This window comes from Ruegeria sp. (assembly GCF_965199275.1).
In the GTDB taxonomy this organism is placed as follows: domain Bacteria; phylum Pseudomonadota; class Alphaproteobacteria; order Rhodobacterales; family Rhodobacteraceae; genus Ruegeria.
In genome coordinates, this window is the sequence record NZ_CBDAQX010000015.1 from 1 (window position 1) to 227,405 (window position 227,405).

At 58.4% G+C, this 227,405-nt stretch carries 215 protein-coding genes and 18 pseudogenes (1 of these 233 running past the window's edge); 121 read left to right on the forward strand and 112 right to left on the reverse strand.

All coding sequences use genetic code 11. The features are described from left to right. The 8 genes and pseudogenes from ACOERD_RS11190 to istB (ACOERD_RS11225) form a co-directional block, all read left to right on the forward strand. Nucleotides 1-415: pseudogene (locus tag ACOERD_RS11190) on the forward strand (CCA tRNA nucleotidyltransferase); the annotation flags it as partial. Nucleotides 416-607: 192 nt separating this feature from the next. Then, nucleotides 608-2,446 (forward strand): ABC transporter ATP-binding protein, encoded by a 1,839-nt coding sequence (locus ACOERD_RS11195; protein WP_419739077.1) that lies wholly within the window; start codon nt 608-610, stop codon nt 2,444-2,446. Beyond that, nucleotides 2,443-4,275, forward strand: coding sequence for an ABC transporter ATP-binding protein (locus tag ACOERD_RS11200; protein WP_419739078.1), 1,833 nt, complete (start codon nt 2,443-2,445; stop codon nt 4,273-4,275). Before ACOERD_RS11195 ends, ACOERD_RS11200 begins: the two co-directional genes overlap by 4 nt. A 38-nt stretch (nt 4,276-4,313) precedes the next feature. Then, complete coding sequence (locus ACOERD_RS11205) at nt 4,314-5,543, forward strand: class I SAM-dependent RNA methyltransferase (protein ID WP_419739079.1); 1,230 nt, start codon at nt 4,314-4,316, stop codon at nt 5,541-5,543. A gap of 14 nt (nt 5,544-5,557) precedes the next feature. Further along, nucleotides 5,558-6,343 (forward strand): ion transporter, encoded by a 786-nt coding sequence (locus ACOERD_RS11210; RefSeq protein ID WP_170550765.1) that lies wholly within the window; start codon nt 5,558-5,560, stop codon nt 6,341-6,343. Nucleotides 6,344-6,400: 57 nt separating this feature from the next. Next, nucleotides 6,401-6,919: a L,D-transpeptidase family protein gene (locus tag ACOERD_RS11215; RefSeq protein WP_170380233.1), complete on the forward strand. Its 519-nt coding sequence runs from the start codon at nt 6,401-6,403 to the stop codon at nt 6,917-6,919. A 250-nt stretch (nt 6,920-7,169) separates the two neighbouring features. Further along, nucleotides 7,170-8,678: an IS21 family transposase gene (istA, locus tag ACOERD_RS11220; RefSeq protein WP_419737605.1), complete on the forward strand. Its 1,509-nt coding sequence runs from the start codon at nt 7,170-7,172 to the stop codon at nt 8,676-8,678. Beyond that, a complete protein-coding gene (istB, locus tag ACOERD_RS11225; protein WP_419737606.1) occupies nt 8,665-9,396 on the forward strand; it encodes an IS21-like element helper ATPase IstB in 732 nt (243 codons plus the stop codon). Before istA (ACOERD_RS11220) ends, istB (ACOERD_RS11225) begins: the two co-directional genes overlap by 14 nt. Nucleotides 9,397-9,530: 134 nt before the next feature. Here the strand turns inward: istB (ACOERD_RS11225) and ACOERD_RS11230 are convergent, their stop codons facing one another. Next, nucleotides 9,531-11,273: an IS1634 family transposase gene (locus tag ACOERD_RS11230; protein WP_419737624.1), complete on the reverse strand. Its 1,743-nt coding sequence runs from the start codon at nt 11,271-11,273 to the stop codon at nt 9,531-9,533. Between ACOERD_RS11230 and istB (ACOERD_RS11235) the strand changes: the two genes are divergently transcribed. Beyond that, nucleotides 11,266-12,060: an IS21-like element helper ATPase IstB gene (gene istB / locus ACOERD_RS11235; RefSeq protein WP_419739080.1), complete on the forward strand. Its 795-nt coding sequence runs from the start codon at nt 11,266-11,268 to the stop codon at nt 12,058-12,060. The two genes, ACOERD_RS11230 and istB (ACOERD_RS11235), sit on opposite strands and share 8 nt — an antisense overlap. A gap of 194 nt (nt 12,061-12,254) precedes the next feature. Here istB (ACOERD_RS11235) and ACOERD_RS11240 read toward each other — a convergent pair. The 4 genes and pseudogenes from ACOERD_RS11240 to ACOERD_RS11255 all read right to left on the reverse strand — a co-directional run. Beyond that, nucleotides 12,255-12,611 (reverse strand): annotated as a pseudogene (locus ACOERD_RS11240) (Hsp20 family protein); the annotation flags it as partial. Between the two features lie 126 nt (nt 12,612-12,737). Then, on the reverse strand, nt 12,738-13,553 hold the full coding sequence (locus ACOERD_RS11245) for a trypsin-like serine peptidase (RefSeq protein ID WP_419739081.1): 816 nt from the start codon (nt 13,551-13,553) through the stop codon (nt 12,738-12,740). Next, on the reverse strand, nt 13,550-14,038 hold the full coding sequence (locus tag ACOERD_RS11250) for a trypsin-like serine peptidase (protein ID WP_419739082.1): 489 nt from the start codon (nt 14,036-14,038) through the stop codon (nt 13,550-13,552). The genes ACOERD_RS11245 and ACOERD_RS11250 overlap by 4 nt, the downstream gene beginning before the upstream one ends. Nucleotides 14,039-14,247: 209 nt before the next feature. Further along, nucleotides 14,248-15,990: an IS1634 family transposase gene (locus tag ACOERD_RS11255; protein WP_419737624.1), complete on the reverse strand. Its 1,743-nt coding sequence runs from the start codon at nt 15,988-15,990 to the stop codon at nt 14,248-14,250. On the opposite strand from ACOERD_RS11255, the gene ACOERD_RS11260 reads away from it, so the two are divergent. Then, the gene (locus ACOERD_RS11260; protein WP_419739083.1) at nt 15,983-16,135 is read left to right on the forward strand and encodes a hypothetical protein; all 153 of its coding nucleotides are present in this window, start codon (nt 15,983-15,985) and stop codon (nt 16,133-16,135) included. The two genes, ACOERD_RS11255 and ACOERD_RS11260, sit on opposite strands and share 8 nt — an antisense overlap. Here ACOERD_RS11260 and ACOERD_RS11265 read toward each other — a convergent pair. The 4 genes from ACOERD_RS11265 to ACOERD_RS11280 form a co-directional block, all read right to left on the reverse strand. After that, nucleotides 16,104-16,541, reverse strand: a complete 438-nt coding sequence (locus tag ACOERD_RS11265; protein WP_419739084.1) for a trypsin-like serine peptidase — start codon at nt 16,539-16,541, stop codon at nt 16,104-16,106. The two genes, ACOERD_RS11260 and ACOERD_RS11265, sit on opposite strands and share 32 nt — an antisense overlap. Before the next feature lie 119 nt (nt 16,542-16,660). Continuing rightward, complete coding sequence (glcF, locus tag ACOERD_RS11270; RefSeq protein WP_419739085.1) at nt 16,661-17,980, reverse strand: glycolate oxidase subunit GlcF; 1,320 nt, start codon at nt 17,978-17,980, stop codon at nt 16,661-16,663. Between the two features lie 4 nt (nt 17,981-17,984). Continuing rightward, nucleotides 17,985-19,085 carry an FAD-binding protein gene (locus ACOERD_RS11275; protein ID WP_419739086.1) on the reverse strand — a complete coding sequence of 367 codons (1,101 nt, stop codon included), beginning with the start codon at nt 19,083-19,085 and terminating at the stop codon, nt 17,985-17,987. 49 nt (nt 19,086-19,134) lie between these two features. Next, a complete protein-coding gene (locus ACOERD_RS11280; RefSeq protein ID WP_419739087.1) occupies nt 19,135-20,574 on the reverse strand; it encodes an FAD-linked oxidase C-terminal domain-containing protein in 1,440 nt (479 codons plus the stop codon). An 81-nt stretch (nt 20,575-20,655) separates the two neighbouring features. Between ACOERD_RS11280 and ACOERD_RS11285 the strand changes: the two are divergent. Both ACOERD_RS11285 and ACOERD_RS11290 read left to right on the forward strand, forming a co-directional pair. Beyond that, nucleotides 20,656-21,366 (forward strand): annotated as a pseudogene (locus ACOERD_RS11285) (DUF599 domain-containing protein). A 35-nt stretch (nt 21,367-21,401) separates the two neighbouring features. Then, nucleotides 21,402-21,749 carry a hypothetical protein gene (locus tag ACOERD_RS11290; protein WP_419739088.1) on the forward strand — a complete coding sequence of 116 codons (348 nt, stop codon included), beginning with the start codon at nt 21,402-21,404 and terminating at the stop codon, nt 21,747-21,749. Between the two features lie 107 nt (nt 21,750-21,856). Here the strand turns inward: ACOERD_RS11290 and ACOERD_RS11295 are convergent, their stop codons facing one another. From ACOERD_RS11295 to rsfS, 3 genes are read right to left on the reverse strand one after another with little or no spacing between them, the layout of a single operon-like run. Beyond that, the gene (locus ACOERD_RS11295) at nt 21,857-22,342 is read right to left on the reverse strand and encodes a flavodoxin family protein (RefSeq protein ID WP_419739089.1); all 486 of its coding nucleotides are present in this window, start codon (nt 22,340-22,342) and stop codon (nt 21,857-21,859) included. A gap of 12 nt (nt 22,343-22,354) precedes the next feature. Then, nucleotides 22,355-22,825, reverse strand: a complete 471-nt coding sequence (gene rlmH / locus ACOERD_RS11300; RefSeq protein ID WP_419739090.1) for a 23S rRNA (pseudouridine(1915)-N(3))-methyltransferase RlmH — start codon at nt 22,823-22,825, stop codon at nt 22,355-22,357. A 44-nt stretch (nt 22,826-22,869) separates the two neighbouring features. Beyond that, nucleotides 22,870-23,229, reverse strand: coding sequence for a ribosome silencing factor (gene rsfS / locus ACOERD_RS11305; protein WP_170379770.1), 360 nt, complete (start codon nt 23,227-23,229; stop codon nt 22,870-22,872). 381 nt (nt 23,230-23,610) lie between these two features. On the opposite strand from rsfS, the gene leuC reads away from it, so the two are divergent. From leuC to leuD, 4 genes are read left to right on the forward strand one after another with little or no spacing between them, the layout of a single operon-like run. Beyond that, entirely contained in the window at nt 23,611-25,014 is a 1,404-nt protein-coding gene (gene leuC, locus ACOERD_RS11310; protein WP_170379774.1) for a 3-isopropylmalate dehydratase large subunit, read from the forward strand. 37 nt (nt 25,015-25,051) lie between these two features. After that, on the forward strand, nt 25,052-25,411 hold the full coding sequence (locus ACOERD_RS11315; protein WP_419739091.1) for an HdeD family acid-resistance protein: 360 nt from the start codon (nt 25,052-25,054) through the stop codon (nt 25,409-25,411). Nucleotides 25,412-25,422: 11 nt separating this feature from the next. Beyond that, complete coding sequence (locus ACOERD_RS11320; RefSeq protein ID WP_419739092.1) at nt 25,423-25,605, forward strand: hypothetical protein; 183 nt, start codon at nt 25,423-25,425, stop codon at nt 25,603-25,605. A gap of 42 nt (nt 25,606-25,647) precedes the next feature. Continuing rightward, nucleotides 25,648-26,253 carry a 3-isopropylmalate dehydratase small subunit gene (gene leuD, locus ACOERD_RS11325; RefSeq protein ID WP_419739093.1) on the forward strand — a complete coding sequence of 202 codons (606 nt, stop codon included), beginning with the start codon at nt 25,648-25,650 and terminating at the stop codon, nt 26,251-26,253. A gap of 421 nt (nt 26,254-26,674) precedes the next feature. Here leuD and ACOERD_RS11330 read toward each other — a convergent pair whose 3' ends face one another. The 6 genes and pseudogenes from ACOERD_RS11330 to dnaK form a co-directional block, all read right to left on the reverse strand. Further along, nucleotides 26,675-26,851, reverse strand: coding sequence for a hypothetical protein (locus tag ACOERD_RS11330; protein ID WP_419737675.1), 177 nt, complete (start codon nt 26,849-26,851; stop codon nt 26,675-26,677). Between the two features lie 28 nt (nt 26,852-26,879). Further along, the gene (locus tag ACOERD_RS11335; RefSeq protein WP_419737676.1) at nt 26,880-27,548 is read right to left on the reverse strand and encodes a hypothetical protein; all 669 of its coding nucleotides are present in this window, start codon (nt 27,546-27,548) and stop codon (nt 26,880-26,882) included. Nucleotides 27,549-27,551: 3 nt separating this feature from the next. Then, nucleotides 27,552-28,274 (reverse strand): DNA methyltransferase, encoded by a 723-nt coding sequence (locus ACOERD_RS11340; protein WP_419737677.1) that lies wholly within the window; start codon nt 28,272-28,274, stop codon nt 27,552-27,554. Beyond that, nucleotides 28,271-29,239, reverse strand: coding sequence for an IS1595 family transposase (locus tag ACOERD_RS11345; protein WP_419737678.1), 969 nt, complete (start codon nt 29,237-29,239; stop codon nt 28,271-28,273). Before ACOERD_RS11345 ends, ACOERD_RS11340 begins: the two co-directional genes overlap by 4 nt. Before the next feature lie 84 nt (nt 29,240-29,323). Continuing rightward, nucleotides 29,324-29,548, reverse strand: a pseudogene (locus tag ACOERD_RS11350) (DnaJ domain-containing protein); the annotation flags it as partial. A 74-nt stretch (nt 29,549-29,622) separates the two neighbouring features. After that, a complete protein-coding gene (gene dnaK / locus ACOERD_RS11355; protein WP_419739094.1) occupies nt 29,623-31,530 on the reverse strand; it encodes a molecular chaperone DnaK in 1,908 nt (635 codons plus the stop codon). Between the two features lie 214 nt (nt 31,531-31,744). Here dnaK and ACOERD_RS11360 point away from each other — a divergent pair, with 214 nt between their 5' ends. Then, nucleotides 31,745-32,347: an alpha-ketoglutarate-dependent dioxygenase AlkB family protein gene (locus tag ACOERD_RS11360; protein ID WP_419739095.1), complete on the forward strand. Its 603-nt coding sequence runs from the start codon at nt 31,745-31,747 to the stop codon at nt 32,345-32,347. On the opposite strand, the gene ACOERD_RS11365 is transcribed toward ACOERD_RS11360, so the two are convergent. Further along, the gene (locus ACOERD_RS11365; RefSeq protein WP_419739096.1) at nt 32,344-33,165 is read right to left on the reverse strand and encodes an ABC transporter permease; all 822 of its coding nucleotides are present in this window, start codon (nt 33,163-33,165) and stop codon (nt 32,344-32,346) included. The genes ACOERD_RS11360 and ACOERD_RS11365 overlap by 4 nt on opposite strands. Before the next feature lie 122 nt (nt 33,166-33,287). Here ACOERD_RS11365 and cysQ point away from each other — a divergent pair, with 122 nt between their 5' ends. From cysQ to ACOERD_RS11400, 7 genes are all read left to right on the forward strand, one after another. After that, nucleotides 33,288-34,085, forward strand: coding sequence for a 3'(2'),5'-bisphosphate nucleotidase CysQ (cysQ, locus tag ACOERD_RS11370; RefSeq protein ID WP_419739097.1), 798 nt, complete (start codon nt 33,288-33,290; stop codon nt 34,083-34,085). Next, nucleotides 34,085-34,885 carry a 3-deoxy-manno-octulosonate cytidylyltransferase family protein gene (locus ACOERD_RS11375; protein ID WP_419739098.1) on the forward strand — a complete coding sequence of 267 codons (801 nt, stop codon included), beginning with the start codon at nt 34,085-34,087 and terminating at the stop codon, nt 34,883-34,885. Before cysQ ends, ACOERD_RS11375 begins: the two co-directional genes overlap by 1 nt. Nucleotides 34,886-34,954: 69 nt before the next feature. Next, entirely contained in the window at nt 34,955-35,938 is a 984-nt protein-coding gene (gene galE / locus ACOERD_RS11380; protein ID WP_419739099.1) for a UDP-glucose 4-epimerase GalE, read from the forward strand. Between the two features lie 7 nt (nt 35,939-35,945). Continuing rightward, nucleotides 35,946-37,007, forward strand: a complete 1,062-nt coding sequence (locus tag ACOERD_RS11385; RefSeq protein ID WP_419739100.1) for a glycosyltransferase family 2 protein — start codon at nt 35,946-35,948, stop codon at nt 37,005-37,007. Between the two features lie 145 nt (nt 37,008-37,152). After that, nucleotides 37,153-38,139: a glycosyltransferase family 2 protein gene (locus ACOERD_RS11390; RefSeq protein ID WP_170680709.1), complete on the forward strand. Its 987-nt coding sequence runs from the start codon at nt 37,153-37,155 to the stop codon at nt 38,137-38,139. Then, on the forward strand, nt 38,136-39,836 hold the full coding sequence (locus ACOERD_RS11395) for a beta-1,6-N-acetylglucosaminyltransferase (RefSeq protein WP_170680706.1): 1,701 nt from the start codon (nt 38,136-38,138) through the stop codon (nt 39,834-39,836). Before ACOERD_RS11390 ends, ACOERD_RS11395 begins: the two co-directional genes overlap by 4 nt. 6 nt (nt 39,837-39,842) lie before the next feature. Continuing rightward, nucleotides 39,843-41,153, forward strand: a complete 1,311-nt coding sequence (locus ACOERD_RS11400; RefSeq protein WP_419739101.1) for a nodulation protein NodH — start codon at nt 39,843-39,845, stop codon at nt 41,151-41,153. A gap of 175 nt (nt 41,154-41,328) precedes the next feature. On the opposite strand, the gene istB (ACOERD_RS11405) is transcribed toward ACOERD_RS11400, so the two are convergent. From istB (ACOERD_RS11405) to istA (ACOERD_RS11420), 4 genes and pseudogenes are all read right to left on the reverse strand, one after another. Beyond that, entirely contained in the window at nt 41,329-42,060 is a 732-nt protein-coding gene (gene istB / locus ACOERD_RS11405) for an IS21-like element helper ATPase IstB (RefSeq protein ID WP_419737606.1), read from the reverse strand. Next, entirely contained in the window at nt 42,047-43,015 is a 969-nt protein-coding gene (locus tag ACOERD_RS11410) for a Mu transposase domain-containing protein (protein WP_419739102.1), read from the reverse strand. The genes istB (ACOERD_RS11405) and ACOERD_RS11410 overlap by 14 nt, the downstream gene beginning before the upstream one ends. Continuing rightward, nucleotides 43,003-44,034 carry an IS110 family transposase gene (locus tag ACOERD_RS11415; protein WP_419737763.1) on the reverse strand — a complete coding sequence of 344 codons (1,032 nt, stop codon included), beginning with the start codon at nt 44,032-44,034 and terminating at the stop codon, nt 43,003-43,005. Before ACOERD_RS11415 ends, ACOERD_RS11410 begins: the two co-directional genes overlap by 13 nt. Before the next feature lie 243 nt (nt 44,035-44,277). Then, a pseudogene (istA, locus tag ACOERD_RS11420) lies at nt 44,278-44,844 on the reverse strand (IS21 family transposase); the annotation flags it as partial. Between the two features lie 118 nt (nt 44,845-44,962). On the opposite strand from istA (ACOERD_RS11420), the pseudogene ACOERD_RS11425 reads away from it, so the two are divergent. From ACOERD_RS11425 to ACOERD_RS11440, 4 genes and pseudogenes are all read left to right on the forward strand, one after another. Next, nucleotides 44,963-45,079: pseudogene (locus ACOERD_RS11425) on the forward strand (heat-shock protein); the annotation flags it as partial. 189 nt (nt 45,080-45,268) lie between these two features. After that, nucleotides 45,269-46,309: a glycosyltransferase family 2 protein gene (locus ACOERD_RS11430; RefSeq protein ID WP_419739103.1), complete on the forward strand. Its 1,041-nt coding sequence runs from the start codon at nt 45,269-45,271 to the stop codon at nt 46,307-46,309. After that, complete coding sequence (locus ACOERD_RS11435) at nt 46,309-46,470, forward strand: hypothetical protein (RefSeq protein ID WP_419739104.1); 162 nt, start codon at nt 46,309-46,311, stop codon at nt 46,468-46,470. Before ACOERD_RS11430 ends, ACOERD_RS11435 begins: the two co-directional genes overlap by 1 nt. A gap of 89 nt (nt 46,471-46,559) precedes the next feature. Further along, a complete protein-coding gene (locus ACOERD_RS11440; RefSeq protein WP_419737600.1) occupies nt 46,560-47,741 on the forward strand; it encodes an ISNCY family transposase in 1,182 nt (393 codons plus the stop codon). Between the two features lie 108 nt (nt 47,742-47,849). Here ACOERD_RS11440 and ACOERD_RS11445 read toward each other — a convergent pair whose 3' ends face one another. After that, nucleotides 47,850-48,908 (reverse strand): IS110 family transposase, encoded by a 1,059-nt coding sequence (locus ACOERD_RS11445; RefSeq protein ID WP_419739105.1) that lies wholly within the window; start codon nt 48,906-48,908, stop codon nt 47,850-47,852. Between the two features lie 279 nt (nt 48,909-49,187). On the opposite strand from ACOERD_RS11445, the gene ACOERD_RS11450 reads away from it, so the two are divergent. After that, nucleotides 49,188-51,257: a glycosyltransferase family 2 protein gene (locus ACOERD_RS11450; RefSeq protein WP_419739106.1), complete on the forward strand. Its 2,070-nt coding sequence runs from the start codon at nt 49,188-49,190 to the stop codon at nt 51,255-51,257. Nucleotides 51,258-51,260: 3 nt separating this feature from the next. Here the strand turns inward: ACOERD_RS11450 and ACOERD_RS11455 are convergent, their stop codons facing one another. Continuing rightward, nucleotides 51,261-52,229 (reverse strand): glycosyltransferase family 2 protein, encoded by a 969-nt coding sequence (locus ACOERD_RS11455; protein ID WP_419739107.1) that lies wholly within the window; start codon nt 52,227-52,229, stop codon nt 51,261-51,263. A 193-nt stretch (nt 52,230-52,422) separates the two neighbouring features. On the opposite strand from ACOERD_RS11455, the gene ACOERD_RS11460 reads away from it, so the two are divergent. After that, nucleotides 52,423-54,633, forward strand: a complete 2,211-nt coding sequence (locus ACOERD_RS11460; RefSeq protein WP_419739108.1) for a hypothetical protein — start codon at nt 52,423-52,425, stop codon at nt 54,631-54,633. A gap of 9 nt (nt 54,634-54,642) precedes the next feature. On the opposite strand, the gene dxs is transcribed toward ACOERD_RS11460, so the two are convergent. The 4 genes and pseudogenes from dxs to ACOERD_RS11480 all read right to left on the reverse strand — a co-directional run bounded on the left by dxs (nt 54,643) and on the right by ACOERD_RS11480 (nt 58,619). Further along, nucleotides 54,643-56,571, reverse strand: a complete 1,929-nt coding sequence (gene dxs, locus ACOERD_RS11465) for a 1-deoxy-D-xylulose-5-phosphate synthase (protein ID WP_419739109.1) — start codon at nt 56,569-56,571, stop codon at nt 54,643-54,645. A 16-nt stretch (nt 56,572-56,587) separates the two neighbouring features. Then, nucleotides 56,588-57,454 carry a polyprenyl synthetase family protein gene (locus tag ACOERD_RS11470; RefSeq protein ID WP_419739110.1) on the reverse strand — a complete coding sequence of 289 codons (867 nt, stop codon included), beginning with the start codon at nt 57,452-57,454 and terminating at the stop codon, nt 56,588-56,590. After that, nucleotides 57,455-57,697, reverse strand: a complete 243-nt coding sequence (locus ACOERD_RS11475) for an exodeoxyribonuclease VII small subunit (RefSeq protein ID WP_120634800.1) — start codon at nt 57,695-57,697, stop codon at nt 57,455-57,457. Beyond that, nucleotides 57,694-58,619 (reverse strand): annotated as a pseudogene (locus tag ACOERD_RS11480) (histone deacetylase family protein). Before ACOERD_RS11480 ends, ACOERD_RS11475 begins: the two are co-directional and overlap by 4 nt. 169 nt (nt 58,620-58,788) lie before the next feature. Between ACOERD_RS11480 and ACOERD_RS11485 the strand changes: the two are divergent. Continuing rightward, nucleotides 58,789-59,970 (forward strand): ISNCY family transposase, encoded by a 1,182-nt coding sequence (locus tag ACOERD_RS11485; protein ID WP_419737631.1) that lies wholly within the window; start codon nt 58,789-58,791, stop codon nt 59,968-59,970. A gap of 108 nt (nt 59,971-60,078) precedes the next feature. Here the strand turns inward: ACOERD_RS11485 and ACOERD_RS11490 are convergent, their stop codons facing one another. Both ACOERD_RS11490 and ACOERD_RS11495 read right to left on the reverse strand, forming a co-directional pair. Beyond that, nucleotides 60,079-60,807, reverse strand: a complete 729-nt coding sequence (locus tag ACOERD_RS11490) for a response regulator (protein ID WP_419739111.1) — start codon at nt 60,805-60,807, stop codon at nt 60,079-60,081. Beyond that, the gene (locus ACOERD_RS11495; RefSeq protein ID WP_419739112.1) at nt 60,804-61,316 is read right to left on the reverse strand and encodes a MarR family winged helix-turn-helix transcriptional regulator; all 513 of its coding nucleotides are present in this window, start codon (nt 61,314-61,316) and stop codon (nt 60,804-60,806) included. Before ACOERD_RS11495 ends, ACOERD_RS11490 begins: the two co-directional genes overlap by 4 nt. A gap of 159 nt (nt 61,317-61,475) precedes the next feature. Between ACOERD_RS11495 and ACOERD_RS11500 the strand changes: the two genes are divergently transcribed. From ACOERD_RS11500 to ACOERD_RS11515, 4 genes are all read left to right on the forward strand, one after another. Further along, a complete protein-coding gene (locus ACOERD_RS11500; RefSeq protein ID WP_419739113.1) occupies nt 61,476-62,342 on the forward strand; it encodes a branched-chain amino acid aminotransferase in 867 nt (288 codons plus the stop codon). Between the two features lie 111 nt (nt 62,343-62,453). After that, a complete protein-coding gene (locus tag ACOERD_RS11505) occupies nt 62,454-63,404 on the forward strand; it encodes a cupin domain-containing protein (RefSeq protein WP_419739114.1) in 951 nt (316 codons plus the stop codon). A gap of 111 nt (nt 63,405-63,515) precedes the next feature. After that, nucleotides 63,516-63,881 carry an SPW repeat domain-containing protein gene (locus tag ACOERD_RS11510; RefSeq protein ID WP_170459394.1) on the forward strand — a complete coding sequence of 122 codons (366 nt, stop codon included), beginning with the start codon at nt 63,516-63,518 and terminating at the stop codon, nt 63,879-63,881. A gap of 251 nt (nt 63,882-64,132) precedes the next feature. Further along, entirely contained in the window at nt 64,133-64,318 is a 186-nt protein-coding gene (locus ACOERD_RS11515; RefSeq protein WP_170472797.1) for a hypothetical protein, read from the forward strand. On the opposite strand, the gene cobO is transcribed toward ACOERD_RS11515, so the two are convergent. The 4 genes and pseudogenes from cobO to ACOERD_RS11535 form a co-directional block, all read right to left on the reverse strand. After that, complete coding sequence (cobO, locus tag ACOERD_RS11520) at nt 64,315-64,914, reverse strand: cob(I)yrinic acid a,c-diamide adenosyltransferase (RefSeq protein ID WP_419739115.1); 600 nt, start codon at nt 64,912-64,914, stop codon at nt 64,315-64,317. The genes ACOERD_RS11515 and cobO overlap by 4 nt on opposite strands. Nucleotides 64,915-64,970: 56 nt before the next feature. Next, a pseudogene (locus ACOERD_RS11525) lies at nt 64,971-65,123 on the reverse strand (EamA/RhaT family transporter); the annotation flags it as partial. 355 nt (nt 65,124-65,478) lie between these two features. Then, on the reverse strand, nt 65,479-65,949 hold the full coding sequence (locus tag ACOERD_RS11530) for a hypothetical protein (RefSeq protein ID WP_419739116.1): 471 nt from the start codon (nt 65,947-65,949) through the stop codon (nt 65,479-65,481). Next, nucleotides 65,934-66,089 (reverse strand): hypothetical protein, encoded by a 156-nt coding sequence (locus tag ACOERD_RS11535; RefSeq protein WP_419737783.1) that lies wholly within the window; start codon nt 66,087-66,089, stop codon nt 65,934-65,936. The genes ACOERD_RS11530 and ACOERD_RS11535 overlap by 16 nt, the downstream gene beginning before the upstream one ends. A gap of 66 nt (nt 66,090-66,155) precedes the next feature. On the opposite strand from ACOERD_RS11535, the gene ACOERD_RS11540 reads away from it, so the two are divergent. Further along, nucleotides 66,156-67,337: an ISNCY family transposase gene (locus ACOERD_RS11540; protein WP_419737600.1), complete on the forward strand. Its 1,182-nt coding sequence runs from the start codon at nt 66,156-66,158 to the stop codon at nt 67,335-67,337. A gap of 122 nt (nt 67,338-67,459) precedes the next feature. Here the strand turns inward: ACOERD_RS11540 and ACOERD_RS11545 are convergent, their stop codons facing one another. The 20 genes from ACOERD_RS11545 to ACOERD_RS11640 form a co-directional block, all read right to left on the reverse strand. Beyond that, on the reverse strand, nt 67,460-68,743 hold the full coding sequence (locus ACOERD_RS11545) for a phage minor head protein (protein WP_419739117.1): 1,284 nt from the start codon (nt 68,741-68,743) through the stop codon (nt 67,460-67,462). A gap of 4 nt (nt 68,744-68,747) precedes the next feature. Further along, complete coding sequence (locus ACOERD_RS11550; RefSeq protein WP_419739118.1) at nt 68,748-70,319, reverse strand: phage portal protein family protein; 1,572 nt, start codon at nt 70,317-70,319, stop codon at nt 68,748-68,750. Between the two features lie 3 nt (nt 70,320-70,322). Next, the gene (locus tag ACOERD_RS11555) at nt 70,323-71,750 is read right to left on the reverse strand and encodes a hypothetical protein (RefSeq protein ID WP_419739119.1); all 1,428 of its coding nucleotides are present in this window, start codon (nt 71,748-71,750) and stop codon (nt 70,323-70,325) included. Continuing rightward, nucleotides 71,747-72,316, reverse strand: a complete 570-nt coding sequence (locus ACOERD_RS11560; RefSeq protein WP_419737724.1) for a phage protein Gp27 family protein — start codon at nt 72,314-72,316, stop codon at nt 71,747-71,749. Before ACOERD_RS11560 ends, ACOERD_RS11555 begins: the two co-directional genes overlap by 4 nt. Before the next feature lies 1 nt (nt 72,317). Further along, the gene (locus ACOERD_RS11565; protein WP_419737723.1) at nt 72,318-72,617 is read right to left on the reverse strand and encodes a hypothetical protein; all 300 of its coding nucleotides are present in this window, start codon (nt 72,615-72,617) and stop codon (nt 72,318-72,320) included. Further along, a complete protein-coding gene (locus ACOERD_RS11570) occupies nt 72,614-73,042 on the reverse strand; it encodes a hypothetical protein (RefSeq protein WP_419737789.1) in 429 nt (142 codons plus the stop codon). Before ACOERD_RS11570 ends, ACOERD_RS11565 begins: the two co-directional genes overlap by 4 nt. Then, nucleotides 73,042-73,308: a hypothetical protein gene (locus ACOERD_RS11575; protein ID WP_419739120.1), complete on the reverse strand. Its 267-nt coding sequence runs from the start codon at nt 73,306-73,308 to the stop codon at nt 73,042-73,044. Before ACOERD_RS11575 ends, ACOERD_RS11570 begins: the two co-directional genes overlap by 1 nt. Further along, on the reverse strand, nt 73,298-73,579 hold the full coding sequence (locus tag ACOERD_RS11580) for a hypothetical protein (protein ID WP_419737791.1): 282 nt from the start codon (nt 73,577-73,579) through the stop codon (nt 73,298-73,300). Before ACOERD_RS11580 ends, ACOERD_RS11575 begins: the two co-directional genes overlap by 11 nt. Nucleotides 73,580-73,673: 94 nt before the next feature. Beyond that, the gene (locus tag ACOERD_RS11585; protein WP_419737910.1) at nt 73,674-74,045 is read right to left on the reverse strand and encodes a hypothetical protein; all 372 of its coding nucleotides are present in this window, start codon (nt 74,043-74,045) and stop codon (nt 73,674-73,676) included. Continuing rightward, a complete protein-coding gene (locus ACOERD_RS11590) occupies nt 74,042-74,359 on the reverse strand; it encodes a hypothetical protein (protein WP_419737793.1) in 318 nt (105 codons plus the stop codon). Before ACOERD_RS11590 ends, ACOERD_RS11585 begins: the two co-directional genes overlap by 4 nt. Continuing rightward, nucleotides 74,359-74,697 carry a hypothetical protein gene (locus tag ACOERD_RS11595; protein ID WP_419737794.1) on the reverse strand — a complete coding sequence of 113 codons (339 nt, stop codon included), beginning with the start codon at nt 74,695-74,697 and terminating at the stop codon, nt 74,359-74,361. Before ACOERD_RS11595 ends, ACOERD_RS11590 begins: the two co-directional genes overlap by 1 nt. Then, nucleotides 74,694-75,377, reverse strand: a complete 684-nt coding sequence (locus ACOERD_RS11600) for a hypothetical protein (RefSeq protein WP_419737911.1) — start codon at nt 75,375-75,377, stop codon at nt 74,694-74,696. The genes ACOERD_RS11595 and ACOERD_RS11600 overlap by 4 nt, the downstream gene beginning before the upstream one ends. Further along, a complete protein-coding gene (locus tag ACOERD_RS11605; RefSeq protein ID WP_419737796.1) occupies nt 75,374-75,595 on the reverse strand; it encodes a hypothetical protein in 222 nt (73 codons plus the stop codon). Before ACOERD_RS11605 ends, ACOERD_RS11600 begins: the two co-directional genes overlap by 4 nt. Nucleotides 75,596-75,619: 24 nt before the next feature. After that, complete coding sequence (locus ACOERD_RS11610) at nt 75,620-76,366, reverse strand: DUF3164 family protein (RefSeq protein ID WP_419737797.1); 747 nt, start codon at nt 76,364-76,366, stop codon at nt 75,620-75,622. A gap of 73 nt (nt 76,367-76,439) precedes the next feature. After that, a complete protein-coding gene (locus ACOERD_RS11615) occupies nt 76,440-76,607 on the reverse strand; it encodes a hypothetical protein (RefSeq protein ID WP_419739066.1) in 168 nt (55 codons plus the stop codon). Further along, nucleotides 76,604-77,620, reverse strand: coding sequence for an AAA family ATPase (locus tag ACOERD_RS11620; RefSeq protein WP_419737913.1), 1,017 nt, complete (start codon nt 77,618-77,620; stop codon nt 76,604-76,606). Before ACOERD_RS11620 ends, ACOERD_RS11615 begins: the two co-directional genes overlap by 4 nt. A 16-nt stretch (nt 77,621-77,636) precedes the next feature. Further along, nucleotides 77,637-79,322: a Mu transposase C-terminal domain-containing protein gene (locus ACOERD_RS11625; protein ID WP_419739121.1), complete on the reverse strand. Its 1,686-nt coding sequence runs from the start codon at nt 79,320-79,322 to the stop codon at nt 77,637-77,639. Between the two features lie 224 nt (nt 79,323-79,546). Next, nucleotides 79,547-80,356, reverse strand: a complete 810-nt coding sequence (locus tag ACOERD_RS11630) for a hypothetical protein (RefSeq protein WP_419737802.1) — start codon at nt 80,354-80,356, stop codon at nt 79,547-79,549. Next, entirely contained in the window at nt 80,353-80,676 is a 324-nt protein-coding gene (locus ACOERD_RS11635) for a hypothetical protein (RefSeq protein ID WP_419739069.1), read from the reverse strand. Before ACOERD_RS11635 ends, ACOERD_RS11630 begins: the two co-directional genes overlap by 4 nt. Next, the gene (locus tag ACOERD_RS11640) at nt 80,673-81,410 is read right to left on the reverse strand and encodes a helix-turn-helix domain-containing protein (protein WP_419739122.1); all 738 of its coding nucleotides are present in this window, start codon (nt 81,408-81,410) and stop codon (nt 80,673-80,675) included. The genes ACOERD_RS11635 and ACOERD_RS11640 overlap by 4 nt, the downstream gene beginning before the upstream one ends. Before the next feature lie 509 nt (nt 81,411-81,919). Between ACOERD_RS11640 and ACOERD_RS11645 the strand changes: the two genes are divergently transcribed. After that, complete coding sequence (locus tag ACOERD_RS11645) at nt 81,920-82,951, forward strand: IS110 family transposase (protein ID WP_419737763.1); 1,032 nt, start codon at nt 81,920-81,922, stop codon at nt 82,949-82,951. A gap of 21 nt (nt 82,952-82,972) precedes the next feature. Beyond that, nucleotides 82,973-83,242, forward strand: a complete 270-nt coding sequence (locus tag ACOERD_RS11650; protein WP_419737805.1) for a hypothetical protein — start codon at nt 82,973-82,975, stop codon at nt 83,240-83,242. Between the two features lie 400 nt (nt 83,243-83,642). Here the strand turns inward: ACOERD_RS11650 and ACOERD_RS11655 are convergent, their stop codons facing one another. Continuing rightward, a complete protein-coding gene (locus tag ACOERD_RS11655; RefSeq protein WP_419739123.1) occupies nt 83,643-83,924 on the reverse strand; it encodes a hypothetical protein in 282 nt (93 codons plus the stop codon). Continuing rightward, a complete protein-coding gene (locus ACOERD_RS11660; protein ID WP_419739124.1) occupies nt 83,921-84,139 on the reverse strand; it encodes a hypothetical protein in 219 nt (72 codons plus the stop codon). Before ACOERD_RS11660 ends, ACOERD_RS11655 begins: the two co-directional genes overlap by 4 nt. A gap of 361 nt (nt 84,140-84,500) precedes the next feature. On the opposite strand from ACOERD_RS11660, the gene ACOERD_RS11665 reads away from it, so the two are divergent. Together ACOERD_RS11665 and ACOERD_RS11670 are read left to right on the forward strand one after the other, a co-directional pair. Then, the gene (locus tag ACOERD_RS11665; protein ID WP_419739125.1) at nt 84,501-85,913 is read left to right on the forward strand and encodes a S24 family peptidase; all 1,413 of its coding nucleotides are present in this window, start codon (nt 84,501-84,503) and stop codon (nt 85,911-85,913) included. Between the two features lie 36 nt (nt 85,914-85,949). Further along, complete coding sequence (locus ACOERD_RS11670) at nt 85,950-86,474, forward strand: phage baseplate protein (protein WP_419739126.1); 525 nt, start codon at nt 85,950-85,952, stop codon at nt 86,472-86,474. A gap of 63 nt (nt 86,475-86,537) precedes the next feature. On the opposite strand, the gene ACOERD_RS11675 is transcribed toward ACOERD_RS11670, so the two are convergent. From ACOERD_RS11675 to ACOERD_RS11695, 5 genes are all read right to left on the reverse strand, one after another. Beyond that, nucleotides 86,538-87,329 (reverse strand): DNA adenine methylase, encoded by a 792-nt coding sequence (locus ACOERD_RS11675; protein ID WP_419739409.1) that lies wholly within the window; start codon nt 87,327-87,329, stop codon nt 86,538-86,540. Between the two features lie 386 nt (nt 87,330-87,715). Beyond that, a complete protein-coding gene (locus tag ACOERD_RS11680; RefSeq protein ID WP_419739127.1) occupies nt 87,716-88,402 on the reverse strand; it encodes a hypothetical protein in 687 nt (228 codons plus the stop codon). A 224-nt stretch (nt 88,403-88,626) separates the two neighbouring features. Next, nucleotides 88,627-89,325 (reverse strand): 3TM-type holin, encoded by a 699-nt coding sequence (locus ACOERD_RS11685; protein ID WP_419739128.1) that lies wholly within the window; start codon nt 89,323-89,325, stop codon nt 88,627-88,629. 22 nt (nt 89,326-89,347) lie between these two features. Continuing rightward, nucleotides 89,348-90,379 (reverse strand): IS110 family transposase, encoded by a 1,032-nt coding sequence (locus tag ACOERD_RS11690; protein ID WP_419737613.1) that lies wholly within the window; start codon nt 90,377-90,379, stop codon nt 89,348-89,350. Between the two features lie 246 nt (nt 90,380-90,625). Continuing rightward, nucleotides 90,626-91,258: a holin-associated N-acetylmuramidase gene (locus ACOERD_RS11695; protein ID WP_419739129.1), complete on the reverse strand. Its 633-nt coding sequence runs from the start codon at nt 91,256-91,258 to the stop codon at nt 90,626-90,628. A 190-nt stretch (nt 91,259-91,448) separates the two neighbouring features. On the opposite strand from ACOERD_RS11695, the gene ACOERD_RS11700 reads away from it, so the two are divergent. From ACOERD_RS11700 to ACOERD_RS11750, 11 genes are all read left to right on the forward strand, one after another. Continuing rightward, on the forward strand, nt 91,449-92,867 hold the full coding sequence (locus ACOERD_RS11700) for a hypothetical protein (protein ID WP_419739130.1): 1,419 nt from the start codon (nt 91,449-91,451) through the stop codon (nt 92,865-92,867). Next, a complete protein-coding gene (locus ACOERD_RS11705) occupies nt 92,864-93,433 on the forward strand; it encodes a hypothetical protein (protein WP_419739131.1) in 570 nt (189 codons plus the stop codon). The genes ACOERD_RS11700 and ACOERD_RS11705 overlap by 4 nt, the downstream gene beginning before the upstream one ends. Before the next feature lie 246 nt (nt 93,434-93,679). Continuing rightward, entirely contained in the window at nt 93,680-94,711 is a 1,032-nt protein-coding gene (locus tag ACOERD_RS11710; protein ID WP_419737613.1) for an IS110 family transposase, read from the forward strand. A 57-nt stretch (nt 94,712-94,768) separates the two neighbouring features. Continuing rightward, nucleotides 94,769-95,824 (forward strand): hypothetical protein, encoded by a 1,056-nt coding sequence (locus tag ACOERD_RS11715; protein ID WP_419739132.1) that lies wholly within the window; start codon nt 94,769-94,771, stop codon nt 95,822-95,824. A gap of 12 nt (nt 95,825-95,836) precedes the next feature. Beyond that, nucleotides 95,837-96,355, forward strand: coding sequence for a hypothetical protein (locus ACOERD_RS11720; RefSeq protein WP_419739133.1), 519 nt, complete (start codon nt 95,837-95,839; stop codon nt 96,353-96,355). Then, nucleotides 96,352-96,792 (forward strand): phage protein Gp36 family protein, encoded by a 441-nt coding sequence (locus ACOERD_RS11725; RefSeq protein WP_419737935.1) that lies wholly within the window; start codon nt 96,352-96,354, stop codon nt 96,790-96,792. Before ACOERD_RS11720 ends, ACOERD_RS11725 begins: the two co-directional genes overlap by 4 nt. Beyond that, on the forward strand, nt 96,789-97,358 hold the full coding sequence (locus ACOERD_RS11730; protein WP_419737936.1) for a phage virion morphogenesis protein: 570 nt from the start codon (nt 96,789-96,791) through the stop codon (nt 97,356-97,358). The genes ACOERD_RS11725 and ACOERD_RS11730 overlap by 4 nt, the downstream gene beginning before the upstream one ends. Next, nucleotides 97,355-97,786: a phage tail terminator protein gene (locus ACOERD_RS11735; protein WP_419737937.1), complete on the forward strand. Its 432-nt coding sequence runs from the start codon at nt 97,355-97,357 to the stop codon at nt 97,784-97,786. The genes ACOERD_RS11730 and ACOERD_RS11735 overlap by 4 nt, the downstream gene beginning before the upstream one ends. A 24-nt stretch (nt 97,787-97,810) precedes the next feature. Beyond that, on the forward strand, nt 97,811-98,332 hold the full coding sequence (locus tag ACOERD_RS11740; protein WP_419739134.1) for a hypothetical protein: 522 nt from the start codon (nt 97,811-97,813) through the stop codon (nt 98,330-98,332). A 59-nt stretch (nt 98,333-98,391) separates the two neighbouring features. Then, nucleotides 98,392-99,900 carry an IS21 family transposase gene (gene istA, locus ACOERD_RS11745; RefSeq protein WP_419737605.1) on the forward strand — a complete coding sequence of 503 codons (1,509 nt, stop codon included), beginning with the start codon at nt 98,392-98,394 and terminating at the stop codon, nt 99,898-99,900. Beyond that, on the forward strand, nt 99,887-100,027 hold the full coding sequence (locus ACOERD_RS11750; protein WP_419739135.1) for a hypothetical protein: 141 nt from the start codon (nt 99,887-99,889) through the stop codon (nt 100,025-100,027). Before istA (ACOERD_RS11745) ends, ACOERD_RS11750 begins: the two co-directional genes overlap by 14 nt. Before the next feature lie 107 nt (nt 100,028-100,134). Here the strand turns inward: ACOERD_RS11750 and ACOERD_RS11755 are convergent, their stop codons facing one another. Continuing rightward, entirely contained in the window at nt 100,135-101,877 is a 1,743-nt protein-coding gene (locus ACOERD_RS11755; protein ID WP_419737624.1) for an IS1634 family transposase, read from the reverse strand. On the opposite strand from ACOERD_RS11755, the gene ACOERD_RS11760 reads away from it, so the two are divergent. From ACOERD_RS11760 to istB (ACOERD_RS11770), 3 genes are all read left to right on the forward strand, one after another. Further along, nucleotides 101,870-102,082 (forward strand): hypothetical protein, encoded by a 213-nt coding sequence (locus tag ACOERD_RS11760; RefSeq protein WP_419739136.1) that lies wholly within the window; start codon nt 101,870-101,872, stop codon nt 102,080-102,082. The genes ACOERD_RS11755 and ACOERD_RS11760 overlap by 8 nt on opposite strands. Before the next feature lie 85 nt (nt 102,083-102,167). After that, complete coding sequence (gene istA, locus ACOERD_RS11765) at nt 102,168-103,676, forward strand: IS21 family transposase (protein WP_419737605.1); 1,509 nt, start codon at nt 102,168-102,170, stop codon at nt 103,674-103,676. Continuing rightward, a complete protein-coding gene (gene istB, locus ACOERD_RS11770) occupies nt 103,663-104,394 on the forward strand; it encodes an IS21-like element helper ATPase IstB (protein WP_419737606.1) in 732 nt (243 codons plus the stop codon). The genes istA (ACOERD_RS11765) and istB (ACOERD_RS11770) overlap by 14 nt, the downstream gene beginning before the upstream one ends. Nucleotides 104,395-104,573: 179 nt before the next feature. Here istB (ACOERD_RS11770) and ACOERD_RS11775 read toward each other — a convergent pair whose 3' ends face one another. The 7 genes from ACOERD_RS11775 to ACOERD_RS11805 form a co-directional block, all read right to left on the reverse strand. Next, entirely contained in the window at nt 104,574-105,011 is a 438-nt protein-coding gene (locus tag ACOERD_RS11775; RefSeq protein WP_419739137.1) for a DUF3141 domain-containing protein, read from the reverse strand. 691 nt (nt 105,012-105,702) lie between these two features. Then, the gene (gene argE, locus ACOERD_RS11780) at nt 105,703-106,848 is read right to left on the reverse strand and encodes an acetylornithine deacetylase (protein ID WP_419739138.1); all 1,146 of its coding nucleotides are present in this window, start codon (nt 106,846-106,848) and stop codon (nt 105,703-105,705) included. Beyond that, nucleotides 106,845-107,780 (reverse strand): LysR family transcriptional regulator, encoded by a 936-nt coding sequence (locus ACOERD_RS11785; RefSeq protein ID WP_170661420.1) that lies wholly within the window; start codon nt 107,778-107,780, stop codon nt 106,845-106,847. Before ACOERD_RS11785 ends, argE begins: the two co-directional genes overlap by 4 nt. Before the next feature lie 54 nt (nt 107,781-107,834). Then, entirely contained in the window at nt 107,835-108,944 is a 1,110-nt protein-coding gene (locus ACOERD_RS11790) for a Rieske 2Fe-2S domain-containing protein (RefSeq protein ID WP_170641211.1), read from the reverse strand. Between the two features lie 24 nt (nt 108,945-108,968). Then, the gene (locus ACOERD_RS11795) at nt 108,969-109,643 is read right to left on the reverse strand and encodes a DUF1028 domain-containing protein (RefSeq protein ID WP_419739139.1); all 675 of its coding nucleotides are present in this window, start codon (nt 109,641-109,643) and stop codon (nt 108,969-108,971) included. Nucleotides 109,644-109,647: 4 nt separating this feature from the next. Next, nucleotides 109,648-110,064, reverse strand: a complete 417-nt coding sequence (locus tag ACOERD_RS11800; protein ID WP_170473868.1) for a RidA family protein — start codon at nt 110,062-110,064, stop codon at nt 109,648-109,650. A 2-nt stretch (nt 110,065-110,066) separates the two neighbouring features. Continuing rightward, the gene (locus ACOERD_RS11805; protein WP_419739140.1) at nt 110,067-111,209 is read right to left on the reverse strand and encodes an aromatic ring-hydroxylating oxygenase subunit alpha; all 1,143 of its coding nucleotides are present in this window, start codon (nt 111,207-111,209) and stop codon (nt 110,067-110,069) included. A 200-nt stretch (nt 111,210-111,409) separates the two neighbouring features. Between ACOERD_RS11805 and ACOERD_RS11810 the strand changes: the two genes are divergently transcribed. Then, complete coding sequence (locus ACOERD_RS11810; protein WP_419739141.1) at nt 111,410-112,657, forward strand: flavin-containing monooxygenase; 1,248 nt, start codon at nt 111,410-111,412, stop codon at nt 112,655-112,657. A gap of 209 nt (nt 112,658-112,866) precedes the next feature. Here ACOERD_RS11810 and ACOERD_RS11815 read toward each other — a convergent pair whose 3' ends face one another. Next, entirely contained in the window at nt 112,867-113,739 is an 873-nt protein-coding gene (locus ACOERD_RS11815) for an amidohydrolase family protein (RefSeq protein WP_419739142.1), read from the reverse strand. Then, nucleotides 113,736-114,737 carry an ester cyclase gene (locus ACOERD_RS11820; RefSeq protein WP_419739143.1) on the reverse strand — a complete coding sequence of 334 codons (1,002 nt, stop codon included), beginning with the start codon at nt 114,735-114,737 and terminating at the stop codon, nt 113,736-113,738. Before ACOERD_RS11820 ends, ACOERD_RS11815 begins: the two co-directional genes overlap by 4 nt. A gap of 164 nt (nt 114,738-114,901) precedes the next feature. Here ACOERD_RS11820 and ACOERD_RS11825 point away from each other — a divergent pair, with 164 nt between their 5' ends. The 15 genes from ACOERD_RS11825 (at nt 114,902) to ACOERD_RS11895 (ending at nt 129,427) form a co-directional block, all read left to right on the forward strand. Further along, nucleotides 114,902-115,948 (forward strand): ABC transporter ATP-binding protein, encoded by a 1,047-nt coding sequence (locus ACOERD_RS11825; protein WP_419739144.1) that lies wholly within the window; start codon nt 114,902-114,904, stop codon nt 115,946-115,948. Nucleotides 115,949-116,023: 75 nt separating this feature from the next. Further along, the gene (locus ACOERD_RS11830) at nt 116,024-117,235 is read left to right on the forward strand and encodes an extracellular solute-binding protein (protein ID WP_170640096.1); all 1,212 of its coding nucleotides are present in this window, start codon (nt 116,024-116,026) and stop codon (nt 117,233-117,235) included. Between the two features lie 112 nt (nt 117,236-117,347). After that, entirely contained in the window at nt 117,348-118,325 is a 978-nt protein-coding gene (locus ACOERD_RS11835; RefSeq protein ID WP_419739145.1) for a carbohydrate ABC transporter permease, read from the forward strand. 1 nt (nt 118,326) lies between these two features. Beyond that, the gene (locus ACOERD_RS11840) at nt 118,327-119,481 is read left to right on the forward strand and encodes a carbohydrate ABC transporter permease (RefSeq protein WP_419739146.1); all 1,155 of its coding nucleotides are present in this window, start codon (nt 118,327-118,329) and stop codon (nt 119,479-119,481) included. 4 nt (nt 119,482-119,485) lie between these two features. After that, nucleotides 119,486-120,016, forward strand: a complete 531-nt coding sequence (locus ACOERD_RS11845) for an ester cyclase (protein ID WP_170380320.1) — start codon at nt 119,486-119,488, stop codon at nt 120,014-120,016. A gap of 11 nt (nt 120,017-120,027) precedes the next feature. Further along, nucleotides 120,028-121,359: a histidinol dehydrogenase gene (gene hisD / locus ACOERD_RS11850; protein ID WP_419739147.1), complete on the forward strand. Its 1,332-nt coding sequence runs from the start codon at nt 120,028-120,030 to the stop codon at nt 121,357-121,359. Then, nucleotides 121,356-122,408: an ester cyclase gene (locus tag ACOERD_RS11855; protein ID WP_419739148.1), complete on the forward strand. Its 1,053-nt coding sequence runs from the start codon at nt 121,356-121,358 to the stop codon at nt 122,406-122,408. Before hisD ends, ACOERD_RS11855 begins: the two co-directional genes overlap by 4 nt. After that, nucleotides 122,408-123,172, forward strand: coding sequence for an SDR family NAD(P)-dependent oxidoreductase (locus tag ACOERD_RS11860; protein ID WP_419739149.1), 765 nt, complete (start codon nt 122,408-122,410; stop codon nt 123,170-123,172). Before ACOERD_RS11855 ends, ACOERD_RS11860 begins: the two co-directional genes overlap by 1 nt. Beyond that, a complete protein-coding gene (locus ACOERD_RS11865) occupies nt 123,172-124,215 on the forward strand; it encodes a LacI family DNA-binding transcriptional regulator (RefSeq protein WP_419739150.1) in 1,044 nt (347 codons plus the stop codon). Before ACOERD_RS11860 ends, ACOERD_RS11865 begins: the two co-directional genes overlap by 1 nt. Further along, the gene (locus tag ACOERD_RS11870; protein WP_419739151.1) at nt 124,212-125,201 is read left to right on the forward strand and encodes a nuclear transport factor 2 family protein; all 990 of its coding nucleotides are present in this window, start codon (nt 124,212-124,214) and stop codon (nt 125,199-125,201) included. The genes ACOERD_RS11865 and ACOERD_RS11870 overlap by 4 nt, the downstream gene beginning before the upstream one ends. 148 nt (nt 125,202-125,349) lie before the next feature. Then, complete coding sequence (locus ACOERD_RS11875; RefSeq protein ID WP_419739152.1) at nt 125,350-126,309, forward strand: cupin; 960 nt, start codon at nt 125,350-125,352, stop codon at nt 126,307-126,309. Then, nucleotides 126,306-126,908, forward strand: a complete 603-nt coding sequence (locus ACOERD_RS11880) for a class I SAM-dependent methyltransferase (protein WP_419739153.1) — start codon at nt 126,306-126,308, stop codon at nt 126,906-126,908. The genes ACOERD_RS11875 and ACOERD_RS11880 overlap by 4 nt, the downstream gene beginning before the upstream one ends. A 10-nt stretch (nt 126,909-126,918) precedes the next feature. After that, entirely contained in the window at nt 126,919-128,043 is a 1,125-nt protein-coding gene (locus ACOERD_RS11885; RefSeq protein WP_419739154.1) for a cobalamin-independent methionine synthase II family protein, read from the forward strand. Beyond that, a complete protein-coding gene (locus ACOERD_RS11890) occupies nt 128,040-128,735 on the forward strand; it encodes an alpha/beta fold hydrolase (protein WP_419739155.1) in 696 nt (231 codons plus the stop codon). The genes ACOERD_RS11885 and ACOERD_RS11890 overlap by 4 nt, the downstream gene beginning before the upstream one ends. Beyond that, entirely contained in the window at nt 128,732-129,427 is a 696-nt protein-coding gene (locus ACOERD_RS11895; RefSeq protein WP_419739156.1) for an RraA family protein, read from the forward strand. The genes ACOERD_RS11890 and ACOERD_RS11895 overlap by 4 nt, the downstream gene beginning before the upstream one ends. A gap of 449 nt (nt 129,428-129,876) precedes the next feature. On the opposite strand, the gene ACOERD_RS11900 is transcribed toward ACOERD_RS11895, so the two are convergent. Both ACOERD_RS11900 and ACOERD_RS11905 read right to left on the reverse strand, forming a co-directional pair. Beyond that, nucleotides 129,877-130,944 (reverse strand): ParB/RepB/Spo0J family partition protein, encoded by a 1,068-nt coding sequence (locus ACOERD_RS11900; protein WP_170641176.1) that lies wholly within the window; start codon nt 130,942-130,944, stop codon nt 129,877-129,879. After that, nucleotides 130,937-132,322: an AAA family ATPase gene (locus ACOERD_RS11905; protein WP_170641174.1), complete on the reverse strand. Its 1,386-nt coding sequence runs from the start codon at nt 132,320-132,322 to the stop codon at nt 130,937-130,939. Before ACOERD_RS11905 ends, ACOERD_RS11900 begins: the two co-directional genes overlap by 8 nt. Before the next feature lie 581 nt (nt 132,323-132,903). Between ACOERD_RS11905 and ACOERD_RS11910 the strand changes: the two genes are divergently transcribed. After that, a complete protein-coding gene (locus ACOERD_RS11910; RefSeq protein ID WP_419739157.1) occupies nt 132,904-134,166 on the forward strand; it encodes a replication initiation protein in 1,263 nt (420 codons plus the stop codon). A gap of 511 nt (nt 134,167-134,677) precedes the next feature. Here ACOERD_RS11910 and istB (ACOERD_RS11915) read toward each other — a convergent pair. The 7 genes from istB (ACOERD_RS11915) to ACOERD_RS11945 form a co-directional block, all read right to left on the reverse strand. Beyond that, nucleotides 134,678-135,409 carry an IS21-like element helper ATPase IstB gene (gene istB / locus ACOERD_RS11915; protein ID WP_419737606.1) on the reverse strand — a complete coding sequence of 244 codons (732 nt, stop codon included), beginning with the start codon at nt 135,407-135,409 and terminating at the stop codon, nt 134,678-134,680. Beyond that, a complete protein-coding gene (gene istA, locus ACOERD_RS11920; protein ID WP_419737605.1) occupies nt 135,396-136,904 on the reverse strand; it encodes an IS21 family transposase in 1,509 nt (502 codons plus the stop codon). The genes istB (ACOERD_RS11915) and istA (ACOERD_RS11920) overlap by 14 nt, the downstream gene beginning before the upstream one ends. Nucleotides 136,905-136,963: 59 nt before the next feature. Continuing rightward, complete coding sequence (locus ACOERD_RS11925; protein WP_419739158.1) at nt 136,964-137,281, reverse strand: DDE-type integrase/transposase/recombinase; 318 nt, start codon at nt 137,279-137,281, stop codon at nt 136,964-136,966. 946 nt (nt 137,282-138,227) lie between these two features. Next, nucleotides 138,228-138,899, reverse strand: coding sequence for a nucleoside triphosphate hydrolase (locus ACOERD_RS11930; protein WP_419739159.1), 672 nt, complete (start codon nt 138,897-138,899; stop codon nt 138,228-138,230). Next, on the reverse strand, nt 138,896-139,678 hold the full coding sequence (locus ACOERD_RS11935; protein ID WP_419739160.1) for an ATP-binding cassette domain-containing protein: 783 nt from the start codon (nt 139,676-139,678) through the stop codon (nt 138,896-138,898). Before ACOERD_RS11935 ends, ACOERD_RS11930 begins: the two co-directional genes overlap by 4 nt. Next, a complete protein-coding gene (locus ACOERD_RS11940; RefSeq protein WP_170474861.1) occupies nt 139,678-140,748 on the reverse strand; it encodes an ABC transporter permease in 1,071 nt (356 codons plus the stop codon). Before ACOERD_RS11940 ends, ACOERD_RS11935 begins: the two co-directional genes overlap by 1 nt. Nucleotides 140,749-140,864: 116 nt before the next feature. After that, nucleotides 140,865-141,884, reverse strand: a complete 1,020-nt coding sequence (locus ACOERD_RS11945) for a sugar ABC transporter substrate-binding protein (protein WP_170661339.1) — start codon at nt 141,882-141,884, stop codon at nt 140,865-140,867. A gap of 188 nt (nt 141,885-142,072) precedes the next feature. Between ACOERD_RS11945 and ACOERD_RS11950 the strand changes: the two genes are divergently transcribed. From ACOERD_RS11950 to ACOERD_RS11980, 7 genes are all read left to right on the forward strand, one after another. After that, entirely contained in the window at nt 142,073-143,272 is a 1,200-nt protein-coding gene (locus ACOERD_RS11950; RefSeq protein WP_419739161.1) for an ROK family transcriptional regulator, read from the forward strand. A 247-nt stretch (nt 143,273-143,519) separates the two neighbouring features. Continuing rightward, entirely contained in the window at nt 143,520-144,587 is a 1,068-nt protein-coding gene (locus tag ACOERD_RS11955) for a LacI family DNA-binding transcriptional regulator (protein WP_419739162.1), read from the forward strand. 21 nt (nt 144,588-144,608) lie between these two features. Continuing rightward, a complete protein-coding gene (locus tag ACOERD_RS11960; protein ID WP_170380657.1) occupies nt 144,609-145,964 on the forward strand; it encodes an extracellular solute-binding protein in 1,356 nt (451 codons plus the stop codon). A 58-nt stretch (nt 145,965-146,022) separates the two neighbouring features. Next, nucleotides 146,023-147,258 (forward strand): carbohydrate ABC transporter permease, encoded by a 1,236-nt coding sequence (locus ACOERD_RS11965; RefSeq protein ID WP_419739163.1) that lies wholly within the window; start codon nt 146,023-146,025, stop codon nt 147,256-147,258. Beyond that, the gene (locus ACOERD_RS11970) at nt 147,258-148,466 is read left to right on the forward strand and encodes a carbohydrate ABC transporter permease (RefSeq protein WP_419739164.1); all 1,209 of its coding nucleotides are present in this window, start codon (nt 147,258-147,260) and stop codon (nt 148,464-148,466) included. Before ACOERD_RS11965 ends, ACOERD_RS11970 begins: the two co-directional genes overlap by 1 nt. Nucleotides 148,467-148,471: 5 nt before the next feature. Further along, nucleotides 148,472-149,719: an MGH1-like glycoside hydrolase domain-containing protein gene (locus tag ACOERD_RS11975; protein WP_419739165.1), complete on the forward strand. Its 1,248-nt coding sequence runs from the start codon at nt 148,472-148,474 to the stop codon at nt 149,717-149,719. Beyond that, nucleotides 149,719-150,783 carry an ABC transporter ATP-binding protein gene (locus ACOERD_RS11980; RefSeq protein ID WP_419739166.1) on the forward strand — a complete coding sequence of 355 codons (1,065 nt, stop codon included), beginning with the start codon at nt 149,719-149,721 and terminating at the stop codon, nt 150,781-150,783. Before ACOERD_RS11975 ends, ACOERD_RS11980 begins: the two co-directional genes overlap by 1 nt. A gap of 250 nt (nt 150,784-151,033) precedes the next feature. Here the strand turns inward: ACOERD_RS11980 and ACOERD_RS11985 are convergent. The 6 genes and pseudogenes from ACOERD_RS11985 to ACOERD_RS12010 form a co-directional block, all read right to left on the reverse strand. Further along, nucleotides 151,034-151,240 (reverse strand): annotated as a pseudogene (locus ACOERD_RS11985) (IS6 family transposase); the annotation flags it as partial. 406 nt (nt 151,241-151,646) lie between these two features. Further along, complete coding sequence (gene istB / locus ACOERD_RS11990) at nt 151,647-152,378, reverse strand: IS21-like element helper ATPase IstB (protein ID WP_419737606.1); 732 nt, start codon at nt 152,376-152,378, stop codon at nt 151,647-151,649. Next, nucleotides 152,365-153,873 (reverse strand): IS21 family transposase, encoded by a 1,509-nt coding sequence (gene istA, locus ACOERD_RS11995; RefSeq protein WP_419737605.1) that lies wholly within the window; start codon nt 153,871-153,873, stop codon nt 152,365-152,367. Before istA (ACOERD_RS11995) ends, istB (ACOERD_RS11990) begins: the two co-directional genes overlap by 14 nt. A 358-nt stretch (nt 153,874-154,231) precedes the next feature. Then, a complete protein-coding gene (locus tag ACOERD_RS12000; RefSeq protein WP_419739167.1) occupies nt 154,232-155,875 on the reverse strand; it encodes a N,N-dimethylformamidase beta subunit family domain-containing protein in 1,644 nt (547 codons plus the stop codon). 4 nt (nt 155,876-155,879) lie between these two features. Beyond that, nucleotides 155,880-157,184 carry a CoA transferase gene (locus ACOERD_RS12005; RefSeq protein ID WP_419739410.1) on the reverse strand — a complete coding sequence of 435 codons (1,305 nt, stop codon included), beginning with the start codon at nt 157,182-157,184 and terminating at the stop codon, nt 155,880-155,882. Beyond that, a pseudogene (locus ACOERD_RS12010) lies at nt 157,173-158,360 on the reverse strand (CaiB/BaiF CoA transferase family protein); the annotation flags it as partial. The gene ACOERD_RS12005 and the pseudogene ACOERD_RS12010, both read right to left, overlap by 12 nt. 148 nt (nt 158,361-158,508) lie before the next feature. Between ACOERD_RS12010 and ACOERD_RS12015 the strand changes: the two are divergent. Beyond that, nucleotides 158,509-158,910, forward strand: a pseudogene (locus ACOERD_RS12015) (DJ-1/PfpI family protein); the annotation flags it as partial. A gap of 197 nt (nt 158,911-159,107) precedes the next feature. Then, nucleotides 159,108-159,395: a helix-turn-helix domain-containing protein gene (locus tag ACOERD_RS12020; RefSeq protein WP_419739168.1), complete on the forward strand. Its 288-nt coding sequence runs from the start codon at nt 159,108-159,110 to the stop codon at nt 159,393-159,395. A gap of 367 nt (nt 159,396-159,762) precedes the next feature. On the opposite strand, the pseudogene ACOERD_RS12025 reads toward ACOERD_RS12020, so the two are convergent. Continuing rightward, nucleotides 159,763-159,876: pseudogene (locus ACOERD_RS12025) on the reverse strand (glycine betaine/L-proline ABC transporter ATP-binding protein); the annotation flags it as partial. A gap of 100 nt (nt 159,877-159,976) precedes the next feature. Here ACOERD_RS12025 and ACOERD_RS12030 point away from each other — a divergent pair. Both ACOERD_RS12030 and ACOERD_RS12035 read left to right on the forward strand, forming a co-directional pair. Next, nucleotides 159,977-161,170 (forward strand): ISNCY family transposase, encoded by a 1,194-nt coding sequence (locus ACOERD_RS12030; protein WP_419739169.1) that lies wholly within the window; start codon nt 159,977-159,979, stop codon nt 161,168-161,170. A gap of 44 nt (nt 161,171-161,214) precedes the next feature. Continuing rightward, nucleotides 161,215-162,396: an ISNCY family transposase gene (locus ACOERD_RS12035; RefSeq protein ID WP_419739170.1), complete on the forward strand. Its 1,182-nt coding sequence runs from the start codon at nt 161,215-161,217 to the stop codon at nt 162,394-162,396. A gap of 122 nt (nt 162,397-162,518) precedes the next feature. Here ACOERD_RS12035 and ACOERD_RS12040 read toward each other — a convergent pair whose 3' ends face one another. Beyond that, on the reverse strand, nt 162,519-162,755 hold the full coding sequence (locus ACOERD_RS12040) for an oxidoreductase C-terminal domain-containing protein (RefSeq protein ID WP_419739171.1): 237 nt from the start codon (nt 162,753-162,755) through the stop codon (nt 162,519-162,521). Between the two features lie 200 nt (nt 162,756-162,955). Here ACOERD_RS12040 and ACOERD_RS12045 point away from each other — a divergent pair, with 200 nt between their 5' ends. Next, nucleotides 162,956-163,144, forward strand: coding sequence for a hypothetical protein (locus ACOERD_RS12045; protein ID WP_419739172.1), 189 nt, complete (start codon nt 162,956-162,958; stop codon nt 163,142-163,144). A 119-nt stretch (nt 163,145-163,263) separates the two neighbouring features. On the opposite strand, the gene ACOERD_RS12050 is transcribed toward ACOERD_RS12045, so the two are convergent. The 8 genes from ACOERD_RS12050 to ACOERD_RS12085 form a co-directional block, all read right to left on the reverse strand. Next, nucleotides 163,264-164,190, reverse strand: coding sequence for a 3-hydroxyacyl-CoA dehydrogenase NAD-binding domain-containing protein (locus ACOERD_RS12050; RefSeq protein ID WP_419739173.1), 927 nt, complete (start codon nt 164,188-164,190; stop codon nt 163,264-163,266). Next, the gene (locus tag ACOERD_RS12055; RefSeq protein ID WP_419739174.1) at nt 164,190-164,936 is read right to left on the reverse strand and encodes an SDR family NAD(P)-dependent oxidoreductase; all 747 of its coding nucleotides are present in this window, start codon (nt 164,934-164,936) and stop codon (nt 164,190-164,192) included. Before ACOERD_RS12055 ends, ACOERD_RS12050 begins: the two co-directional genes overlap by 1 nt. After that, nucleotides 164,929-166,350 (reverse strand): aminobutyraldehyde dehydrogenase, encoded by a 1,422-nt coding sequence (locus tag ACOERD_RS12060; RefSeq protein WP_419739175.1) that lies wholly within the window; start codon nt 166,348-166,350, stop codon nt 164,929-164,931. Before ACOERD_RS12060 ends, ACOERD_RS12055 begins: the two co-directional genes overlap by 8 nt. 12 nt (nt 166,351-166,362) lie before the next feature. Beyond that, the gene (locus ACOERD_RS12065) at nt 166,363-167,292 is read right to left on the reverse strand and encodes a 3-keto-5-aminohexanoate cleavage protein (RefSeq protein ID WP_419739176.1); all 930 of its coding nucleotides are present in this window, start codon (nt 167,290-167,292) and stop codon (nt 166,363-166,365) included. A gap of 154 nt (nt 167,293-167,446) precedes the next feature. Next, nucleotides 167,447-168,241, reverse strand: a complete 795-nt coding sequence (locus ACOERD_RS12070; RefSeq protein WP_419739177.1) for an SDR family NAD(P)-dependent oxidoreductase — start codon at nt 168,239-168,241, stop codon at nt 167,447-167,449. A 1-nt stretch (nt 168,242) separates the two neighbouring features. After that, nucleotides 168,243-169,775, reverse strand: coding sequence for a choline-sulfatase (betC, locus tag ACOERD_RS12075; RefSeq protein ID WP_419739178.1), 1,533 nt, complete (start codon nt 169,773-169,775; stop codon nt 168,243-168,245). 96 nt (nt 169,776-169,871) lie between these two features. After that, nucleotides 169,872-171,011 (reverse strand): ring-hydroxylating oxygenase subunit alpha, encoded by a 1,140-nt coding sequence (locus tag ACOERD_RS12080; RefSeq protein ID WP_170555959.1) that lies wholly within the window; start codon nt 171,009-171,011, stop codon nt 169,872-169,874. Nucleotides 171,012-171,107: 96 nt separating this feature from the next. After that, nucleotides 171,108-172,211, reverse strand: coding sequence for a GlxA family transcriptional regulator (locus ACOERD_RS12085; protein WP_419739179.1), 1,104 nt, complete (start codon nt 172,209-172,211; stop codon nt 171,108-171,110). 378 nt (nt 172,212-172,589) lie between these two features. On the opposite strand from ACOERD_RS12085, the gene ACOERD_RS12090 reads away from it, so the two are divergent. Beyond that, the gene (locus ACOERD_RS12090; RefSeq protein ID WP_419739180.1) at nt 172,590-172,730 is read left to right on the forward strand and encodes a hypothetical protein; all 141 of its coding nucleotides are present in this window, start codon (nt 172,590-172,592) and stop codon (nt 172,728-172,730) included. 165 nt (nt 172,731-172,895) lie between these two features. Here the strand turns inward: ACOERD_RS12090 and ACOERD_RS12095 are convergent, their stop codons facing one another. The 4 genes from ACOERD_RS12095 to ACOERD_RS12110 all read right to left on the reverse strand — a co-directional run bounded on the left by ACOERD_RS12095 (nt 172,896) and on the right by ACOERD_RS12110 (nt 181,157). After that, nucleotides 172,896-175,079, reverse strand: a complete 2,184-nt coding sequence (locus tag ACOERD_RS12095; RefSeq protein WP_419739181.1) for an esterase-like activity of phytase family protein — start codon at nt 175,077-175,079, stop codon at nt 172,896-172,898. 1,781 nt (nt 175,080-176,860) lie between these two features. Beyond that, on the reverse strand, nt 176,861-177,592 hold the full coding sequence (gene istB / locus ACOERD_RS12100) for an IS21-like element helper ATPase IstB (protein ID WP_419737606.1): 732 nt from the start codon (nt 177,590-177,592) through the stop codon (nt 176,861-176,863). Then, complete coding sequence (istA, locus tag ACOERD_RS12105) at nt 177,579-179,087, reverse strand: IS21 family transposase (protein ID WP_419737605.1); 1,509 nt, start codon at nt 179,085-179,087, stop codon at nt 177,579-177,581. The genes istB (ACOERD_RS12100) and istA (ACOERD_RS12105) overlap by 14 nt, the downstream gene beginning before the upstream one ends. A gap of 327 nt (nt 179,088-179,414) precedes the next feature. Next, a complete protein-coding gene (locus ACOERD_RS12110; RefSeq protein WP_419737624.1) occupies nt 179,415-181,157 on the reverse strand; it encodes an IS1634 family transposase in 1,743 nt (580 codons plus the stop codon). On the opposite strand from ACOERD_RS12110, the gene ACOERD_RS12115 reads away from it, so the two are divergent. Continuing rightward, nucleotides 181,150-181,314, forward strand: a complete 165-nt coding sequence (locus ACOERD_RS12115) for a hypothetical protein (RefSeq protein WP_419739182.1) — start codon at nt 181,150-181,152, stop codon at nt 181,312-181,314. The genes ACOERD_RS12110 and ACOERD_RS12115 overlap by 8 nt on opposite strands. A gap of 654 nt (nt 181,315-181,968) precedes the next feature. Here ACOERD_RS12115 and ACOERD_RS12120 read toward each other — a convergent pair. Continuing rightward, nucleotides 181,969-183,150, reverse strand: coding sequence for an ISNCY family transposase (locus ACOERD_RS12120; RefSeq protein ID WP_419737631.1), 1,182 nt, complete (start codon nt 183,148-183,150; stop codon nt 181,969-181,971). Nucleotides 183,151-183,335: 185 nt separating this feature from the next. Between ACOERD_RS12120 and ACOERD_RS12125 the strand changes: the two genes are divergently transcribed. The 4 genes and pseudogenes from ACOERD_RS12125 (at nt 183,336) to ACOERD_RS12140 (ending at nt 186,758) form a co-directional block, all read left to right on the forward strand. Then, nucleotides 183,336-184,991 carry a transposase gene (locus ACOERD_RS12125; protein ID WP_419739411.1) on the forward strand — a complete coding sequence of 552 codons (1,656 nt, stop codon included), beginning with the start codon at nt 183,336-183,338 and terminating at the stop codon, nt 184,989-184,991. Then, a complete protein-coding gene (locus ACOERD_RS12130) occupies nt 184,969-185,823 on the forward strand; it encodes a TniB family NTP-binding protein (RefSeq protein WP_419739183.1) in 855 nt (284 codons plus the stop codon). Before ACOERD_RS12125 ends, ACOERD_RS12130 begins: the two co-directional genes overlap by 23 nt. Next, nucleotides 185,823-186,173: pseudogene (locus tag ACOERD_RS12135) on the forward strand (TniQ family protein); the annotation flags it as partial. The gene ACOERD_RS12130 and the pseudogene ACOERD_RS12135, both read left to right, overlap by 1 nt. Nucleotides 186,174-186,512: 339 nt before the next feature. Continuing rightward, nucleotides 186,513-186,758 carry a hypothetical protein gene (locus ACOERD_RS12140; RefSeq protein WP_419739422.1) on the forward strand — a complete coding sequence of 82 codons (246 nt, stop codon included), beginning with the start codon at nt 186,513-186,515 and terminating at the stop codon, nt 186,756-186,758. 115 nt (nt 186,759-186,873) lie between these two features. Here ACOERD_RS12140 and ACOERD_RS12145 read toward each other — a convergent pair. Further along, a pseudogene (locus ACOERD_RS12145) lies at nt 186,874-187,556 on the reverse strand (IS6 family transposase). Between the two features lie 79 nt (nt 187,557-187,635). On the opposite strand from ACOERD_RS12145, the pseudogene ACOERD_RS12150 reads away from it, so the two are divergent. From ACOERD_RS12150 to istB (ACOERD_RS12175), 6 genes and pseudogenes are all read left to right on the forward strand, one after another. Continuing rightward, nucleotides 187,636-187,719 (forward strand): annotated as a pseudogene (locus ACOERD_RS12150) (IS6 family transposase); the annotation flags it as partial. A gap of 119 nt (nt 187,720-187,838) precedes the next feature. Beyond that, nucleotides 187,839-188,819, forward strand: coding sequence for a LuxR C-terminal-related transcriptional regulator (locus ACOERD_RS12155; protein ID WP_419739184.1), 981 nt, complete (start codon nt 187,839-187,841; stop codon nt 188,817-188,819). A gap of 114 nt (nt 188,820-188,933) precedes the next feature. After that, the gene (locus tag ACOERD_RS12160) at nt 188,934-189,929 is read left to right on the forward strand and encodes an MBL fold metallo-hydrolase (RefSeq protein WP_419739185.1); all 996 of its coding nucleotides are present in this window, start codon (nt 188,934-188,936) and stop codon (nt 189,927-189,929) included. Beyond that, nucleotides 189,913-191,532 carry a PLP-dependent aminotransferase family protein gene (locus ACOERD_RS12165; RefSeq protein WP_419739186.1) on the forward strand — a complete coding sequence of 540 codons (1,620 nt, stop codon included), beginning with the start codon at nt 189,913-189,915 and terminating at the stop codon, nt 191,530-191,532. The genes ACOERD_RS12160 and ACOERD_RS12165 overlap by 17 nt, the downstream gene beginning before the upstream one ends. 561 nt (nt 191,533-192,093) lie before the next feature. Beyond that, nucleotides 192,094-193,602 carry an IS21 family transposase gene (gene istA, locus ACOERD_RS12170; protein WP_419737605.1) on the forward strand — a complete coding sequence of 503 codons (1,509 nt, stop codon included), beginning with the start codon at nt 192,094-192,096 and terminating at the stop codon, nt 193,600-193,602. Further along, a complete protein-coding gene (istB, locus tag ACOERD_RS12175; RefSeq protein WP_419739187.1) occupies nt 193,589-194,350 on the forward strand; it encodes an IS21-like element helper ATPase IstB in 762 nt (253 codons plus the stop codon). Before istA (ACOERD_RS12170) ends, istB (ACOERD_RS12175) begins: the two co-directional genes overlap by 14 nt. Nucleotides 194,351-194,356: 6 nt before the next feature. Here the strand turns inward: istB (ACOERD_RS12175) and ACOERD_RS12180 are convergent, their stop codons facing one another. Further along, nucleotides 194,357-196,099, reverse strand: a complete 1,743-nt coding sequence (locus ACOERD_RS12180; RefSeq protein WP_419737624.1) for an IS1634 family transposase — start codon at nt 196,097-196,099, stop codon at nt 194,357-194,359. A 136-nt stretch (nt 196,100-196,235) separates the two neighbouring features. Here ACOERD_RS12180 and ACOERD_RS12185 point away from each other — a divergent pair. Beyond that, nucleotides 196,236-196,355: pseudogene (locus tag ACOERD_RS12185) on the forward strand (ATP-binding protein); the annotation flags it as partial. 175 nt (nt 196,356-196,530) lie between these two features. Here the strand turns inward: ACOERD_RS12185 and ACOERD_RS12190 are convergent. Together ACOERD_RS12190 and ACOERD_RS12195 are read right to left on the reverse strand one after the other, a co-directional pair. Next, entirely contained in the window at nt 196,531-197,793 is a 1,263-nt protein-coding gene (locus ACOERD_RS12190) for a sulfatase-like hydrolase/transferase (protein WP_419739188.1), read from the reverse strand. 130 nt (nt 197,794-197,923) lie between these two features. Continuing rightward, a complete protein-coding gene (locus tag ACOERD_RS12195; RefSeq protein WP_419737624.1) occupies nt 197,924-199,666 on the reverse strand; it encodes an IS1634 family transposase in 1,743 nt (580 codons plus the stop codon). Between ACOERD_RS12195 and ACOERD_RS12200 the strand changes: the two genes are divergently transcribed. Then, nucleotides 199,659-199,955, forward strand: coding sequence for a hypothetical protein (locus tag ACOERD_RS12200; RefSeq protein ID WP_419739423.1), 297 nt, complete (start codon nt 199,659-199,661; stop codon nt 199,953-199,955). The genes ACOERD_RS12195 and ACOERD_RS12200 overlap by 8 nt on opposite strands. On the opposite strand, the gene ACOERD_RS12205 is transcribed toward ACOERD_RS12200, so the two are convergent. The 5 genes from ACOERD_RS12205 to ACOERD_RS12225 all read right to left on the reverse strand — a co-directional run bounded on the left by ACOERD_RS12205 (nt 199,902) and on the right by ACOERD_RS12225 (nt 204,752). Continuing rightward, a complete protein-coding gene (locus ACOERD_RS12205) occupies nt 199,902-200,750 on the reverse strand; it encodes an IclR family transcriptional regulator (protein ID WP_419739189.1) in 849 nt (282 codons plus the stop codon). The two genes, ACOERD_RS12200 and ACOERD_RS12205, sit on opposite strands and share 54 nt — an antisense overlap. Nucleotides 200,751-200,822: 72 nt before the next feature. Then, nucleotides 200,823-201,599: an Asp/Glu racemase gene (locus ACOERD_RS12210; protein WP_419739190.1), complete on the reverse strand. Its 777-nt coding sequence runs from the start codon at nt 201,597-201,599 to the stop codon at nt 200,823-200,825. Between the two features lies 1 nt (nt 201,600). Further along, nucleotides 201,601-202,518, reverse strand: coding sequence for a fumarylacetoacetate hydrolase family protein (locus ACOERD_RS12215; protein WP_419739191.1), 918 nt, complete (start codon nt 202,516-202,518; stop codon nt 201,601-201,603). 56 nt (nt 202,519-202,574) lie between these two features. Then, on the reverse strand, nt 202,575-203,699 hold the full coding sequence (locus ACOERD_RS12220) for a cupin domain-containing protein (protein WP_419739192.1): 1,125 nt from the start codon (nt 203,697-203,699) through the stop codon (nt 202,575-202,577). Between the two features lie 18 nt (nt 203,700-203,717). Continuing rightward, the gene (locus ACOERD_RS12225) at nt 203,718-204,752 is read right to left on the reverse strand and encodes a carbon-nitrogen hydrolase family protein (RefSeq protein WP_419739193.1); all 1,035 of its coding nucleotides are present in this window, start codon (nt 204,750-204,752) and stop codon (nt 203,718-203,720) included. A gap of 132 nt (nt 204,753-204,884) precedes the next feature. Between ACOERD_RS12225 and ACOERD_RS12230 the strand changes: the two genes are divergently transcribed. The 24 genes and pseudogenes from ACOERD_RS12230 to ACOERD_RS12345 all read left to right on the forward strand — a co-directional run bounded on the left by ACOERD_RS12230 (nt 204,885) and on the right by ACOERD_RS12345 (nt 227,197). Beyond that, nucleotides 204,885-205,013 carry a hypothetical protein gene (locus ACOERD_RS12230; RefSeq protein WP_419739194.1) on the forward strand — a complete coding sequence of 43 codons (129 nt, stop codon included), beginning with the start codon at nt 204,885-204,887 and terminating at the stop codon, nt 205,011-205,013. Between the two features lie 98 nt (nt 205,014-205,111). Next, entirely contained in the window at nt 205,112-206,242 is a 1,131-nt protein-coding gene (locus ACOERD_RS12235) for a tyrosine-type recombinase/integrase (protein ID WP_419739195.1), read from the forward strand. Between the two features lie 62 nt (nt 206,243-206,304). Continuing rightward, nucleotides 206,305-207,351 carry a tyrosine-type recombinase/integrase gene (locus tag ACOERD_RS12240; protein WP_419739196.1) on the forward strand — a complete coding sequence of 349 codons (1,047 nt, stop codon included), beginning with the start codon at nt 206,305-206,307 and terminating at the stop codon, nt 207,349-207,351. A 450-nt stretch (nt 207,352-207,801) separates the two neighbouring features. Further along, nucleotides 207,802-208,437, forward strand: coding sequence for a hypothetical protein (locus tag ACOERD_RS12245; RefSeq protein ID WP_419739197.1), 636 nt, complete (start codon nt 207,802-207,804; stop codon nt 208,435-208,437). A gap of 112 nt (nt 208,438-208,549) precedes the next feature. Beyond that, nucleotides 208,550-208,801: a transposase gene (locus ACOERD_RS12250; RefSeq protein WP_419739198.1), complete on the forward strand. Its 252-nt coding sequence runs from the start codon at nt 208,550-208,552 to the stop codon at nt 208,799-208,801. A 243-nt stretch (nt 208,802-209,044) separates the two neighbouring features. Beyond that, a complete protein-coding gene (locus tag ACOERD_RS12255; protein WP_419739199.1) occupies nt 209,045-211,804 on the forward strand; it encodes a type I restriction-modification enzyme R subunit C-terminal domain-containing protein in 2,760 nt (919 codons plus the stop codon). Next, nucleotides 211,804-213,243, forward strand: coding sequence for a restriction endonuclease subunit S (locus ACOERD_RS12260; protein ID WP_419739200.1), 1,440 nt, complete (start codon nt 211,804-211,806; stop codon nt 213,241-213,243). Before ACOERD_RS12255 ends, ACOERD_RS12260 begins: the two co-directional genes overlap by 1 nt. Next, the gene (locus ACOERD_RS12265) at nt 213,240-214,154 is read left to right on the forward strand and encodes a DUF5655 domain-containing protein (protein WP_419739201.1); all 915 of its coding nucleotides are present in this window, start codon (nt 213,240-213,242) and stop codon (nt 214,152-214,154) included. The genes ACOERD_RS12260 and ACOERD_RS12265 overlap by 4 nt, the downstream gene beginning before the upstream one ends. Beyond that, nucleotides 214,154-215,119: a toll/interleukin-1 receptor domain-containing protein gene (locus tag ACOERD_RS12270; protein ID WP_419739202.1), complete on the forward strand. Its 966-nt coding sequence runs from the start codon at nt 214,154-214,156 to the stop codon at nt 215,117-215,119. The genes ACOERD_RS12265 and ACOERD_RS12270 overlap by 1 nt, the downstream gene beginning before the upstream one ends. A 1-nt stretch (nt 215,120) precedes the next feature. Then, nucleotides 215,121-216,554: a type I restriction-modification system subunit M gene (locus tag ACOERD_RS12275; RefSeq protein ID WP_419739203.1), complete on the forward strand. Its 1,434-nt coding sequence runs from the start codon at nt 215,121-215,123 to the stop codon at nt 216,552-216,554. A 498-nt stretch (nt 216,555-217,052) separates the two neighbouring features. After that, on the forward strand, nt 217,053-217,742 hold the full coding sequence (locus ACOERD_RS12280; protein ID WP_419739204.1) for a tryptophan 2,3-dioxygenase family protein: 690 nt from the start codon (nt 217,053-217,055) through the stop codon (nt 217,740-217,742). A 107-nt stretch (nt 217,743-217,849) separates the two neighbouring features. After that, nucleotides 217,850-218,629, forward strand: a complete 780-nt coding sequence (locus tag ACOERD_RS12285) for an alpha/beta hydrolase (RefSeq protein ID WP_419739205.1) — start codon at nt 217,850-217,852, stop codon at nt 218,627-218,629. After that, a complete protein-coding gene (kynU, locus tag ACOERD_RS12290) occupies nt 218,626-219,867 on the forward strand; it encodes a kynureninase (RefSeq protein WP_419739206.1) in 1,242 nt (413 codons plus the stop codon). The genes ACOERD_RS12285 and kynU overlap by 4 nt, the downstream gene beginning before the upstream one ends. Nucleotides 219,868-219,889: 22 nt before the next feature. Next, nucleotides 219,890-220,720: a universal stress protein gene (locus ACOERD_RS12295; protein WP_419739207.1), complete on the forward strand. Its 831-nt coding sequence runs from the start codon at nt 219,890-219,892 to the stop codon at nt 220,718-220,720. A gap of 47 nt (nt 220,721-220,767) precedes the next feature. Next, complete coding sequence (locus ACOERD_RS12300; RefSeq protein ID WP_419739208.1) at nt 220,768-221,715, forward strand: Bug family tripartite tricarboxylate transporter substrate binding protein; 948 nt, start codon at nt 220,768-220,770, stop codon at nt 221,713-221,715. Between the two features lie 58 nt (nt 221,716-221,773). After that, nucleotides 221,774-222,202 carry a tripartite tricarboxylate transporter TctB family protein gene (locus ACOERD_RS12305; RefSeq protein WP_419739209.1) on the forward strand — a complete coding sequence of 143 codons (429 nt, stop codon included), beginning with the start codon at nt 221,774-221,776 and terminating at the stop codon, nt 222,200-222,202. Between the two features lie 10 nt (nt 222,203-222,212). Next, entirely contained in the window at nt 222,213-223,712 is a 1,500-nt protein-coding gene (locus ACOERD_RS12310; protein ID WP_419739210.1) for a tripartite tricarboxylate transporter permease, read from the forward strand. Between the two features lie 141 nt (nt 223,713-223,853). Further along, nucleotides 223,854-223,937 (forward strand): annotated as a pseudogene (locus tag ACOERD_RS12315) (IS6 family transposase); the annotation flags it as partial. An 85-nt stretch (nt 223,938-224,022) separates the two neighbouring features. Then, on the forward strand, nt 224,023-224,427 hold the full coding sequence (gene tnpA, locus ACOERD_RS12320; protein WP_419739211.1) for an IS66-like element accessory protein TnpA: 405 nt from the start codon (nt 224,023-224,025) through the stop codon (nt 224,425-224,427). Then, nucleotides 224,424-224,771 (forward strand): IS66 family insertion sequence element accessory protein TnpB, encoded by a 348-nt coding sequence (gene tnpB, locus ACOERD_RS12325; RefSeq protein ID WP_419739212.1) that lies wholly within the window; start codon nt 224,424-224,426, stop codon nt 224,769-224,771. The genes tnpA and tnpB overlap by 4 nt, the downstream gene beginning before the upstream one ends. 69 nt (nt 224,772-224,840) lie before the next feature. After that, nucleotides 224,841-225,407: a transposase gene (locus ACOERD_RS12330; protein WP_419739213.1), complete on the forward strand. Its 567-nt coding sequence runs from the start codon at nt 224,841-224,843 to the stop codon at nt 225,405-225,407. Between the two features lie 775 nt (nt 225,408-226,182). Continuing rightward, a pseudogene (locus tag ACOERD_RS12335) lies at nt 226,183-226,251 on the forward strand (hypothetical protein); the annotation flags it as partial. 104 nt (nt 226,252-226,355) lie between these two features. Beyond that, nucleotides 226,356-226,835, forward strand: a complete 480-nt coding sequence (locus ACOERD_RS12340) for a group II intron maturase-specific domain-containing protein (RefSeq protein ID WP_419739214.1) — start codon at nt 226,356-226,358, stop codon at nt 226,833-226,835. A gap of 80 nt (nt 226,836-226,915) precedes the next feature. Beyond that, the gene (locus ACOERD_RS12345; RefSeq protein ID WP_419739215.1) at nt 226,916-227,197 is read left to right on the forward strand and encodes an IS66 family transposase; all 282 of its coding nucleotides are present in this window, start codon (nt 226,916-226,918) and stop codon (nt 227,195-227,197) included. A 135-nt stretch (nt 227,198-227,332) separates the two neighbouring features. On the opposite strand, the gene ACOERD_RS12350 is transcribed toward ACOERD_RS12345, so the two are convergent. After that, nucleotides 227,333-227,405: the 3' end of a LysR substrate-binding domain-containing protein gene (locus ACOERD_RS12350; RefSeq protein ID WP_419739216.1), read on the reverse strand. The gene runs 431 nt beyond the window's last position; 73 of the gene's 504 nt are visible here — the last part of the coding sequence; the start codon falls outside the window, past its right edge; it ends in the stop codon at nt 227,333-227,335.

Below are 227,405 nucleotides of genomic sequence, written 5' to 3' on the forward strand. Positions count from 1 at the left end.
GGTCGGGGCCGAGCAGGCCGCAGGTGCCGAACCGGACGCAGTGCGCCGGTTGGCCGCCATTGCTACGCCCGAGGACGCGGAGACGCTGCGCCTGAGCCGCAACCAACTGCAACGTCTGACCCGGATGCGGGAGGAGGCGCAGGCCTCGACCAGCGTTGCTGAACTGGGCTACCGTTATGGCGACGAGGGCGGCTTGCACGAAACATTACTGCGATGCGCGCTTCTGGAGCGCCCCTGGTCAGAGGATCTGCGGATAGCGCTGCATTCCGGGGCCGCCGCGCAGTTCCCGATCAAGGCGACGGATCTCATCCCCAGCTTTTCTGGCCCTGCGCTGGGCAAGAAACTGGCCGATCTTGAGGCCAGCTGGATCGCATCCGGCTTTACCCTAACGCGCGAGGATTTGCTGGCCGGGTAGCGTGAAGTCTCAAAAGGGGATGACAAATCAGAACGTTTGTGCTTACGTGCGCCTGTCAAATAGATGGAGGACTGCGAATGTATTATGGGATCTGGTTCGGCTAAAGCCGGGACGCTTACCCCGTATAGGGTGGTGTTCAGGCGCCATTCTTCTTCGCATGTCTAATTTTCTGCTCAATCGGAGCACTCCTCTATGTTTCGCTATTTCGAAAACCTCGTTGACCCTTTTGGCCCCTATAAAGAAGCCGACGCGCCACCAACTAAACTGTGGCCGTTCATGCTGGACTATTCGCGGCCCTTCTATCAGGTGTTTGCCTGGGCGGCGCTGATCTCGATCATCGTTGCCGGGGTTGAGATCGGGTTGATCGCCTATATGGGCCGCGTGGTTGACCTGCTGGGCGGCACTCCGGCCGAGGTCTGGCAGAACCACGGGACAGAGCTGTTGCTGATGGCTGCGTTTGTCCTGCTGCTGCGTCCGTTGCTGCATTTGATCGACGTTCTGCTGCTCAACAATACGATCCTGCCGAATTTTGGCACGCTGATCCGCTGGCGGGCGCATAAACATGTTTTGCGCCAGTCGGTTGGCTGGTTCGAGAATGACTTTGCCGGACGGATTGCCAACCGGATCATGCAGACCCCTCCTGCTGCCGGCGAGGTGGTGTTCCAGGTCTTTGACGCGATTTCGTTCTCGCTGGCTTATCTGATCGGCGCGGCGATTTTGCTTTATGCAGCGGACCCGCGATTGTTGATCCCGCTGCTGATCTGGTTCGCGTTGTATGCACTCTTGGTTCGCTGGACGATTCAACGTGTTGGCCCGGCGTCCAAGGCGGCATCCGATGCGCGCTCGACCGTGACGGGGCGTGTGGTGGAAAGCTACACCAATATCCACTCGGTCAAGATGTTCGCCCATGGTCGGCAAGAATTGGACTATGCCCGCGAAGCCATTGAAGAAACGCGCCGCACCTTCCAGATCGAAATGCGGATTTTCACCATCATGGACGCGGTTCTCGTCACTCTGAACGGCCTGCTGATCGTGGGCGTCGTGGGATGGGCGATTTCCCTGTGGATGCAAGGCACGGCTTCGGTTGGTGTTGTTGCTGCGGCGACGGCCTTGACCCTGCGCCTGAACGCGATGACCGGGTGGATCATGTGGGCGCTGACCAGCTTCTTCCGCCAGCTTGGGATCGTAGCTGAGGGGATGGAAACAATTGCCCAGCCCATCGACTTGCTGGATGCGCCGACGGCGAAGCCATTGCAGCTGAGCAAGGGCAAGATCGAAATCAACGATCTGTCGCACCATTATGGCCGCGAGGCCGGAGGTTTGGACCATATCAATCTGACCATTCAACCGGGTGAGAAGATTGGCCTGATCGGGCGCTCCGGGGCTGGAAAATCGACCCTAGTAAAGCTTCTTTTGCGGTTTTACGACGTTGAGCGCGGCGCAATCCTGATCGACGATCAGAACATCGCGCAGGTCACGCAGGACAGTTTGCGCAGCCGTATCGGCATGGTCCAGCAAGACAGCGCCTTGCTGCATCGGTCAGTCCGCGACAATATCCTCTATGGCCGTCCGGACGCGACCGAGGATCAGATGATTGCCGCCGCCAAACAAGCCGAGGCGCATGAGTTCATCCTCGACCTGCAGGACCCTCAGGGCAGAACCGGGTATGACGCGCATGTGGGCGAGCGTGGTGTGAAGCTATCAGGGGGTCAGCGGCAGCGGGTGACGCTGGCGCGGGTCATTCTGAAAGACGCGCCGATTTTGCTGTTGGATGAGGCGACATCCGCCCTAGATTCCGAGGTTGAGGCGTCCATTCAGGAAACTCTCTACGGTATGATGCAAGGAAAAACAGTGATCGCCATTGCCCACAGGCTCAGCACAATCGCTCAGATGGACCGTATTCTGGTGATGGATGCGGGCCGGATCGTGGAAGAGGGCGCGCATGCCGATCTTTTGGCGCAGGGTGGCCTTTACGCGCAGTTCTGGGCGCGGCAATCTGGCGGCTTCATGAATCCGGAGGCCGCTGAATGAGGGTTGCCGACCTCATCAACCCGTTCAAGAACATCGAGACGCCCCCACCGCAAACGCTGGGGGCGTTCATTCGCTGGAGTCTGTCAGGCGCCTGGCCCATGCTGTTTGTCGCGGCGGCGTTCTCGGCGATCGCTGGCGCGATGGAGGCGGCCACCGCCTGGATTCTGGGCCGAGTGATCGACGTCGCCACCTCGGGCGGGTCCGAGCGTTTTCTGGCCGCTGAGAATATCTGGATGATTGTCGGCGCGGCAGCGTTCTTCATGGTGATCCGCCCAATCCTGTTCGGCCTGTCCTCGGTGTCGAACAACTACATCGTCATGCCGAACATCCCGCCCTTGGTTCTGGCCAAGCTGAACCGTTGGACACTGGGTCAGTCAGTCACCTATTTCGACGACGATTTTGCCGGTCGGATTGCCCAGAAACAGATGCAAACCTCGAATGCGATGGCCTCGGTCGTATCTGAAACGATCAGTGCGATTGTCTTTGCGTTAGCTTCCCTTGTGGGATCTTTGCTTTTGTTAGGGTCGATTCATCCATTGGTGATGCTGCCCTTTGCCGGTTGGCTGGTGGTCTACTTCATGCTAGTCCGCTGGTATCTTCCTCGCATCCGCAAACGCTCGGCCGCTCGGGCCGGTGCGCGGGCCATGGTGTCGGGGCAGGTGGTGGATACCATCACCAATATCAAGACCGTCAAACTGTTTGCACACTCCGCGTTCGAAGATCAGACAGCGCGAAACGCGATGGTCGACCTGCGCGAAAGATCTCTGGATTTCGGCAAACTCTCTGCCACGTTCCGGTTCATCCTCATGGTTCTGGCAGGATTCCTGCCCGTGATGCTACTGGGTGCAACGCTTTGGCTTTGGCAACTGGGCATGGCAACGGCCGGAGACATCGTGGCGGCGGGTGCAGTTGCGATCCGCATTTCCCAGATGACGGGCTGGGTTAGCTTCACGCTCATGGGGCTATACGCCAATGTTGGCGAGATCGAAAACGGCATGAAAACGCTGGCCAAGCGGGACCGGGTTGAGGATGCCGCAGCAGCCAGGGACCTTGCTATTTCTCAGGGCAGCATCGCCTTTCAGACGGTCAGCTTTGCCTATGGCCGGGATATAGGCGGCGTTTCTGATCTGAACCTGACGATCGCGCCGGGCGAAAAACTGGGCATCGTTGGGGCGTCAGGGGCGGGCAAATCCACCCTCGTTTCGCTGTTGTTGCGGCTCTATGACGGGGAAAAAGGCGCGATTTTGATTGATGGGCAGGATGTGTCGCAAGTGACGCAAGACAGCCTGCGCCGTCAGATCGGGATGGTCACGCAGGAAACCGCCATGTTCAACCGCTCGGCGCGTGAGAACATTCTGTATGGCCGCCCTGATGCGTCCGAGGCCGAGATGATCGAGGCCGCCGAGAAGGCCGAAGCGCATGAGTTCATCCTGAGCCTCGAAGACGCGCAAGGCCGGAAGGGCTACGACGCGCACTTGGGTGAGCGAGGCGTGAAACTCAGCGGTGGACAACGGCAGCGGATCGCCCTGGCCCGTGCCATTCTGAAGGACGCGCCTATCCTTGTGCTGGACGAGGCGACCTCGGCGCTCGATTCCGAGGTCGAGGCCTCGATCCAAACTGCGCTGCACCGGGTGATGGAGGGTAAAACCGTGCTGGCCATCGCGCATCGCCTGTCGACCCTCAGCGAGATGGACCGGATCGTGGTGCTGGATCAGGGGCGGATTGTTGAGGCCGGCACGCATGAGGCGCTTTTGGATCAGGGCGGGCTGTATGCGCGGTTCTGGCATCGCCAGTCGGGTGGTTTCATTCAGGCCGAGGCCGCAGAATAAGGGTTTTGTTGCAGGCAAAGCCCGGCTATCAGGCCCCCATGACGCAGCAATTCACCATAAGTCGCCTTGGTCATCAGGGCGACGGCATCGCAGACGGCCCCGTCTATATCCCTCGGACTTTGCCGGGCGAAGTGGTCAGCGGAACTCTGGTCGGCCAGCTACTGGAAGACATGAGGGTGGAAACCCCGTCAGATCAACGGGTTAAAGCCCCGTGCCGCCACTACAAAGCGTGCGGAGGCTGCCAGCTGCAGCACGCCTCGGACGCCTTTGTAGCGGATTGGAAAGTGGAAATCGTGCGCGCAGCGCTGTCGGCACAAGGCCTCAAGGCCCCGATGCGGCCAATCCATACCTCGCCCGAGCGGTCTCGTCGGCGGGCAACGATTGCGGTGCGGCGGACGAAGAAAGGCACGCTGGCCGGATTTCATGGCCGCGCATCCGACACGATCACCGAAATCCCGGATTGCCATCTTCTGGACCCGGCCCTGATCGCCGCGATCCCGGTTGCCGAGGCGCTGGCGCTTCTGGGTGGCAGCCGCAAAGGTGTACTGGCGGTTACGCTGACGTTGTCCGAGGGTGGTTTGGATATCGCGGTGTCAGGGGGCAAGCCTCTGGACGGCCCGCTGGAGCTGGCCTTGGCACAAGCGACCGAGAAACAGGGGCTGGCGCGCCTCAGCTGGGATGGTGAGGTGATCGCGATGCGGCAACCGCCTGTCCAGCGCTTTGGAATCGCCGGGGTCATCCCGCCACCGGGGGCCTTTCTGCAGGCCACAAAGGACGGAGAACAGGCTCTAACACGGGCTGTTTTGGAAGCAACGCAAGGTGCAAAGCGGGTTGTGGACTTGTTTGCCGGGAGTGGAACCTTCTCTCTCCCGCTCGCGCAAGAGGCTGAAGTTCACGCGGTGGAAGGCGAATCTGCGATGACGCAGGCACTTGATCAGGGATGGCGCAAAGCCTCGGGGCTGAAACGCGTCACCTGTGAGGCCCGTGATCTGTTCCGGCGCCCGCTGATGTCGGATGAGTTCAAGGGCTTTGATGCCGTGGTCCTTGACCCGCCGCGTGCGGGGGCCGAAGCGCAGGTCGCAGAACTTGCGCAGGCGCAGCCCCCAGTGATCGCCTATGTCTCGTGCAACCCCATTACCTTTGCGCGGGATGCAAAAACGCTGGTTGATGCAGGCTACGCCCTTGAATGGGTGCAGGTCGTTGACCAATTTCGGTGGTCATCCCATACGGAACTGGCCGCGCGGTTTGTGCTGAACCCCGCACGTTAAGGAGACAGCAACCCATGGCGTTCAAACAGCGCTTGCAGAGCATCATCGAAGCCCCCCTCTTCGGGCAGTTCATCACGGCTGTGATCATTTTCAACGCGATTCTGCTGGGGATGGAGACCTCACCGACGCTGATGGACGCGGCGGGGCCGCTGATCGTCATTCTCGATAAACTGTGCCTTGCGGTTTTCGTGGTTGAGATCGCGATGAAGCTGATCGTCTCAGGCCGCAACTTCTTCAAGAGCGGCTGGAACCTGTTCGATTTCACGATCGTTGGCATCGCTCTGGTCCCAAGCGCGGGCGGTCTGTCGGTGCTGCGGGCCCTGCGAATCCTGCGGGTCTTGCGCGTGATCTCGGTTGCACCGCGCCTGCGCCGGGTGGTCGAAGGCTTTATCTCGGCCCTTCCGGGCATGGCCAGCGTGTTTCTACTGATGGCGATCCTGTTCTATATCGGCGCGGTGATCTCGACCAAGCTGTTCTCTTATTCCTTCCCGGCTTGGTTCGGTGATCTGGGCTTGTCGGCCTATACTTTGTTCCAGATCATGACGCTGGAAAGCTGGTCCATGGGCATCGTGCGCCCGGTGATGGAGGTTTACCCCTACGCCTGGCTTTTCTTTGTGCCCTTCATCATGGTCACCACCTTCGCGGTTGTAAACTTGCTGGTCGGTCTGATCGTGAATTCGATGCAGGATGCGCACCACGCCGAGGACGAAGTGAAGACCGATGCCTACCGAGATGAGGTGCTAGAGCGGCTGGAAGCCATAGAACGCCGACTAATTGAGCAATCAAACATCAAAAAGTGATTTCAGTTTTTTCAGTTTTTGGCATAATACCCAAAAAAAAGCAGCAGGCAGTGAATCATGGATCGTCGAGCATTTGGATTGGGTGCAATGGCAACGCTGAGCCTTTCGGCTTGTGCCTCAGCCGGACCCAGATTTCTGACATATGATGGACCCGAGGTGACCTCGCTGGTCGTCAACAAGAGCGCGCGCAAGATGTACCTTTTGCATCATGAGCATGTCTTGCGGGAATATGATGTTGATCTGGGCTTTGCGCCCAATGGTACCAAAACCAAGCGTGGTGATGGTCGGACGCCCGAGGGGAGCTATCTGATCGATCGGCGCAACCCGAGAAGCCGCTATCATCTGTCTTTGGGCATTTCCTATCCCAACTCACAGGATGTAGCTCAGGCCAAGGCGGCGGGCGTTGATCCGGGTGGTGATATCTTTATCCACGGTCAGCCCAGTCTGCGGTCCGAGCTGAAGCGCGCCAAGAAGACCCCGGACTGGACCGCCGGTTGCATCGCCGTCAAGAATAACGAGATCGAAGAGATCTATGCGATGGTCAATAAAGGTACGCTGATCACCCTGCGCCCCTAGCGCCAGGGCCCAAATCCGAATTTCGCATAGTCGCGCTGGTAGGCTTTCGCTGCCAGCGCCTCGAGTTGTGCGTCGTATATCTCTTCCAATCTATAGGGCGTATCCGCAGCGCGGATTTCAGGCGAGGGTGGGTTTGTAGAAAAGCGTGCAATTTTGACCCCCTAAGCGGGGAAATCGGCGTCCAAATTTGACCCCTCCCTATGGTTGTAGACATCCTTTTCATTGAGCAGTCGATGGAGAGGCAAGCGGGATGATTTGCGTGGAAACTATTAGAAAAGTGCGTCGCTTACACCTGATCGAAAAAAAGAGCATCAAGGAAATTTGCCGTTCGCTCAATTTGAGCCGTGCAACGGTTCGAAAGATAATCCGATCGGGAGTGACGGAGTTCAAATATGAGCGCAAATCGCAGCCATACCCGGTGCTCGGGCCTTGGCGCGCGCGTCTGGATGAAACGCTTGAGGAGAACGAGGCGCTTCCGAAGAAACACCGCAAGCGGATGACCAAAATCTGGAAGGAACTCTCCGATGATGGTTTTGGCGGCGGGTATGACAGTGTTCGACGCTACACAAAGAATTGGCGCATTGCGCACGGCCGACAACAGGCGCAGGCGTTCATCCCGCTGATCTTTGATCCTGGGGAGGCGTACCAGTTCGACTGGAGTGTGGAGACGGTTTTGATGGACGGTGCACTCACGACCGTGAAGGTTGCCCATTTCAAACTTTGCCATAGCCGCATGCCATTCTCCATTGCCTATCCGCGCGAGACGCAGGAGATGGTCTTTGATGCCCACGACGAGGCCTTCAAATTCTTTGGTGGAGGCTGCATCAACGGGATCTACGATAACATGACGACCGCCGTCGATGCGATCCTGTCGGGCAAGGAAAGAAAGTTCAACAAGGCATTCTCCCGGATGTGTTCTCATCATCTGGTGAACCCGATCGCCTGTACGCGCGCGGCCGGTTGGGAGAAGGGTCAGGTTGAGAATCTGGTCAAGGAGAGCCGCGCCTATAGTTTTACACCGCGTCTGGAGGTGGCCGACTTCGATGAATTGAATGCCCGGCTGCAAAAAGACGCGATCAAACGCGCAAAAGAACTGCGGCATCCGGAAAACCTGGAGGTGACGGTCTGGGAGGAGTTCCAGCAGGAAAAGCCGCTGCTGACGCATCTGCAGAAGCCCTTCGTCGGGTTCCGTGAAAAGACGGTCGCCGTGAGCCGAACCTGCCTGATCAACTTCGAAAGAAACAAATACAGCGTTGAGGCAAGAGCTGTTGGACGTCAGGTCCAGTTGCAGGTCTACGCCACGCGGATTGTCCTGCGCCAAGACGGTGAGATTGTCGGAGAGCACGAACGGTGCTTCGGCCGAGGAAAAACGATCTTCAACCCTTGGCACTATGTGCCCGTCCTCAAGCGCAAGCCTGGCGCTCTGCGCAATGGAGCACCGTTCCGTGACTGGGACCTACCACCGGCAATGACGCAGATCTGGACCCATCTGCGGGGCACATCCGACGGAGACCGGCAACTTGCCGATATTCTTTTCGCTGCTTACCAGCACGACATTGATGTGGTCGAGGCTGCCTGCGAAGAAGCTCTAAAATCTGGCCTGCGCAAGGCCGATGCGATCCTGAACATTGTCTCTCGGCGCACCAATCCCCCGCCGCCAAAGGCGATTGAGCCGCCTGCCCACCTGCAGCTGAAAATGGCACCGATCGCGGATTGCGCTCGCTATGACAGGCTTGGAGGCTCCCATGCAACTGCGTAAGGAAATTCTCGAACTTGCCCGTCAACTGAAGTTGCCAGGCATCGTCAACTGCTTTGACGAAGTGATGCAGGCCGCAGCCAAAAACAACTGGCGGCCCCAACAGGTCGTGGCCGAACTCCTCACGGCCGAACTGGCCGAAAAGACTGCGCGCTCGATCCGGTATCAGATGGGTGCCGCAAAGTTCCCGGTCTGCAAGTCCTTACCTGAGTTCGACTTCACGGTCAGCCCCGTCAACGAGGAAGTCGTGCGCAATCTTCATGACGGCGATTTTATGGACCAGGCCAGGAATGGCGTGCTGGTCGGTGGAACCGGATCGGGCAAAACGCATCTCGCAACAGCGATCGGGGGCCACGCGGTCAATAACCGCCGGCGGGTCAGGTTCTTCAGCGCTGTGGATCTCGCGAACAAGCTGGAGGCTGAACATCGCGAAGGCAACGCCGGGCGGCTCAGCGAGCAGCTGATCCGCGTCGACCTCGTGATTATAGACGAACTCGGTTATCTGCCGTTCGCAGAGTCTGGTGGACGATTACTCTTCCATCTCATCAGCAAACTGTACGAGCGAACGTCTATTCTGCTAACAACCAACCTCGCATTTGCTGAATGGCCGAGTGTGTTCACAGATGCCAAAATGACCACTGCTCTCCTGGATCGACTGACACACCATTGCGATATCATCGAAACCGGGAACGAAAGCTGGCGAATTAACCACCGCGACTAACCTCGAAATCGGGGAATAAATTCCTGACTTCCGACATTTTTTCGTATAAGTCATTGATATTATTATGCCTTGGTTGCCAAAAGGCACTACACGGACTTTTTTCGCCAGCGATTGTTTCGGAGTGTTGAGGGAGCTCAGGCTTTGGTCTGGCCAGTTTTTCGGGTGCGCCCGGGGGGTATCTTGAAAGGGGCTTCGTTCCAGGTCAGGCCGACGCAGGTGAGGATGCGTCTGGCATCGACCGTGGCATGGCTTGGCATGCCGTAGCGGTCAGGGGTGCCTTTGTGGCGCAGGATCGAGAGCTGCAATGCGTTCAACTCGTTGCGGATACGAGCCGGGCTCATCGGGTGTCCGAGCAGGTCCAGATGCTTGCGCAGGTGCTGCAGGCAGCAGAAGGCCATGTAGCAGATGGCGATATGGGCCCGGACCCGACGCGGCGACCAGTGATAGATGGGCCGGATTTTCAGATCGTGCTTGTTGGTGCGGAAGCAGGCTTCGATCTCCCACAACTGGTGATAGCGGGCAATGACGTCCTGTGCCTCCAGTTCGTCCGCACCATGAACAACAATGGCATGCAGCCCGTCCCATTGTGCCGCTGCCTTGATCTTTGCATCATCCAGCGTGACGTCCCCGCTGTCGGGGAAGGCCAGGAAGCGGCCATATCCCCGGCTGCTGAAGCTGCCGGGTTTGCGAGAGCGCTTGAGCTTCTTGTGCAGCTTTTCGATTGCCTTGTCGCGCTTGTGGGCATCATTGCGTGCCCGGGTGGGTGACCAGGTCACAATGACCCGCGCTCCCTCCTGGTCGATCACCTTGTACCAGCCCTTCTCGGTTGCCTCTTCAGAACCGTGTCCAGCCCAAGGCTGGCGTCCCTCCGGGCTCAAAATGTTCGCCTTCACGGCGGCCGGGGCGGACTTCATGCGATAGCCGAGGATGTAGGGCAGACCCTTGTTCTGCAACATCTGCTGGTTGTCCTTGCTGAGCATGGCGGCATCGGCCACGAACGTGACCCTGGCCACGTCGAAGCGTCCCTCCAACGCCTTCAGCGCAGCTTCCAGCGTATGACCTTCCCAGGTGTTTCCCGGGAAGAGTTCATAGCCCACAGGCAGCCCATCGGAGGTGACGATCAGCGCCAGCATGACCTGAGCGCGGTGATGCTTGCCATCCTTGCTGAAGCCCTTGGCCAGAAGATGATCCTGCTCGACCCCGTCCGCATCCTCGGCCGGGTCCTCGCGCTCGGTGTCAAAGGCCAGGGTCGTGCAATCGTAGAACAGCACGGTCACTGGCCCGCCCAGCAACTTCTCTGCCGCCGCGTGAGAGGTTTTGCAAATCCCGTCTATCACCGGCGTATTGATGTAATCCATGCTCCGATAGACCACGTCCAGATTGAGCGTGATGCCTGCCTGGTTCTCCAACGCCTCCACGGTCGCGCGCTTGCTCTCGGGCTGTGCGATCCGCGCCATAACCAGCTCTTTCACAATGCGATTGGCACTTTTACGCGCCGCCCCCAGAAGGGCCCCCCAACCCAGTTGGTCATACATCGTCCCCATGACATCCCGCAGACCCAGAGAGACCCGCGCCTCCTCACGGCACTCGGCAAGATCAACGCCAAGCTTGTCCGGCCGCGGAGCGCGGCGCACCAGCGCCTGCAGATCGGCATATTCCGTGGGCGTGAACAGTTCCATTTGCGGCGAGCGATCAATGCGTAATTGCTCCATCAAGCGGCCCGCCAGACGCTTGATATCCTCAATCTCGCTGTCGTTATGGGCCACACCCACATGGCGCAGGATCTTCTGGCGTACCTTGGAGCCGGTGCGGACGGATTCAACGATCTGGATCCGTGTGCGGTTGAGCTTTGCGTCATGTTTGGTGCGGATGAACATGGGCGAAGAGGTTAGCCATCTGAAGGCCCATGTCAATACTTTTTATAATAATGGGGCACTACAACGCGCCTCTGAGCAACCACACCTGAAAACAAACCAAAAACCCAGTCAGATCAACAAAAAGGTCGGAAGTCAGGAGGCCGCAGCCAAAAACAACTGGCGGCCCCAACAGGTCGTGGCCGAACTCCTCACGGCCGAACTGGCCGAAAAGACTGCGCGCTCGATCCGGTATCAGATGGGTGCCGCAAAGTTCCCGGTCTGCAAGTCCTTACCTGAGTTCGACTTCACGGTCAGCCCCGTCAACGAGGAAGTCGTGCGCAATCTTCATGACGGCGATTTTATGGACCAGGCCAGGAATGGCGTGCTGGTCGGTGGAACCGGATCGGGCAAAACGCATCTCGCAACAGCGATCGGGGGCCACGCGGTCAATAACCGCCGGCGGGTCAGGTTCTTCAGCGCTGTGGATCTCGCGAACAAGCTGGAGGCTGAACATCGCGAAGGCAACGCCGGGCGGCTCAGCGAGCAGCTGATCCGCGTCGACCTCGTGATTATAGACGAACTCGGTTATCTGCCGTTCGCAGAGTCTGGTGGACGATTACTCTTCCATCTCATCAGCAAACTGTACGAGCGAACGTCTATTCTGCTAACAACCAACCTCGCATTTGCTGAATGGCCGAGTGTGTTCACAGATGCCAAAATGACCACTGCTCTCCTGGATCGACTGACACACCATTGCGATATCATCGAAACCGGGAACGAAAGCTGGCGAATTAACCACCGCGACTAACCTCGAAATCGGGGAATAAATTCAAAACAGACAGCAGGTCAAACCTTCAGTCGAGCTACGCTCTCTTTTCGGTTTGACCTGCTGTCCACCCCCTCCTGAATCAACCTAAACACGACCCCCTCAACGCCCCTCTTAGCTCCAAGGGGGGTCAAATTTGGACGCCGATGGGGGGTCATTATTCAATGCCGATTGACAAGCATGCCGTTCTCATGGCTGGCACCTGTCACGCGGACATGGTCGGCCAGGGCAAAGCGGCGCTCAAACGCACGGGTGGCGATCCCGCGGTGCAGATAGCTGCGGTCCTTGTCCTCGGCGGCTTTCTTGCCTGCCACGATAAGTGCGTTTTCCTTCACTTCGACGGACAGGTCTTCTTCGGAAAAACCAGCGACAGCGACGGAAATCCGATAAGTGTCGGCGTCGGTTTTTTCGATGTTGTATGGGGGATAGCTGGGCTGTGCCACGTCGTTGGTCAGAACGCGGTCCATCATGTCGGCGATCTGGTCGAAACCAATGGTGGCGCGGTGCAGCGGTGCAAAATCAAAACTACGCATGTGTCGTTATCCTCATCCTAGAGCGATTTACGATGTTCAGCCCTCCGATCTGGACGGGCGTTGGGTTATACCGGACCCCGTTGTGGCGATCCGATACAAATCACATGGGTAACGATTTGCGTAAGTTCAACCCCCGCCCGAGCTGATGAATTTCGCGCCTGACTCGGACTTGCCCGAACCCACCTGCAATCTGCGGATCTTAGCTTCGGGCCGGGGTGCATCGCGCCGCATGATCGCCTTGAGTTCGGAGACGACCGGAGATAGCTCCATCCCAAAGCCGATCTTGCGCCCCCCACTCTCGCCAATGGCAGAGACAACCGACAAAATCTGCCAGCGCGACCCGTTTTTGGTGAGAACAGCCGACCCTGATGAGCCAAAGGTGACATCGCAATCAAAGGTGATCAGCCCGTCTCGCCTATCCAGGATTCGACAGGATTTTTCGCGTGTTATGGCCTCGGACCGGCCTCGACCGTAAGAGGCGATACTGAGTTCGGAGCCGATGACGGGCCCCTGATACAGGACAAAAGGGTCGGCAATCGAATAGGGGATCGGTTCATCCAGCCGCATCAGCGCCACGTCTTCGCGTACACCCTGAGACGACAGAGGATCGTTGGCCCCATAGCTTGGAAGCGTGGCAATCTGAACCACCTTGCGCTCGGCCAGAGCAACGCCATTGCTCAGCCCGGCACGGAATGTCACCTCGCCCGGCTCATAGGCCTGTCCGGTGCGTTTATCCAAGGCACAATGGGCGGCTGTCAGGACCATATCCTGCGCAATCAGCGTCCCCGTACAGAAAGACCGTTTGCCCACATCCAGACGGCCGATCGCCTCCCACCCGTAGAGGTCATCGCGATCCGTCAGCGTGCGTTTGTTGCTTTGGGCCTGCGCTGCCGTGGCCACAATAGAGGCGCACAAGATGAAAAGGCTAAAGACGCGCATCATGGCCGGATAAACCTTGCCCCGACATTCTTGCCAGACCCGGTGTTGCCAGAAGACAGGCCAAACCCATTTCCATTGGACAGTTCCGCCTGCAGCAGCTGTAGCGATCCATCCAGCGCGGTGCCCAGCGACACGTTTTCCCCGTTAAGCTCGGCTTTGGCCGACACCACAGATACGATACGCGGACGCTCACCGCTCAGCGAGAAAATCGGCGCGCCCGAGGCCCCGAAATCGACGTCGCAGGACATTACCAAAACGCCCCGATGCCCGGCCATAACCGAGCAAACCTGCTGCAGCGACGGGGCCTCGGCCCGGTCATGCGCGTAAGACACCACACCCACCTGCTCGCCTTGATCAGGGCGTGCGCCGGTCTCAAAAGGAATAACGGTGGTGTTTCGAACCGGCTGCCAGAGTTCGATCAACGCCAGATCATAGCGGACACGGTCGCTGGTCGCCCTGCCATTATAGACATATTTCGGATGAATCACCGCCTGCCGTGCCGGACGATAGGCCGAGGCGCTCCCGCGTCGCCATCCCGCGAGAAACTCGATCCGCGACGGGTCGATTCGCTTCTTGGTGTGTTTTTCCTGACTTCCGACATTTTTTCGTATAAGTCATGATATTATTATGCCTTGGTTGCCAAAAGGCACTACACGGACTTTTTTCGCCAGCGATTGTTTCGGAGTGTTGAGGGAGCTCAGGCTTTGGTCTGGCCAGTTTTTCGGGTGCGCCCGGGGGGTATCTTGAAAGGGGCTTCGTTCCAGGTCAGGCCGACGCAGGTGAGGATGCGTCTGGCATCGACCGTGGCATGGCTTGGCATGCCGTAGCGGTCAGGGGTGCCTTTGTGGCGCAGGATCGAGAGCTGCAATGCGTTCAACTCGTTGCGGATACGAGCCGGGCTCATCGGGTGTCCGAGCAGGTCCAGATGCTTGCGCAGGTGCTGCAGGCAGCAGAAGGCCATGTAGCAGATGGCGATATGGGCCCGGACCCGACGCGGCGACCAGTGATAGATGGGCCGGATTTTCAGATCGTGCTTGTTGGTGCGGAAGCAGGCTTCGATCTCCCACAACTGGTGATAGCGGGCAATGACGTCCTGTGCCTCCAGTTCGTCCGCACCATGAACAACAATGGCATGCAGCCCGTCCCATTGTGCCGCTGCCTTGATCTTTGCATCATCCAGCGTGACGTCCCCGCTGTCGGGGAAGGCCAGGAAGCGGCCATATCCCCGGCTGCTGAAGCTGCCGGGTTTGCGAGAGCGCTTGAGCTTCTTGTGCAGCTTTTCGATTGCCTTGTCGCGCTTGTGGGCATCATTGCGTGCCCGGGTGGGTGACCAGGTCACAATGACCCGCGCTCCCTCCTGGTCGATCACCTTGTACCAGCCCTTCTCGGTTGCCTCTTCAGAACCGTGTCCAGCCCAAGGCTGGCGTCCCTCCGGGCTCAAAATGTTCGCCTTCACGGCGGCCGGGGCGGACTTCATGCGATAGCCGAGGATGTAGGGCAGACCCTTGTTCTGCAACATCTGCTGGTTGTCCTTGCTGAGCATGGCGGCATCGGCCACGAACGTGACCCTGGCCACGTCGAAGCGTCCCTCCAACGCCTTCAGCGCAGCTTCCAGCGTATGACCTTCCCAGGTGTTTCCCGGGAAGAGTTCATAGCCCACAGGCAGCCCATCGGAGGTGACGATCAGCGCCAGCATGACCTGAGCGCGGTGATGCTTGCCATCCTTGCTGAAGCCCTTGGCCAGAAGATGATCCTGCTCGACCCCGTCCGCATCCTCGGCCGGGTCCTCGCGCTCGGTGTCAAAGGCCAGGGTCGTGCAATCGTAGAACAGCACGGTCACTGGCCCGCCCAGCAACTTCTCTGCCGCCGCGTGAGAGGTTTTGCAAATCCCGTCTATCACCGGCGTATTGATGTAATCCATGCTCCGATAGACCACGTCCAGATTGAGCGTGATGCCTGCCTGGTTCTCCAACGCCTCCACGGTCGCGCGCTTGCTCTCGGGCTGTGCGATCCGCGCCATAACCAGCTCTTTCACAATGCGATTGGCACTTTTACGCGCCGCCCCCAGAAGGGCCCCCCAACCCAGTTGGTCATACATCGTCCCCATGACATCCCGCAGACCCAGAGAGACCCGCGCCTCCTCACGGCACTCGGCAAGATCAACGCCAAGCTTGTCCGGCCGCGGAGCGCGGCGCACCAGCGCCTGCAGATCGGCATATTCCGTGGGCGTGAACAGTTCCATTTGCGGCGAGCGATCAATGCGTAATTGCTCCATCAAGCGGCCCGCCAGACGCTTGATATCCTCAATCTCGCTGTCGTTATGGGCCACACCCACATGGCGCAGGATCTTCTGGCGTACCTTGGAGCCGGTGCGGACGGATTCAACGATCTGGATCCGTGTGCGGTTGAGCTTTGCGTCATGTTTGGTGCGGATGAACATGGGCGAAGAGGTTAGCCATCTGAAGGCCCATGTCAATACTTTTTATAATAATGGGGCACTACAACGCGCCTCTGAGCAACCACACCTGAAAACAAACCAAAAACCCAGTCAGATCAACAAAAAGGTCGGAAGTCAGGAGGAATAACGGTGGTGTTTCGAACCGGCTGCCAGAGTTCGATCAACGCCAGATCATAGCGGACACGGTCGCTGGTCGCCCTGCCATTATAGACATATTTCGGATGAATCACCGCCTGCCGTGCCGGACGATAGGCCGAGGCGCTCCCGCGTCGCCATCCCGCGAGAAACTCGATCCGCGACGGGTCGATTCGCTTCTTGGTGTGTTTTTCGAACAGGCAATGCGCGGCGGTCAGCACCAGCGTGGGCGAGATCAGCGCACCGGTGCAAAACCCGGTGCCATCAATATCCAGCCGCCCCACGGCCATCCATTGCCGCCCGGAATCCGACGTCTCGAGGCTTTTCAGCCCGGTATCCTGCGCCGAGGCGGCCATTGGCAGCACACTCAGCACGATGGCCTTGATCCAGTTGCGCACGCGGTTCTCCGGCTATCCGTTCCGATCAACTGTTCTACGGGCCGCGTTAGGCGAAAATAGGGCAGGTCGGGTTGGCGGAAATTTCCTGTTCAACTGATGCCAAGGCGCATCATCGCTGCCTAGCGCAAAATAGGCACCTCGGAAGTCGCCCTGCCCGTCTGCAAACCACGAGGTTTCGGACCTCCGGTGGCCCAATCCAGCAACTCGACCGTATGGACGATCGGCAGCTCGGTCCCCGATCCGATCTGCATCATGCAGCCGATATTCCCCGCAGCGATCAGGTCGGGCTTTTTAGCCTCAAGCGTGCGCACCTTGCGCTGTTTCAGCTGGCCCGAGATCTCGGGCTGCATCAAGTTATACGTGCCCGCACTGCCGCAACACAGATGGCTGTCAGCGGGTTCAACAACCTTGAAGCCAGCGCTTTTCAGCAGCTCCTTCGGGTAGGTCTTGATCTGCTGCCCGTGTTGCAGCGAACACGCCGCGTGATAGGCCACGGTCAGCCCTTGATCCGACTGCTCGGGCAGATCCAATTGCATCAGGACCTCACTGACATCCATCGCAAGGGCCGACACCCGTGCCGCGTCCTGTGCCAGAGGGTCATTTCGGAACATGTGCCCATAGTCCTTGACCGTCGTCCCACAGCCCGAGGTGTTAATGACGATGGCGTCCAGCCCCTCCCCATCCATTTCACGCACCCAAGCGCGAATATTGGCCGCCGCTGCCGCGTGGCTCTGCTTGCTTTTGCCCATGTGGTGGGTCAGCGCACCGCAGCATCCGGTCCCTTCGGCCACCACCACCTCGCACCCCAACCGGGTCAGCAGACGGATCGTGGCGTCGTTGATATCGGTGTTCAGAGCCTTTTGCGCACAGCCGGTCATCAAGGCCACACGCTTTTTGCGCGGTATTTTGGGCGCAAAGCTCTGCGGGTCGTCATTGCGACTGACCGGAGGGATATGTTTCGGCGCCATATCCAGCATCGCCCGCAAGCGCGCATCCGGCATCAGAAACCGGAACGGACGGCCCAGCTTGGCCCCGATCAAGGCCCAGCGAAATCGCATCGGATAGGGCAAGATCTGCGCAAGAACCCAGCGCAGCACGCGATCGGTCAATGGGCGCTTGTAATTGTTCTCAATATACTCGCGGGCGTGATCGACCAGATGCATGTAGTGCACGCCCGATGGGCAGGTCGTCATGCAGGCCAGACAAGACAGGCACCGGTCGATGTGTTTGACCGTCTTCTCGTCCGGTACACGCTCATTCTCAAGCATATCCTTGATCAGGTAGATACGGCCGCGCGGGCTGTCCAACTCATCGCCCAGCACCTGATAGGTGGGGCATGTGGCGGTGCAAAACCCGCAATGGACGCAACTGCGCAGGATCTCGTTCGCGCGTTGAATGCCTGGGTCCTGCAGCTGTTCTTCGGTGAAAGTCGTCTGCATCGGCCTACCCCATCAATCCCGGATTAAACAGGGCCTTTGGATCGAACCGCTGCCGCAAACCTTGGCTCAAGGCTGCAACCGGTGCGGGTTCCGGTTGGAACCGGCCCAGCGCCTGAACGGTCTCGGCCTTCGCCCGCACAATAGAGGCGTGGCCCTGAAAACCGCCAAGACGCGCGCGAACATCGGTGCCCTCATCCACCAAAGCCCAGATCAAACCGCCACCCCAATCGAGCAGGAGTTTATTCGCCTCAAGCCGCGCAGTGATTTCCGGCGCATCGCTGGGCTTGACCGAGATACGCCAGACATCGCCCTCTTTCCCCGCGAACGGGATCACGTCCCGGATCGCGCGCCAGGTGGCATCTGAATCCTCAACAACGGCGACCTCGCCGAACCCGGACAGCACATCCTGCAATCGCCCAACACGATACGCAACCGAGTCCGCAAACCCCTCAACCCGCAACAAGGCCTGACCTGTTTCGGGGGCAAAGGCAGCCCCGCTCACCTCATAAGGTGACCTCAAAGCGGCAGACAGAACCTCAACCGCGCCCGAGGCATGGGCAACCGGCACGCCCAGGGTCACGACCGCTTCGGGTTTCGGCAACACTTTCAAAGACACTTCGGTCAGCACCCCCAGCGTCCCCCAGGAGCCCGCCATCAGCTTGACCAGATCATAGCCGGTGACATTCTTCATCACCCGCCCGCCATTCTTCACGACCTGCGCTTGCCCATCGACATAGCGCACGCCCAGCAGAAAATCCCGACACGCCCCGGCCTGAACCCGCCGTGGCCCCGAGATGTTGGCGGCAACAACCCCGCCAATCGTCGGCTCACCCGAGGCGCCGAGCAGCGCGCGATAGTCCGCAGGTTCGAACGCCAGTTGCTGACCTTCGGCCTCCAGCGCGGCGTCAATCTCAGCCACCGGGGTTCCCGCTTGCGCAACCAAAGTTAGCGCGCCGGGTTCATAGAGGGATATCCCACGCAACCCATCCACATTCAAAACCGACCCCGGACCATCCACCCCGCGCGTCCCGCCACCTGCAATTCGCACCGGCCCCTGCAACCCGGCCACGATCTCGGCCAGCTCCGTTTCTGTCTCAGGTCTCATGACACTTCTTCTGTTCCAAAATACCTCGGGGGGACGGGGGCAGCGCCCCCTATTCCTCAGCCATCCGGCGCGCCTGTGACACGTCCAGCGGAAACACCTTGGCCGGATTCAACAGCCACTGCGGATCGAACACATCCTTCACCGCCATCTGCGCTTCAAGATCGGCCGCGCTATATTGATGCGACATCAGATCCCGTTTCTCGATGCCCACCCCGTGCTCTCCGGTCAGGCAGCCGCCCACATCTACGCAAAGCTTCAGGATATCGGCACCAAACGCCTCGCATTTCTCCAGATCACCGGGCTTGTTGGCATCAAACAGGATCAGCGGGTGCATATTGCCGTCGCCTGCGTGGAAAACATTGCCGACGGGCAGGCCATAGTCCTCGCTCAACTCGCCGATGCGGCGCAGAACCTGTGGCAGCGCCGAGACCGGGATCGTGCCGTCCAGACACATGTAGTCGTTCATCTGCCCCATCGCGCCAAAGGCCGATTTCCGACCCAGCCAGATCTTGGCGCTTTCCTCAGCGGACTGGCTTTCGCGCAGTTCCACCGGGTTGTGACGTTTCGCGATCTCGACGATCTTCGACAGCTGATAGTCGATCTCGGCATCCGAGCCTTCAACCTCGACAATCAACAGTGCGTGGCAATCGGGGTAGCCGGCATGGGCGAAGTTCTCACACGCCTTGATGCAGAGCGTATCCATGAACTCAATCGCGACCGGCAAGATACCCGACTTGATGATGTCCGATACGCACTGACCGGCGACCTCATTGTCATCGAACCCCAACAGAACAGGCCGCGCGCCTTCTGGTTTGCGCAGGATGCGCAGCGTCGCCTCGGTCACGACGCCGAGCTGCCCTTCCGAGCCGCAGATCACGCCCAATAGATCCAGCCCGCCGGAGTCCAGATGTGCGCCGCCGATCTCGACCACGCTGCCATCCATCATCACCATGGTCACGCCCAACAGGTTGTTGGTTGTCACGCCGTATTTCAGACAATGCGCTCCGCCCGAATTCATCGCGATGTTCCCCGCAATTGCGCAAGCCAACTGGGAGGATGGGTCGGGCGCGTAGAAGAAATCCTCCTCTTCTACTACGCCGGTCACGCTGAGATTGGTACGGCCGGTCTGAACGCGGATGAAACGGTTGTCATAGTCGGTCTCCAGCACGTCATTCATGCGCGCGACGCCAAGGATCACACAATCCGCCGTTGGCAGCGCCCCGCCGGCCAACGAAGTCCCCGAGCCGCGCGGGACCACCGGCACGCCCTCGTCATGGCAAATTCGCAGCACGTCCGAGACCTCCTGCGTGGTCGATGGCAGCACCGCCAGCATGGGCGGGCAACGATACGCGGTCAGCGCATCACACTCATAGGCCCGAGTCTCTGACGGGTCGTGAATCACCGCATCCTCAGGCAAAACCTGCAGCAATCGCGCCAGAACGGCCTGCTTTCGCGCAAGCACTTCAGGATTTGGCTGGGGCATTTCCATGGCTGATCCTCCAATTTGGTAAAATAATATTACCAATTTCTCCGTCTGGCAAGTTTTATGATCTGACCCTACTGTCGCGCCATGACCTGGATTGATCGCGCGCTTATGTTTTCGACGCTGGACTATGCCGCCGTTCTGCTTTTGCTGGCGGCCTGGCAAGGGATCGGCTGGAAGATCGAACACCCATCGCCGAGCAAACTGTCCGTTGCGATGATGATGGATGATTTCCGCCGCGGTTGGATGCACGAGATGGTCACCCGCCAGCCCCGCATGTTCGACGCGTAAGTTGTTGCGGCCATGCGGCAGGGCAGCACCTTCTTCGCCTCAACCACAATGATCGCAATTGGCGGTGGGCTGGCCTTGTTGGGCAATACCGAGCAACTGGCAGGCGTTGCCAGCGATCTGGCCATTGGCAGCGCCCCTGCATTGGTGTGGGAGATCAAGATCCTCGTCGTGATCCTGTTTCTGGCAAACGCGTTTCTAAAATATGTTTGGGCGCATCGCTTGTTTGGCTACTGCGCCGTTCTGATGGCCGCCGTACCGAATGATCCCGAAGACCCGGAAGCCTACCCGCGCGCCGCGCAAGCCGCCGAGATTTGTGTGACCGCCGCCCGCAGCTTCAACCGCGCGCTCAGAGCCACCTACTTCGCGCTTGCCTCGCTCGCGTGGTTCCTTGGCCCCATCGCGCTGATCATAGGCACCGTGATCACCTTTGGTGTCCTTTACCGGCGTGAGTTCGCATCACATTCGCGAACGGTTCTTCTGACCTTGCCACCTGACACCAAGACGTGATCCCTATTTCGCAATCAATTCCTTAGGATCTGCCCATGCGCTACCTGATTCTGACCGCTTTCCTTGCCACACCCGTTCTTGCCGATCCGCCGACCATCGAGAGCGTCTCGGCCAGCCGCAGCGGAGATTCGTGGCGTTTTGATGTGACGATCCGGCATCCGGATACCGGATGGGATGACTACGCCGATGGTTGGCGCGTGCTGGACATGGACGGGGCCGAGCTTGGTATGCGCGTATTGCATCACCCGCATGTGGACGAACAGCCCTTCACCCGCTCACTGAGCGGCGTCTCGATTCCCGAAGGTACCACGCAGGTGCAGATTCAAGCCCGCGACAATGTCGGTGGTTGGAGCGAAGACACCACGATCATCGACCTGAACTAGGGATCATAGCGTTTCGGGTTAAACTTGAGACACGAATACCCTGCCACGCTTTCAGCGTTCTCGGGACATTCATGTCACTTGATGATTCAGGTAAAACCCGAAACGCTTTAGAACACCCCGAGGCTCAGCCCCGCCGCCATAGCCGCGCCGATCTCGCGGCACTGATCCAGCTGGTCTTCAGGGATTGTCTTCTCAGCCAGTATCGCCTCAGGCGATTGTGCATGAGTGCAAATGATCAAAGGCGGCTGTACTTCTTTCAACCGCCAGCCGGTGGCGATGCGGGCGGTTTGGCGGGCGGCATTCTCTCCGTCGGACCCGGCGCAGATCATCTGGGCGTAGGGGCGGCCTTCGATCCGGCCCAGAACGGGATAATAGCTGCGATCGAAGAACTCTTTCATCAGGCCCGAAATCGCGGCGAGGTTTTCGGGGGCGCAGAAAATGTAGCCGTCCGCGGCCAGCAGATCGTCGGGCCCGGCCTGATCTGCGGTTTTCAGGACGATAACTGCCTCATCCCTACCGGCCTCGGCCGCTGCTTCGGCCATTTGCCGAGCACCGCTGGTGCGCGAATGATAGACAATCAGAAGCTGCGCCATGTCAGACCCGTTTCAGACCCGGTGATAGGGGCCGCCCGACAAGATGGTTGCGGCCCGATAGAGTTGCTCGGCCAGCATCACACGGACCAGCATATGGGGCCAGACCATGGACCCGAATGAGATGGAAAAATCCGCCTCAGCGCGCAGTGACGGGTCGACTCCGTCAGCTCCGCCGATGATCAGCGCCAGATCCTGTCGGCCTGCATCGCGCCAATTCCCCAGCTTTTGGGCAAAATCCGGTGAGGACATCAGCCGTCCGCGCTCATCCAGCGTACAGATCAAAGCGCCTTTGGGCAGCGCCTTGCGCAGCAACCCGGCCTCGGCGCCCATGCCGGCGTTTTTCTTGTCTTCAACCTCGATCACCCGCGCAGGACCAAGGCCCAGGCCACGGCCGGTCCGGTCGAAACGGGTCAGGTAGTCGTCAAGCAGGGTCTTCTCGGGTCCGGCGCGCAATCGCCCGACCGCAACTATGCTGATACGCATATCTCTCTCGCCTCCGGCCCTTCAATATAGGCCGGGATGGCGCCTCAGTTGGCTGAGGCGCTGCCGCCCGCAGGCTGCCACATCTTTTCCAGCTGGTAGAATTCACGCACTTCGGGGCGGAAGATATGGACGATTACGTCGCCCGTATCGATCAACACCCAGTCGCCGGCATCCTTGCCTTCGACCTTCGAGGTGAAACCGAATTCCTGCTTGATGCGATCTGTCAGCTTTTCCGCCATGGCTGCGACCTGACGGGTCGACCGACCCGAGGCAATCACCATGTGATCCGCAACAGAAGACTTACCTTGCAGGTTGATCTGCACGACGTCTTCGGCCTTGTCGTCGGAAAGTGAGGAAAGGATACGCTCAAGCAGCTTGTCGCTGATTGACTGAGAGTGGGCCATTACACTGGCCCCGTCATCGGCGGGCAAACCCGCCTGGGTATGTAGAGACAGGACATAGTCCTCCTTTGCTGCGCGCCGTAAAACCCGGCGCAGGGTAAATTCAAGGTAGCAAGCGACCCATGACATTTCAATGAAGCACGCCTGATGCCTCGCATGAATGTGCCCTGATGGCATCTGGGGGCCTTACAAGACCTTGATAGACTCGGCCAGTGTCTATATCTGACCGGAATATGAGACTCAATGTAGCCCAACTTCAGAATCTGGAAGACCGCGCGCGGTTACGCGAACGGTTCTATGGGGCTGCCCGCACGGTTCTGGCCCGCCTATCGGCAGCCTAAGCCACCTCGCCAGCTATTTCTCATTACATACGGGAGAGGACCGATGTCCCCCAAAACACTCTATGACAAGATCTGGGATGCTCATGTCGCGCATGAAGCCGATGATGGTACCTGCCTGCTTTATATCGACCGCCACCTGGTTCACGAAGTAACCAGCCCGCAGGCGTTCGAAGGCCTGCGTATGGCGGGCCGCAAGGTACGCGCGCCGGAAAAAACCATCGCCGTGCCGGACCACAACGTTCCGACCACACCGGACCGCGTGAACGGGATCGAAAACCCCGAATCGCGTATTCAGGTCGAGGCACTGGATAAGAACGCCAAGGACTTTGGCATTCACTACTACCCGGTGCATGACGTCCGTCAGGGCATCGTCCACATTGTCGGCCCCGAGCAAGGCTGGACCCTTCCCGGCATGACCGTTGTTTGCGGCGACAGCCATACCGCCACCCATGGCGCGTTTGGCGCACTGGCCCACGGCATTGGTACGTCCGAGGTTGAGCACGTACTGGCCACCCAGACCCTGATCCAGAAGAAATCCAAGAACATGAAGGTCGAGATCACCGGCAAATTGCAGCCGGGCGTGACCGCGAAGGATATCACTCTGGCCGTGATCGGTGAGACCGGCACTGCTGGCGGAACCGGCTATGTCATCGAATATTGCGGTGAAGCAATCCGCGATCTGTCTATGGAAGGTCGCATGACCGTCTGCAACATGGCGATCGAAGGTGGCGCGCGTGCCGGTCTGATCGCGCCGGACGAAACCACGTTTGAATATGTCAAAGGTCGCCCGCATGCTCCGAAAGGAGCTCAGTGGGAAGCGGCGCTGGACTGGTGGAAAACGCTCTACACCGACGAAGGCGCGCATTTTGACAAGGTCATCACGCTACGTGGTGAAGATATTGCGCCGGTCGTCACATGGGGCACTAGCCCCGAAGACGTTCTGCCGATCACAGCAACCGTCCCGCACCCTGAGGACTTTGAAGGCGGCAAAGTCGACGCGGCCCGCCGTTCGATCGAATATATGGGTCTGGAAGCCGGTCAGAAGCTGAGCGATGTCGAAGTCGACACCGTCTTTATCGGGTCCTGCACTAACGGTCGTATCGAAGATCTGCGCGCCGCCGCGGAAATTCTGAAGGGCAAGAAGATCAAGGACGGCATGCGCGCCATGGTCGTGCCCGGTTCGGGTCTTGTCCGCGCTCAGGCCGAAGAAGAAGGCCTTGCCGAAATCTTCAAAGAGGCCGGTTTCGAATGGCGTCTGGCGGGATGCTCGATGTGTCTGGCGATGAATCCCGACCAGCTGCAACCGGGCGAGCGTTGTGCCGCGACTTCGAACCGCAATTTCGAAGGTCGTCAGGGGCGTGGTGGGAGGACTCACCTGCTGAGCCCGGCAATGGCTGCCGCCGCGGCAATCACAGGACGGCTGACAGACGTCCGTGAATTGATGTAAGGTCCCCTCATATCTAGATATTTGAGGGATTGAACAAATGAGTGACTGGATCAAATGGCTCCTGCTGGGGCTCCTATCCATAGCGTTCGGTATCTTTGTGCTGGGCGCACCTGTCGTGGCATCTGTCGCCGTGACGGTGGTAACCGGCGTGTTGCTACTGATCTCGGGCGTGCTGCAGGTTGTTGGCGGCTTCACAGTTGAAGGCGTTGGCAACAAAATCCTGTCACTCATCATGGGTGCGGTCATGCTGTTTCTGGGCTGGTCCTTTCTGGATCACCCGTTGCAGGGTACGCTTACGCTGGCGAACGTAATGCTGATCCTGTTCATGGCAGGCGGCATCGCGCGGATCATTCTGTCGTTCCAGATGAAGGGAACGCAGTTTTTTGGCCCACGATGATCTCAGGCATCTTGTCGATCGTCCTCGCAGGCATCATCTGGAGCTATGTCGGGCAGCAACCGCAGGCCCTGCTGAGCATTCTGGGGATCTTCCTGGGCATCGAGATGCTGTTTAACGGGTTCGGATTGGTCTTCATGGCGTTCTTCGTCAAGAACGCACCCAAAGACGAAACAACTGAAGCGAAAGAAGCTTAAACGCGAGGCACGGGCGCGGCCCTACCCCGCAGGAGTGTAGACATGGAAAAGTTTGACAAAGTCCACGGGGTGGCCGCCCCAATGCCGCTGATCAATATCGACACCGATATGATCATCCCCAAAGTTCACCTGAAGACCATTAAACGGTCCGGCCTTGGTGTCGTTCTGTTTGACGAGATGCGCTATCACGATGATGGGCAGGAGAATGAAGAATTCGTTCTGAACAAACCCGCCTATCGCGATGCCGAGATTCTGGTGGCCGGAGACAATTTCGGCTGCGGCTCGTCGCGGGAACACGCACCTTGGGCGATCAAGGATTTCGGCATCAAAGTCGTGATCTCGACCAGCTTCGCCGACATCTTCTTCAACAACTGCTTCAAGAACGGCATCCTGCCCATCGTGGTCGAAGAAGAGCATCACGCGGTTCTGATGGATGACGCGCACAAGGGCGAAAACGCCCGCATGACCGTGCATCTGGAAGATCAAAAGATCACCACCTCGGACGGTGTTGAGATCACCTTCGACATCGACCCACACCGCAAGCACTGCCTGCTGAACGGTCTGGACGATATCGGCCTGACGATGGAAAAAGACCACCACATCGACAAGTTCGAGGATCACGCCGGTCAGGCCCGCCCCTGGGTGTGATTCTGGGGACGAATCTGTTGATACTCAACCTAACGGAGTCGCTAAGGCGGCTCCGTTCGCATTCTTGGGGGTGAAAATCCGAAAAACACAACATGTAGGTCTCAAATTGAGATACACGTCGGATTTGCGTCGAAATTGATGCAATCCCGCACCAGTTGCGCCATCATTTTGCCCGAAATCACGTGTTATCTGCACCCTGGCTTGAGCGAATTACCGCTTATCGTCCATGTTTGGTCGAAAGAGGTATCCGTCATAAAACGCAGGCGACGGGCACAAGTTGGAATGAAGCCGACACAGAATTGGCTGGTTCCGGTTTGAAAAGGGAATTATATACTTAAGTAACATTTTTATAGTGGACTGTCGCATATTGACGCGATAAAAACGAAAACCGCGCAAGGTATTTTAGCACTCTGCGCTCTCTTTAATCAGGCTTCTTGATACTCATTGGCCGCATGAATGCAGCCCTGATTTCATCCAATGACATTTCAGGCATGTCGATTTCTTCTTCCAACTCAGCCTTGGTCGGTTGATATTTGTTCGATCTGATGTGCAGATCGGCGGGTTCAGGCAGGTCTGCATTGTAACGTTGGTTTGTCATGCGAATTCCTAAATTGAATACATTGGTTTTAGCCGAGAAGTTCTCGCAAGCGGGTTTGGATTGGTTCAATTTTAGCCAGTTCGGTCAACAAAAACTCTACGTTGTCGGGGCCGTCGGCCTGACGCGCCCGCACAATACTGTCGTAATCAATTTCCAACAAATCACAAAACTCCCGACCTGTCATTGCCTCATCGATTGAAATTCTCTTCTTGAATCCTTCCCAGATCGCTTGCTTGTCTTCTTGATTGAAAGCACAAAAGTGTGCCTGGAACCGATATTGAATATGCTGGGCGTTGCGTTGAATGAACCCGTGCATTGACTGCCTCTCTGCGCTAGCTTTTTTTGTGTCGAACACATGACCGTCCTTCAACTCAACTATATGGCAGTTTTGCTCGCCTTTTCGGCGCTTGAAAACCATAAAGTCAGGCTCTGATCCCGAAAAATCCAAGGTCCGACTTCGTTTAATTTCACGTTTTCGGGCAAGCAACACGCCCTCAGGCATGATTTCTTGTTCCAAAAAGGTGTCCAGATTAGGGATGTTGGGAACAGCTTCCACGATCATCGATTCCAGTTCTGACCCCGATGAGATTACAGCTGACTGTATCTTGCTGGCCAATTCACCTAACGCTTCATTCCCAAACAACCGGGCGTAAGAACCAGATGTGTTCTTTGGTTTGGCATCCCGTAATCGTGCCATAATCTAACCGTTCAAGTCGCAACCAAGGAAGGTGCGGCCATGGTTTCGTGCCGCTTGCAGAACCGAAAACGACCCGGCAGCCGGATCAATTACAAAATCGCCTTCGTGGCTCACGGCGGCCATGAGTTGACCTTGTATGTCTATTGGTTTGGAATGTGGGTGATCCCGCTGGGATACTTGTTCTTGAATTACATCTGGAATGTTATGTATTTTCCACACGCCTTTTGCCTTACGCGGCTGTTTCTGTAGTACTATGCAGTATTCTCCTCTGCGCCGAGTGCGATAGCCCATACCAAATGTACCCTTGTTCCACGTTAAAAGATCCACAATGTCCAGCCTCGTTCCGTCCAGCCACGGGTGAATACCTTGGCAAAGGTGAAACTTATCCACCCATAAAAAGAGATGGCCTGATGGGATAAGCGTACGATCTATTCCGCGAATAAAATTGGCGATGGCCTCCTCCGGCATTTGCTGTAGGGCGCTGCGGCGTTTTCCACGAACTTTGCCTTCGTTCCCATATGCCAGCTTTTCAAGCACGCCACGGTATTGGGGATCGAAGAATGCGACTGGAACTGCGTCCGCAGGTATAGCGGAAAGGAACTCAAGACCGTCCATCTTAAGGCGCGTGTTGGGCTTAAGGACATCGGGAAGCACCAGCTTTGGCACGGTCACCGTGCGCGTGTTGGAAAATACCCCGGCAGTACTTTGCGAAGTTCCGACGCTCATGACCGCGCTCCGCTATTCAATCCGTTATCCTCGATTAGCTTCTTGTAAGGCAGGTTCTTTCCAGCCATCCCATGCACAACGCCGCCCATTTGGTCGATTGTATCCTTTGGCCTGTTGTTGTGACGGTGCTGAAACTCGTCCACATAGCGTTGCAGATGCTTGGGCGACATCTTGTGATAGACGCCATTATAACCCCGCTTCATAGGAGCCCAAAAGCTTTCCAGCCCGTTGGTGTGCGCCTGATCGCGGACATATTCACCCACTGAGTGCTTTACCACCTCATGCGGCCTGTCAATGCCCTTGTAGGCACTAGCCTCATCGGTATAGAGTGTTGCTCCTTCGACGGCATGCTCGTTCACAAACCCCTGCAAGGTCTCTTTGTCTGTGCTCTCTACCACTTTGGCAACAACCTGACCCGTTTCGCGATCCCTGATACCAGCAACAGCAGCCTTGCCAACAGCGCCACGTCCAGCCTTGAGTTTCTTCTTCGCGTGTTTGTTGCCTTCCTTGCCGCCTATGTAGGTTTCATCTGCTTCGACTGGGCCATTAAACCAAGGCATGTTTGCCTCCATTGCAGCCCGAAGACGATGCAGCATGAACCACGCGGACTTCTGCGTAACACCAAGCTCACGGTGCAACTTCATCGAAGATACGCCCTTAAGGTTAGTTGTGAACAAGTAAATACCAATGGCCCATGTGCGATATGGTAGCCGGGTATTCTCAAGGATCGTGCCGACCCGAACCGTAAACATGGGTTTTTTGGAGCACTCACGACACCTGTGCGTCATGCTTGGATGCCTGATGCCTGACTGCACGTTGAAAGAACCGCAATGCGGGCAAAACGGACCATCTGGCCAATGTAGTTCCTCAATCCACTTACGCGACTTTTCTTCATTACCGAACATTGCAGCAACCTGTAGGAAGGTCAGGCCCTTGCGGTTTGATTTTCCCGGTGCTTTTGTCATTTTTACACTCCTGAATGTTATTAAAATGTAACAAATGCGTCGGAGTCCGTCAATCATAAATGTTACTTAAGTATATAATTCCCTTTCAAAAGCGGCGTGACCAAAGCGGTCGTAGGCTGCTTTTTTGTCAGCATCGCGCAGCACGTCATAGGCTTCGTTCGCTTCTTTGAACTGCGCCTCGGCATCCGGGTTGTCTTTGTTGCGGTCGGGATGCAATTCTTTGGCTTTCTTGCGAAAACCTTTCTTGATCTCATCCGCAGATGCGCCTTTGGTGACACCAAGCACATCATAGTAGTCGCGTTTTGACATCAGTTTTCCCTTCTGCCTCAACGTAATCGGGCCGGCCCGGCAAGCGGACCGGCCCAGATTGGCCCGGTTACCGGTTACTTACGCTTGTCGTCGTCCAGATCTTCGAACTCGGCGTCGACAATGTCATCATCCGCAGGACCTGCGTCTGCTGCTGCAGGCTCTTCCTCGCCCTCTTCGGCTTGCGCCTTGTAGATGGCTTCGCCCAGCTTCATAGCAGCTTCGGTGACGTTCTGGATGCCAGACTTGATCTTGTCGGCGTTCTCGGTTTCCAACTCGTCTTTCAGCGCGGCAATTGCCAGCTCGATCGCTTCGATCGTGGTCGGATCGACCTTGTCGGAGTGCTCTTCCATCGACTTCTCGGTCGAATGGATGAGGCTTTCCGCCTGGTTCTTGGCGTCGACCAGCTCGCGGCGTTCCTTGTCGGCTTCCGCGTTCTCTTCGGCGTCCTTGACCATCTTTTCGATGTCCTCATCGGACAGACCGCCCGAGGCCTGGATGGTGATCTTCTGCTCTTTGCCGGTGCCTTTGTCCTTGGCCGAAACCGAGACAATGCCGTTGGCGTCGATGTCAAAAGTCACCTCGATCTGAGGCATACCGCGCGGCGCCGGCGGGATGTCTTCGAGGTTGAACTGACCCAGGATCTTGTTGTCCGCAGCCATTTCACGCTCACCCTGGAACACGCGGATGGTTACGGCGTTCTGGTTGTCCTCGGCGGTCGAGAAGACCTGAGACTTCTTGGTCGGGATCGTGGTGTTACGGTCGATCAGGCGGGTGAACACGCCACCCAGCGTCTCAATACCCAGCGACAGCGGGGTCACGTCCAGCAGAACCACGTCTTTGACGTCGCCCTGCAGAACACCGGCTTGGATAGCCGCGCCCATGGCAACCACTTCGTCCGGGTTCACGCCTTTGTGGGGCTCTTTACCGAAGAATTTGGTGACCTCTTCGATCACTTTCGGCATCCGGGTCATAACACCGACCAGAACAACTTCGTCCACGTCAGCAGCCGACAGGCCGGCGTCTTTCAGAGCGGCGGCGCAAGGCTTCATCGACTTTTTGATCAGGTCGGAAACCAGCGATTCCAGCTTGGCACGGGTCAGCTTCATGACCATGTGCAACGGCTGACCGTTCGACCCCATTGAGATGAACGGCTGGTTGATTTCGGTCTGCGAGGTCGAGGACAGCTCGATCTTGGCTTTTTCAGCGGCTTCTTTCAGACGCTGCAGGGCCATTTTGTCTTGCGACAGGTCGACACCGTGTTCCTTTTTGAACTCGTCCGCCAGGTAGTTGACGATGCGCATGTCAAAGTCTTCACCACCCAGGAAGGTGTCACCGTTGGTCGATTTGACCTCGAACAGGCCGTCATCGATCTCCAGGATGGTCACGTCGAAGGTACCACCACCAAGGTCATAGACCGCGATGGTTTGGGTTTCTTCTTTGTCCAGACCATAGGCCAGAGCAGCCGCAGTCGGTTCGTTGATGATCCGCAGCACTTCCAGACCGGCGATTTTGCCGGCGTCTTTGGTGGCCTGACGCTGTGCGTCGTTGAAGTATGCTGGAACGGTGATAACCGCTTGCGTGACTTCCTCACCCAGATAGCTTTCTGCGGTTTCCTTCATCTTGCCCAGAGTGAAGGCCGAGATTTGGCTTGGGGAGTACTTTTCACCACGGGCTTCAACCCATGCGTCTCCGTTGCCGCCATTGACGATGGCATAGGGCACCATTTTCTTGTCTTTTTCGACTTCGGCATCATCCACACGACGACCGATCAGACGCTTGACGCCAAAAATCGTGTTGTCGGGGTTGGTGACCGCCTGACGTTTTGCAGGCTGACCGACCAGTCGCTCATCTTCGGTGAAGGCGACGATCGAGGGCGTGGTCCGCGCCCCTTCGGCGTTTTCGATGACCTTCGGCTGCGAACCATCCATGATCGCAACACACGAGTTGGTGGTGCCGAGGTCAATCCCGATTACTTTACCCATATTTTCAATCCCTTTCTCTTCAAGGCGATGTCCCGAGGGCCGGACCCGTTATGGCATCCCGTCCCCGATCTGATGTGCGCGACAGCACTACACCATCGCGCGTCTCGGCGTATATAAGGGCCGGACCAGAGGCCTGCAAGCATTCTGAATTGCAGGTTTTCGGGAATCTGCGGCCTTTTTTGGCAAGGATATGGTAAGGAATGGGGAATCCGGGATGACTCGGCTGCTTTTACGGGGATTTGAGATCAGGAAAGGCTATCTGGACAATGCCGTCCAGAGCCGGCTGATCGATGCGCTGCGCCCGCTTCTGAAATCCGCACCCCTGTTCCGCCCCGTGACACCATCGGGCAAAGTGATGTCGGTTCGCATGACCTCGGCCGGGGATTTGGGATGGGTGATGGATAAGGCGGGCTACCGCTATCAGGGCCAGCATCCCGGGGGCATGAACTGGCCCAAGATTCCCGAACTTGTGCTTGCGATCTGGCAGGATCTGGTGAGCCCAGAGCGCGCACCGGATTGCTGCCTGATCAACTACTATGGCAAAGACGCGAAGATGGGCCTGCATCAGGACAAGGATGAGGCCGATTTTTCGTGGCCTGTGCTGTCGGTCTCGCTCGGCGATGACGCGCTGTTCCGCATTGGCAACACAACACGCGGAGGCAAGACGGAATCCATCTGGTTAAACTCAGGCGATGTGGTGATCATGGGCGGCCCAGCGCGATTGACCTATCACGGCGTTGATCGTATCCGGCCCGGTTCATCGCGGCTGTTGCCCAAAGGGGGGCGGATCAATCTGACGATGCGGGTGGCAACCTAGCGCCGGGCACCCCAGCTTTGTGACACATGCTTCTTGGTGTAGAACACGGCAAGCAAACCAATCATCAGCACGGCGACGCCGACCCAAACCGCATATTCCCAGCTTGAATTGCGCGGGTAGTAGTTGCGAAAAACAAATCCACGGCATTGGTCGATGATGTGAAACAAGGGGTTCCAGGCAAACATTGTCAGCATGAAGCCGCCCAGCGCGTTTCCCAAGACCATCTTCCCCGAAAAGATCATGTTCAGCCGCCTGTAAAGGGTGGTGAGGATTGATGCCGTCGTCGGAAACCATGGGTTCAGTGCCATGAACACTAGCCCAACGGCACAGCCAGTGAACCACGACAGCAGCACCATGACAAACGCTGCACCCGGCTCCTCTATCACCAGTGGGGCTACAGCGACATGGTACAGGAACAGTATGACGAACAGCGTCACCAGCATGGTGTATAGGATGCCGAATGAGGTGGCGAGGATCATCACCATCATATTCATGGGCGAATGCAACATCATCGGGTTGTTGCCCACACCGACACCCGCCACCTGCTTTACGGACTTGATATGAACAAGGAACAAATAGACGCCCGACAGAAGATACAACACAAGGTCACCGCGGACCTTGGCTACCCGCGCGCCCATGAAGGACATGATCAAATAGAAAACCAAAACCAAGGCAAGGACCTGAACGATGCTGCGTACAATGGCGACAACTGCGTTGGAATGCTGTGACCGGACATTGCGCACCACGGCATGAAAGATCAGCTCAACCGTGGTGAATGCACCACCCAGCAGGGTCTTGTTATTCCTGAAATAGAACACGTGTCGGGTCTTTCCTGCTCTGTTGACCTCAGTCTTTCACGAATACCTTGCCGTTCGGTAACCAGCACATCATAAGTCCGTCACCACATTCGATCAACAAACCACCAAATCGGAGCTTTTTTGTGACCTACGACGCCCTTATCCCCGTCATCCGACGTCTGGCACTAGAAGCCGGTGACAAGATCATGGAAATCTACAATTCGGATACGTTCGATGTGAAGGTCAAATCCGACGAAAGCCCCGTGACCGAGGCTGATGAGGCCGCCGATGCGTTGCTCTCAGAAGGGCTGCGCGCCGCCTTCCCCGACATCCTGCTGGTGACCGAAGAACAGGCCGCCTCGCATTCCGAAAAGGGCGAAACATTCCTGATCGTTGATCCGTTGGATGGCACCAAGGAATTCATCAATCGGCGCGGAGATTTCACCGTCAATATCGCACTGGTCGAAAACGGTACCCCGACGCGCGGTGTCGTCTATGCCCCTGCGCGCGGTCGCATGTTCTATACCCAAGCCGATGGGCAATCGGTTGAGGAAACCGGCGCATTGGATAAAGTCCACGCGGGGGAGATCACGCCGATTTCGGTCTCTAATCCGGACAATTCTGCCCTTTTGATCGTCGCGTCCAAGTCGCACCGGGATCAGGCAACCGAGGATTACATCAACAAATACCGGGTGCAGGACAGCAAGAGCGCAGGCTCGTCCCTAAAGTTCTGTCTGGTCGCAACGGGTGAGGCAGATCTCTACCCGCGGGTCGGGCGCACGATGGAGTGGGACACCGCCGCCGGGCACGCTGTGCTGGCGGGGGCTGGTGGTCAGGTGGTCCGGTTCGACGACCACACACCGTTGACCTATGGCAAGGACGGCTATGCAAACCCGTTCTTCATCGCCTACGCTCCGGGTGTTGAGTTGAAGGAAGCCTGATGTCCGTTCTGATCGCCATTCCCGCCCGCTACGCCTCATCCCGCTATCCGGGCAAGCCTTTGGTGCCGCTGACTGGCGCAACGGGCAAAGCCATGACACTGATCGAGCGCTCATGGCGAGCGGCCAAGTCTGTGTCAGGCGTGGACAAGGTCGTTGTCGCCACAGATGACGACCGCATCCGGGACGCCGCCGAGGGGTTCGGGGCCGAGGTCGTGATGACCTCGGAAACCTGCCAGAACGGCACCGAACGCTGTGCCGAGGCACATGAGGTTTTGGGTGGTGGCTACGAGATCATCGTAAACTTGCAAGGCGACGCGCCGCTGACACCGCATTGGTTTGTCGAGGACCTGATCTCCGGCCTGCGCGACGCGCCCGAGGCCGGTGTCGCGACGCCCGTTCTGCGTTGCGACGGGGATGCGCTGAACAGCTTGCTCAATGATCGCAAACACGGGCGCGTCGGCGGCACGACTGCCGTTTTTGCAAGCGATAACAGCGCGATGTATTTCTCGAAAGAGGTGGTGCCCTTCACCTCCGACAACTATGCAGGCGCGGATCCAACCCCAGTGTTTCACCATGTCGGCGTCTACGCCTACCGCCCAGATGCACTGGCTGCCTATCCCAGTTGGCCCACCGGCCCGCTAGAGCGGTTGGAAGGTCTGGAACAGCTGCGCTTTATGGAAAACGGCCGCAAGGTTCTATGCGTCGAGGTCGAAGTCAAAGGCCGCCAGTTCTGGGAGCTGAACAACCCTCAGGACGTGCCCAAGATCGAAGCGATGATGGCGGATATGGGGCTGGAGTGATCCCTTTTCCCCCTGACCAAACCTGCGAATCTGGCGTAGAAGCGCCCAAATACGACCAATGGACCTGATATGAAAACGATCCTTGTCACGGGCGGCGCAGGCTATATCGGCTCTCACGCGTGTAAAGCGCTGGCGCGAGCGGGTTTTGTACCGGTGACCTACGACAACCTTGTCACCGGCTGGCAAGATGCGGTCAAGTTTGGCCCATTTGAACAGGGCGACTTGCTGGACCGCGCGCGGCTGGATGAGGTTTTTGCCAAGTATCAACCTGAGGCCGTGATGCATTTCGCAGCGCTCAGTCAAGTTGGGGAGGCCATGAAACAGCCCGCGCGCTATTGGTCGAACAATGTGACTGGCTCGCTGAATCTGATCGAGACCGCAGTGGCCGCAGGCTGTCTGGATTTCGTATTTTCCTCAACCTGCGCGACCTATGGCGATCAGGACAATGTTGTGCTGGATGAGGATACACCTCAGCACCCGATGAACGCTTATGGCGCCTCGAAACGCGCGATTGAGGATATCCTGCGGGATTTCGAGGCCGCTCATGGCCTGCGCCATGTGATCTTCCGCTATTTCAACGTGGCCGGTGCCGATCCCGAAGGCGAGGTTGGAGAGTTCCACCGGCCTGAGACCCATCTGATCCCGCTGATGCTGGATGCGATTGATGGCAAGCGGGATGGCCTGACTGTGTTTGGCACCGACTACGACACGCCGGACGGTACCTGCATCCGCGACTATGTGCATGTCTGCGATCTGGTCGACGCGCATATTCTGGGCCTGAACTGGCTGCAACAGGGAAAGGGTAACCGCGTGTTCAACCTGGGCACCGGCTCGGGGTTCTCGGTTCTTGAGGTTATCGAGCAGTCCAAAACCGTCACCAACCGCGCTGTTCCCTACAATATCGGACCGCGCCGCGCAGGGGATTGTACCAAGCTTGTGTCAGGCTCGGTCCGCGCCGAAGGTGAGCTGGGCTGGAGGCCAAAACGCTCAACACTAGAGACAATGATCACCGACGCGTGGCGCTGGCATCAAACCGGCGCTTACGAGAAATGAGCCGCCGTTGACCCCCGTCAACGCCGAGCTCCCTCGCATAAGCGCGGCCCAGAAATACCGGCTGCGTTGGAAACGACGCAGGCTGCTGTGGCAATCCTGGCGCAGTCGGCACCAGTTGGCCTGTTTGCAGAACAGAACCTTGGATATCCAGCGCGGAGATATTCTGGCCTTCGTCACCCTGCGCAACGAGTTGGAGCGCCTCCCGTGGTTCTTCCGGCACTACCGCGCCTTGGGCGTCGACCATTTTCTGGTCGTGGACAATGGCAGCGACGACGGATCGACCGAGTATCTCGCGCAGCAACCAGACGTATCGCTCTGGCACACTCAGGCCAGCTACCGCGCCGCGCGCTTTGGGCTGGATTGGCTGACCTCGCTGCAAATCCGGTACGGTCACGGCCATTGGTGCCTGACAGTCGACGCGGATGAGCTGTTGATCTACGCGCATCACGACACCCAGCCGTTGCAAGACCTCACCCGCTGGCTGGAGGGGCAAGGCCGGGCCGGGTTCGGTGCCTTGATGCTGGATCTCTACCCGAAAGGCCCGCTCGGGTCGCAAACCCATAACCCGGAAAGTGATCCGACCGAGGTCCTGAACTGGTTCGACTCCGGCCCCTACCGCGCGCAGCGGCAGACCCCGATGGGCAACCTATGGGTCCAGGGCGGCGCGCGTGAGCGGGTGTTTTTCGCCAATACACGCCAGCGCTCACCAACTTTGAACAAGATCCCTCTGATCAAGTGGTCCCGGCGCTATGCCTATGTAAACTCGACCCATTCCGCGTTACCACGTCACCTGAATGCGCTTTATGATGGGCCGAACGGAGCCGCGCCGTCGGGCGTGCTTTTGCACACGAAGTTTTTGCCCGAGATCGCCAAAAAGTCGCAAATCGAGAAACAGCGCCGCCAGCATTTTCATGATCCCGACCAATTCCAGACATACTATGATGGGATCATCGCGCAGCCGGATATGTGGACGGAGCGGTCCGAGGCTTACACCGGCTGGTTAAAACTACAGCAGTTGGGGCTGATGAATGCAGGGGGCTGGTCGGATCAGCAGGGCCAGGATTACTAACGTGTTGTAAATGCATTGCCCCTCAAGATGAAAAAATGGCATAGTCGGCGGAACCCGGATGTTGGACACTCAGCAATCAATCCGGGGACGCTCGCGTCAATAACAAGGGTTGGGCAGTCGCGTGGGCCTTTTGGAGTCTTATCGCATGAGGTTGCGGCGCAAGCGCCGTCTCGTGCGCTGCGTCAAAAGACGGCGTGAGCTAAAGCCCATCAGCACCAATACCGCCGCAATCCGCCCGGACGATGTGTTGCTGATGAGCGTTGTTCGTAACGAGAAGATCCGCCTGCCCTTCTTTCTGGAATACTACCGCAAGCTGGGCGTGAACCATTTTCTGTTTGTCGATAATGACAGCGACGACGGCAGTCTCGCGTTTCTGCGTACGCAGCCAGATGTCTCGGTCTGGCAGACGAAAACCAGCTATAAAAAGGCGGGGTTCGGGTTGGACTGGTCCAACTATCTGCTGCGCAAATACGCGCATGGGCATTGGGTTCTGACCGTCGATCCGGATGAGTTCTTTATCTATCCGTTTTGCGACACACGCCCGATCAGCGCGCTGACGGATTGGCTGGACAGCTGTGCGGTGCGCAGTTTCGGCACCATGCTGATCGACATGTATCCCGAAGGTCCCGTAGACGACGAACCCTACCATGAGGGTCAGGACCCGTTTGAAATCGCGCGTTGGTTCGATGCCGGGAACTACATGATTTCCAAGAATCCCGAATATAAGAACCTATGGATTCAGGGTGGCCCAAGGGCCCGTGTTTTCTTTCAGGACACCCCCTCGAAGGCTCCGGCGCTGAACAAGATACCCTTAGTGAAGTGGGATCGGCGCTATGTCTATATCAGCTCGACCCATTCGCTGCTGCCGAGGGGTTTGAACCAAGTTTATGACGAATGGGGTGGGGAAAAGACCAGTGGCGCGCTGCTGCATGCCAAGCTGATCAACACGCTTGGCGACAAGGCGCGCGAAGAGATGCAGCGCAATCAGCACTATCGTGGTTCCGGTGAGTACAAGGCCTACGCCAAACAGTTAGAGGAGCAGCCCGTTTTCCGCTGCGATTGGTCGGAACAATACATCAATTGGCGCCAGCTTGAGATTCTGGGCCTCATGTCGAAAGGCAACTGGGCATGAGTTCGCTGGGCATCGTCATGCTGGTCCACACGGCTCTGGACCGGGCCGAGCAGGTCGCCCGCCACTGGACCGCCGCGGGCTGCCCGGTTGTGATCCACGTGGACGGCAAGGTCGCCGAAAAGACGTATTCAAGCTTTGTCGCCTCCTGTGCGGACAACCCTCTGATCGGTTTCTCGGATCGTCGTACTTGCGATTGGGGCCGTTGGGGTATCGTGGCCGCCTCACAATCCGCATCCGAGCAGATGCTGGAGGCCTTCCCAGACGTGCGGCATGTCTTCCTGTCGTCCGGCGCCTGTCTGCCTCTGCGCCCGGTGCAAGAGCTGATCGACTACCTTTCCGACCGTCCCCGCGTCGATTTTATCGAAAGCGCTACAACCGCTGATGTCAGCTGGACGATCGGTGGGCTGGACCATGAACGCTTTACCCTGCGCTTCCCGTTTTCCTGGCGCAATCAGCGCAAACTGTTTGACGCCTATGTAAAACTGCAACGGGCGACCGGCATGCGCCGCCGCATTCCCGATGGCTTGACTCCGCATATGGGCAGCCAATGGTGGTGCCTGACCCGGCAGACCCTCTCGGCCATTTTGCAGGACCCCAGGCGTAAGGTCTATGACCGCTATTTCCGCCATGTCTGGATACCGGATGAAAGCTATTTTCAGACCCTCGCGCGCCTCTATTCCACGCATATCGAAAGCCGGTCACTGACCCTGTCGAAATTCGATTACCAGGGGCGGCCCCACATCTTTTACGATGATCATCTGCAATTGCTACGCCGGTCGGACTGCTTTGTTGCCCGTAAAATCTGGCCCCGGGCCGAGAGACTTTATCACTCTTTCCTGACCGACCAGTCCAGCGCGATACGACCGGCCGAGCCTAACCCGGGCAAGATCGACCGAGTCTTCTCAAAGGCGGTCGAACGGCGCACCCATGGGCGTGATGGCCTCTATATGCAAAGCCGCTTTCCCCGCCACGGGAGCGAGAACGGATTGACGGCGGCGGGGTATTCGGTTTTTCAGGGCTTCTCGGACCTGTTTGAGGAGTTCGAAACCTGGCTGGAGACTACGACCAACACTCGCGTCCACGGGCACCTTTTTGCTCCGAACCGCGCCGAATTCGCTGAGGGTGAGTCGATCACCAATGGCGCGCTTAGCGACAGTGCCACGTTGCGCGACTATAACCCCAAAGCTTTCCTGTCGAACCTGATCTGGAACACGCGCGGCCAACGCCAATGTTTTCAGTTCGGCCCGCGGGACACGCAGGACATCAACTGGTTTCTGGCGCGGGACAAGAACGCGCAGATCTCGGTGATTACCGGGGCGTGGGCGATCCCGCTGTTCCGGTCAAACATGAACTTCGCCGATATCCGGTGCGAAGCCGCCCGCTTGCAACAGATCGAGAGCAAACAGCTTGAAGTGCTGAGCTCGGTTTGGACAAAGGCGCGTGTACGGAGCTGGACACTGGCAGATTTCATTGAGGCCCCAATGGAGCCTCTTCAAACCATTCTGGACGAGATCGCGCCACAGACGGCTCGCCACCTGACCGAGGCCCCGCTGATGGTCGATCTGGCGGGCTTTGGGCAGTTTCTCCAGAACCTCAAGAACCAGGGCATGCATCCGCAACTGATGGGCGATTTCCCCGTCGATGATGTGTTTGGAACCCGCACCAAGCCTTTCCGCAAACCTTATCTGGTGCAGTGATCCCCGATGGCCGGTCTCTTTGAATCGTTCGTGATCCTGGGTGCGATGCGCACCGGATCAAACCTGTTAGAGGCCAACCTGAACCGGATCGACGGCCTCACCTGCCATGGCGAGGCCTTCAACCCGCATTTCATCGGGCGGGTGAAATCAGACCAGATTCTGGGTCTAACACTGGACGAAAGGGACGACGATCCGGACAGACTTCTAGCAGCCATCCGCACGGCCCCGGACGCGTTGCACGGCTTTCGGTATTTTCAGGACCACGACCCGCGTGTCCTGCCTGAGGTCGTGAACGACCCTCTCTGCGCCAAGATCATCCTCAGCCGCAATCCGCTGGACAGCTATCTGTCGCTGAAGATCGTTCGGAAAACCAAGCAATGGCAGTTGAAGAACATCAAGCGCCGGTTGGAGGAAACAGTCGAATTCGACGCGGCTGAGTTCTCGGACTACGTCGACGCCCTCGCCTCTTATCAGACGTCTCTGCTGAACCACCTGCAAAGATCCGGTCAGACGGCCTTTTACATCAACTATGATGACCTGGGTGATCTTGAGGTTTTGAACGGTCTCGCCAGGTGGCTAGGAGTCGATGGGCGGTTGGATGCGCTGGACGATACGCTCAAACCGCAAAACCCGTCAGCCGCTGTGACCAAAGTGACCAACCCGGACGAGATGGCGCGCGCAGTGTCAGGGATGGACCGTTTCGCCTTGTACCGCACACCGGATCTGGAACCACGACGCGCGCCAAAGCTGCCAAAATGTATCGCGGCTCCGACAACACCGCTTCTGTTTTTACCTATTCCCGGTGTATTAGAGCCTGTTATTGCCCAGTGGCTGACCCGGTTGGATGGGTGCGACGAGGGCGCATTGCACGACACCACAGACGCGGTCGAAAGCTGGATGCAAACCCATCCTGGGCACCGCAAATTCACCGTTCTGCAACATCCAATCGCCCGCGCGCATAGTGCCTTTTGCGACTATGTTCTGGCCAAGGACCATGAGGACTATGCCGATATCCGCCACATGCTGCGAAACCGATTCAAACTGCCGATCCCCGGACAGTTGCGTGAAAAGAATTACTCGAAAGACCAGCACCATGCGGCGTTTGCAGCTTTCCTGACCTTCCTGCATCACAACCTGAACGGCCAGACTCCGATCCGAGTTGATGCGATGTGGTGCAGCCAGTCAAAGGTGATCGAGGCGATGGTGCCTATCGCCTTACCCGACCTGATTCTGCGAGAGGATGACCTACAGACCGCTCTGCCCGATCTCGCAACAAGCTTGGGGAACGCAAACCCACTGTCAATCGGCATTGAATAATGACCCCCCATCGGCGTCCAAATTTGACCCCCCTTGGAGCTAAGAGGGGCGTTGAGGGGGTCGTGTTTAGGTTGATTCAGGAGGGGGTGGACAGCAGGTCAAACCGAAAAGAGAGCGTAGCTCGACTGAAGGTTTGACCTGCTGTCTGTTTTGAATTTATTCCCCGATTTCGAGGTTAGTCGCGGTGGTTAATTCGCCAGCTTTCGTTCCCGGTTTCGATGATATCGCAATGGTGTGTCAGTCGATCCAGGAGAGCAGTGGTCATTTTGGCATCTGTGAACACACTCGGCCATTCAGCAAATGCGAGGTTGGTTGTTAGCAGAATAGACGTTCGCTCGTACAGTTTGCTGATGAGATGGAAGAGTAATCGTCCACCAGACTCTGCGAACGGCAGATAACCGAGTTCGTCTATAATCACGAGGTCGACGCGGATCAGCTGCTCGCTGAGCCGCCCGGCGTTGCCTTCGCGATGTTCAGCCTCCAGCTTGTTCGCGAGATCCACAGCGCTGAAGAACCTGACCCGCCGGCGGTTATTGACCGCGTGGCCCCCGATCGCTGTTGCGAGATGCGTTTTGCCCGATCCGGTTCCACCGACCAGCACGCCATTCCTGGCCTGGTCCATAAAATCGCCGTCATGAAGATTGCGCACGACTTCCTCGTTGACGGGGCTGACCGTGAAGTCGAACTCAGGTAAGGACTTGCAGACCGGGAACTTTGCGGCACCCATCTGATACCGGATCGAGCGCGCAGTCTTTTCGGCCAGTTCGGCCGTGAGGAGTTCGGCCACGACCTGTTGGGGCCGCCAGTTGTTTTTGGCTGCGGCCTGCATCACTTCGTCAAAGCAGTTGACGATGCCTGGCAACTTCAGTTGACGGGCAAGTTCGAGAATTTCCTTACGCAGTTGCATGGGAGCCTCCAAGCCTGTCATAGCGAGCGCAATCCGCGATCGGTGCCATTTTCAGCTGCAGGTGGGCAGGCGGCTCAATCGCCTTTGGCGGCGGGGGATTGGTGCGCCGAGAGACAATGTTCAGGATCGCATCGGCCTTGCGCAGGCCAGATTTTAGAGCTTCTTCGCAGGCAGCCTCGACCACATCAATGTCGTGCTGGTAAGCAGCGAAAAGAATATCGGCAAGTTGCCGGTCTCCGTCGGATGTGCCCCGCAGATGGGTCCAGATCTGCGTCATTGCCGGTGGTAGGTCCCAGTCACGGAACGGTGCTCCATTGCGCAGAGCGCCAGGCTTGCGCTTGAGGACGGGCACATAGTGCCAAGGGTTGAAGATCGTTTTTCCTCGGCCGAAGCACCGTTCGTGCTCTCCGACAATCTCACCGTCTTGGCGCAGGACAATCCGCGTGGCGTAGACCTGCAACTGGACCTGACGTCCAACAGCTCTTGCCTCAACGCTGTATTTGTTTCTTTCGAAGTTGATCAGGCAGGTTCGGCTCACGGCGACCGTCTTTTCACGGAACCCGACGAAGGGCTTCTGCAGATGCGTCAGCAGCGGCTTTTCCTGCTGGAACTCCTCCCAGACCGTCACCTCCAGGTTTTCCGGATGCCGCAGTTCTTTTGCGCGTTTGATCGCGTCTTTTTGCAGCCGGGCATTCAATTCATCGAAGTCGGCCACCTCCAGACGCGGTGTAAAACTATAGGCGCGGCTCTCCTTGACCAGATTCTCAACCTGACCCTTCTCCCAACCGGCCGCGCGCGTACAGGCGATCGGGTTCACCAGATGATGAGAACACATCCGGGAGAATGCCTTGTTGAACTTTCTTTCCTTGCCCGACAGGATCGCATCGACGGCGGTCGTCATGTTATCGTAGATCCCGTTGATGCAGCCTCCTATGATGATTGTCAAGCATGACATTGATTTTGTTTGATTTTAAATTCGACAAAATCGTCGAAGACCCAGCCGTTCTTGAGCGTGTCATAGATGATCTTGAGCAGCTTGCGGGCAGTGGCTATGATCGCCTTGCCCGCGCCACGGCGTTCCTTGATGCGCCGATAATGGCTGTTGAGATATCCCGAATAGCGGATCGCGATGAGCGTACATTGCACCAGCGTGGTGCGCATGAGCTTGTTGCCGCGCTTCGTGATCCGCCCGTGATGTTCGGTTTCGTTTGAGTTGCTCACCTTGGGCACGATGCCGACATAGGCGGCCAGCTTGTCCGCGTCGGAGAAGTCTTCAACCCTGCCGATCCCCGCCAGCAGGACCGCGGCAGATCGCGCACCGATCCCCTTGATGCTGGTGAGCCCCTCAAAGCCTTTCATGGCCGAGGCGGCCTCCTCGATGGCCTTGTCGAGACGGCTCAGGGTTTCGGTCAGGCCGAGCGCCTGGTCCCGCAATGCCGCCAGTTCGACCTGCTCAAGCGGTGTGAAGCGGCTGAGATCCAGGTCGCGCAGGCGCTTCTTGCTGGACAACCCTTCCTTCTTCAGCTTCATGCCGTGGCGGACAAACATCGCGTGGATGCCGTTCAGCAGCATGGTGCGCTGTTTGACCAGCATGTCACGCGTCCGGGTCAGCGAGGCCAGTTCGCTTTCCTGAGTGGACTTGAGCCGGGTTTCCGGCAGCATGTCCTTCGACAGGAAAAACGCCAGGGCGCGGGCATCGTTGCGATCGGTTTTCTTCACCGATGTGCGGATCACTTTAAACTGGCGCGGGTTGACCACAACGATCCGGCCGACACAGGGTTCCACCTCACCGCAGAACCAGGCCGTGTTGCCGGTGGCCTCGACCGCCAGTTCGTCATCCGCATCAAGGCTCTGACAGAACTGCTCAAGCGCCTGCGCGGACAGTTGAAAGGTTTGGAATGTTTCCGATCCGTCCGTCTCACGCCGACAGATCGTGAAGGAATTCGTATGAAGATCGACACCTATGTAAGCCATGGCTATACTCCCTGCTCAAGGAGGCGGAGCCCCCAATGGGGCGTGAACGGCCAAACCAAGCTCCTATGCAGGATCACCGGCCAAAACCGGGCCCTATGGGGGCTGTTCGGAAACAGGCGAAGGCTAAGCTCCACTACAGGGTCACAATGCCCTACGAAAACATCCAGCCTGAAACCTATCCGCCTCCCCGAATCCTCTAACAGATTCAGGGCGTTTGGCCGATCACAAATCATTCATACCCCCTCCACCAAAGAATTTGAAGGCCTCGTCGTGGGCATCAAAGACCATCTCCTGCGTCTCGCGCGGATAGGCAATGGAGAATGGCATGCGGCTATGGCAAAGTTTGAAATGGGCAACCTTCACGGTCGTGAGTGCACCGTCCATCAAAACCGTCTCCACACTCCAGTCGAACTGGTACGCCTCCCCAGGATCAAAGATCAGCGGGATGAACGCCTGCGCCTGTTGTCGGCCGTGCGCAATGCGCCAATTCTTTGTGTAGCGTCGAACACTGTCATACCCGCCGCCAAAACCATCATCGGAGAGTTCCTTCCAGATTTTGGTCATCCGCTTGCGGTGTTTCTTCGGAAGCGCCTCGTTCTCCTCAAGCGTTTCATCCAGACGCGCGCGCCAAGGCCCGAGCACCGGGTATGGCTGCGATTTGCGCTCATATTTGAACTCCGTCACTCCCGATCGGATTATCTTTCGAACCGTTGCACGGCTCAAATTGAGCGAACGGCAAATTTCCTTGATGCTCTTTTTTTCGATCAGGTGTAAGCGACGCACTTTTCTAATAGTTTCCACGCAAATCATCCCGCTTGCCTCTCCATCGACTGCTCAATGAAAAGGATGTCTACAACCATAGGGAGGGGTCAAATTTGGACGCCGATTTCCCCGCTTAGGGGGTCAAAATTGCACGCTTTTCTACAGCATGCTGAACATCGACCTCAAGCGCGAAGTGCCCGAAGCGCTGAAACCGCGCCGGATCCAGATCTCCTCTGGCAAGGCCATCGAAAAAGATGTGGTTGATGCCAAGGCCGTGAACTAACACGCCTTAAGCTTCTGCGGCGGTCTCCTCCTCCCTGACTGCCGCAACACCCGCCCCGCGTTCCTCCAGGCGCGGGGCGTTGTTTTTTGGCGCTACCCAAGGGCTCCGTTCCCTGATCAACCGCGTGGCTTTCCTGTTCCGATCCGCCTATAAGTGAATGAAAAGACCAAGAGCAGTCAGAGGTCATGCATGACCCTATTGGGCATCACATGTCAGAAGGATGACGGGCCGTTTCTGCTGGAATGGCTGGCCCATCACCTTGCGGCGGGCGTCGACCGGTTTCTGGTGCTGAGCCACGATTGTTCGGATGGGTCGGATACGTTGTTGCGGGCGCTGGCACAGGATGCGCGGATTGAGCATCTTCCCTTCATCCCCAAGGGCAACAAGGCCGTGCAGTGGCAGGCGCTGAAGCTGGCCTCGGATCACCCGGCTTACGCTTCGGCCGACTGGGCGTTGTTTTTCGATTGTGATGAATTCTTGTGCCTGCAGGACGCTTCGCTGCCCGATCTACTGACCCGGTTCGAGGCAGCATCGGGGCTCTTCGATGCCCTTGCCCTGCCGTGGCGGTTCTTTGGCACGGGTGGTCAAGTACAGCGTGGCAGCGGTTTGACGCCCGAGAGGTTTACACAAGCCGCGCCAGAGGATCTGCATTTTCCCCTCGGCCACCTGTTCAAGACGCTCCACCGTCCGGCGGCGTTTCAGAAGCTGGGGGTGCATCGGCCCCGCAGCAAACCGTCAAAACCTGCGCGTTGGATCGGACCGGATGGGGCGGACTTGCCTGCGGGCTTTGCGGGGAATGACGGCGCGATTTCGCTCTATGGTCTGCCAATGGGCGCGCGTCAGGTCTGGCTGAACCACTATGCCCTGCGCTCGCGCGAAGAGTTCATGGTCAAACGCGTGCGCGGTTTGCCGAACCACATGGATCGCGAGATTGGGATGACCTATTGGGCCGAGCGCAACTGGAACACGGTCGAAGAGACAAGCATTTCCGCAATGATGAATGCGACCCGGGCTGTTTATGCCGACCTGATGGACCTGCCCGGCGTAGCCGCCGCGCATGAGGCCTGCCTGAACTGGCACCGTGCCAGCTATGCGGCCCTGCAGCAAGACATCGAGGCCGTGCGGCTGGAGTTCCGCCTAGGGCTGGTCAACAGCATCCCGCCCTCCGCTCAAGAGGGGGCTGCGTTTGTTGCCCGGCAGGTCTCGCTTTTGTCAAAGGCGGCCGAGTGATGGGGCTGATCGAACGGCAACTTGCAGGTCAGGATCTGGGTGTCGCGATCCTACTCGATGCGGTTGTGCATCAGGATGGTGGCGCGCAAATCGTCAAGTTGTTCTTTGATCGTTTGATAGCACCCGAGGATGTCATCTCCTATGATGATTGTCAAGCATGACATTGATTTTGTGTCGCTAACACGCGATATGTCCGGTGTATGTAACATGCGATCTGTCCGGTTCTATTCTGTCTCTGAGAGGAGGCGTTATGAACCGAGCAGAAGTGTTACAGGAAGTTCGACTGATGAAGTTTGAAGATGTGTATTCGCGGCGAAGCGCGAACAAGCTGACGCAAGAACAGGCGGCTGAGATACTGGGTGTATCCGTGCGCACCGTCAGGCGTTGGGAGGATCGATTTGAGGCGGATGGTGCAGAAGGTCTGTACGACCGTCGGCTTGGCAAACTGGCCAACAATCGTGTTGCCACGGATAAGGTCATGGAGATGCTTGAACTGTTTGATACCAAGTACTGGGATTACACGCCGAAGCATTTCCACGAGAAGCTGGTGGCCCACCATGGTTTCACACAGAGCTACAACTGGGTGCGGCTTACACTGCAGCGCCACGGCCGGGTTCAGGCAGCACCCCGACGAGGTGCCCATCGGCGCAAGCGGCCCCGCCGTCCGATGGTTGGCATGATGTTGCATCAGGACGGCTCCAGCCATGAATGGGTTCCGGGTCAGTGGTGGGATCTGATCGTCACCATGGACGATGCCACCAACCGGGTTTATTCGGCATTCTTTGTCGAGGAAGAAGGGACGATGAGCAGTTTTCAGGGGCTGACAGAGGTGATCGAGGCGCAAGGTCTGTTTTGCTCGCTCTATGCCGATCGGGGCTCTCATTACTGGCATACGCCCGAAGCGGGCGGCAAAGTGGACAAGGACAATCTGACCCAGGTCGGGCGCGCCTTGCAGCAACTCGGCATTGAGCTGATCCCGGCCTATTCACCGCAGGCCCGTGGACGGTCTGAACGCATGTTTGGCACGTTCCAGAACCGATTGCCGCAGGAACTGCGGTCCCATGGGATCACAACCATTGAAGAGGCCAATCAGTTCCTGAAAGAGGTCTATCTTCCCGAACACAATGCCCTGTTTGCAAGGGAGCCGGAGGATACGACCTCGGCCTTCGTGCCGTTTACAGGCAATGTGCGCGACACCCTGTGTGTGCAGGAAGACCGCGTCGTCGGCAACGACAATACGGTGCGCTACAAGGGCCTGGTCATGCAGATCGCGGCAGACAGGCACCGTCATCATTTCGTCAAGGCGAAGGTCAGGGTCCACGAATACCCCGATGGTCAACTGGTCATCTTCCACGGCCCGAGATGCATTGGCCGCTACCAGCCTGACGGATCACCCATCACACAGGAGGATAGCAAACACAAAGTCGCGTGACCCGCTTCGACGTGGCGCGAACGCGGTGGCCCAAATCTACGGTCGCCTACGGCTCCCTCCGAATTGGGCCACCGCGCAATCAACTGAAGCGGACAATTGGCATGTTACCTACACCGGACAATTCAGAATGTTCTCGACAGCATGACATTGATTTTGTTTGATTTTAAATTCGACAAAATCGTCGAAGACCCAGCCGTTCTTGAGCGTGTCATAGATGATCTTGAGCAGCTTGCGGGCAGTGGCTATGATCGCCTTGCCCGCGCCACGGCGTTCCTTGATGCGCCGATAATGGCTGTTGAGATATCCCGAATAGCGGATCGCGATGAGCGTACATTGCACCAGCGTGGTGCGCATGAGCTTGTTGCCGCGCTTCGTGATCCGCCCGTGATGTTCGGTTTCGTTTGAGTTGCTCACCTTGGGCACGATGCCGACATAGGCGGCCAGCTTGTCCGCGTCGGAGAAGTCTTCAACCCTGCCGATCCCCGCCAGCAGGACCGCGGCAGATCGCGCACCGATCCCCTTGATGCTGGTGAGCCCCTCAAAGCCTTTCATGGCCGAGGCGGCCTCCTCGATGGCCTTGTCGATACGGTTCAGGGTCTCGGTCAGGCCGAGCGCCTGGTCCCGCAATGCCGCCAGTTCGACCTGCTCAAGCGGTGTGAAGCGGCTGAGATCCAGGTCGCGCAGGCGCTTCTTGCTGGACAACCCTTCCTTCTTCAGCTTCATGCCGTGACGGACAAACATCGCGTGGATGCCGTTCAGCAGCATGGTGCGCTGTTTGACCAGCATGTCACGCGTCCGGGTCAGCGAGGCCAGTTCGCTTTCCTGAGTGGACTTGAGCCGGGTTTCCGGCAGCATGTCCTTCGACAGGAAAAACGCCAGGGCGCGGGCATCGTTGCGATCGGTTTTCTTCACCGATGTGCGGATCACTTTAAACTGGCGCGGGTTGACCACAACGATCCGGCCGACACAGGGTTCCACCTCACCGCAGAACCAGGCCGTGTTGCCGGTGGCCTCGACCGCCAGTTCGTCATCCGCATCAAGGCTCTGACAGAACTGCTCAAGCGCCTGCGCGGACAGTTGAAAGGTTTGGAATGTTTCCGATCCGTCCGTCTCACGCCGACAGATCGTGAAGGAATTCGTATGAAGATCGACACCTATGTAAGCCATGGCTATACTCCCTGCTCAAGGAGGCGGAGCCCCCAATGGGGCGTGAACGGCCAAACCAAGCTCCTATGCAGGATCACCGGCCAAAACCGGGCCCTATGGGGGCTGTTCGGAAACAGGCGAAGGCTAAGCTCCACTACAGGGTCACAATGCCCTACGAAAACATCCAGCCTGAGACCTATCCGCCTCCCCGAATCCTCTAACAGATTCAGGGCGTTTGGCCGATCACAAATCATTCATACCCCCTCCACTGAGGGCGGCGTGCTCGAGGAGACGGGGGCTGTGGGCGACGCGCGCATCCTGCGATATCGCCTGCCGCTGAACGCCCGCCCTCGGTTCACGATCTGCGGGGAGCCCTCTGATCTAACCTGCGCGCCCTCCGAATGCGCGCTGTTTGAGGGACAGAACGCGTTTATCGCTCAACGCAACGGCGAAAGTGCTGAGATCGTGTTGCAGTGGCTGGCCTATCATATCGAAACGCAGGGGCTTGAGGCTGCAGTGATCCTCGACCGTGCCCCTCCCGGTGCAGAGAATGGGTTTGCCGCCGCGCTTCGCGAGGGCCTGGAAAGCCATGCCTTGCCCTGTCAGGTGGTTCTGGTCCAAAGCCCTGTCCCGCTGGGCAAACCCGACCTTCCGCCCGAGGCGCACCCGTTTTGCGTCAGCGAGTCTCCGGGCAAGGACCGGATGAAGGTCCCGCCCCCCAGCCCATGGGACGGCCCGCTTGGCGCGTTTTCGGTCTATGAAATCTTGCGCATCCGGTTTCTGGCGCAGGCGCGCGCCGTGGCCAACATCGACGTACATGACCTGATGGTCGAAACAGATATATCCGTCTTCGACGCAGCCGTCGCAGCCGAGGGCGGTCTAATCGCGCTGTTCGGGCGGCATTGCTATCCATGGCGCGTGCGAGCGGGCCAAAAGGCGCATTTCGGCGATCATATCTGCGTGCAGTTCGATGCGTCTGGCGGTCGGCAGCGCTGGTGCATCGCGCCGGCCAAATCTGCCCCAGATGCGGTCTGGCGGTTGGTCCGGGTAGGAAATGCGCGCCCGGATTCGACCCGAACCATGGAATTCTACCGCCATATGCTGTTGCGGCACCCAACACGCTCGATCTCGAAAATCGTGCCCAAGACCTCTCTGATCGAGCATGAGCCACTGTTGCATTTGTCCACCACGACCTGGGGGCACAAACCGGTGCGGATGCCCGAGCTGGAGGTCACCTCAAAGGAAACAGGGCGCGGGCGTTGTGCCATCGTGACCACGATGAAGAATGAAGGTCCGTTCATTCTGGAATGGCTCGCCTATCACCGTGCCATCGGGTTCGATGATTTCCTGATCTACACCAATGACTGCACAGACGGCACCGATACGATGCTGGAGATGCTGCAAAGCAAAGGTCTGGTTCAGCACCGAGACAACCCGTTCCGTCAGATGGACATGCGCCCGCAGCACGCGGCCCTGCATTCCGCGGATGATGAGCAGATCGTCAGGGATGCCACGTGGGTCGCCTGCATTGATGTGGATGAATACGTGAACATCAAATGCGGCGACGGCACTCTGGACGCGCTGTTTGCCGCGGTGCCTGACGCCAACATGATCGCGATGACTTGGCGTCTGTTCGGCAACGGCGATTCGCACGAGTTCGAAGACAGGTCCATTATCGAACAGTTCCAGCGCTGCGCCCCTGAATACGCCCGCAAACCGCATCAGGCCTGGGGGTTCAAGACGCTATTCCGCAATATCGGGCTGTTCCGAAAGCTGGGTGTACATCGCCCCAAGGGCCTCAATCCGCAATTGTGGGAGGAGATCAACTGGGTCAACGGGTCCGGCGCGCCGATGCCGCGTTCGATGTTTCGCAATGGCTGGCGCTCCACGATCAACACCTATGGCTATGATCTGGTGCAACTGAACCACTACGCCGTTCGTTCGGCCGAGAGCTTTCTGGTCAAGCGTGACCGGGGCCGGGTGAACCATGTTGAGCGCGATCAGGGCCTCGCCTACTGGTTCCGTATGAACAACAACTACGCCGAGGATCATTCCATCGCGCGTATGGTGCCTGCGATGCGGGTGGAGTTGGACCGCCTGCTCAGCGATCCCGAGATCGCCGCCGCACATGCCCATTCGGTAGATCGCCACCGGGCCAAGATCGCGGAGCTGAAGGCCACGCCGAACTACGCCGCGTTCTACGCCGAACTGACCGGCGCGCGCCTTGAAAAGCTTGCGCGTCTGCACCGGCATTTCGGGGCGAATGTGTTCCTCAAAGGTCCTTCATCCATTCCGGATGACGTGCTGGAACGTGACCCCGACAAGGATTGGTTCTTTACCGTCGATCATGACGGGGAAACCCAACATTAGAGCCTAAAGCGCAGCTTTCAGTCCGTTTACCAGCTCATCCATTTCCGGATCCAGCTTCATTGAGGCTGCTTTGCGCCGGTGCCATTCGACCGCCCGCGCGTGCAGAGCGCTCAAAACCGGGTCCGATTTCAGTTCCTCCGCCAGTTTGTTGCTTTGGGGGGCGTAGCGCTCGATCGAGGTGTCTTTTTCGTCGTTGAGGTTGAACCTGTCCCAGTATTCCATACCCAGCACGTGGTGGCTGTGGTTCGCCCGCCCGCGCGCGCGTTTGATCAGAAAACTCTCCATCGAACGCAACGCGTAGTGGTTGACCTGCGCGTGGGTAAACAGGGGCGGGTTCTCGGTGCGGGCGCCATCAACGACGTAGTCCGCGCCGCCGGGCAGAACACGCTTCGTGTCCGAGACATGCTCATCAAGCGACACTGGCGCATGCAGGCCCATCCGCTTGAATTTATGCTGGTTGGTGTAGAGAGACTTGACGAATTTACCGGTTTTGGGCCGTTCCTCTGCGTCCCATTCAAGCTCGCCCATGGTGAATTGCTGGGTGACGGGCGCATCGTCGAACCGCTCGATATGGTCCGGACCGAAGACCCGCCAAGGGACCGAGATCACATCCGCATCCGCACCAGACCCTTCGACCAGCGCGCGAGCCGAGCCATCGCCCATATGGATATTCAGGTACTCATCCACATCGCAGACAAAGACCCATTTGGCATCCATCACGATGTCGTAGCGGCGCGAGGCCTGCCGCAGGGCCGAACGGTGAATCCCGCCGCCGCGAATGATCGTGTTATGCTGAGTGACCAGCCCCATCTCTTGCAGGCGCAGAAGGATTTCGACGGTGGGATCAGTGCAGTCATTCGTGCAGACCAGAATGTGGTCAAAGCCCAGCGTTTTGTAATGCGCCACCCAATCGATGATGTAGGGGCCTTCGTTTTTCATCGTGGAGACGACTGTATAAGTCTCGTTGCTCATGACTGTCTGCTCGCTTGCCTGCCTTGGCGCCTGGGTCTTATGTATGCGGCGAAAAACGGGATGCAGCAAGGTCACGCCCCGCCAACTATTCGCGCCTGCTGCGTAATCTGGCGGTACCCAAGCGCGGCGCAAGACCTTAGGATCAAGAAAACGACGCGTGTGCCAAAATACACGCAGGCACAAGGATACGCGGATGGCACGCACGCGCGAGGTTGGCACGTTATGGATCGGTGGCCCGCTCAGTTGGCTTGAACAGCTGTGCCTGAAATCCTTTGTGGACAAAGGGCAGAAGATCACCCTGTTTTCCTACGAGGATATCCCCAACGTCCCCGATGGCGTGATCCGTCGTGACGGGCGCGAGATCATAGATACCGACGATTTCATCAAATACGAACAGAAGAACTCATTCGCGCTGTTTGCCGATTGGTTCCGGCTGCACATGATTCAGAAATGCCCAGGCATGATCTGGATCGACACGGATGTCTTCTGCCACCGTCCCATGACCTATGACAGCGACTATGTCTTTGGGTATGAGCTGCCGGCCTCGCCTCGGATTAACAACGCGGTGCTGGGAATGCCCTCGGACAGTGAGCTACTGCGCCAGATGCTGGACTTCACCGAGGATCGCTATTCCATTGCGCCGTTCCTGCCGAAGGCGAAACAGCGCGCCATGCAGCAGGCGGCGGAAACTGGCAACCCGGTTCACATTTCGCAGCAACCATGGGGTGTCTGGGGGCCGATGATGGTGACCCATTTTGTTCACGCCTTGGGTTTGGAAAACCACACCCTTCCGGTCAGCGCCTTCTACCCGGTCACATTCCCCGAGCGGAACACGTACTTACGTCGCGTGATGCGGGCCAAGCGGCAGATGACCGAAGACACCACGGCGCTGCATTTGTGGGCCTCGAACAAGCGCCAGCTGGGCAATCAACATGGCGGCCTGCCGCCCAAAGGCAGCTACCTTGCTAAACTTGTGGCCGAGACGGGCATCAACCCCGCCCTCGCGCCGATCAAAGGGCGCGGGCACTTGGTGTTTGACGGTGCGCTTATTGATGAGGTCGACCTGACCGAGGTCCGCTCGGTCGCGGATCTGACCGGCAAGGCGCGCAGCTTTGTTCTTGCGCTGCATCACAAGTTCGATTGCGACGTCAAGTTGGTCGACGTCAACCGTCGCGGCAAGTTCAAATCCGAAGAGGAGCCGTGGATCGCCGACTATGTCGCCTTTCTGACCGATCATGAGGTTGACCGGGACCGGATCGAAATCATCACCTCCCAGGACCGGCTCAAACCGGTGGATGTGCTGTGCAATCTCCAAGGGTTCGGCGATCACTATAGGGTGCCGTTCCTTGAGAAATTCCTGACCCGGATGCTGCATTCCGACACGCGGCTGTTCATGGATATCCGCAAAGGTTCGGGCGCGTTTCCCTTCCTCAAGGCCTTCGGGACCAATGAAAAGATCGCCACGCATGAGGTTGACGGGCACGAGATCACCCGCGTGAAGGTCCTGCCCAAACCGCCGGAACCCACCGATGCCGCAAGCAGCTGGGCGCGGATCGCGACGGATTTGGCCGGAAAGGACGGCTGGTATAGGCCGGGCGAGAACGGGCACTCGCTGCTTTTTATGCCGCGGTCCAAGGACACTCTCGTCGTGACTTTCGACAATCTGGACGTGGCGATGAACAACCGCAAAGACCGCCGCCCATGGGGATATTCTTTCATCAAAGAGCAGAACTGGTCGATGCTGTCGGCCATTGCAGGCGGGTGGACCTGGTATCGCGAACCCTGGGTCTATTACCAATTCGATGAGTTGAAGCAGAGCGGGTTCTTCAAGCAGTTTCAGCGCGTTGTGTTCTATGGGGCCTCGATGGGCGGCTATGCGGCCTGCGCCTTTTCTCCGGCTGCACCGGGCTGCGATGTGGTTGCGATCTCACCGCAAAGCACGGTCGACAAGTCCGTCGTGCCGTGGGAGACGCGATATAAAACCGTGTGGGATCGGGACTTTTCCGGCCCCTATGGCGATGCCGCGCAGGTCAGTCAGGCCGCGCAGCGGGTGTCGATCCTTTATGACCCTTATGAGCCGCTGGATGCGGGCCACGCCGCGCGGTTCACGAATACCAACGTCTCGCATCTGCGTGCGCCGCTGCTGGGGCATCGGTTGGGGTCCTCTCTGCTGCAGATGGGTATCCTGCACCCGATCATTCTGGGGGCGTTGAACGGAACCTTGACCGAGGCTGAGTTCTACACCCTTCTGCGCGCCCGCAGACAATTCCCGCGCTATCAGCGAGAGCTGTTCAATCGTGCGGTCAAGAAAGGGCACAAGGACCTCGCCCGTCGCCTGGGGGCGCATATCCTGAAACAAAACCCCAACCGGGCCGTGCGGCTGGGGTTGAAGGAACTGGGTTAAGGGCGGCTATCAGGCGCGTTTTTCGCCGATGGTCGCAACGCCCAGAATATCCAGAACCTTGGCTTCGATCTGTTCGGCATTCATGCCCGCCACCGCATACATGTCCGCCGGGCTGGCCTGATCAATGAAGATGTCGGGCAGGACCATCGAGCGGTATTTGAACCCGCGATCAAACACGCCTTCGTCGGCCAAGAGCTGCGCGACGTGGCTGCCGAAACCGCCAATGGCGCCTTCCTCGATGGTGATCAGTGCCTCGTGGTTTTCGACCAATTCAAGGATCAGATCGCGGTCCAGCGGCTTGGCAAAACGTGCGTCCGCAATAGTCGGGGTGATGCCGCGCGCCGACAAGGCCTCGGCCGCTTTCTGAACCTCGGCCAGACGGGTGCCGAAGGACAACAAAGCCACGCGCGCGCCTTTCTGGATCAACCGGCCTTTGCCGATTTCGATAACCTCGCCCCGCTGGGGCAGGTCGACACCAACGCCCTCTCCCCGGGGATAACGGAACGCAATCGGGCCGTCGTCATGGGCTGCTGCGGTGGCCACCATATGCATCAGCTCGGCCTCATCTGCGGCGGCCATCACCACCATGCCCGGCAGATTAGCCAAATAGGCAATATCGAAGGACCCGGCATGAGTGGCGCCATCCGCGCCAACAAGACCGGCACGGTCGATGGCAAAGCGCACCGGCAGGCGCTGGATTGCCACGTCATGCACAACCTGATCATAGCCGCGCTGCAGGAATGTCGAATACATCGCGCAGAAGGGTTTCATCCCACCTGCAGCCAGCGCGGCACTGAAGGTCACGCCATGCTGCTCCGCAATCGCCACGTCAAAACAGCGCGAGGGGTAGCGTTCCGCAAACAGGTTCAACCCGGTACCATCGGGCATGGCGGCGGTGACGGCGACGATCTTGTCATCGCGTGCGGCCTCTTCCACCAGCGTTTTGCCAAAGACCGAGGTATAGGACGGCGCGTTTGAGGGCGCTTTTTTCTGTTCACCAGTGACCACATCGAACTTGGCGGTCGCGTGGCCTTTGTCGCGAGCCTGCTCGGCCGGGGCGTAGCCCTTGCCCTTTTTGGTCAGTACGTGGATCAGGATCGGCCCCGTGGCCCGTGCCTTGACGGTGCGCAGAACCGGCAGCAACTGGTCCATGTCATGCCCGTCAATCGGGCCGAGGTAAGAGAACCCGAGCTCTTCGAACAAGGTCCCGCCAACAGCCATCCCTTTGAGCATCTCTTTCGCGCGTTTGGCCCCTTCGCGGAATGGCTCGGGCAGCAGAGAAACCGCGCCTTTGGCAGCGGCCTTCAGCTCGTGAAACGGTTCCTCGGCGTAGATGCGCGACAAGTAGGTCGACAGAGCGCCGACGGGTGGCGCGATGCTCATTTCATTGTCGTTCAGGATCACGATCAGGCGCTTTCGCAGGTGGCCTGCGTTGTTCATCGCCTCAAACGCCATGCCCGCAGACATCGAGCCGTCACCGATCACCGCAATCGCATCGCCCAGCCCTTCTGGCGTTACACCGCCCAGATCACGCGCGACGGCAAAGCCCAATGCGGCGCTGATCGAGGTGCTGGAATGCGCCGCGCCAAACGGGTCATAGGGGCTTTCACTGCGTTTGGTGAACCCGCTGAGGCCCTCTTTCATGCGCAAGGTGCGGATACGGTCGCGCCGTTCGGTCAGGATCTTGTGCGGATAGCACTGATGCCCCACGTCCCAGATGATCTTGTCGCGCGGTGTGTCGAAGGCCGCATGCAGCGCCGTCGTCAACTCTACCACACCAAGGCCTGCGCCCAGATGCCCGCCGGTGACCGACACGGCCGAGATCGTCTCGGCCCGCAATTCCTGCGCCACCTGATGCAGTTGCGCATCCGAGAACTGCTTCAGATCCGCAGGGCGGTTCACAAGGTCCAGCAGTGGCGTATTCGGACGGTCAGACATTTGGCGCGTTCCTGGCTTAGCTGTCCCGGGCAATAACGAAGCGAGCAGCGTCCTTCAAGGTTTCAGCCTTGGCGCCGTACCCATCCAGCGCGGCGCAGGCTTCGCCCACCAGCTCTGCTGCACGGGCCTTGGCTGCATCCATTCCCAGAAGCGAAACAAAGGTTGCCTTGCCCGCATCTGCATCTTTTTGCAGCCGTTTTCCGGCCTTTTCGGCATCGCCCTCGATATCCAAGATGTCATCGGCGATTTGAAAAGCAAGCCCAAGGGCTTGGGCATATTGGCGCAACGGGGTCGGATTAGCCTGCGCCAACCGAGCGCCCGCACAGGCGGACCATTCGATCAACGCCCCCGTCTTGCCTGCTTGCAGCCGTGTGATGTCGTCCAGCGACAGAGGGGCAGAGGCCGTTTCAGCCGCAATATCCAGTGCCTGACCGAGAACCATACCCTGCGCCCCACTTGCCTTGGCCAGAGTCATCGCCAGTTCGGCGCGAATCTCGGGCTTGCCGACGTCAGGCCGCGTGCAAAGCTCAAAGGCCTGGGTCTGCAAGGCATCCCCGGCCAGAACAGCAGTGCCTTCGTCCCACTTCACGTGAACCGTCGGGCGCCCGCGCCGCAGGTCATCGTCATCCATACAGGGCAGGTCATCATGGACGAGGGAATAAGCGTGCAACGCCTCAATCGCGGTCGCGGGCCAGATCGCCTGCGTGGCACTAACGCCATGCAAGCGCGCGCTTTCCAGAACCAGAAACCCCCGCAGACGCTTTCCGCCTTCGGTGGCGTAGGCCATGGCCCGCGTCACATCAAGATCGTCAAGTTCCCCCAGAACCAGATCAAAATGGCTCTGAACCCGCGCCGCATCCTGCGCCAGCCTGTCGCGAAACATTTACTGACCTTCGACTGGAGTCGTCCCGGTTGGCTGCCCGTTGGCGTCCAGCGTAATCGCGGCGACTTTTTCCTCAGCGCGCTTTAACTCATCTTCGCAGCGCTTTTTCAAAGCCGCGCCGCGTTCATAGAGCGCAATCGACTGATCCAGCGCCACGTCACCGCGTTCCAATTGGCCGACTACGGCCTCAAGCTCTTTCATCGCCTGTTCAAACGTCATCTGCTCAACGGGGGTATCGGTCATCGTGCTGCCTTCATCAGTTCTTCCACATGGGCGCGTGTCGCCTCGGCCAATGCGTTCAGATCATACCCGCCTTCGAGAGTCGAGACGATACGGCCCTCACAAACCTCGTCGGCGATCTTGCACAGCTCAGACGTGATCCAGGCGAAGTCGCCCGTGGAGCAGTTGAGATTGGCCAGTGGATCGTCCTGATGGGCATCAAACCCGGCCGAGATAATGATCAGTTCGGGCTTGAAGGCTCTCAGGCGCGGGAAGGCCTGCGACTCATAGGCTGCGCGCATCTCAGCCCCACCGCTTGCAGGTGCAGGGGTATGTTCAGAACCGTGTCGTAAGCCCCGGTTTCATCGGGTCGACCGGAGCCTGGCCATAAGGGCATCTGCTGGCTGGTGATCACAAGCGCGCGTTTCTCGTCCCATAACAGGTCTTGCGTGCCATTGCCGTGGTGTACATCGAAATCCACCACCGCAACACGGGCCAGCCCGTGATGATCCAGCGCATGTTTCGCACCCAAAGCTGCATTGCCGAACAGGCAAAATCCCATCGCCTTGTCGGTTTCTGCGTGATGACCCGGCGGGCGAATGGCGCAGAATGCGTTCGGGACTTCGCCGGACAGCACCAGATCCACCGCCCGAACAACGGCCCCAGCGCCCCGATACGCGGCATCGACCGACCCCGGAGACATAAACGTATCCCCATCAATCTGCGTAAACCCTTCGGCAGGCCGCGCGGCCCGGATATCTCGGATATAGTCCTCAGGGTGAATCCGCAGCAAATCATCATCCGCCACCATCGGAGCGGTCCTGCGGTCCAGATCCAAAGCCTCCAGCGCGTGCAGAATATGCTCCAGCCGCGCCACCCGCTCAGGGTGACCATCGGGGGTCACATGGCCCAGACAATCTGCGTGGGTGAACAAGGCCGTCTTCATCGGGATCCCCTCTTCATCTGGCTAAAAATATCTTCGCCGAAGGCATAAAATCGCCGCGTAGCGGCCCGGTCAATCCGGTGCCAGCATATAATGTCGCTAACACGCGATATGTCCGGTGTATGTAACATGCGATCTGTCCGGTTCTATTCTGTCTCTGAGAGGAGGCGTTATGAACCGAGCAGAAGTGTTACAGGAAGTTCGACTGATGAAGTTTGAAGATGTGTATTCGCGGCGAAGCGCGAACAAGCTGACGCAAGAACAGGCGGCTGAGATACTGGGTGTATCCGTGCGCACCGTCAGGCGTTGGGAGGATCGATTTGAGGCGGATGGTGCAGAAGGTCTGTACGACCGTCGGCTTGGCAAACTGGCCAACAATCGTGTTGCCACGGATAAGGTCATGGAGATGCTTGAACTGTTTGATACCAAGTACTGGGATTACACGCCGAAGCATTTCCACGAGAAGCTGGTGGCCCACCATGGTTTCACACAGAGCTACAACTGGGTGCGGCTTACACTGCAGCGCCACGGCCGGGTTCAGGCAGCACCCCGACGAGGTGCCCATCGGCGCAAGCGGCCCCGCCGTCCGATGGTTGGCATGATGTTGCATCAGGACGGCTCCAGCCATGAATGGGTTCCGGGTCAGTGGTGGGATCTGATCGTCACCATGGACGATGCCACCAACCGGGTTTATTCGGCATTCTTTGTCGAGGAAGAAGGGACGATGAGCAGTTTTCAGGGGCTGACAGAGGTGATCGAGGCGCAAGGTCTGTTTTGCTCGCTCTATGCCGATCGGGGCTCTCATTACTGGCATACGCCCGAAGCGGGCGGCAAAGTGGACAAGGACAATCTGACCCAGGTCGGGCGCGCCTTGCAGCAACTCGGCATTGAGCTGATCCCGGCCTATTCACCGCAGGCCCGTGGACGGTCTGAACGCATGTTTGGCACGTTCCAGAACCGATTGCCGCAGGAACTGCGGTCCCATGGGATCACAACCATTGAAGAGGCCAATCAGTTCCTGAAAGAGGTCTATCTTCCCGAACACAATGCCCTGTTTGCAAAGGAGCCGGAGGATACGACCTCGGCCTTCGTGCCGTTTACAGGCAATGTGCGCGACACCCTGTGTGTGCAGGAAGACCGCGTCGTCGGCAACGACAATACGGTGCGCTACAAGGGCCTGGTCATGCAGATCGCGGCAGACAGGCACCGTCATCATTTCGTCAAGGCGAAGGTCAGGGTCCACGAATACCCCGATGGTCAACTGGTCATCTTCCACGGCCCGAGATGCATTGGCCGCTACCAGCCTGACGGATCACCCATCACACAGGAGGATAGCAAACACAAAGTCGCGTGACCCGCTTCGACGTGGCGCGAACGCGGTGGCCCAAATCTACGGTCGCCTACGGCTCCCTCCGAATTGGGCCACCGCGCAATCAACTGAAGCGGACAATTGGCATGTTACCTACACCGGACAATTCAGAATGTTCTCGACATCCGGTGCCAGCATATAACCTGCTCCGCGAACGGTTTGCAGGTATCGAGGCTGCTTGGGGTCCTGTTCGATTTTGCGGCGCAACCGCGTGATCTGCACGTCGACTGCACGCTCCTGCGCCTGCCCCTTGTCGCGTCCCAGATCCTCGACCAGCTTTGCCCGGCTGATCGGCTCACCTGGCTTGGCCGAGAAGATCTTCATCAACTGGCTTTCCGTCGCGGTCAGACGCACCGGGTCCTCACCCTGCCACATCTCACCCCGCTCAATATCGTAACGGATCGGGCCAAGGGTCAGGATTTTCGCCGCCGCGTCCTGAGCCGGAGCTTCGGGCATCCGCCGCAGAATGGCGTTGATGCGCAGCAACAGCTCTTTCGGCTCAAACGGTTTGGCCAAGTAGTCATCGGCTCCGGCCTCAAGGCCCGCAATTCGATGCTCGGTCTCGCCACGCGCCGTCAGCAAAAGGATCGGAGTGCTGTGTGTCTCGCGCAGCGCTTTGGTCAGGCTCACACCATCCTCGCCGGGCATCATCACATCCAGAACGATCATGTCGAAGTCCAGCCCGGACAGCACCCGACGCGCATGCGCCGCGTCGCGCGCGGCGGTCACCAGAAACCCGTTCCGCATCAGAAACTTCTTCAGCAGGTCGCGAATTCGCTCGTCATCGTCGACGATCAGCAGGTGGGCATCCATATCGCTCATGAGGTCGTATCCCGCAACTTCTTGTAAGCATGACGCATATCAGCATCCATCATTGCTTCAAGTACTTTGCGAAAACCGGCCACGGCCTCGGGGCCTGCATCCTTGTAAGCGGCCCGCATGCGCGCGCGTTGGGCGTCGGACAATGTTGCCTCAAGCGCGCGGCCTTTTTCAGTCAGAAACAGATGCCGCTCGCGCTTGTCGACGGTCCCAACCCGGCTTTCGACCATGCCGTCTTCGATCAGGGTCCGTAGCACCCGGTTCAGGGATTGTTTGGTGACGCCCAGAATGGCCAGCAGGTTGTTGACCGTCGTGCCGGGGGCGCGGTTGATGAAGTGGATCGCCCGGTGATGCGCCCGCCCGTAAGACATTTCCGAGAGGATACGATCCGGATCTGCCGTAAACCCGCGATAGGCGAAAAACATCGCCTCAATCCCCTGCCGCAACTGCTCATCGGTTAGGAATAACAGGCTTTCACCCCTGTAGATCGGGGCGGGGCGGATTTCGGACATATCATGCCTCATGCGTTACTCGGTTTGCAGTTTAAGTCAGCCTTATTGACATTCCAAGGGCAGACAGGTATCGAATCGCAGTTTTTGCGCAAGATTGTGTCCGCTCCGGACCTAACTAGCGCAACATTCGCAAATTCAACCCGGTTCAGGAGGTTTCGCATGGCGGGGTATGATGATCGTGATGGCACCATCTGGTTGGATGGCAAGCTGGTCCCATGGCGCGAGGCCAATGTCCATATCCTGACACATGCGATGCACTACGCCTCGTCCGTGTTCGAGGGCGAGCGCGCCTATAACGGCAAGATCTTCAAGAGCCGGGAACATTCCGAACGCCTGATCGCCTCGGCCGAGGCGCTGGACATGCCGATGCCCTACGACGTGGATCAGATCGAGGCCGCCAAGGAAGAGGCCCTGAAAGCCAGCGGCCTGCAAGACGCATACGTCCGCGCGCTGGTCTGGCGTGGGTCGGGCGAGGATATGGGCGTGGCCTCGGCCAAAAACCCCGTGCGGATGGCTGTTGCCGTCTGGCCTTGGGGGGCCTACTATGGTGACGCCAAGATGCAGGGTGCCAAGCTCGATATCGCCGAATGGAAACGCCCCAGCCCTGAGACCATTCCGGTTCACGCCAAAGCGGCGGGTCTTTACATGATCTGCACCATCTCCAAGCATAAGGCCGAGTCCAAAGGCTGTTCGGATGCGCTGTTCATGGATTGGCGCGGCTACGTGGCCGAGGCCACCGGTGCCAACGTCTTCTTCGTCAAGGATGGTGAGGTCCACACACCGCTGGCAGATTGCTTCCTGAACGGCATCACGCGCCAGACCGTCATCCAGATGCTGAAAGACAAGGGCATTACCGTGCATGAACGCCGCATCAAACCCGAGGAAATGGCTGATTTCGAGCAATGCTGGCTGACCGGAACGGCGGCCGAAGTTACTCCGGTCGGGCAGATTGGCGACTACACGTTTGAAGTGGGCGATCTGACCCGCGAAATCGCGGAAGACTACGAGAAACTCGTCCGCGCCTGATAAGACCTGAAACCCTCGCTTCGGCGGGGGTTTTTGTTGCAGATCGTGCAGAGTATCTTGCAGATCGTTCAACAGCATGGACCTTGACGTGCTGCGCTGTATCTTTGGCCTATGTTGGACCTACTCAGCGATATCCTCACCCGCCTGTCCTTGCGCGGTACGTTCTATTTCCGAACCTCCTTCACACCGCCTTTCGGGATTCAGGTGCCCGGCTTTGAAAACGTGGCCCGGTTTCATTTCGTCCAGCGCGGAGAGCTGAAGGTCCACATCCCGGCAACCGGCGAGACCGTTCGTCTGAAACAGGGCGACCTGATCGTGATCCCGCATGGCGCGCAGCATACGCTGCTGTGCAATGAGGTCAGGCCATTTGACGCTCTGCCATTGGAACAGGTCCTCGACATCGCGGGCTATACCGGTGACGGCGTTCTGGTCTATGGCGGCGGGAACGAAGAACGCGATACCCAACTGATCTGCGGGCATTTTTCCTTCACTGGACCGGCTGGCCGGAATGGCACCGGTCATATGCTGATCGACCGGCTGCCGCCCTACATCCTGATCCAGAATTACGGAGAAGAAGCGGGATCGTGGATCGAGGCCACCCTGCGCATGATCGGCTCAGAAGTGTCCGGCGCGCGGATTGGCGGCGACCTGATTGCCCTGAAACTGTCCGAAGTGCTGTTTGCTCAGGCGATCCGGGCCTATTTGGAGCATCAAAGCCCCGACGATGACGCCTTGGCCGGGTTTGCCGACCCGCGGATCTCGCGCGCTTTGACTGCGTTCCACCAAGCCCCCGCGCAGGAGTGGAGCGTGGCCAGCCTTGCCAATGAGGCCGCGATGTCGCGCACGGCCTTCGCTCAGCTCTTTGCCGAGAAGATGGGAACCACCCCGATGCAATATCTGACGGACTGGAGGATGCAGATCGCCTGCCACGGTCTGACCAAGGGGCGTTGGAACGTGGCCGACGCCGCAGCCGAGGCCGGATATGCGTCTGAGGCGGCGTTTTCGCGGGTGTTCAAGAAACAGGTCGGAGTGTCCCCCGCTGCTTATCGCGAGATGCACTGATCCACCTGCACTCCTGAACGATCTGCAATGTTTTGTAAACGATCTGGGCTGCTACGTTCTCAAGTCAGTTCCTATTCTTGATCTGTCTCTGATTGAGGAAAGGAAATCCAGATGTCCCTCCGTTTTGTCACCCGCAATATTCACGCCTATCTCGACTATCCCGTTGCCATTGCGCTGATGGTGCTGCCCTTTGTGCTTGGGCTGGGCCAATCCAACCCGCTGGCGCTTTGGCTGTCCGTTGTCACTGGCGTTGCCGCTTTCGTCCTGACTGTACTCACCGACCATCACCTGGGGATCTGGCGGGTGTTGCCTTACAAACTGCACCTCGCGGTCGATCTGGCCGTTGGCGTGACCTTCCTGCTGGCCCCCAGCTTGCTCGGCTTTTCGGGAATCGACGCGCTGTTCTACTGGCTGAACGGGGCCGCTGTTGTCGCTGTAATCTCGCTCAGCGCGCCTGAACAGACCGCAGCGGCCTGATTCCAGTCTATCCTTCACTGCTCAAAGCCGCGCCATCTTGCGCGGCTTTTCCCTTTTTAGGGTCTGTTTTTCCGGGCAAAGCAGGCTCGCTATCTTGCCCGGTCGTTTTCCCTTGCAAAAACCGACAAAAACAGTCAGAAAAAATCAACGCCAGATGAACCGATCAAGCACATGGTTCCGGGGCGGTCTGTGGGCTCAGCAAGTTCAGTCGTGATGGCCCGCCACCGTTCCGGGAACGACCGCGGGCACCGATGCGTACCAGATTTGAAGAGCTGCTATCCGACCCGTGTTGCGCGTCCTGCGATTGCGACGCACTAGCCTCGGATGTCGAGGCCTATCTGGATCGCAAGACCTGCGACGCAGAAAAATGCCGAGAGCTGAACCAGCAGCCCTCGGACGAATTTGTCAAAGAAACACCCAAAGGGGCGCGTGGTTAGTAGTCCACGCCGCGCTGGGCTTTGATTCCGGCCTTGAAAGGGTGCTTTTCTTCGGTCATCTCGGTGACCAGATCGGCATAGTCCCGCAGTTCTTGCGGGGCATCACGTCCCGTCAGGAATACGCTGGTCTCGTCGGAGCGGCCATTCAACCCCTCAATCACACGTTCAACCGACAGGTATTCATAGCGCAGCGCGATGTTGATCTCATCCAGTACGACCAAATCGTAGTCTCCGCTGGCCATCAGGTCGCAAGCCTTGTCGAACGCGGCTGTGGCGGCCGCGATGTCGCGCTCGCGATCCTGAGTGTCCCAGGTAAAGCCTTCGCCCATCGTGTGCCACGTCACCAGATCGCGTTCTTCGAAAAAACGCCGCTCGCCGGTTTTCCATTTACCCTTGATGAACTGAACGACCGCCACCTTCTGCCCCCAGCCAAGCGCACGGATCACCACACCAAAAGCGGCCGAGGATTTGCCCTTACCCTTGCCGGTATTGATCAGCACCAAACCACGGTCAGGGTCGACCGCCTCGGAAACTTTCTTGCGGTGCTTGGCCTGCACCTTTTGCATCTTTTCCTTGTGGTTTTGTGCGTCACTCATGCGGAGCCCTCATTGATTGTTGCGCTCAAACTAAGCGAAGTTGGCGAAAGGTAAAGTCACGGTTTGTGGTCGGTCAAAGACCGCGCCTTGCCGCGCTCCAACCCCAGCTGATGTTCGCGCCAGACTACGACCACATTGCCTGCAATCACCAGCGCCGCACCCAGCAAGATCGCCAGCGTTGGCAATTCATCGAACCAGAAATAGCTGATTGTGTGCCACGACAGAATTAATGCTCAATCGGGCCTATCCGGGCCTATCCGGGCCTATCTGGGATGAGGGGCGTTAAACCGCGCAGAATAAGGGGTTTTTCGGGTGCTTGAGGAGGCGTGACGATGAGGGCTCAAAATCGGGCTTGCGACAGTGATTTGCCCAATCTCGACCGCTCAGTGGTTCAGATCGCCGGAAAACGCTGGTTTTTTCTTCGCATTTCAGGGCCCGGAATCGAGCGTATTTTCCACGATCTGCGCAGGCCAGAACACCCGGATTGCGCCGATCGGTCAGAGCGCGTGGCATTGGCGTTTAACGGGGCTTTGAAGATGCGTTTAGGGCCTGTGTTGGGGCGGTTCAGGAACGGGCCCACCAGTTGGGTGGTTCGATCCCGAGGATGTCCCATTGCGGTGTCCAGGCCTTGCCCACGGCATCAGGCCATCCATGCCGGGCTGCGGCCTCTTCCTCAGGGGTATCAAGGCGGTCGATACCGTGACCCTCGACCCATGCGGTGATCTGCGCAATGGCCTCGCGGACGCAATCCCGCAATCGGTGAATCTCTGCGGGTTCGGGCAGGCCCGCACCCCAGGGGAACCGCAGGCCGTTTCTGACAGCCCCGATGGAGCATCTCAGTTCCACGGCGAATCCGGCGCCGCAGGTCGGTTTGCCGGATTTGAGTGTTTGACGGAGCCAGTCCACGGATTGCCCTGGCTCATGATCGTAGAGGAAATCACCGAACAGCCGATCATCGAGATCTTCGCGATCACGTGGATCGCACTCGGTGAGACCGTGCCTTTCGAGGTCTTCCCATGTCAGGAAACCAGCCATTCGAGAAGTCCTGCGATCAGTTGCTCCATGCGGTCTTCGCCAAAGCGCATCAGGTTGACGCGGCTGCCCCCGGCGATGGCGTGAGCATAGTTGACGTAGCCTGCGCGGTCCAGTGCGCTGGTGGCGGCTGTCGCTAACACGCGATATGTCCGGTGTATGTAACATGCGATCTGTCCGGTTCTATTCTGTCTCTGAGAGGAGGCGTTATGAACCGAGCAGAAGTGTTACAGGAAGTTCGACTGATGAAGTTTGAAGATGTGTATTCGCGGCGAAGCGCGAACAAGCTGACGCAAGAACAGGCGGCTGAGATACTGGGTGTATCCGTGCGCACCGTCAGGCGTTGGGAGGATCGATTTGAGGCGGATGGTGCAGAAGGTCTGTACGACCGTCGGCTTGGCAAACTGGCCAACAATCGTGTTGCCACGGATAAGGTCATGGAGATGCTTGAACTGTTTGATACCAAGTACTGGGATTACACGCCGAAGCATTTCCACGAGAAGCTGGTGGCCCACCATGGTTTCACACAGAGCTACAACTGGGTGCGGCTTACACTGCAGCGCCACGGCCGGGTTCAGGCAGCACCCCGACGAGGTGCCCATCGGCGCAAGCGGCCCCGCCGTCCGATGGTTGGCATGATGTTGCATCAGGACGGCTCCAGCCATGAATGGGTTCCGGGTCAGTGGTGGGATCTGATCGTCACCATGGACGATGCCACCAACCGGGTTTATTCGGCATTCTTTGTCGAGGAAGAAGGGACGATGAGCAGTTTTCAGGGGCTGACAGAGGTGATCGAGGCGCAAGGTCTGTTTTGCTCGCTCTATGCCGATCGGGGCTCTCATTACTGGCATACGCCCGAAGCGGGCGGCAAAGTGGACAAGGACAATCTGACCCAGGTCGGGCGCGCCTTGCAGCAACTCGGCATTGAGCTGATCCCGGCCTATTCACCGCAGGCCCGTGGACGGTCTGAACGCATGTTTGGCACGTTCCAGAACCGATTGCCGCAGGAACTGCGGTCCCATGGGATCACAACCATTGAAGAGGCCAATCAGTTCCTGAAAGAGGTCTATCTTCCCGAACACAATGCCCTGTTTGCAAGGGAGCCGGAGGATACGACCTCGGCCTTCGTGCCGTTTACAGGCAATGTGCGCGACACCCTGTGTGTGCAGGAAGACCGCGTCGTCGGCAACGACAATACGGTGCGCTACAAGGGCCTGGTCATGCAGATCGCGGCAGACAGGCACCGTCATCATTTCGTCAAGGCGAAGGTCAGGGTCCACGAATACCCCGATGGTCAACTGGTCATCTTCCACGGCCCGAGATGCATTGGCCGCTACCAGCCTGACGGATCACCCATCACACAGGAGGATAGCAAACACAAAGTCGCGTGACCCGCTTCGACGTGGCGCGAACGCGGTGGCCCAAATCTACGGTCGCCTACGGCTCCCTCCGAATTGGGCCACCGCGCAATCAACTGAAGCGGACAATTGGCATGTTACCTACACCGGACAATTCAGAATGTTCTCGACAGTGCGCTGGCGGCGGCATGGGAGGCCAGCCGCTGCATGGCGGGGGCGTTCATGTCGAGACCGGCCGCTTGCTCGTTGATGCGCAGCGTGGCCAGTTGCCAGAGGCGATTGGCGGTGTGGCCAAGCCCGGGGCGGGGATCGGTGGCGCGGAAGAGCGAGCCATCATGGCCCACGGCGACGACGCGCACGAGGCCGGGTCGCTTTTCCAGCTGCTCAAGATCAACAGATGACAGGGCTGCGGAATCGGGATGATTGTGCACGACGCCGATACGGCGGGCCGGGTCTCTCAATATGTCGAGCATCTCCGGAGACAAGTCGACCCGGTCTCGCGCGCCCTCCACCCATTCCACGGGTGCGGCATTGCCGCCACGCACGGGGGTGTCGGCGTCGAGATCGATGGCGGCGAGATGTTCCCTGCCGGTTCTGAGGCCGCGTGCGCGGGCTTCGTGGATCAGCCCCAGTTCGATGCCGCGCGCCACCGGGTCCAGGCCCTCGGCGATGACATCATGGCGGCCCTGCTCGGCGAGGAATGTGGCCCCGGGGTTGGTCTCAAAGCCCGGCGTGATGCCCTTGGGAACCTCAAGGCTGCGCCCGGTGCGGGGATCGGTCAGGCTGCGGGTTTCCATTGGTGGCTCGGTGGCGACGGTCAGGCCCCGGCGTTCCAGCGCGCGGGCGGAGAGCTGGCGGGTGGTACAGGCGCAGAAATAGCCGTTGGGCGGGAAATGCATGGCCCACCAGATATGATCGACCGGCACAACCAGCCCGTGGAAAGGCTGATGCGCCGCGCGGCGGCTGGCGCGCTGGAGCTGGATATATTCGAGATAGGGAAAGACCTCTTTGGTGCGCTGGATGCGCATCCAGCGTCCGGCGGCATATGCGGTGCGCAGGTTGGTGTCGAATATGACGGCAAGGCGGCGTTTCGAGCCAAGCTGTACGATGCGGGTCTCGCCGGTGAGCGGATCGGTCATGCTCTTGCGGCCCCACCATCCGGCGGCCTTGAGCTTTGGCTCCAGCGCCGCGCGGAACTGCTCCATGGTCCAGCCCCCGGCGATGGCCTCGTCCACGGCTTCGCGGATCGTGGCCAGCAGATCGTCCTGCATCGCCTTGGCGACCACGAAGCCGCGCGCATGGGAGGCGCCCCACCAGTCGCGCCAGGAATAGCGCCCTTCAGGCGGGGCGTAGCCCTTGGCGCGAAAGAACTCTATGGCTTCCCGGGGCTGAAGCGCTGTGGCGGTGGCCAGTGGCGTGAGATCGATCGGGTCAGCCATGGGGTCACGCCTCCGGATCGCTTTCGGGCATCACCGGCGCATCGGCGGTGCCTGCGAGCTGGGCTGCAAAATCAGCGCGCGCGTAAAGCCCGGCCAGCGCTTCGGCGGCTGGGTGGGTGGCCAGTTCCGCCAGCCGGTCGCGCAACGCTTGAAGCGTTTCCGCCTCATCCAGTGCGCCCTGAACGGGAATGAGCGTGGCAGCGGCGGCCTCTGTGGCAATATCGGGGCCGATGAGATGGCCGACCAGCCCGGTGATGGCATCACCCGGGGCGCCGCCGGGCGGCGCGGCAAACTCTGCGGTGGGATCAGACATGTCGGGCGGCCTGTCGGGCCGGGGGGCCGGCTCTTCCCAGACCCCACCATAGACCTCTTCGATATAGCTGCGCGCGGGGCGCAGGCCGGAGGCCTGCGTGATGTAATAATCGCGATTTGCGCGGATCTCGAGGTCCTCGGGTGGTGCGGTATCGCGGTAAAGCCGGGGCACGGCAGCCCCGGGAAAGTTCCAGTGGGTGAGCCATGTGGCCACGCTGGCGTGCAGGCATTCGGAAAGCCGGTGTTCGTCACTGGCGATGAGGGCCTGAAGGGTTTCATTCTGGACCCTGGCTGTGCCCACATGCTGGCCGATCTCGGAGGTGGCGTGCTGGCCCACCACCGCTTCGGCGATCATGCGATCCAGAGCGGACAGCATGGAGCGGAAGTCTCCGCCCCCCGAGCCTCTACCACCGGCTCCACCGCCGGAACCGGCGGCGGCCAGCGTTTCCACCGACTGGCCCTCGGGCAGCGCGATGCAGCTGGCTGTCACCGCCTGTCCCATGATTGCCAGCAGCGCATCGATCTCCGGTTGCAGCGCATCCTGTCTGTATTTGCCCACCAGCACCGGCGCCCCGAACTTCTCCAGCGCCACCGACCACATGCGCAGCACCTGCCGCTTGAGCCAGACCGGCCAGATGCACCAATGCGCGGCCCCCAGCCCGAAGGGTTGCCCGCCATGGCGCGGCGGGGTGCGGTGCAGGATGTATTTTGCCGGCGGCAGCGGGATCCCGGCCGGATGGCTCCGGGTGATCAGCAGCGGATCGAGCGTGGTCCGGTCATGGCGGATGAGGCGCGGATCGCGACTGCGGATATCGACCAGCCGGACGCGGTGCCCCTCCACCGCCCAAAGGCATTCGGAGATCGCATAGCCATACCAGATCGCGTGCAGAAGCGCCCGGCTGACCCGGTTCATGTCGAGGCCGCCCAACTGCAAGCGCAGATCGTCGGCGGCCGCCACGTCCCGCGCGCGCGTGCCGCCGGGTTCGATCACCAGGGGGGCCGCCAGCAACCCGTCGATGCGCTGGCCCAGCACGGCGGTGGCCTTGCTGTCGGTCAGGGCGATCTCGGCGGCGTCCAGTCCGGCGTCATCGCCCGGGACACCGCCAAAGCCGCCCGGCCCGCCGGCCAGCGCGCTGCCCAGACCTTCCAGCCAGCCTGCGGTCTGACCCCAGATGCCGGTTCCGCCCAGCCGGGCGGTCTGGGCCGGTGCGGCCCGCTCTGCGGTATCGGGGCGCTTGGGGACATCACTGTCACGGGGATCCATGGCTTACCTCCAGCCAACAGGGCCCGCCAGCGGCGAGCGGATGATGTCGAGATCGGGATCGGCGCGGTAGCCCGCGCCCGCGCCTGGCCCGCCGCCCAGCCCGGCGGAGCTGAGTTGCGGACCCGGCCGCATCTCGAAGGGCCCTGCCACCGAGGCGGCTCCGAAGGCCGCGAGCGCCAGGGCCCAGAAGCGATCGGCATGCCCGTCACTGTCCTTGCGGTCGGCAACAAGGCGCGGCGCCCCGGAGGCCGAGGGTTCGGCGCGCACGGAATGCAGATCATCCCAGAGCGCGGGATCGGCGGGAATGCGAATGCGGCGATCCTCGAAGGCCTCGCGCAGGGCGCCGGCCACATCGAGCTTGCGGGCCGCCGACAGCAGCACCCCTTCCACGGTGAGCGCGCCATGGTCTTCCTGGTACTGCTCGACCACCGCCTCGCCCATGCCGGTCTGATCGACCAGGATGCGCAAGGGGCGGTGCGCGCGCGCAAGACGGCGCATTTCGGCGCGCTGTTCGGCAAAGGTTTTGTTGTCCAGTGTGACAATCTCGCGCAGCCAGAGCGTGCCCCCATCATCTTCCAGCACGGCGGCCACCCAGAGGTCGCGACGGCGCGCCACATCAACACCGATATAGCAGGGACCGGAGCCGCGATGGTCGGGGTTTCCGGCGCGCGCGTCGCGTGAGGCGGCGCGGATGAGATCATAAAGCAGCCAGGCCCCGCCGCCCGCCGAAGGCACGCAGTCGAGCTCTTCCGGCCCGTGGCGGCCATATTGGGCGCGGATGGCGGCCTCCCAGGCGGTTTCGGCCGGCTGCGTGAGCGGTTGATCGGTAAGCTGTGCAATCCGCCCATAGAGCCCCTGAGCGAGCGCGTCACGCAGTGTCACCCGGTGGAGCGTGCCCGGCTGGCGAGCCTCCCGGATATCGCGCACCAGCGTGTTGAACGGGTTGGCCTCGCCGTTATGGGTGGAGATGATCCGCACCCGGCCGCCCCAGGTCAGAAACGCAAGCGCCGCTTTCAGCACCGCGTCGAGCGTGTCGACAAAGGCGGCCTCATCGATCACCGCCACATCGCCCGGACGGCCCTTGCCCCGAAACCCGCGTGGGGAAGAGGTCATGGCGAGGATCTGTTTGCCCGAGGCCAGCGCGATCCGGAAGGCCTGGATGTCGCGGCCCTCATCATGGATCAGAACCTCGCCGGCCGCCCCGGCCGCGATGCCGAGGTCCTCGGCCCAGCCCGCGCAATCGTCGATGAAGCCGCGCGTCATGTCGCGTGCGTAGCTCTGATAGTAGATATCGCCCCGGCCCGTGCCTGCATGCATCACCGCGTGATAGGCCTCGGCCCAGCTGATCCCGATGCGGCGGGACTTCTCGATCACGGCCAGCGGGGCGGGGTCCCCCACCCAGGCCGATTGATAGGGCAGAAGGGTCCTCATGCATCACCACCCTCGACCGCCTGCCGGATCAGGGCGGCAACATCCGGGCTGAGACCGGCCCCGCGCGCGGCCGCCCCGGCCCGTTCTCCCCCGGCGCGGCGCTCGGCCTCGGCCAGGCGTTTGCGTTCCTTGTCGGCCATTGCCTCGCGCAAGCCCGATGAGCTCATGACATCCTTCATCATCCGGCCCAGGAAATGCAGATCACGCGGATCGATCTCCCCGGCCTCCCGGGTCATCTGCGCTTTCATCACCTTGAAGGCCACGGTGGTGATCATCTCGAAGAGCACCGATTGGCGGCGGGCTTCCTCTTCCAGCCCGATCTCGTCCAGCCACCCCGCCGCCCAGCCGGTGGCCTCCTGCTGAAGGCGCGAGAACTCCCGGTGTTCCTGGCCGAACCGCTGCACCGTTGAGCGCCCGATCGTGACCAGCAGCCCCTTCTCGGCCAGGCGGTCATTGAGCGCGTCGGTGATCGTGTCATAGTCGGCAAACCCCTGCGCGGCGAGCTCTTCGCGCAGCCAGTCACGGATGGCCGAGGGCAGAAGATCGATCTTGCGCCGTCGCGGCATGTCACGGCCCCTTTGGTGCGGGCCGCCTCACGCCGGGATGGAGGGCCCGGCCTTGCGCGATATCCACGCCGCGCGCGGTGGCCGAGGCCAGAACGAAGCCCTCATGGTCCTCCAGCGTCACAAGCTCCTGTTCGCTGAGCCAGGCCAGCGTCGAGACCAGCCGGTCGCGCGAGGTGGTAATGCCCAGCCCATTGCAGACATCCATGAGGATCTCCGAGTTGGAGGCATATTCGAGACAGGCCGAAAGATGGGTGAGGATGGCCAGGCGGCGGTGGGCGTCCAGTGTTGCGGCATAGCTCATCTGCGGCTCTCTCCCAGAAGATGGTCCTCGATCCGGGTGATGGCGGCCGAGAGGGTGCCCACGGCCCTGGCATCGCGCTCCATGGCGGTGCGCAACTCCGAGACCGCGCCCGCCTGGCGTTCGATGGCAAGCTGCAGCGCGTGAATGTCCTCGCGGCTGGCCAGCCCCGCCACCGCGCCTTCCAGCCGCGTCAGCCGTTCGGCGTGGCGATCGAGCCGGTCGGTGACATCTGCCCCGGGCCCGGACCGGGATGGGTGCGGGGAGGCGCTGCGCCGCAAAAGACCCAGCCGCTGCAGGGCCACCACGGCGCCGCCCAGAAGGCCCAGGATCGCAAGGAGCGCGGCAAAGCTCTGCCAGTCTTCAGGGGTGGGCGTCATCAGCAGGCCTCCGGGAAAGATATGCGGGCAAAAGGGTCCTGCCCACATTAGCGGCTTTGCGCCACATCAGTCAGCGGACCATGGTCCGCTGCTCTGGTTATACCCGGGGGCGGTGCGGGATCGTTGCAGACCGGACAGGGCACACCGCGCCGCACTTCACTGTCGGTCATGTCAAAAAGCCAGCCCTTTGCGGTGCGCCAGCCGGGCATCAGGCCCGGAGCCTGCCCCCGGTCATCGGCATGCATCATCACGCGGCGCACCCGGGGTGGGGGTGTCAAACCCGGAAGCCAGGGCTGGCGGCGTTCAGTCTTCACTGTGAACCGCCCGCGCCGCCTCCAGCCAGGCCAGACAGGCGGCGCTCAGATCACCCCCGTGGGCGACGAGGCCGTGAAGCTGTATTTCCACGATGCCGCAGGCGAGCTGGGGGATTTCCACCTTTGCCCCGGTCTCAATGAGCGCCGTGGTCACCGCCTCGGTGATCGTCTCCACATCCTCCATTCTCGAAAGCCGCTCCAGAAGGGCGGCGCGGGCTGTGGTGCCGGGATCGGCGTTTTTGTCCTGTTCTTCCATATCCATATCCTTCATCTAGGTACATTCTCCCGCTTCCGCCTGGTACAGCGCCCGCCGGAAAAGGCGATCTGCGCCCGCCCCCCGGGCCGGCGGAAGGCACCCTGCCGGCTCATGGCTTGCGCGCCTCGCGCCGGTAGCGCCGCACGGTGCCGGTTGCAATACGCAAGGCGCGGGCGATCTCGCCTGTTCCCATGCCGCGCCCTGCCAGCCACAGCACCACCGCGCGGCGCGCCAGCGGCACCTCCAGCACATGACCGCCACAGCCCTGCATGAGCGCCTGTGCAGGCGCGTGACCCAGAAGGGCGATCAGGGCCTGGCCGTCGGGGCTTTGATCGCGCTGGAACATGGCGGGCACCCGCCAGCTCTGCCCGCCATGTTCCAGCGCGATGGCAAGTGCTGCCTCGCGCCCGGCGTGATCGGCAATCTCGGCCAGGGAGGCCGGCAGGGGCGCGGATGCGCAAGTCTGATGCGGGCGGGTCAATGCTCAGGTCTCCGGCGGGCACCCCTTTGGTGCCGCAGGCTCAGCCGTTCGGCGCGGTTCGAGATCGGCCCGGCCTGGGCGTTGGTTATGGTGACGAGTGCGACCGTGCCATCTGCCGTGCGCCGCAGATGAAACCGCAGGCCGCCCCGGATCACCGCGCCCTCGCCAAAGGTGCGCATGGCGGCCTCCGCGCCCGGCACCTGCGCCGCAATCCGCGCCCTCAGCCCCTCCACATCCACACCCCAGCTGCGCTCGAGCCAGCGCAGCACCGCGTGTTCGGTGACATGCAGCGAAAAGTGGCTTGACCTATCCATTACGCAGCCCCCCGGTCTGGCGTCTCGCGCGACATGCGCCGCGCGGCCATCTTCCGGCGTCCGTATTCGGCAGGGGTGAGGCGAAGCCGCTTTGCCTCGATCCGCGTCTGCGCGCGCCGCTGCTGGCGGGTGAGGCGGGAGGCAGGCGGGATGGCCCTGTTGGCCTTCAGCTTTGCAACCCACCGCCTCTGCGCGCGCCCGACCCCTGCGCCCGGTGCGGCGCGCGTATACTGGCGCGTGTGCTGACCCGGGGGTGCGGGTGTGGCACGTCCGGCCTGAAGCGGCATGGAGGTCAGCCCCGCAAGCAGGGCGCCATAAAGCATCTGTGCCATCTTCATGGGGAGACCTCCGCATCTGCATCTGCCTGCGCCTCTGCGCGGGCCAGCATCGCGCGCAGCGACCGGATCACATCGGTGATGCAGCCCGTATCGGTCAGCGCATCCACATCGATGGGCACAAAGGCCCAATGCGCCCCGAAGCGCGCGCGGATGAAGGCGTTGAGCCCGGCGCGGCCCGGGCGTTTCAGCGCGCCCCGGCGCCCCAGTTCGCCCCAGAGCGCGTGAATGAGGCGCACGTCGCCCCTTTTGGCTTTGGGGCGGGGGTTTGCGCCGCTGTGGCTGTCCCGGTGGGCCGCGCTGGCGCCCTTCTGACCGCCCCTGTGGCCGCCCCCTGTGCCATCCGGGGCTCCGCCCCTGTGGCCGCCCCCTGTGCCATCCGGGGCTCCGCCCCTGTGGCCGCCCCCTGTGCCATCCGGGGCTCCGCCCGTTCGGCGCTTCATCCGTCCACTGGACGGATGACCGGTTGCACCGGACCGCGCCTCACCCTGCAGCGTGTTGAGATGGGCCAGTAGTCGGGCCAGGTCGCGGGCGGACATGTCCCGCATCGACGCCTTGCCGGTCACAGCCAGTTGCACATCATGGCGTGCGTCCGCATCGAGCCCGAGGGCGCGGCAGGCCCCGTGCGCCGCGCGCATCAGCCGGGCGCGGTCCCCTTCGGCATATCGGCGGGTGCGGGTCATGTCACCGCCGCCCCGCCCTGCGCTTTGCGCGCCGCGCGTTCGAACCTCTTCTGCCGCCGCGCGATCCGCATCCGCTGCGCTTTATGTTCGGGCGCCTTCATCGGCAGGCGCGTGACGGGCAGACCGGAGACCCCCTCGGGGATATGCCTGATCCGCCCGGCCGCCACCGCCGCGTCGATGAGCCTGCGCGCCTCGGCGGAGAGCGGGGCGCGCGTCATGCGGGTGCCAAAGACCGCCACCGCTCAGCCCGCCTTGGCCAGATCGATGCTGATCGGCTCCCAGGCCGCATCGGGGGTGGCGCGGCGATAACAGCGCATATAGGTTTTCGAGCCCACCACCCGCATCGCATCGCGGATCGCTTCCATCGCCCTGCGCCAGCGCCCGTCGGCGATATCGAGCCGCAGCAGGCTGTAGATGCCGGCGCGCGCGATCTCGCCCTCCTTGTCGACCTGGAAGGCGTGGGAGACGATGGTGCGGATCTCGGCGCGGCTGCCCTCGGCCCATTCGGCCAGGCATTCCTCCACCAGGTCGCGCGCCACCTGCAATTCGGGGCCGAAGGCGATGCGATCTGCGATCTGCACCTGCACCTTCATGGTGCCGTCATAGGACATATAGGTGCGGTTGCCCTTGACCGAGCGGCGGCTATGGCCGCCATATTCGGCCTCCAGGATCGCATCAAACCCGCCGATCTCGTCAAAGCAATGGGACCGGAACCGCCCGATCTGCCCCGAGAGATCACCGGCAAAATGAATGACCCGGCGCACCATCTCGTCCTGCAACTGGTCCTGCGGGCGCACCATCTCGAGCGGTGTCAGGCGCCCTTGTGCATCGCGCATGTAGCGCGCACCATCAATGTCCACCGTGGCCGCATCGATCCAGTTCAGCGGCGGCAGGCCCAGAGATACGGGACCGGCTTCGCTCTCCGGGTCACAGCCCTGGTCGATCCGGGCCTCGGGGCCCCTGTCGGGATGCGGGTTTGTCTGTGCCATAACATGTCCTTTCGATGTGTGAACTGTTGCAGGGGGTCTTTTGCAGCGGGGGTGCGGTCCCGGATCGGGGTCCTCAGCCCTCGGCCGCGTCCTCAAAATCCACATGCGCGAAGATCGCCGGCACCCCGTCTTCCAGCCCGACGTCATCGATCTCATGCAAGCCGCCCAGGATGTCGGCGATCCAGACCTCCTCATGGGCGGGCAGCTCAGAGAGCCGTTCGATCAGCTCCTCTACGCTCATGACAGCTCTCCCGCCGCCGCTTCGATATCGGCCTCCGTAATGGTCTCACGCCCGGCGCCGCGCGCGATCATCCAGGCCCGCGCCAGATGGCGGCGCAACCCGTGCAGCCCGCCGGGCCCTGCAGCGGCGGCGATCAGATGCTTCATCTCGCGGGCGCCCGGTTTGCGTCCCAGCGGTCCTGCGGCAATGGCGGCCACATCGTCGCGGGCCAGCGCCTTGAGATCGACCCGCATGCCGATCCGCCCCGTCACCTGCGGACAGCGCGCCAGCGTCATGCGGATGGTGTCATCGCCGATGAGCGCCAGCCCGCAGCCGGCCATGTCGCGAATGCAGCGGAGCTCATCAAGCAGGGGTGCGCGCAGATGATGCGCCTCATCGACCACGATGAGCGCGCCGCGCCCCTCAAGGCCGGCCACAATCGCCTGCTCGGCCTCCATGGAATGGGTCGGGCGTGCCCCCGCGCCAAGGGCTGTGCCGAGCCGCGAAAGCAGCCGGGGCAGGGTCGTGAGCGTCGGCGAGGCGCGCAGCCAGATCGCCTGCGCCCGGCCGGCGCAATGGGTCTCGGCCGCCCAGGTCTTGCCGCGCCCCGAGGGGCCATGGATCAGCGCCAGATCGCCGGCGGCCTGGGCATAGGCCAGCGCCGCGCTGACCGCCCGCGTGGCACAGGTCTCGGCATGGGCATCGAGCCGGGCCCCGCCAAAGGCATGGGCGGCGCGCTCGGCGCGGGTATCAAGCCAGCGCCCGATCCGCGCCTCCACGGCGTCATTGTCGCCGCCATAGCTGCCGTTCAGCCAGCTTGAGAGCGTGGGGGCGCTGACCCCGGGACCGATCTCGGCAGCAGCCCTGGCGCGCGACAGGCCAAAGGCGGCCATTTCCGCCTCCACCCGGGCGCGCAGCTCCGCCGGGGCGGGGGCCGCAGAGGCGGGATCGAGGACGCCAGAGGCGGGATCGGGGTTCGCAGACGGGCCGCGCGCCTCACGCGCAAGGGGTGTGATGTTTTCTGCCGGTTCCATCGGGGGTTCTCCTCTCTCAGATGCCTTCATCCAGAAACAGTTTCGCGGCCGCCTCCAGCGCAGGGCTGGCGCCCCCGGCCCCGCCAGCGGTGCGGCGGGAGGCTTTGGGTGCGGCGCTGGACGCAGACCCGCCTGCGCCCGCACGCGCCTCGGCCGCCTTGCCGGCCTCCTTGAGTGCCGGCGTCTCATGGGGTTGATCCGCCCGTGCCCCGCTGCGCGGCCCGACGCTGGAAAAGGCAATCACCTTGCCCGCCGCCGCCTCACCCGCGCTGAGCACATCCTCCATCGCCCCTTTGGGATTGTGGGCGCGGGCCAGATCGCGGGCGTCCTTGCGGGCGGCACTGTCGGCCTTGCGGGCCCGGGTTTTCGCCTGCGCCGCGATCCGGGTCAGATCAGCCCCGGTGCGCGCGGGGTCCTCGGCCATGAAGAGAAACCGCCCCTCAGGCGAAAACACGAAAAGACGCGCGGGATCAGCAGGGTCATAGCGCAGCTCCACCCGCTCACCCACGCGGGTGCCCATCTCCGGGGCGATGTACCAGATACCCCCCACCGAGAGGCCCTGCTTGGAGATGGTGCGGCGCGGCCCGTCTCCCGAGCGGCTCACCGGCTCGGCCAGGAGCGGATCAAGCGCGCGCGGATCACCGATCCGGCGCAGGGGCCTGTCCGGGTCTCCCGGCCAGGCCGCCATGCGCTGAAAAGGGCTCTCGCCGGTGCCGCCATGGGCGCGGCGCCCATAGATGGCCTCGACCCAGATGTCGCATTTGCGCTGCAGCTCCGCCCCGGAAAGCGCGATGTCAAAGGTCTCGGCCGCGTCCGTGCCGCGTCTCTGGGACATGGACTTTTTTGCCTCAAGCTTCTTGCGGTCCATCACGTCATGGCCGGTAAAGCCCGGCAGGAAGGCAAAGAGATCGCGCGTCATCGTGCCGAAAAAGCGCTCGATATAAGGTTTTGCCTCGGGCGTATAGGGCGGGCAGATGTCATGCTGGATGCCCAGGTCCGAGAGCACCCGGGTGAGATGGCGCGAGGTGTAGTCCCGGCCCTCATCGGTGCGCGCCACCTCCGGCACGCCCCAGTCGACAAGGCAGCGCCGCAGGAGCGCGCAGATCGCCGTTGCCCGGCTGGTGGGCACCACCAGAACCTTCGCCCGGCGCGCCCAGACATCAATGGCCCCCACGATCGTATGCCGCCCGTCGGTGCAGATCACATCCGCAGGCGTCGAATCCAGTTCCCAGAGCGCGTTGGGCGCGCGCACTTCCGCCGCCGCGCACCCAAGCGCAGGGGCCAGCCGCGCGCGATGCCCGTCAGGATCAGAGACGGCCGAGAGCGCACGGGCGTTCTCCGCATCGCCCCGCCAGGTCTTCAGCCAGCGCTGTGTCGCGCGCAAGGACGGCGTCTTGCCATAGCGCGCCTTCAGCACCCGCACCACATGGGAGGCGGTCAGGTGTCCCCCGTGCTCATGGATCAGCGCAAGGGCGCAGTCGCGCATCTGCGCGTCACTGAGCGGCCCGCAGCGCCCGCGCCCGGGCCGGTCGGTCAGCACCACCAGCCGCGCCTCGGGTGCCAGGCCCTGGCAGGTCAGACGCCAGCGGCGCACGGTGTCACCTGTCACCCCGGCGCCTTTTGCGGCCCGGGCATCCGCATCCGCCCGCGCTATCCCTGTGGCTATCAATCGCTCGGAGGCCGCCACCGCATCGAGCCGCATCCGCGCCTGCGCCAGTGCGGCAGACGAGCGGGGTGCGCTCGGGGGTGCGTCTGAACGAGACGGAAGACCGGCGGAAGGCACCGTGCCTGAACGGGTCTTTGAGGGGGCCTTGAGAGCCCCTTTAGCGGGTTTTGAATTGGACAGGCAGGGGGTCGTGCGGGCGCCTTGCAGGGGTGCTGCAGGGGGCGGGTTTGGCGATATGGCGGGTTTGGGTGGTGCGAATGTCATGGGCTATGGCCTGAAATCCCTGCCGGCAAGGGGCCGGCTTGTTCCGGGGTGGCGTCATCAACCGTCATGGCGTCGTGACGGTTTGCATCCGTCGCCAGGCGGGTGAGCGACGCGCTGACTTTTCCGGCCAGCTTCGTAACCCTCTCCTCCAGCGCCCGTCCGATCAGGGCCTCCAGTGACGGGGCCAGGCGGCGGCGTGCATTGCCGTGCAGACTTGCAACCGCAACCGCAAGATCTTCCGATTCCGTCGCAGCGAGAATGCGGCGATACCCTTCCTCCACCATATCAAGGCCTGCCTCGATATCGGCGCGCACACCATCAACCACGCGCCGCGCCGCATCGGGCCCCGCCCGCTCGGCCTTCAGCGCCTCGATCTCCGCCTTCAGTCGCGCGTTTTCACGCTCGGCACGGCCCCTTGCGGAGCGCTCCGCCATCACGCCGCGCAGCCGGTCCACGGACCAGTTGTAAAGCGAGGCCTCGGCCAGAACCGCATCGCCCTCTTCCGGCTCCAGCCCCGCCACTTCGGCATGATGCGACCAGCTCAGTTCGTCCCGGCGTCGGGACGGTTCGATCCGCCGCGCCACCGAGGCGCGGTTCTTCAATGTGCCCAAAGGCACGTCCAGCTTTTCCGCCAGCCGCGTCATGTCGCCATAGGCCGTCGGGCGCTCGGCAACCCAGTCACCCATCTCCCAGGCAATGCCGTCAAGGCCACGGTCGAACGCCCTTTCGCGCGCCACAATCGAAAGGCCCTTCTCTTCCCATTCGGCATCAAGGCGCGCCTCTATCTGTTCGCGGGGCTCAATCATTGTGCGTCCTCTTTTCCAGTGTGGCCTTGCTGATCTTCGGGTTCCGGCAACACGGGGGCGCGTTCGGCCGCCCCTTGAGCCGGTGGCGGGACCGGCCTCACAAGCCGGTAGAGAAAGATGCGCTCCATCGTCATCGGATCGATACCCTGGCGGCAGGCGATCTCCGCGCCGTTGGCGCGCAACTCCGCCACCGCCGCATTCACGGCGCAGACATCCGCCCCCGTCACGATCTCGCGCGTCGAGTGCTCCCGCCCGTCGCGCAAAAACGCGTGCAGGCGCTGCAGGCGCGGGGAGCGGGAGAGGCGCGCCGCATGCATCATGCGCGCCCTCCCCCACAGGGCGCACCGCCACCCGCAGGGGTCTCGTTGAGATGCGCAAGCACCTCCGCCACCATCAGCGCCGCCCCATCACAGGCCTCGATGCGCGCCTGCGCCCGGGCAATGCCACGGGTCACCGCCTTATGATCGCGCCCGCCAAGGGCCGCACCGATGCGCCCATACGTGGCTTGCGTGAGGGCAGCGCACAGGCACATGGCCATCTGCCGCGCCTGTGCAACCTCCCGATCCTTGAAACCCCCGCGCAGCGCATCCGCCTCCAGCCCGGCCACATGGGCGCTCACCAGGACAATCCGCGCCAGCGCGCGGTCCTGCCCGCCCGGCAGATGCGGCAGCGGCGCAAGCTCGCTGAGCAGGGCGCGCAGCTCCGCGCGCGAAAGGGGCGGTGTGTCGCTTTGCGGGACGGGTGCGTGCCCCGTCGCAGGGGATGTTTCCGGGGTTATCTCGGGGAGTGTTTCGGGGGCGGTCTTGTCGTCCGCCTCGCGCCCGATCCTGTCGCCCGTCTCAAACGCCATCACGCCGGTGAGCGCCGCCTCTGCGCGGGCCATCGCGCCGCAGGCTTCAAGCTCTGCGCCAAGGGCCGCCGCCTTGCGCAGTCCGCCCAAGGTGGCTTTGGCGGTGCGGGCATCCATGCGGCCGCAGGGTTCGGCCGGGCCGATCGACCGGCCCGCCTCCGCAAGGGCGCGGCGCAATTGCCGGAAATCGGAGGCGGCGCTCATGGGCTCACCGCCCAGGCAAGCACCAGCAGAACCCAGAGTGCCCCGAACAGCGAGACCGCGCCAATGAGATCGCTCAGCCAGTGATCGTCCAGGGCGCGGACGAGCCGGGCAAGAAGGCCTCCACGGACAGGGCCGTGGGGGCAGGTGCTGCGCGCTACAGGCGGGCGCGCAGAGCCAGGGAGTAACCGGTCAGGGGTGGCGGCCGGGTCAGGCGTGACGCCCTCCCCCGCCGCCGGTACCATCGGAGATGCAAACCAACCGATGGAGGGGGTATGAATGATTTGTGATCGGCCAAACGCCCTGAATCTGTTAGAGGATTCGGGGAGGCGGATAGGTCTCAGGCTGGATGTTTTCGTAGGGCATTGTGACCCTGTAGTGGAGCTTAGCCTTCGCCTGTTTCCGAACAGCCCCCATAGGGCCCGGTTTTGGCCGGTGATCCTGCATAGGAGCTTGGTTTGGCCGTTCACGCCCCATTGGGGGCTCCGCCTCCTTGAGCAGGGAGTATAGCCATGGCTTACATAGGTGTCGATCTTCATACGAATTCCTTCACGATCTGTCGGCGTGAGACGGACGGATCGGAAACATTCCAAACCTTTCAACTGTCCGCGCAGGCGCTTGAGCAGTTCTGTCAGAGCCTTGATGCGGATGACGAACTGGCGGTCGAGGCCACCGGCAACACGGCCTGGTTCTGCGGTGAGGTGGAACCCTGTGTCGGCCGGATCGTTGTGGTCAACCCGCGCCAGTTTAAAGTGATCCGCACATCGGTGAAGAAAACCGATCGCAACGATGCCCGCGCCCTGGCGTTTTTCCTGTCGAAGGACATGCTGCCGGAAACCCGGCTCAAGTCCACTCAGGAAAGCGAACTGGCCTCGCTGACCCGGACGCGTGACATGCTGGTCAAACAGCGCACCATGCTGCTGAACGGCATCCACGCGATGTTTGTCCGCCACGGCATGAAGCTGAAGAAGGAAGGGTTGTCCAGCAAGAAGCGCCTGCGCGACCTGGATCTCAGCCGCTTCACACCGCTTGAGCAGGTCGAACTGGCGGCATTGCGGGACCAGGCGCTCGGCCTGACCGAAACCCTGAGCCGTCTCGACAAGGCCATCGAGGAGGCCGCCTCGGCCATGAAAGGCTTTGAGGGGCTCACCAGCATCAAGGGGATCGGTGCGCGATCTGCCGCGGTCCTGCTGGCGGGGATCGGCAGGGTTGAAGACTTCTCCGACGCGGACAAGCTGGCCGCCTATGTCGGCATCGTGCCCAAGGTGAGCAACTCAAACGAAACCGAACATCACGGGCGGATCACGAAGCGCGGCAACAAGCTCATGCGCACCACGCTGGTGCAATGTACGCTCATCGCGATCCGCTATTCGGGATATCTCAACAGCCATTATCGGCGCATCAAGGAACGCCGTGGCGCGGGCAAGGCGATCATAGCCACTGCCCGCAAGCTGCTCAAGATCATCTATGACACGCTCAAGAACGGCTGGGTCTTCGACGATTTTGTCGAATTTAAAATCAAACAAAATCAATGTCATGCTTGACAATCATCATAGGAGGAAAAGATGGATCCAGATAACGCCGAAATAATCGCCAAGGTCGCAAGCCGCTCAGCCCGAAGCACACACCATTTACTGATCGCGCTGATTGCCTCCCTGATCGACAGCGGCGCGCTATCAGCGGAGGTATTTGCGGAAAAACTCAACGATATGGAGCGCACCATTCGGAGCGTCAGCCCCGAAGACGCCTGGGATGAACTGGAGATGAGGGTCACGATCAGCCTCATTGATCAAATTCGTGATCTTGTTTCTGGCGGCGAGAAAACGTCACCCTGAGCGCGGCGGCGATCGGCCCCCTGCAATCCATCTCGTCGACGAGCACATTGATCAGCCGATCAGCCGGATCGGCAATCTCGTCAAGATTCGGAGTAGGATGGTTATGCATGGCCGTTACCTCGTTGCTGCAGGGGTGTCGGGCGGGCGGATCATGACAGACCCTCCGCTTTGGCAGGACCGGGCGTAACGCCTGGTCCCGCCGCCGGTTCCATCGGAGATGCAAACCAACCGATGGAGAGATAAATGGATGCGGAAAAATACATGTTAATGACGGAGATCGACCGGCGTATAAGTGAGGCCGGCAATCGGGATTTTGAAACGATCATGAGCATTATGCGCCCCCTCATGGCTGTGGTCAGGGCAGGCCTGCTTTCGGGCGCGATTTCTGTTGATGACGCCATTAAGCTGCTGCCCCCGGGCCGGAATGAGGATCAGGATCGTGGGACGATTGAGCAGTGGGCAAACCCGCGATCCGGCGAATGAACGCACGATCATAGTCGTTTATCTCGATACCCGCCCCGGAGAGATCGTACTCAATCCAGAACACGCCAAGGTCCGAAAATGCGGTGGCAAAGGCGGCGATGACCTTGCGGGTCGCAAGGCGTTCCACCGGGTCCTGCCGGGTTGCCAGAACATCCACGCCACAGATGTATTGTTGCCTGTCGAAGAGTGTGGTGATCATGCAGTCTTGTCCTTGTTCATAGCGCTGCCGCCCTCCCAGACCGGCAAGAGGCCCGCCACGCGGGTGGCCAGCGCGTCGCGGCACGGTGCGCAAAGTGCTGTCATGCGCGCGCAGGCCACGGCGCCCGGCTCCATCAGGTGATCATCCACCCGGATCAGCGCCAGCTCGTAGACGCCCGCATCGCGCGCGCCGCAGTGATCGCAGCGCCCGCTCATGCAGCCGCCTCCGCAGCAGGCGAGCCCGGCGTCGGTGTCGGGCGCGGGATGTCAGAGGGCCAGGCCAGGTCCGAAGGCCAGTGGTCGGAAAACCATTGGTATGTTCGCTCGTAGGTCACATCCGTGACCGGCTGCCGATTGCGTAAGCGAAGGAAAAGTCGCGCATGACCCAGAATCCAATTTGAAATCGTAGCTTCGGCGCGCGGCACTTTCGTCCGGAAAAGGTCAATGAGGGTTATGATGTGGCTGCGGTGCATAAACGCACTTTATTTTAGATCATTTGTGCACTGCAAGTAAAATTTGGTGCCCATTTGCACAATTTTAGATACGACATCTAAATTGGCAGTGGACGTGTGCACCGATGGATGAATCGCAGATATACGAAGTTATTGATGCGCGGCGAGTCGAGCAGGGCTTGACACAAGCTCAGTTGACCCTTCGTGCGTTTGACAGATCTGATACTGCACCGATCCAGCACTTACGAAGAGGCAAGTCCCCCACGGCAAAGACATTGCGCGGGCTCTGCCGCGCCCTTGGTCTCGAGTTCTACATCGGCCCGCCGCGCGATGGTGCGCCTGTCGAATCGCCGCGCGCGCCGAACTGGAGCGCCTTCACCGAGGCGACCCTGCCGCACCGGGGGCTGGCCACCTGCTCGGTGCAGGGCTGGTCGAAGAGCCAGCCCCTGCGCGACCCCCTGCCCAGACCGGAGGATATCATGGACGATGACGCTTTCTGGGTGTCTGCCACGGGGCAGTCGATGATCCCCGAAGGCATCGACGGCGGCTGCGTGTGCCTTGTCTCGCCGGGCCGCGAGGTGCGGGACGGGGACCGGGTCTGGATACTGGATTTTCAGGGGCGCGCGGCGATCAAGCGTCTGGTGGAAAAGACAGAAACCGGTTCCCTCAAGCTCCGGGGCTGGCTTCCCAAACGCGACGGCGAGCAGCAGAGCTTTGACGAGGAGCGGCTGCCGGCGGGCATCCGCGAGGTCTACCCGGTGGTGGCGGTGTTCCGGGGCAAGCCGGGTACGGAAGGGGCCGAATATATCCCCGACCCGAAAGCGCCCGACCCCGCCGCGCCACCCGAAGGATCAAACGTCGCCCCTGTGGAGCGGGTGCCGAAGGCGATCACCGATATGCTGGGCCTGCCCGAGGGCGCCAGCGCGGATGCGGTGCTGAAAGCGATGGAGGCAAAGATTGCCACCCGGGGCACGGCCCATGCCACGCCGGTGGCGGCGCTGGAGCGGAAGGTGGCGCGCACGCTCAAGTCCGAGACGCGCTCCCTGAAGGACGAACTGGCGGCACTGCTGGACGCCCGCCTGCCGCCCGCACCGGACGAGGACGAGACCCGAATCAGTCTGCCCTTTGCGGGCGACGTGCGCGCGGGCCCGGGTGCGGGCGAAGAGGTGTTCGAGGAAAGTGAGATAAGCCTGGGCATTCCCGCCGAGGCTTTACCGCCGGGTCTGAGGCCCGAGCGTGCCATTGCGCTGCGCGCCGAAGGGCATACGATGGAGCCCACGATTCGCTCGGGCGATATCCTGGTGATCGACCACGGCGACCGGGAAGCACGCGAGGGCGCGCTCTTCGTGATCCGCACCGAGACCGGTCTTGTGGTCAGGCGGCTCAAACAGGAGGGTTCTGGGGATCAGGAGGGCTGGGTCATGACCAGCGACAACGCTCAAGGCCCCCCGCCGCGCCCGGTTACAGAAGAAGACTGCATCCTTGGCCGGGTGATCTGGTTCGGGCCGGAGAAGGCCGTTGTGGTGGCTGGCGGGTAGAGTAAAAGGAAAAAGCTTAGAATGAGGAACAGGGAAATGAGCAAACAGCTTCTTATCGGTGCTGCCAGTGCGATCCTGGCGACGACTTTAATCGGTTTTGTCACGTTAATCGCGAATTGGTTTACCGAAGGCGGAGTTGCCAAACTCATTGGCGCGTTACCTGCAAATGCCGTCGTTGCCTTTGATGTGCCGAACGGCTGCCCGCATGGCTGGTCCGTTTTTCAGCAAGCTCAAAGCCGCGTGCTTATTGGCGTAGGTCCTGGCCAAGTATCATCGGGAAACAAACTCTCCAGCTACAATTACCGTGAGGAAGGGGGCTACGAACGAGTGACGCTTGACAAATCCAACTTACCAAAACACCAGCACGGCTATAATGACATCTATTGGTCTGAGGTGGGCGGTCGCTCGTCTGCGCTCACTAACGCGCTTGGCAACAAAGGTGATAGCGACAGAGATAATAGTGGCCATGAGATTCGCCGCCAAACCGCCGAAACTGGAGAAGGGAATCCGGTCGATACGATGCCACCCTACATTGCGCTCTATTTTTGTAAGAAGAATTGAGAAAATCTCACCACCTTAAACCCCGCAATACGGGTTCGTTGAATCCAGATATTTGATTCACCCTCACCCGCCGCCTTCGATCAGCAACTCCCTGACCTTTCGGCTGGCCTTTGCATTGGCCGAATAGCGTGTCTCGACCTCTTTGCAATCGGCCCATGCGAATATCTCGCGGATCTCTGCCCGGTCATTGATCGACAGGATGAACCTTCCCTTGATGTGCTGCAGCATCGCTGCCATGCGCGCAAAATCGGCGCGCGCGAACATGTGCGGGCCATAATCGCCCTCATGGCCCAGGTAGGGCGGGTCGAGATAGAAGAGCGTGCCCGGCGCGTCATAGCGGGCAATGAAGGCCTCCCAGCCCAGGCATTCGATCACGACCCCTGAAAGCCGTGTGTGCAGGTCTTCCAGCAGGGGCTCGAGCGTTGTGAGGTTGAAGCGCGCGGGCCGCTCCTTGCTGACCCCGAAGCTGCGCCCGGTGACCTTGCCGCCAAAGCTTGTGCGCTGCAGGTAGAGAAAGCGCGCGGCGCGTTCGAGGTCGGTCAGGGTGTCGGGGTCCGTTGCGCCCAGGCGCTCGAACTCGGGCCGCGTGGTCAGCTGGAAGCGCAGGGTTTCGATGAATTGCGGGTAATGGCGCTGCAGGATGCGAAAGAGCGTGCTGACATCGCGGCTGAGATCATTGATCACCTCCGCGCGCGGGCGCATCCTGCGGCGCAGGAACACCCCGCCCATGCCCACGAAGGGCTCGGCATAGGTGACATGCGGGATGGCGGCAATGCGGGCAGTAATCCTGGCGGCCAGACAGCGCTTGCCACCCAGCCAGGGGGCCACGGGCGCGGCCGGGTTCACCGGCGCCATCCCGGTCTTGGGTGTGTCGCTATGGGGTGTGGACAAGGGCATGGACAAGGGCATGGACAAGGGAAAAGACTTCCACGATCATGATCCCGCCCTGTGCAGGGTGGCGGGATGGCCAGTGCTGGCCTGTTCTGGTCGTGGGAGGGCTCGATCTCCCGGTTCGGGATGTTGTCAGCATCCCGGCCCCCGTCCCGGCCTTTTGGATGGCGCGATGCGGGCGGCGTCGTGGGTCCATAGCATGGGCAGCGGCTGCCGTGCAGCGGACCATGGTCCGCGCGGGGCTTTGTCCGGCTTTTAATCACATAGTGTGCAGCCTGGATGTGTTGAGGAGGTGGCTCGACATCCGCACTCTGCCCAAAACTCAGAGAGCGGGCGCAACGCCGACAGGCTCAATAATTACCTGCTTCCACATCTTTCAAAACCGGGATCAGGCGCCAAAATTCCCCGGCGATACGGGTGGCGTATTTGATCTTGTCAGGATAAGGGTCAACTGTCTGGTCCCATAAATAGCGAAGCTGACCAACCAAACTTGCGGTTCCTTCGGCAAATTGCAGGAGATCATCATACGTCGCACCATCAACATTCAGGTCAGCTTTTTCGGCATTTACCCTATCGCGGCTCCCGATAATCCTGTGTGCAAGCCATTCTGATCGCAACACCCTAAATGCCTTTTTCTCGGGGCAGGCTTTTATGGCGGCGTATTTGGCTTTCAGGCATTCGAGAGATGACGACAGGCGCTGTTTATCTTGGGCGTCCAGCGCGGGATCAAGCCGATCCCTTTTGCGAGCCTCCAGAACCTCTAATCCAGGCAGGATGTTCATCACCTTCGGTAAGGAGATTACGTTATGGCCCTCATCCCATGCACGATTGCAATAAAGTATTACCGAGTTTTTTGCACCTGCGCGCGCGACCACACCCGCATGCCCGCAGATTGACCCATTCAGACGATCGCAAACGTCCGGATTATCAACCGTGGCTTTAAGGAAGCCGATATACCAACTTGCCTGATCAGCGTCGCTTTCCAGTTCTTTCAACTGCGCACTGAATTCACATTCATTTTCTTTTTCTGCTTCCAATTGTCCCTGCCTTGACTTGCTGTCAAATTCAATGGGTTCCGGCTGATGGAACCCCGCTCCGGCTCAAGCGCTTTAATGCCCGGGCAGGCAATTTCCGTGTTGCCGGGGCCATGGCGATCTCAACTGCACTTTTCTCAACATTGTACAGAATCGGCCCTCTGTCAAAATGATCCCGATATCTGTCCGGGATGGCAAAACCGGTCGGCCGCCTCAATCGTGTCTTCTCACGCCGTTCCGGCCAGCCATTCATCAAGGGCGGCATTGCCTGTGGTTTTGCGGGGCTGTTGGGCCTCGCGCCTGGCGGTGCCTGCCCCGGTGCCGGGTACGCGCGGTTCGGCGGTCGCGCCTCGACTGTCCGCTTCGGGAGTGCCCGCTGACGTGCCGTGGCCTTCGGGCTCTGCCGGGGTGTCGTGATGTGCGCCTGTTTCCCCTGCCACTTTCCCTGATGCCGTTTCGCCCGATGGATGATCCTGAGCCGGTCTCAGCCCTTCGATGGCGGCCATGGTCTCGAGGGTGCGGGCGACGTCTTTTGGCGGGCGGGACCTGCGCATTTTCTCAAAAGTGCGTGCCCCGAAATAAAAGCTCATGATCATGCCCAGGATGATCCAGAGATTGTCGGGAACAAGCTCGAGCGCGGTCATGCGGATGGCAAAGCCCTGGGGGTCCCACATGGCGAAGGCAAAAAGCGCGATGGTGCCGAGCGCCATGACCGGGCGTGGCAGGCGGTTGAGCGCGTTGACGACGCGGTCGAAGGCTCCGGCGGGCGGGCTTGCGAACTCGGCGGCAAACTGCGCCAGGGCGGCGGCTTTGGCATCGGCGGCGCGCTGTGCGGAACTTTCCGCATTGGGGCGGAAGGTTTCGATCACCTCGGTGGCGACATTGCGGGTGCCGCCGAAGAGGCCGGAGAGGATGCGCAGGAACATGTGGGGCCTCCTATGATGATTGTCAAGCAGGGCATTGATTTTGTTTGATTTTAAATTCGGCAAAATCGTCGAAGACCCAGCCGTTCTTGAGCGTGTCATAGATGATCTTGAGCAGCTTGCGGGCCGTGGCTATGATCGCCTTGCCCGCGCCACGGCGTTCCTTGATGCGCCGATAATAACTGTTGAGATATCCCGAATAGCGGATCGCGATGAGCGTACATTGCACCAGCGTGGTGCGCATGAGCTTGTTGCCGCGCTTCGTGATCCGCCCGTGATGTTCGGTTTCGTTCGAGTTACTCACCTTGGGCACGATGCCGACATAGGCGGCCAGCTTGTCCGCGTCGGAGAAGTCTTCAACCCTGCCGATCCCCGCCAGCAGGACCGCGGCAGATCGCGCACCGATCCCCTTGATGCTGGTGAGCCCCTCAAAGCCTTTCATGGCCGAGGCGGCCTCCTCGATGGCCTTGTCGATACGGTTCAGGGTCTCGGTCAGGCCGAGCGCCTGGTCCCGCAATGCCGCCAGTTCGACCTGCTCAAGCGGTGTGAAGCGGCTGAGATCCAGGTCGCGCAGGCGCTTCTTGCTGGACAACCCTTCCTTCTTCAGCTTCATGCCGTGACGGACAAACATCGCGTGGATGCCGTTCAGCAGCATGGTGCGCTGTTTGACCAGCATGTCACGCGTCCGGGTCAGCGAGGCCAGTTCGCTTTCCTGAGTGGACTTGAGCCGGGTTTCCGGCAGCATGTCCTTCGACAGGAAGAAGGCCAAAGCGCGCGCATCGTTCTTGTCGGTCTTTTTCACCGATGTGCGGATCACTTTAAACTGGCGCGGGTTGACCACAACGATCCGGCCGACACAGGGTTCCACCTCACCGCAGAACCAGGCCGTGTTGCCGGTGGCCTCGACCGCCAGTTCGTCATCCGCATCAAGGCTCTGACAGAACCGCTCAAGCGCCTGCGCGGACAGATGAAAGGTTTGGAATGTTTCCGATCCGTCCGTCTCACGCCGACAGATCGTGAAGGAATTCGTATGAAGATCGACACCTATGTAAGCCATGGCTATACTCCCTGCTCAAGGAGGCGGAGCCCCCAATGGGGCGTGAACGGCCAAACCAAGCTCCTATGCAGGATCACCGGCCAAAACCGGGCCCTATGGGGGCTGTTCGGAAACAGGCGAAAGCTAAGCTCCTCAACAGGGTCACAATGCCCTAAGACACAATTCAGCCTGAGACCTATCCGCCTCCCCGAATCCTCTAACAGATTCAGGGCGTTTGGCCGATCACAAATCATTCATACCCCCTCCTCAGGTCCAGGTGGCAATGCGGGTTTCGAACTGGCGCTGCGAGAGATGGAAGCGCGGGGCGATGAAGTCTTCCGCGCGGCGGATCCAGCCGCCCTTGCCGCCATCGCGGCGGCGCACGTATTTGCGGAACTGCGCCCGGCGCTCGGCGAGGCGGAAGTAATAATCGCGCCGGGCGATGCCATAGGCGTCCGCGAGCGGCGCGCCCTGTGCGGCCAGCGCGTCTGCTGCCCGCGCGGTCTGGGGTCCGATGGCGCCATCGACGCTGACGTCCTGGCCGCAGAGCCGCAGCAGGCGCTGGAGGATCTTGATGGCGTTTGAGCCCGCGTTGACCTGCATGTCGAAGACGCTGGCGTGCAGCGCCTGCGGCAGCCAGTCGATGCGGGGCGCGCGAAAATAGTGCCGCAGGAAGATATCGACGGCCATCTCCTGGGTGAGGCACCTGACATCTTCGCCATCCACATCGCCGTCGCCGTCAAGATCAAGCATGAGGGTGCGCATGGTGTGGATCGTCACGCCCCATTTGGTGGGCCCGCCGGGATCGTCCGGGTCATCCACATAGCCGCCCTCGCGGGCCACGATCTCGCGGGCGATGGCCTCAGGGGTCTGCTCCGGGTGTTGCTCCGGGTGTTGCATGGCGCGCTTTCGTCACATGGGAGGGAGGGGCCGCCCCGCCGCGAGCGGCCCCCCCCCGATATGGTCGCGCCTGTCGGCGGGCGCGCTCGGGGTATATGTGTCTGCGCTTCAGGGTAGCGCGGTTTGGGCTCTTGCGTCAGCGGACCATGGTCCGCTGACGCGCAGGGCTGTGGCTGATAGCCTGGGCCTCATGAGAGTTTCCGCCGCCCCTGCCGCAGCCCCATCCGCTGCCTCTGCCGCCTTTTCCGCGCTGGACGGGTGGATCGATATTTTCCGGGCGGGCACCCATACCGATGCCCATGGGCGGCGCGCGACCTGGACGGAGGCGGACCTGGCCGCGATCGTGGGTGATTATGCCGGGGCCGACCCGGCCCCTGTGGTGCTGGGCCATCCGGACACGGACGGGCCTGCCATGGGCTGGGTCAGCGGGTTGCGGGTGACAGGCGATCGTCTGCAGGCGCGTCTGAGCCGCCTGGATGCGGGGTTTCGGGCGGCGGTGGAGGCGGGGCGTTATGGGCCGCGCTCGGTGGCGCTTGCGCCCCTGTCCACGGGCTGGCGCCTGCGGCATCTGGGCTTTCTGGGCGCATCGCGCCCGGCCATTGAAGGTCTGTCACCTTCGCAGTTTTCCGCGCGCGCCGATGGCGTGCTTGTCTTTTCCTGTCCCCAACCGGAGGGTGTGATGAACCAACCCGTTTTCACCAGCGCAAGGGTGCCGCCGCAGGCTGCGGCCCTGCCGCTTGACGCGCAACCCAGCCCCGTGATGCAGCCCGTGATGGACCCGGGGGCGGCCCGGTTCACGGCCCAGCCTGCAGAACAGATGCAAGTACAGCCCGCAGGACAGATACCAGCACAGCCGGGTGGTGCGCTTGAGGCCCATCCCCTTTCACAGGATGTGGCGCCGCAATTTGCGGTGCAGGCGGCCCAGCTCCCCCAACAAACCCCTCAGCAAGCCCGGCAGCCGGCTCTACAGTTTGTGCCTGTCTCACAGCCGCAGGGTGCGGTCCCGCCGCTTTTTGCGGCCGCGCCGCCCGCCGGGGCGCTGCCGCCGGGGGCCAGTGGTGTGACGGGGCCCCAGACCCGGGATGCGGCGGAAGTGGCCGAGCTGGCCTCGGAACGCCAGCTGCTTTTTGCCGAGCGCCAGCAGATCGCGGCCGAACGCCTGGCGCGCGAAGGCATGGATCGCGAGCGGGGCGCAAGCGCGCGTGTGGCGGCGCATGTGCAGGCCGGGCGTGTATTGCCGGCGGAAGCGCAGGCCTATGCGGCGCTGTTCTGCGCGCTCGATCAGGGCGGCGGCCAGATCACTATGGCGGGGGTGGACGGGCGGCCGATGGCGCTCAGCCCGTCCCAGGTGCTGGATGGGCTGATCTCGGCCCTGCCGCAACGGGTGCCGCTGGGGCAGGGCACAGCCCTGCACCCCGCGCATGTCCCTGCCCCCGCATTCGCGCAGGTGGGCGGGCCGGGTGCACAGGTTTCACCGGAGGCACAGTTCACGGCGGCCACCCAGGATCTGGCCAACCGGGCGCGGGCGCTGATGGCGGCGGACAAGAGCGGTACGCTTGATCTGCCCACGGCGATCCACCGGGCCGCAAACGGGGAGACGGCGCAATGATGGAGTATCTGCTCACAAAGAGCTTCAAGGCCGGGGCAGGTATTGCCGCGCGCCGGGTCTGCCGGATCACCGATCCCGGCACGGAAGCGGTTCAGGCGGCCGGTCCGGCTGTCCTGCCGCTCGGGATCAGCGCCGATCTTGGTGCAAGCGCCGGCGGGGCGGTGGACATTCATCTTGCGGGCATTGCGATGCTGGAGGCGGGGGGCGCGTTCAGCGCCGGCACCCTGGTGAGCGGCGATGCGAACGGCCGGGGCATTCGCGCCCCGCGCGGCGGTCTGCATCAGCGTGTCGTGGACGGGGGTGCGGCGAATGCAGCCCTTGCGGTTCCGGGTCTGGGGGCCTCTGACAGGCTTGTCGGTGTGATCGAACTGGCAGACGGCTATGCCGACCGCCTGGGCCAGGCCACCCTCACGGATGATGCGGGCCTGAGCATATCGGTGGCGACCACCGGGGACCGGCTTCTGGTGAGCTGGCAGGCCCGCGCGCATGCGGTGGGCATCGCCCTGCAAGCCGCGCACGCGCCGGGGGACCTGATCCGGGTTCTGATCGTGCCGCAACAGATCTGAGGAGGGGGTATGAATGATTTGTGATCGGCCAAACGCCCTGAATCTGTTAGAGGATTCGGGGAGGCGGATAGGTCTCAGGCTGAATTGTGTCTTAGGGCATTGTGACCCTGTTGAGGAGCTTAGCTTTCGCCTGTTTCCGAACAGCCCCCATAGGGCCCGGTTTTGGCCGGTGATCCTGCATAGGAGCTTGGTTTGGCCGTTCACGCCCCATTGGGGGCTCCGCCTCCTTGAGCAGGGAGTATAGCCATGGCTTACATAGGTGTCGATCTTCATACGAATTCCTTCACGATCTGTCGGCGTGAGACGGACGGATCGGAAACATTCCAAACCTTTCATCTGTCCGCGCAGGCGCTTGAGCGGTTCTGTCAGAGCCTTGATGCGGATGACGAACTGGCGGTCGAGGCCACCGGCAACACGGCCTGGTTCTGCGGTGAGGTGGAACCCTGTGTCGGCCGGATCGTTGTGGTCAACCCGCGCCAGTTTAAAGTGATCCGCACATCGGTGAAAAAGACCGACAAGAACGATGCGCGCGCTTTGGCCTTCTTCCTGTCGAAGGACATGCTGCCGGAAACCCGGCTCAAGTCCACTCAGGAAAGCGAACTGGCCTCGCTGACCCGGACGCGTGACATGCTGGTCAAACAGCGCACCATGCTGCTGAACGGCATCCACGCGATGTTTGTCCGTCACGGCATGAAGCTGAAGAAGGAAGGGTTGTCCAGCAAGAAGCGCCTGCGCGACCTGGATCTCAGCCGCTTCACACCGCTTGAGCAGGTCGAACTGGCGGCATTGCGGGACCAGGCGCTCGGCCTGACCGAGACCCTGAACCGTATCGACAAGGCCATCGAGGAGGCCGCCTCGGCCATGAAAGGCTTTGAGGGGCTCACCAGCATCAAGGGGATCGGTGCGCGATCTGCCGCGGTCCTGCTGGCGGGGATCGGCAGGGTTGAAGACTTCTCCGACGCGGACAAGCTGGCCGCCTATGTCGGCATCGTGCCCAAGGTGAGTAACTCGAACGAAACCGAACATCACGGGCGGATCACGAAGCGCGGCAACAAGCTCATGCGCACCACGCTGGTGCAATGTACGCTCATCGCGATCCGCTATTCGGGATATCTCAACAGTTATTATCGGCGCATCAAGGAACGCCGTGGCGCGGGCAAGGCGATCATAGCCACGGCCCGCAAGCTGCTCAAGATCATCTATGACACGCTCAAGAACGGCTGGGTCTTCGACGATTTTGCCGAATTTAAAATCAAACAAAATCAATGCCCTGCTTGACAATCATCATAGGAGGCAGTCATGTTCCAGTTTCAACATCCCGATCCGGCGTAGCTGATGCCGGTTGCGGCCGGGGGCGCGCAGGGGCAGCCCATTCAGGGCGGGGGCCTTCCGGGCCCCGCGCTCTTTGCGACCCCGCCCGGTCAGGGCAACCTGCCGCCCGGCGCGCGCTTTGCCGCCGGTCCCGCGCCCAGCCCCTATCCGGTGGATTTTCATCGCTCGGGCATTGCCGTGGGCTATGCCAATGATGAATATATCGCCGATCTGATCCCGCCGCGCCTCGCGGCCCTGATGCGCCGCGAATACCGGTTCAACCGCTATCCCATTGAGGAGCATTTCACGGTGCCGCCCACCCGGGTGGGGCGCCGCTCCGCGCCTGCCATGGTGCATCTGAGCTCGGCCGAGGACACCCGGTCCGTGGAGGATTACGGGCTGGATGACGCGATCCCGGCCGATGACGTGACCAACACAGCCCCCACCGCGATGAACCCGATCGACCGCGCGTCGATGGTGCTGACCGATCTTCTGATGATCGCGCGCGAATTGCGCGTGGCGGAACTGGTGTTCAATCCGGCCCATTACCCCGACACCAACAAGATCACCCTGTCGGGCAGCTCGCAATGGACCCATGCCGACAGCAACCCGCTCAGGGATATCGTTGCGGCGCAGACCGGCATGATCGTCAAGCCCACCGATATCGCCATGGGCGAGGAGGTCTTTGCCGCCCTGCGCACCCATCCGCGCATGCTCAAGGCCACCCATGCCAATGACGGGGATTCCGGCATTGCCAGCCGCGAGGCGATGGAGCGGGTGTTGATGCTGCGCATCCATGTCGGCTCAGCCCGGGTCAACACCGCCCGGCCCGGCCAGGCGGCCAACCTGGCCCGCTGCTGGGGCAAGCACGCGCTGCTTTATCGCCGCGATCCCAACACCGACTATAAAGGCCCGCCCAGCCTGGGCTTCACCGCCCCCTATCTGGGCCGCCAGGTGATGGTGGGGTTCGATCCGCGCATCGGGGTGCGCGGCACCTATGTGGTGCGCGTGGTCGACAGTTGCGACGAGGCGATGGTTGCGAAACTGGCGGGGTATTTCTTCCGCAACGCGGTGGCGTGAGAGGAGGGGCGAATGACACGGACACAAGCTGCGAACGCAGGCGCACATCCCGCCCCGGCCGTTCAGAAAGGTGATCTCGAGATCCGGCTTTTGAGCGCAGTCAAACATGACGGGCTGCATTACCCGGCGGGCGCGGTCGTGACCTGGCCGCGCGCCGCCGCAGAGCCGCTCATCGCGGGCGGGGATGCGGTGGTGCCCGGCGCGGGGGCCGACACCGACCTGCCTGACCCGGATGCCCCGCCCGGCCCGCCCGGCCCGGATGCCCCTGCTCCCCCTGCCGACCCGGAGCCCACGGAGCGCACAGAGCCCGCGCAGCGCAGAGAGGCCCTGATCCGCGCGATGGCCGCCCTGGAGCCGGGCCATCCCGATCACTGGACGCGGGGCGGCAAGCCCGAGGTCCGTGCGCTGGCTCAGATCACCGGGCTGCGCGACATCCGCGCGGCGGAGCGCGATGCGGCCTGGGAGGCCGCGCAGGCCGCAGAAGGCGGCAGGGCGGAGACGGGGCCAGAGACGGGGCGAGACACCACATGAGCTACGCGGCGGCAGCGGATTTGCGCGCCCGCTTTGGCGCGGACGAGATCGACCAGCTTCTGGATCAGGACGCTGACGGCCGGCCCGATGACGGCCGGCTTGAGGCGGTGCTTGCGGATGCGGCGGCGGCGATCGATGCGCGCCTTGCCCGCCTCTATGATCTGCCCCTGCCGGAGGGCGATTACCCGCTTTTGCGCGCCATCGCCTGTGATCTGGCCCGCGCGCGTCTTTATGACGACGAGATGTCCGATACGGTCAAACACGCCGCCCGGCGGGCGCGGGCGCAGCTTGGCGCCCTGGCCGGGGGCCAGGCCGTTCTGGTGCGCGCGGACGGCAAAGCGGTGAGACGGCGGGCGCAAACCCCGCGCATCGCGGCCCCGCAGGGCCCGGTCGCGGACGGCTTTGGCGACACATCCTGCCCGGAGCGCGGGCGATGAGCGGGGCGCGGATCGAGATCGCGCTGGAAGGCAGCGCGCTGCGCGCCACGCTGGGCACTCTGGCCGGACGGCTTGGAGAGCCTGCCGAGCGCGCCGATCTCCATGACGCAATCGGGGCGCTGCTGGCCGACGGGGTGCAGCGGCGCTTCATTGCCGCGCAAGACCCCGACGGCACCCCCTGGGTCGAAAGCGAACGGGCAAAAGCCGGGGCGCGCGGCGGCAGGACACTGACCGATACCGGGCGTTTGCAGCACTCGATCACCTGGTCGGTTGAGGCCGATGGCGTGCTGGTGGGCACCAATGTGGAATACGCCGCCATTCACCAGTTCGGCGGCGAGATCGAACAGAGCGCGCGGACCCAGGTTCTGGCCTTCGATGGGCAGGGGCGGTTTGCCGCGCGCAAGAGCACGCGCCGGCGCAAGACGGGCAGTGTGCCCATTGCGATCGCGCAGATCGGCGCGCGGCGCATCACACTGCCCGCGCGCCCCTTTCTCGGGATCGACGCGGAGGATCGCCTGGGCCTTGCCGGGGTGATGCAGGACTGGCTTGAGGCCGCGCTGCCATGAGCCGGGTGACGGGACATGAGGCGCCCCGGGCCATCGTGGAGCGGCTTTCCGAGGTGGGCGGGCTTGAGGGTGTCGAGATCTGCGAGAGCCTGCGCGGAGTGCCGCAGATGAAGGGCAAACCCGTGATCGCGGTGCTGACCTTGCGCGAAAGCGGCGCCGATCCGGTGAACCGGCAGAGCGCTGCCGCCCGGATCATCACCCGCCTGGCCGTGGTTGTGGCCATCCCGCTGCGCAACGATCCCGGAGGATCAAGGGCCAGATTGCAGCTGACACCGATCCTGGAGACGATCCGCACACATCTTGCGGCGTTTCGCCCGCCCGGCGCCAAAGAGCCGCTCATCTGGCGCGAGGGACGCCTGGCGGAACTGACCCCGTCGCGCGCGGTCTGGGAGGAGGGGTTTGATCTGCTCTGGTGGGTGAAGACCTGAACAGCACATGGAAGGAAAGACGCGATGCGCGAGGAGCACCATAAAAACCAGATCGTGGTGGGGGCCGGCTGGCTCTACCTGATCGAGCCGGAAGGCGGTGAGCGGTACCTGGGCGAACTGCCCTCCTGTTCCGTCACCGTGACAAGCGAGTATATCACCGTGGAAAGCAGCAACGGGCCTGTGCGCCGCCGCCTGGTGCACAAGCCCCGCAGCGTGACGCGGCGGATGGATATCGAACTGGAGGATATGAGCGCAAAAAACCTCGCGCTCTTCATCCTCGGCGAAACCGGCCGTGATGCGCAATCCGCGCAGGTGGTGGAAGGCGAGCTGCTCTCCGCCTTGCGCGAAGATGTCTGGTACCAGCTGGGCGTGAGCCGCGCGCGCCCCGAAGGGGTCTCGGCCATCGCCGCCACCCCGGCGGTGACGGTCAAACAAGGCGCGAGCGGCAACACCGCCCTGGACGCGGCGCATTACAGGATCGATCATGGCTGTAGAAAAGCGTGCAATTTTGACCCCCTAAGCGGGGAAATCGGCGTCCAAATTTGACCCCTCCCTATGGTTGTAGACATCCTTTTCATTGAGCAGTCGATGGAGAGGCAAGCGGGATGATTTGCGTGGAAACTATTAGAAAAGTGCGTCGCTTACACCTGATCGAAAAAAAGAGCATCAAGGAAATTTGCCGTTCGCTCAATTTGAGCCGTGCAACGGTTCGAAAGATAATCCGATCGGGAGTGACGGAGTTCAAATATGAGCGCAAATCGCAGCCATACCCGGTGCTCGGGCCTTGGCGCGCGCGTCTGGATGAAACGCTTGAGGAGAACGAGGCGCTTCCGAAGAAACACCGCAAGCGGATGACCAAAATCTGGAAGGAACTCTCCGATGATGGTTTTGGCGGCGGGTATGACAGTGTTCGACGCTACACAAAGAATTGGCGCATTGCGCACGGCCGACAACAGGCGCAGGCGTTCATCCCGCTGATCTTTGATCCTGGGGAGGCGTACCAGTTCGACTGGAGTGTGGAGACGGTTTTGATGGACGGTGCACTCACGACCGTGAAGGTTGCCCATTTCAAACTTTGCCATAGCCGCATGCCATTCTCCATTGCCTATCCGCGCGAGACGCAGGAGATGGTCTTTGATGCCCACGACGAGGCCTTCAAATTCTTTGGTGGAGGCTGCATCAACGGGATCTACGATAACATGACGACCGCCGTCGATGCGATCCTGTCGGGCAAGGAAAGAAAGTTCAACAAGGCATTCTCCCGGATGTGTTCTCATCATCTGGTGAACCCGATCGCCTGTACGCGCGCGGCCGGTTGGGAGAAGGGTCAGGTTGAGAATCTGGTCAAGGAGAGCCGCGCCTATAGTTTTACACCGCGTCTGGAGGTGGCCGACTTCGATGAATTGAATGCCCGGCTGCAAAAAGACGCGATCAAACGCGCAAAAGAACTGCGGCATCCGGAAAACCTGGAGGTGACGGTCTGGGAGGAGTTCCAGCAGGAAAAGCCGCTGCTGACGCATCTGCAGAAGCCCTTCGTCGGGTTCCGTGAAAAGACGGTCGCCGTGAGCCGAACCTGCCTGATCAACTTCGAAAGAAACAAATACAGCGTTGAGGCAAGAGCTGTTGGACGTCAGGTCCAGTTGCAGGTCTACGCCACGCGGATTGTCCTGCGCCAAGACGGTGAGATTGTCGGAGAGCACGAACGGTGCTTCGGCCGAGGAAAAACGATCTTCAACCCTTGGCACTATGTGCCCGTCCTCAAGCGCAAGCCTGGCGCTCTGCGCAATGGAGCACCGTTCCGTGACTGGGACCTACCACCGGCAATGACGCAGATCTGGACCCATCTGCGGGGCACATCCGACGGAGACCGGCAACTTGCCGATATTCTTTTCGCTGCTTACCAGCACGACATTGATGTGGTCGAGGCTGCCTGCGAAGAAGCTCTAAAATCTGGCCTGCGCAAGGCCGATGCGATCCTGAACATTGTCTCTCGGCGCACCAATCCCCCGCCGCCAAAGGCGATTGAGCCGCCTGCCCACCTGCAGCTGAAAATGGCACCGATCGCGGATTGCGCTCGCTATGACAGGCTTGGAGGCTCCCATGCAACTGCGTAAGGAAATTCTCGAACTTGCCCGTCAACTGAAGTTGCCAGGCATCGTCAACTGCTTTGACGAAGTGATGCAGGCCGCAGCCAAAAACAACTGGCGGCCCCAACAGGTCGTGGCCGAACTCCTCACCTGACTTCCGACATTTTTTCGTATAAGTCATTGATATTATTATGCCTTGGTTGCCAAAAGGCACTACACGGACTTTTTTCGCCAGCGATTGTTTCGGAGTGTTGAGGGAGCTCAGGCTTTGGTCTGGCCAGTTTTTCGGGTGCGCCCGGGGGGTATCTTGAAAGGGGCTTCGTTCCAGGTCAGGCCGACGCAGGTGAGGATGCGTCTGGCATCGACCGTGGCATGGCTTGGCATGCCGTAGCGGTCAGGGGTGCCTTTGTGGCGCAGGATCGAGAGCTGCAATGCGTTCAACTCGTTGCGGATACGAGCCGGGCTCATCGGGTGTCCGAGCAGGTCCAGATGCTTGCGCAGGTGCTGCAGGCAGCAGAAGGCCATGTAGCAGATGGCGATATGGGCCCGGACCCGACGCGGCGACCAGTGATAGATGGGCCGGATTTTCAGATCGTGCTTGTTGGTGCGGAAGCAGGCTTCGATCTCCCACAACTGGTGATAGCGGGCAATGACGTCCTGTGCCTCCAGTTCGTCCGCACCATGAACAACAATGGCATGCAGCCCGTCCCATTGTGCCGCTGCCTTGATCTTTGCATCATCCAGCGTGACGTCCCCGCTGTCGGGGAAGGCCAGGAAGCGGCCATATCCCCGGCTGCTGAAGCTGCCGGGTTTGCGAGAGCGCTTGAGCTTCTTGTGCAGCTTTTCGATTGCCTTGTCGCGCTTGTGGGCATCATTGCGTGCCCGGGTGGGTGACCAGGTCACAATGACCCGCGCTCCCTCCTGGTCGATCACCTTGTACCAGCCCTTCTCGGTTGCCTCTTCAGAACCGTGTCCAGCCCAAGGCTGGCGTCCCTCCGGGCTCAAAATGTTCGCCTTCACGGCGGCCGGGGCGGACTTCATGCGATAGCCGAGGATGTAGGGCAGACCCTTGTTCTGCAACATCTGCTGGTTGTCCTTGCTGAGCATGGCGGCATCGGCCACGAACGTGACCCTGGCCACGTCGAAGCGTCCCTCCAACGCCTTCAGCGCAGCTTCCAGCGTATGACCTTCCCAGGTGTTTCCCGGGAAGAGTTCATAGCCCACAGGCAGCCCATCGGAGGTGACGATCAGCGCCAGCATGACCTGAGCGCGGTGATGCTTGCCATCCTTGCTGAAGCCCTTGGCCAGAAGATGATCCTGCTCGACCCCGTCCGCATCCTCGGCCGGGTCCTCGCGCTCGGTGTCAAAGGCCAGGGTCGTGCAATCGTAGAACAGCACGGTCACTGGCCCGCCCAGCAACTTCTCTGCCGCCGCGTGAGAGGTTTTGCAAATCCCGTCTATCACCGGCGTATTGATGTAATCCATGCTCCGATAGACCACGTCCAGATTGAGCGTGATGCCTGCCTGGTTCTCCAACGCCTCCACGGTCGCGCGCTTGCTCTCGGGCTGTGCGATCCGCGCCATAACCAGCTCTTTCACAATGCGATTGGCACTTTTACGCGCCGCCCCCAGAAGGGCCCCCCAACCCAGTTGGTCATACATCGTCCCCATGACATCCCGCAGACCCAGAGAGACCCGCGCCTCCTCACGGCACTCGGCAAGATCAACGCCAAGCTTGTCCGGCCGCGGAGCGCGGCGCACCAGCGCCTGCAGATCGGCATATTCCGTGGGCGTGAACAGTTCCATTTGCGGCGAGCGATCAATGCGTAATTGCTCCATCAAGCGGCCCGCCAGACGCTTGATATCCTCAATCTCGCTGTCGTTATGGGCCACACCCACATGGCGCAGGATCTTCTGGCGTACCTTGGAGCCGGTGCGGACGGATTCAACGATCTGGATCCGTGTGCGGTTGAGCTTTGCGTCATGTTTGGTGCGGATGAACATGGGCGAAGAGGTTAGCCATCTGAAGGCCCATGGCAATACTTTTTATAATAATGGGGCACTACAACGCGCCTCTGAGCAACCACACCTGAAAACAAACCAAAAACCCAGTCAGATCAACAAAAAGGTCGGAAGTCAGGAAAACCATCCATGGCCAAGGCCTCATCAAACCGGTCCTGTAGAAAAGCGTGCAATTTTGACCCCCTAAGCGGGGAAATCGGCGTCCAAATTTGACCCCTCCCTATGGTTGTAGACATCCTTTTCATTGAGCAGTCGATGGAGAGGCAAGCGGGATGATTTGCGTGGAAACTATTAGAAAAGTGCGTCGCTTACACCTGATCGAAAAAAAGAGCATCAAGGAAATTTGCCGTTCGCTCAATTTGAGCCGTGCAACGGTTCGAAAGATAATCCGATCGGGAGTGACGGAGTTCAAATATGAGCGCAAATCGCAGCCATACCCGGTGCTCGGGCCTTGGCGCGCGCGTCTGGATGAAACGCTTGAGGAGAACGAGGCGCTTCCGAAGAAACACCGCAAGCGGATGACCAAAATCTGGAAGGAACTCTCCGATGATGGTTTTGGCGGCGGGTATGACAGTGTTCGACGCTACACAAAGAATTGGCGCATTGCGCACGGCCGACAACAGGCGCAGGCGTTCATCCCGCTGATCTTTGATCCTGGGGAGGCGTACCAGTTCGACTGGAGTGTGGAGACGGTTTTGATGGACGGTGCACTCACGACCGTGAAGGTTGCCCATTTCAAACTTTGCCATAGCCGCATGCCATTCTCCATTGCCTATCCGCGCGAGACGCAGGAGATGGTCTTTGATGCCCACGACGAGGCCTTCAAATTCTTTGGTGGAGGCTGCATCAACGGGATCTACGATAACATGACGACCGCCGTCGATGCGATCCTGTCGGGCAAGGAAAGAAAGTTCAACAAGGCATTCTCCCGGATGTGTTCTCATCATCTGGTGAACCCGATCGCCTGTACGCGCGCGGCCGGTTGGGAGAAGGGTCAGGTTGAGAATCTGGTCAAGGAGAGCCGCGCCTATAGTTTTACACCGCGTCTGGAGGTGGCCGACTTCGATGAATTGAATGCCCGGCTGCAAAAAGACGCGATCAAACGCGCAAAAGAACTGCGGCATCCGGAAAACCTGGAGGTGACGGTCTGGGAGGAGTTCCAGCAGGAAAAGCCGCTGCTGACGCATCTGCAGAAGCCCTTCGTCGGGTTCCGTGAAAAGACGGTCGCCGTGAGCCGAACCTGCCTGATCAACTTCGAAAGAAACAAATACAGCGTTGAGGCAAGAGCTGTTGGACGTCAGGTCCAGTTGCAGGTCTACGCCACGCGGATTGTCCTGCGCCAAGACGGTGAGATTGTCGGAGAGCACGAACGGTGCTTCGGCCGAGGAAAAACGATCTTCAACCCTTGGCACTATGTGCCCGTCCTCAAGCGCAAGCCTGGCGCTCTGCGCAATGGAGCACCGTTCCGTGACTGGGACCTACCACCGGCAATGACGCAGATCTGGACCCATCTGCGGGGCACATCCGACGGAGACCGGCAACTTGCCGATATTCTTTTCGCTGCTTACCAGCACGACATTGATGTGGTCGAGGCTGCCTGCGAAGAAGCTCTAAAATCTGGCCTGCGCAAGGCCGATGCGATCCTGAACATTGTCTCTCGGCGCACCAATCCCCCGCCGCCAAAGGCGATTGAGCCGCCTGCCCACCTGCAGCTGAAAATGGCACCGATCGCGGATTGCGCTCGCTATGACAGGCTTGGAGGCTCCCATGCAACTGCGTAAGGAAATTCTCGAACTTGCCCGTCAACTGAAGTTGCCAGGCATCGTCAACTGCTTTGACGAAGTGATGCAGGCCGCAGCCAAAAACAACTGGCGGCCCCAACAGGTCGTGGCCGAACTCCTCACGGCCGAACTGGCCGAAAAGACTGCGCGCTCGATCCGGTATCAGATGGGTGCCGCAAAGTTCCCGGTCTGCAAGTCCTTACCTGAGTTCGACTTCACGGTCAGCCCCGTCAACGAGGAAGTCGTGCGCAATCTTCATGACGGCGATTTTATGGACCAGGCCAGGAATGGCGTGCTGGTCGGTGGAACCGGATCGGGCAAAACGCATCTCGCAACAGCGATCGGGGGCCACGCGGTCAATAACCGCCGGCGGGTCAGGTTCTTCAGCGCTGTGGATCTCGCGAACAAGCTGGAGGCTGAACATCGCGAAGGCAACGCCGGGCGGCTCAGCGAGCAGCTGATCCGCGTCGACCTCGTGATTATAGACGAACTCGGTTATCTGCCGTTCGCAGAGTCTGGTGGACGATTACTCTTCCATCTCATCAGCAAACTGTACGAGCGAACGTCTATTCTGCTAACAACCAACCTCGCATTTGCTGAATGGCCGAGTGTGTTCACAGATGCCAAAATGACCACTGCTCTCCTGGATCGACTGACACACCATTGCGATATCATCGAAACCGGGAACGAAAGCTGGCGAATTAACCACCGCGACTAACCTCGAAATCGGGGAATAAATTCAAAACAGACAGCAGGTCAAACCTTCAGTCGAGCTACGCTCTCTTTTCGGTTTGACCTGCTGTCCACCCCCTCCTGAATCAACCTAAACACGACCCCCTCAACGCCCCTCTTAGCTCCAAGGGGGGTCAAATTTGGACGCCGATGGGGGGTCATTATTCAATGCCGATTGACAATGATGATGTAGGGGCGTTTGTGATCGTCTACCTCAATCCCTTGCGGGGGGACAATGCGCAATAGCTGATAGTTGCAGGGCCGGTCGAGTTCCGCCCCGTCAACGATCACTTCGTAGTCATAAGCAAGCACTGGCGGGCAACCGGCCGCTTCATGTTCGATGAAAACATCACCACGCTCACGCAAGGCGTCCATCGTCAAGGCGACGCGCTGACCAGCATCCTTGACGTAGTCCGCCCAAGCCGAGCCAACAGATTTCGTCTGCGTGAATTGCACCGCAAGATCTCGCAGATCGCTTGTCAGGTTCAGAACCCGATCCGAATGGTGTTCAGTTATTTTCTGTGCCTGAATGGTGGCGGCTCGAGACAAAATTTCATACTGAACACCAGATTGATCGAGCACGTTGGAAATCGCGTCAAACAATTTGCTGTTCACGGCCGTTATGTTTTCACCCGTTGCAAGGTTCGATGCCTTTTCATTCGCGAATGAATTCCGAGCCATTGATCTATCCTTCCTCGGACGATGTTGGTTTCACCGTCGATGGGGAGTATGCCCCCGGTCAAATTGAACGCCTCGCTGCTTGCAAGAAACGATGCACAGGTCGACATCTTCGATGGTCGCGAAGTGATGTGTGGGTGCATGCTTTGCTGCAGCGCACCAAAATTGGCTATCCCGGTGTCGACGCGGGTTTTTAGAAGGCCTGGCGACATCTTCGCTTTGCGACTGCAGCGCGCGTGCATAACCCCACGCGATCGACCGATCGCTCGCTACTCCGATGACGACAGCTTTTGACCTATTCAGGTGGAACATCGTGGCGCCTCGATTTCTGCAGTGCAGCATACCACTTCTCAATCGATTCGAAACATTTGAATGGTCAAACTACCTCGCCAACGCTGCGTCAAAGTCGTTCTGTAGCAAGGTTGTGGCACATTAGACTCCGCAACAATCTCTGACGACACGCGACCGATCCACTAGAAGGGACAACGCTTAAAGCTGACTACAATACGCCAATCCAGGACCGCCCCTTACCGGAGCAGACGGCATTCATACGCATCAAGTGTGGGCGTCAATTGTCGGAAGCTTCGCAACTGACCTCACAAAAAACACATCTGCCCTAGAGGCCAAACAAAACCTCATTCGCGACTTTTCTGAGCATCAGGGAACAAGCAACCAACTGTTCCTCGGAAACATACTCATCAGGCTTGTGGCCTTGGTCCGCCATAGACCCGGGGCCACACACCAACGTCGCGATGCCGAGGTCTGACAAAACACCAGCCTCAGTTCCGAATGCAACGTGGGTTGTTTCGCCGCCGCCAGAGGATTTGATAAGTGAGACCGCTGGGTCAGAGCTGGCGACTGACAGCCCCGGGTATCCCGCCAACGCCCGAAGCGAGATTTGGGCAGCCGGTGGAAACTTGGCCAAAACCGCGTCTGCTGCCTGCTGAAGCTCGGCTTCAATCTTGTCGGGGTCATCTTCCGCCAGATGCCGGAACTCAAACACAAGCGACGCCTTGTCGGGTACAAGGTTCAGCGCTGTGCCACCGGACAGCTGGCCAACATGGAAGGTCGTATAGGGAACATCGTAGGCAGTGTTGCGGGCACCGGATTGTTGAACCTTCTGCTGCATATGGCGCAACTTTCCGACGAAATCGACAGCAACATGGAGTGCGTTGACAAATTGCGGAGCGAGCGCGGAATGTCCGGCCTCTCCTCTAATGTCGGCGCGGTAGGCACGCTTGCCTTTGTGACCAATGGCGACCTGCATCTCGGTCGGCTCACCCACAATGGCCAGTCTGGGACGGCCCAACAGCGACGGTAGCTGCTTTTTCATACGTGAAATCCCGACGCAGCCGATCTCTTCGTCGTAAGACACCAAGAACTTTAAAGGCGTTTCCAGTTCCCGACCCTTCACGGCATCGGCGAGGGCCAGCATCTCAGCCAAAAAGCCTTTCATGTCGGTCGTTCCACGTCCGAACAACCGGTCACCCTGACGGGTCAGTTTGAAGGGGCTTACGCTCCAATCCTGCCCCTCAACCGGCACCACGTCGGAATGCGCAGAAAGTAACAGCCCACCTTCAACAGACGGCCCAATTTCTGCAAAAAGTCCGGCCTTAGGTTCGTCAGGATCCGCGATGCGCTGCACCCGAAAGCCGCGATTGCGCAGGAAGTCTTCAATATAGGCGATCATATCGAGGTTGGAGCGGGCACTGACGGTTTCAAAGGCAACCAGACGCTCCAGAACCTCTAGCGAGACACTCATGAAAGCGCTTCTCCTCCGATGGCGCGGAAGGCGCCCGCGCGGGCCTGAGCCTGCGCATAGTCTATGAACGCAGACACCGTACGCGACTTTTCCGCACCGTGGGTGGTCAAAAGGCCCATTCTCAAGGACCGAACCGGTCCGGTGATCGGCACACAAACCAGCGGATTGCCGTCCGGTGATGTATTGCTCTGCGGGCGCACATTGGCGATGGAATAGCCAAAGGCGTTTCCAACCATTGAACGCATCACGGCCATGTCTCGCGTCAGCTCCACGATACGAGGCTGGCGCGAGGATGCCGTGAACAGCGACAGGAAATAGTCGGTGCTGATCGGCAAATCGAGAAGGATCATTGGCAGGTCCGCCAGATCATCAATGGATACGGATGTCCGTGTCGCCAATTCGTGCCCGGCATGCAGCAATGCAAATGGGTTCAGGCGCACCAGCCCGATGAAATTCAGGTCGGTTGGAATATCCATGTCATAGGTCAGCGCAATGTCGATCTCGGACCGTTGCAACGCGTTGAAAATCTCGGCCTGATTCAGTTCTTTCTGGGCGATCCTGACATCGGGAAACCCGGTTTCGAACCCGCGCCGCAACCGCGGTAAGACAAGTTGTGCAAAGGTCAGGAGGCAGCCCACCGCGAGAGGGCCGCGCGCCGTACCCGAAATATCGGCGGCAATGTTTGAAATCTCTCTTGCGTCGTTCAGGACCTGGCGGGCCTTTTCAAGTACCCTTTGCCCGCCTTGTGTCAGTGACAGGCCCTGCGCATGCTGCCTTACGAACAGCGAAATCGCCAACTCTTCTTCAAGCTGGCTGATGGCCGATGAGATCGACGGCGAGGAGACGTTCAGCCGGTCTGCGGCCCGCGCTATACTGCCTGTTTCGCCAACCGCAACCAGGTACTCCAACTGCCGGAGGGTCAGACGCGGCACGCAGACGCTCCTATTTTTGAGACGTTGGCAGAGGTTTTCAGGGCTCGCATACTCTCAGGCCAGATCAGGGGCACTATCCTGTTGGGCCAGCCAGGTCTGGAAATCGCGGATCGTGCCTTCATAGTCATCCCCTGCCAGCGGCCCTTCGATCGCGTGGGCAGAATGCAGCGCGACCTGCATGCGCTCAAGCTTTTCGCGATCCTCGCGGTTGACCTCTTCCCAGAGCGCGATTCGCCCCTGGATCGTGTCGTGATCGAGGTTATCGCGATAGACGGACATCGTCCATTTGACGCGGATCAGGTTCGCGTTGATCGGGAAAATAGACAACGATACGAGCAGGCTGGCGGCTTGGCTGGCCACCTGCGTGGGAAACTTCGCAAAGAGGGACGACCGTTTTCGTTCCGCCTCGCTCAGACCCGCGGCGCCGTCTCCGCGCGGCGTGATATTGTCCGGGTAATTGGCAGCGTAGGAGGTGTAGCCATCCCCGCTGACCAGCTTGCGAGACAGCCCTGACGGGGTGTAGCCGTGAAGGGTTTGCGGATGGACCACACTCAGGTGGTAGCCTTCCATGAAGTTCTCAACCAGGCATTTCCAGTTGGTCTGCCAGTTTTCTTCGGCCACATGCACAAGGCGAAAATCCTCGGTTTCATAAGGTGCCAGCATGGCATCAAGCTCGGGGTGTTCAAACGGCGGGGCGTCTGGCGTCAGGTTCACGTAAATGAACCCGTTCCAAAGCTGCACCTGGTGTTCCGGCAGCCTGCAGGATTTGGGGTCAAAGCCCGCATTCTCCATCCGTGGGGCGCGCAGCAAGGCACCGTCGCGTCCGTAGGCCCAAGCGTGATACGAGCAAACAAACCGCTTTGTATTGCCGCTTCCTTCTGCCAGTGGCATTCCGCGATGCCGACACACATTCGCAAGGGCACGGATTTCACCCTCATCGCCGCGCACGACAAGCAAGGGTTCATTCAGAAGCTGAACGGTAAAAAAATCACCGGGTTCCGGGATTTCGTCGACCCGACCCAAACAGTGCCACCCGCTGCGCAGCACAGTCTGCGCCTCGTGGTCGAATTGCTCTTGCGAGGTATAGAATGCGCCGGGCATACCCATCGGGCGATCCGCGGGCAAGGCGGCCAAGTCTTGAAGTTTCGTTCGCAAATGGGTCATCCCGGCCTCCCTTGTTGTTATGTCTTACGCGTCCCCTGGCACGCCATAGGAGGGCGCGGCGGAGGGATCGAGTGCGCGGCGCACGTAATCGTCCAGTTGTGGTTTGTAGACGTCCCAAGCGGTTGCAACCGCCTCGATGGGGCAATCCTCGGTCCAGTCGCAGCGCAGGTCGGCCACGGGCCAGCTGACTTTGTCGACCAGCATCAGACCCGCGGAATGCACGGGCCCGGCCTCGCCCCCGGCAACAAGCCCAGCGCGCAGTGCCGCAATCAGCCGGTCACCCAAGTGACCTGTCGCATCTTCGAATGCGGAAACGATGGCAGCGGGCACACCATCATGGGCCAGAAGATTGCCCCCCGATGCAACATCCCTACCCTGCGCCTCGTTCCAGTTGCCCAGCACGTTTTGGCCGGAGTGGATGGCTGTGGTTCCGTTCCGGTCAATTGCCAGAAGTTGCCTGTACGCGATATGCGCGGCCTCACCAGTGATTTGGCGCACCGCCGCCTCAGCCGAGGCACCCTGTTCCATCAGATCGAGCGTCTTTGGACCAAGGCTCGGATCGGTGACATTCTGGCTCGCCACCGCGCCAACGCCTGCACGGGCATAGGCGCAACGGGCTGCAACTGCCGGAGAAGAAGACGAGATCGCCATGCCAAACATGCCGGTCTGCGCGCAGCGGGCCACTAGAGAGAAAGTCACGGGGCTAGTCCGGGATCACGGCGGTGGCGTCAATCTCCACCAGCCATTCGGGCCGTGCCAGAGCCTGCACCACCAGCCCGGTCGAAACAGGATGCACGCCTTTAATGTACTCGCCCATGGTCCGATACACAGCCTCACGGTGGCGAACGTCGGTGATGTATACGACCACCTTGACGAGATGCTCCATTTCGCCGCCTGCTTCTTCGATCAATTGCTTGATGTTCTGCATCACCTTGTGGGTCTGCTCTGCCGGGTCGTGGCTGTCGATGTTCTTGGCATCGTCCAGGTTCTGCGGGCACTGCCCGCGCATCCAGACAGTACTTCCGCCGCGTGTGACGACGGCTTGGCACAGGTCATTGTCGAGCGACTGTTCAGGGTAGGTATCGCCAGTATTGAAAGGGCGGATGCGGGTGTGAGCCATATTTAGGACGCGCCTCCTGCGTCGATCTTTGACATCAGATACTGCGCAAAGTCGTAGTTCGGGCGTTCCAGATGGCTTAGGTGCCCGGGCGTTGCCGCCTCTGAACATAGCCCCCGAAACACTTTTTCGGTACAGCCACGATCTTCGACATTCACGTCATCCAGAAGCGCCTTGAGCGCGGTGAAATTGTCTTGCGCGTCTGGGTCATCCGCAAAGTCATTCGACATGCCGCCGCCAAAGCGGATATGCACCTGACCCGGCCCTTTGGGATGCAAGGACAGATACCAGAAATACCCTGGCGTCAGCGTGATCATCAGGCTTGGATAAAGCGCCAGAAGAAAGGTCGTGCGGCGTTCATCGCCTCTTAGCCGATCATTGCTGGGATGAGCCATAGCGATGCGCAAGGATTCATCCTTCAGAATCGTGTGGTAGTTGAAGGCCGCGCTGCCGGGTGGGCAAATCATGTCCTCCAGCCGCGACAATCCACCAATCGTGCCCGCGTGACACACCGGCAAATGGTAGCTTTCCATGAAATTCTCGGCCAACACCTTCCAGTTGGTATCCCAGACGTGTTCTTCGTAGAACGCCTCGGAATAGTTGGCCATGTCGTAGCCTTCGATCATGGTCGCGACTTCAGACAGTTGCTCGGCCACGGTGGCTGCATTTGGATCAAGGCAGACAAAGACCCAGCCTAGCCATTCTTCGCAGCGGACCTGAGGCAACGCGTAGTTTTCTTTACAAAACGCCTCGTTCTGCTTCATCGCGGGCGCTCCGCGTAGCTTGCCGTCGAGGTTGTAGGTCCAGGCGTGATAGGGGCAGACGATTGTCTTGGCATTCCCGCGCCCATGCAAAAGTGTCGACATGCGGTGCAGGCACACATTGCTCATCGCGCGCAGCTCGCCGTCTCTGTCACGCAACACAACGATTGGCTGCCCGGCCAGTTCGCAAGCGACATAGTCCCCGACAGACGACAAGGCGTCGGCCCGGCCCACACAGTACCAGTCTTTGCGGAAGATGTGCTCAAGCTCTGCATCGACAAAGCTCTGCTCGGTATAGACCTCGGTCGGCATGGCCCGCGCACGTTCAAATGGGACCGAGGTATTCGCGCGCAGTGCTGCGATAGGATCAACGTGGTCTTTGGGCATGAACGAACCTCTTTGCCTGAGTCGCGGGCGGCCACCGCATTCACATACTGAGACGGCTTTTGCCGGAAACAAACCAAAAGTCTATCTTACCGGTGATTAGGTAAAATCTAATCGACATAAGATGATACAAAATTAGGGTTGCACAAGCAAAAGAAGCAGCCGGGCCAACAGATACCCAGCTCGGCAAAAAAGGTGACGCGATGGAAAATTTCGACACGGTGGTGATTGGCGCAGGTCAGGCGGGCATTGCCACAAGCGAGCATCTCCGTGCCCAAGGCATTGACCACGTCCTTTTGGAGCGGGGCCGCATTGCCGAACGTTGGCGATCCGAGCGGTGGGATTCACTCGTTGCAAATGGTCCGGCATGGCATGATCGCTTCCCGGGCTTGGAGTTTTCCGGCGACCACGACGCCTTTCCGCGCAAGGAATGCGTGGCACAGTATTTTGAAGACTATGCCAAAATGATCGACGCGCCCGTGCGCACCGGCGTCACGGTGACGCGTGCGCGGCCGCATGAAAACCGCGCGGGTTTTTTGATCGAAACGTCGCAAGGTCCCATAGAAGCGCGCCACCTCGTCTGTGCCACAGGGCCGTTTCAGAAACCGGCGATTCCACCAATCATCCCCGAATCTTCTGACGTTCTGCAGATGCACTCCACCGCTTATCGCAATCCCGAGGCTTTGCATGAGGGCGCCGTTCTGGTCATCGGCGGCGGTTCCTCCGGATCGCAGATCGCGGCCGAATTGCATGATGCTGGGCGCGAGGTTTTCTTTTCCATTGGCCCCCATGACCGACCTCCACGTCGCTATCGCGGGCGAGACAATGTCTGGTGGCTGGGAGTGCTCGGCATTTGGAATTTGGATACTCCGGCGCCCGGCACCGAGCATGTCACGATCGCAGTCAGTGGCGCGCATGGCGGCAAAACTGTAGATTTCAGGAAACTTGCCCAGCGCGGTATCACTTTACTGGGGATGTCGTCGGGATATGAAAACGGCGTTCTCCATATCGCTGATGACCTAAAAGCCAATCTTGATGCGGGCGACGCAAACATGTTGTCCCTGCTCGAAGCCGCCGATGCCTACGTCGCGCGCACCGGCATCGATTTGCCAGAAGAGCCCGAGGCCTGGGTCATACCGGACGATCCCGCCTGTGTGTCGGACCCCATTCGCGAGCTGGACCTTGAGCGCAACAATATCCGCACCGTGATTTGGGCAACAGGGTTCCAGTTTGACTACGACTGGCTGGAGGCAGACACGCTGGACGACCGGGGCAGACCTATCCACCAACGCGGTGTCTCTCCGGTGCCAGGTCTCTATTTCGTAGGGCTGCCGTGGCAATCCCGCCGCGGATCATCGTTTATCTGGGGCGTTTGGCACGATGCAAAGTTCATCGCGGACCAGATCTCTATTCAGGAAAACTATCTGGCCTATGCACCAAATTCTCCTTGAGAGGTGTTGATCAGCAAAAGAGAAACAGGCCGTTCTCATGAGCGGCCTGATCTGCCTGGCTCGGTTTTAATTTGAAGTCGAAAGTCGGGCTGTGATTGCCTGAAATGATGAAACCGAATGAATCTGGGCGTGCACTTATCTAAGCGTATCGCCCCACGCGGCACCCTCAATTGCAACGGACCGATCAACTTTGAGTACAATTTCCAACCTCACTGGAAACGGTAGAACCTCTTTGCAGTGTCGTGGAACACGCTGTTCTGATGCCCTTCAGGGATCAGCTCTTGAAGGCGCGAAACCAGTTCATTGTAAGTCGAAGAAAGACTGTCGACCGGAAAGTTGGATCCGAACATGCCACGATCGGCGCCGAATTGCGACAAGCAGGTTGAAACGATTGGCGCGACGCTTTGGGCGCTCCAATTGTGGTCAAACATGCCAAGCCCAGAGAGTTTGCAATGGACCTGCGGCAGTTTGGATAGGGAACTAAGCGCCTCTTGCCAGTGACTTAACCCCTCAGCACTGCGGTCATGTGGTGAGCCAGCATGACAAAGAGCGACAGGCGTACCTTGTGCCTGCGAAAGCACTTCGGCAGTTTGCTCCATCAGTTCGGGAAGCAATTGCAGGTCAAAGGAAAGGCCTCGCTCGCCCACAGTTTTCAGCCCTATCCGGAAATCCGGGTTTTCAAGCAATCTGTTTGTGCCGGTCTTGGCATCTTCGCCGGGCGCGCGCCCAACGATCTGACGAACACCCCGGACCGAGGGTAGCGATTGAAAGCGATCCAGCTGGTATTCCAGATCGTCGGCTGTCAGATCACAGAACACGACCTGAACCAGCGGCCAGTCCGGATATTGATCGGCCACGGATTGTACCCACTGCGCCTCGGCCCAAGGATCGGCGGCGCCGACCTGGATATGAACCGACGCCGAGAAGCCCTGTGCCGACGCATCCGCGTGATACTCTGGCAACAAGTAGTCACGCTGGATCGGCGTGGGGTCGCCAAAAAACCGAACGGCGCCCTTTTCCATCAACCAAGGATACTCCACGGCGTTCAGATCCCACAGATGGTGATGTGCGTCTATCTTCATGGTGTTTCGATCCCAGCAGTGCGACCCAATACGTCGACTCCCTGTTGTTTCCAGAAATGCAGCAGGTCTATGAAAATCCAGTTTTCGGCCAGTTTGTCCTCGGCACGGCGATAAATGTCGATCACCCTGAACTCACCCGGTTTGCCAGTGGCCGGCATACCCATGAACCCTCCTGATGGCGTCGCGGTGAAGTTGGGCCAGCCAAAGAAGCCGCCATAATGCCCTTCGGCCAGACGGCAGATATGTTTGGTCTTTGTCCGGTCTTTGAAACCCGCACGGAACGGTCCCGAGTGTTGCTTGGCGTAGCGTTCGATCGTGTAGGTCGCGCCAATCCCCTCGGGCCCCCACCAGATCATGTCTTGATGCCAGGTTCGGGCCAACTCCTCCTCAAGCGGTAACCCGCCTTGCCACTGGCCGAGATCCGAGATCATCGCATTGATCAATGCCAGTGTTTTTTTGCCCTCCGCAACCGGCTGTTCCGTCGACAGCAGACCGTCATGTGGCATTGGGCCGGGTTGCACCAGATGCGCCGCTGTTTGCGGGGGAAACGGGTTCTGCCCGGCCTGCACCATCAGGTGAGGTATGTCGAAATACATCGCCGTTTCCATGATCTTGCCGTCGGCGACCTTGTAGAAGGCACAATAGCGCAGAAACGCCAGCTTTCCGGTCGGGCGAATGCCCAACCAAGGATGGTCGAACAGGCCCATCAAATGCCCCATAGTGACGACCCACACATCTGATTCATCACGCAGCGAATTCTGCCCGGCGAACATGATATCCACCCGATTTTGAAGTCGTATCAGACTGGATTTCAGGGGCATCCAGAACTGGTGCGCCAACTGTTCAGCATCATTGATCAAGTTGAATGGGTGAAAGCCGCGCCAAACTGAGTCGGGTGTGCAGAAACGGCTCATGACGCTGGGAACGTCTTGGGGCGTCGCTGAATCCAATGCGGAATGAAAGTCAGAGATAACTTTTTTCTCTTTCTGGAAGGTCACGGTATTTTCCATTTGTGTCAGGGTGTTGCGCGTTTTGTGTCGCTAGAATGAATCGGGTATTTTCCACATTCTTGCATACGTATGCAAAAAAGTCTTGCCTGATTTGATATATGCGAATTACAGTTTTGCAAACGTATGCAAAACGAATCCTAGTTGGGGGCACCATGGCGGAAATTCAACTGCGTAACGTCGGCAAACGATGGGGTTCGTTTGTGGGGGTCCACAATTTTGACCTAACCATCGCAGATCGCGAGTTTCTGGTGCTTCTGGGTCCATCGGGTTGCGGCAAGACCACCACGATGCGGATGATCGCCGGGCTTGAGGACGTGACCGAGGGCGATATTTTGATCGACGGCAAGGTCGTCAACGATCTGGAACCCAAAGACCGCGATGTGGCGATGGTGTTCCAAAGCTATGCGCTCTACCCCAACATGAACGTCTATGAGAACATCCGCTTTCCGCTGAAAGTGCGCGGCATCGACCCGGCGACCCATGACGACAAGGTTCGTCGCGCCAGTGCGATGGTCGAGCTGGACGATTTCCTGCATCGCAAACCCGCCGAACTGTCGGGCGGTCAGCGGCAGCGCGTGGCTTTGGCCCGTGCCATCGTGCGGGAACCGAACGTGTTCCTGATGGACGAACCTCTGTCGAACCTGGATGCCAAACTGCGGGTTTCGACCCGGGCGCAAATCAAGAACCTCAGCCATGAGCTGGCGGTGACCACGATCTATGTGACCCATGACCAGATCGAGGCGATGACACTAGCCGACCGCGTTGTGGTGATGAAACAGGGCGTGGTGCAGCAGGTCGGCAGCCCGACCGAAATCTACGATCGACCAGCGAATACCTTTGTCGCCAGCTTTATCGGCTCACCCGCCATGAACCTAATGGAGGGTGAGGTCGCGGGCGGCGTATTCCGTGCGGAACATGTCGAAATCCCGGTCAACGCCCCCGATGGCCCCATGACACTTGGTTTTCGGGCCGAGGATGCCAGTCTTGCCGAAGGCACGGGCCAGATCACCGCACCCATCTACACGCTCGAACTTTTGGGCGACGCGACCATGATCTCGGTTCGGGTCGGTGGGGCTTTGGTGTCGGTCAAGGCCGATAAATCTTTCCGCGCCGAGATCGGGGAAGATGTCTCATTCTCGGTGCCAACAGAAATCTGTCACCTCTTCGAAGCTGGAAGCGGTGCGCGGATCGGGGAGTAACCCCGCCAACAGCCCTTCGGGGCATAACAGCGGTCCGGGCGTCGACGACGGACCCATCCTGACAGGGAGAAATGCATGAAACTCAAGACGATCCTAATGGCAGGCGCCATGGCCATCGCGGCAAGCGGTGCATCGGCAGCCTGTTCCTATGAAAACGAAGTGCCGCTGAAATCGCTGTCAGCGGGGTTCGAAGCCTGGAAAGCTGTGACGGATGCGATGGCCGAATGCGGTAATTTCAGCGCCTCGCTGGACCAGGAATTCCGCGAGAAACAGCCCGAAGCCTTTGCGGCCGACCCCTCGCTCTATCAGATCGGCGGCGTGGCGAATGAAACCATGATCCCACTTCTGAACGCGGGCACGATCCGTCCGCTGGATGATCTGGTTGCAAAATACGGGCAAGACCTGCTGCCCAACCAGTTGATCAAGGTGGATGGCAAGGTGATGGCGATCGCCATGATGGTGAACGCGCAGCACCTGATGTATCGCGATGATGTTCTGGCCGAGCTGGGCATCGAAGAACCCAAGACCTATGACGACGTTCTGGCTGCCGCCGCCAAGATCAAAGAGGCCGGCGTGATGGAATACCCCATCGGCGGCACCTTCAAAACCGGTTGGAACCTGGCTCAGGAATTCGTCAACATGTATATGGGCGAAGGCGGCACGTTCATCGGCGAGGGCAATATGCCCGCGATCAACAACGAAAAGGGCGTCAAAGCGCTTGAAACGATGAAGGCCATGACCGAGTTCATGGATCCCGAATACCTCGTGTCCGATTCCACCTATGTCCAGCAGCAGTTCCAACAGGGCAAGATCGCCATGGCGAACCTGTGGGCCAGCCGCGCCGCTGCCATGAATGACGAGGCCGAAAGCCAAGTGGTCGGCAAGGTCACCATGGCCTCGGCTCCGATGGGATCCGAGCGCCCCTCGACCACAATCTGGTGGGACGGCATCGTTCTGGCCTCGAACATGAGCGATGAAGAGGCCGATGCCGCCTTCCGTCTGGTCATGGAAGGAATCGACGGTGACATGGTCAGTGCCAACAATGACACCGCCGTCTGGCTGAACGCGGCCTACCAGCCCGGCGAACTGGCTGCAGGCGCTGCCGCCTCGGCGGAAAACGGTGCGGGGGCCTACCCGGCCAGCGCCGCCATGGGTGTTCTGCACAGCGCCCTGGGTAACGGTCTGGCCGACTACCTGACCGGCGCCAAGGACGCACAGACTGCGCTGGCCGATATCGAGGCGGACTACATCACCGCCGCGAAAGAAGCTGGTTTGATCAGCAACTGATCCTCCCCGGGGAGGGCCCCGTGCCCTCCCTATTTCCCAACCCGAGAACCATGAGAAAGGCAGAGCCATGAATTTCAGGACATTTGCCGCCTTTGTTGGCCCCTCTGTCTTTATGATGCTTCTCTTTATCGCTTTCCCGTTGGTCAGCGTGTTCAAGCAGAGCTTTTACATCACCCAACCCGTCTATGAGATGGTCGAGGTCGAAACCTGTACCCCTGGCTTCCTGACCCAGACCTGTGTGACCGAGCAGAAATCGCAGCCAAAGCTGGATGAGCATGGCGAGGTGATCACCCAGACCGAATATGTCGGCCTGCAAAGCTATCGCAATGTGCTGGAACCCGAGCGGGCCTGGCGCGCGATCACCGAGGGCAATTGGTCCGTGCTGTCAACCATCAACTTTTGGAAGGCGCTGCGATTCACGCTGACTTTCACGCTGATCACACTGCCTCTGGTCATTGGGTTCGGGTTGGGCATCGCGGTTCTCATCAATAACGCCGCGGGGTCGATCCGCGGGCCGGTCATCTTTATCTCGCTGCTGCCTTTCATCATCACGCCGGTGATCGGCGCGCTGTCGATCAACTGGCTGTTCCGTGGGGACGGCATCCTGACGGCGCTGCTGGAATGGTGGTTGAACCGAGACATCGCCCTATTCGCGCAAGCCTGGACGATAGAAATCTTGATGATGTTCTACCGCGTCTGGCACGTGGCCCCGTTTGCGGCCGTTGTGTTCTATGCCGGGTTGCAGACCGTCAATCAGGACAGTCTGGAAAGCGCCGTGATCGACGGTGCGACCCGCTGGCAGCGCATGAAATACATCGTCATTCCGCATCTGATGCCGCTGATCATCTTCGTGTCGATGATTCACCTAATGGACGCCTACCGAGTGTTCGAAGAGATCGTCGGCTTCTCCAGCCAGGCTTATGTCATCTCGCTGCAATGGCTGACTTTCGACTTCCTCGTGCCGGATCAGGCGGGCAACCGGTCGATCAGCCGGGCCTCGGCCAGCGCGATGCTGACCATGATCGGGATCGTCATTCTACTGATCCTGCCGCTGCGCCGCACCTGGCGCGACCATAAAGGAGGCCACTGATATGTCCTCGCGCGCGCTTCGCCAACCTCTCAGCCTGCGGCTGACCTCGAACATCTTCCTGGCGTTCTGGTGCCTTGTCGCCGCCTTCCCGATCGTCTGGATTGCGATCATGAGCGTCAAATCCCCCGTTGACGCCTATGACAGCAACGCGCTGAACGTGATCTTTGGCCCGGCGACGCTGGCCACAGGGAACGGGTTGTCGGTTCTGGATATCATTCTCGGGATCGCGGTGATCTGGGGTGCGGCCATGGTCGTGACAAAGGTACTGCCCGCGAAGATCAAGGAATACACCGCGCCGGGTCAGGCGTGGTTCGGTTGGGTGGTCGGAGTGCTTGTCGCCCTGATCGCCTTCCTACTGGTGTTCTTTGTAGTCCTGCCCGCAGTTCTGAACGTGCTGAACCCGCTGTTCGGCCCACTGGGCCGCGACGTGCTGGGCGTGACGACCGAGCATTACAAAACCGTTTGGGTTGACCGGGGCTTTTCCAACAACTTCAAAAACTCGCTGGTCGTGACCGCCGGAGTTGTGACCGTATCGCTGACCGTAGGCACGCTGGCCGGTTATGGTCTGGCGCGGTCGGGCTCAACACTGGCCTTCTGGATTTTGCTGATTGCGCTGATCTTTCGCGCGCTGCCACATTCGGTTCTGGTTGCGGGCTATCTGCCGGTCTTCATCAACTCAGCCGAGTGGCTGGCGCCAATTCTGGGTGAGAATGCACCGACGCTTTATGGTAAGCCTTTCGCCGTGATCGCGGTGCTGGTTGCGATCAACCAGCCGTTCACGATCTGGATGCTGCGCTCGTTCTTCCAGAACATTCCGGCCGAACTGGACGAGGCGGCGCGGGTTGATGGCTGCAACCACTTTCAGGCCTTCCGCCGCGTGATCATGCCGGTCATGTGGCCGGGAGTGATTACGACTGGGCTGTTCAGCTTCCTGCTGGCCTATAACGACTTTCTTGTGACCTCGCTGCTGCTCGATGCGCAGAACCAGACGATGGTCCCTGCCATTGCGGGCATGTTCAACCGCGAAACAACCACGACCGATCAGGTGGTCGCCGTGGCCGCTGCGGTATCGATCATCGCCCCGCTGTTCTTCCTTGTGATGATCTTCCAACGCCAAATCGTAAGCGGACTGACCGCTGGCGCAGTAAAAGGATAAAGAAATGAAGGGTTCCCGCCCGGAACAAGCCGTTCTGACCCGTGATACGGATCTGAGCAAAACCGAAGACACGCGCCGCGTGATCGAAACCATGGTGGACGGTCTGAACGACCACCGTATTGACGATATTGGCGAGTTCTTCTCAAAGGGGTTCCGCTGGATGGGCAATCAGGGCTGCGGCACCAAGACCGGCCTGAAGGAGTTTCAAGACAACTGGCAACGCCCCTTCCAGGCGGCGTTTTCAGACAAAACCTGCATCGATGAGGCACGCCTTTATATGGGTGAATGGGCTGCCGCCTTCGGCCGGCAAGAGGCCACCCATTCCGGCGAGTTTCTGGGCATCGCCCCCACCGGAAAGCGGGTTGAAATCCGTTACATGGATTTCTGGAAAGTGGTCGATGGCAAGATCGTCGACAACTGGGTGAATGTGGATTTCGCCCATGTGGCCGCGCAGCTGGGGGTCGATCTGTTCAACGGTGAGGGCTGGGAAGCCTATGACCGGGGTGAGAAAACCGCGCCCCGCCCCGACAAGTAAGGATCAGGATTATGGCAATCGAGTATCTGAAACGCGGCAAATCCGACGCTGACCGGGCCGAAGATGACGCCAAGACCCGCGCCGTGGTCGAGGCCACGCTGAAAGACATTGAAACCCGTGGTGACGCCGCCGTGCGCGAGCTGAGCGAGAAGTTCGACAACTATTCCCCCGCCTCGTTCCGCTTGTCGCAGGAGCAGATCGACGATCTGATCGGCCAACTCACCGTGCGCGAGCTGGACGATATCAAATTCGCCCAGGAACAGGTGCGCAACTTTGCACAGGCGCAGCGGGACTCGATGCTAGATATCGAGGTTGAAACCCTGCCCGGCGTCATTTTAGGCCACAAAAATATCCCCGTGCAATCGGTGGGCTGTTACGTGCCCGGCGGCAAGTTCCCGATGGTGGCCTCGGCGCATATGTCGGTGGCGACGGCCAGCGTGGCGGGCGTGCCGCGCATTATCGCCTGCACACCTCCGTTTCAGGGCAAGCCGAACCCGGCGGTGATCGCAGCCATGCATCTGGGCGGCGCGCATGAGATCTATGTGATGGGCGGCATTCAGGCCATCGGCGCGATGGCGCTGGGGACCGAAACCATTGACCCCGTCCACATGCTCGTTGGCCCCGGCAATGCCTTTGTGGCCGAAGCCAAGCGCCAGCTGTTTGGCCGTGTGGGCATCGACCTGTTTGCCGGCCCGACCGAGACCATGGTGATCGCCGACGAGACCGCAGCAGACGCGGAACTCTGCGCAACCGACCTGTTGGGTCAGGCCGAGCATGGCTACAACAGCCCCTGCGTGCTGCTGACCAATTCGCGTAAACTGGCCGAGGATACTCTAGCCGAGGTCGACCGCCTGCTGGGCATCCTGCCCACCGCCGACACTGCGAAAGTGTCCTGGGCCGAGTATGGCGAGGTGATCGTGTGCGACACCTATGACGAGATGCTGACAGTTGCCGACGACATCGCATCCGAGCATGTACAGGTGATGACCGACCGCGATGACTGGTTCCTTGAGAACATGACCTGCTACGGTGCGCTGTTCCTTGGCCCTCGCACCAATGTGTCGAACGGAGACAAGGTGATTGGCACCAACCACACGCTGCCGACCAAAAAGGCGGGCCGCTATACCGGTGGGCTTTGGGTAGGTAAATACCTGAAGACCCACAGCTATCAGAAGGTTCTGACAGATGAGGCCGCAACATTGATCGGCGAATACGGCTCGCGCCTGTGTACGCTGGAAGGTTTCGTGGGCCACGCCGAACAATGCAATGTCCGGGTGCGGCGCTATGGCGGGATCAACGTGCCCTATGGCGAGGCGGCCCCGTATCGGGACGCTGCGGAATGAGTGATGTCCATACGCAGCACAAATCCCTGATCGCTCCTCTCAGGGCGGCTATGTATGACTTTACGGAAACGGGTGTGCGGAAAGCGCTTGCAAATGTCAGCGCTCCGGATGCCCTGTTTCGGTTGTGCCACCCTTTCGGCGACAGCAACGGTAGCGATGCGTTTTATGACACCGCGTACAAAGGTTTGTTGGACGCATGGCCTGACTTGGAGCGGCGCGACTACATCGTCACAGCCGGGCCGGATGAACACGGCGCGGATTGGGTCGGTTGCGGCGGCTACTATACCGGCACCTTCACCGGGCCGTGGCTGGACATCCCGCCGACCGGCCATCAGGTGACGATGCGGTTCCATGAATTCTATCGCTTCAGCGACGGCAAGATCGTCGAGATGCAGGCGCTGTGGGACATCCCCGAAGTGATGATGCAGGCCAACGCCTGGCCCATGGCCCCCAGCCTTGGGTACGAATGGCATGTACCGGGTCCCGCGACGCAGGATGGTCTGGTACCGGGTCCCTATGATGCCGCCAAAGGTCAGCAAACATGCCAGCACATCATATACATGCTGGATCACCTCAAGAAACACCCCTCGCAGGGTGGGCCAGAGGTGATGGAGATGGAGAAGTTCTGGCACCCTCGCATGAATTGGTACGGCCCCGCCGGGATCGGAACCGGGCGCGGCTATGCCGGGTTCCGCAACTGGCATCAGATTCCGTTCCTGAACGGGATGCCGGATCGCGGGAAGTATGTGGATGACATCACCTATCACTTCTTCGGCGATGGCGAATATGCAGCCGTCACTGGATGGCCGAACATGATTCAAACGGTAACCCATGACGGTTGGATGGGGATTGCGCCCTCGGGCCAGCGGATCACCATGCGCAGCCTTGATTTCTGGCGGCTCGAGAATGGCCTCATCCGCGAAAACTGGGTTCTGGTCGATCTTCTGGATGCTTATCGCCAACTTGGCGTTGACGTGTTCGCCCGTCTGCGGGAATTCAACAAGGCCCGGAATATGGGCCGTATTGAATTACCGGATGGAATGAGCTGATGACTGACCTGCCCCGCACCCCCTCTTTTTCGCTAAGCGGTAAAACCGCGCTGGTCACCGGTGCCTCGTCGGGTATCGGTCAGGGTTGCGCCGTGGCGCTTGCCGAAGCCGGGGCGCATGTGGTTTGTGCGGCGCGCGGGGCAGATCGACTGGCTGAGACTGTCGCCGCGCTGCAGGCGCAGGGCTGGTCGGCCGAGGCTGTGGTGGTGGATCAGGGTGACTTGCAGGCGCTGAAACAACTGTTCGAAGTCCGCCCTTTTGATGTGGTGGTCAATTCCGCCGGAACCGCCCGCCATAGCCCGGCAATCGACACCACGCCCGAGGATTTCGACGCGGTGACAGATATCAACCTGCGCTCGGCCTATTTTCTGTCATCCTACGCGGCCAAGGCGCTGCTTGAGGCCGGGCGGCCAGGATCGATCATCCATATCTCAAGCCAAATGGGCCACGTGGGCGGTGTGGACCGGGCGCTGTATTGTGCCACCAAACACGGGATTGAGGGCATGGTCAAAGCGATGGCGATCGAATGGGGCAAACAGCGCATCCGCATCAACACGGTCTGCCCGACTTTCATCCGCACACCGCTGACACAATCCACCTTCGACAACCCAGAACGCGCCGCGTGGATCATGGACAAGATCAAGCTGGACCGCGTGGGCGAAGTCGAAGACATCATGGGCGCGGTCACCTATCTGGCCTCAGACGCCTCGGCGCTGGTGACGGGCACTTCGATGCTGATTGACGGCGGGTGGACGGCGGACTGATGGCTGAAAAAGTCACATCCCTGCAGGTTGCGCAGCTGGCCGGTGTCAGCCAATCGGCGGTCAGCCGAGTGTTCACGCCCGGTGCCTCGGTCAGCAAGAAGACCGAAGACAAAGTGCGCAAGGCGGCCGCCGAACTCGGGTACAGACCCAATGTTCTGGCCCGCGCCATGGTGTCGGGCAAAAGCCGGATCATTGGTCTGGTGGTGGGGTATCTCGAGAATTACTTCTACCCCGAGGCGTTAGAAAAGCTCTCCAACGCGCTGCAAGAACAAGGCTATCACGTGCTAATTTTCATGGCCTCACGCTCGGCCGGGAATATTGACGACGTGATGGACGAGATTCTGGATTATCAGGTTGACGGGGTTATTCTGGCATCGGTTCCGATGTCCTCGGATATTGCCACGCGCTGCCAGCAGGCCGGTGTTCCGGTTGTATTGTTCAACCGTACGCAGGATCTAGACGGGATCACCACGGTGGCCTCGGACAACTATGCGGGCGGGCGCAAAGTGGCCGAGTTTCTGCTGGCCGGAGGGCACAAGCGCATCGCCTATATCGCGGGCTGGCAGGGAGCCTCGACCCAGCGCGACCGCGAGGCCGGGTTCCGCGCGGCATTGGCCGAAGGCGGGCAGGATGTGTTCGCCCATGATGTCGGAGATTTCCACACCGAAAACGCCCGTGCCGCCGCCCGCCGGATGTTTGATGTGGCGCCCGGCAAACGGCCCGACGCGGTATTTGTGGCCAATGATCACATGGCTTTGGCCGTGATGGACGTGATCCGCTTCGAATTGGGCCTGCGCGTGCCCGAGGATGTCTCGGTCATCGGCTATGACGACGTGCCACCCGCCGGTTGGCCTGCCTATAACCTGACGACCATCCGCCAGCGCGCAAATCTGATGGTGGCTGAAACCGTCACCGCATTGCTTGACCATATCGACACCCCGGCCACGGCCGAACCGCGCAAAGTGGCCATTGACGGGCCGCTGATCGTGCGGACCTCGGCGCGTTTGCCGAAGGGGTGGAAACCACAAAGGACTGAAAGATGAAGGGCTTTGATCCGAAATTCCGGGATTTCCCGGACTACATCATCGGGATCACCAAAGAGATCTGGGAAGATCGCGGCATCGCCACGCTGCATGACTATTACAGCAAGGATATCGTCGTGCGCTCGCCCGGTTCGGTGGTGCTGGGCAACCAGAACGTGATCGGCGCGACCATGGCGACGCTGGCCGAATTTCCCGACCGTCAATTGCTGGGCGAGGATGTTATCTGGTCCGGTACGCCGGAAGAGGGAATGCTGAGTTCGCACCGGATCATCTCGACCGCGACACATTTGGCCGAGGGTGTTTACGGTAAAGCGACCGGAACCAAATTGCGCTATAGGATTCTCGCCGACTGCCATGCCATCGACAACCAGATCAATGACGAATGGCTGATCCGCGATCAGGGGGCGATCGTGCGCCAGATGGGTTGGGACCCCAAGGAATACGCTGCCGATCTGATCGCGCGCGAAGGTGGACCTGAGAACTGCGTCAAACCGCTGACTCCCGAGATCGACCAGCCCGGCCCCTACAAGGGCACCGGCAACGACAATGAATGGGGGCAGCGTTACGCCGACATCCTGACCCGGATCATGAATGCCGATATGGGCACAATCGAAACCGAATATGATCGCGCTATACAGTCCGAGTATGTAGGTGGGGTCACCGGCCATGGCTGGGACTCGGTGGATCGGTTCTGGATGGGCTTGCGCGCCAGCTTCCCCAACGCCGAATTTAAGATCGAACACCAGATTGGCCGCGACGACCCGAACATGCCGCCCCGAGCCGCGATCCGCTGGAGCCTATGGGGCAAGCATGATGGCTGGGGTGTCTTTGGCGCGCCAACCGGTGCGCAGGTCGATGTTCTAGGCATCAGCCACGGCGAGTTCGGCGAGTTGATCAGCGGCCAGCCGCAGCTGCGCCGGGAATACACCCTGTTCGACGAGACCTCGGTCTGGAAACAGATTCTGCTGCAAGGACAGGAGGGCTGAGTGGCTGCGATGGGCCTCTCCCTGAACGCCAGTCAGGCGGCGCGGCGCTTTCACACGCATCGCGCGTCGCTGCGCGCGCGGCGTTTGAACAATCGACCTCCCGGGGGACGGGATTGATCCCATCACCCCCATTTTCAAGGAGACCATCATGAGCACAATCCAACAACGCATCGTCCGCTACGGCGAGCTGCAGCCCTGCAAAACCGCCTTTATCGACGCCCATACGCCGGGCAGTGACCAGAAAGAGAACTTCACCATTATCGGCGGCGGCGTCTCGGAATCGCCTGACCAGCACGTCCACATCACCGACAAAATTGGTTTTAACATCGGCGCTGCGGGCCAGCCTCCGAAATGCCGGAACTCTCTGCACAGCCATACCACGGCCGAGGTGTTCTTTGTCGCCAAAGGCCGCTGGCGGTTCTTTTGGGGCCGCTATGGCACTGCAGGTGAGTTCATTGCCGAGGAAGGCGACATCTTCAACATTCCAACCGGCATTTTTCGCGGGTTCGAAAATGTGGGGCAGGATTATGGGATGATCATGTCGATCCTCGGCGGCGACGATGCCGGGGGTGGCGTGACCTGGGCGCCGCAAGTCATTCAGGACGCACAGGCCCACGGGCTGATGCTGGGTGACAATGGTGTGCTGTATGACAGCAAGAAAGGGCAAGAACTGCCCCACAACGTGCGGCCGATGCCCTTGCTGACCGAGGAACAGTTGAAAGACTACCCCGAAGTACCGGTTGAGGATGTGGTGGGCAAATACGTTGCCCGTTACTGGGATCTGATGGCGTTGTCGGCCAATAAACCGGCACCGGTGATCGGCGAAAACGCTCTGATTAAAGATAGACCGGGGTTCGAGGTCGACTTCCTCGGGCGCGGCTCAAGCGTGACTGATCCGGTTATCGCTGAAAAGCCGGTTGTTCTAATGCCCGCCAGCGGTCACTGGCGCATCTCGATTGATGGGTATGAGACCACTCTGTCGAATGGAGACACTGCCTTGGTTCTGCCAGGGGAACGCTATAGCGTTGAACCGTCGATGACCGGACAGGCGGGTCTGTACCGGATTACAGCGACCGATGACCCGGCAGGAGCCACCTGGACAGGATGACCGCAGATCCAAACGACACGCACGCAATCTATGAACGGCAGGCGACCGACTATGACAAGCGCCGTTCAAAGGCTTTGTTCGAAGCGCGCTGGCTGGCGCGCTTCACTGCCAGCCTGAAGCCAGGCGATCGCGTTCTGGATCTAGGTTGCGGGACAGGCGATCCCATTGCGCGGTGGTTCAAGGCCGAAGGGTTTGACGTCACGGGTGTCGATTTCTCCGAGGCGATGCTGGCCATTGCCCGAACCCGCTGGCCCGATGGCGATTGGCGTCATGGCGATATGCGCGATTTCGAACTGGATCAGAGTTTCGACGGCATCATTGCCTGGAACAGTTTTTTCCATCTTACGGCTGACGAGCAAAGGGTTTGCATCGCCCGCATGTCCCGTCACTTGCGGCCCGGTGGAATGCTGATGCTGACCGTCGGTCCCCGCGCAGGAGAGGACAGTGGTACCGTTGGATCGGAACGTGTCTATCACGCTTCGCTGTCTCCGGCAGGCTATGCTGTTTGCCTTGAAGAGAACGGGCTGCAATTGACTGGGTTTCTGGCCGAAGACCCCGAAACCCAAAGCCACACAATCCTGATGGCTCGCAAAATCTGAGGAGGCCCCGATGACCGTAAAGACCACGCATGTTGGATCCCTGCCCCGCTCGCAGGACGTGGTGGATTACATCTTCGCCCGTGAAAACGGCAAGCCCTATGATGCCGCGGGTTTTGATGCCTGCATGACCGAAGCGGTCTCCGAGACGGTGCGCAAACAGGTCGAAGCCGGGGTGGATATCGTCAGCGATGGCGAGACCTCGAAGATTTCCTACGCCACCTATGTCAAGGACCGCTATACCGGGTTTTCCGGTGACAGCCCGCGCAATGCACCTGCGGATCTGAAGATGTTTCCCAGCTTTTTGCAGCGTCTGGCCGATGATGGAGGCACCCCGAAATATGCGCGCCCCATGTGTACGGGCGAGGTACGTTCAAAAGGGCAAGGCGAGTTGCAGAAGGACATCGCTAACCTCAAGTCGGCGATGTCCCGGCACGGGATAGACCGAGGTTTCATGAATACCGCTTCTCCGGGGGTGATTTCGCTGTTTTTGCAGAATGACCACTACCCTACGCGCGAAGCGTATCTGGCCGCGCTGGCCGATGCGATGAAAGAAGAATACGAAACCATTGTGGCCGCCGGTCTGGACCTGCAACTGGATTGTCCCGATTTGGCCCTGTCTCGGCATATGTTGTTCACCGATCTGTCGGACGACGCGTTCGTGAAGATCGCCAATATGCATGTCGAGGCTCTGAATCATGCGCTGCAGAACGTCCCGCAGGACCGTGTGCGCGTACATATCTGTTGGGGCAATTACGAGGGCCCGCATTGCTGTGACATCGCAATGGACAAGGTATTCTCCACTCTGATGGCGACCAAATCGCGCTATGTGCTGTTTGAAACTTCGAACCCGCGACACGCTCATGAATGGACCGTGTTCCGCGACCGGAAAGATGAAATACCCGATGACAAGGTACTGGTGCCCGGCGTTGTTGACACCACCACCAACTTCATCGAACACCCTGAGCTTGTGGCGCAGCGCATCGACCGTTTCTCGGGCATCGTAGGGGCGGATCGGGTGATTGCAGGCAGCGATTGCGGTTTTGGCACCTTCGCGGGCTTCGGCGCGGTTGATGCGCGGATCGCCTATGCCAAATTGGCGGCGCTGTCGGCAGGGGCAAAGATGGCCGCGTCATGACGCCTTTGATCTCGTTGCCCGGCATGATGTGCGATGCGCGCCTCTTTGGTCCGCAGATCGACGCGCTGTCAAACAGGGTGCCGTTGATGAGCTTCCCGCTAAGCCAGCAGGACAGCGTCGGGGCCATGGCCGCCGAGATTCTGAACAATGCCCCTCCGCGCTTTGCTTTGGCGGGGCTGTCGATGGGTGGGATTGTTGCGATGGAAGTGCTGCATCAGGCCCCGGATCGGGTGGAACGGCTTGCTTTGCTGGATACCAACCCGCTGGCAGAAACGCCCGAGGTCAAAGCGCGCCGTGCGCCGCAGATGGCCGCCGTGCGCGAGGGGCGCTTGCGGCAGGTGATGCGCGATGAGATGAAGCCCAACTATCTGGCGGACGGTCCACGACAGGGCGCTATCCTGGACCTGTGCATGGCTATGGCCACGGATCTGGGGCCGGACGTCTTTCTACGTCAGTCGCAAGCGCTGATGGATCGCATCGACCAACGCGCGACCCTGTCGGCCTATACCGGCAAAACGCTGGTTCTGTGCGGGCGTGCCGACGGTCTTTGCCCTGTCGAACGCCACCAACTTATGCACGATCTTCTGCCAAACAGCGTGCTGACGATCATTGAAGACGCAGGGCACCTGCCCACACTGGAACAACCACAAGAAACCACGGCGGCCCTGATCCGCTGGCTGGAGGACTCATGACCCCATCGCTTCTGTCTCTGCTTCGCAAGGTCGACACGCCCACCGTATGCAACGCCATCGAGGTGGCACAGGGCAAACGAGGATTTGATCAGTTCACCCGGGGCACCATGCAGTGCTCTGCTCCCGATGAGCCAGCAATTGTCGGCTATGCCCGCACCGCCAAAATCGCCGCCATTCACCCGCCAACCGAGCCAGCAGATGTGATCCGGGCGCGACGCATGGCCTACTACAAGTATATGGCCGAAGCCCTGGAGCCATCTGTGGCCGTGATTGAGGATGTAGACTACCCGGACTGTATCGGCGCCTATTGGGGTGAGATCAACACATCGGTCCACAAAGGGTTCGGTATGTCGGGGGTCCTCACCAATGGCGTGATGCGCGATCTTGGTGACTTACCCGAAGGATTTCCCGTTGTCGCCGGTTCGGTCGGCCCGAGCCATGGCTTCGTCCACATACGCGAGATTGATACGCCGGTTTCCGTGTTCGGCCTGACTATAAGCCCAGGTGATTTGGTACACGCTGACCGTCACGGAGCACTGGTGATACCAGAGGATATCATCGTGCAACTGGAAGCGGCGATCCAGAAACTTCTGGTGACAGAGCGTATCGTCTTGGATGCTGCACGCCAATCCGGGTTTGATTTTGAAACCTTCGAAACCGCATGGGCCGAGTTCGAAAAGGCAAGGGTTTGATTGCGGCCGACAATTGAAAGACCCTCTGAAAAGTAAGCTACGCTTATTCTTTAGAGAGAATTCCAAACAAACCGATTGCCACAACACTTCGCGCTGGCGAAAGAGTAGCTTTGATCTGTCGATGACTTAAGCAATACGCGGTTCAACCAACTTCCTACTATTGCGTTTAATGCGAATGCCTGGAAGCCTTCCTCTCTTCCATCGCATTTACAGCGCTTGTCATCTACTGGCTGTTAGTCCTGATCCAGTGTGTGTGATTTTCAGAAGCTTCCATGTTCCTACTTTTGAACTTGGGAATTCGTACATCAATTACATCATGGCTGGCTATGTCAGAATAGCCTCGCCGAATATAATGTTCAATAATTCTATATTTTGCGCACTCCCGTGAATTTGCTATTCTACTCTCCTCTCTGCCTGCCTCATGTACCGAAAGACACCTTAACCACTGCCTATTGAAACTGCTCACAAAGTTGGTTCACCAAGGCTTCCGCATCTGACAGCGCCAGTTCACGCCCCTTGATTTTAAGCCGCAATTCACCAGATGCGACTTCTGCCCAAACTTCTCCTCCGCCTTTCAATGGTCTCTTTGCGAGGCGTTGAACTTCTGTGGGACGGCCGCCTCGGCTTTTGCTCTGAGACGCATCCGACGAGTCACTCATTGCTTTCTCAAGGATACCCCATTCGGCCTTTGCATCCAGCGGACCGACTCCTGCCAAAGCGTCGCGAAGCACCGCTTGCGCCCCACTTCGAATGGCCGATGCCAGCTTTAGACCCGCCTTCTCTGACAAGGCGACCGGGTGCTGGAGAAGATCGCCTAGGCTTTCATGAACCATTGCAAAGCTGCGGACCTTTGATCGCTTTGCTTTTGACGCAGCAGCGAACAGCACATCAACAGCCGCTTCGGTCGACGGGAAAACCCCCTGCCCTGCCGCCAGTACTGCTATGCGTCCTCTCTCATACGGCGTGAGATTGGCGCGCAGCTCGTTCTCTTCGACCATGGAGACATAGGCCCCCTGACCCGTCCCCGCGTTGCGAACAAAGGCTGGGATTTCGGCGAACCGAGGATCCGTGCCCGCCAGCCGTCGGAACGCTTCAAGCCGCCGAAATCCGGAAATCAGACCGAAGCCGTTCCCTTCGGGAGTCACCTCGATCGGTGTTCTCAGCCCATTGACGCGAAGGGATTCGAGGAGCTCTGCCATGGCTTCTTCATCTTCGACCATGCGGTCACGTCGGATGAAATCGGCGTCAATCTGGTCAAGTGGCAGCATCTGGGCCACCAACCCGGCCTCTTGTGCATCCCGCCACCGTGCAGCATCGCCCTGGTCCTGAGCCAGCGCAACGCGGTCTGTGACAGCAGCCATCCCCCCAAGCGATGCTGCCTCCGCTGCGACTTGGGCGATGGGTGGCGGAGCGGATTTGGTCTCAAACGGGCTGAGCGAGGGTTTCGCCGCGAAACCGGCCTCTAGTTGTTCAAGCGCCTCTGTATCTGGTGCAATCAGTCTTCTACGTTTAGCCATCTGCATGTCCTCCCATCTGCGCATCGCGCCACCAGCAACCGATCAGAACTTCTTTGAATTCGGCATAGGTTCTGTCGAAAGTCTCACGTCCGCGCACATATGTCTCGCGGTTGAAGTCGCGATAATCCGCTTCGTAAATGCCGTTCACTTGCTCACCCGCCTGCCCTACCAGCGCTGTATAGTCTTGCCTGTAGGCATTCATGAAATCCCCGAAATATGCCTGAATGACATTTGCCATATCGGTCTGCTGGCTCGCGTCAAACCGCGTGATGATCGCGCGTACTACATCCCATTCGAACTTCAGTTCGGGTAAACCCGCCGCACGTTGCGCTGCGTTCTCACCATCTTCGATACTGGCGAATGTCGTATAGAGCATATCGAAGAAACGACCGGTGGAATCGAATTCCAGGAACGAAGCCCCCAGCGGCACCAATAAAATGTCGGCCGCAGCCAACGCATTGATCGTTAGGTACCCAAGAGCAGGAGGCGTATCCAGGAAGACAACGTCATAGTCATTCAAAACGCCTTCATCCTGAAGGAAGTTCGTCAGACCGTCCCACAATGGCCAGCTTCTCAGGCCCATACGCCAGACGGGGATTTGGAACTCCGCCCAATACAAGTTCAGCTGCGCCCCGATCAGGTCGATGTTGGGCCAATGCGTTTTTTGAATCACGTCCTGAGGCGTGGTTTTCAAAGCTTCCTGCAGGGTTTCATCCAGAGGAATTTCCGGCTGAGCCGCAGCAGAACGCACCCGATTCTCCTCCTGCACCGCGCGGGCATAGTCTTTGGCGACCAAAGGGAATACGGTTTGCCACTCATCAGCAACCTGGCCTCCAAGTATTGATGTCATCGAACCTTGGCTATCAAGATCGATAACCAACACCTTATACCCATCTAGGGCTGCGGACATTGCCAGATGCGCCGCTGTGGATGTCTTGCCGACACCTCCCTTGAAATTGGCTACTGCCACGACCTTGGCCGGCAGGCCTTCGGGTCGGTAGGGCAGATATTCCTTGGTGCTTACACCTTCCGCCGCAAAGTGCTTGCGCAGCGTTAGTACATCTTCAAGGGTGAACCACTTGGAGCCCGCCTCACCTTCGCCTTGCGGTAAATCTGGGTTCGCTTTTAAAACACGGCGCAGATGTGCCGGTGCAACCGGAATCAGATATTTTGTTATTTCCCAAATTGAAAATCGGCGCAGTCGCTTTTCGCCATCCGGCGCATAGCCTCTACGGGCAAGGTCCTCGCGTCCTTTTGCACAGAAAGCCGCTGCTTTTGCGAATCGAGATGTGCCGATAGGATTGGGCAACTTCTTCGCTGCGATTTCCGGATCGAGGTTCAGATATGGGGGCAGGGGAGGTTGGTTGGTTTTACTCACTGTCGATGCCTCAGAAAATGTTCGTCTTTGCGACGTATATCGGGAAATGTAGCGAACATTATTGGAGATGACTATCCTCTTCCGGTGTTTTTTCCACAGTTGATTACAGCAAGAGGCGGTTTCGTGGCGAAACTAAACATAGTGAAAGGAAATCAGCACAAAAAACGTTTTATTTTTTTTAGATGTTTTAGAATCTTTACCGTGGAAGAACGTAATAAAAACAATGTAATAGATATACTTGAGTATCCAAATACGGTTCCAAAAGAACCATTTTACGGGATCATGGGTATCCGTTTACAGGACATCAGGGGCCAATGATCAGGAAGTAGGGGACTGATTCTCGGGATACTCAAAATCCTTGGAAAAGAGACACTAATTCGACGGTTTTTCTCGCGACTGGCCGAGGCCGAAGTAGGGTTCGGACTCGGATTGAATCAATTTCTGTGGATAACTTACGTGCGTGATTCTTAAGGTACCTGAATACGGGATTGCCTTCATCCCGTGTTTGGGTACCCAAAAACTATTGAAGCAAAGGTACCTTTTGTGTCAGGCTTTTGCAAAATGAGCAGCCGGGCAGAATCATGCCGGATACACAATTGAACATGGATCAGCTTTCGGGCGCTTTGCGTCGAGAGACTGTTAAGAAGAATGTCGCAGCGATACACATCAGCGGCAAACTTTCTCTGCTGCAGAGAAAGCTTTCGAATGTTTTGTTGATGAACGCCTATGATGCACTGACGACCGCGCAGACCCACACGATTGATGCGCGGACGCTTGCTATGATGGTCGGGTACAATTCAAACGACTTTGACACTCTGCGTGCCAGCCTGCGGGCATTGGCGGAAACAGTCGCGGAATGGGACATGCTGGATGAGCAGGGGCGCCAGGAATGGGGCGTCTCATCCCTGCTGAGTTTTGCCAAACTGAAAGGGGGAGTTTGCGAGTATTCATACTCACCCGCGCTGGCGCAAAAACTGTACGATCCGAAGATCTATGCGCTGATCAACGTGCAGATTCAGCGAAATTTCAGTTCCGGGCATGGGCTTGCTTTGTATGAAAACTGCTACCGATTTGTGCGGACAGGGTCGACTGGTTGGTGGCCCCTGGACGTGTTCCGAAAGCTCATGGGTGTTGATGGCAGTGATTATTACGCCAGTTTCAAACACCTCAACGCAAAGATCATCAAACCATCAGTCACGGAGGTGAACAAAAGCTCGGATATTTTGATCGAGCCCGAGTTTCAAAAGAAGGGTCGAACCGTCACTGACATTCGTTTTCTGATCAAAGGTAATCCGCAAAAAGCGATGTTCGAGATCGACGATAGTGATGGGGTGCGCAATCTCGCCGTGTACAAAACTCTGAGGAAGCAGGGTGTGTCAGATCGCTTAGCGCGGCAATGGATCGCGGAGCACGGCGAAGACTATGTCCAGAAGAAGCTCGATTACGTAAAAGGGCAGGGCGGTGTGAAATCGACTGTCGGATACTTGTCGGCTGCTCTGCGGGATGACTACGAGGATCCGAAGGACATTCCAACACCCGAGCCTAGTCCAGAAGCCATCGAGGCAGCGCGTAAACGGGTTGCGGAAAAAGCCTCAGAAGAAAAGGCATATGCTGCCCGAACAGCCGAAAGGCAGGCAAGGGCACGCAAGCTTGCCATCGTAGAAGACCTGGTTTCGCGGCGAAACCCTACACAGCGAGATGCAGACAAGCGGTTGTTCTTAGCAGGTTTGGACAATGATCTAGATCGAGAGCATTTTCGATCTCATGGCTGGCGTTCGGGCTTGAACGCCACAGCTATATTTGAATTTTGGGAGGACCTGGAGCCAGAAGCGTTCGCGGTTTGACGCTCTGTTGTGATGTTTTTTCTGAAAGAAAAGCTGACACCGAACTCGCGGCCAATGCCTTTAGTACTGCACGCAAGCGGAATTGAAAGTATCTGGACGTGAATTCAACTTTGCAGATCATGAGTACCACCTCGCTTCCTTCTGGTGTTGTTGTCACTGAAGTGATTATCTCGAACCCTAATTCTGTCGAGTGTGTCTTTTGATGATCCGGTGGTCCTGTCCCACGACCTCACTCATATGTTTCCCATGACCCTCTTGATTGGGGTTGGGCCGCCTAAGCCAATCAGCATATTTTCTTTGGCTTTGATACCTGTTGTGTCAATCGGCATTGAATAATGACCCCCCATCGGCGTCCAAATTTGACCCCCCTTGGAGCTAAGAGGGGCGTTGAGGGGGTCGTGTTTAGGTTGATTCAGGAGGGGGTGGACAGCAGGTCAAACCGAAAAGAGAGCGTAGCTCGACTGAAGGTTTGACCTGCTGTCTGTTTTGAATTTATTCCCCGATTTCGAGGTTAGTCGCGGTGGTTAATTCGCCAGCTTTCGTTCCCGGTTTCGATGATATCGCAATGGTGTGTCAGTCGATCCAGGAGAGCAGTGGTCATTTTGGCATCTGTGAACACACTCGGCCATTCAGCAAATGCGAGGTTGGTTGTTAGCAGAATAGACGTTCGCTCGTACAGTTTGCTGATGAGATGGAAGAGTAATCGTCCACCAGACTCTGCGAACGGCAGATAACCGAGTTCGTCTATAATCACGAGGTCGACGCGGATCAGCTGCTCGCTGAGCCGCCCGGCGTTGCCTTCGCGATGTTCAGCCTCCAGCTTGTTCGCGAGATCCACAGCGCTGAAGAACCTGACCCGCCGGCGGTTATTGACCGCGTGGCCCCCGATCGCTGTTGCGAGATGCGTTTTGCCCGATCCGGTTCCACCGACCAGCACGCCATTCCTGGCCTGGTCCATAAAATCGCCGTCATGAAGATTGCGCACGACTTCCTCGTTGACGGGGCTGACCGTGAAGTCGAACTCAGGTAAGGACTTGCAGACCGGGAACTTTGCGGCACCCATCTGATACCGGATCGAGCGCGCAGTCTTTTCGGCCAGTTCGGCCGTGAGGAGTTCGGCCACGACCTGTTGGGGCCGCCAGTTGTTTTTGGCTGCGGCCTGCATCACTTCGTCAAAGCAGTTGACGATGCCTGGCAACTTCAGTTGACGGGCAAGTTCGAGAATTTCCTTACGCAGTTGCATGGGAGCCTCCAAGCCTGTCATAGCGAGCGCAATCCGCGATCGGTGCCATTTTCAGCTGCAGGTGGGCAGGCGGCTCAATCGCCTTTGGCGGCGGGGGATTGGTGCGCCGAGAGACAATGTTCAGGATCGCATCGGCCTTGCGCAGGCCAGATTTTAGAGCTTCTTCGCAGGCAGCCTCGACCACATCAATGTCGTGCTGGTAAGCAGCGAAAAGAATATCGGCAAGTTGCCGGTCTCCGTCGGATGTGCCCCGCAGATGGGTCCAGATCTGCGTCATTGCCGGTGGTAGGTCCCAGTCACGGAACGGTGCTCCATTGCGCAGAGCGCCAGGCTTGCGCTTGAGGACGGGCACATAGTGCCAAGGGTTGAAGATCGTTTTTCCTCGGCCGAAGCACCGTTCGTGCTCTCCGACAATCTCACCGTCTTGGCGCAGGACAATCCGCGTGGCGTAGACCTGCAACTGGACCTGACGTCCAACAGCTCTTGCCTCAACGCTGTATTTGTTTCTTTCGAAGTTGATCAGGCAGGTTCGGCTCACGGCGACCGTCTTTTCACGGAACCCGACGAAGGGCTTCTGCAGATGCGTCAGCAGCGGCTTTTCCTGCTGGAACTCCTCCCAGACCGTCACCTCCAGGTTTTCCGGATGCCGCAGTTCTTTTGCGCGTTTGATCGCGTCTTTTTGCAGCCGGGCATTCAATTCATCGAAGTCGGCCACCTCCAGACGCGGTGTAAAACTATAGGCGCGGCTCTCCTTGACCAGATTCTCAACCTGACCCTTCTCCCAACCGGCCGCGCGCGTACAGGCGATCGGGTTCACCAGATGATGAGAACACATCCGGGAGAATGCCTTGTTGAACTTTCTTTCCTTGCCCGACAGGATCGCATCGACGGCGGTCGTCATGTTATCGTAGATCCCGTTGATGCAGCCTCCACCAAAGAATTTGAAGGCCTCGTCGTGGGCATCAAAGACCATCTCCTGCGTCTCGCGCGGATAGGCAATGGAGAATGGCATGCGGCTATGGCAAAGTTTGAAATGGGCAACCTTCACGGTCGTGAGTGCACCGTCCATCAAAACCGTCTCCACACTCCAGTCGAACTGGTACGCCTCCCCAGGATCAAAGATCAGCGGGATGAACGCCTGCGCCTGTTGTCGGCCGTGCGCAATGCGCCAATTCTTTGTGTAGCGTCGAACACTGTCATACCCGCCGCCAAAACCATCATCGGAGAGTTCCTTCCAGATTTTGGTCATCCGCTTGCGGTGTTTCTTCGGAAGCGCCTCGTTCTCCTCAAGCGTTTCATCCAGACGCGCGCGCCAAGGCCCGAGCACCGGGTATGGCTGCGATTTGCGCTCATATTTGAACTCCGTCACTCCCGATCGGATTATCTTTCGAACCGTTGCACGGCTCAAATTGAGCGAACGGCAAATTTCCTTGATGCTCTTTTTTTCGATCAGGTGTAAGCGACGCACTTTTCTAATAGTTTCCACGCAAATCATCCCGCTTGCCTCTCCATCGACTGCTCAATGAAAAGGATGTCTACAACCATAGGGAGGGGTCAAATTTGGACGCCGATTTCCCCGCTTAGGGGGTCAAAATTGCACGCTTTTCTACATACCTGTTGTGTTCGCTCCGCTAATATCGACACAAACTGTCGCGCAAGATCATTGCGTTCAATCAATTGAGCGACGAGTTCTTGAGCGGCAGGTTTGTTCCGACGCTCTGAATGCATGAAACCCAGCGTATTGCCGTGTTTATCCATAGCTCTGTAGAGAGTGATCCTCGCACCATTCACGCTTTTAAGCTTCATCCACCCGCGAGGAGCGGTCACTCGGTCCCGAACGTTTGCGCGCAACGTCGGCGATTTCACTAGCATGTTTTATCACCCGCCGGTTAAGCGTAGTGCGTTTCACTACAACGCTAGGCTAAGACATAATCTGTTTGAGATAATGGTACGGCACGCCGTATCGGATACAGAAAGAGACAGAAAATAGGATCAATCCTCGTGGATACTTCGCAACTTCGAAGGAAGTTATGAGTTGGCTTTCGACGAAGTGGGACCGAGGACCACCACGTGCCAAACCAAAGCACGTCAAAATCCAGAACTTTGCAACAAAGCCTCAGAAATGGTCGAAATTGGGAACTCTGTTGCAATAAGCAAAAATGATAAAAAAGTATCATTATTTTGTTGATTAAACAAATTTCTTACATTCGTAAGTTCTGTTGCGAAGTTCCTTGCTGAGTGCAGGTATCGCGATTTCCCCGCGGGTTAAGCAGCGAATTCTGCGAGTTGTAGAAACGGACAAATTCTCGGCGTTAACAGACTTTTGTGGATCATCTACTACACTTCTATCCCTGCAAGAGTTGAGAGTGCAGATGCAAAAGGCTTGAAGCCGAGCTACGTGCGAGTTCGTTTATAGTTGGAACGATGGTCCTATTCTATGATGTTGTTTAGAGCTTTCCGCCTGAACATCTCTATCGGAATGGTGCAACCAAAGCCTCTGAGTATTTTGTTCATCGCCTCGATTCCAGCTGACTTAGTTCTGCTTGTATCGAAAATACTCTTTCGCAGTGGGCCGGTCACTTAAAGCATCCATGCAATCAGTTTTGTGGCGGCTGGCTAGTTCGCCGTTTGGAGAGCATGAAATCCAGAGTTTTGACGTGTTTAAGGAATTCCAGCACCGATCGAGTTTACATGCGCTGCTTCTCACTGCGCTCGAACGCGCATGATCATTTTCTGGACGTCTGATTGAGTGATTCGGTTGTACCTGAAGCTGTCCAGAGGTCCTGCCTCAAGGGCTGGCTGAAACCAGAACACAGGTTCAGAACGCGTAGCGCATCCCGAATTCGGTGTAGTTTTGACTCAGTGTAAGATCTGCCTTTCGGCTATCGCGGATGACACGTTCTGCGTTGGGCAGATCGTTGGTTTTCGTGCGTTTCAGCGCGGTTTCCGGGTCAAATCCGTGCTTAATCCAGCGCTGCTGCAATCTGCTTTCAAGTTCTTCCAAAGTGGGGCTGACAAAAACCGTTAGGGCGAAAACATCCTCCAACATCCTCCACGGGTCGCTTTTCATCAAAAGGTAGTTTCCTTCCACAACCACGATCGGAGTTTCAGGATGAACCGCAATCGCATTGGCGATGGCCAGGTCCATTTGGCGGTCGAACATGGGATGAAAGGATTCATGTCGCGCGGATTGCAGCGCCTTAATTGCCTTGCAAAACCCAAAAGCATCGAAGGTTTCTGGTGCGCCTTTTTTTGCCCGCAAACCGCGCGTCTCCAATACGCGATTGTCCAAATGGTAACCATCCATCGGCACAAGAGTGGCTGAAGGAACCGCCGAGCTCTTTTGCGCGTTCAGCGATTGCACAACGGCTTCCGCTAAGGTCGACTTTCCGGATGCAGGGGGGCCGGCGATTGCAACAATCGTCCGAACCCCAACCTGCCTCCGGGAGGAGATCAGGTCGCAAACTTGCTTTGCATCCTGCTTGATCACGCGGCGTCCTCTTTTGGAGGTTCCTTGGCGCCGGTCATGAAGGCCACCGCATCGGACATCGTGTAGTCCTTGGGGTCGATCGTGCAAAGGCGTTTACCCAACCGGTGCACATGGATGCGATCGGCGACTTCGAAGACATGCGGCATGTTGTGGCTAATCAGGATGATCGGAATGCCACGCGCCCTTACGTCCTGGATCAGCTCAAGCACCTTGCGGCTTTCCTTGACGCCCAAAGCCGCCGTCGGTTCGTCCATGATGATGAACTTGGTCGCAAAGGCAGCTGCGCGCGCAACGGCAACGCCTTGGCGCTGGCCGCCGGACAACGTCTCGACCGCCTGATTGATTGACTGCACGGTCATCAGCCCAAGCTCAGTCAGTTTTTCGCGGGCGAACTTCTCCATCGCAGGCCGATCTAGCTGACGCATGTATTTGCCCATGAAACCCTGTTTGCGAATCTCGCGCCCCATGAACATGTTGTCTGCAATCGACAGGGCAGGGGACATGGCAAGCTGCTGATAGACGATCTCGATCCCCATGTTCCGGGCATCAATCGGCGAGGTGAAGTTGACCTTTTTGCCTTCGATGAGGATCTCGCCGTCGTCCGGGATCGTGGCGCCGCAGATCGCCTTGACGATGGACGACTTGCCTGCGCCGTTGTCTCCGATCACCGCAAGGATTTCGCCTTGCCGCAGTTCAAAATCGGAATGGTCAATGGCGGTAACGTGGCCATAGCGCTTCACGATCCCGCGGCCTTGGACGACTGGAGTTGTGTCTGACATTAGCCCGATACCTTTCTGATCCACTGGTCGACTGCGACGGCTGCGATGATGAGAAGTCCGATAAGCAGGAAGGTCCACTGCGCGTCCGCGCCCAGGAGCCTGAGCCCCAGAGTAAAGACGCCGACGATCAGAGCCCCGAACAAGGACCCCAGAATGGAGCCTCGTCCGCCGAACAATGAGATACCGCCAATCACAACCGCAGTGATGCTTTCGATGTTGGCCAATTGACCGGATGTTGGTGAAACCGACCCGATGCGCCCGATCAACGCCCAGCCCGCAAAGGCGCAGATCAGACCGGACAACATATAAACGGACATCAGCGTTTTGTGCACGTTTACACCAGATAGCTCTGCGGCCTCGGGGTCGTCCCCCACCGCATAGACATGCCGGCCCCAGGCCGTGTGCTTGAGCGCGTAAGCCAGCACGAAAATCAGAACGAGCATGAAAATCACGCCGACCGTGAAGGTCGCGCCACCGACGCTGAATTTTGTGCCAAAGAATTGCAGGAACGGGGCGTTGGCCTCTATGTCCTGACTGCGAATTGTTTCGTTTGCGGAATACAGGAAGTTTGTCGCGAGAACGATCTGCCACATGCCGAGCGTGACAATAAATGGCGGCAGTTTTACGCGACTGACCAGCCATCCATTTAGAGCCCCGATCAGGGTCCCCATGGCCAGCCCGCACATCACCGCAATGGGCACAGGGATGCCGTAGCGGAACGTGAACTGACCCATTATGACGGAAGAAAACACCATGATCGCACCGACGCTTAGGTCGATGCCGGCAGTCAAAATGACAAGACTTTGTGCGGCGGCCACGATGCCGACGATCTGAACCTGCTGTAGGATCAGCGTCATCGCAAAGGGTGAGAAGAACTTTGAGCCCAGCAGAAGGCCGAAAATTACGATCGCGCCAACCAGAACGATCAAAGGCACAAAGGATGGATTGACGTGGAGAAGATGCTGCAACTTCCCCAGAACACCACGCCGGTGATCTTCAAACTCCGCAACGGTTTCTGACGCGTTGGCGGCGGTTTCGAATTCCTGGGCGTTTTGGTTTGCTTCAGACATTTCTCCCCCTTTTCGTGGCTGGCATCGCGTCCACGAAATCAGTGTACAGGAAGTTTCGGTTTGCTGGTGAAAGGATTGATGAGGCGCTGCTGCGCGCCTCACCTATAGAGCTGTCTTTAGCCCCAGCAGAGATCCAGGCCTTCTGCGACCGACAGCGACTCAACCCCATCAACCGGCTGGTCGGTGATGAGTGCCACGCCCGTGTCATAGAAGTCTTTGCCGGGTGTGTTTTCGGGCTTCACACCCTCTTCGGCCCATTTCTTTACGGCCTCAACACCAAGCGAGGCCATCAACAGCGGGTACTGCTGGCTTGTCGCACCGATCACACCGGCTTCGACGTTTTGGACACCGGGGCATCCGCCGTCAACCGAAACGATCAACACATCGTTTTCACGCCCGATGGATTTCAGCGCCTCATATGCGCCTGCAGCGGCTGGTTCGTTGATCGTGTGAACAACGTTGATGGATGGATCTTTGGCCAGAAGGTTTTCCATCGCGCGGCGGCCGCCTTCTTCGTTGCCGTCGGTCACGTCACTGCCTACCAGACGCGCATCGGTTTCGTCGCCGATGACATTCGGGTCAGCCAGTTCCACACCGAAACCGTCGAGGAAACCCTGATTGCGCAGAACGTCCACTGTCGGCTGACTGACGTTCAGATCCAGCGTCGCGATCTTGGCATCGGCTGCGGCATCGCCCATCTTGGCCTTTGCCCATTGACCGATCAGCAGACCAGCCTTGTAGTTGTCTGTCGCGAATGTCGCGTCCGCTGAGTCAATCGGGCTCAGCGGTGTATCTAGAGCAATGACCAGAACTCCCGCATCCCGGGCCTGTTTGACCGCAGGAACGATAGAGCTGGTGTCGGATGCCGTCAGCAGAATGCCTTTTGCGCCATCGAGAATGCAGGTCTCAATAGCCTGGACCTGAGTTTCATGGTCGCCATCAACCTTGCCGGCAAACGCCTTGAGCGTCATGCCCAGCTCTTCTGCCTTGGCGGTCGCACCTTCCTTCATCTTGACAAAGAAGGGGTTGGTATCGGTCTTTGTAATCAGGCAGACGGTTTCCCCGGCAGCCTGCGCAGATGCTGCAGCCAACGTAAGCGCTGTGGCGGATGCGGCAATCTTAAATAGATTTCTCATTTAGTCTCCTCCCAGAAAATTGTTGTTGCCCCGCGCGAATTAGCGACAAGGCGCGCCTCCATCCTCCAATGAAGGTCCTGCTCAAGAAACCGTGATTCTAGCCTCGGTGTCAATAAATAAATAAAGTTTATTTATTAATTTGACTGCGCATCTTTTCATAAGAAAACAAGGTGTTTATGTTTAGGGTAATGGAAAAAGAGGCGCTGAAAATACTAACCGGCGGGGTAAGCCAAAGCGGTGTTCGTGATCACAACGAACGCCTGATTCTGACGGTTTTACAACGGCATGGACCTGCCGCCGGGGCCGATGTCGCTCGGCTGACGGGCCTTTCCCCGCAGACCGTGTCGATCATTCTGCGTAAGCTCGCAAAGGACGAGATTCTCAAACGTGGGACGCCGTTGAAGGGCAAAGTTGGGAAACCTTCGATCCCTATGGAACTCAATCCCGAAGGTATCCTGTCGGTGGGAATGAAGATTGGTCGCCGCAGCGCTGATCTTCTTTTGATCGACTTTACCGGTAAGCCGCGCCAACAGCTCTCGACGACTTATGACTACCCGCTGCCCGAAGCTGTGTTCGGGTTCTTGGAGGAAGGATTGCAAGAGCTTCTGGCCAATGAGCCCCAGAAGCTTCGCGACCGTGTATGCGGGATCGGGATCGGTACGCCGTTCGAGCTGTGGAAGTGGCACGACCTGTCTGGGCTTGCGGCTCAGAAATTCAAATCCTGGAGAAACGTGAACTTTTTTTCCGAAGTGGCCAAGTTCAGCGACCTGCCGGTTTTTGTGGTCAATGACGCGACGGCCGCGTGTCACGCCGAACATCTCTATGGCCGCGGGGCCGAGTACCGAGACTACTTTTTTTTCTTCATCGGCTCAATGATTGGCGGAGGCGTTGCCCTGAATGGCACCGTATTCGAGGGCAACCAAGGCAATGCCGGTGCCTTGGGCGCGATGCGGACAACGGGTCCTTTGGGTGAAAGCCAGCAACTGATTGACACCGCATCTCTGTTTCTGCTCGAGGACAGGCTGATCGAAGCGGGTATTGATCCTGTAATTTTGTGGAAAAAGCCGCAGGATTGGAGCAGCATTTCTCGCTATGTCGAACCCTGGATCGGCACCACGGCGCAGGAACTGGCCAAGGCTGCGCTGTCTATTTGCGCGGTCATAGACTTTGAGGCGATTTTCATCGACGGCGCGTTCCCACCTGAAATACGGGAAGAGCTGGTCTCACGAGTTCGTCGTTACCTGGCCAACCAAGACAAACGTGGTTTGATTCCTCCGGTTGTTGAAGCTGCAGCTGTTGGAGAAAACGCCCGCGGTATTGGAGCGGCAAGCAGCCCAATTTTCCGCCAGTTTCTATTGAACACCAATGCCGGGCTTTCTGGGATGTAGCCACCCTCGAACAGGCACCTCCCAGCCGCACCAACGCGACTTGTCCCAACACTACGACAAAGCGCTTACGCGTGTTCTTTAAGTGTTGTGACGAAATTCAAATAACGTCCAAAAAATAGCCAGATTGCACTTTTTTTAACTTTTTTGTTGCCGAAACCGGTTTCGGAACGAACAAATAGCTTCAATGACTGCGAATCTATCATATCCACCGCGTGACCAGTCAGGTAGCGCAACCGTCACGGGCCGGGTGAAACTGGACGAATTGGCGGCGCATCTGGGCTTGTCTAAAAGCACGGTTTCGCGCGCGCTTAACGGGTATCCAGATATTTCTTCGGCGACGCGCGCAAGGGTGGAAAAAGCAGCTCGGGTGTTGGGATATCGACCGCTCAGCCATGCGCAGGCGATCCGGACCGGGCAAGTTCGTGCGATAGCTATGGTTATCAACAGCGAGGAGCCGGATCAGCATAATCCCTTCTTGCAGGATTTTCTGGCCGGAGCGTGCGCAGCAGCAAGTAGCCTCGACTGGACCATGACCATTTCCACGGCGACCTCCGAAAAAGACACATTGAAGGTGCTGAGCCGCCTTTACGAGGAACGGAAGGCCGATGGATTCATTCTCCCGCGGACAGCGGTCAAGGATGCGCGTATTGGCCTTCTGCGCAGTCTTGGGGTGCCTCATATTCTGTATGGGCGCACCGGCTATGGACAGCCAAACAACTGGGACGAGACTTCGTGGTTCGACATTGCCGGTGAAAGCGCGATGCGTAACGCCGTTTTGCGACTGAGCAATTTGGGGCATACACGCATAGGCTTTGTCGGCAGCGATCCAAAGTTCAACTATGCGCATCTACGCCGTGACGGATACGCTGAAGGTTTGCACGCTGCTGGTCTGCCCTTGGATCCGGATCTGATCCAGGAAGGGGCGCGCACACGTGAAGATGGCGCGGCTCAGGGACGGGCGCTGATGGCCTTAGATCAACCTCCAACGGCGATTGTCTTCGCGACCGATCTGGCCGCGCTTGGATTCTGTGCGGATGCGCAGGATCAAGGGTTCGAGATCGGGCGCGACATCTCGGTGATTGGCTATGACGGCATTCCTGAATGCCGCTACGCGCGTCCCGCACTGACCACATTTTCCGTAGATTCCCGCGCCGCCGGTGAACGGTTGGCGACCCTACTGATCCGGCAAATCCGTGGCGAAGCGGCTGCAGACTTGCGAGAGCTGGCCGAAGCCAACCTGATCGAAGGTGACTCTGACGGGCCACCAAATCTGACGTCACACGAATTGGCGCGTAAACTGAACCATCTGACGTGAACATAACCGGGGAGGACACCGATGAAACTAACACCCAAAGCTGCGAAGCTGATGCTTGGCTCGTCGCTTGCGCTGGCGCTGACAGCGCTATCAGTGCAGGCCGACACGATCCGTTTTTGGACCACTGAGGAGCAACCTGAACGTCTGGCAAAACAGCAAGAGATGGCGGACCAGTTTAAAGCCGAAACCGGTACCACGGTTGAGGTGATCCCGGTCACCGAAAGCGATCTGGGCACGCGCGCGACTGCCGCTTTTGCGGCTGGCGACCTGCCGGACGTTGTCTATCACACGCTGCAATACGCTTTGCCTTGGGCCGAGGCCGGTATTCTGGACACCGAAGCCGCGACTGAAGTGATCGAAGAACTAGGCGCTGACACTTTCGCCCCTGGTGCTTTGGCGATGGCTGCGTTCAACGACGAAACCGCCTCGGTGCCAGTCGATGGCTGGACCCAGATGGTGGTCTACCGCAAGGACCTGTTCGAAGAGGCCGGTCTGGAAGCCCCCGACAGCTTTGCCGATATTCAGGCCGCGCTTGAGGCCCTGCACAACCCGCCGGAAATGTACGGCTTTGTCTCGGCAACCAAGGTCGACGAGAACTTCATGAGCCAGGTGCTGGAGCATGTGTTCCTCGCCAATGGTGTCAGCCCTGTTGGTCCCGATGGGTTCCAGCCGCTGGACGAAGCCAAAACCACCGAGGTTCTGGATTTCTACAAGGCTATTTCCAAGGCATCGCCTCCGGGTGAGCTTTTCTGGAAGCAATCGCGCGAGCTGTATTTTGACGGCAAGGCCGCAATGATCATCTGGTCGCCCTTTATTCTGGACGAACTCGCGGGTCTGCGTGACAGTGCCCCGCCAACCATCAACGATGATCCGACCTCGCGCGATTTGGCGAGCAAGACCGGCATCGTGACAAAACTGTCCGGCCCGTCGAACCCCGATGGCGCGGCATGGGGGGATGTGCGGTACTTCGGCATCACCAACGACGCCGATACCGATGCGGCGATGGAGTTCGTGAAATTCGCCATGGACGACGGTTACACCCAGACGTTGGCAATCGCACCCGAGGGCAAGTTCCCGGTCCGTCGTGGCAATGCCGACAACCCGACCGCGTTCTCGGAAGCCTGGGCAGAGCTGCCTGTTGGTGTCGACCGCAAAGCGCCCCTGGGTGATCTGTACGAACAATCCATGATCGACGAAATTGTTGGCGGTCTGGATGTGGCGCAGCGCTGGGGCGTGGCCGAAGGCCAACTTGCGCTGGCGTCGAAGATGATCAACAGCCAGGCCATTAACCGCGTCGTTCGCCAGTATATTGACGACGAAATCGACGCGGCCGCAGCCATTGCGGCGATGAACGAAGAGTTGGCCAAGGTTCAGTAACCACCCGGCACCTGCAGCGGCGTGCGCGCCGCTGCCCCTAAACCCTTCGAGGTAACCCATGACTTCGGCCTCCCCACCGACAGGAACCGGGGCGTTAGCCAAACGCGAGGCGCGTCTGGCCTGGGCGCTGCTGGCTCCGACCATCATCAGTGTGTCGCTGGTTGTGATCCTGCCTTTGCTGGCGATCTTCTGGATCAGCTTCAAGCCCTTCACCCTGTCTGACCTGCGCCCGCCTGCACCGGTCGTGCGTGAAAGCCTGCGCGGATCGGGTGATGATCTGCGGATCGAATACCGCCTGCGCAACTCTAGTCAGGATATTGCGATCGATGGCGTGACAGTCCGGGATGTCCTACCCGACGGCGTCACGACACTCGGCGACGTTGCAGCCCCCTGTGTGTTGAACGGGCAAGAGCTGTTCTGCGACTTTGGTACGCTGGAAGGTGGCCAACGCGAGCGCATTCGCGTTCCCGTTGCGGTCGATGGCGACCCGGACGCTTTCGAAGATCTGGTTGAAGGGTCTGAACCAACAGTCACCGGCAGCGGCCCCAGCGTGCTGACAAACTTCGAGTTCAGCCTGGAGAACTTCGCCCGCGTGTTTGACGGCGACGAGTTCTGGGGCGTGCTTTGGGTCACACTTTTCTACACCGTCTTCGGCACCATTGGCGCGCTGGTCATGGGCCTGTTCGCGGCCTTGCTGCTGAACAAGAGCTTCCAGGGGCAGGGGTTCATCCGGGGTCTTTACCTGTTCCCCTACGTGGCGCCCGTCATTGCCGTGGCCTTTACCTGGGTCACGCTGTTTGATCCGTTCTCAGGCTCGGCTAATGCGCTGCTGGTGCAGATGGGGCTGAGCAGCGAGCCGATCAACTTCTTCGGGGAACGCCCACTGGCGTTGATCATGGTCACCGTCTTTGAAATCTGGCGCTATTTCCCGCTGTCCTTCCTGTTCATTCTGGCGCGGATGCAGTCCATCGATAGCAGCATGTATGAGGCGGCGGATATGGATGGCGCGTCACCGTTCCAGAAATTCTGGCTACTGAGCATCCCGCAATTGCTGGGCATCCTGTCGGTCCTGTTCCTGCTGCGCTTCATTTGGACGTTCAACAAGTTCGACGACATCTTCCTGCTGACCGGAGGCAACGCGGGCACACGAACGCTGACTGTGAATGTCTATGAACAGGCCTTTGCGGTCTCGAACATCGGGGCGGGCGCGGCAGTGGCCGTGGTGATCCTGATGTGCCTGATCGCCTTCAGCTTTGTCTTCTTCAAATTCATCAGCCGTGAGGAGGGTCTGTGATGCGCCAAGGGTATATAACTGGCCCGATCCTGGGCGCGCTGTGGCTGGTGGTGATCGCCACCACCATTGCGGTCACAATGTCCTTCGCCACGGGTGCCGCCTTCCGTCCCCAAGTTCTGCTGAGCCTGATCTGGGGCGCGTTGGCTGGTCTGGCGTATGTCCGCTTTCCCGCTCGTCATGCCCTGGCGCGTCTCGGCGTGTCGGCCCTGTTGGGTCTGACCTGCCTGACCGGTTTTGGCCCGGTTCTGATAGGCTCGGACACAACACTGCTAGCGTTGTCGGTCACCGTGGTTTCGATTGCCGTGGTCATGCATCTGTCGATGGCTGAAATCCTGAAAGAGCTGCCCTTTGGCGAACTGACCCGTCACGAGTTCGAAGACGCCGTGATCAGGTTCTGCACTGGTTTTGGCTATATCTTCTTCACGGCCATTGTGGTCATCCCCTTCTACGTGATGGTGATGACCAGCCTGAAATCGCAGCAGGCGCTGTTGCAGAACCCGCTGGATTTTTCGCTGGATCTGGATCAGGGCTGGGCGCTGTTCCGCAGCTATACGGAACTGTTCCGCGACTTCAATTTCGGCTCGTACCTGTGGACGTCCTTCTACGTCTCTGTGCTGACGGTCTTCATCACGCTTGCCTTCAGCATTCCGGGGGCCTATGCGGTCGCGCGGTTCCGGTTCAAAGGGCAAAAGGCATTCTCGCGCTCGATCCTGCTGATCTACATGGTGCCGATGATCGTTCTGGCGCTGCCGATCTATATCGCCTTTTCGCTGACCGGCCTGCGCAACTCGATCCTTGGCATCGTCATGATCTACCCGGTCACCACGATCCCGGTCGCGCTGTACATGCTGCAGGGGTATTTCCGTGGTCTCCCGACCGAGGTGGAGGAGGCTGGTCTAATGGATGGTCTCTCGCGCTTGGCGGTAATCTGGAAGATCACCCTGCCGCTCAGCCTGCCGGCTCTGGCTTCGGTGTCGCTCTATGTCTTCATGATCGCCTGGAACGAATTCCTTCTCGCCTTCATGCTGCTGGACGATCCCTCGAAATTCACTCTAACCCGAGGCGTCACAATGCTGAACTCCTCGGAAATCCCTCGCCAACACCTCATGGCTGGCGCAGTGATTGCCACTGTTCCAATCATGGCCCTGTTCCTGGGGCTTGAACGTTTCATGACCAAAGGCCTGACGGCTGGCTCGGTCAAAGGATGACAGAAATGAACCACTTTACTTCGCCGACAGAGTCAGCACGCAATATCCTGATCGCCAATGATCGGGGTGGCTATACGATCCCGACCAGCGGGCTCTATCCCTACCAATGGAACTGGGACAGCGCGATCGCCGCGCTGGGCTTTGCCGAGTTCGATATCGACCGCGCCTGGACTGAGCTTGAGACGCTGTTCTCGGGCCAGTGGGAGGACGGAATGGTTCCCCACATCCTGTTCCACAAAACGGATCCGGGCTATTTCCCCGGGCCGGATGTCTGGGGCGGCATCGGGCCGATTGCCTCCTCTGGCGTAACGCAGCCACCGTTGGCGGGCACCATGGCCCGGCGGGTATGGGAGAAAGACCGCGCGGCTGGTGAAGCCCGCCTCCGGGCCCTGTTCCCGGCTATGCTGGCCTGGCATCGGTGGTTTATGACATGGCGTCTCGATGACCACGGTACGGTTTGCACCACCCACCCTTGGGAGGCTGGGCGCGACAATGCACCGGACTGGGACGACGCAATGGCGAGCATTGACGCCTCAGACGTGGGGGAATACCAGCGTCGCGACACGAGCCACGTGAACAGCGCCGACCGGCCCACCAAATACGACTATGACCGCTACATCAAACTGGTCCAGATTGGACGTGAAGCGGGCTGGGATCAGCAGCAATTGATGGAGAAGAACCCGTTCCGCGTCGCCGATCCGACGATGAGTTTCACAACTCTACGCGCCGCCCGCGATCTGCTGGCGATAAGTGAGGAGTTGGGGATCAGTGCCGAAGGCCTCGGTGAAGACGTAGACCGGCTCGAGGTCGGCGCAAAGTCACTGTGGAACGAGGCTTTGGACACCTTTGATTCCCGAAATGCGCATACGGGCAAATGGGCTAAAAGCGTTTCAAATGCAAGCTATCTGTGTTGGTATGCAGGCATTGAATCTCAGCAAATGTTGGACCGTTTGAAAACTGTTTTGACCACGGTCCCGCACCCAATCCCTAGCTATGATCACAAATCGCCCAAGTTTGACGAACGCCGATATTGGCGTGGGCCAACATGGGCGTTCATGAACATGCTGACGGGGTTCGGTCTGAAGGATATGGGCCACGGGGTTGAGGCCGAAGCACTACGCCTGAAAACCGGTCGTCTGATCGCTGGCCACGGATTTGCCGAATATTATGACCCGATTACCGGCAGTCCCGCTGGGGGCAACTCTTTCACATGGACCGCTGCCGTCTGGCTGCATTGGGCAGGGAGGAACTGATGGGCAGCATAGAGCTCAATTCCGTCGAAAAATGGTTCGGCGAAGTGCAGGTGATCAAAGGCATCGACCTAAAGATCGAAGAAGGTGAGTTCGTCGTCTTCGTCGGCCCGTCGGGCTGTGGTAAATCAACCCTGTTGCGGATGATCGGTGGGCTCGAGGACATCTCGCGCGGGTCTCTTTTGATCAATGGGGATGACGTCACCGACAACCCACCTTCGAAGCGCGGGCTGACCATGGTGTTCCAGTCCTATGCGCTTTATCCTCACCTGACCGTGGCCGAAAATATGGGGTTTTCGCTGAAAGTGGCGGGCGTATCCAAGGGCGAGATTGCCGAACGCGTGGGCAAAGCCGCCGAGGTGCTCAAGCTGGAACCCTATTTGGAGCGCAAACCTAAAGACCTGTCCGGCGGCCAGCGTCAGCGCGTTGCGATCGGTCGGTCCATTGTGCGTGACCCCACCGCATTCCTGTTCGATGAACCGCTATCCAACCTAGACGCCGCTCTTAGAGTCGAGATGCGGTATGAGATTGCCAAGCTTCACCAGAGCCTGAACCGCACCATGATCTATGTGACTCATGATCAGGTCGAAGCGATGACACTGGCTGATCGTATCGTGGTGCTGGAATTCGGCAAGATTGCACAGGTCGGGACCCCACGCGAACTATACGAACGCCCCGCCAACTTGTTCGTGGCGCAGTTCATCGGCAGTCCGAAAATGAACGTCATTCCCTGCACTGTTTCCGGCGATCAGTTCCAGCTGGAGAACGGTGGAGGCGGCCCGTTTGATCGGACTGGTACAGCCACGATGCTGGGCATCCGCCCGGAACATATCAGTGTGGTCGAACTTGGCTCGGGTCACAGCGACGGAAAGGTCGAGGTGGTCGAGTATCTTGGCGCAGATATGTTCATCATCGTCGATTGCGGGTTTGAGGAGAAGGTCACGGTTCGCCTTGGCGGGGACACGCAGATCAAAGCCGGAGCGCAAATCGGCTTGTATTTTGCACCCGAGAAACTGCAATTTTTTGACGCGGCAGGGCAGACGATTAGCCCAGATGAACGGGTGTGACACTTTTGAGATGTTTGGGGATGTGTCGCAAGCTTCTGGAATGGCCAGAGCCAGCGACTCACTGGACACACCTATCCTGAGATCTTGGCAAATAGCCGAAAACTATTCTCCGTGGAGCTAAAAATTGCCACTTCCAAATCATGTAGGCGATCTCGATACCGTTCAGTGCAACCGAGGCGGATCTGAACGCGCGCATGAGCCGTACGCAACGCTTTATGACGCGACGATCCTGCTCGGTCAGGTTGTTAAGTTACTTGTACCTGACTGTTTGGGTTCTTACTGAGCAGCTAAGCCGACTAATGATTTTGTTCACTTTTCGAATGCCTGCCTGGTTCGCTCCACTTTTGTTGATCACGATCTTGTCTGGAATCCCATTGGAAGACAGAGCTTTGGCAAAGAACTTTGTTGCAGCTGGACGTTCCTTCTGCTCAGACAGTATGAAATCAAGGGTATTTCCCGCTTCGACGGCGGTCCTATGGAGGCAAACCTAACTGCCGCGAACACGAGCATATATCTCGTCCATGCGCTGGGAACTCAGCGTTAGTCGCTTCTTCAATTGCGCGCGCGCTGCGATTATCGGTGAATACTTAGCAATTCACTTTTTGAAAGTGGCGTGGTCGATCCGCACGCCGCGTTCAGCCATGATCTCTTCGAGGTCACGATAGGACTGTCAATCGGCATTGAATAATGACCCCCCATCGGCGTCCAAATTTGACCCCCCTTGGAGCTAAGAGGGGCGTTGAGGGGGTCGTGTTTAGGTTGATTCAGGAGGGGGTGGACAGCAGGTCAAACCGAAAAGAGAGCGTAGCTCGACTGAAGGTTTGACCTGCTGTCTGTTTTGAATTTATTCCCCGATTTCGAGGTTAGTCGCGGTGGTTAATTCGCCAGCTTTCGTTCCCGGTTTCGATGATATCGCAATGGTGTGTCAGTCGATCCAGGAGAGCAGTGGTCATTTTGGCATCTGTGAACACACTCGGCCATTCAGCAAATGCGAGGTTGGTTGTTAGCAGAATAGACGTTCGCTCGTACAGTTTGCTGATGAGATGGAAGAGTAATCGTCCACCAGACTCTGCGAACGGCAGATAACCGAGTTCGTCTATAATCACGAGGTCGACGCGGATCAGCTGCTCGCTGAGCCGCCCGGCGTTGCCTTCGCGATGTTCAGCCTCCAGCTTGTTCGCGAGATCCACAGCGCTGAAGAACCTGACCCGCCGGCGGTTATTGACCGCGTGGCCCCCGATCGCTGTTGCGAGATGCGTTTTGCCCGATCCGGTTCCACCGACCAGCACGCCATTCCTGGCCTGGTCCATAAAATCGCCGTCATGAAGATTGCGCACGACTTCCTCGTTGACGGGGCTGACCGTGAAGTCGAACTCAGGTAAGGACTTGCAGACCGGGAACTTTGCGGCACCCATCTGATACCGGATCGAGCGCGCAGTCTTTTCGGCCAGTTCGGCCGTGAGGAGTTCGGCCACGACCTGTTGGGGCCGCCAGTTGTTTTTGGCTGCGGCCTGCATCACTTCGTCAAAGCAGTTGACGATGCCTGGCAACTTCAGTTGACGGGCAAGTTCGAGAATTTCCTTACGCAGTTGCATGGGAGCCTCCAAGCCTGTCATAGCGAGCGCAATCCGCGATCGGTGCCATTTTCAGCTGCAGGTGGGCAGGCGGCTCAATCGCCTTTGGCGGCGGGGGATTGGTGCGCCGAGAGACAATGTTCAGGATCGCATCGGCCTTGCGCAGGCCAGATTTTAGAGCTTCTTCGCAGGCAGCCTCGACCACATCAATGTCGTGCTGGTAAGCAGCGAAAAGAATATCGGCAAGTTGCCGGTCTCCGTCGGATGTGCCCCGCAGATGGGTCCAGATCTGCGTCATTGCCGGTGGTAGGTCCCAGTCACGGAACGGTGCTCCATTGCGCAGAGCGCCAGGCTTGCGCTTGAGGACGGGCACATAGTGCCAAGGGTTGAAGATCGTTTTTCCTCGGCCGAAGCACCGTTCGTGCTCTCCGACAATCTCACCGTCTTGGCGCAGGACAATCCGCGTGGCGTAGACCTGCAACTGGACCTGACGTCCAACAGCTCTTGCCTCAACGCTGTATTTGTTTCTTTCGAAGTTGATCAGGCAGGTTCGGCTCACGGCGACCGTCTTTTCACGGAACCCGACGAAGGGCTTCTGCAGATGCGTCAGCAGCGGCTTTTCCTGCTGGAACTCCTCCCAGACCGTCACCTCCAGGTTTTCCGGATGCCGCAGTTCTTTTGCGCGTTTGATCGCGTCTTTTTGCAGCCGGGCATTCAATTCATCGAAGTCGGCCACCTCCAGACGCGGTGTAAAACTATAGGCGCGGCTCTCCTTGACCAGATTCTCAACCTGACCCTTCTCCCAACCGGCCGCGCGCGTACAGGCGATCGGGTTCACCAGATGATGAGAACACATCCGGGAGAATGCCTTGTTGAACTTTCTTTCCTTGCCCGACAGGATCGCATCGACGGCGGTCGTCATGTTATCGTAGATCCCGTTGATGCAGCCTCCACCAAAGAATTTGAAGGCCTCGTCGTGGGCATCAAAGACCATCTCCTGCGTCTCGCGCGGATAGGCAATGGAGAATGGCATGCGGCTATGGCAAAGTTTGAAATGGGCAACCTTCACGGTCGTGAGTGCACCGTCCATCAAAACCGTCTCCACACTCCAGTCGAACTGGTACGCCTCCCCAGGATCAAAGATCAGCGGGATGAACGCCTGCGCCTGTTGTCGGCCGTGCGCAATGCGCCAATTCTTTGTGTAGCGTCGAACACTGTCATACCCGCCGCCAAAACCATCATCGGAGAGTTCCTTCCAGATTTTGGTCATCCGCTTGCGGTGTTTCTTCGGAAGCGCCTCGTTCTCCTCAAGCGTTTCATCCAGACGCGCGCGCCAAGGCCCGAGCACCGGGTATGGCTGCGATTTGCGCTCATATTTGAACTCCGTCACTCCCGATCGGATTATCTTTCGAACCGTTGCACGGCTCAAATTGAGCGAACGGCAAATTTCCTTGATGCTCTTTTTTTCGATCAGGTGTAAGCGACGCACTTTTCTAATAGTTTCCACGCAAATCATCCCGCTTGCCTCTCCATCGACTGCTCAATGAAAAGGATGTCTACAACCATAGGGAGGGGTCAAATTTGGACGCCGATTTCCCCGCTTAGGGGGTCAAAATTGCACGCTTTTCTACACGATAGGACACTGTGTACCGTAGATAGAACTATACGGCGTGAAAACTCCATCCTTGGGGAAATGACAAGCTTTCGATGAGACCATGCCAAAACCTGTAGGTAGGATACAAACGCCAGCTCACGCATGTTCGTTAATTACACCCCAAAGTTTGCGAAACATCCCTCTTTTCTGGTTCAGTGAACAGCAAAGCCACAAGGGCGTTGCCTCCTTCAAGGACTGGTTGCTCGAGCAGACGCAGAAGCTACAGGGAGCGCCCCCTCGATTTGCCAAACCTGTTCAAGACGTTGCGTGTGATCTGTTCGACTTGGTCGTCCTGCCGGATCAGGCCCGCGACCCATTCGCAGGTCGCAGCGGTGAATATCTCGCCCTTGCCACGCGGCCACGAGATGATCATTCCGTTGCCGCGTTTGCAGGCGTCCAAGGTTTCGGGCGTGACCTCTCCGAAGAGCACCTGCGCTTTGAACGCCGCATCCGCTGACCCGATGTAGAGCGTTTCACCCCAAATACCGTGATCGGCCTCGATATTGGTTGCGAGCCCCATTGCGAGGATGTCGATCTCCGGCACGGCACCATCCGTGCAGGTCGGAAAGGGCAACCCATCCTCGAAACGGTAGTCCAGCCCGTCAACCTCGTAGCCGAAAATCCGCGATCGCGCGCCCAGCGCGTCCCCATAACCGAGCCCGGCTCCGTCAAAGGCCCAATGATCGGACCGGTAAATCGTAAAGCCACCCGTACCGCCGCCAACACAGTTGCCAAGTCCGGCATAGACGCCGCGCAGGGCGTTAACACCGAAGGTCAACGCGCCGGGACGGTTCACTGGGTTCACCTCGAACGCACCCGTGACAAGGTGCTCTTGATCAGTCCCCATCAAAGGGTCCTGATCTGCGATATACTTGTAGCAGACCTGTGTGCGGCCTTCGTCCTCGATCCGGGTCTGCCACAGGAAATTCCCGGCAAACCGCGCGACATGCCCCCCGGAATCGACATAGGCATCGACAGCATCGCGCATGTCCGCGCTCCAGTATTCATCGTGGCCAACGAAAACGGCACAGGCATAGCGGTTCAGAAGAGCAGGGTCGCGGTGCAGATCGTGCTGTGTGACCATGTCGAATGCATATCCCTCAGCCTCGGCCCAACGGGCGAAATGTCGTTCGTAGCTTGCCCAGCCCGCCGAAGCGTATTTCTTGGAATAGCCATAGGCATAGGCCCACTCCATGTAGGGATAGCGCACCATCTCGTCAGGCTTGGTCGGCTGTTCGCGCAACGCACGCGGTGCGCCCTCGGGCAGTTTGCAGAACCCTCGCGTCCATGGCCTCTGTGTGGAGACGATGGGTGAAAAAGCATCGCCATTCGGCCCTGTGATACCCTCATAGTGATTGGACCCGCCCCAGCAATTATAGGCTAGCCAGGTGCCCGTTGCACAAACCAAAACATAGGGCGGTGGCGCAGCATCTGGCGCGGTTCTGATTAGAATGACATGGTGTTCTTCAACCACATCATCGCCCTTCCGGGCGCGAAAAGTGACCAGATAACCGCCGGGTGCCCAATCATCGGGGATGGTGAAGGCATAGGACTCGGGCCAACCACAGCCTTTGACCGAGCAATCCCGCGGCGTTGGATGATGCGCCCCCGACAGGCCGCTCTTGGTCAGTAGTGGCTCATAGAGTTGCCCGTCGCGGCCGATCTCAAGCTCCCATTCCGTTGCCGTGGTGGACACGTGCAGCGCAACGCGGTCCCCGGGTGCATAGCTCATTTCTGGGGTGTAGCCCCATATTTCCAGAACCGCCTCGTCACGCGCCGGGCCGATATAGTAGTTATCAAGGATATGGCGCGCCTTTGCACGGCTACGCGGCGTGGTCGCCGGTCCGGGGTGGTCCTGTGTCATATGTCTACTCCGGCAAAAACTTATCCGACCAGCTTTCGGCAGCTGCGCCATTTTCGATCATGTGCCCGATTTCCTCGTTCGTATAGCCTAGCCGTGCGAGGATTTCGCGCGTGTCCTGCCCGTATTTCGGAGCGGGTCCGGGGATCGTGATAGAGGCTTTCTCGGGCCGCACCGCATTGGGCGCGACAAGGTCGACCCACTTCCCCATCGGGTGCTGATCATGGCGCACCGCGCGGAAGGTCGCCTTTGAGATGTCGATCCTACCGTCGCTTTCGAACTGCAGGCCTGCGTCGCGCGTGTCATGGAGGGAACCAAGAGGCGTGATACCCACCGAGCCGGCGGCAAAGACGTGCATCCAGTCTGTCACCGGTTTTTGCGCAAACCGCTCGGCAAGGGCGGCTTCCAATTCGGTGTCATCCTTTCCGACGAGATCGGACAGATCAGTCACCCGTTTAAGGGCCGCTTCCCGCTCTGTCGGGGCAGCAAAGAACATCCAGCCATCGGCGGCGGCATAACAGCGATAGAACGGCCCCCAACCTCGCACCTCGCGTCCTGAAGGCTCGTCGAACGCTGGACGCCCTTCGAAATCATACATGAATTGCGCCTGGATCATTTCACCTGCAGCGGCCAGTGAGGCGCGGGCAACACCACCTTTGCTGGTCACCCTTAACCGTTCCAGCGCCGCTCCGAGAGCCACGCAGGCACAATGCCCGGTCAGTGCGTCGATCGTGCCGAAATGAGCATGCTCTTCGGGTGTCTCCGGCCCGCCACCAAAGCGCGTCATCACACCTGTCGCGGCTTGCGCTAGGTCGTCATAGCCAAGGTGATCCGATTTTGGCCCCCGACGTGGTCCGCCCCACGCGTCGAGCTGCACCATAATGAGCCGCGGATTGAGTTCCTTCAGTCGCGCTTCGCTCAGGCCTAGTGCATCACGTTGCTGATCGGTGCCGTTCGTGGTTATCACATTGGCCCGCGCCACCATTCGCCATAGTGCCTCTTGCCCCTGTACCGAGCGCAGATCGAGCAACACGCTTTTCTTGCCTCGTTGCGCATGCAGCCCGAACACCACCGCATTCCATGGATCCACCGAAGGCCGTACAGGCTGTACCAGCGTGACCTGCGCCCCGAACCGCACCAGTGTAGACCCGATGGTCGGCCCGGCAATGACGTTGGTCAGATCCAGCACCTTCAGCCCGTCCAGCCAGAGGCCGTTGCCGTCGCCGCCCATGGGCATTCGCGGCGTCTCTGCAAGAACGCCGCTCAGCGCATCGCGAAAGTCGTCCCGCTTTGGCCCAGCGGCTTTATCCATTGCGCCTGGATCATCGGCCAGCCAAGCGACGTTGCCCATCTGCCGCATCTGCCCGTGGCGGGGATCGTCAAGCGCGACCACCAGCCCCGAGGCCAACGCATGGGGGTCCGCCAGCCATTCGGCCATGCTGCGTTGCGCTGTGGCCGGAGCCTTGGCCGCGCCGAAAAGTTCTTCCCATTCATGCGCGGGACGGGTCAGGAATGCTGCTTTCATCGCATCAGCCAATCGCCTGCGATCGCCTACCCCCACCGGATAGTTGCGCAAAGCCCATTCCGCGGGCCAATCCGCCTGATCGACATAGACATCAAAATCCGGCAATTCCTTCAACAGATCGCCAAGCCCGAGAACCTCCAGCACCCTTTGGGGGTGGTTCACGATCGAGCAAGACACGATGTAAAACCCGCGCCCATCGGCACAGGTATAGGTGCGGTAGAACGGATCAAGAAATTCAGATAGCTCGGCGAAGCTCAGGTTGTTGGGCAGGCCTTCGCGCGCGCGCCGCTCCAACTCCAACTCACGCGGAGATTTGTAGCGGTCGGGGTAGTCCTCGATCTGCTCGCAATTGTAAACCAGCCCCTCCATTAGGGCAGACGCAAGCGGCACTTCGATGTGGTCACCTCCCATCCGGGGCCGCGCGGCCAACGCAAATAGGACCGACATCGCGCCGAATGCGGCACCATAGGCCGAGGCCAGTCCCAGCGGGGTAAAGGAAGGGTTGATCCCCATCAGCCGACGGTTCAACCCCATGTCGGTAAATTGCCCAGTGCGCGCCGCGATCACCGCTTCCCAGGCTGCCATCTCGGCGAGCTCGGGATCGGTCGACGCAAAGCCGGGAAGCGACAGCTAAACGATATCAGCGTTCACCTGCCTTAGCGCCTCCGGCCCAAGCCCCAGCCGCTCCATCACGCCGGGACGGAAGTTCTCGATCACCACGTCAGCGCGGCGAACCAGATCTAGCGCTGTATCGCGCCCGTCGGCAGTCTTGAGATCAAGCGTCAGCGCACGCTTGCCACGCGATAACATGTCAAAAGCCGGGTCCTTCCACTTGGGGCCACTTGGCGGATCGATGCGGATCACCTCGGCCCCGAGATCGGCCAGCATCATCCCGACCAACGGCCCGGCCAGAAAATGCCCAAAATCAAGGACACGAATGTGGGAAAGCGGGCGGTTCTGCATGGTTACTGGATCCTGTTCCGACGGTTTACCCCCACAAATCTATGAAATTGTCTGGGCATGTTTCATATTCATCCTGCCAAAAATGAGATCAATTCTGCCAATGCATCCCATCTACGTCTCTGTTTTCCTGTGCAACGCGTTTTCCAATATGGTGCTTGCATGCCTGCTTGAACCGTTGCGGGTGGTGCGCGATCAAACCGGTGCAGATATCCGCTGGAATATCCTGACGGATGGCGACCGTACCGTAAGCAGTTCCAGCGGTCTAAGCGTTTCACCGGAAATGCCAATAGCGGACGCGCTTGAGCCTGATCTGGTCATCATCATTGGCGGCGACGAATTTCGAAACACCAAGGGCGTGACCTCCGCTCGCAGTTTTGGGCGGCTGATGCAGGGTGCCACGGTGATTGCAGCTGATACCGGTGCCTGGATTCTGGCGCGGGGTGGGTTCCTGAACGCTCGGAACGCAACGTTGCACTGGCAGCTACTTGAGGAATTCGCCGAGGAGTTTCCTAAGGTTGAGGTTCTCCCTGATCGCCATGTGCAGGATGGCCAGTTCTGGACATGCGGCAGCGCGGCGGCGGCGTTTGATCTGATGTTGAAATTCGTTCGAGAGAGGTTTGGCGCCTCGGTCTCATTTGATGCCGGTGCAATGTTCATACACGATACGCCAGACGGCACGGTGCCTCATATCCCGATCAGGCATTGTCGCAAGCGGTGTCCCCGAAGCTCAAACGTGTCGTTGTGCTCATGTCCGAAGCGCTCGAAACAACACAGTCTATCCCCGCCCTGGCGGAACAGGCACATATATCCGAACGATCCTTGCGCCGTCTGTTCTGGGCAGAATTGCAGACGACGCCTGGGCGATACTACTTGCTGCTTCGCCTGGCCCGCGCCCGCGAGTTGCTTAGACATAGCGACCTCTCACTCGATCAAATCGCTTTGCGTTGCGGTTTTGCGAGTTCGACCACCCTGACACGCAGCCTGCGCAAGAATTTCGTAACCGATCCGCTTCAGGATCGCCGGGCAAATCTGTGACTATTTCAACCTACGCTTTGCGAAAATTGCTCTGCAAAGGGCAAGCAACAAATTTTCGGTCTTTGCTGAGCATGGCTTACACTAATCGACGTGTTCAAAAACGGCCGTTGGGACGATCCCCACGAACCGCAGGGCATTGTCTCTAACCTGCTGTCATAGCGGCCTGTGGTGAAGCCCAGAGGCCCTTAAAGCGGACTTTGAAGCAAAGTGTTGTTTCCGTCGCGAAGGACGGAAAGTGGCAGTTCGCGCTACTTCATGCCGTACCACATTCAGTACCAAAAAGCTGTCGTCGTTTGATTTAAGGAAAAACGAAACCCTCATTGAATCTGCGAAAAACGTTGATCTCCCAAATTTTCGCGCTTACGGGCGGCTCGCCCTGTTGCACCACAGCGCCGTCTTTCAAAACCACAAGGTGATCTTTCAGTTTTTGCGCTTCATCGCGATCGTAGGTGAAGAAGATTATGGTTTTGTGCAACTCGTCTTACAACTGCTAACAGCAGATCTGTCGCTAACACGCGATATGTCCGGTGTATGTAACATGCGATCTGTCCGGTTCTATTCTGTCTCTGAGAGGAGGCGTTATGAACCGAGCAGAAGTGTTACAGGAAGTTCGACTGATGAAGTTTGAAGATGTGTATTCGCGGCGAAGCGCGAACAAGCTGACGCAAGAACAGGCGGCTGAGATACTGGGTGTATCCGTGCGCACCGTCAGGCGTTGGGAGGATCGATTTGAGGCGGATGGTGCAGAAGGTCTGTACGACCGTCGGCTTGGCAAACTGGCCAACAATCGTGTTGCCACGGATAAGGTCATGGAGATGCTTGAACTGTTTGATACCAAGTACTGGGATTACACGCCGAAGCATTTCCACGAGAAGCTGGTGGCCCACCATGGTTTCACACAGAGCTACAACTGGGTGCGGCTTACACTGCAGCGCCACGGCCGGGTTCAGGCAGCACCCCGACGAGGTGCCCATCGGCGCAAGCGGCCCCGCCGTCCGATGGTTGGCATGATGTTGCATCAGGACGGCTCCAGCCATGAATGGGTTCCGGGTCAGTGGTGGGATCTGATCGTCACCATGGACGATGCCACCAACCGGGTTTATTCGGCATTCTTTGTCGAGGAAGAAGGGACGATGAGCAGTTTTCAGGGGCTGACAGAGGTGATCGAGGCGCAAGGTCTGTTTTGCTCGCTCTATGCCGATCGGGGCTCTCATTACTGGCATACGCCCGAAGCGGGCGGCAAAGTGGACAAGGACAATCTGACCCAGGTCGGGCGCGCCTTGCAGCAACTCGGCATTGAGCTGATCCCGGCCTATTCACCGCAGGCCCGTGGACGGTCTGAACGCATGTTTGGCACGTTCCAGAACCGATTGCCGCAGGAACTGCGGTCCCATGGGATCACAACCATTGAAGAGGCCAATCAGTTCCTGAAAGAGGTCTATCTTCCCGAACACAATGCCCTGTTTGCAAGGGAGCCGGAGGATACGACCTCGGCCTTCGTGCCGTTTACAGGCAATGTGCGCGACACCCTGTGTGTGCAGGAAGACCGCGTCGTCGGCAACGACAATACGGTGCGCTACAAGGGCCTGGTCATGCAGATCGCGGCAGACAGGCACCGTCATCATTTCGTCAAGGCGAAGGTCAGGGTCCACGAATACCCCGATGGTCAACTGGTCATCTTCCACGGCCCGAGATGCATTGGCCGCTACCAGCCTGACGGATCACCCATCACACAGGAGGATGTCGCTAACACGCGATATGTCCGGTGTATGTAACATGCGATCTGTCCGGTTCTATTCTGTCTCTGAGAGGAGGCGTTATGAACCGAGCAGAAGTGTTACAGGAAGTTCGACTGATGAAGTTTGAAGATGTGTATTCGCGGCGAAGCGCGAACAAGCTGACGCAAGAACAGGCGGCTGAGATACTGGGTGTATCCGTGCGCACCGTCAGGCGTTGGGAGGATCGATTTGAGGCGGATGGTGCAGAAGGTCTGTACGACCGTCGGCTTGGCAAACTGGCCAACAATCGTGTTGCCACGGATAAGGTCATGGAGATGCTTGAACTGTTTGATACCAAGTACTGGGATTACACGCCGAAGCATTTCCACGAGAAGCTGGTGGCCCACCATGGTTTCACACAGAGCTACAACTGGGTGCGGCTTACACTGCAGCGCCACGGCCGGGTTCAGGCAGCACCCCGACGAGGTGCCCATCGGCGCAAGCGGCCCCGCCGTCCGATGGTTGGCATGATGTTGCATCAGGACGGCTCCAGCCATGAATGGGTTCTGGGTCAGTGGTGGGATCTGATCGTCACCATGGACGATGCCACCAACCGGGTTTATTCGGCATTCTTTGTCGAGGAAGAAGGGACGATGAGCAGTTTTCAGGGGCTGACAGAGGTGATCGAGGCGCAAGGTCTGTTTTGCTCGCTCTATGCCGATCGGGGCTCTCATTACTGGCATACGCCCGAAGCGGGCGGCAAAGTGGACAAGGACAATCTGACCCAGGTCGGGCGCGCCTTGCAGCAACTCGGCATTGAGCTGATCCCGGCCTATTCACCGCAGGCCCGTGGACGGTCTGAACGCATGTTTGGCACGTTCCAGAACCGATTGCCGCAGGAACTGCGGTCCCATGGGATCACAACCATTGAAGAGGCCAATCAGTTCCTGAAAGAGGTCTATCTTCCCGAACACAATGCCCTGTTTGCAAAGGAGCCGGAGGATACGACCTCGGCCTTCGTGCCGTTTACAGGCAATGTGCGCGACACCCTGTGTGTGCAGGAAGACCGCGTCGTCGGCAACGACAATACGGTGCGCTACAAGGGCCTGGTCATGCAGATCGCGGCAGACAGGCACCGTCATCATTTCGTCAAGGCGAAGGTCAGGGTCCACGAATACCCCGATGGTCAACTGGTCATCTTCCACGGCCCGAGATGCATTGGCCGCTACCAGCCTGACGGATCACCCATCACACAGGAGGATAGCAAACACAAAGTCGCGTGACCCGCTTCGACGTGGCGCGAACGCGGTGGCCCAAATCTACGGTCGCCTACGGCTCCCTCCGAATTGGGCCACCGCGCAATCAACTGAAGCGGACAATTGGCATGTTACCTACACCGGACAATTCAGAATGTTCTCGACACAGCCCGGTGCACGACCTCGTGGTGGCCCATCGACAAGCCCACGATTTGGAGCTTGGTGGCATTCTGACCCGACCAGAACCATAGCTTGGCGTTATGGGATGCGCGGCGCCCGAGAATCGTTGCTTCGGCCAAATAGTGTTGAATTGCCAGATGCAACGCGCGGAAATGGACCGAGGTCGCCTGCGACAAGGTGCGAACCGCCGCTTCCAACAAGGTCATGGGCAGGCCCAGCTTGACCTGCACCCCTGCGGCTTGAAGCCCCAATTAGCCCCGACCGACCACCAGCGCATTGCTCCCCAACTACGCCTGGAACGCGAACGCCCCGGCATCTGCCAGATCGCGCTTGGTCAACTCGCTTTTCAGGCTCCCCGTAAGGCATCTGGCAAGCGCGGTGGGCGTGAACCAGTTGGCAGCACCAGATGATCATCGAAGACGGAGCCGTCTGTTTCGGTGCGCACCTGATTGTTGACCCGGTCTATTTCCACGACACGGCAGCCTGTACGCAGGGTGATGTCATTCTCACCGCAATACGCTTCAGACCGCAGAAGCAAACGCGCGTACGCCAACCCGCCCAGAAGAAGCACCTTGACAGCGGAGGGCGTCGATAGGGCAGCGCGTGCTCCTCTCTGACCAGTGTGATCGGCTCCTCATGCCCGCGATCGCGCAGGTCAGCACAGACCGAAAACCTGGCCTGCCTGGCGCCAATTACAACAACGTACATCATCGCCTAACGCAAACCTGCAGTGGCTTTCTGCATCGCCAGGATCAACGCGTCGCGTTTCGCTGACAGCTCGGCGGGGCTTTGCCCGCGTGCCTCGTCGCGCACGCCTTCGGTCAAGGTGCGCGAAACATCCTCATCCAGACGCACCTGTCCCAGATCATCCCACCAGCTGTTGAAAGTGTCGGTGAAATGGTCGCAAAACGCCTGAAGCCCGCCTACGCCCGCGCCCAGGTTGAAAAGCATGGTTGGCCCCATCGCGGCCCAACGCAGGCCGGGTCCTGCCCAGACTGCCTTGTCCACGTCCTCGACGCTCGCCACGCCTTCGACCACCAGTGAAATCGCCTCACGCCATATTGCGGCTTGCAGGCGGTTCGCGACGTGGCCGTTCTTTTCCTTGTTCACCCGGATGGTAACCTTTCCCACTGCTTCGTAAAACCGTTCGGCCCCGTCCACTGCCGCCGGGTCGGTCAGGTCATTGCCCAGGATTTCCACCAACGGGATCAGGTGGGGCGGATTGAACGGGTGCCCCAGCACGAAGCGAGCGGGGTCTTTCCAGCCTCCTTGCATCTGGCTCAGCATCAGGCCCGAGGCCGAACTGGCGACAATGGCCTGCGGGTCCAGAACTGGCTCGATCTCGGCAAAGGTAGCGTGTTTGATGGGCAGGCGTTCAGGCACGTTTTCTTGGACGAACGCGGCTCCGGCGACCGCCTTGACGGCACTGTCGTGAAAGCTGATCGCGTCAGGGGCGCCGTTGTCGGTCAGTCCCAGCTCGGTCAGGGTTGGCCAGGCCATCTCGACATAGTCGCGCACATGCTTTTCCACCTCCGACGCCGGATCGAACACCGCAACCGAACGTCCAGAAGCCAAGAAAAGCGCCGCCCAGCTGGCCCCGATGACACCACCACCAAGGCAGGCCGTATGTGCAAATTCCATCAGAACAATCCCGGGTTAAGGGGCGAGGCAGCAGTCATGCCGCCATCGACCGTGAAACATTCACCAGACACGTAAGCCGCCTGATCCGAGGCCAGCCAACTTACCATGTTGGCAATGTCGGCGGGTTCCCCGAACCGGCCCACCGGGTGGCGGGCCAATGCGTCGGCTATGGCTTTCTCAGGGTCTTTTGCCAGGGCAAACCCGTCCTCGGCCATCTCCGTCATGATCCAGCCCGGGCGGATCGCGTTGCAGCGTACTTTGGGCCCGTGATCAACGGCAATCGAGCGGGTCAGCCCGTGAACAAATGCCTTGGACGCATTGTAAAGCGCCATGCTTGGGTCCGCGACCATGCCGGAGATTGACCCAATATTGATGATGTTGCCGCCATGTTCGGCCATATCCAACAAGGCCAAGCGGCACATGTTGAACACGCCTTTGCAGTTCACGTTCATCACCAGATCCCAATCGTCATCATCGCTGTCGGCCACGGTTTTTTCGACCTGAACGCCGGCGTTGTTGACCAACAAGGTGACGCGACCGAATGCGTTGTTTGCGGCTTTGATCAGCATCGCCGCATCGCCGGTTTTCGACACATCCGCCATGACCCAAACTACCGCTTCCGGCATGTCCTCAGGCCGGGCACCGCGTCCGCATGTGACAACATCAAAACCGTCTGCCAACAGCCGGTCCACAATAGCCCGGCCAATCCCCCGGCTTCCGCCGGTGATAATCGCGCAATTATCCATGGGCGATCATCACATGTCTGACGGCGGTGTAGGCATCGAGTGCAAAGACGCTCATATCACAGCCTGTTCCCGAAGATTTCATCGCTGCCCAGGGCATCTCCGGGGTAGCGACGCCGTGGATATTTACCCAGGTAAATCCGTAACGCAGTTTCGCCGACATCCGCATCACCCGCCCGGTATTGTTGGTCCAAACCGACGAAGCCAGCCCGAACGGCCCGGCATTGGCAACCCGCAGCGCTTCGTCCTCGTCGCTGAACCGCGAGATCGTAACGACGGGGCCGAAGATCTCGTTGCAGAACACTTCCGCATCATAGGGCACATTCGCGAGCACTGTGGGTTCATAGAAGAAGCCTGGGCCGTCGATCATCCTACCACCGGCGACAACCTCGCAAGTATCCCGCGCGCGGTCGACAAAACCGGCCACGGTGTCGCGTTGTCCGGCCGAGATGATCGGGCCCATTTCCGTGCCCTCAGCCTTTTGCGCCCCAACCTTGATCTGCCCAATCTGATCGAGCACAGCGGCGACCACCTTGTCATAGACTGCATCCTGCACCAGCAGGCGGCAGGGTTGCGCGCAATCCTGACCGGCGTTGAAGAACGAGCCATAGCGAACGGTTTCCGCCACCGCGTCGATATCGGCGTCGTCAAAGACGATCACGGGGGCCTTGCCGCCCAGCTCCAAATGCACGTGGCGAATCTGACGAGAGGCCGCTTTCATCGCCTCGACCCCGGTCGCATTGGACCCGGTGATCGAAATCGCCTCGGTGCGCGGGTCGTTGATCATCTGGCTGCCGATCTCGCGGCCCGAACCGTGTAGAACGTTCACGACGCCTTTGGGGGCGATGTCTGCAATCAGCTCGGCGGCCTTCAATGTGGAAAGTGGCGTGAGCTGAGAGGGTTTCAGCGTCACGGGACAGCCCGCCGCCAATGGCGCAGCCAGCTTCCAGGCGGCCATCATCAAAGGGTAGTTCCATGGGGCAATCGCCGCCACCGGTCCAACCGGATCTTTGCGGATCATGCTAGTGTGACCAGCTACGTATTCGCCCGCCGTCACCCCGGTCATAGTGCGCGCGGCACCGGCGAAAAAGCGGAAGGTGTCCAGCGTCAGTGGGGTTTCATCGTTCAGCGCCGAGGGCCAGGGCTTGCCTGCGTCCAGACTTTCCAACTCGGCCAACTCCTCGATATTGGCTTGGAGGACATCGGCGATATTTGTCAGCAGTTGCGACCGTTCCGCCGGGCTGGTCTGCCCGAACGTGTCAAACGCCTCATGCGCACCGGCGGCCGCGGCGTCTGCTTGTTCCGAGGTCGCGGCATTGATGGTGCAAATCTCTTCTCCGGTTGCCGGGTTCAGGACAGGGATCGCTGCCCCGCCTCCTTCAACAAGCTCGCCATTGATCAACATCTTTGTCTGCATGTGCTCCCCTCCTTAGAATGCGACCTGATCGCCGCCTTTCAGACCCAGACGCGCGCGCGCCTCGGCGGGGGTGGCAACCTGAAGCCCCAAATTTTCGACGATTTCCCGAATTTTGCGAACCTGCTGGGCGCTGGACACAGCTTTCTCTCCGGGTCCGATGTATAGGCTGTCTTCCATACCCACCCGCACGTTCCCCCCCAGCAAAGCGCTTTGCGTGGTGAACGGCATCTGGTGGCGACCAGCGGCCAGAACCGACCATTCATAGTCATCGCCAAACAGTTTGTTGGCAATGGTGTGCATGTGCATCAGGTTGTCCAGATCGGCCCCAACCCCGCCCAAGATGCCAAATACCATCTGCACGAAAATCGGCCCCTCGATCCAACCCTGATCAATGATCCACGCCAGGTTATAAAGGTGGCCAAGGTCATAACATTCGAACTCGAAACGCGTACCGTGCCTCTGACCGAGTTCCTTGAGGCAGTATTCGATATCCGCGAAGGTGTTGCGGAAGATGAAATCGCGGGTCATGTCCAGGAATTCGGGTTCCCAATCGTGCTTCCAGTTCGAATACTTGTCTTTCATCGGGAAGATACCGAAGTTCATCGACCCGATATTCATGCTTGCCATTTCCGGGCTGGCGACCGTTGCGGCGCGCAGGCGTTCTTCGTGAGACATGCCCAACCCACCGCCCGTGGAGACATTCATGACCGCATCTGTCGCCTGCTTGATGCGCGGCAGGAATTCCATGAACAGGTCGGGGTTCGGGTCGGGCTTGCCGGTTTCCGGGTCGCGCGCATGCAGGTGGATGATCGAGGCGCCGGCCTCGGCGGCCTCGATGCTGGCGGTTGCGATCTCGCTCGGAGTGATCGGCAGGTGCTCCGACATGGTGGGGGTGTGAATGCCGCCTGTGGGGGCGCAGGTGATGATGACGGGCTTAGTCATGTGGTTGGCTCCTCGAAGGTCTTAGAGACGACGAAGAGGTGGCGTCGGTTCTCTGGCATGCCCCAGATCGGCTTTCGCCAAGCCATCTCTCCAAACGCGAACAGAGGCATCCCAGCAGCGACCTCCGGCTCTTGAGAGCGCAGCGCTTCTGACATCACAGTCTCATCTGCTGGACTTGCGCAGACAGTCCGCCGTCCAGAACCCAAAGTTGACCGCTCGCATAGCGGGCCTCGTCCGAGGCGAGCCAGTTGACAAGGTTCGCGATATCCTCGGGTGTGCCATAGGTGCGCATCGGGTGTACGTCGCGCACAGCCTGTTGCAGCTCGTCAATCGATTTGCCTCCGCCGCCGGACCCGTCGCCGGTAAAGAAACTTTGCAGCATTGGTGTGTCGATATAGCCCGGGCAGATCGCGTTTACGCGGATGCCCTCAGGGCCGTGGTCACAAGCCATGGCGCGGGTCAGCGCATGCACCGCGCCCTTGGTGGCACAATAAGCCGCAAGGCCGGGATCGGCGATGAACCCGTCGTAGCTACCAAAATTGATGATGCTGGCCGAAACGCCGGTTTTCGCCGCCGCGCGCATCAGGGGCAAGGCGTATTTCGATGTCAGGAAGGTTCCGGTGCAGTTTACAGCGAAGCTCTGGTTCCATTCCTCAAGCGTGGTGTCTTCGATGGTCTTCTCGATCTCAATCCCGGCGGCGTTCACCAGAATATCGAGCTTGCCTCCGTCAGCCTCGATCCTCGCCATCGCAGCTTTTACCGCAGCCTCGTCTGCCACGTTCATCGCAACAAAGCGGCTGCCATCATCGTCATGTTTGGTCAATGATCCTTGTGGTGTCAGATCGGCGGTATAGACAATAGCACCTTCGCGCAGAAAGCGCGCGACGATGGCCCGACCAATCCCTCCACGACCACCAGTTACGAGGGCGATTTTTCCCTGTAGTTTCATATCAGTCGTCCTTTTGTGGCGGGAACCGATAACGGCCTGCGGCTTCGGTCCAATCCATATGATTGCGCACATATTGCTGGCTGGCATCAGAGGGTGGGTTGTAGTCCCAATGCTCACCAGCATCGGCTTCCATCGCCGCATGAAGCGCGCGGCGGGATTTCTGCGTAGCGATCACATCTGTGCGCAGCTGGTCGCTGTTCCAGCGGGCTCTGACTTCGGCGGCAAAGCCTGCAGCGGCTTCGGCATAGGCTGGATCAGCAGCGACATTCACCTTCTCCAACGGGTCAACCGACAGGTCATAAAGCTGTGGTGGATCGATGTCGCAATGGATGTATTTCAGTGGCCCGCGTCGGATCATGAAGACCGGCCAGGGGGTCATTTCGGCGCAGTATTCACCGATCGCCTCGTCCACCGGGTCGGCTTCACCGCGCGCCAGTGGCATTAGTGATCGGCCGTCGACCGTTTCGCCAAACATGTCCGGGGTGCCGCCTCCGATATCAACAAAGGTGGGCAACAGATCCAGTAGCGAACAGGCATTGGGCGCGCGGCCTTTGGCCACCCCCGGCCCGGCCATGATCAAGGGCACGCGAGCCGAGTGTTCGAAGAAGTTCATCTTGTACCACAGGCCGCGCTCACCCAGCATGTCGCCGTGATCTGCAGTGACAATGACGATGGTGTTGTCCAGCTCGCCAATGTCTTTGAGAGTCTTGACGATCTTGCCTACCTGACTGTCGAAGAAGCTGACATTGGCCAGATAGGCACGGCGCGCGCGCCGGACTTCTTCGTCTGTCAGAGGTACATAGCTGGCTTCGATCCCATCCATGACACGGCGCGAGAACGGGTCTTGGTCTTCAGGTGACAACGTGAACTCGGGCACATCTATGTCATCATCGTCATAGAGATCCCACCACTCCGGCTGCGCAACATAGGGATCATGTGGGTGAATGAAACTGGCGACCATACAGAAAGGCGCTTCCGATCCGTGCGCCCGATCGCGCCCACGATCTATCAGCCAACGGCGCGCGGCAAAGCCGACCTCGTCGTCATAGTCGGTCTGGAAGGTGGCGACGGCCACGCCGCTCTCCTTGACCGTCTGCATGTTGTGGTACCACTTGTCGATGCGTTCATCATGGGCCTCCCAATCGGGCGTCCAGGCGAAATCGGACGGGTATATGTCGGTGGTCACCCGGTCCTGAAACCCGTGTTTCTGGTCGGGACCTACAAAGTGCATCTTGCCCGACAGGCAGGTGTGATAGCCCAACGTTTTCAGGTAATGCGCGAATGTTGGCACGCTGGCGCGGAATTCGGAGGCATTGTCGTAGGCGGCGATGCGGCTGATCAACTGGCCGGACATGAAGGCGAACCGGGAAGGTGCGCAAAGTGGTGAGTTGCAATAGGCCTCATCAAACCGCATCCCGCGCGCGGCCAGCGCATCGATATGCGGTGTCTTGGCGACCGGGTGGCCATAGGCCCCGCAAAATTGCGGTGCCAATTGGTCGGCCATAACGACGACGATATTTGGTATTCTTGGCATGATGCTGTTCCTCCCTGCCTGCCAATATGCGGTGACTGCGCGCGTTCAGTCACGGGCGAGGAGGAGGTTGGAACTGCATTCTTTTGGAAAACTGACTCACCTGGCGGCCCTTTTGTATGCGTCCAAAACAAGACCGTGGAAATGGTGCACCGCATGTTCCGACATGCCCGAGCCATCAGGGTCGTTCACGATGCGGCCCGCGTCGAAGGCTGGAGTGTTCATCCCTTTCTGCACGCTTTCAACGATGTTGATGTCTTCAACCTGTAGCACTTCGTCCAGATAGCGGATCGTTTCGACCTCGGCCTCGTTGGGCTCCTTGGTCTCAAGGAAGAAGTCATAGGTTTCCAGCGTCCGGTCGGGGCCTGCAGGGATGATGTTGAGGATGATCATCGACGACCGACCCGGATACCGCATGATGCAGGTGTTGGGCCATAGCCACCAAACGGCATGGGTTTTCACCGTGGCATTCGACACGTCATAAGCGCTGTTGGTCGTGTTGCCCGCGTCGGCCATGTGACTGGAATAGATGCCGTGCGTGGTCACCTTGTAGGTGTCCATATCGACAAGTTCGCAAAAATCCTTGTGGGCGGTCGGACAGTGGTAGCACTCCAGGAAATTGTCGACCACGTTCTTCCAGTTGGACTTGATGTCATAGGTCAGTCGATGAGCAAATGTCAGCTCTTCGATATCCGGCGCCCAGTGGCGGATTTCGGTTTCCAGATCGCCGGACAGCTCCGACAGGGGTGAGGCCTCTCGATCAAGGTTTACAAAAACAAACCCACAAAATTCCTCTACCTGCACCTCATCCAGACAAATCTCTTTGGGCTCGAATCCATTCAGATTCTCGGTATGCGGGGCACGCACCAGCTGTCCATCCAACTTGTAAACCCAGGCGTGATAAGGGCACATGATGCGGGTCGTATTACCTTCGCCCGACAAAAGCTGATGGGCGCGGTGTTTGCAGACATTGTAGAACGCACGCAGAACGCCTTCCCGATCACGTACCACAGCTACCGGCTGACCAGCGATCTCGATCGTGACAAAGCTGCCTGGTTTGCGCAGCTTTTCGACATGGCAGACCCATTGCCACGTCTTGGCGATGATCTCGCGCAAGTCCACAGCATGCCAGGCTGGATCCGTATAGGCCTCGGCCCGCAGCGAAAACGAACTGGATGGGTTTTCGTGATAGCCCTTGGAAATATCCGCGAATTGCTGGGACGTTGGCTGTTCAGTCATTGCGGGCGTCTCCTGTGAACAAAACCCTGCCGAGTGACTCGGTCAGAGGTATAGGATCGCGTCTCTCACACATGACCAATGTGCACAGATCGCCGTCTACTTAACTTTATTCGCCACCCGCCTATCGGTCTTGCGGTGCATGGGCCAAGCTCGAAATTCAAAAGGAACGCGGCCTTCCACCCGATCATTGCGCGGTGACAGCCCAAACCGTTCGCGGTATGCGCGGCTGAAATGAACCTGGCTGGCAAAACCCGAGGCCACCGAAACCTCAAGCAAAGACATATCTGTCTGTGTCACCAGCCCGCGTGCACGGTCCAGCCGGATGTCACGATAATACATGGTTGGAGTTTTCTTGACGTGCCGCGCGAACAGCCGATTCAACTGGCGTTGTGACAGGTTTATGGAATCACATATCTCGGGAATGCTTAGCGGTGTTTCCAGGTTCTGCTCCATCAACGCTATCGCCCGTTTGACCGCTGTGGGGGCCAGTTGACCCATCGGCTCGGCCAGTCCCGGACTTTGCATAGCGCCTTGGGGGCGCACGGTCTGGTGAAAAACGTATCGTGCTGCCGCATTGGCTAGAGCGTCGCCCTTTGTGCCCTTGATGATATGCAAGGCAAAATCCAAGGCTGCCGCGCCGCCGCAACAGGTGATGCGGGCCTTGTCGAATACGAACAACTCCTCACTGACCTCGACATTGGGATAGAGCTCTTTCATCGCGTCGATATGCTCATAGTGCACCGTGGCCCGACGCCCCTTGAGCAAACCAGCTTCGGCGAGGATGAAAGCCCCGGTGTCCAGCCCGCCCAGCGTGCTCCCTTGACCGGCCCAACGCCATAGCGACGTATGAAGCGGGGTCGAGTTGTAGGCTTCCGGCGCCCAACTAGACGAGACGATCACGAAATCCTTGCGCCCTTCCTGAACCTCGGCCAGTGCAATCGTATCAATGGTCATCCCGTTGCTTGCAGTGCAAGGACCACCGTGCAGGGATGCGATCTGCCAATGAAAACGTGCCTTGCCTTCGAGATAGTTTGCGGCGCGAAACGGGTCGATGAAACCCACTGTCGCCGCCATGTTGAAGTTTGGCGTTACAAGGACAAGAAGTGTCAGAATGTTGTTTGGTTGAGACGCCATAAGGCCATCTAGGTTAAATTGGCGTCGGGATTGGTCAATACTATCATTTTCGATCAGGACCAACATGTTTCGTCTGTTAGTCGAGGTTTAAAGAATGCCTGTTGGTCGAATTCGCATTCGGCTCAGTCGGACAAGAAGTATTTCTGCCTAGGTGCCAGCGATCTGAAAGGCCGCTTTTCTCAAATCGGCACAGGCTGGTTGGGGCTCAAAGGGTCTGTTCAGACTCAGCGCAGAGAGTAGTGAATCGATCCTTCTATCGAATTTTCACGACATCATTGTTAGTCTTTGAGCATTAACGCACCGGGCAGCGATTTTGCTAACGTTGTCATCCATCAAAATTTCGCAAACTTCGCGAAAGTACACACATGTGCGAACGACTCGGCAGACCTGAGATGACATGCTAGGTCGCCGGTTTTTCTAGCGTATGAGAGCCAAGTACAATTGATGGCCCGTGAGATTAACCACCACAATGCGAAGTGGTTCGGCACCGAATGGGATGGCAGGATGCGCTACCACAAGATCACCCCTTTTGGCCGCGATGATGACAGGTCGGAGTTCTTCAACTTTGTCGAGGCGTGGTGGTAACTCGAAGTAGATCCCCGAAGAAAGCGACAGACGAAAACAACTTTCCAATCAGGCTGCATGTAAGAGTTCATGAGAAACGATACGGCCAAAGGGATCAAAACTGGCTTTGAATGCAAAAGCCCCGCGCAATCTCCGCGCGGGGCCTTTTGATTTCTGATGTTTAGTCTAGTTCCCAGCCGAAACCGAGCCGATCGACCAGAACATCGTCTCGCCCGAGGCATCATCGACGCCGTCATTGTCGGTCATAACGAATGCCTCGGCCGAAGGCAGGATGGCCAGACCTTCGATCTTGTCCAGTACGTAGCCACCAGTCGAAGTCAGGTCGGGCAGCAAGTCACGGACCTCTTCCTTACTGACCACGGGCAGCTCACCACCCAGCGGGGCCGGGGTCATTTCAGACAGCGGGATGCGGTATATTTTCTTGGTGACTGCACGGTGGTCGTGCTGGTTGTCGCGTTCGATGACATAAACATGGTCACCGAATGCGGTGATCTCCGACAGACCTACCCAACCAGTTTCCGGGTCAGCTTTGGGATAGTGCACTGCGCCCCACTCCTTGGTTTCAAGGTTATAGGCGACAAGTTTCACGTGGTTTTTGGAGTCGTCCTTCCATTCGCGCTGAACTGCCATCCACAGGGTGTCTCCAACCTTGGTTATGCCTTCGAACCCGAAGCGTTTTTCGACGGCCATCAGTTCCGGCGGCAGGCCGATCTCACCCTTGCGGTCCTTGATCTTGCCTTCGGCCGAGACATGGTAGATCGCGTGGGGGATGACGCGGTCGGTTCGGCCTTCAGAGGCGACATAGAAGCCACCCTTGCCATCCAGCGTGATACCTTCCAGATCCAGCTTTTGCGCCGGGTTGCCGTCCTGACGGTGGATGCGGATGACGTCCACGATGCGGGCCGGGGTCTGGCTGGGGTCGATTTTGAAGATCGAAGGCTGGAAGCCGTAGAAGCTGTCATTGACCGCGTAGATCATGCCATCCTCATCTGCGACCAGACCGGACAGGGCACCCCATCCGATCAGCTCATCCGCGCCTTCCGAGGTCAGATGCGGATAAGTGGCGGGGGCATCCTGATACTCAAAGATCGACACATGGGCACGCGGGCCGCCATCTTCGATCAGGTCTTTTTCATTGGCCGCGATCAGCAGGTTCCGCTCGGGGATCGCCACATAACCTTCCGGCCCGACGCCCGAGGGCAGCAGCTGTTTCAGAACCGGGTTGGCCGGATCGGTGGCGTCGTAAACACCCACAACCGAGGCGCGTTCGGCGCCCACAAAGATCATCGGCGTACCACCAAAGGTCGCTGCAGTTACGCTTTCTGGTTCTACACCTTTTGCGTCTGAGCGTTTGTCGGGATAGTGCCCGATCTGGATGATGGCTTTCTCGAAATCGGTGCCGTTCTCGTAAACAACGGTGCCGTCCTTGTGGAAGATCGTCCAGCCGCGCGAGCCGCCTTTGTAATCACCTTCGTTGGCGGTGGCGAAATGGTTGTCGTCGATCCACTTCACCGCATCAGGCTCGCGCAGGCGACCCTCTTGGCTTTCGGTGAAGATCAGCGCGCCGCGCTCATCCGTGGCGTCAATGCCTTCCAGATCAACCGCGCCAGCCGAGAAATGGCTGACTACGTTCCCGTCCTTGTCAACAACCGCGATGTGGTTGTTTTCCTGCAGGGTGATGACGGTTTCGCCCAGACCATTGATGTCAACGAATTCCGGCTCGGGATCAGTTGGGGCAACTTCGGCCAGACCAATCAGCGAGGCCATCTTCATGCCAGAGCAATCCAGCGCGCCATCTTTCAGCGGCACCAGTGCCAGCGATCCGGCAGGGAGTTGCGGGATGATGCCGTCGTTCAGGTCTTCGTCGCGTTCGTTTTCGATCGCCACGGCGACAAAGCTGCCATCTGGGGCAATCGCAACGCTGTCGGGTTGACCGCCCAAATCACAGGCGCCGGTTTCCGCCTTGCCTTCGATGTCGACCGAGATCAGTTTGCCCGACGGGGCGGTGTAGCTTTCCGAAGTGTTCACGCCCACAAAAGCCTTTGCACCAACGATCCCAACTGACGTCGGCTCGCCGCCTATTTCCATCGCGCCCAGAGGTGCCGGGTTCGCTGGTTCGGTGATGTCGACCATGCCGACTACACCCAACGGGCTGTCTGTATAGACCAACGTCATCCCGTCTGCAGTCGCAGCGATGATCTCGGGTGAGGTCTCACGTTCGGCATCAGTTCCCTCGGCCATATTCTTAACGACGGGAAAAGAAGCAATTCGGTTGAAATTCATTTCTGCCGAAGCCTGGCCGGCGGTCAGGCCAAGGGCAGATGTCAGGCAGACAAAGCGCAACGACATCAGGTGGTATCCTCTCTCACTTGGATGAGAAGGGGATGAACCCGGGTCATTGCGGTTTTGTGACGGTTTGGATTCAGTTTGGTGACAAACGCAAAAAAGTGAAGTTCGCATTGTATTCAGTGACCAATTCGAACACCGTCAGATCAAAGGTTCTGTCGCAAGTATTCAGCGTTTTTAACCGAGGCGAGACACGTGTGTTGGTCACGTCCCGTGCTTCGACACGAGCCAACCGTGGGAAACTCGTTCAGGCGCGAACCTCCTGTCGCTTGTCCTTGTTTCCAATACGGATTGTCCCATGGGTCGGTCGCGTGGGGATGATCTGGTTTATCAAATTAGACAAAGCCTCACTGCGGACTTTTGAAAGTCGACGGCCCGCTGGTGAGACGGCATCGCACTTTCAGCGAATGATTGGCAGGAAGGGCCGCGGTCGTGGGAAACAATGCATTTAGGCAAGGTCGGCCTTGTACCGCAATTTGCCAATAATGCTTCGTTCGCAGTTCAGCAATACTGTGCCCATGGCGGCCCCGGCCTATCCTGTTTGAAGAGATATTTGAGCCTGTACCCGCACCCTAGTAGCTGCAGGGCCTTTGGCCGGTTATGGGCGTAATACCCAAACCCCAGTTGCCAGCAAATTGGAACATCCGCAAAAATTATTGTTGAAGAGAAAATAGCGAAGAGGCCGCGCATCTCGGCGGCTGCTCTAATTCTACTACCGATTACGTATCATCACAGTAAGATTCAAAGAAAGGGCTGTGAACACAAACTCATGATATTCGGTCAACATTTGCACCTCCGTTGCTCGGAGGCATAAACCCTGCGTATTTTGTAAATGGCGTAAACTCACAGTTGCGTCATGCGGTTCTTCAGCCCCCGACAACGCTTTTGCCTAGGCGACCCTTTTTCATTCTGGCGTTTCAATAGATATACCGTTGATCGCTACTTTAATTTTCAAGGGCTTCAGTTTTCAGGCAGGGTAGATTTTTGTTTTGGGCGAAACTTCCGACACCGTAACTCACGCAAGTAAAGATGGCTCCTGCCTGACCGAATTCCTCTATAAAATGTGACCCGAAAACCAAGTTTGCAAAAAACTTGTGAATCCAATTTAGGAGAGACGGCAGCCTTATTGTCCGCATTTTAGACCAATGGCAGCTTTGGGCTGACTGGGGTCCTTTGGAGTAAAAAATTCGGACGGCTGCAAACTCCGCGTTGCCAACCTCTGAAGGTGACGCGATTTTGCGCTTGCTGTGTATGGCTGGTTCGACGGGCCGCATAGCAGCATCCCTGCGTATTGTCGGATGTCCGCTTTGAGCCGAGGATGTATCTTGAAAAACAGGGTACGCACCGAACCCATTGGTATCCTGCTCACGGTATCTTGTATATTTGAAAAGCGGACGGACCATCGAATTCAGATCATCGCCTGCGGTAGAACAAATGGCATCCCGCCCCAAGGTATTGTGCTGATCGGTAAGCCGATACCGTAAACCTGCTGCATCATCTCATTGTTGAGAACGTCGCACACTGTACCTGACGACCAGACCTTCCCTTCGCTCAGAATGTATACACTGTCGGCGAACAAAGCTGTCAGGTGTCAATCGGCATTGAATAATGACCCCCCATCGGCGTCCAAATTTGACCCCCCTTGGAGCTAAGAGGGGCGTTGAGGGGGTCGTGTTTAGGTTGATTCAGGAGGGGGTGGACAGCAGGTCAAACCGAAAAGAGAGCGTAGCTCGACTGAAGGTTTGACCTGCTGTCTGTTTTGAATTTATTCCCCGATTTCGAGGTTAGTCGCGGTGGTTAATTCGCCAGCTTTCGTTCCCGGTTTCGATGATATCGCAATGGTGTGTCAGTCGATCCAGGAGAGCAGTGGTCATTTTGGCATCTGTGAACACACTCGGCCATTCAGCAAATGCGAGGTTGGTTGTTAGCAGAATAGACGTTCGCTCGTACAGTTTGCTGATGAGATGGAAGAGTAATCGTCCACCAGACTCTGCGAACGGCAGATAACCGAGTTCGTCTATAATCACGAGGTCGACGCGGATCAGCTGCTCGCTGAGCCGCCCGGCGTTGCCTTCGCGATGTTCAGCCTCCAGCTTGTTCGCGAGATCCACAGCGCTGAAGAACCTGACCCGCCGGCGGTTATTGACCGCGTGGCCCCCGATCGCTGTTGCGAGATGCGTTTTGCCCGATCCGGTTCCACCGACCAGCACGCCATTCCTGGCCTGGTCCATAAAATCGCCGTCATGAAGATTGCGCACGACTTCCTCGTTGACGGGGCTGACCGTGAAGTCGAACTCAGGTAAGGACTTGCAGACCGGGAACTTTGCGGCACCCATCTGATACCGGATCGAGCGCGCAGTCTTTTCGGCCAGTTCGGCCGTGAGGAGTTCGGCCACGACCTGTTGGGGCCGCCAGTTGTTTTTGGCTGCGGCCTGCATCACTTCGTCAAAGCAGTTGACGATGCCTGGCAACTTCAGTTGACGGGCAAGTTCGAGAATTTCCTTACGCAGTTGCATGGGAGCCTCCAAGCCTGTCATAGCGAGCGCAATCCGCGATCGGTGCCATTTTCAGCTGCAGGTGGGCAGGCGGCTCAATCGCCTTTGGCGGCGGGGGATTGGTGCGCCGAGAGACAATGTTCAGGATCGCATCGGCCTTGCGCAGGCCAGATTTTAGAGCTTCTTCGCAGGCAGCCTCGACCACATCAATGTCGTGCTGGTAAGCAGCGAAAAGAATATCGGCAAGTTGCCGGTCTCCGTCGGATGTGCCCCGCAGATGGGTCCAGATCTGCGTCATTGCCGGTGGTAGGTCCCAGTCACGGAACGGTGCTCCATTGCGCAGAGCGCCAGGCTTGCGCTTGAGGACGGGCACATAGTGCCAAGGGTTGAAGATCGTTTTTCCTCGGCCGAAGCACCGTTCGTGCTCTCCGACAATCTCACCGTCTTGGCGCAGGACAATCCGCGTGGCGTAGACCTGCAACTGGACCTGACGTCCAACAGCTCTTGCCTCAACGCTGTATTTGTTTCTTTCGAAGTTGATCAGGCAGGTTCGGCTCACGGCGACCGTCTTTTCACGGAACCCGACGAAGGGCTTCTGCAGATGCGTCAGCAGCGGCTTTTCCTGCTGGAACTCCTCCCAGACCGTCACCTCCAGGTTTTCCGGATGCCGCAGTTCTTTTGCGCGTTTGATCGCGTCTTTTTGCAGCCGGGCATTCAATTCATCGAAGTCGGCCACCTCCAGACGCGGTGTAAAACTATAGGCGCGGCTCTCCTTGACCAGATTCTCAACCTGACCCTTCTCCCAACCGGCCGCGCGCGTACAGGCGATCGGGTTCACCAGATGATGAGAACACATCCGGGAGAATGCCTTGTTGAACTTTCTTTCCTTGCCCGACAGGATCGCATCGACGGCGGTCGTCATGTTATCGTAGATCCCGTTGATGCAGCCTCCACCAAAGAATTTGAAGGCCTCGTCGTGGGCATCAAAGACCATCTCCTGCGTCTCGCGCGGATAGGCAATGGAGAATGGCATGCGGCTATGGCAAAGTTTGAAATGGGCAACCTTCACGGTCGTGAGTGCACCGTCCATCAAAACCGTCTCCACACTCCAGTCGAACTGGTACGCCTCCCCAGGATCAAAGATCAGCGGGATGAACGCCTGCGCCTGTTGTCGGCCGTGCGCAATGCGCCAATTCTTTGTGTAGCGTCGAACACTGTCATACCCGCCGCCAAAACCATCATCGGAGAGTTCCTTCCAGATTTTGGTCATCCGCTTGCGGTGTTTCTTCGGAAGCGCCTCGTTCTCCTCAAGCGTTTCATCCAGACGCGCGCGCCAAGGCCCGAGCACCGGGTATGGCTGCGATTTGCGCTCATATTTGAACTCCGTCACTCCCGATCGGATTATCTTTCGAACCGTTGCACGGCTCAAATTGAGCGAACGGCAAATTTCCTTGATGCTCTTTTTTTCGATCAGGTGTAAGCGACGCACTTTTCTAATAGTTTCCACGCAAATCATCCCGCTTGCCTCTCCATCGACTGCTCAATGAAAAGGATGTCTACAACCATAGGGAGGGGTCAAATTTGGACGCCGATTTCCCCGCTTAGGGGGTCAAAATTGCACGCTTTTCTACACGCCTACATCCAAGGTCGAAAGGCAACGAAAGACAACCGTGAAGTACGACAAGCGTCGTTTCAAACGGTGCAAACGTATTGAATCATGTTTGGTAAGCTCCTGACTTCCGACATTTTTTCGTATAAGTCATTGATATTATTATGCCTTGGTTGCCAAAAGGCACTACACGGACTTTTTTCGCCAGCGATTGTTTCGGAGTGTTGAGGGAGCTCAGGCTTTGGTCTGGCCAGTTTTTCGGGTGCGCCCGGGGGGTATCTTGAAAGGGGCTTCGTTCCAGGTCAGGCCGACGCAGGTGAGGATGCGTCTGGCATCGACCGTGGCATGGCTTGGCATGCCGTAGCGGTCAGGGGTGCCTTTGTGGCGCAGGATCGAGAGCTGCAATGCGTTCAACTCGTTGCGGATACGAGCCGGGCTCATCGGGTGTCCGAGCAGGTCCAGATGCTTGCGCAGGTGCTGCAGGCAGCAGAAGGCCATGTAGCAGATGGCGATATGGGCCCGGACCCGACGCGGCGACCAGTGATAGATGGGCCGGATTTTCAGATCGTGCTTGTTGGTGCGGAAGCAGGCTTCGATCTCCCACAACTGGTGATAGCGGGCAATGACGTCCTGTGCCTCCAGTTCGTCCGCACCATGAACAACAATGGCATGCAGCCCGTCCCATTGTGCCGCTGCCTTGATCTTTGCATCATCCAGCGTGACGTCCCCGCTGTCGGGGAAGGCCAGGAAGCGGCCATATCCCCGGCTGCTGAAGCTGCCGGGTTTGCGAGAGCGCTTGAGCTTCTTGTGCAGCTTTTCGATTGCCTTGTCGCGCTTGTGGGCATCATTGCGTGCCCGGGTGGGTGACCAGGTCACAATGACCCGCGCTCCCTCCTGGTCGATCACCTTGTACCAGCCCTTCTCGGTTGCCTCTTCAGAACCGTGTCCAGCCCAAGGCTGGCGTCCCTCCGGGCTCAAAATGTTCGCCTTCACGGCGGCCGGGGCGGACTTCATGCGATAGCCGAGGATGTAGGGCAGACCCTTGTTCTGCAACATCTGCTGGTTGTCCTTGCTGAGCATGGCGGCATCGGCCACGAACGTGACCCTGGCCACGTCGAAGCGTCCCTCCAACGCCTTCAGCGCAGCTTCCAGCGTATGACCTTCCCAGGTGTTTCCCGGGAAGAGTTCATAGCCCACAGGCAGCCCATCGGAGGTGACGATCAGCGCCAGCATGACCTGAGCGCGGTGATGCTTGCCATCCTTGCTGAAGCCCTTGGCCAGAAGATGATCCTGCTCGACCCCGTCCGCATCCTCGGCCGGGTCCTCGCGCTCGGTGTCAAAGGCCAGGGTCGTGCAATCGTAGAACAGCACGGTCACTGGCCCGCCCAGCAACTTCTCTGCCGCCGCGTGAGAGGTTTTGCAAATCCCGTCTATCACCGGCGTATTGATGTAATCCATGCTCCGATAGACCACGTCCAGATTGAGCGTGATGCCTGCCTGGTTCTCCAACGCCTCCACGGTCGCGCGCTTGCTCTCGGGCTGTGCGATCCGCGCCATAACCAGCTCTTTCACAATGCGATTGGCACTTTTACGCGCCGCCCCCAGAAGGGCCCCCCAACCCAGTTGGTCATACATCGTCCCCATGACATCCCGCAGACCCAGAGAGACCCGCGCCTCCTCACGGCACTCGGCAAGATCAACGCCAAGCTTGTCCGGCCGCGGAGCGCGGCGCACCAGCGCCTGCAGATCGGCATATTCCGTGGGCGTGAACAGTTCCATTTGCGGCGAGCGATCAATGCGTAATTGCTCCATCAAGCGGCCCGCCAGACGCTTGATATCCTCAATCTCGCTGTCGTTATGGGCCACACCCACATGGCGCAGGATCTTCTGGCGTACCTTGGAGCCGGTGCGGACGGATTCAACGATCTGGATCCGTGTGCGGTTGAGCTTTGCGTCATGTTTGGTGCGGATGAACATGGGCGAAGAGGTTAGCCATCTGAAGGCCCATGTCAATACTTTTTATAATAATGGGGCACTACAACGCGCCTCTGAGCAACCACACCTGAAAACAAACCAAAAACCCAGTCAGATCAACAAAAAGGTCGGAAGTCAGGAAACGGTGCAAACGTATTGAATCATGTTTGGTAAGCTCAAGGATTGCAGGCATGTTGTGACACATTATGATCGCTGCCCCACAGCCGTCTTCTCCGCAGTCAACCTTACTGCTAGTGTCATCCACTGGCTATGAAACCTGACCTTAAGAAACGGACTTTTTCGGCCGTACTATCCAGGAACTTTTCATTCAGCCAATGCACGATTTCATCCGCTACGCCCGCATCTTTCTAGGCTTGCCGTGTGATGGCTTGCAACACGACCGCGAAGTCGCTCGAAGTCACAGCTGCCTTGTCGCCTTTTCGAGGACATCTGCGGTACCGATAGCAATCACAATGTTAATGTTCAGCAGAAATTGACACGCTCACAACTTCAGAAACTCCTTTCAGAACTGCGTCGTTTTATCGCAGCCAAGGAAGCTTGCGGATCTGCACACCACTAGGGTCGCATTGCGCAAACTGCAGGCCATGACGCTTGTCACTGTGCGGTTAATTACTGGACGCTGACTTTAGAAAGTTGAGCAAAATCAGTGCTTGGTGTCGAGAACATTCTGAATTGTCCGGTGTAGGTAACATGCCAATTGTCCGCTTCAGTTGATTGCGCGGTGGCCCAATTCGGAGGGAGCCGTAGGCGACCGTAGATTTGGGCCACCGCGTTCGCGCCACGTCGAAGCGGGTCACGCGACTTTGTGTTTGCTATCCTCCTGTGTGATGGGTGATCCGTCAGGCTGGTAGCGGCCAATGCATCTCGGGCCGTGGAAGATGACCAGTTGACCATCGGGGTATTCGTGGACCCTGACCTTCGCCTTGACGAAATGATGACGGTGCCTGTCTGCCGCGATCTGCATGACCAGGCCCTTGTAGCGCACCGTATTGTCGTTGCCGACGACGCGGTCTTCCTGCACACACAGGGTGTCGCGCACATTGCCTGTAAACGGCACGAAGGCCGAGGTCGTATCCTCCGGCTCCTTTGCAAACAGGGCATTGTGTTCGGGAAGATAGACCTCTTTCAGGAACTGATTGGCCTCTTCAATGGTTGTGATCCCATGGGACCGCAGTTCCTGCGGCAATCGGTTCTGGAACGTGCCAAACATGCGTTCAGACCGTCCACGGGCCTGCGGTGAATAGGCCGGGATCAGCTCAATGCCGAGTTGCTGCAAGGCGCGCCCGACCTGGGTCAGATTGTCCTTGTCCACTTTGCCGCCCGCTTCGGGCGTATGCCAGTAATGAGAGCCCCGATCGGCATAGAGCGAGCAAAACAGACCTTGCGCCTCGATCACCTCTGTCAGCCCCTGAAAACTGCTCATCGTCCCTTCTTCCTCGACAAAGAATGCCGAATAAACCCGGTTGGTGGCATCGTCCATGGTGACGATCAGATCCCACCACTGACCCGGAACCCATTCATGGCTGGAGCCGTCCTGATGCAACATCATGCCAACCATCGGACGGCGGGGCCGCTTGCGCCGATGGGCACCTCGTCGGGGTGCTGCCTGAACCCGGCCGTGGCGCTGCAGTGTAAGCCGCACCCAGTTGTAGCTCTGTGTGAAACCATGGTGGGCCACCAGCTTCTCGTGGAAATGCTTCGGCGTGTAATCCCAGTACTTGGTATCAAACAGTTCAAGCATCTCCATGACCTTATCCGTGGCAACACGATTGTTGGCCAGTTTGCCAAGCCGACGGTCGTACAGACCTTCTGCACCATCCGCCTCAAATCGATCCTCCCAACGCCTGACGGTGCGCACGGATACACCCAGTATCTCAGCCGCCTGTTCTTGCGTCAGCTTGTTCGCGCTTCGCCGCGAATACACATCTTCAAACTTCATCAGTCGAACTTCCTGTAACACTTCTGCTCGGTTCATAACGCCTCCTCTCAGAGACAGAATAGAACCGGACAGATCGCATGTTACATACACCGGACATATCGCGTGTTAGCGACAACAAAATCAGTGCTTGGTTGTGCCTTTAATTTCTGGACTGTATCATTAATTACCGGACTGTGCCCTTAATTCCTGGACGGTGTGTCCTGTGGATAAGTCGCGTGGGGATGATCTTGTCTAATGAATTAGAGAACCCAGAAGAAAGTGCGCTCGCGGTTGAACGGGCCAACGTGTTGCGTCCAATTTTGGAACTTGAGGAGGCAGGGCAGGATATAGGACCGGCGCTATTGGAAGCGGCCAACATGATGGGCGTTTCTAGATGCACTGCATGGGACCTTTACCGTCGTCTTAAGATCAACGATGGGCGGGCGAGCTCTTTACTCCCCAAACGACGTGGTCCGAAGCATGGCTCACGCCGCTTGGAACCGGATGTAGAAAGCATAATCGAGCATGTACTACGTCAACACTACCTCGTTCCAGAACCGCCAAGTTTTCTGAGGATCGTCAACGAGATCCGGGCAGAGTGCGCGGCGAGAGGATATCGGCCTCCCACTCGGCGTACGATCAAGTCGCGTGTCGACGCTATGGATCAACGCGAGGTGATGCGGAAACGAAAAGGCGCAAAGACGGCGAGGCAGGCTTTCGATCCGAGGGTAGGGGGTTTGGACGTGGAGCGCCCCTTGGAAGTCGTCCAAATCGATCACACTCTGGCTGACATTATTCTAGTCGATCAATTCGAACGTAAGCCTTTGGGGCGACCTTGGTTGACTCTCGCAATCGATGTCGCGACCCGCGTTGTTCTGGGCGTACATGTGAGCTTCGATACTCCGTCCGTCTTGTCCATCGGTTTGTGTCTGCACCATTGCGTGCGAACGAAGTCGATCCGTGCGCCAGAGATACTGGATAAGTTGTATTGGCCTGCCGCTGGGATTCCGCAAGCCGTTCATATTGACAACGGGCGGGATTTCCGCAGCGACGCCTTCCAGTCGGCCTGTGCGGATTGGGGAATCTCAATCGAGTACAGGCCACCAGGTCGCGCGCATTATGGCGGCCATATCGAACGTTTGATAGGGACAACCATGGGCGCAATTCATGTACTCCCGGGAACAACGCAATCATCCTCCAAGAACAGGAGGGATTACGACAGCTCGGACAATGCGGCAATGACAATGGAGGAGTTCGAGGATTGGCTGCACTTAGAGATATGTCGCTATCACAACACCCGCCACGGCGGATTAGGGCGAGCACCGCTGGCGGCCTGGGCAGACCTCGGTGGTGCGGGCGTAGGCAGAAAGGTTGTCGATACCGAGGCGTTTCGCATCAGCTTCCTTCCTTTCGAACGTCGGCGTCTCGCTCGAACTGGGATCAAGCTGTTTTCTGTCGGCTATTGGAGCGACGCATTTGGTCCAATGATCGGTCGTGGAGTCGGGAAGGTTACTGTCAAGTACGACCCTCGCGATATGTCCCAGATTTGGGCTGTAAATGACGAAGGACGGACCATAGTAGCGCGCTACAAGAACCTGTCGCGGCCACGGATTTCGCTTTGGGAGTCGCGGCGTGCGCGCGCGATATTTCACGAGCGCCAAGGCGGGACGATCCCGGAGTCGATGCTATTTCAGATTATTGAAGAACAAAGGCGCATCGCGCACGCGGCCAAGCAGAAAACCCTGGCGGTGCGGCTGGAGGGTGAACGTCAAGCGCGACTTCCTAACGACAAAACCAAACGCGATCCATCCCGCGAGATGTTCGCGATCGATACCAGTAATCCGGATCTTCCTACTTACCCGATAGATGATATTTATGGAAACAAACGAAAGACTTGATTTAGTCCGTAGTGACCGGTGGATCGCATTCGACCGTGCAAATATTGTTCTCAACAGGCTGACTTCTCTCATGGAGATGCCAAAACAGTCCCGGATGCCGGGCCTTATGGTTTACGGCAGTTCAGGGATAGGAAAGACCATGATCGCTAAGCGTATGGAAAGTCTGTACCCAACCCAATACGAAGCAGATATTGGTGTTACCCGAACACCGATCCTATTACTGCAGGCACCACCAGCACCTGATGAGAGGCGCTTTTATCAGCACATTCTGGCATCGATCGGCGCGCCCATGTGGGGCCGGCATACCGTATCCGAACTGGAGGTTCGTGCCCTCAGCCATTTGCGCGACATGGACCTGAAGATGATCATGATCGACGAAGTCCATAACTTGCTGGCGGGCAGCTATCGTGAGCAACGGCGTTTCCTGAACATGCTGCGGTTCCTCGCCAATGATCTCTGTGCATCTCTCGTCGTCTTTGGTGTGAATGAAGCGGTCGACGCCATTCGCGGCGACGAACAACTGGCCCGGCGACTGGACGAGCATTTCTTGCCTCTCTGGGAGGACGATATCGAGTTCTCTCGTCTCATCCAGACGCTGATCGCCGCGATGCAATTGGAGCGCGGATCCAGCCTCAGTGTGTATTCGCTTCGGACCATTCTGGGTGTGACTGGCGGTGTTACTTCGCGGGTATTCACGATGGTCAAGGCGCTTGCGATAGACGCTGTCGAGACAGGCGAGGAGCGTATCACGGATGAGGCTGTTCAAGCCTGGCAACCAATCTGGGCTAAGCACAGCTGGAACATCCGAAGACAGCCGGTTCCAGCGTTTTAGTGCCTCCTTCTCCGTTGCCGAGGCGTCCACCACCGCTACAAGACGAGTTGTTATCTAGTTGGGTCAGCCGACTTGCTGCTGCCAACTATTGCTCTGTTCCTGAATTGCTTGGCTATATCGGATTTTCGGGCGAACACTCGCCGGAGACCAGTCACGATCTGCGAGGCGCAAATATCAAACGGTTTGGTGCTCTGGCTCGTTTGCCGTCGAGTGACGTGCAGGCCATGTCGCTCGTCCGCCGCGCGGAATTTCCAGTCGAGTGTGTATCCTGTTCAGACTTTCAACATTGTCCGACTTGCACGCAAAAAGTGCCTGGCATTTCTCTGCGTCATTGGCGCTACGCATGGTCTATGGTCTGTAATTCCTGCGGTACAGGACTATTACCTCTCGGCACGGCGCCAGATGAAGAGTTTCAAGTTACGTCACGGTTGGAAGCCCGAGCTTCAAAGGGCGCTGCGTGGTTGGAGCAACTGTATTGGCGCGGAAGTCAGCGTGTTGGTCGGCAAATGGACTTGGCGCTACAGGTGGTACGGGTTCTTGCGCCAGAGCTTCGTCACGCGGAGCTCTGCTCCAAATCCCGCCATGACCGATATACTATGCTCGTTGCCGTTCACCTATTGATGACGCGACCATTGGTGGCCGTATCTATTGCGATGCATCGTGATCCCACCGCACGAGATAGGCTGCGCATGGCATTCCCTGTCCAGCGTAGTTTTCTGGATCAACTGGTTCACCTTTCTGTCAGCCTGCCGAGCCCGCCGAAAGATGATCGTAGAATTCAGAAGGCCTGGTTCCCTACACAAAAATCCAACAACACACCTGACCCCGATTTTCTGACAGCGGCGAAAAAAGCTATCGAACAACTCGGTGTGAATGCGGACCGTGCGGAGTTGCTCCGATGTGCGGATCGCACCCTCGAGAAAAGCCGCGGCTAGCCTGTGGATATCCGAGAATAAAGGGCACAAAACCGGGCTAAATGTCCGGCAATGTGTCTGCGTCCAGTAATTAAGGGCACAATGACAACGGAAGAGTTGACGCCGAACCCGCGGGTCATGCCGCCAGTTCTGCAAATTGACGAAACGGGCAGATTCCGGGCGTGATTTGGCCTTTGCGGATCATGTGCGCAACTTCGATTCCATCCAGTGTAGCCGCCGCTGAAGCAAAGGCCTTGAACCCTAGCATCGGTCGAGTGCGTCTCTTGATGAAGCGATGGTCCTGTTCCACGATGTTATTCAAATACTTCCGCCTGACCATCTCGATGGGGATCGGGCATCCAAAGCCCTTCAGCATCTTGTTAATGGCTTTGACGCCAGCCGTGTTAGCTCCGCTTTTGTCAATGACAATCTTTCTCGGAAGGCCGTTGACCTCAAGCATCCGGGCAAAGAACTTTGTAGCTGCAGCTTTGTTCCGGCGTTTGGATAGCATGAAGTCCAGGGTCTTGCCGTATTTATCGATGGACCGGTAGAGATAAACCCATTCTCCCTTCACTTTTGCATAGCCCTCATCCATGCGCCATTAACGGTCCGCGAAACGCTTTCTACAGCGCGCGACATCAGCAAAAAGACCGGCATGTTGGCTTACCCAGCGGTTTAAAGTTGCGTGACCCAGGTCAACACCGTGTTCTGCTATGATTTCTTCCAGATCCCGGTATGAAACACCGTAGCGCGGGTAGAAGAAAACGCGTGCAAAATCAAGTCTTTCGAAAAATGCACGCCCTTAAATGAGATCGCCACGGTCTGCTCTCTTCTTATCTGAGCATGCGCTACCAAAACGACACTCAGTCTGATAGGTGGGAATAAATTGCGACAGAACTTAGAATTGGTAAACATGATCCGCGAAGGACAATTCACGCCCAGACTACGTCCGGTTCAGCAGTTCGTCCAACTGGCAGGCTAAACTGCCCACTGATCCCAATGATGCTCTGCCATCTAAAAAGTTTGCGACACATCCTAATTGACTGATTCATACCAATACCCGAAGTTCAAGATCGTCAACCGGACCGATCGGGAGGGAAAATGCGACTGTCTGATTATGACATCAGCAGCTTGAAGCCAGAAATTCCTGCCGAAACGCGGCGGAATTGGCAAAGTATCGTCGACCTCATCGCAAATCTGGCCGATGTACCTGCCAGTCTTGTAATGATAACCAATGCGCCAGAGCATTCCGTATATCTGCGCAATTCATCCGATACACACCCGTATAAAGAGGGTCTTACATTTACCCTTAACGAAAAGCTCTATTGCGATTCAGTTATCCGAAATGGAGAGCTTGTTGTCGAAGACGCCTGCGCTGACCCGCGTTGGGCTGACAATGACGATCTGGAACATGGGATGAGCTTTTACATTGGATATCCGCTGCGTTGGCCTGATCAGTCGATTTTCGGAACGATCTGTGTGCTGGACCGTCGCAAGAATCCGCGTGCGCTGAAGTTTCGCCGTGGTCTGGAGGAATTTGCCCGCGTTATTGAGGCGGACCTGTCTCTTCTTGTCGAGATCGAACGGCGCAAACAACTTGAGAGGGCGCTGAAAGACACGCTCGAAAATACAGAACGGCGGGTGTTGAATCGCACCCGCGACCTAGAGGAATCCAACGCTGCTTTGAAGGTCCTGTTGCGCCGGGTAGAACGGTCGCGCGATGAATATGACGCGCATTTTGTTGCCCAGATCAAGGGTATGGTGCTACCCGCTTTGACGAAACTACGCACACGCGTAGAAGATGACCCGACGGCCACAAGCTATGTGCAAATGGTCGAAACCAACCTGAGCCAAATTACCACAGACATGTCCGGGCATTTGCTGACAGTGTTCGAGCAACTTACTCCTTCAGAGCAGGATGTTGCGCAGCTTATAATTCAGGGGCACTCAACCAAGGATATTGCGCGTGTGTTGTCGCGCGGGTACAGCACGATTGAATTTCATCGCAACAACATCCGAGACAAGTTGGGGTTGCGGAAATCGGGCAAAAACCTTCGCACCGAACTAATGGCGCTGCGCTAGTCACCATGGGAAAATCCCCCATGTTTTACCCATGGTATTCCAATGCCTAGGAATTCCATTTCGATGCTAGCCTTTTTGCGAACACCAAAAATGGTGTCGGCAAGGGAGGAATCCATGGACAGAAAAGAAGACCTGAACCTGCAACCTACTCTTAGGAACGGAAACACCGACGATCTGGCCCCCGGTCTGTCGCGTCGTTCTTTCTTTTTGGCGGCCGGCGCCGCCGGTGTTGGTGGCGCGGCAAGCCTGATGAGCACAACATCGGCCAAGGCGCAGTCGACGGACTGGACGCAGCCGGGCAACAACAACCACGTAATTGACCTACAAGCGACCACCGGTCATGCAGTGGATGGCGCCGTTGGCGTTGATTTCTACGGGCATTGCGCCATTAAGATCACCTCACCCGGCGGCGCGACCGTGCTGTTCGATCCATGGCGCGACGATCCTTCGGGGGCTTGGGGCCTGTGGTTCAAGGACGAATTCCCGGAAACTCCGGTAGACATCTGCATGTCCACCCACACGCATTTTGACCACGACGCCATTCATCGGCCTGTCTCGACAATGGTCCTCGACCGGATGGTTGGCAATTTCGAGTTTGCGGATCTGAAGATCACAGGATTTGCAGACAAGCATGTGTGCCGTGCTCCTGGTTGGTACGACTGGACAAATGCATTAGGCGAATTCGGCGTAAATGCCTGCCCGCCGGATAATGTCAGTCACATGGACATGGTCGTTTATCTTGTCGAGACCGGTGGAATACGCACCCTGATTTGGGGCGACAACCGGCACAATCCGCCACAGGAATTCTGGGACGCGATCGGCCGTGTGGACGTGCTAACTTTGCCTGTTGACGGGTCGCAGCATATTCTCGATTACCAGCAGAGTAACGACATCGTCGAACGCCTTAACCCCAACATCGTCATCCCAACGCATTATCTGAGTGAGACCACGTCCTATACGCTTACAACGCTCCAGGACGCGGATGAATGGGTCAAGGGTCAGAAGAGCTACAAGATGCTAGACAGTGCGTCGCTGAAACTCGAAGCCGGTGAAGTAAAGGGAATGTCCAAGGAGTTTCTTTACTTCGGAAACCATGCCCATACCAGTTAAGAAAACCAATAGTCTGAAACGTTCTGTTGCCGATAGCGACTGCGGTTCTGGCCGAAACGACCCCGACGTGACGCACCGGCACGACGGGGTCGGTCGAACCGTCGTGCAGCGCTCAACTACGTCTATCTTAAATTCGATTTCCGTGGATCGCCAAAAGCCGCTTGGCATTCGCGATCAGATCCACGCAGGCATCGCCGACCTGATCGCGAATGGTTTTTTGCGCAAAAGTGCTAAACTGCCATCTTGCCGGGCGCTGGCCCGTGACCTTAACGTATCCATCAATTCCGTACTGGGCGCGTATTCGAAGCTCATGGATGACGGGGCGATCTTGTCCAGGCAGAGGTCGGGGTATTTCGTCGCCCTCGATGTCAACCGTATGGAGCCGCCGCGCTCGGCAAAGGACGACATCAATTCGCCCAACATCGTAGAACGTATCACACGCCGTCGCCTGCCATCGACTGCGGGATGTATCTCGCGACCCTTGGACTGGCCAAACTACACCTATCCGTTTGTATGCAATCAGATCGCGTCCAATAAATTTCCACTGTCCGAATGGAGGGAATGCACAAGACTGGCAATGAATTCCCGCGATCTGAGCCGTTGGACGAGTGACAACGAATATCTGGATTCCGAGGCGTTTCTGGAACAGATTTGCACCAGGCTGCTGCCCATGAGAGGCATCTCGGCCCAACCCGAGAATGTGCTTGTCACGATGGGGGCGCAACAAGCGATCTTTGTTATTGCCACGCTGCTGCGGGGTTTTGGCCGTATCGTGGCCATGGAAGATCCGGGCTATACCGACGCCCGCAACATCTTTGAACAAACATTTGACGAAGTCCGATATATTCCTGTCGACAAAGAAGGACTGGTTGTTGATAGACAGCTTGCCGGGTGTGATCTGGTCTTTGTGACGCCGAATCGACAACTACCAACGGTCTTGTCGATGTCCGCACGTCGCAGGGCAGAGCTTCTCGAAGTGGCTGATCGTGAGGATTTTTTGATCATCGAAGATGACTACGAAGGTGATATGGATTTTAACCCCAAGAGCCTTCCACCTCTCTACAGCGGACACGCCCGGGGGCGTGTCATCTATACCAGCAGCCTTTCCAAAAGCCTCGCACCGGGATTGCGGTTAGGCTATCTCGTGGCTCAAGAGGAGTTGGTGCGTGAAGCACGCGCGATGCGCGGTATGATGATTCGGCACGCACCCCTTATCCTCCAGCACACTGCTTCACTCTTCCTAAGCTTTGGATATCACGAACGCCTGAGATCGCGGCTGCACGAAACTTTCGGCCAAAGATGGTCGGTGGCGTCGGAATTGATCAATGATCTGTTCCCGGATTTCGAAGTGCAGCAGGAATTCGGCAGCACCAATTTCTTTTTTCGCAGCCGTGCAGGAAGGAAAGCGGCGCGTATCGCGGAAATTGCGCGCGATAAAGGTGTGGTCATTGAGCCATCTGACCCTTGTTTTTCCATCGCACCCTACGGCGATACAACGTTCCGATTGGGGCTTGCGGCAGTGAACACCAACCTGATCGAACCTGGTCTGAGAGAGCTGCGGCAAGCAATTGACACCGAAACTTTGAGCGTGCGCGAGACTTGACATGTCCCGACACAACAGATGTCGACAAATCATCTCGTTGCCGTGTCCGATATCAATTTGGGTCAGGTCGCGAAGCATTAACCGAGGCGATCTCGCAATCTCGGAGCCTTATGTATTCGACGAAGAATCGGCGACAGTTGCCGCAGTCAAGTCTAAAGCTTGAAATGATGTATTTCGGCTCTGCCGCTAGCTAAGAATTAGAACCGTGCTTCGAGAAGAAAAGGCAGTGATGCTATCGGTAGAGACGCTAAAAGTGCAACTGAGCCTAATGTAACTGATGCCCGAAAGCAAAAATATATAACAAAATTCAATAAGTTACCGTCAACTGAATCTGTACCCAAGTTTTTTTCATCTGTACCTTTCGCTTCGCAATTGCTGCTTGTTCTATCTACCCCATCAACAACCGCTGTGCAGTCCAGCTTGGTGGATTTGGGGCCGAATAGACTGTAGAAAAGCGTGCAATTTTGACCCCCTAAGCGGGGAAATCGGCGTCCAAATTTGACCCCTCCCTATGGTTGTAGACATCCTTTTCATTGAGCAGTCGATGGAGAGGCAAGCGGGATGATTTGCGTGGAAACTATTAGAAAAGTGCGTCGCTTACACCTGATCGAAAAAAAGAGCATCAAGGAAATTTGCCGTTCGCTCAATTTGAGCCGTGCAACGGTTCGAAAGATAATCCGATCGGGAGTGACGGAGTTCAAATATGAGCGCAAATCGCAGCCATACCCGGTGCTCGGGCCTTGGCGCGCGCGTCTGGATGAAACGCTTGAGGAGAACGAGGCGCTTCCGAAGAAACACCGCAAGCGGATGACCAAAATCTGGAAGGAACTCTCCGATGATGGTTTTGGCGGCGGGTATGACAGTGTTCGACGCTACACAAAGAATTGGCGCATTGCGCACGGCCGACAACAGGCGCAGGCGTTCATCCCGCTGATCTTTGATCCTGGGGAGGCGTACCAGTTCGACTGGAGTGTGGAGACGGTTTTGATGGACGGTGCACTCACGACCGTGAAGGTTGCCCATTTCAAACTTTGCCATAGCCGCATGCCATTCTCCATTGCCTATCCGCGCGAGACGCAGGAGATGGTCTTTGATGCCCACGACGAGGCCTTCAAATTCTTTGGTGGAGGCTGCATCAACGGGATCTACGATAACATGACGACCGCCGTCGATGCGATCCTGTCGGGCAAGGAAAGAAAGTTCAACAAGGCATTCTCCCGGATGTGTTCTCATCATCTGGTGAACCCGATCGCCTGTACGCGCGCGGCCGGTTGGGAGAAGGGTCAGGTTGAGAATCTGGTCAAGGAGAGCCGCGCCTATAGTTTTACACCGCGTCTGGAGGTGGCCGACTTCGATGAATTGAATGCCCGGCTGCAAAAAGACGCGATCAAACGCGCAAAAGAACTGCGGCATCCGGAAAACCTGGAGGTGACGGTCTGGGAGGAGTTCCAGCAGGAAAAGCCGCTGCTGACGCATCTGCAGAAGCCCTTCGTCGGGTTCCGTGAAAAGACGGTCGCCGTGAGCCGAACCTGCCTGATCAACTTCGAAAGAAACAAATACAGCGTTGAGGCAAGAGCTGTTGGACGTCAGGTCCAGTTGCAGGTCTACGCCACGCGGATTGTCCTGCGCCAAGACGGTGAGATTGTCGGAGAGCACGAACGGTGCTTCGGCCGAGGAAAAACGATCTTCAACCCTTGGCACTATGTGCCCGTCCTCAAGCGCAAGCCTGGCGCTCTGCGCAATGGAGCACCGTTCCGTGACTGGGACCTACCACCGGCAATGACGCAGATCTGGACCCATCTGCGGGGCACATCCGACGGAGACCGGCAACTTGCCGATATTCTTTTCGCTGCTTACCAGCACGACATTGATGTGGTCGAGGCTGCCTGCGAAGAAGCTCTAAAATCTGGCCTGCGCAAGGCCGATGCGATCCTGAACATTGTCTCTCGGCGCACCAATCCCCCGCCGCCAAAGGCGATTGAGCCGCCTGCCCACCTGCAGCTGAAAATGGCACCGATCGCGGATTGCGCTCGCTATGACAGGCTTGGAGGCTCCCATGCAACTGCGTAAGGAAATTCTCGAACTTGCCCGTCAACTGAAGTTGCCAGGCATCGTCAACTGCTTTGACGAAGTGATGCAGGCCGCAGCCAAAAACAACTGGCGGCCCCAACAGGTCGTGGCCGAACTCCTCACGGCCGAACTGGCCGAAAAGACTGCGCGCTCGATCCGGTATCAGATGGGTGCCGCAAAGTTCCCGGTCTGCAAGTCCTTACCTGAGTTCGACTTCACGGTCAGCCCCGTCAACGAGGAAGTCGTGCGCAATCTTCATGACGGCGATTTTATGGACCAGGCCAGGAATGGCGTGCTGGTCGGTGGAACCGGATCGGGCAAAACGCATCTCGCAACAGCGATCGGGGGCCACGCGGTCAATAACCGCCGGCGGGTCAGGTTCTTCAGCGCTGTGGATCTCGCGAACAAGCTGGAGGCTGAACATCGCGAAGGCAACGCCGGGCGGCTCAGCGAGCAGCTGATCCGCGTCGACCTCGTGATTATAGACGAACTCGGTTATCTGCCGTTCGCAGAGTCTGGTGGACGATTACTCTTCCATCTCATCAGCAAACTGTACGAGCGAACGTCTATTCTGCTAACAACCAACCTCGCATTTGCTGAATGGCCGAGTGTGTTCACAGATGCCAAAATGACCACTGCTCTCCTGACTTCCGACATTTTTTCGTATAAGTCATTGATATTATTATGCCTTGGTTGCCAAAAGGCACTACACGGACTTTTTTCGCCAGCGATTGTTTCGGAGTGTTGAGGGAGCTCAGGCTTTGGTCTGGCCAGTTTTTCGGGTGCGCCCGGGGGGTATCTTGAAAGGGGCTTCGTTCCAGGTCAGGCCGACGCAGGTGAGGATGCGTCTGGCATCGACCGTGGCATGGCTTGGCATGCCGTAGCGGTCAGGGGTGCCTTTGTGGCGCAGGATCGAGAGCTGCAATGCGTTCAACTCGTTGCGGATACGAGCCGGGCTCATCGGGTGTCCGAGCAGGTCCAGATGCTTGCGCAGGTGCTGCAGGCAGCAGAAGGCCATGTAGCAGATGGCGATATGGGCCCGGACCCGACGCGGCGACCAGTGATAGATGGGCCGGATTTTCAGATCGTGCTTGTTGGTGCGGAAGCAGGCTTCGATCTCCCACAACTGGTGATAGCGGGCAATGACGTCCTGTGCCTCCAGTTCGTCCGCACCATGAACAACAATGGCATGCAGCCCGTCCCATTGTGCCGCTGCCTTGATCTTTGCATCATCCAGCGTGACGTCCCCGCTGTCGGGGAAGGCCAGGAAGCGGCCATATCCCCGGCTGCTGAAGCTGCCGGGTTTGCGAGAGCGCTTGAGCTTCTTGTGCAGCTTTTCGATTGCCTTGTCGCGCTTGTGGGCATCATTGCGTGCCCGGGTGGGTGACCAGGTCACAATGACCCGCGCTCCCTCCTGGTCGATCACCTTGTACCAGCCCTTCTCGGTTGCCTCTTCAGAACCGTGTCCAGCCCAAGGCTGGCGTCCCTCCGGGCTCAAAATGTTCGCCTTCACGGCGGCCGGGGCGGACTTCATGCGATAGCCGAGGATGTAGGGCAGACCCTTGTTCTGCAACATCTGCTGGTTGTCCTTGCTGAGCATGGCGGCATCGGCCACGAACGTGACCCTGGCCACGTCGAAGCGTCCCTCCAACGCCTTCAGCGCAGCTTCCAGCGTATGACCTTCCCAGGTGTTTCCCGGGAAGAGTTCATAGCCCACAGGCAGCCCATCGGAGGTGACGATCAGCGCCAGCATGACCTGAGCGCGGTGATGCTTGCCATCCTTGCTGAAGCCCTTGGCCAGAAGATGATCCTGCTCGACCCCGTCCGCATCCTCGGCCGGGTCCTCGCGCTCGGTGTCAAAGGCCAGGGTCGTGCAATCGTAGAACAGCACGGTCACTGGCCCGCCCAGCAACTTCTCTGCCGCCGCGTGAGAGGTTTTGCAAATCCCGTCTATCACCGGCGTATTGATGTAATCCATGCTCCGATAGACCACGTCCAGATTGAGCGTGATGCCTGCCTGGTTCTCCAACGCCTCCACGGTCGCGCGCTTGCTCTCGGGCTGTGCGATCCGCGCCATAACCAGCTCTTTCACAATGCGATTGGCACTTTTACGCGCCGCCCCCAGAAGGGCCCCCCAACCCAGTTGGTCATACATCGTCCCCATGACATCCCGCAGACCCAGAGAGACCCGCGCCTCCTCACGGCACTCGGCAAGATCAACGCCAAGCTTGTCCGGCCGCGGAGCGCGGCGCACCAGCGCCTGCAGATCGGCATATTCCGTGGGCGTGAACAGTTCCATTTGCGGCGAGCGATCAATGCGTAATTGCTCCATCAAGCGGCCCGCCAGACGCTTGATATCCTCAATCTCGCTGTCGTTATGGGCCACACCCACATGGCGCAGGATCTTCTGGCGTACCTTGGAGCCGGTGCGGACGGATTCAACGATCTGGATCCGTGTGCGGTTGAGCTTTGCGTCATGTTTGGTGCGGATGAACATGGGCGAAGAGGTTAGCCATCTGAAGGCCCATGTCAATACTTTTTATAATAATGGGGCACTACAACGCGCCTCTGAGCAACCACACCTGAAAACAAACCAAAAACCCAGTCAGATCAACAAAAAGGTCGGAAGTCAGGAATGGCCGAGTGTGTTCACAGATGCCAAAATGACCACTGCTCTCCTGGATCGACTGACACACCATTGCGATATCATCGAAACCGGGAACGAAAGCTGGCGAATTAACCACCGCGACTAACCTCGAAATCGGGGAATAAATTCAAAACAGACAGCAGGTCAAACCTTCAGTCGAGCTACGCTCTCTTTTCGGTTTGACCTGCTGTCCACCCCCTCCTGAATCAACCTAAACACGACCCCCTCAACGCCCCTCTTAGCTCCAAGGGGGGTCAAATTTGGACGCCGATGGGGGGTCATTATTCAATGCCGATTGACACCTTGCGGACCGAGTAATCGTATTCTGAGATGACACAGTCGCGCATGGGGCCGTTGTTCCCCTGCAGCAGGTCAATAAGTGATTTCCCTTCGACCACGTGCTTGGGAACCGTGCCGCCAAAGTACTCGATAAAGCTCGGGACAAGGTCGATGGCCTCTACCAATGCGTCGGAACTTTGCCCGCGTGTTGCATCGGCTTCTCGGCGAGGGTCCACTACGATCATCGGGATCTTGACCGAGCAATCGTGAAACAGTTCCTTTTCACCCAGCCAATGGTCGCCAAGATAATCCCCGTGATCTGAGGTGAAAACGATAAGCGTCTCTTGATCCAGTTCCCTTTCGCGCAGGAATGTCATCATGCGTCCAATTTGGTCGTCAATTTGCTTGATCAGACCCATATAGGCGGGGATGACCTTTTCCCGCACGCCGGGGCGGCTGAACACCTGGCAGACGCGGTGCTGGCGATAGGCGGCCAGCAACGGATGGGCGTCCTGCAATTCGTCTTCGGTCCGTCGAACCGGTATCACATGTTCAGGCCCATACATGTCGTTGTAGGGTGCGGGCGCGATATAGGGCCAATGAGGTTTGATATAACTCAGGTGCAAGCACCAGGACTGGTCACTGTTTTTTTCGATGAACTCCATCGCGCGGGACGTGGAATAAGCGGTTTCGGAATCAGGTTCCTCGACGCGCGCAGCCTCAGAAGCGTTCTCCATAAGCCAGCCGGATAGCAAATTGCCCTCGTCGTCTTCGCCGGAGTTCGCCCATTCTTCCCACGGGTTCTGGCTTTCATAGCCTTTGTCCCAAAGGTGGTTGTTGTAATGGGTGGGTTTCTTTTTTCCGCCGGTCGGGTGCAATCCATCCAATCGGTCCCAAACCTCGAACCCGCATTGCGAGACCCGCGCCCCGATCTCGGATTTGGGGTCAATACCAAGGCGCGCCATGCCTTCCAGATCCGCCGTCATATGGGTTTTGCCGCACAGCACCGTGCGGACGCCCAAAGGCGCGAGGTGATCGCCCAAGGTCTGTTCGCCGACCCGCAAAGGGAACATATTCCATGTGGAGCCGTGGCTGCGCACATAGCGCCCGGTATAAAAGCTCATACGGCTCGGGCCGCAGATGGGTGATTGAACATAGGCGTTTTCGAACCGCACGCCGCGCTCGGCCAAGGCGTCGATGTTCGGCGTGTGCAGATGCGGGTGTCCGTAGCAGCTGAGATAGTCAAACCTCAGTTGATCGCACATGATAAAAAGTACGTTCTTCCTGACTTCCGACATTTTTTCGTATAAGTTATTGATATTATTATGCCTTGGTTGCCAAAAGGCACTACACGGACTTTTTTCGCCAGCGATTGTTTCGGAGTGTTGAGGGAGCTCAGGCTTTGGTCTGGCCAGTTTTTCGGGTGCGCCCGGGGGGTATCTTGAAAGGGGCTTCGTTCCAGGTCAGGCCGACGCAGGTGAGGATGCGTCTGGCATCGACCGTGGCATGGCTTGGCATGCCGTAGCGGTCAGGGGTGCCTTTGTGGCGCAGGATCGAGAGCTGCAATGCGTTCAACTCGTTGCGGATACGAGCCGGGCTCATCGGGTGTCCGAGCAGGTCCAGATGCTTGCGCAGGTGCTGCAGGCAGCAGAAGGCCATGTAGCAGATGGCGATATGGGCCCGGACCCGACGCGGCGACCAGTGATAGATGGGCCGGATTTTCAGATCGTGCTTGTTGGTGCGGAAGCAGGCTTCGATCTCCCACAACTGGTGATAGCGGGCAATGACGTCCTGTGCCTCCAGTTCGTCCGCACCATGAACAACAATGGCATGCAGCCCGTCCCATTGTGCCGCTGCCTTGATCTTTGCATCATCCAGCGTGACGTCCCCGCTGTCGGGGAAGGCCAGGAAGCGGCCATATCCCCGGCTGCTGAAGCTGCCGGGTTTGCGAGAGCGCTTGAGCTTCTTGTGCAGCTTTTCGATTGCCTTGTCGCGCTTGTGGGCATCATTGCGTGCCCGGGTGGGTGACCAGGTCACAATGACCCGCGCTCCCTCCTGGTCGATCACCTTGTACCAGCCCTTCTCGGTTGCCTCTTCAGAACCGTGTCCAGCCCAAGGCTGGCGTCCCTCCGGGCTCAAAATGTTCGCCTTCACGGCGGCCGGGGCGGACTTCATGCGATAGCCGAGGATGTAGGGCAGACCCTTGTTCTGCAACATCTGCTGGTTGTCCTTGCTGAGCATGGCGGCATCGGCCACGAACGTGACCCTGGCCACGTCGAAGCGTCCCTCCAACGCCTTCAGCGCAGCTTCCAGCGTATGACCTTCCCAGGTGTTTCCCGGGAAGAGTTCATAGCCCACAGGCAGCCCATCGGAGGTGACGATCAGCGCCAGCATGACCTGAGCGCGGTGATGCTTGCCATCCTTGCTGAAGCCCTTGGCCAGAAGATGATCCTGCTCGACCCCGTCCGCATCCTCGGCCGGGTCCTCGCGCTCGGTGTCAAAGGCCAGGGTCGTGCAATCGTAGAACAGCACGGTCACTGGCCCGCCCAGCAACTTCTCTGCCGCCGCGTGAGAGGTTTTGCAAATCCCGTCTATCACCGGCGTATTGATGTAATCCATGCTCCGATAGACCACGTCCAGATTGAGCGTGATGCCTGCCTGGTTCTCCAACGCCTCCACGGTCGCGCGCTTGCTCTCGGGCTGTGCGATCCGCGCCATAACCAGCTCTTTCACAATGCGATTGGCACTTTTACGCGCCGCCCCCAGAAGGGCCCCCCAACCCAGTTGGTCATACATCGTCCCCATGACATCCCGCAGACCCAGAGAGACCCGCGCCTCCTCACGGCACTCGGCAAGATCAACGCCAAGCTTGTCCGGCCGCGGAGCGCGGCGCACCAGCGCCTGCAGATCGGCATATTCCGTGGGCGTGAACAGTTCCATTTGCGGCGAGCGATCAATGCGTAATTGCTCCATCAAGCGGCCCGCCAGACGCTTGATATCCTCAATCTCGCTGTCGTTATGGGCCACACCCACATGGCGCAGGATCTTCTGGCGTACCTTGGAGCCGGTGCGGACGGATTCAACGATCTGGATCCGTGTGCGGTTGAGCTTTGCGTCATGTTTGGTGCGGATGAACATGGGCGAAGAGGTTAGCCATCTGAAGGCCCATGTCAATACTTTTTATAATAATGGGGCACTACAACGCGCCTCTGAGCAACCACACCTGAAAACAAACCAAAAACCCAGTCAGATCAACAAAAAGGTCGGAAGTCAGGAGATGCGGGTGTCCGTAGCAGCTGAGATAGTCAAACCTCAGTTGATCGCACATGATAAAAAGTACGTTCTTGGCCAAGCGTCGTGCCTTTGTCTTTGGTCAGATGTTGAGATAATGGGTTGTGTGCTGTCCGGCATCCTGCGAAATCTCTGAAGCCATATGCTTTAACTCCAGCGCGATTTCACTGTCCAAGGCATCATCCAGCGCATTGATCGGTGCCATTACAGTAACCCCTGCAATGATCTTGCCGCGGTAGTCGAATATCGGCGCAGACAACGCAGTGTGATCCGTCATGAGCCCGCCGCGCGATCGGCTGACCCCATGTTTCTGGATGGTTTCGCGCAGATCTCTTAACGCGCGCAGACTCGTTGGAAATGGCATCTGCGGATCCTGTTCGGCAGATGCGTGAAATGTTTCACCCATCTCGCGGTCTACCGCCGCCTTGGTGACTTCTTCTGGCAAATGCGCAAAGAAAATACGCCCTATTGCCGACCGCAGAACAGGAAGCACGCTGCCCAATCGCAGCTCCAGAATGGACCGATTGCTGTGGCCACTGACACGGTGGACGATGGTCGGCCCATGATTGCCCCAGACACCCATAAAGATGTTATGGCCGTGGCGTTCTGCAAAATCATCCATGCGCGGGTGCATGGCCTTGAAGATGTCAAACTGCTGCAACCCGGCAATGCCAAGTTGCAGTGTATACGGACCGAGACCATAGTAACCGGATTGCGGGTCTTGAAGGACCACACCGACTTCCGTCAGACTGATCAGATAAAACTGCAACTTGCTGGCCGCCAGACCAGTGCCCCTGGAGATGTCCCTCAAAGGCACCGGCTTTCCGGTCTTCAAAAGAAAATCAATGACTTGAAAACCCGTAACCAGAGATTGGATGCCTTTTCGCTGAGGCTTTTCTTCCTTCTCCGCATCAGGGCTCAGTTTGTTCATTGCATATTTTCCTATCTGCTTTCGCGCTGACCATTCTAACCGAGTGTGGCGGCTTCGTGGTAGGGGCAATCGCTAGGCGTATTTTCCTGACAGGAGAGTTCCACATCCTGGGACTTTGGCTTCCAGACCAAGTTCTTTCAGCATCTGGTGGGTTGTGGCGACCGCAGCCGAAAGAACCGGAATACCGCATTCGTCCTCGACGCGCTGGATCGCAGCGAGAGATGGCATCTGGACACAGGCCGACAGGACCAGCGCGTCGATGTTTTTCAGGTTCACCTGCTTGTAGATCTCGGTGAGGTTCAGGGGATCCTGGGCCGCGACCTCAAGGTTGTCGGGGATTTCCAGCGCGATACTATCGGAAACCTCGACACCCTCGGCCTCGATATAATCGGCGACCAGATTGGTGAGAGGACGCATATACGGCGTCACAATCGAAATGCGTTTCGCACCCATCAGGTGCAGCCCATCCACCAGCGCACCAGCCGAACTGACCACTGGTGCCGGGTGGCCGTTATCCACAGTAACCTGGTGCAAGCGCTTTTGACTTTCGCGGTGATAGCCTTTGCCCATCGACATGATGGCGACAAGGCAGGCATAGCCCATTACATCGACATCGGCATCGCTGAGTTCCAGCGCGCAGCGGTCGCTGTCGCGGTCCATCGCCTCCAGCTCTTCTTTGGTGACCTTCTTCATCCGCATTCGCGATGAGTGGAAGGAAAACCGTTCCGGCAGAACCGTCTCTCGCGCGCGCAACATGGCAGGGATTTCACGTTCCATCGTCAGGTTCGAAGAGGGAACGATCTGGCCGATCTTAAGTGTCTTGTGCATGTTTTTTTGAATACCGGACATGTCAGTCTCCGATCTTCACAACCGGGTTGCGCAGAACGCCGATACCGTCGACACCGCATTCGATCACGTCACCGGGCCACATCCATTCCTGCGGATCACGACCCGCGCCCACACCCGCAGGCGTGCCGGTGGCGATGATATCGCCGGGATCCAGCGTTATGCCCGATGAGATGTCGGCGATCAGCGTCGGGATATCGAACAGCAAATGCTTGGTATTCGAGCGCTGCTTTTCCTCGCCGTTCTTGGTCAGCCACAGATCTAGATTATGCGGATCGGTCACGTCATCAGCGGTGATGATCGCCGGACCCATCGGGCAATAGCTGTCCTGACCCTTCGAAAAGATCCACTGACCGGCGCGGCGGTTGTCGCGGGCCGAAATGTCGTTGACCACTGTGTAGCCGAACACATGGCTCATCGCGTCATCCTTGCTAATGCGGGTGGCGCGCTTGCCGATGATCACGGCCAGTTCGACCTCCCAATCCAGCATCTGCGTCATCGATGCGTTGTGCTGGATCGGCTCGCCATTGGCGATCACCGAGGTAGGTGGTTTGGAGAACACCACAGGCTCTTTCGGCAAGTCCTTGGAGGTATCCAGTGACTTGGCGCTTTCGGCAACGTGCTCGACATAGTTCAAGCCAATGCCAAAAATGTTCTTTCGCGGGCGCGGGATCGGCGCCAGCAGGCGCACGTTCTCTTCCGGAATGGCCACGCCAGCCGGGCGGGCCTCGGAAGTTGTTTTTAACGCACGGGCAATCGCCGCCTGCGCCTCGGGGCCAAGATCGATCAGATCGAGCATTGTCACAGGCAGGGCTTCACCCGCAGCCTCGCCAAGATACTCGACATCTATAACCAGCCCATCTTGCACGACGCCAAGGCGGCCTTCTCCGGCCGCGCCGTCGCGGTAGGTCACAAGTTTCATGTGTTTTCGTCCTCTCTTTGTCCCCTACCGTTTGCTGCCTAAGGGACTGTTCGCATTTAATTCTCGACGACCTGATGACCGTCATTGTCCTCCAATGCCTGCTCTGCCCAGAAGCCCAGCTTTTCCATCACAGGGAAGTCATTGAACGAGAACAGGCATGCGTCATCACCTTCCGAGGTGTTGCAATGCTCGTGCCAGGTCCAAGCAGGAACGCAGAAGATGTCCCGCTCGGTCCAGTCGAACCGCTTGCCGCCGATGATTGAATAGCCCGACCCTTTGGCTACGTTGTAAATCACGTTGCCGGTATGGCGGTGCGCCTTCGTGTGTTGGCCGGGTAGCAGCATCTGCATCGAGGCACCCATCGTCATCATCGGATGACCACCCGTCTGCGGGTTGGTATAGCGTAGGATCAGCCCGTCATAGGGCGAGCCGTCGCTGACCTTGGCATAGTTCAGCAGCGCCTCGTAGGTCGGCTCCCACGAGTATTTTAGCAGCGGCGAATAGGGCTTGTCCCACTTATCCGTCTGCGGCAGCAGCGCCGGACCGCCATAGGTCATCACGCTGTCGTTCATCGGGATGTCGGTGGTCTGGTAATCGTTAGGGTGAACCTCGTAGAAGTTCGCCTCGAGGCAGTTGGTTAACGGAATGTCCAGCCCGTCCTGCCAGATGCACTCTGTGCCAGTCTCCAAAATACCATGCTCGTGCCATGTGCCATTGGGCGTCAACACAAAGTCGCGTGCTCCCAGTTCCACCTTGTGTCCGTCCACGATGGTATAGGCGCCCGAGCCTTCCATGATAAAGCGCAGCGCCGAGGCCGCATGCCGGTGCGCGCCCGCCCGTTCGCCCGCCTTCATCGTCTGAAGACCCGAGAACAGCCAGCCACAGGCCGCGCTCACATCCTTGCGCAGAGGGTTGCGCAGATACACTACGCGACGACCCGCGTCCTCGGGGCGCACTAGGTCAATCGCACGCAGAACCTGACGGCACGTGTCTTCCCACCGCCACAGAACCGGGGCCGATTTCGGCGTCGGCTCCCATGGTTCGATGTCATTGGCCACGGTCCACAGTGCGCCGGTGTCGATCTTCGCCAGATCCTCGTAGTAGGCTTCCAGCTCGGGCGTATCCCGCACCCGCGCTCGGCCCAGAATATCGTCTTCGGGTTTGATCTCGGTTTGTGCCATGAGGCAAACTCCTCTGAGTTATGAGGTTTCGGGCCCTGGGCCCTCTTCCTGGTCGTGTTCCGCGGCAAGGCCGCTGGCGCGCCCGGCCAGATTGACCGGCGCCTGGCTCTGTTGATTGACCTGCAAATTGAACACATCGAACCGGTTGTAGTGCCCGGTGATGTCATGCATCTGCTTGGGCTGGATGCAGCGGCCCAGGTCGATCTCGGCATAGACGATGCCTTCGTCATCGATCAGCCCCGGCACCACCTCGCGCCCGTCCGGGCCAATGATGCCGGAATAGGCGCCCGACTTGCGTTCCAGCAACGCGCGCGCATCCGGGCGGATCTCCTCCATCGCGGTGATGATCTCGTCCGATACGGTCGAGGTCGAGATGACGGTGAACACCTTGCCTTCGAAACTGTGCGACATGCCCCGCAGCTTGATCGCCTCGGCCATGTCATAGTCAGGCGGCGCCACCGGCAGGCCGATATAGCTGGCGGTGTGCACCAGCTCCCCTTGCGCCAACAACGCAAACCGCGCCAGCGTGTTGGTGTTTTCGCCGCAGGCCAGACCGCCCAGAGGGCCGATCTCGGTATCATAGACTTTCAGGCTCGACCCGTCGCCGCCGGTCCAGGTCAGCTTCTCGGCCCAGGTCGGCACCAGCTTTCGGTGTTTGCCAAACACCTCTCCATCGGGGCCGATGAAGAGCAGCGTGTTATACAGCGCGCCCAGCGACACCGGGCTGCGTTCGTTCAGACCCATCACGACATAGCAGTCATTGGCCCGGGCCGAGGCGCGGATTTTCCCGATCTCGGGCCCGTCGGCAAACACCGAGGCCCGCACCAGCCTGTCAAACCACGCGCTGCCTGTCACCGGATCGGTGATCCAGTTCCAATAGGGATAGGCCGGAATGAACACTTCCGGAAACACCACCAGACGCGCCCCGTTTCCAGCCGCCTCACCGATCAGCGACACCGCACGCTCAGCCGTCTTGTCCGCATCTAAATACACAGGACTCGCCTGAACGGCCGCTGCCGTAAATACAGGAAATTCTGAACCAGGGAGCACCACGCATCTCCATTTTTGGCAAATATATTGTACGATATACCTGTATCGCGCAGTTATACGCGCAGTCAATACAAAATAATTGTAGACATACAGGAAAATGAAAAATATGGTTCAACCAACAAGAGGAGAATCGAAGTGTCCGCTCAGCCAACTGCTGCCCATGCAAAAGACCAGCACAACTATCAAGGCCACTTGAATCTGGAGACATTGCTAAGCGCGATGCGTCCGGTCACGACACACCCCGAGCCGCACCTTCGGTTCTAAATCACTGAAACAGTGCATGTTTTATCCTCTCTATGTCGAGGTTTCGGGCGAAACCCTGCGTGGTTTTGTCCGGGATTGCAACCGGATGGAGGGATATTATGCCGAGATTGACGGACGCGCGCGTGCGCGACCTGCGCGCCAGAAAAACCACACGCAATGTCAGAGACACCACCCTTGCGGGCTTTGGTGTCAGGGTTCTGCCCGGCGGCGGAAAGCGGTTCTTTTTGCACAGCCAGCACGAGGGGCAGCGTGTCTGGAAGATTGTGGGCGATCCGGCCACTATGTCGGTTGCCGAGGCCCGCGCGCGGGCGCAGGCCCTGCTGGTCTCGCTCCGGTCGGGGCAGCGCGACGGGGAGATGCTGTTTGAGAGCGTTGCGGAAGAGGCCTTCCGCCGCCATGGCCGACAGTGGAAGCCGGGCACGCTCATGGTCAACAGGAGCTATCTCAAGAACCACATTCTTCCGCGCTTCGCGGGGCAGCGCATTGCGGATATCACGCGGCAGGACGTGCGGGACTGGTTTGCCGCGATGCACGCAACGCCGGTATCGGCGGATCGCTCGATGCCAGTGCTGTCGGTCATCATGACGGTGGCCGAGATGGACGGGCTGCGCCCGGAAGGGTCCAACCCCTGCAAGGGGATCAGGCGCTACCGGCGCAGGAACAGGGAGAGGTTTCTGTCGGAGGCCGAGTTCGGACGCCTTGGCGCGGCGCTGTGCTGCGCGGCCCCATCCCCGGCCGTGCCGCTCATTCGGCTGCTGGCGCTGACGGGATGCCGGTCGAGCGAGATCAGGACACTTCGCTGGGCAGAGTATCGCGACGGGCATATCTTTCTGCGCGACAGCAAGACGGGTCCGCGCACGGTGTGGCTGTCCAGGGCGGCGCGCAGGGTCCTTGACGCGCTTGCCCGCACATCGCCTTGGGTGTTTCCGTCCGTCCGGGGTGCGGGCCCGATGCCGGGTGCGACGCTCACCCGGGCGTGGTTCAGGCTGCGCGTGCAGGCCGGTCTGAGAGATGTGCGCCTGCATGATTTGCGGCACTCCTATGCAAGTGCGGCCATCGCGAGCGGGGAAACCGTTCTGGCAGCGGGTCGGCTTCTTGGGCATAACAGCCCCGAAACCACCCTCAAATACGCCCATCACACGCAAAGTGATGTGGAGAATGCCGCCGCCGCGATGGGGGCGGTTCTCGGAGGAACGCGGAGAGGAACAGGGGGAGGAACCCGGCCATGAGCAAGGTTCGGTTGACGGATGCGCGGGCACGGAGGTTCAGACCGTGTGCGCGGGAATATTGCGTGCAGGACAGCGCGGTGCCGTCCCTGAGCCTTCGGGTCTATCCCACGGGGACGAAGACATGGACCTGCACGGTGGCGGGACGCAAGGTCTCGCTGGGCCGGATTGAACTGATGCCCGCCTGCGCCGCGCGCCGGGAATGTCACCGGTTGCAGGTCGAGGGGGTCGCGCCGGTCTGGGACCTGCCCACCTACCGGGGCTTTGCGCTGGATATGTGGCACAAGACATGGTCCACGCGCTGCAAGCCATCCACGGTCAGGGGGCGGGATCACATTCTGGCGCGGCAGCTTCTGCCCGCGTTCGGAGCGCTTCGGATTGACCGGATCACGCGACAGATTATTGAGGACTGGTTTGCCGCCTATAGCGCCTCTGCGCCCGGCGGCGCGAACCATGCGCTGAAACTTTTGCGCCAGAGCCTGAACTTTGCCCTTGAGCGCGGCCTCATCGACAGCAACCCGGCGGGTTTTGTGCTTCCGAACCGGCGCGCCAGGCTGACGCGGTTCCTGTCGCGGGATGAAATCGCGCGGCTGAACGCGGCGCTTGACCGGCACAGCGCGGGGCGCACTGGCGTGCAGGCTGACATCATCCGGCTTCTGCTGCTCACGGGCTGCCGCAAATCGGAAATCACCCATCTCAGGCGCAGCGAGGTCGATGGCAGCCGCCTCAGGCTGGAAGACAGCAAGACGGGTCCGAGGATTGTGTATCTCAGCGCCGAGGCCCGCGCCATCGTTGAGAGGCGCATGAGGGGGGCCGGGGCATATCTGTTCCCCTCGCCGCGCAACCCGGCGCGGCCCGGCTCGGGAGGGTTGAGGCTCTGGTACAGGATCAGACGGGAGATCGGCATTGAGGACGTGCGTCTGCACGACCTGCGACATTCCTATGCCAGTCAATCTGTGATGGCGGGTATTCCCCTGCCGGTGGTGTCGAAGCTCCTGGGTCACAGCCAGGTCACGATGACGCTGCGCTATGCCCACAGCGCAGACAAAGACGTCGAGGCCGCAGCCGAGCGGGTCGGGGCGCGCATTGCCGGGCTGTTGTGGTCTGGCTGAGCGCTTTGTTCAACACCCTACACGCTTTTGGTTTTGATGCGCACCCCGCATAGTTCACTGCCTTTGCAGTGCCTTCTTTAGTTGGGTGATGAGATGGGGCCAACTCAAATAGCCAGAAAGGTGTCTTGTGACAATTCCTACCCTGCAAACAATGAAGCTTTTCGGACGAGAGTAGCGGGTTTTGACTATTTGGGTGTTCAGTTCCCCGTGCACGCGCTTAATTGAATCAGGAAAACTATCCACAACCTGAATAAAACAGCCCCGTCCGGGGCAATGCGTCCATAGGCGCTCACTTAAGCAGATTGAATGCAGGTATAAGTTAGTCTCTATGCCATTTGAGTGGTCGCTGCCATTCGTACTTTGCGCGACGAAGGCCGGGAGAGAATCTAAAGTTCCAGATGCTGCATCGTAAGGCTTTCCTTCCGTCCTGAGGTGAGCGACAAACACTGTATGGCGTTTACAAAAGAACATCACATCAACTTGTTGAAACTCGCTGAGCAGCAGTTTCGTCTAGCATGTATTGTTCGTGTGCATGCAGCTCTAGAAACCTTGCCGCTAGATGCTCCTGTTTCACAATCATTTGGAAAGCATACGTCCACGTGGGAAGAATTCGGACTTCGGCAGGATCAAATTGAGTACGCCGCTCCAACACTCGAATTTGTTTCGACGTTCGTGATGTCTTCGGCAATGCGCCAAGCATTCGCTGAGCATGTTCCCAACGCAAGAAACCACAAAAACTCCAACGTTGCAGCCGCTTACCAAATCGCCCGGCTGACCAGAAATGCGTTCTCGCATCACATGCTCGTCCCTAGATGTTCAATCGATGATGACTGCAAAAATCGTAAATTCGAAGTGGGAGAGGTGATCAGATTAGACACATCAAATCTCGATGGGCAGCCATTGCGGTGGGACCACTATGGCGGGCATCTCGCGATATGGAGACTATGCCAATGGGTTCGCTTTAATGTATTAGATGACAAATCCCCGGTTGATCGTGTTCTCCCCGAGCGGCCAGCAATCAAGGTGATCAAACAAGGCAATCTATTTGTAAGGAAAATTGGCGACCTCTCGTCCGATGACGGCTAAGGCCGCCATCTGAATATGAAGCTGTCAATCGGCATTGAATAATGACCCCCTATCGGCGTCCAAATTTGCCCCCCTTGGAGCTAAGAGGGGTGTTGGGAGAGTTGCGTTAAGGTTGATTCAGGAGGGGTGGACACCAGGTCAACGGTTCATCATCGAAACTCTGTTCGACAAGCTCAAATCGCACATGGGTCTGGAACACACGCGACACCGATCCCCGATCAATGCCTTCGTTCACATTCTGTCATGCGTTGCCGCCTACGTTCTGGGGCAACCGAAGGTCAAAATGGGCAAAGTTGTCGTCCCAGACGTCATTCGGAGCATCGCGAGCGTGACACGAGCTTATCCAGAATTCGGGTTAGTTTAACTCACCAAAGAACGCAGTGCGGGGCCTTCCACCAGCTTAGTATGTTGAACTGATATCAACAGCCTTAGACATTGACCTGTTCAGCTTGGTTTCTCGGAGCGATGATTTTGACGGCGTCCTTGGCAAGACTGAAAATGAGAAGCGTTGCGCGTTCGTGTCGAGACGTTTTATGCGGCTTGAGATTGCAGCATAGTCAAATGCATGTTTTATTGAGATGAGTTGAAAAGCATATACTTAACCGCGATGCAGACACCTGAGCAGAATGCGCGAGAAACTATCGACTTGCTGCTTTCGGCGGCGGGCTGGGTGTTGCAAGACCCTGCTGATTTCAATCGAAGGGCGGGCACCGGCGTGGCAGTGCGGGAGTTTCAGCTTACCTCAGGGCCTTGCGACTACTTGCTGTTCGTAGAGGGGAAAGCGGCAGGGATCATAGAGGCAAAGAAGTCAGGCGTCACACTTGGCGGGGTGGCTGAGCAGTCCGACCGCTATATGGGTGGTTTGCCGGAGCCTGTCGCCAGGTGGGACGACCTGCTGATCTATGACTACGAAAGCACCGGCGACGAAACCTTCTTTCGCAACCTGCAGGACCCGAAACCGCGTTCGCGCAAGGTCTTTGCGTTCCATCGCCCGGAAACCTTGCTTGCATGGCTAAAACGCCCAAAGACCCTCAGGGCGGCATTGGCAGATATGCCAGCCCTCATCGAAACGGGTTTACGTGACTGCCAGATTGAGGCGATCCACGGGCTTGAGACGTCGCTTTCAGAAGATCGCCCACGGTCGCTCATTCAACTTGCGACGGGTGCAGGGAAGACTTTCACGGCCTGCACATTCTCATATCGCCTGATCAAGCACGCCGGTGCCAGACGCATTCTGTTCCTGGTCGACAGAAACAACCTCGGGGACCAGACGCTGAAAGAGTTCCAGAACTTCCAGCCCCCCGGAACCGCCAACCGTTTCACCGACACCTACATTGTTCAGCATCTTCATTCGAAATGGATCGACCCTGACGCGAAGGTTGTCATAACGACGATCCAGCGTCTCTATGCCATGCTGCGCGGTGACGAACTGGACGAGGAGGCCGAAGAAAGTTCTGCTTTTGAGGCCTGGCCGGGCGACGAAGGTGAAGCTTCGCCCATCGAATACAACCCCAACATCCCCATCGAGATGTTCGACTTCATCGTCACCGATGAGTGTCACCGCTCGATCTATGGCCTCTGGCGGCAGGTTCTTGAATATTTCGACGCGTCGATCATTGGCCTCACGGCTACGCCGTCCAAACATACGCTGGGCTTCTTCAACCAGAACCTCGTTGCCGAGTATCCCTATGAACGTTCCGTCGCCGATGGCGTAAATGTCGGATACGAGGTCTATCGCATCAAGACACGCGTCAGCGAGGATGGGGGAACTGTCGAGGCCGGTGATGCCGGTTTCCAGGTTCCCGTGAGAGACAAGCGAACCCGGGCGGTGCGATACCTCGATCTGGATGCCGACCTTGATTACACCAAAAAGGACCTCGACCGGTCGGTTGTCGCGCCCAATCAAATCCGCACGGTTCTTGAGACCTACAAGAACCGCGTCTTCACTGAACTCTTCCCCGACCGCACCGGTAAATGGCTTCCCAAGACGCTGATCTTTGCCAAGGACGACAACCAGGCCGAAGAGATCGTGCATGCGGTCCGCGAGATCTTCTCTGAAGGCAATGACTTCGCCAAGAAGATCACCTACCAGACCAGCGAAGACCCAAAGTCGCTCATCAACGCCTTCCGCATCGACGCGTTACCGCGCATCGCCGTGACGGTGGACATGATCGCCACAGGCACAGATATCAAACCGGTCGAGGTTCTGATCTTCATGCGCGACGTGAAATCAGAAGGGTATTACGAGCAGATGAAGGGTCGCGGTGTGCGCTCGGTGCCGGATTCGGACCTTCAGGCCGTCACGCCCGATGCCCAAACCAAGACGCGCTTCATCCTGATCGACGCCGTAGGCGTGTCGGAGACCAAGAAGAACGCGTCCCAGCCGCTCGAACGCAAGAAATCGATGTCCTTCGACACGCTCATCGACCAGATTGCCCAGGGGCGGCGTGATGAGGATGCTTTATCGAGCCTTGCAGGGCGGCTTGCCGCGCTGGATCGCAGGTTGAGCGACGAGGATCGCCAAAGGATCGTTGAGGCCACAGGCGGCAAATCCCTGCGCGTTCTGGCCAACAAGCTCCTTGACGCCATCGATCCGGACAAGCAGCAAGCCGTCATTGAAGACGCCCATGGCCCGGCACCCACGCGCGAACAGGAAGGTGCGGCCATCGAAGGGCTGGTCGAGCAAGCCTGCGCCCCCTTCGAAGCGGCTCCGGTTCGCAACCTGCTCAAAGACATCAAGCAAAAGACCGATATCGTCATCGACGAATTCACCACCGACGAGTTGATCAGCGCGGATTTCGACATGAAGCACGCCGAGGAACGCGTCACCTTGTTCAAGACCTTTATCGAAGAGAACAAGGACGAACTGACCGCCCTGCAAATCATCTACAACCAGTCCTATGCGCGTCAGCGTCTGACCTATGCAGCTATCAAGGAGCTTGCGCAAAGGCTGAGCGATCATCCGCACTACCTGACCACGGCGGATGTCTGGCAGGCCTACAAGCGCCTTGATGCGGCGAAGGTGAAGGGCGCGCCGATGGACCAGCAACTGACCGAGATCGTCAGCCTCGTGCGTTATGCGCTGGGTCAAGACACGGTGCTGGAACCTTTCGGTGCACGCGTCGAACAGCGCTTCAATCTCTGGCTCGGACGTGAGAAAAACGCCGGGCGCGACTACTCGGCGGAACAACTGACATGGCTGCGCCTCATAGCAAAGTTCATCGCAGCCAATGCCGAGATCGGCCCGCGCGATTTCATGGAGGTGCCGAGCCTGGCGGACAAAGGCGGGATACTGAAAGCACGGGAGTTGTTCGGGACAGACCTCGACGGCGTGTTGGACGACCTGCAAGGGGCGTTGGTTGCGTGATGGAAAAATATGAACTCCCCCTCGGGTGGGCATGGAGTACCATCACTGAGACTTCTGTCACAGTTTTTGGTCAATCGCCCCCTTCTGATACATACAATCAAGATGGTGTTGGGCTGCCTTTCTTTCAGGGAAAGGCCGAATTTGGCGACCTGAATCCGACCGCAATCAAGTGGTGTTCAGAACCGACAAGAGAGGCTCTTGAGGGCGATATTCTCATTTCTGTTCGAGCGCCTGTGGGGCCCACAAATGTGGCGGACCAACACTGTGGAATTGGACGAGGTTTAGCCGCAATCCGTCCTGCGATTGATGCAGACTTTGTTCGGCACTGGTTATCGAGGAGCGTCCAAGCCTTAGTTGATCAAGGAACTGGAACCACTTTCAGAGCGATTACGAAGAATATTCTGAACGGTCACCCAATCCCAGTAGCCCCCCTGCCCGAACAGCATCGCATCGTCGAAAAAATCGAGACGCTCTTTGCCTGTCTCGACAAGGGCGAAGAGGCGGTGCGGGAGGTGCAAAAGCTTCTGAGCCGCTATCGCCAATCCGTCCTGAAAGCCGCCGTCACCGGCGAACTTACCGCTGATTGGCGGGCGGGGCGCGAGGGGGAGTTGGAAGAGGGGGGCGCACTGCTTACGCGCATTCTCGACGACAGGCGCGAGACTTGGAGCGGTCGGGGGAAATACAAAGAGCCTCAAAGTCCCACAGCAACTTCTGAAATAAGGCTTCCCCCGAACTGGTCATGGGCGACAGTTGATCAACTGTCCAGCGCTGTTGACTACGGCAGTTCGGCAAAGTGTTCGACCGAAGACCGGGGCGTCCCGGTCTTGCGGATGGGTAACGTCGTTGACGGTCATCTCGACGTCGAAAACCTCAAGTTTCTTCCAAACGACCACGATGAATTTCCACGACTCTTGCTCACCGATGGTGATCTTCTGTTTAACCGGACCAACAGTGCGGAGTTGGTCGGCAAGACTGCGGTTTTTCGGGAGTTGGAAAGAGACTACTCGTACGCTTCATATCTGATCAGAGTCCGGTTGATCGAAGTCATACCGGAGCTTGTCGCCGCATTCATAAACAGCCTTCTAGGGCGAAATTGGATTAAGAGCGTTGTGAGCCAGCAAGTTGGTCAGGCCAACGTAAATGGGACAAAGCTAAAAGCGCTTGCGGTACCGCTCGCTCCTCTCGATGAACAACAGGTTATCTTGGAGAGGTTGGAGAAAGCAGAGTCAAAGATTGCGAGGCTTGCAGATTGGTGCCAAACCGAACTCAAGCGCTCGGCCTCACTTCGGCAATCCATCCTGAAAGATGCCTTTGCCGGTCGCCTTGTCCCGCAAGACCCATCCGACGAACCTGCCAGCGCTCTCCTCGCCCGGATCGCTGAGGCCAGGACAAACGACAAGGAACGGGCCAGGAAGACCCGCAGAAAGGGCCGGGCATGAGTGACATCAAACTGTTCAGCCAAAGCGGCAGCGCGCTGACCGAGATTGCAAGCTCCGCCGCCCCGCTGGAAAAGGCGCTGCAAACAACCTTTGAGCAAAACCTCGAAACGCTGCTCGGCGTGCGCTTCCTTGCCTCGGAATACGTCACCTCGACCGGCGGGCGCATGGACACACTGGGCATCGACGAGAACGGCTATCCGGTCATCATCGAATACAAGCGCGAGCGCAGCGAGAACATCATCAACCAAGGCCTCTTTTACCTCGACTGGCTGATGGACCATCGCGGTGATTTCGAACTTTTGGTGCGCGACAAGTTAGGCAAGCAAACCGCCGACGCCATCGAATGGAGCGCCCCGCGTCTGATCTGCATCGCGTCCGATTTCACCAAGTATGATGAGCACGCAATCAAACAGATGAGCTGGAATATCGAACTGATCCGGTACCGGCGTTTTGGGAACGATCTTTTGCTGCTCGATCTTCTCACTACTGTATCAACAAAGCCAGTTCTGGTCGCAGACACGAAGACTGGAAAATCACAGAAGTACAAGACTACCGCCGAATACCTTACTGTCGCGCGCGAAGAACTTGCGAACCTCTATTCCGATTTGGAGGCCTTTATGCTGGGTCTGGGTGACGATGTTGTTCAGAAGGAACTACAGTTCTATTTCGCGTTCAAGCGGATCAAGAACTTTGCCTGTGTCGAGGTCAAGCCGCAGATCGGCGTTATCCGGGTTTATTTGAAGATCACCAACGACGTGATGGATGTGATGTGGGGCTACGAAGAGGACTTCACCCGCGATGAAACTAATGTCGGGCACTATGGGACCGGGGACCTCGAAGTCACTCTGAGATCATCCGAAGACCTTGAAAAGGCCAAGCAATTCATCACCCATTCGTACGAGGCGTCCTGATGGCTGCACGCGTTTTCATATCCTACTCGCATCAGGACGAGGAACTGCGCGATCAGCTTGAAGTGCAACTGTCGATGCTAAGAAGACAGGGCCTGATTGAGTTCTGGCACGATAGAAGGATGATCGCAGGCGAACGCCTTGATTGGACGATTAGCAAAGAACTCGATGAAGCGGACATCGTCATTCTGTTGATCAGCCCGGATTTCTTGGCTTCGGATTACTGCTACAAGATTGAAAAAGGCCGTGCACTTGAAAGGCATCGCCAAGGTTCGGCAAGACTGATCTCTGTTGTACTTCGACCATGCGATTGGACACACACTGAGTTGGCTGAGTTCCTCGTCACCCCGACAGACGGTAAGCCGATCACCACTTGGCCTAATCGCGACGAAGCTTTTCTGGACGTTGCAAAGTCAATTCGCAGAGCAATCGAAGAAATCGACGCCGTCGGTGAACCATTAGATCGACACGCGTACATCGAGGCTGAACCAGCAGAGCCGGAGCCTGTACCGGAGCTTCCACGATCTTCAAATCTGCGCCTTCGCAAAGTATTCACTGAAGCTGACAAGGACCGCTTTCTTTTGACTTCGTTTGAATACATGGGCCGCTTTTTCCAGGGTTCGCTGGAAGAATTGCAGGCAAGGAATTCGGGAATTGAGGCGCGTTATCGTAGGGTCGACGGCAACGGCTTCACTGCGAAAATCTACGATGATGGATCAAAAGTTGCAGCTTGTAGCATTAAGTTGGGCGGGAGACTGGGCAGCGGCATTACATACTCGGAAGGAGAGGAAGGCCAATTGAACTCCTATAACGAACGCATCACTGTCGAAAATGACGATCAAAAGATGTTCCTTCGCCCCATGGGTATGCCGCACCTTTGGTCCGACCAAGATAAAAAAGTGCTAAGCGAAGAAGGTGCCGCTGAGTACTATTGGGCGTTGCTTATGAGGCCATTGCAGGGCGGATGATATGACGAACGAACAACTTGTCTCCAAGGTCTGGAACTACGCGCATGTGTTGCGGGATCAGGGCATATCCTACGGCGACTACATCGAACAGATTACATACCTCTTGTTTCTCAAGATGGATCAGGAGCGGGTCGAGTTGCTCGGCGCGCCATCAGCCATCCCGCCGGAATGGAACTGGGCGCAGATTGCTGGAAAGTCCGGCGATGAGTTGGAGTTGCAGTACCGGCATACGCTTGAAGCGCTTGCCAGCGCAGACGGGCTGATCGGAACGATCTTCCGGAAGTCGATGAACAAACTGACCGATCCGGCAAAGCTGACGCGCGTTGTGTCACTGATCGACAGCGAAGGGCCATGGATTGGCATCGGTGTCGACGTGAAGGGCGATATCTACGAAGGGTTGCTGGAACGCAATGCGTCCGAGGTGAAGTCGGGTGCTGGCCAGTACTTCACGCCGCGCCCTGTTATTGAAGCGATCATCGAATGCGTTGACCCGCAGATCGGCGAAACCGTCTGCGACCCCGCTTGCGGGACCGGCGGCTTCTTGTTGTCAGCCTACGATCACATGAAAGGACAAAGCCAGGATCGCGATGCCCTCAGAAAACTGCGCGAAGAGACCTTTACCGGGGTTGATATCGTCGATGAGGTTGTACGTCTCAGCGCCATGAACCTTTACCTTCATGGCGTTGGAAACGGGGCCATTCCGGTTCGGCAAGGGGATGCACTCTCGGGTGATCCCGGGTCGCGTTATCAAGTCATCCTGACCAATCCGCCATTTGGCAAGAAGTCCAGTTTTACGGTTGTTGGCGAGGATGGTCAGGTTTCGACCGAACGCGAGAATTACGAGCGCGAAGACTTCAAGTTCACAACCTCGAACAAGCAGGTCAACTTTCTGCAGCACATCATGACGATTATGGCGGTGAACGGGCGGGCGGGCGTCGTTCTGCCAGACAACGTGTTGTTCGAGGCCGGACGCGCCGGTGAGGGCATCAGAAAACGACTGCTGGAAGGCTTCAACTTCCATACGTTGCTACGTCTGCCGACCGGGATTTGGTACAGCCCCGGCGTGAAAGCCAACGTGCTTTTCTTCGACAAAAAAGCAGCGGCACGTGAAGCCCAAACGCGCGCGCTATGGGTCTATGACTATCGCACCAATGTTCACAAAACGCTGAAGACAAAGAAACTCGACCGCGCAGACCTGGATGACTTTGTCTCGTGTTTTCGCGAACGCCGGGAGACCGAGCGCTTTAGATGCTTTGCCTATGAGGACCTGGTCGCCCGCGACAAACTGAATCTGGATATTTTCTGGCTGAAAGACGACAGCCTTGAAGATATCGACAGCTTGCCCGCGCCGGATGTCATCGCAGGCGAGATTGTCGAGAACCTGGAAGCGGCACTGGAACAGTTCAGAAGCGTCGCAAACGAATTGCAGGACTGACAGATTTGCATCCCGCGATTTTACAATTCGCACGGGCCGGGTCGCGGCTGCAACGCGCCCCGGCGAAGGGCGGCTGTCAGCCATCCTCTTCCCCACGCTCCGCCAATCGCATCGCGATACTGTCGGTCGCGTTTATCACCCGTTGCCTTTTGGCCGATATGTCTGACGCCGCAGGATTCCGGTATATGCAAGCAAGGAAAAGTATATGTATAGCACCTTCAAGAACAGCGACACTACACAAAAACCACTATGCTTTTCATAGTGCCTGTATGCAAATGCAAGTCCCGAACAGCGCAAAATAGCAAAATGGACAGACACAAACATGCATAGTCATTTTTCCGAAAATGCAACTTTTGGCCCTGAATCGCGCGGAAAAATCATATATGCAATGCGCATAAATCGTTCTTGCGATGATCTGTAACATACTGTATTAGCGTTGCTAATGAGAGGTATCAAACAAACTATGCAAGGTGTTCAGGCCTGAAATGTGGTGAAATAGTGGGTTTACACCCCGAGGAGCACATCTTCTTAACGACACACCATTCCCTGGAGATCTGGTTGAAGCAGATCGTGTTCGACCTTCATCGTGTCATTAAGCATTTGGACAACGACGAGATTAATCAGGCAAACTGGCTCTTGAACCGATTGGGAGAGATCATGCGTTTGGCCGAGGCACATTGGGTTGTACTCGAGACAATGTCCGCAGCCGATTTTGCAGAATATCGAAGCCTCCTGACCGGTGCATCTGGCATGCAGTCGCGTCAGTTCCGGGAAATAGAAGTAATGCTGGGTCTGTGCGAGGTCGCGGATGAGGAATATGCAGCGCGCGTCGAAAAGATGTGGCCCGGCTTGATCGCGGAACACCCAAAAACACTGCGCCAGGCTTTCTTTGGGTTTCTTGAACGCCGTGGATTGTCACTGCTGGATGTCTATGGTGACCGCTGGAACCAGCATGATTTGTTCCTGCTGGCAGAACATGCGTTCGAGCTGGACCGGCGCTTCCACTCCTGGCGGCACAACCACATCCTGATGGTCCGCCGTCAGATCGGCATTCGCGCCCTTGGAACCGGTGGAACATTCTTTGACGACTATCTGGCCAAGACACTGCGGTATTATTTCTTCCCCGAACTCTTCGAGTTCCGCAATGAGCTGACCGCCCACATGGGTGGTGAGGTCAAGTCAAAGTAAGCCGCATCATGGTTCATCCCAGGCTCATACCTTGCATGGAACTCCCGGTGGAGACGCTGGATCATTAGCTGTCTCCCAGCCGAACCGCTAAGGATGCCGATGGCACCTTGGCGGCTTTGGCGGATGCGACCGCGCAAGCCTTGGCGTCAGATGAACACGTCGTTATGCCCGACGTGTCTTACGGCGCGCGGCCCAGGCAGAAAATCGACGTGTTTGCACCTGTCGGCGCGACGAAAGCCCCGTGTCTTGTGTTTATTCATGGGGGTTTCTGGCAAGAAGGCGCAAAAGATGTGTCAGGCTTTGCCGCGTGCAATTTCACGACGCATGGTTGGGCCTATGTGTCGGTGGGTTATACGCTGACGCCAGATGTGTCGCTGACAGAGTTGACATCAGAAATCTATCAGGTTCTGGATCACCTGCGCAAAAACGCAGACCGGTATAACATTGATGCCGGCAAAATTGTCTTGAGCGGGCATTCGGCTGGCGGGCATCTGACGGCCTCTGTTCTGGCCGAGGTCTTGGGGCAAGGGGCTGCCGCGCATCTCGTAGGAGCCGTGATGGTGAGCGGGGTTTTCGACCTCGAACCGATCGCCAGATCCTATGTTAACGATTTGGCGCGCATTTCACCTGAGGAAGCTGACCGACTTTCTCCAGCACGGCACGCGCCCAAAAAGGACATCCCGGTCCACCTGGTGATTGGTGCCGATGAACCTGAAGCGTTTCAGGTCCAGACCGCCGTTCTTGCAGACCTTTGGCAACAGCGTCTCACCGACCTCTCATGCACAAGCGTGCCGGGCAGAGATCATTTCGACATTCTCGAAGTTCTCGCTGATCCAAAAAGCGAGACCTTTCAGACCATTCAAAACATGATTGGGGACCACTTATGATGGATACCTTTCTGCAACGCGCCGGCGCGCTTGACGCAGCCGATCAGCTTGCACGCTTTCACGAGTTGTTTCATGTGCCCGAGGGCAAGATTTACCTAGACGGCAATTCGCTTGGCCTGATGCCAAAGGCCTGTGCCGCTCGTGTTCAGGGCGTGCTTCACAACGAGTGGTCCGAAGGCTTGATCAGCAGCTGGTCAGGTGCCGGTTGGTTCCATTTGCCAATGACCGTCGGGGACCGTATCGCACCGATTGTCGGGGCAGGCGAAAAGGAAATCGCTGTCGGTGACTCGACCTCGGTCAACCTGTTCAAATGCCTTGCGGCCGCCTTGAAGCTTCAAGAGGGGCGCAAGGTCATCCTGTCCGAGGCCGACAACTTTCCAACCGACCATTATATTGCCAGCGGGCTGGCAGATATGATGGACGGTTATTCCGTACGTGATCTGAACCCCGGTGACGATCTTGCGAAAAAGCTCGACGAAAAAGTTGCTGTTCTGATCCTCAGCCATGTTCACTACAAAACTTGTGAAATCCGCGATGTGAAAGCGATCAATCAGGCGGCCCATGACAACGGCGTTCTTGTGCTATGGGATCTGTCACACACGTCGGGCGCCGTGGAGATCAACCTGAAGGCTGATGACTGCGATTTTGCGGTAGGCTGCACATACAAATATCTCAACGGTGGTCCCGGCGCGCCAGCTTTTGCGTGGATCAATCCGCGCCTGCAAGAGAAAATCCAACAACCCCTGTCGGGATGGATGGGCCACTTTGATCCATTCGCTTTCACTCCAGATTACCAGCCTGCGCATGGCGCGCGCCGATTTGTCTGCGGCACGCCGCAGGTACTGAGCCTGTCTTCGCTGGATGAGGCGTTGAAGCTTTGGTCTGACGTTGACCGGGATGCGCTTTTTGCTAAGTCCCGCGCCATGACGTCATTCTTCATCGAAGCGGTTGAGACCGTCTGCGCCGACTATCCTTTGACGCTGGTCTGCCCGCGCGATGCAAGCAAACGCGGTAGCCACGTATCCTTTGATTACGAGAACGGCTATGGCGCGATGCGGGCCATGGCAGACCGGGGTGTAACGGGTGACTTCCGTGCGCCAAAAACAATGCGTTTTGGCTTTGCGCCTCTGTATCTGAGCTTTGCAGATGTCGCCAACGCCGTCGGTCATTTGAAGGTCGTTCTGGATGGGCAGGAATGGGATCGTGAAGAATATAAAATTCGCGGCGAAGTCACTTAATTCACTGGGAAAGTAATCGGTTATGTCGATCAAGAACCTTTTGGTTGCCTATAACGGCGGCGAGGCATCCGATGCAGCGCTGCGTGTCGCGATCGGCATGGCGCAAAAGTATGACGCACATTTGACGGGTGTTCTTGCGCATGGCGTATCGCGGGTATCGCGCAATATCCCGGCCTGGTTTTCCAATGAAATGACCAAGAGCATTCAGGGGGCGGTTTCGCACAAGGCGGAAATCGTCGCAGGCAAGTTTCACGACTTGGCCTCGGCAACGCGACCAGCGAACAAGGTGCATTGGATCGAGGTCGGAGGGGATCCAGATCAGACCATCGCGGATTACGCGATGCTCTATGACATCACGGTCGTGGGCCAATATGAAACACTTGCCGAGGCTGATGAGCTGGAGTTGCACCCCGAAAACGTGACGCTGAAAAGCGGCAGACCGGTTCTGTGGGTGCCCAAGCAATTCGACGTCAAAAACATGAACGAGCATGCAGTTCTGGCTTGGGACGGAAACCGGATCGCGACCCGTGCACTTTCGGGCGCGATGACGGTGCTTGAGACCAAAGAGAAAGTAACTGTTGTCACCGTCGACCGGCCAAATCTCGGGACACCACTGGCCGGGATTGATGTCATGACAGTTTTGTTGCGCCACGGCATTCCTGCCGAAAGCAAAGTGGTCACGCCCGGCAGGAAAGCAACGGCCGAAGTTCTCTTGGCAGAATGCAAAGCCGTTGATGCGCGCTTGCTGGTCATGGGTGCTTTTGAGCGATCGTTGTTTCGACATGACTTTGTGGGCGGAGTCACAACTGACGTTCTAAGCACAGCGCAGATTCCAGTCCTGATGTCCCACTGACGTGAGGCGAAGAAACCAACAACCCGTTCATCAGAGGAGAAACGCAAATGTACAGGTTGATCAAAACACTTACCAGCGCCGCCTTGGCGACGGGTATGTCCATTGGCGCAGCTTTCGCTGCCGACTGGACACCGGACGGTGCGATTACAATGCATGTCGGATTTGGCGCAGGCGGTTCCACCGATGCCCTGTCTCGCGCAATCGCAAAATCCATTGAAGATGCAAACGGCTGGGATGTGGTTGTCGAGAACCTTCCCGGTGCAGGCGGTGTCGCCATGTTGTCCAAGTTGCAAGCCATGGATCCTGATGGATTGAACATTGGCGTTGGTGTCACAATCCCTGTTTGGATTCAGCTGGAGCGCCGCGGCGATCAACTGCCGTTCACTCTGGAAAGCTTTGATTGGCTGGCGACCATGGGCCGCGCCGGGCTGGCGATGACGGTAGCCGCTGATGGTGATGTGAAATCCATGGCTGACCTGATAGAAAAAGCGAAATCCGGCGGTGTCACCGTTGCAACCAACGGTCCGGCTCAGGAGTTGATCGTGCGGGCCCTCGCAAAAGAAACCGGCGGCGACTTTAAGCCTGTGCCGACCAAGTCTGGCGGTGAGATCATTCAGAACCTGCTGGGCGGCCACGTTGACGCGGCGACCCTGGGCGGTGCCCATGTGGAATACGTTCAGAACGGCGACATGATCCTGGTTGCCGGTCTCGCCCCGGTTCGCGATGGCGCAGACACCAACGTTCCGACCCTGATGGAGATGGGATACCCACTGTCTATCGATGCGTCCTTCTATATCGCTGCCCCGGCCGGTCTGAGCGACGACGCCAAGAATGCTATGTCAGACGCGATCAGCGCCGCACTTGAATCCGATGGTGTCGGTGAAGCGCTGAGCGCCATGGGTATGGAAGGCAACAATCTGGGTCCAGACGGCACTGCACAGATGATTGTGGATGGTCAGGCCACCGTGTCAGGCATGATTGCGGCATCGCAATAAGATGCGATCTCTCCGGCAGCTTCACGAGCTGCCGGAGTTACTATGAAAGGGGTACGTCATGTTGGCAGATCGTTTGTTCACTGTTTTTGTGCTCCTTGCGGCACTGGCCGCTATTTTTGTCGCCATTCCGGCAGGTACCGAAAAAATCGACTACGGCACATTCAGCCCGGAGGTCGTCCCAACTGCGCTTGCCTATGTCATTGCGGGCCTGGCGCTCATTCAGATTTTTGTTCCAGGCCGAAACCAGTCTGTCGGGCCAATTGCCTTGATCGATATTTTGCGCTGCGGCCTTCTTTTTGGCGTGACAGTCGTCATGGTGTTTGTGATGGAACGCATCGGCTTTCTTCCCGCATCAATCGTAATCACGGCTTGTGCAGTTTTCATGATGGGGGAACGTCGCCCAATCTGGTTTGCAGCAACCGCCATCGGTCTCCCGGCGCTGATCTGGTTTGTCGTGACCATCTTGCTCGACCGCACTTTACCCTAGAAGATACGACGTGCTTGATCTCGCAACAATTCTCGCTGGCCTGTCAGACGCCTTTGCTCCAATGACGCTGGCCTTCGTTCTATCTGGCGTGATTGTCGGGCAATTCGTCGGCGCACTTCCTGGGATCGGTCCGGTCATCACCATGGCCGTTGTTATCCCGTTTACCTTCGTCATGGATCCACTGCCCGCCATCGGATTTCTGATTGGGATCATGAAGGGCGGCACAATCGGCGGCGCCGTGCCAGCCGTTCTGATCAACGTGCCCGGCACGCCGGACGCAGCAGCGACCGCGCTGGATGGCTATCCCATGGCCAAGGCGGGCAAACCTGAGAAGGCCATGAAGATGGCGCTCTATTCCTCTGTGACAGGTGACACGTTCAGCGACCTCGTTCTCATTACAGTCTCCGCGCCGTTGGCGATTCTGGCACTGAAAATGGGCCCCGTTGAAGTCTTTTCACTTATGATTTTCTCGTTCGCCGTCATCTCTGCGTTGCTGGGAGAGTCGATCACCAAAGGCCTGATCGCGCTTGTTTTGGGTCTGTTGCTTTCGACGGTCGGTATGGACCCCGAGCATTCCACCCCGCGCCTTATTTTTGGCGAATGGGCGTTCTTCGAAGGCCTTCCGGTTGCGTCGGTCGCCATCGGGACTTTGGCCGTAGCGGAAATTTTCCGTCACATTGCCCAAACGCGCCACGGCAGCACCCCGGCAGCGCAAACCAACAAAAGCGCAGCGCCGGAAGATCGCCGCGTCAGCTTTGCCGAATACTGGAAATGCCGCTTCGTCATGTTGCGCGGCGCCGTTATCGGAACAGGGATAGGCGCTGTTCCAGGGGTTGGATCAACCGCCGCAGCTTTTATGAGCTACGCGGCCACCAAACAATCCGATCCGAATCCGGAAACTTACGGTAAAGGCAATATCAAGGGCGTCGCCGCAACAGAATCCGCCAATAGCGCGGTCGCCGGCGCAGACATGATCCCGCTGCTGACGTTAGGCATCCCCGGCAGCGCGTCTGCCGCGATGTTGATCGGCGCGTTTATCATTCAGGGTATCCAGCCGGGTCCGCTGCTGTTTGAAAAGCAGGGGCAGCTCATCTATGGATTGTTTGGCGCCATGTTGATCGCCAACGCCGCCAATCTGTTTTTCGGCAACTTTGGACTTCGCCTGTGGGCGCGCATCATTTCGGCTCCGGCATCCATTATCCTGTCCGGCGCGCTGGTGCTCTGCTTGATCGGTGCGTATTTGTCGTCCGGCGGAATGCTCGGTATCTGGGTCATGCTGGCTTTCGCAGCGCTGGGATATGTCATGACGAGCTTCGGCTATCCGGTCGTCGTTTTGATAATCGCCTTCTTCCTGGGCCCACGGTTCGAACTGTCGCTGACGCAGACATTAATTGTTACCGATGGAAACGTATTCGGTTTTGCCAGCCACCCGGTTGCGGTGATGTTTCTTCTGCTGACAGTCGTGACATTGGTGCTTGTCTGGCGGAACAATCAGCAGACTTCGACCTAGCAAAAGGGATTTGTGCCGTCAGACTTCTGGTGTAGGGTGGTTCGCAAATTGAGGCAGGCTATGTTGCAATGTTTTGGCTGTTGACGCGCGTAGGATTAGCGTGTGGATGGTTTTCGGTCCCAACTAGTCGAATGCAGGCTCATGATCTCCTTCAAAGGCGCGCAATATCCTAAGGATGTGATCCTCTTTGCTGTATTCTTCTACGTCCGATATGACGTGCCCTACGTATCCGTCCGGTTTCCCCGCTCTGACGGAGTGATGGAGTGTTTGATAGTGTTCCCCATCGATAGTGGACATCTTGGGGTATTCTATGGCTGGCAAGAAGGGCCAGAAGAAGCGTTTTTGGTCTGATGACGAAAAGCGCTCGATTTGCGGCCAGACGCGAGCACCCGGTGTATCGGTTGCGCAGGTAGCGCGGCGGCATTCGATGAACACCAATCTGATCCACAAGTGGTTGCGCGACCCTCGTTTTGCCCCTGATTGCGATGAGGAATGTGCGCAAGCTGATGAAGCCTCTGAGTTTCTTCCGATAGAGATTGAGGGTGCAATGCCGGCACCGTCACATCCTGATATACAGGTTTCCGCACCGGCATTGGCTGGGTCGGTTTCTGCGCAACGCGTGGACATCACGCTGTCCGATGGCCGCCCTATTCTGGTTGAAGGTACAACGACCCTGTCTGCTGTTCTGGTGCTGGTGGAAGGGCTGATCCCTTGATCCCGGTGTCGTCGAACACGCGGGTATGGTTGGCAGCGGGGGTGACGGACATGCGGCGCGGGTTTAACACGTTGGCGGCGCAGGCCGAGAAGGTTCTGGAACTCGATCCCTATTCCGGCCATCTGTTTGTGTTCCGGGGACGACGCGGTGATCTGCTCAAGATCATCTGGTGGGACAGCCAGGGTGCCTGGCTGTTCAGCAAACGGCTGGAACGCGGACGGTTCGTTTGGCCTGCCGCCAAGGATGGCAAAATCAGCGTGACGGCGGCGCAGCTTTCAATGTTGCTTGAAGGGATCGACTGGCGGATGTCCAGGAAGACATGGCGGTCCCTGAGCACCGGGTAACTCCATTTATCTGCGCGATCTGGCGTTTGACGATTCACCTTTTTGCTGCAATGGGTTATATCCAACCACATGTTGGACGCCCTCAAATCATTGCCGGACGACCCCGCTGAACTGCGGGTCGTCAGTGAGCGTTTGATGGCTGAGGTGCAATCGCTGACCTACCAAAATGAGAAGCTGAAGGCCGAACTTCACGGCCATCGCAAGGCGCGGTTCGGTTCCAAATCCGAGCCCCTCGATCAACTGGCCTTCGATCTGGCGGAAGACGTCGAGATCGAAGGTGCAGCTGAAGCGCAGAAGAGCGAACCTGCTGAGACCGATAGCACACTGTCCAAACGCCAGCACAGCCGCAAACCATTGCCCGACCCATCTGGACCGACAAGACGAGGTTTTGTCTGTCGGGGAGGAATGCGACAATTGCGCCAGATCGGCGAGGACATCACTGAGGAACTGGAGTACATTCCAGGCCGCTTTGTTGTGCGCCGGATCACCCGTCGCCCCAAATATGCCTGCCGCTCTTGTGAGAGTGGGATTGCCCAGGCTCCAGCCCCCGCCCACATCATCGCTGGCGGCATGCCAACCGAGGCAACGATCGCCCATGTGCTCGTCTCAAAATACGCGGACCACCGTGTGTCCTGAGTACTGACATGGAAAGGAGGTACGTAACTGCAAAAGAGATGAGGGTAGGCCCCTCGGGTTCGGCGATCAGGAGCCGATCCCAAACCACCACAAGCTACTGTCGTAAAGAGCGATGGTGGTGAGCGTTGTGGAAACGGCGGGACGCGATCCCGTCAGGTACGATCCAGAGAGACGAGCGAAAGCGAGCCGTCGATGAACTGCCGAAAGCGTATGGTTGATGTCAGAACCGAGGGTGGTGGTCACCTCGGGATGAGTATGGGCGGTGCCCTAAAGTCCGGCCCATGCGGCATCCGGCTCGAAGGCGGCGTGAATCTGGATCAGGCTCTTTTGCGGAACAGGAGAACCTGTTGTCCCGATGCTAAGGAAGATGACCGATTGGGCAGCCCCAGAGAGGTCCAGAGTACCAATGCGGGGCACAGGGGCAGAACAACTCGTAGTAGGGTTGAAGGTGCTGTAATGGCGCTGGACCGAAGGGGTTGTGGTGTTCAGTCGCTGTCACTGGCCAACTGGTAACAGGATGAGCCGGATGACAGGGACAAAGCCGTTTACGATTGAGAAGAAGGAAATCTGGGAGGCGTTCCAACACGTGAACGCCAATCAGGGTGCAGCTGGTGTAGACGGACAAACACTCGAAAGCTTCGGGGAGCGGCTTGGTCCGAACCTCTACAAGCTTTGGAACCGGATGTCCTCTGGCAGCTATATGCCATCGCCGGTACGCCGGGTAATTATCCCCAAGGCGGATGGGGGCGAACGGCCGTTGGGTATTCCAACGGTCATGGACCGCATTGCGCAGGAGGTTATCCGGCTTTATCTGGAACCGCTCGTGGAACCAATCTTCCACAGCGATTCCTATGGGTATCGGCCCGAACGCTCCGCCATTGATGCCATCCGGACGGCGAAGCGCGCAGGCTCTGGCGGCAGGTCGAAGACCGTCTCGCTGAATGCAGCTTGCAACTTCACCAGCAGAAGACAAAGATCGTCTACTGCAGGGATACCAATAGAAAGGGCCGTTTCCGGACGGTCGCCTTCGACTTCCTCGGTTACAGGTTCCAGCCCCGGCTGGCGATCTGGCGCGGAGGTCTGTTCGGCGTATCCTACCTTCCGGCCGCCAGCCCCAAAGCTCTCAAGGCGTTCCGGCGCCGGGTGCGCAATTGGGGATTGCAGCGGCGTAGTGACAAGGGGCTGATCGATCTGGCCCGTATGTTCAATCGGCAGATTGAGGGCTGGATGGGTTACTTCAGATGCTTCTACAAATCGGCGCTCTATCCGACGCTACGTCTGATCGACGCTCATTTGGTCCGATGGGTGATGCGGAAGTACAAACGCTTCCGGCAGCGGCCCCGGCAAGCGCGGCTCTGGCTCGCCAGAATTGTGAAATCCACGCCGGGATTGTTCGCCCACTGGTCTCTTCTCTACGCAAATGGCTGAATGCTGGGAGCCGTATGAACTGAGAGGTTCACGTACGGATCTGGTAGCGCGTGTGGGTGAAATCCCCTCACGCGACTCGCTTGCCGCTGGATCGGCAATCCAAAATCTTCGCTCGAGAGAAGGTCGATCTGCACCGCTCCACGCTGATCGATTGGGTGGGGCGCAGCACGGCCTTGCTGGAACCACTGGCTGTTCATATCGGCAGGCTGGTCAGGGCGGGGCCCGCACTCTTTGCCGACGACACGCCGGTCAAACTGCAAAGCAAACTGAAGCCAAAGAAGACTCAGACTGCGCGGCTCTGGAGCTATGTTCGCGATGAGGGTCCATGGTGTGGGGATGCGCCGCCCTGCGCGTGGTATTAGTTCAGCACGGATCGCAAAGGCGAGCACCCGGTCAATCACCTCTCCGGCTATACCGGCACCGTTCATGCTGACGGCTTTGAGCGATGCACAGTTTGAGGTAGCCCGAAACGGGAACTGCGGTTCATGGGTTCACCTCTATGCAACAAGTCCGTTTTTTCGAACTTTTTTCCAATCAGCCAGCTGCGCAACCTTCAATATGGACTCCCGA

Excerpts from the sequence above, each read along its gene's own strand:
- ACOERD_RS11195 (WP_419739077.1), top strand. The coding sequence starts at position 608 with ATGTTTCGCTATTTCGAAAACCTCGTTGACCCTTTTGGCCCCTATAAA.
- ACOERD_RS11200 (WP_419739078.1), top strand. The coding sequence starts at position 2,443 with ATGAGGGTTGCCGACCTCATCAACCCGTTCAAGAACATCGAGACGCCC.
- ACOERD_RS11205 (WP_419739079.1), top strand. The coding sequence starts at position 4,314 with ATGACGCAGCAATTCACCATAAGTCGCCTTGGTCATCAGGGCGACGGC.
- ACOERD_RS11210 (WP_170550765.1), top strand. The coding sequence starts at position 5,558 with ATGGCGTTCAAACAGCGCTTGCAGAGCATCATCGAAGCCCCCCTCTTC.
- ACOERD_RS11215 (WP_170380233.1), top strand. The coding sequence starts at position 6,401 with ATGGATCGTCGAGCATTTGGATTGGGTGCAATGGCAACGCTGAGCCTT.
- istA (WP_419737605.1), top strand. The coding sequence starts at position 7,170 with ATGATTTGCGTGGAAACTATTAGAAAAGTGCGTCGCTTACACCTGATC.
- istB (WP_419737606.1), top strand. The coding sequence starts at position 8,665 with ATGCAACTGCGTAAGGAAATTCTCGAACTTGCCCGTCAACTGAAGTTG.
- istB (WP_419739080.1), top strand. The coding sequence starts at position 11,266 with ATGAACATGGGCGAAGAGGTTAGCCATCTGAAGGCCCATGTCAATACT.
- ACOERD_RS11230 (WP_419737624.1), bottom strand. The coding sequence starts at position 11,273 with ATGTTCATCCGCACCAAACATGACGCAAAGCTCAACCGCACACGGATC.
- ACOERD_RS11245 (WP_419739081.1), bottom strand. The coding sequence starts at position 13,553 with ATGATGCGCGTCTTTAGCCTTTTCATCTTGTGCGCCTCTATTGTGGCC.
- ACOERD_RS11260 (WP_419739083.1), top strand. The coding sequence starts at position 15,983 with ATGAACATGGGCGAAGAGGTTAGCCATCTGAAGGCCCATGTCAATACT.
- ACOERD_RS11255 (WP_419737624.1), bottom strand. The coding sequence starts at position 15,990 with ATGTTCATCCGCACCAAACATGACGCAAAGCTCAACCGCACACGGATC.
- glcF (WP_419739085.1), bottom strand. The coding sequence starts at position 17,980 with ATGCAGACGACTTTCACCGAAGAACAGCTGCAGGACCCAGGCATTCAA.
- ACOERD_RS11275 (WP_419739086.1), bottom strand. The coding sequence starts at position 19,085 with ATGAGACCTGAGACAGAAACGGAGCTGGCCGAGATCGTGGCCGGGTTG.
- ACOERD_RS11280 (WP_419739087.1), bottom strand. The coding sequence starts at position 20,574 with ATGGAAATGCCCCAGCCAAATCCTGAAGTGCTTGCGCGAAAGCAGGCC.
- ACOERD_RS11290 (WP_419739088.1), top strand. The coding sequence starts at position 21,402 with ATGCGCTACCTGATTCTGACCGCTTTCCTTGCCACACCCGTTCTTGCC.
- ACOERD_RS11295 (WP_419739089.1), bottom strand. The coding sequence starts at position 22,342 with ATGGCGCAGCTTCTGATTGTCTATCATTCGCGCACCAGCGGTGCTCGG.
- rlmH (WP_419739090.1), bottom strand. The coding sequence starts at position 22,825 with ATGCGTATCAGCATAGTTGCGGTCGGGCGATTGCGCGCCGGACCCGAG.
- rsfS (WP_170379770.1), bottom strand. The coding sequence starts at position 23,229 with ATGGCCCACTCTCAGTCAATCAGCGACAAGCTGCTTGAGCGTATCCTT.
- leuC (WP_170379774.1), top strand. The coding sequence starts at position 23,611 with ATGTCCCCCAAAACACTCTATGACAAGATCTGGGATGCTCATGTCGCG.
- ACOERD_RS11315 (WP_419739091.1), top strand. The coding sequence starts at position 25,052 with ATGAGTGACTGGATCAAATGGCTCCTGCTGGGGCTCCTATCCATAGCG.
- leuD (WP_419739093.1), top strand. The coding sequence starts at position 25,648 with ATGGAAAAGTTTGACAAAGTCCACGGGGTGGCCGCCCCAATGCCGCTG.
- ACOERD_RS11330 (WP_419737675.1), bottom strand. The coding sequence starts at position 26,851 with ATGACAAACCAACGTTACAATGCAGACCTGCCTGAACCCGCCGATCTG.
- ACOERD_RS11335 (WP_419737676.1), bottom strand. The coding sequence starts at position 27,548 with ATGGCACGATTACGGGATGCCAAACCAAAGAACACATCTGGTTCTTAC.
- ACOERD_RS11340 (WP_419737677.1), bottom strand. The coding sequence starts at position 28,274 with ATGAGCGTCGGAACTTCGCAAAGTACTGCCGGGGTATTTTCCAACACG.
- ACOERD_RS11345 (WP_419737678.1), bottom strand. The coding sequence starts at position 29,239 with ATGACAAAAGCACCGGGAAAATCAAACCGCAAGGGCCTGACCTTCCTA.
- dnaK (WP_419739094.1), bottom strand. The coding sequence starts at position 31,530 with ATGGGTAAAGTAATCGGGATTGACCTCGGCACCACCAACTCGTGTGTT.
- ACOERD_RS11360 (WP_419739095.1), top strand. The coding sequence starts at position 31,745 with ATGACTCGGCTGCTTTTACGGGGATTTGAGATCAGGAAAGGCTATCTG.
- ACOERD_RS11375 (WP_419739098.1), top strand. The coding sequence starts at position 34,085 with ATGTCCGTTCTGATCGCCATTCCCGCCCGCTACGCCTCATCCCGCTAT.
- galE (WP_419739099.1), top strand. The coding sequence starts at position 34,955 with ATGAAAACGATCCTTGTCACGGGCGGCGCAGGCTATATCGGCTCTCAC.
- ACOERD_RS11390 (WP_170680709.1), top strand. The coding sequence starts at position 37,153 with ATGAGGTTGCGGCGCAAGCGCCGTCTCGTGCGCTGCGTCAAAAGACGG.
- ACOERD_RS11395 (WP_170680706.1), top strand. The coding sequence starts at position 38,136 with ATGAGTTCGCTGGGCATCGTCATGCTGGTCCACACGGCTCTGGACCGG.
- ACOERD_RS11400 (WP_419739101.1), top strand. The coding sequence starts at position 39,843 with ATGGCCGGTCTCTTTGAATCGTTCGTGATCCTGGGTGCGATGCGCACC.
- istB (WP_419737606.1), bottom strand. The coding sequence starts at position 42,060 with ATGCAACTGCGTAAGGAAATTCTCGAACTTGCCCGTCAACTGAAGTTG.
- ACOERD_RS11410 (WP_419739102.1), bottom strand. The coding sequence starts at position 43,015 with ATGTCATGCTTGACAATCATCATAGGAGGCTGCATCAACGGGATCTAC.
- ACOERD_RS11415 (WP_419737763.1), bottom strand. The coding sequence starts at position 44,034 with ATGGCTTACATAGGTGTCGATCTTCATACGAATTCCTTCACGATCTGT.
- ACOERD_RS11430 (WP_419739103.1), top strand. The coding sequence starts at position 45,269 with ATGACCCTATTGGGCATCACATGTCAGAAGGATGACGGGCCGTTTCTG.
- ACOERD_RS11435 (WP_419739104.1), top strand. The coding sequence starts at position 46,309 with ATGGGGCTGATCGAACGGCAACTTGCAGGTCAGGATCTGGGTGTCGCG.
- ACOERD_RS11440 (WP_419737600.1), top strand. The coding sequence starts at position 46,560 with ATGAACCGAGCAGAAGTGTTACAGGAAGTTCGACTGATGAAGTTTGAA.
- ACOERD_RS11445 (WP_419739105.1), bottom strand. The coding sequence starts at position 48,908 with ATGGCTTACATAGGTGTCGATCTTCATACGAATTCCTTCACGATCTGT.
- ACOERD_RS11455 (WP_419739107.1), bottom strand. The coding sequence starts at position 52,229 with ATGAGCAACGAGACTTATACAGTCGTCTCCACGATGAAAAACGAAGGC.
- ACOERD_RS11460 (WP_419739108.1), top strand. The coding sequence starts at position 52,423 with ATGGCACGCACGCGCGAGGTTGGCACGTTATGGATCGGTGGCCCGCTC.
- dxs (WP_419739109.1), bottom strand. The coding sequence starts at position 56,571 with ATGTCTGACCGTCCGAATACGCCACTGCTGGACCTTGTGAACCGCCCT.
- ACOERD_RS11470 (WP_419739110.1), bottom strand. The coding sequence starts at position 57,454 with ATGTTTCGCGACAGGCTGGCGCAGGATGCGGCGCGGGTTCAGAGCCAT.
- ACOERD_RS11475 (WP_120634800.1), bottom strand. The coding sequence starts at position 57,697 with ATGACCGATACCCCCGTTGAGCAGATGACGTTTGAACAGGCGATGAAA.
- ACOERD_RS11485 (WP_419737631.1), top strand. The coding sequence starts at position 58,789 with ATGAACCGAGCAGAAGTGTTACAGGAAGTTCGACTGATGAAGTTTGAA.
- ACOERD_RS11490 (WP_419739111.1), bottom strand. The coding sequence starts at position 60,807 with ATGAGCGATATGGATGCCCACCTGCTGATCGTCGACGATGACGAGCGA.
- ACOERD_RS11495 (WP_419739112.1), bottom strand. The coding sequence starts at position 61,316 with ATGTCCGAAATCCGCCCCGCCCCGATCTACAGGGGTGAAAGCCTGTTA.
- ACOERD_RS11500 (WP_419739113.1), top strand. The coding sequence starts at position 61,476 with ATGGCGGGGTATGATGATCGTGATGGCACCATCTGGTTGGATGGCAAG.
- ACOERD_RS11505 (WP_419739114.1), top strand. The coding sequence starts at position 62,454 with ATGTTGGACCTACTCAGCGATATCCTCACCCGCCTGTCCTTGCGCGGT.
- ACOERD_RS11510 (WP_170459394.1), top strand. The coding sequence starts at position 63,516 with ATGTCCCTCCGTTTTGTCACCCGCAATATTCACGCCTATCTCGACTAT.
- ACOERD_RS11515 (WP_170472797.1), top strand. The coding sequence starts at position 64,133 with ATGCGTACCAGATTTGAAGAGCTGCTATCCGACCCGTGTTGCGCGTCC.
- cobO (WP_419739115.1), bottom strand. The coding sequence starts at position 64,914 with ATGAGTGACGCACAAAACCACAAGGAAAAGATGCAAAAGGTGCAGGCC.
- ACOERD_RS11530 (WP_419739116.1), bottom strand. The coding sequence starts at position 65,949 with ATGGCTGGTTTCCTGACATGGGAAGACCTCGAAAGGCACGGTCTCACC.
- ACOERD_RS11540 (WP_419737600.1), top strand. The coding sequence starts at position 66,156 with ATGAACCGAGCAGAAGTGTTACAGGAAGTTCGACTGATGAAGTTTGAA.
- ACOERD_RS11545 (WP_419739117.1), bottom strand. The coding sequence starts at position 68,743 with ATGGCTGACCCGATCGATCTCACGCCACTGGCCACCGCCACAGCGCTT.
- ACOERD_RS11550 (WP_419739118.1), bottom strand. The coding sequence starts at position 70,319 with ATGGATCCCCGTGACAGTGATGTCCCCAAGCGCCCCGATACCGCAGAG.
- ACOERD_RS11555 (WP_419739119.1), bottom strand. The coding sequence starts at position 71,750 with ATGAGGACCCTTCTGCCCTATCAATCGGCCTGGGTGGGGGACCCCGCC.
- ACOERD_RS11560 (WP_419737724.1), bottom strand. The coding sequence starts at position 72,316 with ATGCCGCGACGGCGCAAGATCGATCTTCTGCCCTCGGCCATCCGTGAC.
- ACOERD_RS11565 (WP_419737723.1), bottom strand. The coding sequence starts at position 72,617 with ATGAGCTATGCCGCAACACTGGACGCCCACCGCCGCCTGGCCATCCTC.
- ACOERD_RS11570 (WP_419737789.1), bottom strand. The coding sequence starts at position 73,042 with ATGTGGGCAGGACCCTTTTGCCCGCATATCTTTCCCGGAGGCCTGCTG.
- ACOERD_RS11580 (WP_419737791.1), bottom strand. The coding sequence starts at position 73,579 with ATGAAGGATATGGATATGGAAGAACAGGACAAAAACGCCGATCCCGGC.
- ACOERD_RS11590 (WP_419737793.1), bottom strand. The coding sequence starts at position 74,359 with ATGGATAGGTCAAGCCACTTTTCGCTGCATGTCACCGAACACGCGGTG.
- ACOERD_RS11595 (WP_419737794.1), bottom strand. The coding sequence starts at position 74,697 with ATGAAGATGGCACAGATGCTTTATGGCGCCCTGCTTGCGGGGCTGACC.
- ACOERD_RS11600 (WP_419737911.1), bottom strand. The coding sequence starts at position 75,377 with ATGACCCGCACCCGCCGATATGCCGAAGGGGACCGCGCCCGGCTGATG.
- ACOERD_RS11605 (WP_419737796.1), bottom strand. The coding sequence starts at position 75,595 with ATGACGCGCGCCCCGCTCTCCGCCGAGGCGCGCAGGCTCATCGACGCG.
- ACOERD_RS11610 (WP_419737797.1), bottom strand. The coding sequence starts at position 76,366 with ATGGCACAGACAAACCCGCATCCCGACAGGGGCCCCGAGGCCCGGATC.
- ACOERD_RS11615 (WP_419739066.1), bottom strand. The coding sequence starts at position 76,607 with ATGAGCGTAGAGGAGCTGATCGAACGGCTCTCTGAGCTGCCCGCCCAT.
- ACOERD_RS11620 (WP_419737913.1), bottom strand. The coding sequence starts at position 77,620 with ATGGAACCGGCAGAAAACATCACACCCCTTGCGCGTGAGGCGCGCGGC.
- ACOERD_RS11625 (WP_419739121.1), bottom strand. The coding sequence starts at position 79,322 with ATGCGGCTCGATGCGGTGGCGGCCTCCGAGCGATTGATAGCCACAGGG.
- ACOERD_RS11630 (WP_419737802.1), bottom strand. The coding sequence starts at position 80,356 with ATGATTGAGCCCCGCGAACAGATAGAGGCGCGCCTTGATGCCGAATGG.
- ACOERD_RS11635 (WP_419739069.1), bottom strand. The coding sequence starts at position 80,676 with ATGATGCATGCGGCGCGCCTCTCCCGCTCCCCGCGCCTGCAGCGCCTG.
- ACOERD_RS11640 (WP_419739122.1), bottom strand. The coding sequence starts at position 81,410 with ATGAGCGCCGCCTCCGATTTCCGGCAATTGCGCCGCGCCCTTGCGGAG.
- ACOERD_RS11645 (WP_419737763.1), top strand. The coding sequence starts at position 81,920 with ATGGCTTACATAGGTGTCGATCTTCATACGAATTCCTTCACGATCTGT.
- ACOERD_RS11650 (WP_419737805.1), top strand. The coding sequence starts at position 82,973 with ATGGATCCAGATAACGCCGAAATAATCGCCAAGGTCGCAAGCCGCTCA.
- ACOERD_RS11655 (WP_419739123.1), bottom strand. The coding sequence starts at position 83,924 with ATGATCACCACACTCTTCGACAGGCAACAATACATCTGTGGCGTGGAT.
- ACOERD_RS11660 (WP_419739124.1), bottom strand. The coding sequence starts at position 84,139 with ATGAGCGGGCGCTGCGATCACTGCGGCGCGCGCGATGCGGGCGTCTAC.
- ACOERD_RS11665 (WP_419739125.1), top strand. The coding sequence starts at position 84,501 with ATGGATGAATCGCAGATATACGAAGTTATTGATGCGCGGCGAGTCGAG.
- ACOERD_RS11670 (WP_419739126.1), top strand. The coding sequence starts at position 85,950 with ATGAGCAAACAGCTTCTTATCGGTGCTGCCAGTGCGATCCTGGCGACG.
- ACOERD_RS11675 (WP_419739409.1), bottom strand. The coding sequence starts at position 87,329 with ATGGCGCCGGTGAACCCGGCCGCGCCCGTGGCCCCCTGGCTGGGTGGC.
- ACOERD_RS11685 (WP_419739128.1), bottom strand. The coding sequence starts at position 89,325 with ATGTTCCTGCGCATCCTCTCCGGCCTCTTCGGCGGCACCCGCAATGTC.
- ACOERD_RS11690 (WP_419737613.1), bottom strand. The coding sequence starts at position 90,379 with ATGGCTTACATAGGTGTCGATCTTCATACGAATTCCTTCACGATCTGT.
- ACOERD_RS11695 (WP_419739129.1), bottom strand. The coding sequence starts at position 91,258 with ATGCAACACCCGGAGCAACACCCGGAGCAGACCCCTGAGGCCATCGCC.
- ACOERD_RS11700 (WP_419739130.1), top strand. The coding sequence starts at position 91,449 with ATGAGAGTTTCCGCCGCCCCTGCCGCAGCCCCATCCGCTGCCTCTGCC.
- ACOERD_RS11705 (WP_419739131.1), top strand. The coding sequence starts at position 92,864 with ATGATGGAGTATCTGCTCACAAAGAGCTTCAAGGCCGGGGCAGGTATT.
- ACOERD_RS11710 (WP_419737613.1), top strand. The coding sequence starts at position 93,680 with ATGGCTTACATAGGTGTCGATCTTCATACGAATTCCTTCACGATCTGT.
- ACOERD_RS11715 (WP_419739132.1), top strand. The coding sequence starts at position 94,769 with ATGCCGGTTGCGGCCGGGGGCGCGCAGGGGCAGCCCATTCAGGGCGGG.
- ACOERD_RS11720 (WP_419739133.1), top strand. The coding sequence starts at position 95,837 with ATGACACGGACACAAGCTGCGAACGCAGGCGCACATCCCGCCCCGGCC.
- ACOERD_RS11725 (WP_419737935.1), top strand. The coding sequence starts at position 96,352 with ATGAGCTACGCGGCGGCAGCGGATTTGCGCGCCCGCTTTGGCGCGGAC.
- ACOERD_RS11730 (WP_419737936.1), top strand. The coding sequence starts at position 96,789 with ATGAGCGGGGCGCGGATCGAGATCGCGCTGGAAGGCAGCGCGCTGCGC.
- ACOERD_RS11735 (WP_419737937.1), top strand. The coding sequence starts at position 97,355 with ATGAGCCGGGTGACGGGACATGAGGCGCCCCGGGCCATCGTGGAGCGG.
- ACOERD_RS11740 (WP_419739134.1), top strand. The coding sequence starts at position 97,811 with ATGCGCGAGGAGCACCATAAAAACCAGATCGTGGTGGGGGCCGGCTGG.
- istA (WP_419737605.1), top strand. The coding sequence starts at position 98,392 with ATGATTTGCGTGGAAACTATTAGAAAAGTGCGTCGCTTACACCTGATC.
- ACOERD_RS11750 (WP_419739135.1), top strand. The coding sequence starts at position 99,887 with ATGCAACTGCGTAAGGAAATTCTCGAACTTGCCCGTCAACTGAAGTTG.
- ACOERD_RS11760 (WP_419739136.1), top strand. The coding sequence starts at position 101,870 with ATGAACATGGGCGAAGAGGTTAGCCATCTGAAGGCCCATGGCAATACT.
- ACOERD_RS11755 (WP_419737624.1), bottom strand. The coding sequence starts at position 101,877 with ATGTTCATCCGCACCAAACATGACGCAAAGCTCAACCGCACACGGATC.
- istA (WP_419737605.1), top strand. The coding sequence starts at position 102,168 with ATGATTTGCGTGGAAACTATTAGAAAAGTGCGTCGCTTACACCTGATC.
- istB (WP_419737606.1), top strand. The coding sequence starts at position 103,663 with ATGCAACTGCGTAAGGAAATTCTCGAACTTGCCCGTCAACTGAAGTTG.
- argE (WP_419739138.1), bottom strand. The coding sequence starts at position 106,848 with ATGAGTGTCTCGCTAGAGGTTCTGGAGCGTCTGGTTGCCTTTGAAACC.
- ACOERD_RS11790 (WP_170641211.1), bottom strand. The coding sequence starts at position 108,944 with ATGACCCATTTGCGAACGAAACTTCAAGACTTGGCCGCCTTGCCCGCG.
- ACOERD_RS11800 (WP_170473868.1), bottom strand. The coding sequence starts at position 110,064 with ATGGCTCACACCCGCATCCGCCCTTTCAATACTGGCGATACCTACCCT.
- ACOERD_RS11805 (WP_419739140.1), bottom strand. The coding sequence starts at position 111,209 with ATGCCCAAAGACCACGTTGATCCTATCGCAGCACTGCGCGCGAATACC.
- ACOERD_RS11810 (WP_419739141.1), top strand. The coding sequence starts at position 111,410 with ATGGAAAATTTCGACACGGTGGTGATTGGCGCAGGTCAGGCGGGCATT.
- ACOERD_RS11815 (WP_419739142.1), bottom strand. The coding sequence starts at position 113,739 with ATGAAGATAGACGCACATCACCATCTGTGGGATCTGAACGCCGTGGAG.
- ACOERD_RS11825 (WP_419739144.1), top strand. The coding sequence starts at position 114,902 with ATGGCGGAAATTCAACTGCGTAACGTCGGCAAACGATGGGGTTCGTTT.
- ACOERD_RS11830 (WP_170640096.1), top strand. The coding sequence starts at position 116,024 with ATGAAACTCAAGACGATCCTAATGGCAGGCGCCATGGCCATCGCGGCA.
- ACOERD_RS11835 (WP_419739145.1), top strand. The coding sequence starts at position 117,348 with ATGATGCTTCTCTTTATCGCTTTCCCGTTGGTCAGCGTGTTCAAGCAG.
- ACOERD_RS11840 (WP_419739146.1), top strand. The coding sequence starts at position 118,327 with ATGTCCTCGCGCGCGCTTCGCCAACCTCTCAGCCTGCGGCTGACCTCG.
- ACOERD_RS11845 (WP_170380320.1), top strand. The coding sequence starts at position 119,486 with ATGAAGGGTTCCCGCCCGGAACAAGCCGTTCTGACCCGTGATACGGAT.
- hisD (WP_419739147.1), top strand. The coding sequence starts at position 120,028 with ATGGCAATCGAGTATCTGAAACGCGGCAAATCCGACGCTGACCGGGCC.
- ACOERD_RS11855 (WP_419739148.1), top strand. The coding sequence starts at position 121,356 with ATGAGTGATGTCCATACGCAGCACAAATCCCTGATCGCTCCTCTCAGG.
- ACOERD_RS11860 (WP_419739149.1), top strand. The coding sequence starts at position 122,408 with ATGACTGACCTGCCCCGCACCCCCTCTTTTTCGCTAAGCGGTAAAACC.
- ACOERD_RS11865 (WP_419739150.1), top strand. The coding sequence starts at position 123,172 with ATGGCTGAAAAAGTCACATCCCTGCAGGTTGCGCAGCTGGCCGGTGTC.
- ACOERD_RS11870 (WP_419739151.1), top strand. The coding sequence starts at position 124,212 with ATGAAGGGCTTTGATCCGAAATTCCGGGATTTCCCGGACTACATCATC.
- ACOERD_RS11875 (WP_419739152.1), top strand. The coding sequence starts at position 125,350 with ATGAGCACAATCCAACAACGCATCGTCCGCTACGGCGAGCTGCAGCCC.
- ACOERD_RS11880 (WP_419739153.1), top strand. The coding sequence starts at position 126,306 with ATGACCGCAGATCCAAACGACACGCACGCAATCTATGAACGGCAGGCG.
- ACOERD_RS11885 (WP_419739154.1), top strand. The coding sequence starts at position 126,919 with ATGACCGTAAAGACCACGCATGTTGGATCCCTGCCCCGCTCGCAGGAC.
- ACOERD_RS11890 (WP_419739155.1), top strand. The coding sequence starts at position 128,040 with ATGACGCCTTTGATCTCGTTGCCCGGCATGATGTGCGATGCGCGCCTC.
- ACOERD_RS11895 (WP_419739156.1), top strand. The coding sequence starts at position 128,732 with ATGACCCCATCGCTTCTGTCTCTGCTTCGCAAGGTCGACACGCCCACC.
- ACOERD_RS11900 (WP_170641176.1), bottom strand. The coding sequence starts at position 130,944 with ATGGCTAAACGTAGAAGACTGATTGCACCAGATACAGAGGCGCTTGAA.
- ACOERD_RS11910 (WP_419739157.1), top strand. The coding sequence starts at position 132,904 with ATGCCGGATACACAATTGAACATGGATCAGCTTTCGGGCGCTTTGCGT.
- istB (WP_419737606.1), bottom strand. The coding sequence starts at position 135,409 with ATGCAACTGCGTAAGGAAATTCTCGAACTTGCCCGTCAACTGAAGTTG.
- istA (WP_419737605.1), bottom strand. The coding sequence starts at position 136,904 with ATGATTTGCGTGGAAACTATTAGAAAAGTGCGTCGCTTACACCTGATC.
- ACOERD_RS11925 (WP_419739158.1), bottom strand. The coding sequence starts at position 137,281 with ATGCTAGTGAAATCGCCGACGTTGCGCGCAAACGTTCGGGACCGAGTG.
- ACOERD_RS11935 (WP_419739160.1), bottom strand. The coding sequence starts at position 139,678 with ATGTCAGACACAACTCCAGTCGTCCAAGGCCGCGGGATCGTGAAGCGC.
- ACOERD_RS11940 (WP_170474861.1), bottom strand. The coding sequence starts at position 140,748 with ATGTCTGAAGCAAACCAAAACGCCCAGGAATTCGAAACCGCCGCCAAC.
- ACOERD_RS11945 (WP_170661339.1), bottom strand. The coding sequence starts at position 141,884 with ATGAGAAATCTATTTAAGATTGCCGCATCCGCCACAGCGCTTACGTTG.
- ACOERD_RS11950 (WP_419739161.1), top strand. The coding sequence starts at position 142,073 with ATGGAAAAAGAGGCGCTGAAAATACTAACCGGCGGGGTAAGCCAAAGC.
- ACOERD_RS11960 (WP_170380657.1), top strand. The coding sequence starts at position 144,609 with ATGAAACTAACACCCAAAGCTGCGAAGCTGATGCTTGGCTCGTCGCTT.
- ACOERD_RS11965 (WP_419739163.1), top strand. The coding sequence starts at position 146,023 with ATGACTTCGGCCTCCCCACCGACAGGAACCGGGGCGTTAGCCAAACGC.
- ACOERD_RS11970 (WP_419739164.1), top strand. The coding sequence starts at position 147,258 with ATGCGCCAAGGGTATATAACTGGCCCGATCCTGGGCGCGCTGTGGCTG.
- ACOERD_RS11975 (WP_419739165.1), top strand. The coding sequence starts at position 148,472 with ATGAACCACTTTACTTCGCCGACAGAGTCAGCACGCAATATCCTGATC.
- ACOERD_RS11980 (WP_419739166.1), top strand. The coding sequence starts at position 149,719 with ATGGGCAGCATAGAGCTCAATTCCGTCGAAAAATGGTTCGGCGAAGTG.
- istB (WP_419737606.1), bottom strand. The coding sequence starts at position 152,378 with ATGCAACTGCGTAAGGAAATTCTCGAACTTGCCCGTCAACTGAAGTTG.
- istA (WP_419737605.1), bottom strand. The coding sequence starts at position 153,873 with ATGATTTGCGTGGAAACTATTAGAAAAGTGCGTCGCTTACACCTGATC.
- ACOERD_RS12000 (WP_419739167.1), bottom strand. The coding sequence starts at position 155,875 with ATGACACAGGACCACCCCGGACCGGCGACCACGCCGCGTAGCCGTGCA.
- ACOERD_RS12005 (WP_419739410.1), bottom strand. The coding sequence starts at position 157,184 with ATGGATAAAGCCGCTGGGCCAAAGCGGGACGACTTTCGCGATGCGCTG.
- ACOERD_RS12020 (WP_419739168.1), top strand. The coding sequence starts at position 159,108 with ATGTCCGAAGCGCTCGAAACAACACAGTCTATCCCCGCCCTGGCGGAA.
- ACOERD_RS12030 (WP_419739169.1), top strand. The coding sequence starts at position 159,977 with ATGAACCGAGCAGAAGTGTTACAGGAAGTTCGACTGATGAAGTTTGAA.
- ACOERD_RS12035 (WP_419739170.1), top strand. The coding sequence starts at position 161,215 with ATGAACCGAGCAGAAGTGTTACAGGAAGTTCGACTGATGAAGTTTGAA.
- ACOERD_RS12040 (WP_419739171.1), bottom strand. The coding sequence starts at position 162,755 with ATGACCTTGTTGGAAGCGGCGGTTCGCACCTTGTCGCAGGCGACCTCG.
- ACOERD_RS12045 (WP_419739172.1), top strand. The coding sequence starts at position 162,956 with ATGATCATCGAAGACGGAGCCGTCTGTTTCGGTGCGCACCTGATTGTT.
- ACOERD_RS12050 (WP_419739173.1), bottom strand. The coding sequence starts at position 164,190 with ATGGAATTTGCACATACGGCCTGCCTTGGTGGTGGTGTCATCGGGGCC.
- ACOERD_RS12055 (WP_419739174.1), bottom strand. The coding sequence starts at position 164,936 with ATGGATAATTGCGCGATTATCACCGGCGGAAGCCGGGGGATTGGCCGG.
- ACOERD_RS12060 (WP_419739175.1), bottom strand. The coding sequence starts at position 166,350 with ATGCAGACAAAGATGTTGATCAATGGCGAGCTTGTTGAAGGAGGCGGG.
- ACOERD_RS12065 (WP_419739176.1), bottom strand. The coding sequence starts at position 167,292 with ATGACTAAGCCCGTCATCATCACCTGCGCCCCCACAGGCGGCATTCAC.
- ACOERD_RS12070 (WP_419739177.1), bottom strand. The coding sequence starts at position 168,241 with ATGAAACTACAGGGAAAAATCGCCCTCGTAACTGGTGGTCGTGGAGGG.
- betC (WP_419739178.1), bottom strand. The coding sequence starts at position 169,775 with ATGCCAAGAATACCAAATATCGTCGTCGTTATGGCCGACCAATTGGCA.
- ACOERD_RS12080 (WP_170555959.1), bottom strand. The coding sequence starts at position 171,011 with ATGACTGAACAGCCAACGTCCCAGCAATTCGCGGATATTTCCAAGGGC.
- ACOERD_RS12085 (WP_419739179.1), bottom strand. The coding sequence starts at position 172,211 with ATGTTGGTCCTGATCGAAAATGATAGTATTGACCAATCCCGACGCCAA.
- ACOERD_RS12090 (WP_419739180.1), top strand. The coding sequence starts at position 172,590 with ATGGCCCGTGAGATTAACCACCACAATGCGAAGTGGTTCGGCACCGAA.
- ACOERD_RS12095 (WP_419739181.1), bottom strand. The coding sequence starts at position 175,079 with ATGTCGTTGCGCTTTGTCTGCCTGACATCTGCCCTTGGCCTGACCGCC.
- istB (WP_419737606.1), bottom strand. The coding sequence starts at position 177,592 with ATGCAACTGCGTAAGGAAATTCTCGAACTTGCCCGTCAACTGAAGTTG.
- istA (WP_419737605.1), bottom strand. The coding sequence starts at position 179,087 with ATGATTTGCGTGGAAACTATTAGAAAAGTGCGTCGCTTACACCTGATC.
- ACOERD_RS12115 (WP_419739182.1), top strand. The coding sequence starts at position 181,150 with ATGAACATGGGCGAAGAGGTTAGCCATCTGAAGGCCCATGTCAATACT.
- ACOERD_RS12110 (WP_419737624.1), bottom strand. The coding sequence starts at position 181,157 with ATGTTCATCCGCACCAAACATGACGCAAAGCTCAACCGCACACGGATC.
- ACOERD_RS12120 (WP_419737631.1), bottom strand. The coding sequence starts at position 183,150 with ATGAACCGAGCAGAAGTGTTACAGGAAGTTCGACTGATGAAGTTTGAA.
- ACOERD_RS12125 (WP_419739411.1), top strand. The coding sequence starts at position 183,336 with ATGATCTTGTCTAATGAATTAGAGAACCCAGAAGAAAGTGCGCTCGCG.
- ACOERD_RS12130 (WP_419739183.1), top strand. The coding sequence starts at position 184,969 with ATGGAAACAAACGAAAGACTTGATTTAGTCCGTAGTGACCGGTGGATC.
- ACOERD_RS12140 (WP_419739422.1), top strand. The coding sequence starts at position 186,513 with ATGGCATTCCCTGTCCAGCGTAGTTTTCTGGATCAACTGGTTCACCTT.
- ACOERD_RS12155 (WP_419739184.1), top strand. The coding sequence starts at position 187,839 with ATGCGACTGTCTGATTATGACATCAGCAGCTTGAAGCCAGAAATTCCT.
- ACOERD_RS12160 (WP_419739185.1), top strand. The coding sequence starts at position 188,934 with ATGGACAGAAAAGAAGACCTGAACCTGCAACCTACTCTTAGGAACGGA.
- ACOERD_RS12165 (WP_419739186.1), top strand. The coding sequence starts at position 189,913 with ATGCCCATACCAGTTAAGAAAACCAATAGTCTGAAACGTTCTGTTGCC.
- istA (WP_419737605.1), top strand. The coding sequence starts at position 192,094 with ATGATTTGCGTGGAAACTATTAGAAAAGTGCGTCGCTTACACCTGATC.
- istB (WP_419739187.1), top strand. The coding sequence starts at position 193,589 with ATGCAACTGCGTAAGGAAATTCTCGAACTTGCCCGTCAACTGAAGTTG.
- ACOERD_RS12180 (WP_419737624.1), bottom strand. The coding sequence starts at position 196,099 with ATGTTCATCCGCACCAAACATGACGCAAAGCTCAACCGCACACGGATC.
- ACOERD_RS12190 (WP_419739188.1), bottom strand. The coding sequence starts at position 197,793 with ATGTGCGATCAACTGAGGTTTGACTATCTCAGCTGCTACGGACACCCG.
- ACOERD_RS12200 (WP_419739423.1), top strand. The coding sequence starts at position 199,659 with ATGAACATGGGCGAAGAGGTTAGCCATCTGAAGGCCCATGTCAATACT.
- ACOERD_RS12195 (WP_419737624.1), bottom strand. The coding sequence starts at position 199,666 with ATGTTCATCCGCACCAAACATGACGCAAAGCTCAACCGCACACGGATC.
- ACOERD_RS12205 (WP_419739189.1), bottom strand. The coding sequence starts at position 200,750 with ATGAACAAACTGAGCCCTGATGCGGAGAAGGAAGAAAAGCCTCAGCGA.
- ACOERD_RS12210 (WP_419739190.1), bottom strand. The coding sequence starts at position 201,599 with ATGTCCGGTATTCAAAAAAACATGCACAAGACACTTAAGATCGGCCAG.
- ACOERD_RS12215 (WP_419739191.1), bottom strand. The coding sequence starts at position 202,518 with ATGAAACTTGTGACCTACCGCGACGGCGCGGCCGGAGAAGGCCGCCTT.
- ACOERD_RS12220 (WP_419739192.1), bottom strand. The coding sequence starts at position 203,699 with ATGGCACAAACCGAGATCAAACCCGAAGACGATATTCTGGGCCGAGCG.
- ACOERD_RS12235 (WP_419739195.1), top strand. The coding sequence starts at position 205,112 with ATGCCGAGATTGACGGACGCGCGCGTGCGCGACCTGCGCGCCAGAAAA.
- ACOERD_RS12245 (WP_419739197.1), top strand. The coding sequence starts at position 207,802 with ATGGCGTTTACAAAAGAACATCACATCAACTTGTTGAAACTCGCTGAG.
- ACOERD_RS12255 (WP_419739199.1), top strand. The coding sequence starts at position 209,045 with ATGCAGACACCTGAGCAGAATGCGCGAGAAACTATCGACTTGCTGCTT.
- ACOERD_RS12260 (WP_419739200.1), top strand. The coding sequence starts at position 211,804 with ATGGAAAAATATGAACTCCCCCTCGGGTGGGCATGGAGTACCATCACT.
- ACOERD_RS12265 (WP_419739201.1), top strand. The coding sequence starts at position 213,240 with ATGAGTGACATCAAACTGTTCAGCCAAAGCGGCAGCGCGCTGACCGAG.
- ACOERD_RS12270 (WP_419739202.1), top strand. The coding sequence starts at position 214,154 with ATGGCTGCACGCGTTTTCATATCCTACTCGCATCAGGACGAGGAACTG.
- ACOERD_RS12275 (WP_419739203.1), top strand. The coding sequence starts at position 215,121 with ATGACGAACGAACAACTTGTCTCCAAGGTCTGGAACTACGCGCATGTG.
- kynU (WP_419739206.1), top strand. The coding sequence starts at position 218,626 with ATGATGGATACCTTTCTGCAACGCGCCGGCGCGCTTGACGCAGCCGAT.
- ACOERD_RS12295 (WP_419739207.1), top strand. The coding sequence starts at position 219,890 with ATGTCGATCAAGAACCTTTTGGTTGCCTATAACGGCGGCGAGGCATCC.
- ACOERD_RS12300 (WP_419739208.1), top strand. The coding sequence starts at position 220,768 with ATGTACAGGTTGATCAAAACACTTACCAGCGCCGCCTTGGCGACGGGT.
- ACOERD_RS12305 (WP_419739209.1), top strand. The coding sequence starts at position 221,774 with ATGTTGGCAGATCGTTTGTTCACTGTTTTTGTGCTCCTTGCGGCACTG.
- tnpA (WP_419739211.1), top strand. The coding sequence starts at position 224,023 with ATGGCTGGCAAGAAGGGCCAGAAGAAGCGTTTTTGGTCTGATGACGAA.
- ACOERD_RS12330 (WP_419739213.1), top strand. The coding sequence starts at position 224,841 with ATGTTGGACGCCCTCAAATCATTGCCGGACGACCCCGCTGAACTGCGG.